Origin of the sequence: Corynebacterium tardum (assembly GCF_046717785.1) — a bacterium.
Taxonomy (GTDB): Bacteria; Actinomycetota; Actinomycetes; order Mycobacteriales; family Mycobacteriaceae; genus Corynebacterium.
Genome location: NZ_CP177104.1, coordinates 1,765,938 through 1,991,239 on the forward strand (window position 1 = coordinate 1,765,938; position 225,302 = coordinate 1,991,239).

Genomic DNA, 225,302 nt, shown 5'->3' on the forward strand with positions numbered 1-225,302 from the left:
ATGGCGAATCCGTGCCGAAGCGTACCTTCATCTTCGGTGCCAAGGCCGCCCCGGGCTACGTCCGCGCCAAGGCCATCATCAAGTTCATTAACACCGTCGGCGAGCTGGTCAACAACGATCCGGCGACCAAGGACATTCTGCACGTGGTCTTTGTGGAAAACTACAACGTCTCCCCTGCCGAGCACATCATCCCGGCAGCGGACGTCTCCGAGCAGATTTCGGTGGCCGGCAAGGAGGCCTCCGGTACCTCCAACATGAAATTCATGATGAACGGCGCTCTCACCTTGGGCACCATGGACGGCGCCAACGTGGAGATCGTGGAGGCCGTGGGCGAAGAGAACGCCTACATCTTCGGCGCCCGCAACGAGGAGATCCCGCAGCTGCGCGCCGAGTACAACCCGGGCGAGCTCTACAACTCCGTGCGCGGCCTATCCCGCGTGCTCGATGCCTTCACCGACGGCACCCTGGGTGCAGAAAACAATGGCATGTTCGGTGACCTGCGCTCCTCCCTGCTCGATGGCTTCGGCGAGGACGCTCAGGACACCTACTACGTCCTGGGTGACTTCGCGGACTACCGCGAGACGCGTGACCGCATGGCCGCCGATTATGACGCGGACGAGCTGGCTTGGGCCAAGAAGGCTTGGCTGAACATCTGCTACTCCGGCCGCTTCTCTTCCGACCGCACCATCGCGGACTACGCCAACGAGGTCTGGAAGCTGGCCCCGACACCTATCTCAGCCAAGTAGTATCTCTGCCTCCCTAGGGGAGCATCGCATGAGGGCGGTTGCCATCAACCGCCCCTTTCTTCAGCTCTTCCCGTGAGCCGGCCTAAGAACGGTACAGTAAAACCAACAAGCGCCGCCGCGGCCTCTCAAGCGAGGCCGCGGCGGCGCTGTTGTTCCGAAGGAAGTGTGACTTACTTCTGCTGGACGGCCAGACCGAGCTGGTGAACCTGAATCATGTTGGTGTTGCCAGAGATTCCCGGAGGAGTACCAGCGATAACGACAATCATGTCGCCTTCCTCGTACTTATCCATGCCCAGCAGCGCCTCATCGATGGCTTCCATCATGTCATCGGTGGACTTGACCTCAGGGCTCAGGAAAGTCTCTGCACCCCAGGTCAGGGCCAGCTGCGAGCGAACGGCCGGGTTCGGGGTGAATGCCAGCAGCGGAAGCTGAGAGTGCAGACGGGCCACGCGCTTAGCAGTGTCGCCAGAGGTGGTGAAGGCGACGATAGCCTTGGCGTTGAGGCGCTCTGCAATATCACGTGCGGAGTAGGAGACCACACCACGCTTGGTGCGCGGCACGTGGGTCAGCGACGGAACGGAGCTGCCCTGCTCGGCGTGCTGCACAATCTTGGACATCGTGCGCACAACGTTCTGCGGGTCAATACCCACGGAGGTCTCGCCAGAGAGCATGACGGCATCTGCGCCGTCGAGCACAGCGTTAGCCACGTCGGAAGCCTCTGCTCGGGTCGGACGCAGGTTGGAAATCATGGAGTCCAGCATCTGGGTTGCCACGATGACCGGCTTAGCGTTCTCGCGAGCGATCTGGATGGCGCGCTTCTGGAACAGTGGAACCTGCTCCAGCGGCACCTCCACGCCGAGGTCGCCACGGGCAATCATGATGGCGTCGAAGGCCAGCACGATGGACTCGAGGGCATCGACAGCCTCCGGCTTCTCCAGCTTGGCAATAACCGGAACGCGGCGACCTTCCTCATCCATAATCTCGTAGACCTTGTCCACGTCGGCCGGGGAACGGACGAAGGATAGGGCGACGATGTCAACGCCGAGATTCAGCGCGAAGCGCAGGTCAGCGATATCCTTCTCCGACAGGGCCGGCACGGAGATGTCCATGCCCGGCAGGGACACGCCCTTGTTGTTGGAGACCGGGCCACCCTCGGTGACCTCACAGATTACGTCGTTGCCTTCGACTTCCTTGCACACGACGGCGACCTTGCCATCATCGATCAGCAAGCGGTCACCCGGCTTGGCATCCTTGGCCAGACCCTTGTAAGTGGTGGACACGCGGTCATGGGTGCCTTCGATGTCATCGACGGTAATGCGGACGATTTCTCCGTCCTTCCACATCTCCTCACCATTGACGAAGCGACCCAGACGGATCTTCGGACCCTGGAGGTCAGCCAGGACGCCCACGGCGTGGCCGGTTTCATCGGTGGCTTCGCGGACCCAGCGGTAGTTCGCTTCGTGGTCTGCGTGGTCGCCGTGAGACATGTTCAGACGTGCAACGTCCATACCTGCCTCAACCAAGCCCAGGATTCCCTCCTTGCTTGCCACAGCGGGACCCAGAGTACAAACGATTTTGGTTCTTCTATCCAACATGGAATGCCTTACTCACATCGGGAGCTTCTAACGGTTCCCAAGCTACCCCTCTTCGCTGGTCTCGGCTACTGAATAAAGCAAGTGGATCGTTTCCAATGGCTCTCGAAGCCCGGCCAAAGCAAACAACCACGCCACCACATTTCGGCCACAAACGGGCGTGACCGGGCATGTCTGGGCTTGTGGGGCAGTGCTGGCCGACGCCTCCCGCGCCCGCTCCAGGCCCTTAAAAAAGTTCTGTGATCCGGGCTACTCTCCCCTTCCCAGGGGCTAGCGCGGGGTCGTTTGGGCGGCGTCGGTATCCTCCGCGTTGCTCGGATCCACCTCGGCTGGAGTTTCCTGCCCCTTCGGAAGTCTGAAGTACACAATGAGGGCCGCTACACAGCAGACCACGGAGACAATCACGTTGACGCGCAGTCCGAAGATGTGGGTGGCTTCATCGGCGCGCATGTTTTCCACAAAGAAGCGGCCCAGCGTATAGCCGGCCACATAGAGGGCGAAGACGCGTCCGTGGCCTAGCTTCCACGCCTTCTGTGCCCACAGGAGGAAGAGGCAGACCGCGACGTTCCACAGCAGCTCGTACAGGAACGTCGGGTGCACCGAGAACAGGACCTCACCAGTAGAACGGCCGCTGATGGGCGCGTAGTCACCGTTGGCGTTGACGCGATTGTAGATGTCCAGCGCCCACGGCACGTCCGTCTGGCGCCCATAGAGCTCCTGATTAAACCAATTGCCCAAGCGCCCGATGGCCTGCGCCAGGATAAGCCCGGGCGCCACGGCGTCCGCGAACGGGCCCAGCGGGATGCGCTTGACCTTAAACATCACCCACACGGCAAAGGCGCCCAGCGCCACGGCACCCCAGATGCCCAAGCCACCGTTGGTGATCTTGAGAGCATCGATGGGATCGCACGTGGAACAGAAGTACTTATCGTTGTCCGTGATGACGTGGTAGAGACGCCCGCCCACGATGCCGGCGGGGATCACCACAATGGCCGCGTCCCACACCACGTCCGCATTGCCGCCGCGGGCGGTGTAGCGCCGCACGGTCATCCACATCGCGACGAGAATGCCGGCGATGATGCACATGGCGTACGCACGAATCGGCATCGGTCCAAGGTGCCACACGCCTTGTGGCGGGGAGGGAATGTTAGCCAGGTTGTAAATCTGCACGAAAAATAGTGTGCCTGAAAAGTACAACTTCGACAACGCACGCGCAGTGCGGCGACCCTAGGGTGTCTTAGGAGGTCTTGCGAGACGGGCAGGCTGGGTGCTGACCGGCGGCCACCAAAGAACGCGCCAGCGCCATCGGGTCCTGCGCCGCCATCACGGACTCCCCCACCATGATGGCATCAGCCCCGTGAGCGGCGTAGGACAGCACGTTGCGCGGGTTGTTAACGCCTCCCACGGCAATCCGCGTGATGGATTCCGGCAGCCCCGGGGAGATAGTGGAAAAGGCCTCCCGATGAATAGCATCAGAGGCCAAAGACCATGCATTGACGGCCACTACGGTTCCCCCCGCCTTAAGCACCCGATCCACCTCGACGCAGTTGCGCACCTCCAGGATCGCGGTCATGCCTAAGGATTCCACCCGGTCCAGTAGCGACTCCAGACGAGCCTGATCCAGCAGCTCCACCTGCAAAGGAATGGCGTCGGCGCCATAGCAGCGGGCCTCGTGGATCTGATAGGGGTCCACGATGATGTCACGGCAGATCATCGGTAGATCCACCGCAGCCCGTGCCACCCGCATGTCCTCGAGCGAGCCGTGGAAACGCCGCCGATCCGTCTGGCAGGCCATGAGGTGGACGCCCGCCTCCTCCAAGTCGTGCGCCATCGTGGCCACCGAGTGCGGGCTGGACAGGTGCGCAATTTCCCCGGCATAGGGAACCGCGCGCTTAATTTCCGTGATGATGGAGCACCCGGGGCGCAACAATGCGGCGGCGGCATCGCGAGGTGCTTCCATGTCCCGGGAGCGCGCCTTGACCTCCTTAAAGGACACGCGGGCTTCGCGCGCGGCGACGTCGGCAAGCACGCCTGCTACAAGATGGTCAACAGCGATCGGGGTGGGCATCAGCACCTCCCTCCGGAAGGGAAACTCACAAGGGCGACATGGATGGCGATTGAGATCACACTTAGGCTAGCGCGCGCACGGCCCGCACCGGAAATCCGGGGGCAGGCGGAGTGCCTACTCACGGCCCGCGGGGCCGTCCGTGCGCGGGGCCGCCGTATCGGTCGGATCGATGTCCGCGTCCAGCGCATCCCACATCACGCGCCCGGAATCCTGCGAATTCTCCAAGTCCTCGCGGAGGCGCTCCTGGCGCACCGCCGGCGTCTCGTACTTTGCCGAACGTGGCTTGTCAGTGCCCGGGTTGCTGGCCACCATCACCGCGCCGAACAGGGCCACGGCAGCCCCCACAAGGGCCACCGCCGGACCGGCCGCCTGCGTATCGGCGCTGAGCACCGAGGCCCAGTCGGAGATGGACGTCGCATCCACCGACGTATCGTTCGTGCCGCCCTGCAGAAGCTCCTGGGCGCGCTCGGCCGCAGGACCGGCGGTAAGCAGCGTAAGCGGGCGCCATGCCACGCCCGCCGCGGCGAGGGCCGTCAAGCCGGACACGATCCGCCGGGCGGTGCGCCGCACAGCCAGCGCTGCAACGCTGCCTGCCAGAATCACCACGGTCAACGCGATGAGCTCGAGCGACCACAGCGAGCCAGACAGCTCCGCCACGCTGGAGCCGGCCTTGTCATCCTCTACCGCTGCCTTCACCCACGTCATGCGGGAGGACAGCCACAGCACAATGGCGCCCACCAGCATCAGAATCGGCCCTATGCGCCTAGCCATTGGCATCATCTCCCAACAAGTCATCGGCATCGAAGCAGGTGCGGTCCCCGGTATGGCAGGCGCCCCCTGACTGCCGCACGGTCAGCAAGATGGTATCGCCATCGCAATCGAGGCGCACGCCGCGCACTTCCTGGGTATGTCCTGAGGTCAGCCCCTTGATCCAGTACTCCTGCCGGGACCGGGAGTAGTAGGTCCCGCGGCGCGTTGCCAGCGTGTACGCCAATGCGTGGTCATCCATCCAGGCCAGCATGAGAACCTCACCGGTCTCGGCCTGGACCACGGCGGGGACCAGTCCGGCCGCATTGCGCTTAAGGCGCGCGGCTATCTCGCGGTCGAGCTCATACGTGCCTACCAGCTCCGCAGCTGTGGCGTTGTCAGTCATGCGCGCACCTCGTAGCCGGCGGCACTAAGTTCCTGCTTGACGGCGGAGATTTCTACCTCACCGAAGTGGAAGATGCTCGCTGCCAGTACGGCATCCGCGCCGGCGGCGATGGCCGGCGGGAAGTCTGCGGCCGCGCCCGCACCACCGGAGGCGATGACGGGGACAGACACCGCCTCGCGCACGGCGGTGATGAGCTCGATGTCGAAGCCTTCCTTCGTGCCGTCGCCGTCCATCGAATTGAGCAGGATTTCACCGACTCCCAATTCTTCCCCGCGGCGCGCCCACTCCACGGCGTCCAAGCCTGCCGCCTGCGTGCCGCCGTGCGTGGTGACCTCAAATCCGCTGGGATAGTCGGCCGCGCGGCGGGCGTCCACGGACAGCACGATGCATTGCGAGCCAAACACGTCCGCCAGCTCACGCAGCAGCTCCGGCCGCGCGATGGCGGAGGAATTCACCGAGACCTTGTCGGCCCCGGCGTGCAGCAATTCCCGCACGTCCTCAACGGAGCGCACGCCCCCGCCCACGGTGAGCGGGATGAAGACCTGGTCGGCCGTGCGCTTGACCACGTCAAGCATGGTTCCCCGTCCGTCCTTGGAGGCGGAGACATCCAAAAAGGTGAGTTCATCAGCGCCCAGCTCGTCGTAGCGGGCGGCCAACTCAACCGGGTCCCCGGCATCGCGCAAGTTATCAAAGTTGATGCCCTTGACCACTCGTCCGTGGTCGACATCGAGGCACGGGATTACGCGCACGGCAAGCGCCATGGTGACTCTCCCCTCTATGGGATCTGTGGGATTGGGAAACAGGAAGCGGCTAATCGCAGACGCGAGAGGCTAGCACCGTTAGCGGCGCCCGCGCGGGTTACGCGCGATGGCGTCCAGGATGGTGTCATGGACCTGCGGGGTGCCCGCGACCAGGCCCTTCGACGCCGCAGTCCACTCGTTACCGTCGGGGTCGCTCACTCGCCCGCCAGCAGACTTGATGATGAGCGCGCCGACGGCGTTGTCCCACGGATGCGGCGAAAAGTTCACCGCTCCGTCGAAAACACCCTGGGCCACAAAGGCGTTATCCAGGCCCACGGAGCCGGTCATGCGCGGGCGCAGGCCGGTCTCCCGCAAGTCGTCGAAAAGCGCGGTGGGCAGATGCGACGAGCAGCCGACGTGGCCGCGCCCCTCATCGAATCCGAGGGCCCCTTCCCCACCTCCGAAGCCGGTGGCGGGTCCACCGCTCGAACGCAGCGGCATGCCTTCAGCGGCCACCACGCGCCGGCCCAGCAGAGGAAAGTCCGCGACCGCCACGACCGGCTTGGACTCGTGCAGCAGCGAGACCAGGATGCCGCAGCAGGGATTGCCGGCGGAGTAGTTAGCGGTGCCGTCAACCGGGTCGACGACCCACACGGTCTCCTCCAGGCTGCCGCCGGATTCCTCGCCGTAGACGGGGATGCCGGTCAGCTGGGTCAGTGTCTGGCGCAGGTGCTGCTCAATCTGCAGGTCGACCTCCGTGGCAAAGTCGCCCTCACCCTTAAATCGGGCGGGCGGGGCGCCTAGGCCGGAGCGGAAGAGGTCATCGACCTGGTCCACGACCGCTTCGGCGAAAGCGACGAGTTCCCGCGGATCCGACAGTCCGCCGTGTCCACCGGCCTGGGAAGCCTGGGAAGCCTGAAAAGCATTGTCTGACATGGCTTAGACCTCCTCGATCGGGTCAATGTAGTCCTCGGCCGGCAGCGGGGTGACCTCGGAGACTGCGGCTAGGGCCTCCTCCATGCTGAAGCGCTTCTCATACAGCGCTGTGCCCACAATGGCGGAGTCGATTCCCTCGTTCTCGTACAGGGCGAGGCTGCGGAGATCCTCCAGAGTGGAGATTCCCCCGGAGGCGGTGATTGCGGCGTCGGTCGCCGCAGCAACCTCACGCAGCAGCTCAATGTTCGGGCCTTTCAGCGTTCCGTCCTTGGACACATCAGTGACCACGAAGCGCGTGCATCCGGCGGAGTCGAGGCGCTCGAGCACCTCCCACAGGTCGCCCCCGTCGGAGACCCACCCATTGCCCTGGGTGCGCCATTCGCCGTCGACCTCGCGCACCGCCAGATCCACTGCGATGCGGTCCCCGTGTTCCGCCAGCACGCGGGCGATCCATTCCGGATTCTCCAGCGCGGCGGTTCCGATGTTCACGCGGCGCGCGCCGGTGGCCAGCGCCCGGGCCAGGGATTCGTCGTCTCGAATCCCGCCGGTCAGCTCCACCTGCAGATCGACGCTTGTGGTGATTTCCGCAAGCAACTCGTGGTTGGAGCCGCGGCCGAAGGCGGCGTCCAGATCCACCGCATGCAGCCACGTCGCGCCCTGGGACTGCCAGGTCAGGGCCGCCTCACGCGGGGAGCCATAGGACTTCTCGGTTCCGGCCTCGCCTTGGTCCAGGCGGACCGCCTGGCCATCGACGACGTCGACCGCGGGCAACACTGTAAAGCTCATGGTGTGTAGTCTACCTTTCGGAAAATCCGGGTCAACGAATGCGACAGAGCTTTCTGCCGCGCTTTTAGAGCGTTGCAATCCAGTTCTTCAACAACTGTGCGCCCACGTCCCCGGACTTTTCCGGGTGGAATTGGGTGGCCCACAGTGCCTCGTTATCCACGGCGGCCACGAAGCGGTCCCCGCCGTAGTCCGCCCACGCCACCTTGGGCGGCTCAGTAATTTCAGTTTCCAGCTCCCAGCGGCGCGCGGCATAGGAGTGGACGAAATAGAACCGGTCCTCGGGATCGATGTCCGCGAACATCCGGCTGTTGTCGGGGATGTCCACCGTGTTCCACCCCATGTGCGGCAAAACGTCCGCGTGCAGCTTTTCGACGCGTCCCGGCCACTCGCCGCAGCCAGCGGTCTCCACGCCGTGCTCGGCGCCCGAATCGAAAAGGACCTGCATGCCCACGCAGATACCTAGGACCGGCCGCCCGCCGGCCAGACGCTGGCCAATAATGCGCGGGCCCTGCACGGCCTTGAGGCCCTCCATGCAGTGCGCGAAGGCGCCCACGCCGGGTACCAGGAGGCCGTCTGCCTCAACGGCCACGGCCGGATCCTGGGTCACGGTGACGTCCCCGCCCACGCGCTCGAGGGCGCGCACGGCGGAGCGCACGTTTCCCGCACCATAATCCAGCAGCGCGATCTTTTTTACTGTCATGTAGCTAGGCCTTTCGCCGTCGAATCCTGCGGAGTCGGGTTTTAATATCGTTGGTCTCGCTCACGCGAGTCTTGCCCAAGGCGCGGTCTGCCAGCGTCATGAGCAGGCCTAGCGCAATGATGGCGGCGCCGGTGGCAAACGCCCCGTCGTAGCCGGTCAGTGCCACGACCGCGCCCAAGACTGTGGAGCCCAGACCCGTGCCGCCGTCGTAGAAGATGTTCCACACAGCAGAGCCCTCGGAGAGCCGCTCGCGCGGAAGCCGGTCAAACATGGACAGCAAGGCCTCGTTCTGGACGATGCCGAAGCCCGCGCCGTAGAGAACAGCGCCCAGCACCAGCCACCACACCGGCCACTGCTGATTCAGCACCGCGGCGATAAGCCCCACGCCGACGACGGTGAAGGTCTGTGCCGGGATCATCAGCGTGCCGGGTTGGCCCACGCGGTCCGCCACCACGCCAGCGATGTAGCGGGCGATCATGCCGGATCCGCCGATGACGGAGAGCATGAGTCCGCCCAAGACCGCGCCGCGCTCCGGGTCGAGCTCGCGCACAGCCGGAGAGATAAAGTTCGAGGCCACGCCGTAGCTCACCGAGAAGCTCGTGAGCGCCAAAGCCGGCACGAGGACAAGCTTCCACATGGGTGCGCGCGGCGTTGTATCCGCGGGGTCCGACGAGCCCAGCGGCGCCGCCTTAATCTTGGGCACCAGCACGCTTGTGGCAAAACCCAGCAAGCCTAGGGCCGCGGCCAGCAGGTATACGGCGTTATACCCCACTGCCCCAGCGATGGCCACGCCGACCGGCAAGAAGGCCATCTGGGCAGCGCCGACGCAGAGGCCGAAAATGCCGGTGGCCTTGCCCAGCAGGCGGCGAGGAGAAATTTCGCCGATGAGGGCGCTTTCTGAGACGGTCAGTGCACCAAAGCCGATGCCGCGCAGCGCGGAGAAGCCTAGGGCGATCGGGGCGGCATCGCCCAGCATATGTCCCAAGGCCGGAACGCCCAGCAGCAACGCAGACATGGCCATGACCGGCCGGTATCCCCACTGGCGCAACAGCATCGGCGTCAGCATCTGCGTGAGCACCGTGGCCAGCATGAACACACCCGTCGTCGCGCCCGCCAGAGTAGCGGTGCCACCGGCGTCTAGAACTGCCAGCGGCACCACGGGCAGCAGCACCGACCACGCGCCGAAGGCGGAGACGACCGCAATCATCGTCTCCTTGAAGCCGGCTACCGCCCACACGCTCTTTGGGTTCGTGGAAGCCGTGCCGCTCATTTCGCCGCCGTCCCTGCAGAGAAGATGTCCAGCAACCAGGCCAGCGCCGCTGCGACCGTCACTGCGGCCAGCACGCCGGCGACCACGGTCATGAGCTTAGAGCCGTTCTGGTAGGCGGACCAGGCGCCGCCCACCAGTAAACCGGCAACAAGGAAAAGTACGAGAACCAAGACATTCATTGTGGTTTAGAGTGCTCCCTTCGTCGACGGAATGCCAATTATGCGCGGATCGCGCTCAGTTGCCTGGCGCAGTACGCGGGCCACAGCCTTGTACTCGGCCTCGGTGATGTGGTGCGGGTCGCGCCCGTAGCGGACATTGACGTGCAGAGTCATGGCCGCGTGGGTGGCAAAAGTTTCAAAGAAGTGCCGGTTGATCACTGTGGCGTAGTGCCCGCCGATGACCTGCCACTGCAGGTTCTCCGGCTCCCCATTCATGACAAAGTATGCGCGCCCGGAGATATCCACGACGGCCTCCACCAGGGTCTCATCCATGGGCAACAGCTGGGAGCCGAAGCGGCGGATGCCCGCCTTATCCCCCAACGCTTCCCGGAAGGCTTGGCCCAGGACAATCGCGGTGTCCTCCACGGTATGGTGAGCGTCAATCTCCACATCGCCCTCCGCGCAGACGGTGAGGTCGAAAGCGCCGTGCGTGCTCAGCGCAGTCAGCATGTGGTCGAAGAACGGCAGACCGGTGGAGATATCAGCCTGGCCGGTTCCGTCCAGGTTGATCTCCACAACGATCCTGGTTTCCGCCGTGGCGCGTTCAACGCGGCCCTTCCGGACGCGGGGCGGATAGTCCTGAGTAGTGGCTCCGTCGACACTCATCGTCGTGCTCTCCTCCTTCGCAGATGTGGGGATGTGCGGCACGCACGCGCGAAGTCGCTGCTTCGCTAGTGCACCATGTCTACTGTATCCGCTAGCGCCTGCGCCGCAGAAAGGAAGGCATCGTTTTCTTCCGGCAGCCCAACCGTGGCGCGCAACAGGCCCGGCACCCCGTTGTCTCGGATCAAAACGTCGCGGTCCAGGAACTGCTGCCACACCACGTGCGGGTCAGCAAAGCGGCCAAAGCACACGAAGTTCGACTCGCTAGGCACCACGTAATACCCCAGCTCACGCAGGCGTTCCACCACGCGGTCCCGCTCGACGGAGAGCTTCGCCACGGTGCGCAGGGTATCCTCCTTGTGCTCGAGCGCCACGATGGCGGCGGCTTGGGTGAGCACCGAGAGGTGATACGGCAGGCGCACCAGCATGACGGCCTCTACGAACGCCGGGTCCGCCACGAAGTAGCCCAGGCGCGCGCCGGCGAAGTCGAAGGCCTTCGACATCGTGCGGGATACCACCAGCTGTGTGGGGTACTTCTCCAGCAGCGTGGTGGCGGACGGGGAGGCGGAAAATTCCATGTAGGCCTCGTCCACGATGACGATGCCCGGCGCGGCTTGAACTATCTTTTCCACCAGCTCCAGCGGGGTAACGTCCCCTGTGGGGTTGTTCGGCGTGGTGATGAAAATGACGTCCGGGCGGTGCTCTGCCACGGCAGCCAGCGCGGCGCCTTCATCGATGCGGAAGTCCGCATCGCGCGGGCAGGAGAGGAATTCGGTCTGCGTTCCGGCGCTGAGAATGGGGTGCATGGAATAGCTCGGCGTAAACCCCAGCGCCGTGCGCCCCGGGCCGCCGAAGGCCTGGAGCAGCTGCTGGAGCACCTCGTTTGAGCCGTTGGCTGCCCACACGTTGTCCGCGGTGACCGGCACTCCGGTCTGGTCCGTCACGTAGCTGGCAAGGGCGGTGCGCAGTGCCACGGCGTCGCGCTCCGGGTAGCGGTTAAGCTCACACGCGTGCTTCTCCACAGCCTTGACGAGGTCCGCCACCAGCGCCTCCGTCGGCGGGTAGGGATTTTCGTTGGTGTTGAGCTGGTTGGTCACGGTGAGCTGGGGCGCGCCGTAGGCGCTGCGCCCGCGCAGCTCCTCCCGCAGCGGCAGTTGATTCAGGTCAGTCACGGACTATGCCTCCTTGGTTGAACGAGCGCCGGTGAAGCGGGCCGCGATGGCCTCGCCGTGCGCGGGCAGCGCCTCAGCCTTGGCGAACGCAATGACGTGGTCCGCCACCTCCCCCAGCGCGGCGCGGTCGTACTCAATGATGTTGACTGGGCGCAGGAACGTGTGGGTGGATAGCCCCGCGCTAAACCGCGCGGTCCCAGAGGTCGGCAGCACGTGGTTCGAGCCGGCTGTGTAGTCCCCGAGCGGGACCGGCGAGTAGTCACCGACGAAGATGGCCCCAGCATGGCGGATGCGCTCGGCCACCGCGCGGGCATCGACGGTGTGCACCTCGAGGTGCTCGGCGGCGTAGGCGTCCGCCACGGCGATGGCGGCATCGATATCGTCGACAAGCACGATGCCCGATTGCTCCCCGCGCAGCGCCTCCGCGGCCCGTTCAGCGTTGGCGGTGGCGGTGTAGCGCTGCTCCACTTCGGCGTCGACCGCCTGCGCCAACTGCGGCGAGGCCGTGATGAGCACCGAGGCCGCCATTGGATCGTGCTCCGCCTGGGAAATCAGGTCCAAGGCCACGAATACGGGGTCCGCGGAGTCGTCCGCAATGACGGCAATCTCCGTCGGCCCGGCCTCGGCGTCCGTGCCCACTGCGCCGCGCACTGCGCGCTTGGCGGCAGCCACGAAGACGTTTCCCGGCCCGGTGATCATGTCTACCGGGTCCAGTGCCTCCTCCCCGGTGGCCGGCGTATCGTCGCCGTAGGCCAGCAGCGCAATGGCCTGCGCCCCACCGACGGCCCACACTTCATCGACGCCTAGGATGTGACAGGTGGCCAAGACCGTCGGGTGCGGCAGTCCCCCGAATTCCTTCTGCGGGGGCGACGCCACCACCATCGCTTCCGCGCCCGCCTCCTGGGCGGGTACGGCGTTCATGATGACCGAGGATGGGTAGACCGCCTTGCCGCCGGGCACGTAGAGGCCTACGCGCTCAATGGGGCGAAAGACCTCGGTCACCGTGGCGCCCGGGGCCAGCGAGGTGGTGTGCGCGGCCGGCTTTTGATCCGCATGCACCGCGCGCACCCGAGCAATGGATTCCTCAATGGCCGTGCGCACCGTGGGATCGAGCTCTGCGGCGGCTTTTTCCATTTCCTTAGAGCTCACGCGCACCGCTGCAGGGCGCACTCCGTCAAAGCGCTGTCCGTAGTCCAGCGCCGCCGCCACCCCGCCGGTGCGCACTTCCTCAACCAGCGGGGTCACGGTCCCCATCACGGAGGCGACGTCGGTGCCGCCGCGCGGCAGCACGCGCCGCAAGCGGGACGTGCTGAGGGTCTGCCCCCGCAGGTCAATGGTCTGTAGCATGCTGTAGGCCCCTTCGGTTCGAGTCTTCCACACTATTTCTTCACACTGTGTATATTATGCGCGATATCCTATAACAATCATTACCATATCCGCGCCAAAAAGCCAGCGAAGCCCACGGTACAGGCTATAGAATGGGCAATTACTGATACATTCACGCACCATCGGACGGTGTAGAGAGGCGGCGAGATGTATAACGACGCCGACGGCCAGCACACCCCGCAGCATCCCGCTCTGCTCCACCGCGTGGAGCAGCTAGCCCTCCGTGAGGACTTCGACTGCCTCCGGGTTACCGATCAGGAACTGGTCCTTCCCCACCCGCCGCTCGGGGAAACGCGCATCCGGATAGACAGCGAAGGTGACTCCATTCTGCGGCTGTGCACCACGCACTACCGCGCCCTGGGTTTCGGGGAAATTCCGGAGCTCAGTGAGTTTGTCAACGACTGGAACCACGATTGCCTCTCGCCCCAGCTCGTGCTCGATTACGACCACCCCACCGCGGTGAAGGTGTGGGGCCATTCCTTCTTCGTGGTGCATAACGAGCCGGATACCGCGCAGCTTGCCGCGGCAACCCTGCCGGCGCTCTACAACGCGGAGGCGTACCTAGAGGAGCTCGCCGCGCACTTCCCTGGGCTGCGCCACCAGCGCCCCGCCCCGTTGCCCGGCAGCCTCGACGAACCGGAAGACACGGCATCCGGCAGCACCGCAAAGGCCGAGGAGGCCGAGGATCCGGTGCGCGAGGTCAGCATTTCCCGCCTCAAGGAGATGCTCCCCTCCCTGGGAATCAGCCGCTTTCAGGCAGAGTCCGAGGACGCCATCTTCGCCTGGATCAACGACGTCCTGTTCGCCTTCGCCCTCGATTCTGGGCCCAGCCTCATCATCAAGGGCCACTGGGACCCCAACCTGGAGGGCAGCGACTTCTCCAAGATCTTTCTCATCTGTAACGACTGGAACCGCGCCAATAGCTCGGCCTCGGCGTACTGCCACTCCAACGTGGACGGGCTCCAAGTCCGCGTGGACTACGTGGTAATGACGGGCGCCGGACTTTCGGACGCCCAACTGGTCTCCGCCCTCGGGCGCGGCCTCAAGCACATCCTCCACGGCATCGACGACATCTCCCACGATGCCGTCGGCTCCTCCCCCGTCGCGTGGCCCTGAGCTCCCTCCCTCCAGCTCAGGCCTGAGCCTAAGCCTTAGGCCACGATACGATAGTCACCGGCCTTCGCCAGTGCCTCATTCATCACGTCCACCGAGGGCTCGACGTCCGCCTTGTGCTTGACCACCAGTTGCGCGTGTTCCGCATCGGTGATTTCAAACGTGGCCTGGCCCAGACCGTGGGAAGCGAAGATGTCATACAGGGACTGCAGTGCCTTGCGCACGTCATCGTCATCCTTGACGCCGCTGACCTGAAAGTAGCTAGAAACAATCGACATGGCGGTTAGTGTACTCGGCTTCCCCTACGGTCTAGCAGCTGCCTATTAGATGCGCCCGTTGAAGGTCTGCAGGGCAGAATCCTCACGGGTTCCTCCGCGGCCGTCGCCGTAGTCGGCGTAGTCATGAATCCACGCGATCTTGGACACCCACTTCACCGCCTTGTAGCCGTGGTTGGACTCCACACGCGCGCGCACCGGCGCGCCGAGGTGCACCTCGAGTGGCTTACCGTTGCGGTTAATCGCCAGGATGGATTGCTCCTCCGAGGCAGTAGCCACGTCGAAGCACGCGTAGAACGGCTCACGCGGGCGGTTATCGTACATCTTCTGGGCCAAGCCATAGGACTCGATCATCACGTAGTTCGCACCTTCGGGGCGCGGGCCGAGGAGCCCAAGGACGTCGACAAGCGCCGGCCCCTCCCACCGCGACGTGGCCGACCAACCCTGCATGCAGGTATGGGTGGCCACGTAAGAACGCTGCGGCAGTGCCTTGAGATCCTCCAGGGTGACCACGCGGGAGGCACCCGTCACCTCATCCGCCACAGTGATTTCGTAGCCCTCGAAGTTCTTGTCATGGAACGCGGTCCACTCCGGGGATTCCTCCGGGGTCGGCGGCAGGCCGTTGGTCCAGTGGAACTGAGAAATGTCCTTGTCCGTGTAGGCGTTTTTGGACTGCTTCACCGGGTGCATCCAGTTGAGGAAGAGCTTGCGTCCAACCTCCGTGATAGCCGTGGTAAGCCGCTGCGCACGCACACGGTCCGCCAGGGACCAGTAGGACAGGCCAATCCAGAAGGCAATGACGACGCCGATGGTGATCACCATCGTGGTAAAGGCCTGGGCGTAGCGCTCCGGGGTGACATCACCAAAGACCATGTGCACCATGTTGTGCTCGCGGTGCACGAAGAACACCAAGAAGACGTGGATGATGATGAACACGCACATGAACACCATGCCGATAAAGTGCAGGGACCGCGCTCCCTGGTGACCGCCCCACAGCTTGACGTACCACGGGAAGCGAACACGCACGGCAGGAGCCATCGCCACACCGGTGAGCATCATGAACGGCGCGAGGAAGAAGATCACGCCGAAGTACGCCAGCTGCTGCAGCGAGTCATAGGGGTCGAAGTGCTCCAGCGCCGGGGTCCGGAAGCTGAGGTAGGTCAGCAGGCTGTCCCACGCCTCCGGGATGATGTCCCAGGACGTCGGCACAATGCGCTGCCACAGGCCCGTGGCGAAGAGCAGCGTGACGTAGACCAAGCCGTTGAGGACCCACAGCATCACGGAAACGCCGTGCCAGTGGCGGCCCAGGCCGATGTTTTCGCGGCCCGGGAGCGTCAGCAGTGGCGAGGCGGACAGCTCATCCATGAGCGAGGTGTACACACCCTCTTCTTTCGGCAGCTCACGCTTGGTGAACTTGAGCCATTCCTTGCCGGGCGCACAATCGTTGCTCCACCACAGGCGCGGCATGGAGCTGAGCATTTCCCAACCGGAGCGCAGCAGCAGGCCCATGAGGATGAAGTTGATGAGGTGGCTGGCGCGCAGCCACAAGGGGTAATCGGGGTTTTCGCCGAGGGCGAGGACGAGGTCCATATCAGGGGTCTCCTCTCGGAACGATACGAGAGATTTAATCCCTATATTTCCTTATTTATTCGCCCCCGTCCAGCTTTTCATTGACGAAAACTCCGGGACGTCCACGAACACTGCGGCCCAGTAGCTGAACATAGCCATAAACGGCGCCACCAGCCACGCAATGCGGGGAGCAAACTTGGGCACAAACTCCACGACGTCCCCCGGGTGCTCCGGCGGGCTGGTGGCGGTGACCCCGCCAAAAACGTAGAACGCCGCAGCCCCTGCCACGCAGGCCACGCCCACCCAGAGGAGTACCCCCACGCCGCGGTAGGCAACACCTCGCAGGTAGGCCACCGCCCCTAGCACCATGCCCAGCACGCCCGTGCACACGGCAAAGGTAATGAAGGAATCGAACTGCACGTTGGCCACGGTGTCCACGGCGTAGCCGCCGTCCACCCGGCGCCCGGTAATGGCTGGGCGCCACAGGCCCCACAGCGCACCGGCGGCCGAAAACAGGAGCAGCGCTAACGCGAGCAACCCCGCGCCAAAGCCGATGGCGCGGGGTATGCGGGGCAATCTCAGATGAGACACAAAGAGAAACCGGAGGTACTAGCCGCAGAAGGTCCAGTTTCCGTTCTCGCGCTTGAAGCGCATGGTGGAGCTGTCAACGCCCTTGTTGGTGTTGACGTTCACGGTAGCGGAAGCGTCATCACCGTTGACCACCACGTCATTGATGGACTCCACGCCGGTCTGATCCCAGTTGAAGTCCTCCATCCCGGCGTCACCCTGGCCGGAAGCGGCAACCATGTCACGCAGCTGGTTGATCGGGATATCCGGAACCTGGTTGTAGTCAATGTTGTTCAGGCCGCTCTCCGGGTTGTTGCGGACCTCGGCGCAGGCGTGATCCGGGAGGTACTTGATGAACTGGCGCATCGTGGTCGTGTCATACAGACCGCGGACGAGGTTGTTGATGCCGTCGACGTCTTCCTGGCTTGCGGCCTCACCCTGGACCGGCTCCGCCTTCGGCATGTCCTTGAACGGGTCACCGCCGTTCTCGAACGGGTTGGTCACGCTCTCCGGGGCTGCGCCCTCAGCCTGGGGCTGCTCGCCCTCCTGCTGCGGCTCCTTGTCCTCGCCGTCCTTGTTCTCCTCGGACTTGTCCTTGTCTTCGTCCTTCTTGTCCTCGGATTTGGACGGGGCGGAAGTCCCTTCGCTAGCCTTCGTAGTCGTCATGGTCTTCACGGCGGAGGAAGCATCAGAAACCGTGTCCTCACCGTCAGAGTTGCAGGCGGTCAGAGCCAGAGGCGCGACCAGCGCAACAGCAACGAGGGACTTCTTGGCAGGTGTCAGAAAAGACAAGGGATAACTCCTAAAATTCATGTCAGAGAGCGCGAAATTACGCCGCCATTTCCCCGCAACGCCTGTGAAACTCTCACCGGTTTCAGTCGTGCGAAGGCAGCGAATACTCTTGGGCACTTCGACCTACTTTAACAAGCACTGGTTGAGGAATGCATAGCGGGGACCTTGAAGATTCCTGTGAACCCCAGCTGCGGTAGGCCGCGTACAGTACAACATTGTGCACCTTTCCCGCGACACTATAGTTTCCACGGCGCTCGACTTGTTGACGGCCTACGGGCTGGCCGATGTGACCATGCGCCGCGTCGCCACCACCCTCGGCGTCGCCCCCGGCGCGTTGTATTGGCACGTGGCCAACAAGCAGGCCCTCATCGCCGCTATGGCCGCGCAGATTCTTTCGCCCGTCGCCGGAGACACCCCCGCTCAGTTGGCCAGTTCCCTCCACACGGAGCTGGCGCGCTGGCGCGATGGGGCCGAGGTGGCCATCGCCGGTTCCGCCTACCCGGAAGCAACCACCCGCGCGGAACTCGAGGACCTGTTTACCGCGGCCCTGCGCCGATCTGTGCCTGATGCCACGCCGGACAGCATCGGCGTGGCCGCCCGTACTCTCATTCATTACGTTTTGGGCGCCGCCTTCATGGAGCAGTCGCGCGCGCAGCTCAGCACTGCAGCGCAGGCAGACGCCGCGCCCTCCACCGCCGCGTCGGAGGTCGACGCTGCCGCGCGGCGCGCTGCGGAACTCGTGGTGGCGGGGTTGCGCACCCTGTAGGCCGATGCGGCTGACTAGATTTGGCTAAGCTAAGCCTCATGACTGAGACCCGCGCGAACGTATCCTATTCTCGCCAGGTGTGGCCTGGTTCCGCCTCCCCACTTGGCTCCACCTTCGATGGTGCCGGCACGAACTTTGCAATTTTTTCCGAGGCGGCCGACAAGGTCGAGCTCTGCCTCATTGACCAAGACGGCACCGAGGAGCGCGTCGAGCTCACCGAGGTCACCGCCCACGTGTGGCACGCCTACCTGCCAAACGTCACCCCGGGCCAGCGCTACGGCTACCGCGTCCACGGCCCGTACGAGCCCGAAAAAGGCCTGCGCTGCGATCCGTCCAAGCTACTCGTGGACCCGTACGCGCGTGCCTTCGACGGCGACTTTGACGGCGATGCTTCCCTGTACTCCTACGATATCTTCGCCGATGAGCCCGGCACCGGGCGCAATGAGGATGACTCGCTGGGCCACACCATGCTCTCTGTGGTCATCAACCCCTTCTTCGAGTGGCACGGCGACAACCGCCCGCACACCCCGGTCAATGAAACCATCATCTACGAAGCCCACGTCAAGGGCATGACGATGACCCACCCCGATGTCCCGGAGGAGCTGCGCGGCACCTACGCCGGCATGGCGCATCCGGCCATCATTAACTACTTCAAGGACCTCGGGGTTACCGCCGTGGAGCTGCTGCCGGTCCACCAGTTCCTCCAAGATGACCGCTTGCGCCAGCTGGGCCTGCGCAACTACTGGGGCTACAACACCTTCGGTTTCTTCGCCCCCAACTCCGACTATGCCTACGCCAAGAAACCGGGTGAGGCGGTGGCGGAGTTCAAGGCCATGGTGCGCGCTTTCCACGAAGCCGGCATTGAGATCATCCTCGACGTGGTCTACAACCACACCGCCGAAGGCAACCACATGGGCCCCACCATCGCCTTCCGTGGCATTGATAATCACGCCTACTACCGCTTGGTGGATGACAACCCCGAGCACTACATGGACTACACCGGCACAGGCAACTCCCTCAACGTTCGCCACCCCCACTCGCTGCAGCTCATCATGGATTCGCTGCGCTACTGGGTGACTGAGATGCGCGTCGATGGCTTCCGCTTCGATCTGGCCTCTACCCTGGCGCGCGAGCTTGACGACGTGGATAAGCTGGCCACCTTCTTCGACTTGGTCCAGCAGGATCCGGTGGTGTCCAAGGTCAAGCTCATCGCGGAACCCTGGGACGTGGGCCACAACGGCTACCAAGTGGGCAACTTCCCACCGATCTGGAGCGAATGGAACGGCAAGTACCGCGACACCGTGCGCGACTTCTGGCGCGGGGAGCCGGCAAAGATGGGCGAGTTCGCCTCCCGCCTGACCGGCTCATCCGATCTCTACGCCAACAATGGCCGCCGCCCCACCGCGTCCATCAACTTCATTACGGCGCATGATGGTTTCACGCTACGGGATTTGGTGTCCTACAACGACAAACACAACGAGGCCAACGGCGAGGACAACCGCGATGGCGAATCCCACAACCGCTCGTGGAACCACGGCGTGGAGGGCCCGACCGACGACGAAGAGATCAAGAAGCTCCGCCGCCGCCAGATCCGCAACTTCCTCACCACCCTGCTGCTGTCCCAGGGCACGCCGATGATCTGCCACGGCGACGAGATGGGCCGCACCCAAAACGGCAACAACAACGTCTACTGCCAGGACAATGAGCTCTCCTGGATCGATTGGTCGTTGCTGGAGGAAGAGAAGAGCGCCGCCATGCACGGCTTCACCAAGCGCCTCATCAACATCCGCCGCAACCACCCGGTTTTCCGCCGTGAGCGCTTCCTGGCCGGCGGCCCGTTCGGCTCCGATGTCAAGGAGCGTGACATCGCGTGGCTGGTTCCCTCGGGCAAACTCATGACCCCGGAGGACTGGGATTTCGAGTTCGGCAAGGCCCTCATGGTCTACCTCAACGGCAATGCCATTACGGAGACCACCGCCCGCGGTGAGCGCATCACCGACGATTCCTTCATCATGATCTTCAACGCCCACCATGAGGACATCGAGTTCACCCTCCCCACGAAGGACCTCGGAGCGAGCTGGCGCCTTATCGTCGATACGGCCGATTCCGGCGGCTACCCGGAGGAAGAGAAACTCATTGACGCCGAAGGTACGATCGTGGTTCAGCCGCGCTCGACGCTGATTCTGCGCCAGACCGAGCCGCCTGTCTTCGAAGACTCGGCTGAAAACTAGCGCCCACGGCTAGTGTCCTGACTAGCCGCCCACCCCTCCCTCTAGAAAGGATTCCGTGTCCTACACTGCCCACGGTGTCGTCGTCGACGTCACCGCCGATTCCCTGCTTCTCCGCCGCTCCCTCCTTGCGGCCTCCTTGGGCGCTGCCGCCCACGAGGATATTCCCCTCGCCGGCGCGCGCGAGGTGGACTACACGGCGCCGACGGCAACTGGCTTTGGTCAGGTAGTGGTGCATGGGGAGCAGGAGGTCACGCTTCGCTTTGCCCCGGGGCAGGATGCAAAGGGCTGTGCCGATGCCATCGCAGCGGCCCTGCGCGGTGAGGCGCCTGCAGCACGCGCCGGTGTCTCTGGGCTCGACTTCACCGCCGTCGACGTGGAGACTGCCAACGACAACTGGGGTTCTGTCTGCCAGATCGGTGCGGTGCGCTTCCGCGACGGCGAGGAGACTCAGGCCCGCACGTGGCTGTGCACTCCCCCGCCGGGCCTAGAGCACTTCGACGAGATCAACGTGAAGATTCACGGCATCACCGCTGACGATGTGGCCGATGCCTCGCCGTTTGCCGATGCCGCCGCGGAGCTTTTCGAGTTCTTGGGAAGCGACGTGCTCGTGGCCCACAACGCGCAATTCGATTCCACCGCGCTGCGCTCCGGTCTGCGCACGGCCGGGGCCCCTGTCCCGGACGTGCGTCTGGCCTGTTCGCTGGCGCTCGCGCGCGATGCCTCCCGGGCCGGGGTTATCGATGTGGCCAACCACAAGCTCCCCACCGTCGCCGCCTACGTTGGCGCAGACGATTTCCAACACCACGACGCCACGGCCGACGCCCGTGCGGCCGGCGAAATTGTCACCGGCCTGGCCCGCCGATTGTCCTATTCCGGTTCCGTAGAAGAGCTCTTTGCCTCCCGCGAGTTCGCCCTCGGCACGCTGAGCGAAGAGTCCGTCATCCCCGTGCTGCGAGCCAACACCGCCCCACTGTCCGCCGCCGACCTCGGTGCCGGAACGGATTTTCGGGACAAGACCCGCATGGCGGGCGCGTCCGCGTCTGGCTCAACCACATCTGCCGGACCGGGCTCCAGCAAGGGCGGCTCCACCGGCGGTACGAAGTCAGGTGGCAACGACCGCCGGGGACCAGCCCCGTGGCAATCAGTCTCCACACCTGACACCATCCCGGATCCCAACCCCGATGCCGATCCGGAAGGCGCGCTGTATGGCCAACACGTCACCTTGACCGGTGATTTCGAGCCCTTTGACAAGGGGCTGCTGTGGTCCAAGATCGCAGAACGCGGCGGCCAGGTGGGCAAGAACGTGACGAAGAAGACCACCATCCTCGTCGTGGGCCAGTGGGCGACTAAGACCTCCAAGGAAAAGCGCGCCGAAGAGCTGCAAGGCAAAGGCCAGGACATTGATATCTGGCCGTCGGAGAAGCTGCTCGCAGAACTCCAGCTCGACGAGGCTCCGCCCTTCTAAACCTAGCGTTCAAGCCGCCAAGGAAACTTTTCCAGGGGGCGGGAACCGCAAGGCCAGCTGCGCAGTCCAATAAGGGTACGAATCTCTTTTAGTTCCACTCTTTTGGAGTCCTGCCATGACCGTTGCCGTATCCGCCCCACTGTCCACCTCACCGCTCCAGACGGAGAACCTCCTCCCTTCGCTGTGCCCCAGCGAGGAGCTGAACGGGGTAAAGCTCTGCGACGATGGGTTTTCTGACTCACCCGCTAGCATCCAGCTATCACGCACATTGTCCATGGCCATGCTCCGTAGCAGCGGCTCCACTGTCACAAGAATTAGCCGCCGCAGCCTCGATGACATGGGACTCACAGTGCGCCGCGCCTGGGATGCCGCGGCGATTAACCTGCAACGCCGGGCGCTTACGGACCAGGGGCTGCGCTTCTTTACTCGCCCCGCCGATCACAGCCTCCAGAACGCACCGGGTTGTCTCGAGGTCCGCGCCCACCGCAGCCTGGCATCGTCGTGGTTAGCGCACCCGCAGACCTTTACGCTGCTGGACAACCACCTACTCCGAATTACACACGGCCAGCAGATTACTTATCTGGTCCCAGATGCACACACGCTCTATGCCTTGGTCGATGTGTCCGTGCAGCAGGCCACGGAACTCGCGTGCCGTGCGAACGAACTGCGCCCACGGCATCGGCCCACACTGAGCCTGCAACCGCTAGTATTGGCTAACGGCTTTCCCGTGGAGGTATAGCCCTCTTCGCTCCTCCTCGGCCGCCGTCACTGCTACTGCCACTGTCACTGGCACTGTCATTTCCGCTGCCGAAAGGAGTCGTGTTCGCGCCCATGGCTGAGTCCCCCATGTCACGCCTGAGCAATCAATACCACTCCTGGGTTCGCACGCACCCGACGGCGGCGCAAGACTTCCGCGACGGAATCGAGGACCTACTCAACGACGCCGGCATTATTTTCGACCGCGTGGCCACCCGCGTGAAGCAGTGGCCTTCGCTCAAGGCCAAGGCAAAGAAGCGCACCGCCAGCGGCGAGCTCATGTACCCCGCCCCCTGGGAGGACATTCATGATGTCCTCGGCGTGCGCATCAACGTCTTCCACTCCACGGTCATCCCGGAAACCATTGCCGTACTGGGTGAAACCTTCACGGTCGTACGCTCGGTGGACAAGGCGGCGGAAACCCGCATTTCGGGCGGATTCGGCTACGGTTCCCACCATCTGGTCCTCACGGTCACGGAAGACAGCGCCGCGGCGTTGGAAGAGCTGGCGCCGTACGTCGGCTGGACCTTCGAGGTACAAATCCGCACCGTCCTCCAGCACGCCTGGGCGGAGTTTGAGCACGATATTCGCTACAAGCAAGGCCCCAATCCGCCCTCCCCGCAGGTGGATCGCCTTTTCACACTGGCCGCGGGTCTCATTGAGCTAGCGGATCAGCAGTTCGATGAGATCGCGGCACTCAAAGCGCCCCGCGCGGAGACCGACGAGGATATTGAGCTCACTGCGGAGACTCTGCCGGGCGTACTGGCCATCATTCTGGGAAACCGCTTCCCACGCTCGCGCTCGGAGCACTACCGCTTCCTTTCTGAGCTGCTAGAAAGCAACGGCATTACCCGCTTGAGCCAGCTCAAACAACTCCTGGATAATGATGACATCGCCCACGTGCACGACGCGATGCGCTACCGCTTCCGTCCCGGCCAGGTCAGGCTTATCGACGACTTGTTGCTCAACAAGTTCGGCCCCCGGCACATCGACGCCACGTCTGAGGCGGGTGACCGCAAAGACCGCAAGCGCCGCTTGAACGCACGCCTCAAGGCGCTACGTCGCTTTTCCGAAGAATAACCCGGCACATTAATGAGATCCTTTACCATTATGAGTTATAGTAGAAGGGCCTTATACATATAGAAGGGTCTCCCCCTTGCTACCCACCTTCAGACGGGATCCATCAATGAAGAAGAGACTAGCTGTTTTATTGACGTCTCCGCTCATACTGTCTTCGGTGGCAATGTTCGGGCCCAGTGCCGCACAAGCTGCCCCTTCTGATTGCCACTATGAGGTAAACGGAAAGAGCGTTATCGGAAGCTGCAGCCAAGGGAGTGGAGACTTCCGCATTCGCCTCGACTGTAATAACTGGCCTGATCAGACTTCCGCGTGGACCCAAGCCGGCCGCCAGGCAGTCGCAACGTGCGGCATCGAGCACCACAGAGGGGTAACGTTCGAAGTTCGCTAACCCCGCCACAGTTCGTACACGTTGCACGCGCATCAAAATTTCACGCTCTAATTGTCATTAACGTTTGAGGTAGCCTGTGCTGTCACTAAATCACGTTTCCGTTTCCTACAAGAAAAAGAAGGTAGTAAGCGATGCCAGTTTTGATGTCACTGACGGTGTCCACGCCCTCCTAGGTCCCAACGGAGCGGGCAAGTCCTCCATTCTCAAAGCCATTGTCGGGTTGGTCCCCACGGCTGGAGGCACGATTGAGCTTGACGGGATTGCTGACCCGCGGCATCGGAAGTTCCACGTGGGCTATCTCCCACAGGACAATCTTCCTACAAGCTCTTTTACGGTAGCTGAGTTCCTCTCCTATATGGCGTGGCTCAACAAGATTTCGCGTGACACCGCCGGCGCCGAGGTCAAGAAAGCCCTCGCGTTGACGCATCTTGAGAACTACTCCACCGAGAAGATCCGTAACCTTTCCGGAGGTACCCGGCGGCGAGTAGGTATTTCCGCTGCCCTGCTAGGTAGCCCGCGTCTCCTCGTACTCGATGAGCCTTCCGTGGGGCTCGACATTATTCAGCGACAAGAACTGTGCACTGCCATTTCTTCGATCGCAGCGACAACTCCGGTACTGCTCACCACGCATATTGTCGACGATGTAGCGAGTGTAGCCACAGATGTGACCATTCTTTCCTACGGATCTGTGACCTTCACCGGTTCACTCTCCGAGCTCACACCGGGTGACAACTCCGCCGAAGCCATCGCGTCCGCCTATACGGCGCACGCGGCTAAATAAGCGGAATAATGGTGGCACAATGACGACAGGAGCATCCCCCAACAAGCTCGTCCCGCACTATGGATGGCTGCTGTGGGCACGTTTCCAGAGCCTACCCATCGCAGTTACCGCAGCAGTGTGCACGGCACTGATTGCCAAGGCAGTATTGACAGTTATCAGCCGCCCTGGGGCTACTATTGAGGATGGACATCTGTTCATCGCCATCGCCGCGAGCACATGCCTCACCATCGCAATGAAGAGCGAATCGTCAATGGAACGCACGCGTGCCCGCTCCCTCATAGCACGGCGGTCCATACTCCTCCTAGTCTTTGCCGCGGTCATAGCAGCCATCAGCGTAATGTGCTTCGGCTTCAACATCGCCCCATATGCCGGGCCGGCCTGTGCGCGCGACTGCGTCTTCCTCCTCGGATGCGCCTGCATAGTTTCACGTATACTGCCAAGCCTGTACCTCTGGACGGTCCCTCTGCTGATGGGTTGCATATTCTTGTTCTTTTCACCGTCCTATCCTCTTCCCACGACGGAAACCCTCTGGCTGCCGCTCAAATCACCTGGACTTTTGTTCACACAAGAGGGCGCCTTCGACGGCAGTTGGTTCATCGCTGCAGGTGCCGCCGCGCTAGGGATGCCGAGTTTTCTCTTGCGCTAATTTCCCGCCACTCCGACACACCTCGCTGTGCGGCACTTCTCACACTATCGATTGGAGCTCAATGCCAACTCGGACCACCCACCTTTTACCTGACTCCGCCACGCCGCCCGCCGCGTACTGGCCAAGAGGTGTTCTCCGCATCCAGGGACTAGTCCTATTGAGCCTCATCACCGGATTGTTCCTGGCAACATTTGCATGGACCTCCGTGGGCGATTGGGGCGGGAGTGTGTACATGCTCCTCGATACGGCAGCCTCCGCCACCCCGTTTATGATGGCGTGGTTGGCAGGCGTTGGTGTCATCATCGGCCAGTGGCGGTGGAGAAGTGGAAGCGCACAATGGGACTACTTTAGCCCACGCGGCAAGGCAGTACCGATAGCGTTAGGCGCTGTGGGCGGAGCGTTTCTATCTCTTGTAGGAATGACCGTCTACCTCGCTGCAACGGTACCGCTGGCACTATATGGCGGCCTACACGATGGCCTGGACAGCGCCACCATCCTGGCCGACGTGCGCGACAGCATTCCTCTTATGCTCGCGCTTACGGCACGCTTCTGCACGGTGTCCTGTACAGCGGCGCTAGTCGGCGGGTGCATCCGCTACAAATTTTTTGCCGCGCTGGCAGCCGTCATGGTCTTCGTTGCGACCATCATCGCTGCCTTCAACATCGATCTCATAGGCGAACACGAGCGCCTGGATTCAGCCAGCATCGCAGACTTGAAGTGCACGGCGACCGCTCCCACGGTATGCGGGCTCCCCACCAACCAGGCTTATTTTGCAGCCGCGCAGGAATCGCTCACCCACTATATGGAGAGCTCACCCTACAGTGATGTACTGCCGGACAAGGTACTCGTCACCGATTCGTCCTTTCGTGACGTCCCAGAACAGCTCCGCAGCGACTTTCCCATCGCTCTGCAGCTCATGCGCCAGCGTTCCCTCATCGCTCCGCACAATCTCGCTGATGAGGAAACCGTGTCCCAGGACATCTCGCTCTCCCTAGCGCATGCCTGCGCTGCTCCCCTATCCGACGCCTCCACCCGCGTTCAGGAAATCCTGAACGGAACCCCGGACACTCAGAGCGAAAGAGACGCCAACGCCGCTGAGTTAAAGGCCCTCCTCTCCTGCATCAATAACCGCTAAATCCCCGCATGACACGGTGCAGGGGCCGGCGATCCCTAACGGAAACCGCCGCGGAACTTATCCATCTGCCGGCGTTCCTTCTTCGTGGGGCGGCCGGTGCCCCGGGCGCGGACGGGGACGGAGGGGAGGAACTCCTTCGGCAGTGGCGGCGGGGCGTGGTCGATATAGCACGTGCGCGCAATAGGGGCACCCACGCGCTTAGATACGGTAGCGAGCACCTCAAGGTCATGTTCGTGGTGGTTGCGCCAGACGCGGACACGGTCGCCGGGGACCACCTGCTGGGCAGGCTTGGTAGCGCTGCCGTTGAGCTTAACGTGCCCGGCGCGCACTGCGGTGGCGGCCTCCGAGCGGGTCTTGAACATGCGCACGGACCATACCCAGGCATCGATGCGTACTGGGCGCCCGTCAGGCTGGTTGACCATGGGGCTTTTTAAAGGTTGTGGTTCTCGTTGACGATCTTCTGGATCTTTACCCAGTTGTAGACGCCGCCGACCACGGCGACGACGAGGCCAATGGCCATCCAGGTCCAGAAACCAGTCAGTGCCCAGCCCAACAGAATGCCACCACCGATGCCGCCCACCACGGCAATGGCGCCGTTACGGGCGTGGGTGCGCACCGCCTGCTTGCGCTGCTCAATTGGATTATTGGGGCGTCGCTGCATAGTCATGCCGTCAATCCTACAAGCAAACCGGAAAGCACTCCGGCAAGGCCTCAGTGCCGAGTGCGGAAGACTCGCTGAGGGCTAGCGCGTGAGTTCTACCCAGGCAGTCCCGGCTTCCTGTGGGGCGACCTTGCCCTGGGTGAGCGCGGCCAGCGTGGCGGTGAGTTCCTCCTCGCCTCCGGGTTCTACTGAGACGGTAAAAGTCACGGCCTGGCCATAAGCGGTCTCCACCATGTCGACGCCGCGGTTGCGCAGCTCCGCTTCGAGCCGGCCGGCCTCCGCGTGGGAGACCTCCACGGTGTAGAGCTCGCGCAAGGCACGCGTGACGGGCTCAACCTGCTCCATCGTCTCGCTCACGGCGCCGCCATAAGCGTGAACGAGCCCGCCCGCGCCCAATTTGATACCGCCGAAGTAGCGCACCACCACCGCGCAGATATCCAGCAGCCCGGAGCCTTTGAGCACATCAAGCATCGGTTTACCGGCGGTGCCGGAGGGCTCGCCATCATCGGAGGAGCGCTCCACCGGATTCGCCGCATCAACGTGATAGATGTACGCCGAACAGTGATGGCGCGCGTCGGGGAAGCGCTCCCGGGCGGCGTCGATAAGCGCGCGTGCTTCTTCCTCATTCGTCGCGCGCCCGATGAGGGTAATGAAGCGGGAGCGCTTGATCTCAATCTCGTGCTCGTAGAGCTCGCCGGCTACTGGGCGCTGATAACTCTCCAGCATTACGCGACCAGGAAGTCGTACTCGGGCGTGCCGGGCTGCAGCTGCTGGCAGTGAATCTTTGATTCCTCCATGCGCGCGAGCAGGCCCGCGATGTCCCCGGCGGTGCCCAGCTCAATGCCCACCAGTGCCGCGCCTGTCTCCCGGTTGTTGCGCTTGAGATATTCGAACAGCGTGATGTCATCGTCCGGGCCCAGAATGTCCTGCAGGAAGTGGCGCAGCTGTCCCGGCTCCTGGGGGAAATTCACCAGGAAGTAGTGCTTTAGGCCGCGGTGCACCAGGGAGCGCTCCATGATTTCGGCGTAGCGCAGCACGTCGTTGTTGCCGCCGGAAATCACGCATACCACGGTCGAGCCCGGCTGCAGGCTAAGCGTGCGCAGGCCGGTGACGCTGAGCGCGCCGGCCGGCTCCGCGATAATCCCCTCGTTTTGATACAGGGCCAGCTGCTCCGTGCACACCGCGCCCTCGGACACCGTGTCCCAGTGAAGGCGGCCCTGGTTGGCCTCAAGGATGTGGTAAGGCAGCGCGCCGATGCGCTTGACGGCGGCGCCATCAACGAAGGGATCGACGGTCTCCAGCGTCACCGGCTCGCCGGCGGTAAACGCAGCGCTTAACGACGCCGCCCCGGCCGGCTCAATCCCCACCACCGCCGTGCGCGGGGCCATGTCCGCCAGGTAGGACGTGATGCCGGAGATGAGCCCGCCGCCGCCGACGGGCACCACGACGGTGTCGAGGGCCTTGCCCAGAGAGGACAGCTGGGAGACGATTTCTGCGGCGACGGTGCCCTGGCCGGTGACGGTATCGCGGGCGTCGAAGGGCTCGATGAAGAACGCGCCGCGCGCTGCGGCGTCGGCGTGTGCGGCCGCGGCGGCCTCGTCAAAATTGGCGCCGGTGACAACGAGTTCCACCCAGTCCCCGCCGTGGATAAGGATGCGGTCGCGCTTCTGTTTGGGCGTGGGCTCCGGGACGAAGATTTTGCCCTGGATTCCCATGGTCCGGCACGCGTAGGCCACGCCCTGGGCGTGGTTTCCTGCCGACGCCGTGACGATTCCCTGCGCGCGCTGCTCGTCACCAAGGTTGGACATGCCGTAGAGGGCGCCTCGGATCTTGTAGGAGCGCACGTCCTGCAGGTCCTCCCGCTTGAGGTAGACCTCGTAGCCGGTCTCCTGGGACAGGCGCGGGCAGTATTGCAGCGGGGTCGGGGCAATCTCCGAGCTAATGCGCGATTGAGCCAGCTGAATGTCAGAGGCGTGGACGGGCTCGAAGGCTTCCAGGGTGCTACTCATGGTGGCTCATTCTAGCCGGTGGGTCAGCCCGCAGCGCACATTACCTAGTGCTCGACCGGTTAACCCGATGTTTACCCAAATCTTCACTGCGCGTTACTTCTTTGCCCACGCTTCGTGTGCTCGTCACCGTAGTGTGGTTCGTGCTGCTCTCCGCCCCTTCGGCGGGGAGCTCTCTCACCGTCCGTTTTCTCACTCCACAGATTCCACCCGGAACGTATCTCACAAGGAGCCTAAAGCATGTCTCGCTCTTTCCCCCGCCGCGCTCTTACCCTGTGCGTGGCTACCGCCACCAGCCTGAGCCTGGCCGCCCCCGCCGCACACGCGGCGATTGTCAGTGACGTCCACGAGCACTCCGCTGCCGACGCGTCCGTGAAGCTCTCCCCCATCGGCACCTACGAGTCCGGTGTGTACGAGGAGTCCGCCGCCGAGATCGTCGCGTTCCACCCGGCCTCCCAGCGCATCCTCACCGTCAACGCCCGCTCCGGCAAGATCGACGTCCTCGATGCCGCCGATCCGACCAAGCCCACCCTCATCGGCTCCATCTCCGCCGGGGAGGACAAGGAGATCAACTCCGTCGCCGTGCGCCCGGATGGCCTGGCCGTGGCTGCCGTCCAGCAGGCAGACAAGACGGAGAACGGCGAGGCGCTGTTCTTTGACGCTGCTGCTGAGGACCTTGAGTCCTCCATCTTGGGCCGCATCACTGTCGGTGCCCTGCCGGATAACGTGCACATCACCGCCGATGGCGGCCACGCACTGCTGGCCAACGAAGGCGAGCCGTCCAACGAGCTCAACGCCGAGGGCACCGACTACGTCACGGACCCGGAGGGTTCCGTTTCCGTGATTGAGCTGCCGAAGGGTGTGGAGGCCCCCGCCGAGTCCGCCGCCCGCACCGCGGATTTCACGGCCTTCGACGGCCAGGAGCTGCCGGCCGGCGTGCGCGTGTTTGGGCCGGAAGGCCACGACGCCAAGCCGTCCGTCGACTTCGAGCCGGAGTACATCTCCTCCCAGGACGGCACGGCCTACGTCACCCTGCAGGAGGCTAACGCCATCGGCATCATCGACATTGCCTCCGCCACCGTGGAGAAGATCGTCCCGGCTTTCGTCGCCGACCACAGCACCACACCGATCGATCCGTCCAACAAGGACGACATGGCCGAGCTGCGCACCGTGCCGGTGAAGGGCCTGTCCATGCCGGATTCCATCGGCGCCTTCACCGCGGGCGGCCAGATCTACTTCGCCACCGCAAACGAGGGCGATGCCCGCGAGTGGGGTGTGAAGGAAAAGGACGGCGGCTCCGGCGTCTACACCGATGAGGTGGAGCTCAAGGACCTCATTGAGGACGGCAAGGTGTGCGAGGGCGCGCTGGGTGATGCCAACCTGGAGGAGCTGGCTGATAAGAAGCAGGCCGGTAACCTCAAGCTGACCAACGCCTCCGGCTGGAACGAGGAGAAGGGCTGCTTCGACGAGCTGTATGCCTATGGTTCCCGCTCCTTCAGTATCTACGACTCTGAGGGCAACGTTGTCTTCGACTCCGGCTCCGAGTTCGAGGAGATCACCGCCGAGCTCAACGAGGCAGGCGTGTTCCACCACAACGCCAGCAACGATTCCGCTGAATTCGATGACCGCTCCGACAACAAGGGTCCGGAGCCGGAGGCGCTGACCATCGGCACCGTGGGCGAGCGCACCTACGCCTTCATCGGCGCGGAGCGCGTCGGCGGAATCTTTGTCTACGACGTCACCGACCCGCAGAACGCGAAGTTCGAGACCTACGTCAATAACCGCGACTTCTCCACCGACGAGTTCGCCGACGCCGGTGACCTCGGCCCGGAGGGCTTCGCATTCGTGGACAAGAAGGACTCCCCCAACGGCGAGTACCTCCTGCTCGTGGGCAACGAGGTCTCCGGCACCACCACCGTCTACACTGTCGAGGCCCTGCTGGCTTCCGACGAGGATGACGACGACAGCAGCAACAACGACGGCAACGACGGCAAGGCCAAGGGCGACGACGCTGCAAAGCTCGCCAGCTCCTACTCCTCCCGTGGCTTCCTGACGGGTTCCCTCATCAGCATCATCGCGGGCGTCGCCGTGGCTGCCGGTGTCATGACCAACCCGGCTATCCGTGACTTCGTCCTCGGTGCCGTGCCTGCGGAGCTGCGTGCACAGCTGGAGAAGTTCCTGTAAGCACACGCCCAGCCGGGCAGGCTGCTACATTGAAATGAGCTTCGACTAGCTCCCTACACCTGTCGTACCTTCAAGGAGAATTTCCGCTATGCGTCTTTCCACGTCCCTCGTTACGGTCTGTGCTACCAGCCTGGCATTGGTCACCCCGGTTGCCAGCGCCGCGGACACCACCCCGACGCCTGCCCCGGCAACCGCTGAGTCTGCCCCGGCGGCCGCCGACGGCGCTGCGGACAGCACGGCAGAGGCCGCCGCGGACAGCGCCGCTGACGCCGCGCAGGATTCTGGCCAGGAAGCTGACCAGGAGGCTGGGAAGACTGACTCGTCCGAGCCGGAGTCTTCCGGTGAGGGTTCTTCCACGAAGGAGTCGTCCTCTTCCTCGAGCAACGGCAGCAACGGCGGAAGCTCGCTCAACGTGGGCCACGTCAACACCTCTGAGCTCTCCCCGGAGTGCAAGGCACAGGTTGATCAGGCCCGCAAGGAACACGAGCAGGCTGTTGCCGATGGCACCGCGGGCTCGTCCTTCATGGGCCCGGAGGAGCTGGCTTTGGGCGTCCTTAACGGCTACGGCTCCTCCGGCATGCCGGCGGTTCCGGACTGCATTGATGCGGAGAAGGAAGCCAAGCTGCAGAAGGAATGGGACGAGATGCCAGAATGGGTTCAGTCCGCCCGCCCGACGGAGACGTCCAGGGAAATCGGCGCATGGATGGCCGGCATCGCCTCCCTGCTCGGTGTCAGCGTCAACGTGATGGCCCTGGCAGTCCAGTTCAACCCACAGTTCCGCAACCAGCTGGCCGCCACCCTGCGCTCGATGGGCTTCTACTGGGATAACTCCAAGAAGCACCAGGAAGAGGCAGCGAAGGCCGGCAAGTAGTCGTACCGCGCCTAGTCCTGGCGCAGCGACGCTGAAGGGCGCTGCGGAATTGTCCGCAGCGCCCTTCAGCTGTTTTTCTGACTAGAACAGGTCCTTCTAGAACAGTTCCGTGGTGGCGATTTCCGCACCCTCGACGAGGGACTGGAGCTTGGCCCACGCGATCTGGTGGTGCAGACGGCCGCCGAGGCCGCAGTCCGTGGAGGCGATAACGTTCTCCGGGCCCACCAGCTCCGCGAACTGGATGATGCGGTCAGCCACCAGGCGCGGGTGCTCCACCGCGTTGGTGGAGTGCGAGACCACGCCCGGGTAGATGACGGTGCCCTCCGGAAGCGTGTGGTCCTGCCACACGCGCCACTCGTGTGCGTGACGCGGGGAAGCCCCCTCGAAGGAGAAGCCGCCAACCTTGGCCTGCAGGATCTCCTCGATGATGTCCGCGAACGGAATGTCGGTGACGTGCGGGCCGTGCCAGGAGCCCCAGCAGATGTGCAGGCGGGTCTGCTCGCGCGGGATGTCCTTGATGGACTCGTTGAGGATCTCGATGCGCTCGTGCAGGAAGGCCTGAAAATCCTTCACCGTCGGCTCCGGGACCACCGAGTCCCACGCCTCCGCCAGGTCCGGAGCGTCGAACTGAACGGTCAGGCCTGCGTCCGTAATAGCCTTGTACTCCTCTTTGAGGGCCTCACCGCAGGCACGGACGAGCTCGGACTCATCGTCGTAGTACTTGTTGGGAAGGCGCGCGGCGGCGCCCGGGGACAGCGCGGCGACGAAGCCTTCTGCGCGGTCCGGGAGGGCGTCGGCAAGCAGCTTCACGTCCGCTGCCACCTGGTCCTGGCCGATGTAGGTCACCGGACCGGTGAACTCCGGGTTGGCCACCTTCTTGCGGCCGGTGAAGATGCCGGAATCCGGGTCGTTGTAGGCCTCGGAGAACAGGGCGCGGTCGCGGCGGTCCTTCATCGAAGACAGGCGAATCTTGCCCGGCTCCGAGCGAATCTTGTCACCGATCTCCCAGCGGTCCTTATCCGTCATGGTCAGCCCGCCCAGGCGGGTAAAGGAGTAGTTCCACCACGCGCCGTAGTCCACGGCGCCGGAGGTGATGTGGCCGTACTCGCCCTCGTTAATGATGTCGAGGCCGAGATCCAGCTGACGCTTGACCACGTCCGCCACGGAGCGCTCCAAAATGTCGTGGAACTTTTCCTCGGAGATGGTGCCGGCGGAGCGCTCGAGGTTGGCTTCCAGCAGCTCCTTCGTGCGCGGCAATGAGCCCACGTGGGTGGTGCGAATCTTGTTGACCATGGGAAATCAGGTTCCTTCCTTCTAGACTATGCTGTCTAGAATAGCGTAAGGGACCAGTCCCACGGGATTCCCCAGCACCTTAAATTCACCCGAGGATGCCCGCCCCCATCGTGGCCTTAAGGTCACCCATGAGGTTGCTCGAGCGCTCCACGCGCAGGTGATCACCCAAGACCATCATGGTGGACTCTTCGCCGTCGACCAGCGTGAGGTACACGTCGGATTCACCCTTGTTGTTGACCAGCACCTGCTTGAGCCGGGCAATGTTGTCCATCGTGCACTGGTCCGTGCGCATGGTAAGCCGCAGCGGCAGGCCCGCACCGTTGCCAGGCCCCAGGTCGGGGACGCGGATATCCGAGCAGAACAGGGACATGCGCTCGTCCCGGATCTTCACCTGGACCTTGGCCAGGATGATGTTGTCCTCCGCGATCTGCGTCGACACCAGCGAATAGACCTGGTTGAACACCAGGATGTCCACCTGGGCGCCGTTGTGGTCCTCCATGCTGACGATGGCCCACGGGGAGCCATCGCGCTTAGAGAAGCGCCTGTCCACGCCGGAGATGATGCCGCCAATGACCAGCTCCTGGCCGTTGCCCACCTCGCCGTTGAGGATCTTCGGGATGGGGGTATCAATCTGCGCGTTGAGGGCTTCCTCAAAGCCGTCGAGCGGGTGGCCGGAGACGTAGAGGCCCAGCATCTCACGCTCCAGGGCCAGCTCGTGCTTGCGATCCCACTGCTCATCCGGGATGTCGATGGCGAACGCGGAGACGGACTCGCCCTCCTCCTCGCCGCCGCCGAAGCCAGCGAAGAGATCGAACTGGCCTTTGTCCGCTGCCTTCTTGGTGGTCTGCACCGAGTCCACCGCGTCCTCGTGGATGAGCATGAGCCCCTTGCGCGGGTGCCCCAGGGAGTCGAAAGCGCCGGCCTTGATGAGGGATTCGGTCACGCGCTTGGAACAGGCGGCCAGCTCGATCTTGTCCAGGTAGTCGGAGAAGGAGGTGTACGCGCCCTTCTCCCGACGGGTCTTCACGATGGAATCGACCACTTCCCCACCCACGTTGCGGATAGCGCCCATGCCGAAGCGAATATCCTCGCCCACAGCCTGAAACGTTTCTTGAGACTCATTGACATCCGGGGACAGCACGCGGATGCCCAGGTGACGACAGTCGGCGAGGTAGATGGCGGACTTATCCTTCTTATCGCCCACGGAAGTTAGCAGCGCGGCCATATACTCCGGGGCGTAGTAGGCCTTGAGGTAGGCCGTCCAGAAGGACACCAAACCGTATCCGGCGGCGTGGGACTTGTTGAACGCGTAGGACGCGAAGGGCTCGATGGTGCCCCACAGTGCGTCCATGGCCTCCTTGGAGTAGCCATTGTCCTTCATGCCGCCCCAGAACTTGTCGTACTGCTGCGCCAGGACTTCCGGCTTCTTCTTACCCATGGCCTTACGGAAGCCATCTGCCTCGCCGGCGGTGTAGTTGGCCACCTTCTGCGAGATACGCATGATCTGCTCCTGGTAGACGATGAGGCCGTAGGTCTCATCAAGGATCTCCTTGAGCGGCTCCTCCAACTCCGGGTGGATCGGAGTGATTTCTTTGCGGCCGTTCTTGCGGTCCGCGTAGTCCCAGTGGGCGTTCACACCCATCGGGCCCGGGCGGTACAGTGCCAGCGACGCCACAATATCCTTAAAGCCCGTCGGCTTCATGCGCTTGAGCAGCTCCTGCATACCGCCGGAGTCCAGCTGGAAAATGCCCAGCGTATCGCCGCGGGAGAGCAGGTCGTAGACCTTGGAGGCATTGGGGTCGTCGGCGTGGAGGTCCTCCAGCTGGATTTCCTCGCCGCGGTTCTTCTTGATGTTTTCCAGGCAGTCACCAATCACGGTGAGGTTACGCAGGCCCAAAAAGTCCATCTTCAGCAGGCCGATGGCCTCGCACGCCGGGTAATCCCAGCCGGTGATGTAGGCGCCGTCGGCGGGGCGCTTCCACATGGGGATGTGGTCCATGAGGCGCACCGAGGCCATAATCACCGCACAGGCGTGCACGCCGGCCTGCCGGACCACGCCCTCCAGGCCGCGGGCGGTCTCATAGATCTTCTTGACGTCCGGATCCGTCTCAATCATCTGACGGACCTCGGCGGCCTCCGAGTAGCGGGCGTGATCCGGGTCGGTGATGCCGGCGAGCGGGATGTCCTTCGCCATGATGGCCGGCGGCAGGGCGCCGTTGATGCGGTCCGCCATCTGGAAGCCGGGCTGGCCAAAGTGTACCTTGGCGGAGTCCTTAATGGCCTGCTTGGTCTTCACGGTGCCGAAGGTAATCACCTGCGCCACCTTGTCCTCGCCCCAGCGGTCCGCGGCGTAGGTGATCATCTCGCCGCGGCGGCGGTCGTCGAAGTCGATATCGATATCCGGGGCGGACGGGCGCTCCGGGTTCAAGAATCGCTCGAAGAGGAGATCGTGCTCAATCGGGTCGATGTTGGTAATGGTCAGCGCGTAGGCCACGAGGGCGCCGGCGGCCGAGCCACGGCCCGGACCGACGCGGATGCCGATGGAGCGGGCATGCTTGATGAGCTCGGCCACGATGAGGAAGTAGGACGGGTAGCCCTTCATCTCAATAACGGAAATTTCGTACTTGGCGCGCTCAACGTACTCCTCCGGCACCTCCCCACCCGGGAAGCGATCCTTGAGGCCCTCCATGACCTCGTGGGTGAGCCACGAGGTGGGCGTGTGGCCCTCCGGCACATCCGCAATCGGCATGCGGTCGTGGGTGTGCTCCTCCCAAATCTCGCCGTAGTCCTGGACGCGTTCTGCAATCCACAGCGTGTTGTCGCAGGCCTCCGGAACCATCTCGTCCCACACCTCGCGCATCTGGGCGGCGGACTTGATGTAGTAGCCGGTACCGCCAAACTTGAAGCGATCCGGGTCCATGAAGGTCTTGCCGGTCTGCACACACAGCATGGCCTCGTGGGAGGGCGCCTGGGATTCCAACACGTAGTGACAGTCATTGGTCACCAGCGGCGGCAGGTCCAGCTTGCGTCCGATCTCCAGCAGGCCGTCGCGGGTGCGCTTCTCAATATCCAGACCGTGGTCCATCAACTCCAGGAAGAAGTTGTCCTTGCCGTAGATGTCCTGCCACATGGCAGCCGCCTCGAGGGCCTCATTAAACTGCCCCAGGCGCAGACGGGTCTGGACGTCTCCCGAGGGGCAGCCGGTGGTGGCGATGATGCCCTCCGCATGCTCCGCGATGAGCTCGGCGTCCATCCGCGGCCACTTACCCAGCTGTCCCTCGTAGGAAGCCAGGGAGGACAGCTTGAACAGGTTGTGCAGGCCGGTCGCATTTTCCGCCAGCATGGTCTGGTGCAGGTACGCGCCGGAGGCGGAGACGTCGTCACGCTTCTGGTCCGGGGTTCCCCACAGCACGCGCTTCTTATTGAAGCGGGATTCCGGCGCCATGTAGGCCTCGATGCCGATGATGGGCTTGACCCCCGCGCTCGTCATCTTTTGGTAGAAGGCGTTGGAGCCGTACATGTTTCCGTGATCCGTCATGCCCACGGCGGGCATGTCCTGGCGCACCACCTCATCGGCCAACATATCCACCTTGGCCATGCCGTCCAGCATGGAAAATTCGGTGTGGTTGTGCAGGTGGACGAAGGATGAGTTTTTGGCCATGCGGTCATCTTAGCGGGGACGTCAAACCCCCTGCGGCAGCCGCGGTTCTGTAAATTATGTAGCCGTGCTGTACACCATCGCTGCTTACCTGATGTGGGGCTTCTTCCCGGGTTTCTTCCCGCTGCTGCGCCCCGCCAGCCCCTTCGAGATTCTGGCCCACCGCATCGTGTGGACCGCCGTGCTCGTCACCGCGGTGCTGCTGGTCACCGGCGGGTGGCGCGAGCTCAAGGCCTTCAGCCTCAGAATGTGGGGATGGATGCTGGCGTGTGGCGTGGCGATCACCGTCAACTGGGGAACCTACGTCATCGCGGTCAACACCGACCACGTGGCCGATGCCGCGCTGGGGTACTTCATTAACCCGCTGGTCTCCGTGGCCCTGGGCATTGTCTTCCTCAAGGAGACCCTGACGAAGGCCCAGGTGGTATCAGTAATCATCGCGTTCGTGGCGGTGCTGTGGCTGACCTTTATGACCGGCCAGGCACCGTACTATTCCCTCGCGTTGGCCTTCAGCTTCGGCATCTACGGCCTGCTCAAAAAACGCCTCAACGTCTCCGCCATGGGCTCGGTGGCCGCGGAGACGCTCGTCATGCTGCCGTTCGCGCTCATCTACCTGGGCTACCTGCACGCCCAGGGCCAATCGACGTTTAGCAGCGAGGGCCCCGTACACATCCTGCTGCTGGTGACCTCCGGTCTGGTGACCGCGCTGCCGCTTCTGTGCTTTGCCCAGGGCGCAAAGCATCTGCGTCTGTCCACCGTGGGCATGTTGCAGTACATGACGCCCATCATGCAGATGCTGTGGGCGCTGTTTATCACCCACGAGCACATGTCCACCGCCCGCTGGATCGGCTTCGGCATCATCTGGGTGGCGGTCATCATCTACCTGGCGGACCTAGTGCGCAGGGGCCGCGCTTCACGACGTCACCCCCGCCACTCCCCACACGCCACCACCAACGAGACTGCCGCCTAACTGCCTTACTGCCTAACGCTTTTTCGCCGGCGCAGCTCCTCGCGGGCTTTACTCGCCCGGGCACGCTTGGCCGATTCTTCCTTGCCATTAAGCGCCCAGCGCGGCATGAGTATGGCCAAGGCGATGCAATAGAGGGCCACCATGGCGCAGATTGCCAGCGTCACTCTGTCGGTGCCGAGAAGCCCCAACGCGATGGTGGCCAGCGCGGTGATGATCGCTCCTGCCCACACCAGGGTGTAGGCAAAGCGGTAGTTGGCGGGCCACGTGGACGTGTCCGGGTACAAACGCACGCTATGTCTCCTGGCGGTTTCAAGTGGTGGATGCATCACTTGAATAGTTCTTGTATCTTCTCTTCGGGTTTATACCAGTTGAGGACCTTTCTGGGGCGCCCGTTGAGAAGGTCTTGAATGTGTTGGACATCCTTGTCGGTCAGGGTACTAAAGTCGCTTCCTTTAGGTAGGAAGTCTCTGACTAGCCCGTTAGTGTTTTCGTTGGTAGGGCGCTGCCAGGGCGAGTGCGGATCACAGAAGTAGACTGCTAGTCCACGTGCGATGCTCAGCTTGTCTACTTGGGCTAATTCAACGCCTTGGTCCCAGGTGAGAGTCTTGGTGATGTTGCGTATTTTGCCGGTGAACATCTCGATTAACTTGTCGACAGTTGTGGCGGAATCATGAACATCCAGTTTGCGGATCATGGTGTAGCGAGTACTGCGTTCCACACAGGTCACGAGTGCAGTGCTTCCTCCTTGTCCGATGATGAGATCGCCTTCCCAATGTCCTGGGACAGCGCGGTCTTCAACGCTGGCAGGGCGCTCGCTGATGCGGTAGTCCTCACCAATCCAGCTTCGATTACCGCGGGCTGGCAGGCGTGATTGTGGCTTTCGTCCGGTCCGCCCAGAACGCAGCGCTTTTTCTACTTTCAGCTCGTGGCGCAAAGCACCTTTAGCTTGGATGTAGAGAGCTTGGTAGATGGTTTCATGGCTAATTGACATATCCCCACCTTTACTGAAGCAGCGGGCAAGATAGTTCGAAATCTGCTCAGGCGACCACTTCGTGTTCAATCCCTCGATGACCAAGGCACGCAGCTGCGGGTTGGTATCGAGTTTGCGGGGTTTAGGCCTGGCTAAACGGTCCACAGCCCGCTTTTGTGCCACGAGGGCATCGTAGCCATGCTCAGTCATCCCACGGGCGATTTCCCTGCTAATCGTCGACTGGTTGCGGCCCAGTTGGGCTGCAATCTCACGGTGAGTAAGCCCCTGTTTAAGCAGGTAGCCTATCGCTATTCGGTCATGGCGGATAAGACGCTTTCCGCGTCCTACCTTCGATTCGGATTCAGTGGGATGATCATTGAGTATCAAACGCCCAGACAGAGCGTGTCAAGTTGTTTGTGTGTGGGGCTAGGTTTACAGGTATTTGTCGAAGCGGTCGGGGTAGGCCACGGCCATTTGGTTTATAGCTTGTTTCCAGCCGGAAACTCGGGCTCCTTCCATGAGTCTGCCGGCTGTCGCTGAGACTCGTTTGCCTTGCTTCGCTCTCTTTGCAGCTCGTTTGTCTTCGATATTGCAGATCATCAGCCATAGTGTCTTGAGCGCTGATTCATCGTTGGTGAACTGCACCCTGTTGCGGGTAGCTTTACGCAGTTCATTGTTGAATGATTCAATCGAGTTCGTCGTATAGATAACCTTTCTGGCCGCTGGTGGGAACTGTAGAAACGGTACGAAACGCTGCCAAGCATCTCGCCAGACCTTGACTGAGCGTGGATACTTTTCTCCCAATTCAGAGGCTTCAAAGTCGTCTAAGGCAGCCTTAGCTGTGGGTTCATCCGCGGCGGTGTAAATCTTTTTCAACGCGGCCGATACGCCGCGGCGATCCCCGTAGGCTACCCACCGGTTAGCGGCACGAATCAGGTGCACGATACAGGTTTGCACCATAGAGTTCGGCCACGTTGCCTCGACTGCTTCAGGCAGGCCTTTAAGCCCGTCACAGCAGACGATAAAGACGTCTTTGACCCCACGGTTAGAAAGATTGGCGCATACCTGCGCCCAAAATGAAGCGCCTTCTTCTTTGGCAATCCACAATCCCAAAATGTGCTTGATGCCGTCGAGATCCACACCGATTGCCATGTACGCGGACTTATTGACCACTCGGCCACCATCGCGGACTTTAATGCGCAACGCATCCAGGAAAATGACCGGGTAGAACTCGTCTAGCTGGCGGTTTTGCCAGACCATGACCTCATCGAGGACAGCATCGGTGACTGCGGAAATCGTCTCATGGGAAATATCAACCCTCATCGCCGTTGCCATATGGTGCTGGATGTCCCTAATTGTCATCCCACCGGCATACAAGCTGACGATCATGTCATCGACATCAGTCAAGCGCCTAGAACCTTTAGGAACCATAGTCGGCAAGAATGTACCAGCCCGATCCCTCGGGACATCAACGGTTACTGGCCCGTAGTTAGAATCCACGGTCTTTGGATACGACCCGTTGCGGTAATTGTCTGTCCCGGCAGCAGCTTTAGCGCTCCTGTCGCCAGACTCGTAGCCCAAATGGGCATCCATTTCAGCATTGAGCCCCCTGGTAATCGAGGCCTGCAACATGCCGCGAACCAGGTCATTGGCATCCGTTGTAGACGTGCCTAGGTCATCAATCAGCTTCGCGATCTCAGGGTTAGCAAGCAGCTTCTTTTCAATCGCATCAATCTTGGCCTTATCAGCCGGATCTCGTCGTGCCACAGTAGTCATTCTGGTCCATCTCCTCATGCAGGTTAGGTACCCACACACAAACCATCAGACACTCTCCCCAGACATGCGATTATGATGCCACGCTTTAACCGTGGCATCACTGCGATCAACTACCTGACCGGCCTGTTTATAGCTTTTGCCAGCATCAACAAGCTGTAAAGCTTTAGCGATGCGATCCCGCTGGTGTTGTGCGGTTCCACCACGGTTGCCTTGGACGAGCTCAAACCCGTCCTGGGCAAGGTAGCTATAGGCCAACCGCTGAGGGAACCCGACCTCTTTAACTGCGCTGAGCACAGACCGGCCGCTTTCAACCAAAGCAACAACGTGTTGATACTGCTCGTCAACCAAACTCCGCTGGCGCCGAGCACGGCTAAGGCCCTCAGCCTGACGCCACGCCCTCGCCTGAGCTTTCGAAACCCCCAACTCCTTCAGGATCAATGGCATCGGACGCGCATCATGCAGATACGCCTCCACAAACTGCTCACGTAGCTTCTTGTCACCTGACATCTACACAACCTCCCAGCTGTATAGATGCATTCACCACCTGAGCCCGCCCCTTCTTTTCTCCAGTACTTGCTACTGAGCTGCCGGCTCGGCCTGTCTGCCTTGTCGGCTTAGTCGCGCGCTACGTTCCCGCGCGGGCGCACGCCGAAAGAGCCCCACGCGGCATCGGCCGGCGCTACCTCTACGCTGTCCACTCTGGGGTCTGCGGCGATGGCGCGCAACTCCGCGCCGGCGGAGTACACCACGGCGGAATCGACGTTGCTCGGTGGCGTGCCGCCCGCCTGACTCGCCGCGGCGGCCACGCGGTCCAGCGCGGTCTGGATGACGTCGCTGCGGTCCGAGGCCGCGGTGGGCTCCGGCACGGCGACGGGGGCCACCAGCCCGATGACGATGGCGTCCATGCGCCGCGCTGAATTCAGGACTTCTGCGGTCTCTGCTGGTGACAGCGATTCCTGAAAGTTGACCAGGGCGTAGGCCGGCTGATCCGCCCGCGCCAAGATTCTTCGGCGCGGTCACGGTATTCGGCGGCGGTCTCGGAGCCGTCCGGGCCTAATTGGTCGCCCTGCAGCGCCGTGCTGGGCTGCGTGCCGAACATACCAAAGGCCAGAACCACCGCCAGCGCCATGACTGCCAGCAGCGCAAGGGCAGCGCCTCGGCGGCGCCGGTAGATGCGCTGGCTGGCGGCTCGTCTGTTGCTCATCCGCGCAGAACCTCAAGGGCGTGCTCGAGGTCTTCCGGGTAGGGCGCGGTGCACTCGAACCACTTGCCGGTGCCTGGGTGGGTAAAGCCCAGGGTTACCGCGTGCAGCCACTGGCGGATAAGGCCTACGCGCTGGGCCAGATTCGGATCGCAGCCATACATCGGGTCCCCCACGCAAGGATGCCCGGTAGCAGACATGTGCACGCGAATCTGGTGGGTGCGTCCAGTCTCCAGGTGAACCTCGAGGAGGCTGGCCTCGCGGAAAGCCTCGAGCACCTTGTAGTGCGTTACCGCCGGCTTGCCGTCCTCCACCACGGCGAACTTCCAGCCGGCGGAGGGATGGCGCCCAATCGGGGCGTCGATGGTGCCGACGATCGGATCCGGCAGGCCTTGGACCACCGCGTGGTAGGTCTTGTCCACGGTGCGCTCGCGGAAGGCAGTCTTCAGCTGGGAGTAGGCGCGCTCGCTGGCGGCGACCACCATAACTCCGGAGGTGCCCACATCGAGGCGGTGGACAATGCCCTTGCGTTCGGTAGGTCCGGCGTCGGCAAGCGCATAGCCCGCCGCCCTAAGCCCACCAATCACGGTGGGTCCCTCCCAGCCCAGGGTCGGGTGCGCGGCCACGCCCACGGGCTTGAACACGCAGATAACGTCCTCGTCCGCGTAGAGGACGTCCATTCCCTCCACCAGCTCTTCCTTGGGGATGAGCGGCTCCTCCGGGGCGGGCATCATGACGTCGATCCAGCCGCCGGCAGTAAGACGCTCAGACTTGCCCACGGCAACGCCATCAATTTCGACATCGCCCGCCGCGCACAGCTCCGCCACCTTGGCCCGGGAGATGCCCAGAAGCTTGGCCAGGGCCGCATCGGCGCGCATGCCTTCTAGCCCTTCCGGCACGGGCAACCTACGACTTTCACGCATCAGAGCCTTCAGCCTCCTTCCGCTCTGTCATAAACATCGCGATGATAAAGACCACCACGCCGCACGTAATCGACGCGTCCGCGATATTGAACACGGCGAAGCTGCCCACGGAGATGTAGTCCACCACGTGGCCAAACCAGAAGCCGGGCTCGCGCACCAGGCGGTCGATGAGATTGCCCAGCGCCCCGCCCGCAATCATGGCCAGGCCGACGGCCTGCCACCGGTCCCGAATCCGCGGAGCAGCAATGGCGACGCCGACGACGAAGGCCAGCTGGATGGTGGTAAACAGCCAGGTGGATCCCTCCCCGCCCATGGAGAAGGCCGCGCCGGGGTTGAACAGGAGATAGAAGCGGAACCAGTTGCCCAACACGGGCATTGCCTCACCCTCGGTGAGGATCGACAGCATCAGCTGCTTGACGACCTGGTCCACTGCGGCGACGGTGAGCACCACCGCAGCCATCATTCCGATATGTCTCCTTGCTTTCACCCGTTCTATTCTAAACAGCCCCATCCGGTATTTTGGAATGCGTGTTTCGTGTGAGAGTCCTATCCGTCCTGTCCGCCGCCGCCCTCGGAGTAAGTGGCGCGCTCGCCGGCTGTTCCTACTCCCAACCGGCCAAGCCGGTGGAAGAACCCGTGGGCCTACCGCTCGACGCCCCGCGCGTTACCGTCCTCGACCCCGGAGACGGAGAACACCGCGTGCTGGCCTTCCACGACATCGACTCTGAGCAAGAGCTCACCTACTCCGTGGCCACCGGTTTTGACCAGCAGCTGGCCAAGGACGGCAGCGAAAAAAGCGCGGAGTCCGCGGTCGAGGCGCAGGACAAGGTCACGCTCCCCCTGGAAGCCTCCGTGGAGGCGGCCACCCAGGACGTGGAGGGCCAGCTGCCGGCCAGCCGCAATGCCTTCGCCACGGTGGGCACGCCGGAGGCAGAGGGCGCGGATGTGTCCTCCGCTGAGGGATTCCAGTTTGGCTGGCGCGGCACCGATACCGGCCAGATGAACTCGCTGCGCCTGGCTGCCCCGCAGGCGGCCACGGATGAGGCGCGTAGCAGTGTCGAGCGCGCCATCACCAGCCTCACCGCCTTGCCGGTGGTCTTTCCTGAAGAAGAGATCGGCCCCGGCGCGCAGTGGAGCGTGGAATCCCGCGTGACGGGCGAATCCACGCTGCTGCAGACCACCACCTACACCTTGGACTCGCTGGACGGCGACATTGCCACCCTCAACGTCTCGGTGGAGCAGCGCCCTTCCTTAGGCGCGCTGTCTTTCGACGCCGCGGATGCCCCAGAGGAACTGCGAGGCAAGGAACTCAAGGTGGTCGACACCACGACGAAGTCCGAGGGCTCCGTTACCGTGGACCTGAGCAAGCCCCTGCCCACGGCGGGCGAGGTGTCCGTGACCACCGTCATCTCCTACGGCGCGGAGGGCTCAGACCTGCGCGTGGTGCAGGCCAGCGCCACCGATATGGAGTTCGCCTCCCGCGAGTAGCGGGAGGCTAAAGGAAGCCGTTGTAGGAAGCTACTGGGCGGGGGCTTCTTCCTGGCCGGCCGCGGGGGCGTCGGCAGGCGCCTCAGCACCGGCGCCGGCCTCTCCCTCAGCGCCTGCGTCCGCGCCGGCACCCGCGCCGTTGGTGGAGGCATCCGCACACATCTCCGGGACCTCCTCCGGCGGCACAATGTTGGTCACCAGCACGCAGGCCCAGGACTGGGACAGCTTCCAGGAGCCGTCCTCGTTGATGAACTCCACCTGGTCAGCGGTCTGCTGCTGGCCGTCCGGGGTGTTGATGTTGACCGTGGCCAGCGCGGAATCCGGCATCAGGCCGGGAACGACCGGGTCGACGACCTCAAAGGTGGCTCCGGACTCGGCCTGGGACTGCGCCATGACGTCGAACAGCTCCGGCGCCGTCTCGCTGCCCTGGACCAGCTTGACCTTCTCTTCCTGCGGGACATTCGGGTCGGCGGCCTTGGTCAGGATCTCGTTGAGCTGCTCCACGGTGGGCATCTCGGTGGTAACAACCTGGGACGCGGAGGTCTCGCCGGCGGTCTGGTCAGCGCTGATATCAGTGGAGCTGCCCTCGTCAGAGGACGAGCAGGCGGCGAGGGTGGTGGCGGCGCCCAGAGCCAGGATGGCGGCGCTCAGCTTGATGGATTTCACAGATACTCCTCGTGTAGGGGGTCGTGGTTATTTTCTTCACTCTAGCGCTCACCCGCCCCACCCTGTGGTTCCCGCGCAGCGTTGCGCCTGAAGTATCCTGGTGCAATGACTTTCGCGCTCATCGCCACCGGCGGCACCATCGCCTGCACCACTGCCCGCGATGGTTCCCTGATCCCCACCGTCAACGGCCACCAGCTGGCTGAATCCCTGGGCCCCGACATTGAGGTGGTGGAATTCCGCGCGCTGGACTCCAGCTCCATTACTTTGGCTGACCTCGACGAACTGCTGGCCTGCGTGCGCGACCAGCTGGCCCGCCCGGACATCGAGGGCGTGCTCATCACGCACGGCACGGATTCCATGGAGGAGACCGCCCTGGCCTTGTCTCTCTTTGACCTGGGCGCCGGCCCCATCGTGCTCACCGGAGCCCAGCGCGCCTTTGACCACCCATCTGGTGACGGCCCGCGCAACCTGCACGATGCTTATGACCTTGTGCGCTCCGGAAAGCCGGGTGTGTGGGTGCAGTTCGGCGGGAAGACCATCCCGGGCCGCGCGGCGCGCAAGTGGCACACCTCGCACCTTGCGGGCTTTGAAGAGCTGCCGGTGGGTGATTCCACAGTGCCTCCCCTGCCCCTAGCTCAGCTGGCGGAGCACCCCGTGGAGATCATCGCCGCCTATCCGGGCGCGGGCGCCGCGCTTGTCGACGCCTCCTTGGCCCACTCCTCCGGCCTCGTCATCGAAGCGTTGGGCTCGGGCAATATGGGCGAAGAGATGGGCACTGGCGTTGCTCGTGCCCTGCAGGCAGGCGTGCCCGTGGTGATCAGTACCCGCACTCCCTACGGAGCCACCAAGCTGGCCTATGGCGGTGCGGGTGGCGGCGCCACCTTGGGGGAGCTAGGCGCCGTGGCCTCCGGCGGGTTCCGTGCCGGCCAGGCCCGCATCATGCTCGCCGCGGCGCTGGCTACCGGAACCCCGGTAGGTTCTCTGTTTAACGCGGCGTCGCGTTCCGCGTCCTATACCGCGGGCTAGTCCCCCTCGCCGTCGTCGTCCTCTGTCGGTATCTCCTCCCACGCCAGCGAGTCCAGCGGATCGGCCGGGCGCAGCTGCTCGTCGTCAGCCGCGAAGGAGCGGGCGATACCCGGGCCCGTCGCGCGCGTTTCAAATCGCACGCTCACCACGCCGTGGCCGGTGCCTTGAATCCAGCCATGTCCATAGTCGGGATGGTAAACGTCCTGGGTGGCGTGCCAGCGCGGCACAGAGTCCGCAGAGTCCACCCCGCCGGCCGCTCCCTCCGCCGCGGTTGCCTGCCCGCTCGCGCCGGGCAGGTTATCGCTGACCCCGGTCTCATAGTCCGTATCCGGGGCGGGGCGCACCACCTCGCGGTCGAGTTCTGGGAAGAGGATGTCCTGGCGGGCGGCCTCCAGGCCCGAGTAGCTCACGCCCACGAGACGGATGGGCCCCAGCTCGTCCGGGTAGCGCGCGAGACTCTGCGCCTTCGCGGTGAGGATCTCCAGGTCGTCGGTGGCGTACGGCAGGGTGGCCGAGCGCGACTCGATGTGGAAGTCTGCCATCCGCAGCTTCACCGTCACCGTCCGCGCGCCGCGGCCGTCCTTGAGCAGGCGGCGGTGCGCCCCCTCCGCCGCGCGGTGAAGCGCCGCGTCTACCTCCGCCACCGTGTGCAGATCCTTCGGATAGGTGTGCTCGGTGGAGATCTGCTTGGAAATCGCGCGCGGGGCCACCTCGCGGTCATCGATTCCCTGGGCCAGGCGCCACAGCTGCAGGCCCATCACCCCGCCGAGGGAAATCTCCACCTCCTTCTGGCTCATGGCAGCCAGCTGCCCGATCGTCTCCACGCCGATGGCCGCTAGCTTCTGTTGCGTGACCGGGCCCGCGCCCCAGAGCTTGCCCACCGGCAGCGGGTGAATGAGCTCATCGAAGCGCTCCTGCGGCACCACGAAGGTACCGTCCGGCTTGGCCTCCCCGGAACCAATCTTCGCCGCCTGCTTGCCCGCGCCCGCCCCGATGGAGCTGGGAAGCCCGGTCTCTTCCCGGATGAGGCGGCGCAGGTTCTCGGACCACTCGCGGACGTCGTCAGGCGTGGCACCGACGAGTGCGGCAGGTTCCATGAAGGCCTCATCGATGGAGAGCTGCTCGATTACCCCGGCGTGCTCAGCAATGATGTCGAAGACCCGGCGCGAGGCCGCGGAATACACCGCCCGGCGCGGATTAACCACCACCGCCTTGAACCCGACGAGCTGCTGCGCGCGGAACATGGGCATGGCGGAATGGGCGCCGTACTTCCGAGCCTCGTAGGAGGCGCCGGCCACGACACCACGCCCGCCAGTGCCGCCCACCAGCACCGGACGCCCCTTAAGCGTCGGCCGAGTCAACTGCTCCACGGAGGCGAAGAACGCGTCCATATCGATGTGAAGGACCCAGCGTTGCATGCGCTCCAGTCTAAAACACCTCTCCGCTTACTCCACACGCCACCATTTGTTCACCTTTCCTTCGCCGCCGCGCCATGTAATTGCTCCAATTTATTTACTTTTTCGGTTTAACTTGTTTCCTCGTGAATTCTCCAGCCTCGCCTCAACACCCCTCCTCCCAGGCCCACGTGGTTCTGGAAGGAGTCAAGCGCGAGTTCGCGGACAACACCGGCCTGCACGCCACTGACCTCGTCATCAACCCCGGCGAGTTCATCTCCATCCTCGGCCCCTCCGGCTGCGGAAAGTCCACGCTCCTGCGCTGCATCGCGGGCCTCGAAACCCCGGACTCCGGCACCATCACCTTTGCCGGCAAGGAAGTCTTCGGCCCCCACACCAACGTTCCCGTCAACAAGCGCCACCTGTCCATGGTCTTCCAGGATCTCGCGCTGTGGCCGCACATGACGGTGGAAAAGAACATCGAGTTCCCGCTAACCACCGCCGGCAACAAGCTCTCTGCCGCAGAGCGCGCCGAGCGCGTGCGCACGTGCATGGACATGGTGGGCATTAGCGCCAAGGCCCAGGCCCGCCCCAACCAGCTCTCCGGCGGCCAGCAGCAGCGCGTCGCCATCGCCCGAGCCCTGGTGTCCAACCCGCAGCTGCTGCTGATGGATGAGCCCCTCTCCGCCCTCGATGCCGCCCTGCGCGTGCAGATCCGCGCCGAGCTGACCGCCCTGGCCCATGACCTCGGCCTGACCGTCATCTACGTCACCCACGACCAGTCCGAGGCCCTGTCCATGTCGGACCGCGTCGTGGTGATGAAAGACGGGCATATCGAGCAGTTCGCCGACCCGGTCACGTTGTACGACTCCCCCGCCACGGACTTCGTCGGCGGCTTCGTGGGCACCATGAACCGCCGCGCCGGGCTTCCCGATGTCCGCCCGGAAAACCTCACCGTCCTCAGCGCGGAGGAAGACATCGGCTCTTTCCCGCACCACGTGGACGGCATCGTGCGCACCGCCCAATACATCGGCGGGCGCTACGAGCTGCACTGCGACGTCGACGGCTCGGACACCCCCTGGGTGGCCTATAGCCGCACCCGCGTTCAGCGCGGGGAAGCTGTCCGTCTGGCCTACTAGACCTCTATTCATTACCTGCTACGCAAAGGACTCTGTCATGTTCTCCAAGAAATTCTCTGCCCTTCTGGCTGTATCCGCTGCCTCCGCCGTGGCCCTCGTGGGCTGCGGCTCCGTCGAGTCTGCTGACTCCACCGATTCCTCCGCCGACAACGCTTCCGGCTCTGAGACCTCGAACGCCCAGGAGTGGGAGGCCCCGGAGGGGCTCAGCGGCGAGCTGGACTACTACTCCGCGAACCCGCAGGGGCTTACCGACGCCCTCGTGGAGGCCTTCGAGGCCAAGACCGACGTGAAGGTCAACGTCTTCGCGGACACCACCGGCAAGATCACCGCCAAGCTCAAGGCCGAGGAGGCCAACCCGCAGGCGGACGTGGTCTACCTGGCGTCCTGGGCCGCTGCCTCGAAGCAGGACAAGGCCGGTGCGCTGGAGGAGTACACCCCGGAGGGCGCGGACAAGATCACCCCGTCGTGGGCCTCCCAGAGCGGTACCTTCACCGGCCGCGACGGCTCCGCCCTGGCGCTGGTGACTAACACCTCCGTGATCGACTCCGTCCCGCAGGACTGGGAGGACTTGGCCGACGAGAAGTACAAGGATCAGGTCATCATGCCGGATCCGCGCGAATCCGGCACCGCCGCCGACCTCATCGCCGCCATGGTGGAGCAGTGGGGCGAGGACAAGACCTGGGAGCTCTTTGACAAGCTCTTCGACAACGGCATGCTGGTGCAGGGCGCTAACGGCCCGGCCCTGGACCAGGTGACCTCCGGCTCCCGCGGCGTCGTGCTCGGTGGCGTTGACTACTCCGCCTACTCCGCCAAGGCCAAGGGCGAGCCGCTCGAGGTCGTCATCCCTTCCTCCGGCACCACCGTCACCCCGCGCCCGGTCATGATCCTCAAGACCACGGACAACAAGGACGCCGCCGAGGCCTTCGTGGACTTCATGTTCTCCGACGAGGCCCAGGAGATTTCCGCCTCCAAGAACATGATCCCGGCCAACACCGAGATCACCCCGAAGAACGGCCCGAAGCTGGATGAGATTCAGACCCTCAACGAGGACCTCGACGGCATTGCGTCCTCGTCCAAGGACGTCAAGGAAAAGTTCGCCGAGCGCTACCTGAAGTAGTCCGCTTCTCTTTCCCAGTTCATCTCTTCCAGTCCTCACGTTTCGGAGCAGCACGCCATGAGCACCACCACCCGCACCCCGCAGCGCCGGCTCGGCATCTACGCAGTACTGATTGTCCTGCTGGTCCTCGTCGCCGCGCCGCTGGTGTCGGTGCTCATCAGCGCAGTGCTGGGCTACCGGGACGAGCCCTCCTCGCTCCACAAGATTGTGGAGCCGGGCATGGGGCAGGTGCTGCTCAATACCATCGTTCTCTCCCTCCTTGTGGTGGTCTTTTCTACCTTGTTCGCTGCTCCCCTCGCCTTCCTGCGGGCGTGGACGCGGTATTCCTCAGCGAACTGGATAGAAATTGCCATCATGATCCCGTTCATGACCCCGCCCTTCGCCGCCGCGATGGCGTGGATGGACTTCACCCGCCGCGGCGGAGTCTCCGAAATGCTCTTCGGTCATGCGGTGGGCAAGCTCGCGCACGACGCCATCTACTCCGTACCGGGCATGGCGTTCATCATGGCGTGCGAGCTCTTCCCCTTCCTCTACCTCATTCTGCGCAACTGCCTTGCCTCCATCCCCGCCTCCTCCCTGGAGATGGCCCAAGTCGCCGGCGCGAGCCGCTGGCAGCAGGCCACCCGCATCATCATGCCGGCGGTCGTGGGCCCCTACTCCCTCGGCGCACTCATCGTCTTCATCAAGGCGGCCGGCGAGTTCGGCACGCCGGTGACGTTGGGTAATGCCATCGGCTTCAAGGTGCTGGTGTCCTCCATCTACCAGGACGTCACCATTGACCCGCTGAGCTTTTCCGACGCCGCCGCTTCCTCCTCCGTCCTTTTCGCTCTGGGCGTGGCGGCGTGGGCCTTCCAGCAGTGGGTATCTCGCCGCGACCTCACCGGCGGCGGACGAGTCTCCCGCCAGGTGGCGCTGCGTCTGGGAGGCGCCGGCACGGCGCTTGGCGGGGTGATCATTTTTCTCATCGTCGCCTGTTCCGTGCTCATCCCCTATATCTCCATCACGCTGGCAGCGATGACCATCCTGCGCTCCGCACCGCCGACCCCGCAGAACCTCACCTTCGACTACTTCGCCATCGTTCTGCAGATGCCCACCGCACAAGAGGCGCTGCTGCGCTCCATCGCCCTCGGCGCTATCGGCGCCACCACTGCCGTCATTCTGGGTGTTGCCATTACGCTGCTCACTCAGCGCACGAAGATGGTCAGCGCACGCGCGGCGGACTTTTTGGCTGTGGCCCCGGATACGGTTCCGGGCATCGTCCTGGCCATCGGCTTTATTCTCCTGTGGAACGCGCCGTGGCTGCCGTGGTCGCCGTACGGCACGATGGGCATCCTGGTGATGGCGTTTACCGTGCTGTTCTTGCCCATGGCAGTGCAAAACATCAAGACGTCCGCCGGCGCGGTCTCCCCCAGCGTGTATGAGGCCGCCGCAGTCTCGGGCGCGTCCGCCGGCCACACGCTGCGGTCCATCACTCTGCCGCTGCTGGCGCCGGGCATCTTTGCCGGCTGGCTGCTGGCGTTCTTCGTGGGCTTCCGCGAGCTGGTCATGTCCTCCCTCATCCGCCCCAGCCAGCTCAATCTCCTGGCACCGTGGATTATGAACCAGTTCGACCAAGGCCACCGCGCCGAAGCCATGGCCATGACCCTCATCGGCGTGGGCACCTCCACGCTGGTCCTCGTCATCCTCACCTGGTGGCAGAACCGGAGGGCCCGTGCCTAGCATCCTGGTTTTCGCCGATCTCCACCTCGGCCGCCCCGGCGCGCCCGGGCTCGAGTGGGCACTAGACATGCTCTCCCAGGCCTCCCACCGCGCCAGCGCCTGCGTGTGTCTGGGGGATATCATCGACCGCGCCGCGGACCCGGACCGGTTCCTCCCGCAGGTTCATGCCGTCATGGAGCGCGCGTGCGAGCTCTTCGCAGAGGTGCACTTCATTTCCGGCAATCACGACGTCCACCACAAGCTGCAGCTGCCGGAGGCTGTGCGCGTCCACTCCACGGAGGTTCATTCCTTCGAGTGCGCGGGCGCCACGGTACTGACTGCGGCCGTAGCCACGGACCCAGATCCGCGGGAGCTCGCCTTCCCGCCCCGCACCGCGGACGGGACACTCATTGGATTACTGCATTCATCGGTCACCGGGGAGTATTCCAAGGGCACGTGCCTGCCACTTACTCCCCAGACGTTGTCCGCCACTGGTGCCGACGCCTGGGTGCTTGGCCACGTCCACACCCCGGAGGTCCTCAGCCAGGATCCCTTCATCGGCTGGGTGGGCATGGGTAAAGCAGTGCTTGTCGACGTCCCCTCGGCCACCATCACCCGCCTCTAGCGCCCCTCCGCGCCCGAATGGAGAAGTGGGTCTCAGTCCCTTTCTGTGTGATCACTCTCTCACCATTCGCCCTGTCCACTGGACGCTGCCCACCGCATGCATGCATCATGTATACATGCAGAAAGACAGAGTACCCGCTGCGGAACGGGCCTACGACTACCTCAAGCGGCGCATCATTGAGGACGCGGTCGACGAATCGGAGATGCTCTCCGAGGCCGCCCTCGCCGCCGAGCTCGGCATGAGCCGCACCCCAGTGCGCGAGGCGTTTCTCCGCCTCGAGGTCGAGGGGTTTCTCAAGCTGTATCCGAAGCGCGGCGCGCTCGTGGTACCGATTAGCCCCCGCGATATCCGCGAGGTGTACGAGGCACGCATGCTTGTCGACGAAAACTCTGCTCGCCATATCTGCACCTTAAGCGCCGAGGAGCGCGGGCACATTGCCGACGTCCTCGACGCCACCATCAAGGAACAACACGCCGCGCTGGATGCCGACGACCTGCGGGCCTACACCCTGCTCGACGCCAAGTTCCACCAAACCATCATGGACAACGGCGGCAACCGCCTGCTGGCCAACCTGGGCCACACCTTGCGCGAGCGCCAGCAGCGATTCACCGCCACGGCTATCGGGCGCAGCGTCGAGCGCGCCCGCGCCTTCGTTGCCCAACACTCCTTGCTTGCCGACGCCCTGCGTACCGGCGACCTGGAGACATACCTCAGTGAACTCGACTCCCATCTCAACTCTTCAAGGAAGCAACTGTGACCGTTTCTGCGCATTCGAATCCGTCGATCGACGCGCCCGCCCCCGAACCTGACTTATCCCCCGAGACCCACCAGCCGCACCAGGCAACCGCCACCGAGAAGGTCTTTAGCCCGCACGCGTGGTTCTCTGTGGCCGGCTCCATGGTCGCCGTGGCCTGGGGCGGCAACGAGTTCACCCCGCTCTTGGTGATGTACCGCGAGACCTCCCACTTCTCCCAGGTCACGGTCAACGGCCTTCTCGCGGCCTACGTCATCGGCATCATTCCGGCCTTGCTCATTGGCGGCCCGCTCTCGGACCTTATCGGCCGCCGCCCGATGCTGCTGCCCGCCGCTCCCCTCTCGCTGGCCGGTTCTTTCCTCCTGTCCATCGCCCCGGAGGAGCCGCTCATCATCGCGCTGGGTCGCGTGCTGTGTGGCATGGCGCTGGGACTTGTCATGGCCGTGGGCTCGACGTGGATTACGGAGCTCATCACGCGCGCCGGCGGCGATCCCGCCTCGGGCGCTCGCAAGGCGTCGCTGTGCTTGACCGCCGGATTCCTCGTTGGCGCCGGTATCGCCTCCGTGCTAGCACAGTGGGGTCCGTGGCCAACCCACACCGCCTACATCCTCCACATGCTGCTGACAATAGTCACCGCAATCTGGTTGCTCCACACCCCGGAGACCCGCGAGCCCAGCCACGGCACGGTAAAGACCACCATCCTGGATCTCACCGTGCGCGAGATGCTCGAAATGCTGCACATCCCGGCCGCCGCCCACAAGCGCTTCGTCCGCGTCGTCATCCCGGTGGCTCCGTGGGTCTTCGGCTGCGCCGGCGCCGCCTATGCGCTCCTGCCCCAGCTGCTGTCGAAGTCTGCGGGCGATAACCCCATTGCCTTCTCCGGCCTCATGACCGTAATCACCCTGGGCTGTGGTGTGGGCGTGCAGATGCTCGGCCGCTTGGTGGATACCCACAAATCCGCCCGAGCATCCGCTATCGCCATGGGCGTTATCACCGTCGGTGCCATCCTGTCTGCCTTCGCAGCACACAGCCTCTCTCTGCCCTTGGGCATTGCTGCAGCAGCCACCATGGGCGCCGGCTACGGTCTCGCTCTTGTCGCTGGCCTCTCTGAGGTCCAGCGCATCGCGGGTGAGCGCGAGCTAGCAGGCTTGACCGCCGTGTACTACTCCATCTCCTACACCGGCTTCTTCATCCCCATGGCCTTCAGTGCCTTGGCGCCCTACATCGGGTTCACCAACCTCTTCATCATCGGCAGCGTCCTGGCCCTGCTGTGCCTGGTCAACGTCATCCTGGCGTGGCGCGCACACCTGCCGGGCGCCCGCCGCTAACTTTCCCCAACAACGCGAAAAGCTCCACTCTCCCTCCCGGGAAGTGGAGCTTTTCGCGTTGTCTGAGCCTCTATGCCTTGGCCACGGTGGCGGTGACACCCTTGAGCACGTCATGCACCGTCTGGCCCGCATCCGCCGCCAACGCCTCCGTGGTGACGGTGAAATCGGTGGCGAGCACCTCCGCTGCGATGTGCTCGCGGTGGCGGTTGGCCCACTCTTCCTTCTCCGCAGGCACCGACAGGGACACGGTGATGCGGTCAGTGACCACAAAGTCCTCGGCCTTGCGGGCATCCTGCAGACCGCGGATGACATCAGCTGCCCAGCCCTCAGCCTCGAGCTCCTCAGTCACCTCGGTGTCCAGAGAAACCAGACCATCGAGGCCCTCCACGCGAGCCGTCGACTTGGCATTCGCCGCCTGCAGACGCTCCGTGTACTCCTCCGGGGAGAGGCGGATGTCGCCGTCGACCACAACCTCCTCGCCCTCGCGCACGTAGTTGCCGGCCTTGAGGTTCTTGATGGCGCGCTGTACGTCCTTGCCCAGGCGCGGACCGGCCACCTTGGCGTTGCACACCACCTCGAAGGTGCCGACCGCGTCGACGTCGTCAGTAAGCTCCACGTCCTTGACGTTGACCTCGTCGCGGATGATGTCCTTGAAGTCCGCCAGGCGCGCCGAATCCTGCATCGCCACCGTCAGCTTCGGCAGCGGCAGGCGGTTGCGCAGCTTGTTCGACTTGCGTACCGAGGACGCAGCGGAGGCCACCGCGCGGGTGGCATCCATGGCCGCCACGAGGGCATCGTCCGCCGGGTAGTCCTCCGCCTTCGGGTACGCAGCCAGGTGCACCGAACGCTCACCGGTCAGGCCACGGTAGATAACCTCCGCCACGTGCGGCAGGAGCGGCGCCACCACGCGGGAAACCGTCTCCAGGACCGTGTACAGGGTATTGAAGGCCTCCGGGTAGGCCTCCTCGCCCTCCCAGAAGCGGTCGCGGGAACGGCGCACGTACCAGTTGGTCAGCGCGTCGGCGAAGAGTCGAACCTCCTCCGTCGCCGAGGCGATGTCCGTGTTCGCCAGCGCATCGTTGGTGTTCTTCACCAGGTCGTGCGTCTTCGCCAGGATGTAGCGGTCCAGCACGTTGGTGGAGCTCACGTCGAACTTCGCGTCCTGGGAGGCGTAGAGCTGCAGGAAGGTGTACGAGTTCCAGATCGGCAGGATGGCCTGGCGCACGCCCTCGCGGATGCCCTGCTCGGTGACAATCAGGTTGCCGCCGCGCAAGATCGGCGAAGACATGAGGAACCACCGCATCGCATCCGAGCCATCGCGGTCAAACACCTCATTCACGTTCGGGTAATTGCCCTTGGACTTCGACATCTTCAGGCCATCGTTGCCCAGCACGATGCCGTGCGCCACCACCTTCTTGAACGCCGGCCGGTCGAAGAGAGCGGTGGACAACACGTGCAGCAGGTAGAACCAGCCACGCGTCTGGCCGGAGTACTCCACGATGAAATCAGACGGCGAGTGGGTCTCGAACCACTCCTTGTTCTCAAACGGGTAGTGCTTCTGCGCAAACGGCATCGAGCCCGACTCGAACCAGCAGTCCAGCACGTCCGGCACGCGGCGCATCGTCGACTTCCCCGTCGGATCATCCGGGTTCGGGCGAGTCAGCTCATCGATGTACGGGCGGTGCAGACTGGTCGGGCGCAAGCCGAAGTCACGCTCCAGCTCGTCCAGAGAGCCGTAGACGTCCACGCGCGGGTACTCCGGATTATCGGAGATCCACGCCGGGATCGGCGCACCCCAGTAGCGGGTGCGGGAGATGTTCCAGTCACGGGCGCCCTCCAGCCACTTGCCGAACTGACCATCGCGGATGTGCTCCGGCAGCCACTCAATCTCGTTGTGGTTGAGCTCGACCATGCGGTCGCGGAACTCCGTCACCTTGACGAACCACGCCGGCAGCGCCATGTAGATAAGCGGCTCGCCGGAGCGCCAGGAGTGCGGGTAGGAGTGCTCGATGGTCACGTGGCGCACCACGCGGCCGGCGGCCTTAAGATCCTTGATGATGGCCTTGTTGGCGTCAAAGACCAGCTGGCCCTCGTACGGCGGCACCTGGGAGGTGAACTTGCCGTCCTCATCCACCGGGATGACCAGGCCCACGCCGTACTTCTGGCAGGTGAGCATATCGTCCTCACCAAAGGCCGGAGCCTGGTGGACCACGCCGGTACCGTCTTCGGTGGTAACGTAATCAGCAAGCAGCAGCTGGTAGGCGTTCTTGACGTCCGGGAAGAAATCGAAGATGGGCTGGTACTTAAAGCCCTCGAGCTCAGAGCCCTGGAAGGTCTTGAGTACCTCTGCCTCTCCCAGCTCCTTGGCTAGGGTGCCCACCAGGGCCTCGGCCATGATGAAGGTGCGGCCGGCGAAGTCACCGTCGGTGGCCTTGAATAGGACGTAGGTGACCTTTGGGTGGACCGCCAAAGCCAGGTTGGACGGCAGGGTCCAGGGGGTGGTGGTCCAGGCGAGGAAGGAGGCGTCGGCAAGCTCGGCGTTGTCAGCCAACGTCTTCTCCGCCGCGCTTCCCTCACGTGCTCCCGCTACGGGGAACGTCACCGTCAGGGTCGGGTCCTGGCGCATCTTGTAGGAGTCATCCAGACGCGTCTCCTGATTCGACAGCGAGGTGTGCTCAGCCCAGGAATACGGCAGAACCCTAAAGCCCTGGTAGATAAGCCCCTTGTCGTAGAGCTCCTTGAACGCCCACATGACGGACTCCATGTAGTCCAAGTCCATGGTCTTGTAGCCGTTCTCAAAGTCCACCCAGCGCGCCTGGCGGTTGACGTACTCTTCCCACTCGTCGGTGTACTCGAGGACAGACTTGGCGCAGTACTCGTTGAACTTCTCCAGGCCCATCTCCTCGATCTGGCCCTTGTCCGTGATGCCGAGCTGCTTTTCTGCCTCCAGCTCTGCGGGCAGACCGTGGGTGTCCCAGCCGAAGACGCGCGGGACGTGATTGCCGGCCATCGTGCGGTAGCGCGGGACGATGTCCTTAACGTAGCCGGTCAGCAGGTGGCCGTAGTGCGGGAGGCCGTTGGCGAAGGGAGGGCCGTCGTAAAAGACGTACTCAGGGCAGCCCTTGGTCTGCTCCAGGCTGGCCTTAAACGTGTCGTCGGCCTTCCAGTACTTCTGGACTTCCTGCTCCATATCGGGGAAGCGGGTCGAGCCACTGGTCATGTCTACTTTGGGATAGACCTTGCCCACGTTCTCGCCGCCGGCGGTGGATTCACTCATCATTCTTTCCTTCACTCGTTCGCTTCTGCGGGGACGCGCCCTCAGGCACGCGGTACCACCCCGCTTGAGCGCCACGGCGCTCCGCTTCGTTGTGTGAAGGAGATGACGGTCCCTACCCGCCCGGTTCTACTAATGAGGCGCGTGCGCCCCACGTTCTTCCGGAATGCTCCCCGGTGATTGCCGGCTCACTGCATATGCTTGGAAGTATACCGAGCAGGTCAAGTTTTCACAGGCCCGGGTTCCCGAAAACTCGAAATAGAAACCCCGGTAAACCCGTGAGGCACGCGTGAAAAGGTTATTCACAGGAACATTCTTTCTAGTGCAGTCGGCACGATGATGATTCTAGGCTCAGGAACCATGCCAGCACTTCAGAACTTCCTCACTGCGCTCGGCGCCGGCATCGATGTCGTCGCCGGGTGCGAAGGGATGTCTGAGGCTGACCTCATCGCCGCCGGTGCGCCGGATAAAACGGCCGCACAACTCGTGCGCCTCCACAGCAGCTTCTTCGGTTCCACGGCCATGACGCGCATGCAACGCGACGCCGTCAAGGCCGCCCGCCAGCGCCGCCATTCACTGCCCACGCTCGAAGTCATCGACCACTACGCACGCAAAGCTAAGACATTGGCTCTGGGCTGGCAGATGCGCCTGGAGCTGTGCCGCACCAGTGCCGACACCCTGGCGATGGAGGCCTTAGCTAAGAAGAAGCTCAAGGAGCACAGGACCGCACCTAAGCCGCAGGAAGGCGTGAAGATTTTCCGCCGCCGCAACGCGCCGTGGACGATGGCGATCACTGCGCCGTCCCACGTCATCGCCGCGCTTAACGACGCCGTGGATGACAAACGCCCCATCGAGTCCATCCAACAGGCCTTCTTCAAAGGTGCTCCTGCGCGCCGCGGTCTGCAGACCAATATTCTCGTCCCGCTGGATGCACTCACTCGGATCCTTGACGGCGACGGCGAGGAGGTGACCCTGCGCATGACCAACGGGGCCACGATGACTGGCGCAGACTACGTCAACAAGGTCATCTCCGGGGAAATCGACCTCGATGACACGCTGGCTACGCTGTTCCACCCCGTGCAAGGGCCGGTCAACCTGTACCGCGAGGAGCGGATGGCCAGCCTCAAGCAACGCATAATGGCTATGGCAGAATCTCCCGTCTGCGCCTGGGATGACTGCAATCGCCCGGCGGATGAATGCCAGGTACACCACATCATCGCGTGGAAGCACGGCGGATTTACCAACCCGGAAAATTTGGTCATGCTCTGCCCGTATCACAATGGCATCAATCAGGATGACCCCAACGCCCCACCGGGGCGCGGTCGAATGGCCCGGGTTGCTGGAACCGTCCGGCGCGTATTCGGCCCTGCCCCACCGCCGACTAACCGGCAAGCGCTCAGCAGAGCTACCGGGCCACCCCCGCAGCGCGGCGACCCACCCACCGCCGGCGAGCCTTAGGCCCGAAGCCCTTATCCTCAGAAAAATCCTGAGGCTAGGGGCTACTCGTCGTGCTTGCGGCGCATCTTGACCACAGTGTCCGCGACAAACAGCACGATGCCCACCCCGGCCGCCACAAAGAGCAGGTAGAGCGACCAGTCGGCCGCCGTGAGGATATAGTTCACGAGCGCTACGAAGGCCACAAAGGCCAGAATTAGTGCACCTATGAGCAACGTCGCTCCCCTTCCGCTCAAGCCGAAACCTGTGTCTGCCGCCCGGATGGCAGCCAGCTACTACGAGAGCCTACACGTACCGGCCTCAACCTCTGTTACTGTCCGCCCAGCCTGGGCATTAGGGCAAACGAAAACGGCGCCCCGCTTTCGGGGGCGCCGTGTGCTTTCTACTTAGTTGTTGACCTTTCCAGCCTCACCGTTCGGAGCCGCGGTGCCGCGGGTCTCCAGCTCCTCAAGCTGGGACTCAAGCAGCGTCTTGAGGCGAGTGCGGTACTCGCGCTCAAAGGTGCGCAGCTCGGAGATACGGGCCTCGAGAGCAGTCTGCTGCTGCTTCACCGTGTTCATAACCTCGGTGTGCTTCTTCTCAGCGTCCGCCTGCAGCGCGGCTGCCTTTTCCTGTGCCTGGCGAATCTGCGCCTCAGCACGGGAGGTGGCGTCGTTCTCAGTCTGCTTTGCCTTGTTCTCGGCGTCAGCCACCAGCTTCTTGGAGCGGTTGTCTGCATCCTGCAGCTGAGCGTCGTAGCGCTTCTGTGCATCGGCCAACTGGGCCTTGGAGTGAGAATCTGCCTCGGCCAGCTGCTTTTCTGCGGCAGTACGTGCCTCAGACAGCATGGACTCGGACTCTGCCTTTGCCTCGTTGGTCAGGCGGTCCGCCATCTCCTGGGCCAGGCCCAGGACGCGGGCGGCCTGCATGTGGGTCTCCGGGGTAGCCAGGCCGTCGGAGGCCTTGGCGGCGCCGGCGCCGGCCACACCTGCAGCGGCAGTGGAGGCGGAAGAAGAAGCAGCGCTCTTCTTTGCGGAATCGAGCTCCTTCTTGGTGTTCTCGAGTTCCTTCTTGGATGCCTCCAGCTCGCGCTTGGCGGCCGCGGCCTCTTCGCGGGCGGCCTTCAGCTCCGCACTGTTATCCGTCTGGTGGCCGGCCGGTGCCGCCTGCGCAGCCTGAGCTTGGGCGGTCTTGGCCTGCTCCTGAGCCTTCTTGGCCTCTTCCTTAGCGCGGGCGATTTCCTGCTTGGAGTCAGCCAGCTTAGCCTCGTACTCAGCGCGCAGCTTGGTTTCGACCTCCTTGCGCACGGCGTTCTCATCCACCGTGGTTGCAGCGGCACCACCGGCTGCCCCGGCACCGGCGGCAGCGCCGCCCTTGGTCTGGGACTTCAGGTCCTCAACCTGTGCCTGGAGGTCGTCGTTCTCGTCCTGCAACTGAGCAAGAGCATCCTCCACAAGGTCGAGGAACTGATCTACCTCGTCCTCGTTGTAGCCACGCTTGCCAATTGGCGGCTTGCTGAAAGCGACGTTGTGTACATCAGCTGGTGACAGTGGCATTGACTTCTCTTCCCCTTACGAATCGGTCAAACCTCTAGTGGGTCCAGAGGCCGGGTACATATGCGGTTAATAATACGGATTCTTGTAACTCATTGTATCCAGAACAACACATTATCTAACGTGCGCTAGAGTCTCAACGTTAACAGGAGGGTTGAATACACCCGTTGGTTACGCGGCCAGCCCGCCGGCGCCGAAAAATGCCACCTGAATTACCTGCGAAAGAATGGACAGCGCCAAGAACAAAACAATGATGGATACGTCCAGCGCAATGCCGCCAAGCCGCAGCGGCGGGATAACCTTGCGCAGGGCCTTAACGGGCGGGTCGGTGAGCATAAAGAGCACCTCAGCAACCATCATGAACCAGCGCGGCGGGTTGAACTGGCGCGAAAATGACTCAATCATCTCGATGACGATACGCGCCAAGAGAATCCACGAGTAGAGATTCACGGCGACAAGAAGAATCGAACCTAAAGCATTCACAAATTCCGACCCTATAGGAATCACCCCCGCGGGTGTGACTCCCCACCCCGGCAGTTCGCCACGGGCATACAAAACCGCCAACGCCGCCCCACGTTCCCCTCTCCCAAAGCCAACACGGGGAGGAAAATCTGAGGCGGCATTCTGGGTGTGCTTTAGCGCAGGTGCGCGGCGCGCTCCAGCTCCACAGTGGAGATATCCGCACCCTTCGGCACGATGGCGAAGACCTTGCGGCTGGTATCCATGCTCTTGGTCAGGTTCTTCATGCGGCCTTCCAGCGCGAAGCAGAGACCTGCAGCGAAGTCGACGAAGCGCTTAGCGGAGCCGCGGTCGGCGTCAGTGAGCTCGAAGACCACTGCGTCACCGTCGCGGAAGGGGCCGCCTACCTTGGCTGCATCGTTGAAGGAAACGAGGGACAGCGCCACGATAGTGGGCACGAACTCCTCTTCCTCCTGCTTCTCGTACGGCGCGGCGTATGCCGGAGCGTTGTAGGAGCGCTCGTCGGCATAGTAGGCGTCGTCGGCGTCCATATCCATCGGGCCCAGCCCGAAGAACTCCTTAGTTCTATCAATCAGTGACATTCTGGGTCTCCCTCTGACCTAGTGTGTGCTGTACGTTTGCAGCCTTGAAATGCGCATTTGCGTTGCCATTTAACCTAGCGGCCGCGGCCCCATGATTCCGGTTCCGACACGCACGATATCAGTACCCGCCGCAATTGCTGCAGCCATATCGGCGCTCATTCCGGCGGACAGTTCGAGGCCACGCCCCAGGCGCTGGGCGACGTCCCCCGCCAGCCCCCGCACCTGCTCGAACACCGCCTGCGGGTCGCTGCCCAGCGGTGGCACGACCATCATGCCGCGAAGCTCCAACTGGCCGAGGGATTCAACCTCTGCAACTAGCTCGTCGACGTCGTCTAGCGGGCAGCCGCCGCGGGCCGTATCGTCGTCGACGGAAACCTGGATGTACACGGGCAGCGAATCCTCGCGTTGACCCCGTTCCTTCGCCAGCGCCACACCCCTATCTAGCGCGCGGGCCAGCTTGATGGAGTCGAGCGAGTGGACGCTGCGCGCCCAGCGGGCGACGTGGTTGGCCTTTTTGGTTTGTATCTGGCCAATCATGTGGAATCGCACCTGCGGCAACTCTTCGGCTTTGGCGCGCGCTTCTTGTTCGCGGTTTTCTGCCACGTCGTGCACTCCGAGCTCGGCCAGCAGCGCAATATCGCTAGCTGGGTGGAACTTTGTTACGGGGAGCAGGCGTGGGGCAGGGCCAGGCGGCTTCGGCAGCGCGCTGAATCTCTGCGCGGGTGCGCTCGAGTCCTGCCCGCAGCTCTTCGCGGCGAGCCTCCTGTGAGTCTGTCATTTAATCCTCCAACCAAATCACGCCGGCCTGGCGCCCGGTGACGCCCTCGCGGCGATAGGAAAAGAAGTCGGTGTCTTCAATGGTGCAGCGCGGGTCCGACTCGATGGCCGTCACTCCCATCCCCATGAGCTGGCGCACGAGGCCGGTGCGCACGTCCACGCCCCAGGTTCCCTTCGCCGTGCGCGTGAGGGAACCGGGCAGGTGCTTCTCGACGTCCCGCGCCATCTCCTCCGGCACCTCATAATTGCGCCCCGCGGCGGCCGGGCCCATGAGCACCTGAATGCTGCCGGGCCTCGCCCCCAGGTCAACCATGGTGTTTACCGTGTTGCGCACGATACCGTTGCGCGCGCCGAGGCGACCGGCGTGGGCGGCGCCGATGACGCCCGCTGAGACGTCGACAAGCAGCACCGGCGTGCAGTCCGCCACGAGGACACCCAGGCCTAGGCGCTTTTCGGTGGTGACCAGGGCGTCGGTCGCCTCGACCGGTTCGGGATTGCCGCGGCGCTCAGCGCCGACGACCGTCACGGTGTTGGTGTGCAGCTGCTCCATCCACACGATGTCTTCCAGCCCGGTGGCGCGGAGCAGCCGATCGCGGTTTGCTGCGACTGCGGCGGGGTCGTCGCCGACGTGCCCGCCCAGGTTGAACGAGTCATACGGGGACGACGACGCCCCGCCCGCACGGCTGGTAAACACCATGCGGACGGGGCGTTGGGGTGCGGAATTTTCCTCGTTTACTGGCATGCACTCCACACTAGCGCGGGCGCTCTAGCGCATGAAGGAAGGCACGTCGAGATCGTCGTCGCCGTCGTCGTCGAAGTCGCGGCCGCGCGGCTCGCTCGGGCGGGACAGGCGGTAGTCATCGCGGGCATCGCGGGGGTCACGGACTTCGCGAGTCTCGCGGGCGTCACGGGCGTCGTCGTGGCGGAAGCGATCAGAGCTGGTGAACAGGCCGCTCGACGGGGCCGGCTCCACCGGCTGCTCGCGCTCGTAGGAGTGGCGCGGTGCGTACTCCTCGCGCGGGGCCGGCTGCGCCTCGGCGCGGGAGTAGTCCTCGCGGGGAGCCTCGGCACGCTGCTCGGGAGCTGCCTCGGCGCGGTTGTCGAAGAGCGAGCCCGGGCGGGCCGCCGGGGTGGCGGTGTTGGTCTGCTGCGCGCCGTGGGCCGGCTGGCTGGTCATGTTGGCCTGGGCGTCGAAGCCGGTGGCGATGATGGTCACGCGGACCTCGTCGCCGAGGTTGTCGTCGATGATGGTGCCGAAGATGATGTTGGCGTCCTCATCGGCGCGCTCCTCCACCATGGAGGCAGCGGCGTTGACCTCGTGGAGGCCCAGGTCGGAGCCGCCGGCGATGGAGAGCAGCACGCCCTTGGCACCTTCCATCGTGGACTCCAGCAGCGGGGAGTTGATGGCCTGCTCGGCAGCGTTGAGTGCGCGGTTGTCCCCACGGGCGAAGCCGATGCCCATGAGGGCGGAACCGGCGTCAGCCATCACGGAGCGAACGTCAGCAAAGTCGACGTTGATCATGCCCGGGATGGTGATGAGGTTGGTAATACCCTGCACACCGTTGTGGAGCACCTCGTCGGCGGCACGGAAGGCCTCGACGATGGACAGCTCCTCGCCGCCCAGCTGCATGAGGCGGTCGTTGGGGATCACGATGAGGGTATCGCAGACCTCACGCAGCTCCTCGATACCGGCCATTGCCTGGCGGGTGCGGCGCGCGCCCTCGAACTTGAAGGGGCGGGTCACCACACCGACGGTGAGCGCGCCCATCTTCTTGGCGATGGATGCGACGACAGGTGCTGCACCGGTACCGGTGCCGCCGCCCTCGCCGGCGGTAACGAAGACCATATCGGAGCCTTGGAGGGCATCCTCAATTTCGGTCTTGTGATCCTCGGCGGAGGTCTTGCCCACCTCCGGGTTGGCGCCGGCGCCGAGACCACGGGTGGCCTCGCGGCCGATGTCGAGCTTGGTGTCGGCGTCGGAGAAAATCAGCGCCTGGGAATCGGTATTAATCGCGACGAACTGGACTCCCTTGAGCCCTTCTTCGATCATGCGGTTAACGGCGTTGACACCACCGCCGCCGACACCGACGACCTTGATGTCCGCGAGGTTGTTGCTAGTTGAGATCATACGGGGGTCTCTGGCCTTTCGATTAAGGTTCAACGTAAACGAGGAGGCGCCCCTGCGCGTGAGAGGCGGTTAGTTCCATCTTTAACGACAACGGGGTAATTTCGGCGCACATTTTTCCGCGTGTCGGTACCCTCAACCTCTACTTTAGGGTTGCTGACATGGGGTTTTCTTAACAGCAGTCCCACCCGCCCCACTCGCCGCGGGCGTGTGCGCACACGAAACCCCCGCGGCGATGACCGCGGGGGCTGTGCCTCGAGATTTCGCTAAAAAATTCTCTCTGTGTCTCGTAGGGCTAGCGTCGAGTCACCAATGCGGGGTTAGAGATGTTCCACTCCGTGCCCTCGAGCTTGAGCACGTCCTCGAAGGCGATGGCCTTGTTCGCGTTATCCTCCGCCGCGCCCCAATAGATGGTCTTATCGTCCTTGGTTTTAAACGTCAGGTCGTAGGTCCCGCGGACCTCCAGAGTCTTGACCTTTTCGCGCAGCTCGGCAGGAAGCGCGGACACCGCGTCCACGGCCGCCTGCATTTCCGGCGACCCGGAGTCGGTATGGCCGGTGAGCTCAATGGCCTCAGCCGGCGGGGTGTCCGTGGCAAACTCCTTACCCTGGTCATCCACCAGCACGGTCTGGTCACCGTCGTGGACGAAGGCCACCGCCTCGTGCTCGACGACCTCGATGCGCACCGTCGACGGATAGGACCGCGACACCGTGGCGGATTCCACCCACGGAAGCTGGGCTACTCCCCCGGCCGCCGTATGCGCGTCGAGGCGCACCAAGTTCGAACCCTTGGCCACGCCACTCGCCTGCTCGACGTCCTCCGGGGTGACGTGGGCGTTGCCTTCCACCTCGAAAGAACTCACCTTCAGGATCGGAACCGCCCACACCACGACCGCCGCCACGATGGCAACGAGGAGCACCGCACCGCCGGCGAGCACGCCAGTCCGCTTAGACATCCTTGCCCTTCTGGTCTGCGCTCTTCTCCAGCGCATGGAGAATTTCGCTGGCAACATAGGTAATCGTACCCGCGCCAATCGTGAGCACCACGTCCCCCGGCTGGGCCAGCGACACCGCGTCGCCGGCAGCCTCGGAGAAGTCCGGTTCAAAGATTACCGGCATGTCTTCCGGCATCTTATCGGTAATGATGCGGGAGGTGATTCCCTCCACCGGCTGTTCGCGGGCACCGTAGATGTCGAGGACCACGGCGGCGTCGGCAAGCGCGAGCGCCTGCGCAAACTCCGCGTCAAACTTCATCGTCCGGGAGTACAGGTGCGGCTGGAAGCAGGCGATGACACGCGCTCCCTTACCCTCTGCGTCGACCTTCTCACGCGCAGCCGTGAGCACCGCGGAGACCTCGGTGGGGTGATGGGCGTAGTCGTCAAAGACGCGCACCCCACCCGCCTCGCCGCGAAACTCGAAGCGACGACGCACACCAGTGAAATCGGTCAGTCCCGCCGCCAGCGCGTCCGGTTCGCCACCGGCCAACGCACCAGCAAGCAACGCCGCAAGCGAGTTGAGCACCATGTGGTGGCCCGGGATGTGCAGGTCATAGCTCAGTTCCTGCGGACCCTGCTCCGGCAGCGTGAGGCGCACGCGAACGTGCGCGCCGGTGGCGGACACGTTCTCCTCAAGAACTTCCGCCGCGCACGGCACGTCGGTGCCCACGGCGGCGTCGCTTCCGCCATAGCCCAGCACCTGGATGCCTCGCTGCGCAGCGCGCTGCGCGGTGGCCACGGCGTGCTCATCCTCCAGGCACACCACCAGGTAGCCGCCCTCGACGATGCGGTCCGCGAAGTCATCGAATACCTGGTAGTAGCGCTCCGGGGTCTGGAAGTAGTCCAGGTGATCCGGCTCAGTATTGGTAATAACGGCCACGGTCGGGCTATAGCGCAGCAGCGACGCATCGGATTCGTCAGCCTCCGCCACGAAGGCCTCCCCCGTTCCGGAGTGCGCATTGGTGCCGGCCCGGTTGAGCTGACCGCCAATGGCAAAGGAGGGGTCCAGGCCAGCCTGCTGCAGGGCGTTGACTGCCATGGAGGTCGTCGACGTCTTGCCGTGGGTGCCCGCCAGCAGAATCTGACGATGGCCGTCCATGAGCTCCGCCAGCAAGTCGGAGCGGCGGATAACCGGAATCCCCGCCGCGCGGGCAGCGGCCAGCTCGGGGTTATCCTGCGGAATAGCCGCAAACGACGTCACCACGACCGTAGGCTTCTCCCCGCCCAGCTCGAGGTTCTCCGCCTTATGGCCAATCTCGATGGTGGCGCCCATGGTGCGCAGCACCTCCACGGCCGTGGACTTCTTCACGTCGGAGCCAGTCACCACCGCGTCCCGAATCAAGAGGATGCGCGCCAGGCCCGACATGCCGGAGCCGCCGATGCCCACCATGTGGACACGCGAGAGGTCAACGCTGCCGACGGTGTAAGGAGTTTCAGTCATGCTGTGAATCTTTCAAGTCTGTGTATTAGGTGGCGCCGCTACCCCGGCAGGGGATGCGGCGCGCAGGGAGAACTAGCTGCGGGCTGCGGCCACGATGCGCTCAGCGATGCGCCCTGCCACGTCGCCCGCGGAGCTGGCCTGGGTGGCAGCGCGCATCGACGCCAAAGTGTCAGGGTTATCCAGAATCGCGCGCACTTCTTTGATGAGCCGCTCGGGGGTTAGTTCCGCATCGGGAACCTGGACGGCCGCCCCACTGTCGACGAGGGCCCGGGAGTTGAGCGCCTGCTCGCCGTTGCCGTGCGGCAGCGGCACGTAGATCGCGGGCAGACCGGCGGCGGAGACCTCCGCCACCGTCATCGCGCCGGAGCGGCACACCATGAGGTCGGCGACAGCGAGCGCACCTGCCATGTCGTCGATGTAGGGCACGGCTGTGTAGTTCCCGCACGGCACGGGAGCCTGATTCTTCTTGCCATACGCATGCAGCACCTGGAAGTCCTGGCTGAGGTCCTCGATGGCGCCAGCCACCGCGGTATTAATACTCACCGCGCCTTGGGAGCCGCCGGTAACCACGACGGTGGGCAGATCCGCACGCAGCTTCCACGCGTCACGAGCGGCAGCGGCCTTCAAGCCGTCTGGGTCCTCCCCCACCCCGGAGCGCACGGGGATGCCGAGGACCTCGCCCGGCATGCCGGAGCCTTCCTGCGCGTTGAAGCCGGTTCCGCCGAGGCGCACGCCTAGCTTATTAGCCATGCCCGCCAAGGCGTTGGTCTCCAGCACAAAGAAGGGGATGCCCAGGGACTTGGCCGCCAGGTAGGCGGGCGCGGCAACGTAGCCGCCCGTGCCAAAGACGGCGTCTGCCTTGACGTCCTTGAGCACCGCACGCGTCCGGCGCACGCAGTCCACCACGCGCCACGGCAGCTTGGCCAAGTCCAGATTGAGCTTGCGCGGAACGGGAACCGGGGGAATCATTCGCAGGTCCACACCACGGGCCGGAATGATGTCCTTTTCCAGCCCCCGCGGGGTGCCTAAAGCGGTGATGCGGGCGCCGTGCTTCGCACGCAGCTCCTCCCCCACGGCAAGTGCGGGTTCAATATGTCCGGCGGTGCCGCCACCTGCGATGACGACGGAAATTGGCGTGGCATTCATGCCCTACAGGCTACCAGCGCCGCAGGCGATTAACGGCGCTCGCCGCGCCGACGGTCCCTGCCCGTACGGCCGCTATCCGCGCGCCCAGTCACCGCCCGGCCGAAGCGCTCCTCGCGGCTGCGCTCCCGGTCGCGATACGCGCGCTGGTCGCCCTGGACACGCTGGGTGCGCTGCTTTGATGCCCCGCCGCCGCGGGAGGTGCGGCGGTCAGACGGGGCACGGTGCGCGCCACCGCGGCGCTCGTTGGGTGGAGTGGGCTCCGGCACGAAGAAGAGGCGGTCGAACATCGGGCGGCCGTAGTTCTGCATGGCGGAGACCTGCAGCGGCTCGTGGCGCGCCACGTTGCACAGCAGGCCCATCGAACCGATGGTGATAATCGCGGCCGTACCGCCCGCGGAAATCATGGGCAGCTGAATACCCGTCACGGGCAGCATGCCGATGACGTAGCCGATATTGATAAAGGCCTGCACCACCACGCCGACTGCCAGGGTGGCCGCCAGGAGCGACTGGAACTGGTTCTGCGCCCGCTTGGCCGCCCGCAGTCCGAAGTAGCCGAGGATGGCGAACAGGATGATCACCAGCGCGCCGCCCCACAGGCCGAGTTCCTCACCGATGATGGCGAAGACGAAGTCATTCTTCGCCTCCGGCAGGTAGAACCACTTGGCGCGGGATTGTCCTAGGCCAACCCCCCAGAATCCGCCGTCGGCAAGCGAGAGAAAGCCCTGGTAGGCCTGGAAGCCGGTACCTTGAGTGTCGGCGATGTTGCCGCGCAAAGCATCGAAATAGGTGTGGAAGCGGTGGGAGCGGAAACCACCGGCCAAGAACACGGTGGTCATGCCAATCACTCCGGCCACGCCGACGACAACGGGCACGCGCCAGTCCACGCCAGCAAAGACCAGGGTGAAGACCACGATGAGGGCCAAGGACACAGCCATGCCCAAGTCCCCCTGCGCCATGATGAGCAGGAACATGATGGCGGAGATGATGGAGTACATCATGAACGGCTCCGTGAGCTTGAGCGAGCGGTGCGTCTTATCCGCCAGCGCCGAGGCGCCGTACATGCCCACGGCCACGCGCGCGAACTCGGAGGGCTGGAAGGCCACGCCGCCCGGCAGCATGATCCACGACTGCGAGCCCACCTCCGCACGGCCGGTACCCACCCCGGGCACCAGCACCAAAATCAGCAGCAGAACGGAAAGCCCCAGGAACCACGGTACGCAGGCCCGCAGCGTGCGCGGGGAAATCCGCAGCGCGATCCAGAAGATAAACAAACCGGCGGCGACCAGCAGACACTGGCGCAGAGCAGCCGACCACGGGCTCGCGCTCTCTGAGAGCGACGTGGCCATCGACGACGAAAACGCCATGACCACGCCGATGCCGATGAGAGAAAAGATAGCCACCCGCAGCATGAAGTAGTCCAGCCCGGGGTAGGCGCTCATGCGGTCACGGATGTCGCGCAGGTGGTGGCCCAGCGTACGGCTCGGCTTCTGGGAGGTGGGGGCGGTCACGGCGTAGAGCTCCTGACTAGGCGAGGCGGCGGGCAGCGGCGGCGAAAAGATCGCCGCGCTGGCTCATTCCGGTGTACATGTCCAACGATGCCGCAGCCGGCGCCAAAAGTACGGTATCGCCGGCGTCGGCGTGTTGCCCCGCGGCAGCCACGGCCTCCTCCATCGCGCCGGCGGGGTCGTGGCTGTCGACGAGGGTGACGGGGACGTGCGGTGCGGCGTCGCCAAGCGCGCGGGCGAGCACGTGCTTGTCGACGCCCACCAGCACCGCCGCCTTCAACCGCGCCGCGTGGGTGCGCAGGAGGTCTGTGACGTCGGCGCCCTTGAGCTGTCCGCCGGCGACCCACACGACGGAATCCAGCCCGCGCATCGCCACCTCGGCGGCATGCGGATTGGTGGCCTTGGAGTTATCGATGTAGGTCACGCCGCCCTGCTCAAGGACAATCTCGCCGCGGTGCCCCGCGACGACATAGGATTCCAGGCCGGCGGTGATGGACTCCGGCTGCGCGCCGGCGAGGGCTGCCATAGCGGCGGCCGCGGCGGCGTCGAGCACGCCCGCCATGCCGGCGGGCCGGATGGTGGTGACGTCCTCGATGACGGTGGCTCGCATCCCGGCAACGTCGTTGACCAGCAGTCCGCCCTCGCTCACGCCGACCTGGCCGGTGGCGGGCTCGGTGTGGGTGAACGCGGTCGCGGAAATCTTGGTGGAGCCGGCCCAGTGCTCGCGGACGTACTCGTCATCGATGCCGATGACGGCGTGGGTGCCGTGCAGGATCTTCGCCTTATCAGCGGCGTAGGCGGCGAAGGAGCCGTGCCAGTCCAGGTGGTCGTCCGCCAGGTTGAGCAGCGCTCCTACTTCTGGGTGCAGCTGGGAAGACCAGTGCAGCTGGAAGGAGGACAGCTCCGCGACCAGGATATCCACGCGCGGGTCGGCGGCAAGCGCGTCGAAGGGCGAGACGCCGATGTTCCCCACGGCCTGGGAGCGCAGGCCGGAGCGGGGCTCGTCGGCGGCCATGATCGCGGCCAGCATGCCCGTGGTGGTGGTCTTGCCGTTGGTGCCGGTGACCGCGAGCCAGCGGCGCGGGGCGCCGAAGACTTCCGCGCGGTCGAGGCGGTAGGCCAGCTCAACATCGCCGATGACCTCGCGTCCCGCAGCGGCTGCACGGACCAGAAGCGGCGAGTCCGGGCGCCAGCCCGGAGAGGTGACGACGAGGGAGTAGTCCCCCGGCTCGACGGTGGCCGCGTCCACGGTCTCCACGCCGAGCTCGGCGGCGATGCGGGCGCGGGATTCCGGGTTGCCGTCGGCCACCGTGGTATCCACGCCGAGGCCTTGCAGCACTGCTGCGCAGCCGCGGCCCGAGACGCCGGCACCGGCGATGAGGACTCGTCCGTTAAGAAAGTCAGGAAGCATTATGCGCTCAGCCCAATGCCAGTTGCGGTGAGCCAGTCACCGTAGAAAATAGCCACGCCTGCCATGGCGGCCATGGCAGCCAGCAGCCAGAAGCGCACCACCACGGCGGTCTCGGCCCAGCCACCGTTTTCGAAGTGGTGGTGGATGGGGGCCATGCGGAAGAAGCGCTTGCCCGTGGTGCGGAACACCACGATCTGGATGACCACGGAGACGGTCTCGATGACGAAGATGGAGCCGATGACGATCATGAGCAGCTCGGTGCGGCTGGCCACGGACAGGCCAGCGACGAGGCCACCGAGTGCCAGGGAGCCGGTATCACCCATAAAGATCTTCGCTGGTGCGGCGTTCCACCACAGGAAGCCAAGGCAGCCGCCCAGGCCTGCCGCCGCGAGAACCGCGAGATCGAGCGGGTCGCGGACCTGGTAGCAGCCGGCCGTAACGTCGACGGCACAGGAGTTGCGGAACTGCCAGAAGGTCATGAGCGAGTAGGAGCCCATCACGATAGCGGTCACGCCGGCGGCGAGGCCATCCAAGCCGTCGGTGAGGTTAACGGCATTCGACCACGCGGCAATCAGGATGTACATGAAGATGAGGAACACGATGGTTCCGATGACGGTGCCGCCGACCGCCAGGTCGAAGGTGTTGAGGTCACGGATGAAGGACAGCTTGGTCGAGCCCGGGGTGAGGCCGGACTCGTCCGGGAAGCGCAGCACTAGGAACCCGAAGAGCAAAGCCAGGACCAGCTGGCTAATCAGCTTTGCCTTCTTGTTCAGGCCCAGGTTGCGCTGTTTGAAGAGCTTGATGAAGTCATCGGCAAAGCCCACGGCACCCAGGCCCAGCGTCAGGCCTAGGACGAGAAGGCCGGAGACCGTAAAGCCGCCGTGCCCCATGGCCAGCCCGTAGAAGCCCACCACCAGGTAGGCGATGAGGATACCGGCCAGGATGGCGAGACCACCCATGGTCGGGGTGCCCCGCTTGCGCAGGTGGGACTTGGGTCCGTCCTCGCGGATTTCCTGGCCGCGGCCGGCATCGGAGAAGTACCGAATGAGGACCGGGGTGGTAAAGATGGCTACGAGGAAGCTGACCACACCAGAGATGATGATCTGAGTCACGAGCTTGACAATCCTTTCTAGCGGCTAGCTGTGGTTCAGCTGTTCCGCGACCAACCAGAGACGCTGTGCGTTCGAGGCCTTGACCAAGACCACATCCTTGACGCTGCGGCTGGCCCAATCGTCGACCCCGACCGGGGCCGTTCGCAGGATGGCGTCGACCACCTTCGCGGCCACATCAACATCCGCGCACACCTTTGTAGTTATACCTTGCTGCGCGGCCGCCTCGGTCATTGCCCAGCAATTCGGGTTCTCTCCCACGGCCACGAGGTAATCCACGTGGTACTTGGCCAGAACCTCGCCCAGGCGGCGGTGCGCGGAATCGGCATCCGCGCCCAACTCCCCCATCTCACCGAGAACCGCGATGGAACGCGCGTCGGGGCGCGCTGCCGCGGTGTAGGCCAGCGCGGCGATGGCCGCGCGCATGGAGTCAGGGTTGGCGTTATAGGAGTCATCGATGACGGTGACGCCATCCCGGCGGGTGCGCACATCCATGCGGTGCTCCGAGGCAATGCGGTGCCCGGATAGGGCGCTGGCCACGGTCTCTGCGGACAGTCCCAGCTCGATGGCCGTGGCCGCGGCTGCGAGGGCGTTGGAGACCTGGTGCGCGCCGAAGACCTGCAGCTTCACCGGAAGCGGTGCAGCGTTGGGGGTGTGCAGGGTGAAGGAGGGACGGGCGACGTCGTCAAGCTCCACGTCCGTGGCGTAGTACTGCGCGGCCGGTGCCCCACCCCGCCGGTTCTCCGCGGAGTAGTACACCACCTTCGCCGAGGTGCGCGGTGCCATCGCCGCGACGAAGGGATCGTCGGCGTTGAGCACCGCCACACCGCCGTCGGCGGCGCTCGGCAGTGCCTCCACCAGCTCGCCCTTGGCCAGCGCGATGTTTTCGCGGGAGCCGAACTCGCCGAGGTGGGCGGTGCCCACGTTGAGCACCACGCCGATGCGCGGGGCGGTAATGTGAGTGAGGTGGCGGATATGCCCGATGCCACGTGCAGACATCTCCGCCACGAGGTACTCAGTGTGCTCGTCGCAGCGCAGCGCGGTGTACGGCAGGCCGATCTCGTTGTTGAAGGAGCCTGGCGGGGCCACGGTCTCCCCCACCGCGCGGAAGATGGTGGCGATGAGGTCCTTGGTCGACGTCTTGCCGGCGGAGCCGGTCACGCCGACGATGTTGAGGGCGTGCTCGGCCGACAGGCGCTGGGTGACAGCGCGGGCCAGCGCGGAGAGAGCCTGCACCACGGCAGCGGCGGAGCCGTCTTCATCATTGGCGTAGATGTCCGCATTAGCTCCGTCGCCTTCGACGCGGCCGTGCGGCTCGACGACGATAGCGGGGACCCCCACCGGGCGGGCTGCCAGCACGGCAACCGCACCCTTTTCGATGGCGGTCTGGGCAAAGTCGTGGCCGTCCACGCGGGCGCCGGGCAGCGCGACGAAGAGCCCGCCGGGGGTGACCTTGCGGGAATCGAACTCGACGAAGCCCGTCACGCGTGCGTCGGGGTCCTCGACACTATCGAGCCGGCCGCCGGTGATGTCGGCGATGTCTGCGAGCGTTAACGCGATCATGCCTGCTCCTTAGATTCTGTAGCTGTCCCACGTGCCGGGACGGTGTCGCTGTCACCGTACCCCGCCGCGGTGGGTTGCGCCTGCTTGCCGGCGCGGTTGCCCAGCACGGAGTCCAACGCTCGCGCCATCTCTTCGCGGTCGTCGAAATGGTGGACGGTGTCTCCGATGAGCTGGCCCACCTCGTGGCCCTTGCCCACGACGATGACGGCGTCGCCCGGCTGGGCCCACGCCACGACCTCATCGATGGCGGCCGCGCGGGAGCCAACCTCACGGATATCGCCGTCCGGGTTGGCCTCGCGCGCGCCCTGCATGACCGCAGCGCGAATGGTGGCGGGGTCCTCGGTGCGGGGGTTGTCGTCGGTGACGACGGTAAGGTCCGCGCGCTCGGCGGCCGCAGCGCCCATAAGCGGGCGCTTGGAGGAATCGCGGTCGCCGCCGGCGCCGACGACGATGCCGATCCGGCCAGCGGTTCCCTCTAGTTGTCCGCGCAGCGTATCGAGAACGGCCGCGATGGCGGCTGGTTTGTGCGCGTAGTCGACGACCGCGACAAACTGCTGGCCGCGGTCAATGCGCTCCATTCGGCCGGGCACTGCCACCTTCTCCACACCCTGGAGGAACTCCCGCGGCGCCAGTCCGATGGCCGCGGCCATTCCCGTGGCCAAGGCGGCGTTGGCGATGTTGAATTCGCCCGGCATGGGAAGGCGGAACTCGTAGCTGCCGGCGGTCTCGCCGGTGGCCACGGTGAGCTCCACCTGCTGGGCGCCGGTCGCCTCAGTGCTGAGCTGGCGGGCAGAAACGTCGACCGCCTCGTCGCCGGTGCCGCCCGCCGGGCGGGTGGTGGCCACACGGGTCACCGGGTGCTCTGCGGCGCGACGTGCCATACGCTCGCCCCACTCGTCGTCCACGCAGATAACGGCCTGGTCGGCGGCCTGGGGGCCGTCGAAAAGCAGTGCCTTGGCCTCGAAGTAGTCCTCCATCGTGGGGTGAAAGTCCAGGTGGTCCTGGCTGAGGTTACTAAAGCCGCCCACGGCGAAGCGGGTGCCCCGCACGCGGCCGAGGGACAAAGCGTGGGAGGAGACCTCCATGACCACATGGGTCACGCCCTCGGCCACCATTCGTGCAAAGAGTTCCTGGAGAGTCGGCGCCTCCGGCGTGGTCAGGGACGTCGGAACCGGCTCGCGGTTGATGCGGGTACCCGTCGTGCCAATGAGACCCACCGAGTAGCCGGCGTGCAGCAGGCCAGCCTCGAGGAGGTAGCTCGTGGTGGTCTTGCCCGACGTACCCGTGACTCCCAGGACGGTGAGCTCACGGGTGGGGTGCCCGTAGATTTCAGCCGAGACGGGGCCGAGTATCTCACGGATGTCCTCCACCACGAGCACGGGGCGCGCCTCCTGCTCTGCGGAGAGAAGCTCCCAGCCGGCCTCGTCCGTGAGGATGGCCGCCGCCTTGGTATCCGCCGCGTAGCGTGCTCCATGCACGCGGGTTCCCGGCAGCGCCGCGAACAGGCCGCCCTCCGGGACCGTGGCGGAGTTGAGGCCGCACGAGTCGACGGTGACCGAGTCATCTCCGATCACGCGGCCACCGGCAAGTGCTGCTAGACGCTCAAGACTGATGCTGCTTGTCACTGTGTTTCCTCTCAGTTGTGTAGTCGTCTCTATTCTGCGCGCAACGTCAAGTGCGGTGCCGGCGCGGAGGTGGGAATGTTGTCGCGGTTGAGCAGCCACGAGGCGATGTCCGTAAACACCGGCGCCGCGGACTGTCCGCCCGAACCGTCATCGTTGACGCCGGACTCTGGCTCATCGAGCATGACCGCGACGACGAAGCGGGGGTCGTCGGCAGGCGCAATGCCCGCGAACGTGATCCAGTACTTCGAGTTGGAATACGCTCCGGTTTCCTCATCCACCTTCTGGGCGGTGCCGGTCTTGCCGGACAGCTGGTAGCCCTCCAACTGAGCGTTTCCGGCAGTACCGTTCTGCACACCTTGCGGATCAGACTGGAAGACCGAGCGGAACATATCCACCACCGTACGCGCGGTTTCCGGGCTAACTACGCGGGTAGTCTCCGGCGGATCCAACTCTTCCTGGGTACCGTCCGGCGCCGTCACGGAGTCGATGATGCGCGGCTCGATGCGCTCGCCGTCGTTAGCCAGCGTTTGGTAGATCGAAGCCAGCTGCAGAGCCGTCCACGACTGCCCCTGACCAATCGGCAGGTTGGCGAACGTGCCGCCGGACCACTGCGACTTGTCCGGGACCAAGCCGGCGGACTCGTTCGGTAGCTCGATACCCGTCGTCTGCCCCAGCCCGAACTTCTTCAGGTAGTCGTCGTACTTGTCCTGGCCCAGGCGGTCCGCCAGCATGAGCGTTCCCACGTTGGAGGACTTACCAAACACACCTGTGGTGGTGTACGGCTCCACGCCGTGCTGCCAGGCGTCAGACACGTTGACGCCCGCCATGTCGATGGAGCCGGGTACCTGGAGAACCTCGTCCGGGGTGGTCAGCCCCTCCTGGATCACGGCCGCGGCCGTAATAATCTTGGCCACCGAACCCGGCTCGAAGGGATGGGAGATGCTGCGGTTGTCAAAGGTCTTGTCCTTATCCAACTGCTTCTCAATATCCTTGTTGGGGTCAATCGTTCCAGTATTAGCCATGGCCAGCACCTGGCCCGTGGCGGCGTCCAGCACCACTGCCTCAGCGTTCTTCGCCTTGGAGTTAGCCTTGGCCTTTTCCAGCTTCTGCTGCACGTAGGTCTGCAGGTCCAGGTCAAGGGTCAAGGTGACGTTCTTGCCGTCGGTCGTCGGAACCTGGTCACGCAGCGTGCCAGGAATGACCTGACCGCTGGCGGAGACGTCCTCGGTGGAGCTGCCGTCAATGCCGGTCAACGTGCTGTCTCCCGACGCCTCGAAGCCGAACTGGCCCTGGCCGTCCATCGAGACCTTGCCGATGACGTTTTCGGCGATTGCCCCGTTCGGGTACTGGCGGATCTGCTGCTCATCCGCGGCCAGGCCGTGGTACTTCTCAGAGATCTCCACGGCCACGTCCGGGTCGACGTTGCGGACAAGAACCTCGTACTGGGTATCCGCGCGCAGCTTATCCATGATCTGCTTCGGGTCGACATCGCCCGCATCAACGCCAGCGCTCTTGAGCATCTCCGGGATACCGTTGGCCATGTCGTTGAGGCGGTTGGTGACCTTGTCATCGAGGAACTTCTGCTGGTCCTCAGAGGACTTGCCGTCAAAGTCAGCCTCGCCGGTGGCTTGCTGCTCCTCCTGCTCACGCAGCTCGTCGCGCAGGCGCGTGGGCGACACGGTCAAGGACCGGGCACGCATGGTGTAGGCAAGACGCTGCCCGTCGCGGTCCACAATCTCTCCGCGGCCCGCGGTATCGATGTACACGCGGGTGCGCTGCTCCGCTGCCTTGGCGGCAAGATCCGGGCCCCAGACAAGCTGGACCAACGCCAACCGTCCGGTCCATACCAACATGACCACCATCAAAATGGCAGCCACGACGTGCACGCGGTGCCGCATAGTCTGCTGCTGGCTGACCGCAGGCTTTCCCGTACGCGGGTTCCGGTCCCGGGTAGCTGGGACAACCCGCTCTGCGGCAGGGCGCTGCCGGGAGCGGTGCTCCGTGCCATAAGGCTGCGCAGCCCGGTTTGACCGAGTGGCGCGGGCGGCCGACGAGCGCCGCGGGCGCCTACCACTGGAATGTGGTGAAGTCACACGTCACCTTTCTCTCTGCAGCGAACTGGCCGGGGAGCCCACCGCACCGACGGCGGGCAGATTCATTCCGAATTGTGCCTTATGATCGCCGCGGGCCCGCGCAGGCACGCGCGGGCACCAGGGAATCTCAATGAATCTCAATGGTCCGCAACGAAACTAGCCACGAGCTGCGTAAGGCGCCTGCGCCGGGATGTCCGGCAGCTCGACGTTCTGCTCGCCGGACGGGGCCCCGTCCGGAGTGTTAGCGGTCGGCGCCTCCTGCCCGTTGTTCTCCTGGTTCTGCTGGCCCTCCGTCAGGTGCGGGCGGGCGTTGAGATTATCGGACATATTGGAAGTCTGCTTCGGGTCACTGGAGGCTTGGCCCGGGCGGACCGGCTCGCCGTTGACGTCGATGACGGATTCCTTCTCCGGAGTAGCCTCGCGCTTCTGCTCCACCTTGCCTTCTTCATCGACGCTCACCACGCCCGGCTGGACCGGGATTCCCATGTTGGCATCGTGCGCGCGGCGAGCAACATCCGAGGAAGAGCGGACGTTTTCCAGATCGCGGTTAAGGGTTTCCAGCTGGTTCGTCAGCGTGGACTCCTGGGCGGTGAGCTGCTGAATCTTGAAGGTCTGGGAGGTAGACATACCGGACAACCAGAGTGCGACAACGACTCCTGCAACGAGGATGCCGAGTGCAATGAAGGATAGCCGGCCGAAAAGTCCGGAGGCCTTCTGCGGCTGTACCACGCGGCGCCCGCGCAGGCTGACCACCTGCTTGGATCCGAGGCGGCTGCCGCCCAAGCCTTCCCGCACGCGGCGCGTCGGGACCGTCCCACGATGCGGAGTGCGGCTCGGCAGCGGAGTAGTGCGGCGGCCACGCTCAAGCAGCGCGGTGCCGCGCCCGGCGGCGTCGGATCCGGTGGTGAAGTCGCGGCTAGCGCCCATGGTGTGGGTCCTCTCGTGGTCGCGGGTCGGGGTGGCTTGTGGAAAACGGTCTCGAAGTGTCATGGAGTGCCTCCCGGTCCGTGAAAGGACGGAGTTCCTTCCACTCGCTCCAGCGCGCGCACGCGGACGGAAGCAGCCCGGGGATTCTCCGCAATTTCGGCGTCACTCGCCTTCTCAGCACCGCGCGTGACAATGGAGAAGTGTGCCGCCGTACCGGGCAAGTCCATGGGCAAGCCTGCTGGCGTTGTCGAGGTACTCAGCTGCTTGAAGGCCTGCTTCACAATGCGGTCCTCAAGCGACTGGTAGCTCATGAAGACGGCCCGCCCGCCTACGGCGAGGGAGTCCGTGATTACCGGAATGACCTGCTCAATGGCTTCCAGTTCCCGGTTGACCTCGACGCGAAGCGCCTGGAAGGTACGCTTGGCGGGGTGCCCGCCAGTGCGGCGAGTGGCCGCAGGGATGGTGGCATAAAGCAGCTCGACGAGGCGCCCCGAATTACTAAACGGCTCCTTCTCACGCTCTTTGAGCACAGCAGAAGCAATCTTGCCGGCAAAACGCTCATCACCGTAGGACTTGAGCACTCGGGCCAGATCGCCGTGGCTATACGTGTTGAGCACGTCGGCGGCGGTTATCCCCTGACTCGGGTCCATCCGCATGTCCAGCGGTGCATCGGTCTTGTAGGCAAACCCGCGCTCGACCTGATCCAGCTGCATGGAGGACACGCCCAGATCGAAGAGCGCACCGGCCACGCCGGCGTCTCGCGCCGCTGCGAAAATCTCCTGCTCGCCGTGGGCAATGGCCGCGCCGACCTCATCGAAGCGGGTGTTGACCCCCACGAAACGGTCTGCGAAACCTGCAAGCCTCTCAGTCGCGGCAGCCAAGGAGGCCGAATCTCGGTCCACCCCAATGACGCGCACCTGCGGAAAGTGGGAAAGGAAGTACTCACTGTGTCCGCCGGCGCCAAGGGTGCCGTCCACGATGACAGCGTTCTCCCCCGCCGCCTCCACACTGGGTGCAAGGAGCTCAGCCATGCGCGCACGCATCACGGGGACGTGACCGTGGTTATCGTTCACGCCGTAGTTGATCGTCTCATCGTGGGTCATGGTCTCGCACCCCCTCTCCTCGTGGCGCCTGGGTCCGCTCGTCGCTTTCTCATTCCCGATAAAAGTCGAGTGCGTATAGGGCCCTGTCCGAGGAAGGCTTCTGATGTCGGGGAAGTACACCAGATCATCTTCCTCGGGCAGAGTCCGTACACGCACTCTTGTCGCGCCGACCGTTAGAGCAGGCCGGCTAGTACGTCATCGGCGTCAGCCGCCGAATAAGCGTCTTCAGTTTGCGCCTGGTACTCAGCCCACGCGGCTGCGTCCCAGATTTCAAGGAAGTCAACTGAACCCACGACCACGCATTCCTTAGTCAGGTTTGCGTACTCACGGTGCCCTGCTGACAGTGTGATTCGCCCGTGCCCGTCAGGGCGCTGCTCGTCCGCACTTGCTGCCAAGTTACGAATGAACGCACGCGCGTCCGGGTTGGTGCGTGACACCGCCGCTGCCTTCCGAGCTCGTGCCGCGAACTCCTCCCGCGGATACACCGCGAGGGAATGATCCTGGCCTTTTGTGACCATCAGGCCACCAGCCAGGTCTTCACGAAACTTCGCCGGAAGCGTAAGCCGCCCTTTGTCATCGAGCTTGGGAGTGTAGGTACCGAGAAACATCCCGGGTCCACCTTCCTGTCACTCGAAAAACTCCGGTTTCCTCTTACGGCAGAAGAACACTTCTCCACCGATGCGCCCCACTCTACCCCACTTTCCCCCACCATCCACACCTTGCCAGTAAATTACATCCGCGTGTCTCCCCATAACCGCAGATAAACAGCACTGTTTCCGGTGGGGAGATTTCCCCGGAGTCCCCTTGACATACCCCACAAAATGCACCACCAACACCATCAGCCGCATCTCTAACTCTGCTACCGTGCCCCACTTAACGCAGCATCACACACTGGCTCCTGCACTTTTACCCCCGTCTTCCGGCCTTCCCCCTTCCACCACTCCCCACTCTCCCCCACAGAGGCGCGCCCTCCGGCAATTGGTGGGGCAAAGTGGGGGAAATGGGAAGATGCCCCACAACCCCCTTTAAGCAGCAATCGAGTCCCGCTTGCCAGAAAAATGGCCCGAAAACGCCAAAGCCCGCACCTCCCAATCCGGGAGATGCGGACTACTTCGGCTCTACTTAACGCTCAGCCAATGCACTTAGCGCCCCTCAAAGCGGCGGCGGAAGTTATCTTCCAGGCGATTGCCCACGTTGCTACCACTCTTCTTCGGCTGCCCCTCGCGCCCGCGCGATGGAACTGAGACCGAAGCCGGCGAGGCAGTCGAACCACCACGCAGCATCCACACGCCAGCACCAAACATGACCAAGAATCCAAGGATGGACAGACCAATAAACCACAGAGACTGCTGCGCCAGCGCGATTCCGCCCACCATCATGCACAGACCAACAACCACCAGCGCTACGCCGCGCAGCGTGATTGCCCCAGTGCCGCCGCCAAAGGAAGAATCCTCGGACACAGACGCACCAAAGTTAGGATCGTTGGCCAGCAACGACTCTTCAATTTCACGCAGCGCTCGCTGTTCGTGCTCAGAAAGGGACACAGTGTCCTCCATGTAGGGTGTGGGGGCTAATCGGGTACTACCTCTGTAACGTCAAGAATAGCTAGATAGTTCCCGCGAATACAGTTTGCGCATTCTCCGCACGACGATACATAGATCTTCTCCCACACCCTCCAGGGTGGTCTACCGCGAGAGCAGGCATCCCACTAGGCGGCTAGGCCACCAAAGCCAAGCTCCGACTCGGTCGCATCCACGTAGCGGGCAGCCAGCGCCAGGTACCCGAGCACGACTTCGTCGGCAGGCACCGGGTCCATTCCAGAGGCAACACGGGAGCGCACTCGCGAGTATTCACCGAACTCCGCAGCCCACTGAGCATCCGCTGCTCCAATAAGCGCCACCTGCTCCCACGCAGACGAGGGCAACCGCTTGCGGCGCCCCACCGTAGAACCTGCCACCCGTGCGCCCGCTGCACGCAGCGCGGCCCGGTACGCCATTTCCAGTGCGTCCTCCATCTGCCCCCGCGCCGCACTTGCACGGGCCGCCGACAGCAGATCGAGAGCCTGCTCGACAAAGCAATCACGGCGCACAATCTGCAGCGCCTCCCGTCCGCGACCGCGTGCCGCCGTTGCCGAAATTACCTGTGCCATGACCATCCTCCTTTGTTGCTGTACTACAACTCACCCTAGAATCGCACCCGAACACTCACTCCCCACATTAGTTCACATGTTCGAGTTCACCAATAGATGTTCGAGACTATTCACATTTCTAACGAACATGCACTCGACGGATTGAAAGCGTGACTGGCTTTCGCCGCTGTGCCAGATCTGCTGTTATTGAGATTGTGAGTTACACACTGCGCCGCCTAACGCCCCAAGAGTTCGCCATCGCCGTCCCCCAGCTGGTGGACATCTACATCACGGCCATGGACTACTCCCCCACGGTGCGCGAGAGCTCCATCGCCCGTTGGAAGACGGATCTCATCCGCCCCGGCTTCGGCTGCATTGTAGCCACCTCTGAGACCGGAATCGCTGGTTTTGCCTACGGCTTCCTGGGGTCTCCTGACACGTGGTGGGACCGCGAGCTGCGCCGGGCCTTGACCCGGCTGGGCGGCGCCTCCGCCGAACAGGAAGACGTCCTCCACAACTACTTCGAGCTCGCTGAAATACATGTGCTGCCCTCCGCACAAGGCCGCGGGTTGGGCCGTGCGTTGCTGGAGGCCTTAGCCTGGAACCTCCCGGCGCGCTTTATCCTGCTCTCCACGCCGGAGCACCCGCAGGAGTCCAATTCCGCCTTTAGGCTGTACCGCAAGATGGGATTCACGGATTTCTTGCGCCAGCTGTACTATCCGGCTGATTCTCGCGCCTTCGCCATTCTCCAAGCCCCAATCCCCTTGCAGCCACTTGAGTCACCGCAGCCACCGCACCCAGCGGAGCGCACACGCCCCGAGTAGCCCAGCGCCTAATCACCCACCCAGGGCAGGTATCGTGACAGGTGTGAGTGAACCGAAGATTCCATCCTTGGCCGAAATCCCCGCTGCTGTCCGCACGGAGCTTGACCGCTTCCTCGAAGGGCAGCGCGAAGCGCTGGCGAACATTGGCCAGCCGGTAACCAACGCCGTGTCCTACCTGGAATCCTTCGTCCTCGACGGAGGAAAGCGCATCCGCCCGCTCTACGCGTGGGCGGGCTTTATTGGCGCGCGCGGCCTGGAGGGGCCCGAGTCGCCGGAGGCGATGCTGCGCGCCGCCTCCGCGCTGGAGTTCATCCAGGGCTGCGCCCTCATCCACGATGACATCGTGGATGCCTCCGATACCCGGCGCGGCAACCCCACCGTCCACCGCGGGGTGGCTGCGCGCCACCGCGAGCTCAACCTCGGGGGCGACCCCGACTTCTTCGGGCAGTCCATCGCCATCCTCGTCGGCGACATGGCCTTGGTCTGGGCAGAGGACATGTTCCAAGACTCCGGTCTGAGTCCGGAGGCACTGGCCCGCGCGCGGGCACCGTGGCGCGGTATGCGCCGAGAGGTCATCGGTGGCCAGATCCTCGATATTTGCCTGGAGGCAGAGGGGTCTGAGGACGCTGCCTTGGCGGATTCGGTGAACCGGTTTAAGACAGCCGCCTACACCATCGAGCGCCCGCTGCACTTGGGGGCGGCCATCGCCGGGGCACCGGAGAAGCTCATCGCCGCCTTCCGCGGCTACGGCCGGGACATCGGCGTTGCCTTCCAGCTGCGCGATGACCTGCTTGGTGTCTTCGGCGATCCCACTGTCACCGGCAAGCCGGCGGGAGACGACCTGCGGGAGGGCAAGCGTACCGTGCTGTTGTCGCTGGCCCTGCAGCGTGCCGATGCTTCCGATCCGGCCGCCGCGGCTGACTTGCGCCGGCTGATCGGCAACACCGACGACCCCGCGGATATTGAGCGGATGGCGCAGATTATTGCGGACTCGGGCGCACCGGACGTCGTCGAGCAGCGCATCACGGACCTTACCCACTCGGGCCTGGCCCACCTGGGGGATGCCCACGTGCCGGCAGAGGTCACCGCTACCCTGGAGGAGCTCGCCCGCAAATCCACTGCCCGCCGGATGTAGCATGGTGCGCACACAGTCGTCGCTAAGCGTGCGCGTTCCCGGCGCCCTTCCCTTGGGCGTCGCGTCCGCGGCCATCCTCGCACTCGCGTCCTTTTCGGGCGGCGCCACCCGCAACCGCGGCGGCGTGCTCGAGGCCCTCAACGTTGGTTTCTTGGCCTACGGGCACGGCCGCAACATTGGCATGATGCTCTACTGGGTAGGCCTCTTCGGACTTGTCGCCGCGTGGGTGCTGGCCGGCCGGCAGGTCATCGCTCCGCAGCTGAAGAACCCGCAGCCCAATGGCGGCCTGGACCGTATCCGCCGCATGCTGGCCGCGTGGATTGCCCCGCTGCTGGTTGCTGCTCCCCTGGCCTCGCGCGACGTCTACTCCTACCTCATGCAGGGGGCGATGGTGCGCGATGGTTTCGATCCGTACGTCCAGGGTGCGGCGGTTAATCCCGGCCCGTTCCTCCTCGAGGTCTCCCACGACTGGCGCAATACCACCACGCCGTATGGCCCGCTGCACCTGTGGATGGGCAATGGGGTGACGCACCTCGTGGGTGAGCACGTGGCTGCCGGCATCATCGTCTACAAGGTCATTTCTGTGGTGGGGTTCGCGGCCATCGCCTGGGCTATCCCGCGCCTGGCCCGCGCTATCGGCGGCGACCCAGCGCTGGCGCTGTGGCTCGGCGTGGCGAACCCGGTGATGCTCCTGCACCTTATCGGCGGCATGCACAACGAGTCCGTGATGGTCGGCTTGGTATCCCTCGGCCTGCTTGCCGCAGTACACCACAAGTTCCATGCCAGCCTGTTGCTGGTGGGGGTAGCGGTCTCGCTGAAGGCCACGGCTATTTTCGCCGCGCCCTTCATTGTCTGGCTGATGCTGCACCACTGGGCGCCGAAGGGCAGCGGCGCGCTCAAGCGCGTTGGAGTGTTCCTGGCCTCCGGCATCATCGCGGTCGCAGAGGTTGCGGTGGCTGTGGCGGCGATCACGTGGGCGTCGGGAAGCTCGTGGGGCTGGCTGTCTCAGATCAGCGGCAACGCCAAGGTCATCAATCCGCTGGCGGGGCCGACGCTGCTTGCCGACGTTTTAGTGCCCGTCATCAAGTTCTTCTCCCCCGACACCACGTACAACACCGTGCTCTCCCTGCTGCGCTCGGTGTCGATGGTGCTCATGCTCGCCGGCTTGGTGCTGGCCTGGTGGTGGGGCCGCACGGGCGTGCGCCGCGCCATCGCCGCCACCGCTGCGGCCTACCAGGTGGCCTTCGTTTTCAACTCGGTGACGCTGCCGTGGTACTACGCCTCGGTGCTCACGCTCATGGGCACCTTCCGCCCGCCGCTGCACCTCATCAAGCTCACCACCGGCGTGGCGCTCTTTATCGGCGTCGCCTTTTCCGGCGATGGAAACCACCAGCTCTACAACTGGTGGTGGGACATCGCGATGGTGGTGGCCGCGTGGTCGGCTACGCAGTGGATCTTCGACGGGGTCGACGCCACTGCTCACACCCCAGCCCACGCCACCGCCGACGCCACTTCCGGAGAGGCTAAAAAGCCGAGGCCTGCGCGCGTCGAATAACCTCGCGCGCCAAGTGCCCATGCAGGGCGTCGATGGGGCGCCCCGGCAGCGAGTCATCTTCGGTAAACAGGTGCGCGAGGATCTCGTTGTCGCTCCAGCCATTATCGGACAGCACGGTGATGACGCCGGAGACGTACTTGGAAATCGCGCCCTTATCGTTGAAGAAGGCCGCCGGCACCAGGCGGTTGCCGTCCGGGTCGCGCCAGGCAATGAACTTGCGCGCATTAAGCAGGTCAAAGACGCGAGTGATGACAAGGTCGAGCTTTTCTGCCACCTCATTAAGCGTCAGCAGCTCCTCATCAGCAAGAAGCTGCGCCAGTTCTGGGTGGGAATTGTTCTCAGAGTTCGCGGAATTAGTCACAGACACAACTGTAGCGGGATAACACTTCGGCGCGCGGATCGACCATACTGGAATCCATGACAAGGCTGAACGTGGGTGACATTCTGGAGGGCCGCTACCGCATCGATCAGCCGATCGCCCGTGGCGGCATGTCCACGGTCTACCGCTGCGTCGACATGCGGCTCGGACGCGCGGTAGCCGCCAAGGTCATGGATGAGCGCTACCACGACGACCCGGTCTTCGTGCACCGCTTCGAGCGCGAGGCGCGTGCGATGGCACAGCTGAGCCACCCCAACCTGGTCGGCGTGCACGACTTCTCCGCCGACGGTTTTCCCATCTACCTCATCATGGAGCTCATTACCGGCGGCACTCTGCGCGAGCTGCTGGCAGAGCGCGGGCCCATGCCCCCGCATGCCGCAGCCGGGGTCATGCATGCGGTACTGAGTGGGCTCACCGAGGTCCACCGCGCCGGCCTGGTTCACCGCGATATTAAGCCGGATAACGTGCTCATCACCGATACCCACCGGGTCAAGGTGGGCGATTTCGGCTTGGTGCGCTCTGCCAGCGCGGAGCACGATAGCTCCGGGCAGATTGTCGGTACGGTCAGCTACCTCTCCCCCGAGCAGGTCACCGGCGCCGACATCACCCCGGCCTCTGACGTGTATTCGGCCGGCATCGTCCTCTTCGAGCTGCTCACGGGCACCGTTCCCTTCCACGGGCATACCCCCCTGGAGCACGCGACGGCGCGTGTACACGCGGACGTGTCGGCGCCCTCCTCCCGCATCGAGGGCGTGCCCATGCTTTTCGACGCCCTCGTAGCCACCGCCACCGCGCGGCAGCCCGCCGAGCGCTTCGCCGACGCCGGAGAATTCCTCGACGCCCTGGATGACGTGGCGCGGGAGCTGGCACTGCCCGCCTTTACCGTTCCCTTACCCCGTAATTCGGCCGCGGCGCGCACGGCTGCGGTGCCGACGGACTTTGCCGGCACAGGCAATACGCGTGTCTTCGAGGCCACCTCGGCGATCCAGACGCCGCAGCAGGAACCACCCCGCACCGCTACCCGCGTCGAGCCCCCGGTCGCCCCTCCGCAGCCCACACAGCCCGCGCCTGCCCCGCCGGCCCCCGTGGCCCCAATGGAGGAACCACACCCGCCCGCCGGCTCAGAGGAGGAACCGGAGGAGCGGCCTGTGAGCAACCGCAGCGCGGTGTCCCTCATCGGTTACCTGCTTGTGGTGGGCGTGACCACCCTTGCCGTCGCCGTGGCGGCGTGGTGGTTTGGCTCCGGAGAATACGGCACGTGGCCGATTCTCTGGAGGCCGTATTAGCGCTGGATTAGCCGCTAGTTGCGCAGCATCTCCGCGATGAGGAAGGACAGCTCCAGCGACTGCTGGGTGTTCAGGCGCGGGTCCACGGCGGACTCGTAGCGGCCCGGCAGATCCACATCGGTGATGTCCTCCGCACCACCGAGGCACTCGGTGACGTCCTCACCGGTGAATTCGAGGTGCACGCCGCCCGGGTGGGTGCCCAGCTCGCGGTGGACCTCAAAGAAGCCCTGGACCTCGTCCACGATCTTGTCGAAGTGACGGGTCTTGTAGCCGTTGGAGGCAGTAAAGGTGTTGCCGTGCATCGGATCGGACTGCCACACCACCTTGTGCCCGGAATCTTCCACCGCCTTCACAATCGGCGGCAGGACGGAGCGCACCTTGTCGTGGCCCATGCGCGCGATCATGGTGAGGCGCCCCGGCTCGCGGTTGGGGTCGAGCTTCTCTGCATACTCCACAGCCTGCTCCGGGGTAACTCCCGGGCCCAGCTTGATGCCCACCGGGTTACCGATGAGCGCGGCGAAGGCCACGTGGAAGTCGTCGATGCCACGGGTGCGCTCGCCAATCCACAGCTGGTGCGCGGACAGATCGTAGAGCTTGGTCTCGCCGTTAGAGTCGAGGCCCAAGCGCAGCATGGAGCGCTCGTAGTCACGCAGCAATGCTTCGTGGGAGCAGTAGATTTCCGCCGAGCGCAGCGTCTCGTCGGAGACGCCGCAAGCGTTCATGAAGGCCAGGCCGTTTTCAATCTCATCCGCCAGCGCCTGGTAGCGCGCGCCCGCCGGGGAGTTCGCCACGAATTCGCGGTTCCACTCGTGCAGGCGGTACAGGTCCGCGGTGCCTGAATGGGTCAGCGCGCGCACCAGGTTCATCGCCGCCGAGGAGTTGGCGTAGGCGCGGACCATGCGGGCGGGGTCGTGGCGGCGAGACTCTTCCGTGGCCTCGACGCCGTTGACGATGTCTCCGCGGTAGTTGTACAAACCATTGCCGTCCAGATCAGACGAGCGCGGCTTGGCGTACTGGCCAGCAATACGCCCCAGCTTCACCACCGGGGTGGACGCACCGTAGGTCAGCACCACGGCCATCTGCAAAAGCGTCTTAATGTTGCCGCGAATGTGCGGCTCCGTGTTGGACTCAAAGGTCTCTGCGCAGTCGCCGCCTTGGAGGAGGAAGGCTTTGCCCAAGGCAACGTCGGCAAGCTTGCGCTTCAATGCCTCAATCTCTGGGGCTACGACGATGGGCGGGACGGATTCCAGAATCTTGCGGACGTTGTCCGCCTGCAGCTGATCCCAGCTGGGCTGCTGCTTAGCTTCGCGCGCGATGGCGTCCTGGAACTTCTCATTGATTCCCTCCGGCAACGGCGGGAGATCAGGGAGCACGTCTTTGGGGATATCTACTGTCCAACTCACACAGAGTATTTAACCACTTTACGCGGATTAAACGTGAGTTAATTTCCGCAATTCATCACGCGGTTACCGCGGCTCAGCGGCAGTAGTTCCTCGCACACGCGGAACTTAGCCAGGTTGTGGCGCGCGTCCACCAGCGCATCGTGGTTTCCGCTGGGGACCGGCGGCAGTTTGGGCCGCGGCGAACTCCCAATACTGCTTGAGCTCCCGGGTATACCGCGGCAGGCCCCGCGGCAAGCCCGCCATATCACCCCAGAGCTGTGCAAAGACCACGTGATCATAAGCGCCTACCCAGGCCCACAGCTCAATGGGCGTGGAGTGCCGGCCCAAGAATTCCAAGACCTCTTCCCGGATGGTTTCCCGCGACTTCCACACCGGGTCTCCAGGACTGGGAAGCTTGTCCAAGACGTTCTCGCGCACCCAAGCATTAGCCGCGGAAGGATTAAAGTCCGTGGAAACCGCATAGTATTCGCTACCATCCTCGCCCACGATGCCGATCGACACCAGGGTGATGGTCGATCCGTCCTCGATGAACTCGGTGTCGTAGAAGTAGCGCACGAAAACCAAGCCTAGTCCCCTAATTCTCTCCCGCACCCACTGGGTCCTATACTCAGGCCCGTGCACAAGTCTCTGCGTTCTCCTCTCGTACCGCTCGTGCTGGCGGGTATCGCGTCACTGTACTGGCTCATCAATGTAAGTACGCTGTTCGGCACCGGCAGCATCGACTCCTTCTATCACATTGACCTCGACGTCTACCGGGAGGGCGGCCGCGCACTGGTGCGCGGCGAGAATCTCTACGCCCAGGGCTATGAGCTCTCCGCCGGATTTTCGTTGCCTTTTACCTACCCGCCCTTCGCCGCCGCGTTGTTTGCCAGCCTGTCCTGGCTGCCACTGCCGGCCCTGTCGGTCCTGGTTACTGTTGCCTCCGTGGCCGCGCTGTGGATAAGCCTCTACGCGGTCATCTCGCGCGGTACCGATACTCCCCAGCCAATCCTGTGGGCGTCATGGGCGCTACTGGCCTGCCTGGCCACGGAGAGCGTGACACAAACCCTGTACTTTGGCCAAGTCAATCTCCTTCTCACCGCGGCGGTGGTGGTGGATTGCCTGCTAGTGCGGCGACGCTCCCCGTGGCGCGGCGTGCTCACAGGAATTGCGATGGCTATCAAGCTCACCCCCGCGGTATTCCTCGCGGTATTTTTCGTGCGCCGCGACTGGCGGGCGCTAGTCACCGCGGTGGCTACCTTTATTTCCTGCGGTCTGCTCGGATTCCTCGTCGCGCCGGAGAGCTCCGCGACGTACTGGACCTCCACTCTGCGGGATTCCACCCGCATCGGCAGGTTGGAGTACGCCGGCAACCAGTCGCTGCACGGAGTTCTGAGCAGGATCGCACCGGAGCATGCCGACGTGTTGTGGCTGGTTGGCTGCGTCCTCATTGTGGTCGCGCTGTGGTGGATCATGGAGCACACGGCCTCCGACGCCGTGCTGGTCCTCCTCGCTTCCTCCGCGGCCTTACTGTGTTCCCCGGTGTCGTGGTCGCACCACTTCACGTACTTAAGCCTCGCCGCGGCCTACCTGGTGGTGCAGCGCCGGTGGTGCCTCGCAGCCTTGGCTTGGGTGGCGCTGCTTGCCCGCGGGCATTGGCTCGTGCCGCACAATAACCAGCTTGAGCTGACGTGGGCGTGGTGGCAGCACCTACCGGGCAACGACTACTTCATCGTCACCGCAGTATTGGTGACTGCCAGCGCCGTGGCACGTATCGCGAGTAGCACGCGGTCCGGCGGCGCACGCCGCGCGCCACTAAGCGCGGCGGCCTGAGCGCCTAGTCCAGTGCCTGGGAGCCGAGCTCGGCTCCCGCTGGGTAGCCATGTCCCGCCTGCAAGGAGGCCTTGACGTCCGAGGCATACACGTCCACGTAGGGCTGGCCGGTAAGCTGCGCTAGCTCCTTCATCACGTAGTCCGTGAACTCCCGGGCGGTGTCATGTTCCTCCGGATCGAACCCGCGCTCAGCCGCCCACGCTAACGGGTCAATCGGCTCGCCCACGCGTACACCCACGCGTGCGGGACGTGGGATCCACGTGCCGATGGGGTTAGCCTTGCGCGAATTGATCATTGCCACGGGGATGACCTTCTCCCCTGTGGTCAGCGCGATGCGGGCCATGCCCGTGCGGCCCTTGTAAATGCGGCCGTCCGGGGAACGCGTGCCTTCTGGATAGATGCCGAACAAGTCACCGCGGTTCATGATGCGCTCAGCACTGGTGAGCATGGCGTCGCTCGCGTTCTTGTCCACGCGATCAATGGGCACCTGGCCCACGGAGCTAAAGAACCACTTCTGCAGCCCTCCGACGAAACCTGGGGTAGTGAAGTATTCGCTCTTGGCCAGGAAAGTGATCTGCCGCGGACACAGCAACGGGAAGTAGAAAGAGTCCATGACCGCCTGGTGCGAAGAAGCCAAGATGGCCGGGCCCGATTCCGGGATGCGCTCCATCCCCTCAGACCAAGGGCGGTTCCACACCCGCAGCGCGGGGCCAAAAAAGATGTGCTTAAAAGCCCAATACCACTTGTTTCGCATCGCTCCACTTCCTATCTGGTTATGCCAGCGCTGCGGGCAGGATCCGCGGCGGGACTTATCGTCGTGAGTACTACTTCCCCTGACGGGCAAGATCGGCTACGCCAATCATACCTGCCGCCGAGCCCAGCTCTGCCGTCGCAACGCGCGCGAGCGGGCGGTGCCCCGCGCCGACGATCTCCTGCGCCATACGCTTGCGGGCGGTATCGAGAAAAAGGTCCGCGTCCTGGGACACACCCCCGCCCAGAACGATAAGCTCCGGATCGAGCACGTCAGCCACCATGGAAAGCCCGCGCCCCAGCCACTGACCAAAGTCCTCCATCACGGCGACGGCCAACGGGTCCCCCTTCCGAGCGGCGGCAGTGATCTGTTCACCGCTGGGGTTGGCAGGAAGCGACGTCTCATACTTCGGACGCAGGTCCGCGCACGTATCCGGCAACGCGGTCCCGGACGCGTAGCGCTCCAGGCAGCCGCGCTTGCCGCACGAGCACTGGCGCCCGCCGGGATCGACGACGAGATGGCCGAACTCCGGCGCGGTGCCGAACGCGCCGCGGTAGATGGTGCCGCCAGTCAGCAAGGTCGCGCCAATGCCGGTGCCGACGGCGAAAAAGACCCATTCCTTAGCGCCGCGTCCGGCGCCGTAGCTCCATTCACCCCACGCGGCCGAGTTAGCGTCGTGTTCCAGGCGCACGGGCATGCCCAGACGCCGGCGCAGGATCTCGCGCACCGGCGCGTCCCGCCAAGGCAAGTGCGGGGCGAAGCGAACGACCTCGCACTCAGGGTCAAGAAACCCTGCCAGTGCGAGGCCCACGCCGGACACCTCGTGAGATGCCGAAAGCTCCTCCACGCAGCGCACGATATCGTCCTCCAGCTGTTCCGCCGTCGTGGCAGTGGGCACGCTGGTGGAATCAATAATCTCCCCGGACGCATCGATCACCGCGGCACGCAGGTTGGTTCCGCCGATGTCGAAGCCAATGGTCAGGCCGCTCTGATTGCTCTGGCTGCTCTGGCCACCGTCGGCGGAAGGAGTCTCATTAAGCATGACTAGTAGGATATACCCCTAACTCACCCGCGGTCACATTCTAAGACCGCGCGCAAGCGCTGCCCCATGATTTCCCAGGTCCACTTCTCCTCCACGTGGCGGCGCCCGGCCGCACCTAGGCGGTGGGCCCGGGAGACGTCGCCAAGCAGCGCATCAAGGGCGTCCTCCAACTCCGCCAGTGACGAGCCCCGCACCACAATGCCGGTTTCCGGGGTAACCGTCTCCGGCGCACCGCCCGAATCACCGGCGATAACCGGCAGGCCCGCTGCTTGGGCCTCCAGGTAGACAATGCCGAGGCCCTCGACGTCGAGGCCTCCCCCACGCGTGCGCGCCGGCATGGCGAAGATGTCCGCTGCCTGCAGCGCTAGGCGCAGCTCCGCCGTATCGCGCGCCTCCCGAATCACTGCGTCGGGACAGTACAGTTCTGCCAGGGCCCGCAGCGTGGGTTCGTACCCACCGCGGCCGATGATGAGCAGTTGCGCATCCGGATGGCGCTGCCTTACCTGGGGCATCGCTCGCAGCAGTTGGTCCTGGCCCTTGCGCGGCACCAGGCGGGAGATGCACACGATGACCGGGCCCGCCCCCAGACCGTAATGTGCACGCGCCTGGACTCTCAGCGCCGGGGTGGCCGGCACAAAGTCCTCCAGGCTCACCCCGGACGGAAGGTGCACCCACTGCGGGTGCGTGCCAACTGCTCGTACGAGCCGCCTGCGCGTGTACTCCGAAATGTAGGTGACCACGTCTGCAGTGTTGCCGATCCACCGCAGCGCCTGGCGCGCTCCGGGAAGCATGGACCAGCCCACCTCGTGGCCGTGCGTCGTGGCCACAATGCGCCGCGCCCCCGCCGCGCGTGCCGCCTGCGCCATGAGAGCAAGCGGGGCGGCCGCGCCGAACCACACGGTGTCGATGTCATGCTCGCGGATGATGCGCTGCATCTCGCGCGCCGTGGCTGGAGTCGGCAGCATAACCTTCCGTGGCCAGCGAATAACCTGGTAGGCAAGGCTGTGGTCATACTCTGCCACAGCATCCGCGTCCTGGGTTGAGGCGAAGACCACCACGTTGTGCGGGTCCAGCGTGGACAGAAAGTCCCGCAGGTAGGACTGAATCCCACCGATAGTCGGCGGGAAATCGTTGGTGACCAGCAGGGTGCGTGCCATGCGGCTAGTACCGGACCGCGCCTTGGACCGGCATCGAGTTCAACGGCACCACGGCCACCGGAACGCCGTAGGTGGACGCGTGGACCACCTGACCATCACCGATGTACATGCCCACGTGGGTCACGCCCGGGTAGTAGCCAATGATGTCACCCGGCTGCAGCTGATCCAGCGGCACCGGCGTACCGCCGGCGAGCTGTGCCTGGGAGGTCCGGGGAATCTGCTTGCCCATCTGCTGGTAGCTCCACAACATCAGGCCGGAGCAGTCAAACGTGTCGGGGCCCGCAGCACCCCAGCCGTACGGCGCGCCCAAGCGGGTCATCGCGGCCTGCACGGCGGCGGAACCGGAACCATCGGCCAAGGCGGCTAAGTCAACGTCAGCGGCGCCGCCAAAGTGATCCACCCAGGCCGCGCGGGCCTCCGGGCTTAAGGCGTCCACCTTTGCCTCGAGGTCCTTCTGCTCATTCTCCAGATCGGACTTCTCCTGCAGGAGGGCATCGCGCTGCGCAGCAAGCTCGTCGCGTTTGCGGCGCGCCTCCTCCGTGGCGTTCTCGGCGTCCTCATGCGCCTTCTTCGCGTCTGCCGACGCCGCGACCATGGCGTCCTCCTCGCGCTTAGCTGCCTTGGACAGCGCACCGAGGTAGCCCATGCGCTCAACCGCACTGGCAACATCGTCGGCGTCAAGGGCAGCGGCGATGGGCGAATTCGAATCGCGGCGGTAGCGCGACTGCGCCAGCGCATCAATCCGCTTCTGCTGCTCGACGACCGCACCGGCGGCCTCATCGGACGCGCGGCGGGCCTCCTCAGCCTTGGCTTCGAGCTCCCCGATGGACTTCTCCGTCTCCGCCAGCTCGTCCTCGAGGCCCTTGACCTCCTCGCCCTTCGCAGAGACACGCTGGGCGACGTCCGCCATCTCCTCAATCAGCGCGCCAAGGTCCTGCGGGTCCTGCGTGTCCTGTGCGGCCACGTCACCCGCGCCGTTGTCCTCCGCCTCTGGACTGCCGACCTCGTCGACGTCCTGCGCGATCGCAGTCGGAATAACAACCGGCACCGAAGCAGCGGAGACGGCTAGAGCCGCGATGGCAGTGGCGAGATGACGACGCACTGGAGGCACCCCCGAAGGAACTAAGAACAGGATAATAACAAGCTGAATTATATACCCAGCGCAGCGCCGGATAAAACTACACACACATACAATAGCCTAACCCCTTCCGCCACCGAGATCACCGTGGCAATCAAGGTGGCGGAAGGGGTTAAAGCCAGATTATGCGCAGCCCTTAGAAGCGGACTGCGGAGTGGATCGGCATGTAGTTCAGGGAACGCTCCTGAACCGGTACGCCGGAGTTCAGCGCATCAATGATGGTGCCGTTGCCGGTGTAGATGCCGACGTGGGATGCACCGGAGTAGTACACGATGATGTCACCCGGCTGCAGGGCGTCCAGGGACACCGGGGTGCCGGCAGCTGCCTGTGCCTGGGAGGTACGCGGGATGTCCACGCCAGCCTGGCGGTAAGCCCAGGAGGTCAGGCCGGAGCAGTCGAAGGCGCTCGGGCCGTTGGCTCCGTAGACGTACGGTGCACCGATAACGGAGCGGGCAGCCTCCAGGGCCTTCTGGCCGGCAGTGGTCGGTGCCGGGGCCGGAGCCTCCTGCTGTGCCGGGGCCTCGACGGCAGCGGCGTAGCCATTGCCCTGGTTGCTTGCCATGGACGGCACGTACTTCTGGATATCCGGAACGCGGTCCAGGTTCGGAACGTTCTCCAGGCCGTTGACCTCAAAGCGAATGTCGGTGTTCGGCACGACGACCTCGGCAGCGTTTGCGGCGGCCGGGACGGTCACGGCGGCGGTTGCTGCAACAGCAGCGGTGGTTGCAATACGGCGGGTATTCATGGTGCCCTGACGACGGTGCTTAGCCACGATTAAAAACTCCAAATCTTCCTGCGCGCCTACCTCCCCGCGTTTACCGTTCTGGAAACTTCTGCGGGGCGGCTCTGACCCAAGGGGCGGGCCTAGCGTTCGACGATGACCCGTTCCTGTAGGGCCATCTCCACTCGGCCCCCGGATTTAGGAGGGGCCAGATGCGGCGCTTAAATCTTCAGTTCGTATTGAGCACCGGTGTTCGTTCACCGTGTCTGTAACTCAATGTCTCGAATAGGTTACGAAACCATCACAAGCCATGTCGAGTCGAAACACCAAAACCGGCACCGTTACCGTCCTGTTACCAAACCTCCACGCTTCCGAGACAGAACTAAATCCCGCGACTACAAATCACCCGACCGAAACCCAAATTCTTGCCACACGCTGCAAGGACGAACCACGCTGCCGGCTGCAAATTCTTAGACCAAAGCCGAATTACACGAGTGTTAATAGTGCAAAAAATTTGCACTGTAACCTTCATCACACAGGGCTAAAACAAGCCATGTGGCGGCGTCCCAGGGGGATTTTTCGCCCCATCTTTACCCCGCTCTTCGACGCGTTTGCCTGCACTTTTAGTGTCAGGCAGGTCACGGTTAGGGCGGAATGAGAAGCAATAGGAGCTACTCAACGTTATGAAAATCCACCCCGCAAATCAACGTAAACTGCAGGTGAACAGTTTGAGTCGGCCCCCTCATGACCGCACGCGTATCCCAGCGCCCAGCGAGGGCAGAAGAGGCAGTTGAGTCAGCTACTCCCACCCTGGTGACTTCCTCACGTCTGCCCCATGGCGCTCGCCTTCCGTAGGCGTTACATGCGCTCGGCCTTTCCCTATATATAGGCACTCCTAAAACAGGCACGCGGCCGAGGTGCCCCACTTCCTAGCCAATCCGTGTTGTGGGGCTGCTGGAGGCGCGTTAGGCCCTGAGTGTGCTGCAGCCCTCTGGAACACCCCAATTCGCCCTACCGCCAGCTACACCGCGACGAACGTGCCGCGGCAACACAGGTAGCGCAAAAGCCCGCCGCCCCGTTAAGGGGCAGCGGGCCTTGTGAGCGTGTTTCAGAAGGAACTGGCGCTAGATGCGGCCATTCTCTTCATCGTCGCGGATATTCGCGGCGTTGAGGTTGCGGTACATGTCCGCCTCCTCGCGGTGGTTCTCCTCATGAATCTCGTGGACACGAGACATGAGTGCCGGATCGTCCGGAGCGAAGATGCCCTGGGTCTCGGAGTCGGCGAAGCCGAGCTGGTTGAGCTGCTTCGGAACCTGTGCACCCGCGTACTCCAGCGGGACCGGGTGGCCGTGCTCGTCCACCGGGCCGAGCGGCTGGTGAACCTCGATGAAGGCACCGTTCGGCAGCTGCTTGATAACGCCGGTCTCGATGCCGTGCTCCAGCACCTCGCGGTCGGAGCGCTGCAGACCAACGCAGATGCGGTAGGTCAGGAAGTAGGCAATCGGGGGCAGAACGATTAGACCGATGCGGCCAACCCAGGTCATGGCGTTCAGCGAGATCTGGAAGAAGTGAGCCACGTGGTCGTTACCACCGGACAGGGTGACCAGCAGGAAGAAGGTGATGGCCATCGCGCCGATCGCGGAACGTACCGGCACGTCGCGCGGACGCTGCAGCAGGTTGTGGTGAGCGTCGTCGCCCGTCAGCTTCTTCTCAATGAACGGGTAAGCGAACAGCAGGATGACCATAAGGCCACAGAGCAGTGCTACCCAGAACGCGGACGGGATGGTGTAGTTGCCCAAGTAGAGCTCCCATGCCGGCATGACACGGGCGACACCATCAGTCCACAGCATGTAGATATCCGGCTGGGAACCAGCGGAGACCTGCGACGGGTTGTACGGTCCAAGCGTCCAGATGGCGTTGATGGTCAGCAGACCGGAGATGAGCGCCAGCACGCCAGCGACCATCATGCCCATGCCGATTGCCTTGGTGGCGAAGACCGGCATGATGCGAACGCCAACGACGTTGTTCTCTGCGCGGCCCGGTCCCGGGAACTGGGTGTGCTTCTGGAACCAAACCATGATGAGGTGGGCCGCGATGAGGCCCAGGATGATGCCCGGGATAACCAGCACGTGCAGGATGTAGAAACGATCCAGCATCAGGTCGGACGGGAAGTCGCCGCCGAAGATGGCCCAGTGCAGCCAGGTGCCGACGATCGGCAGGCCGAGGATGATGGCGGACATAATGCGCAGACCAACGCCGGAGAGCAGGTCATCCGGGAGGGAGTAACCGAGGAAGCCCTCGATCATGCCCAGCAGGATGAGCGCGCAACCGATGATCCAGTTTGCTTCACGCGGGCGGCGGAACGCGCCGGTGAAGAAGATGCGCAGCATGTGAGCCACCATGGACATCATGAACATCAGGGCTGCCCAGTGGTGCATCTGGCGAACGAACAGTCCGCCGCGAACCTCAAAGGACAGATCCAGTGCGGTGGCGTAGGCGCGAGACATCTCGACGCCGTTCAGCGGGGTGTAGGCGCCGTCGTAAATGACCTTCGTGATAGACGGGTCGAAGAACAGCGCGAGGTAGATACCGGTCAACAGCAGGATGATGAAGCTGTACAGCGCCATCTCACCAAGCATGAAGGACCAGTGGGTGGGAAAGACTTTGTTTAGCTGGGTACGCAGGACGCCGGCAGCGGAGTACCGCTCGTCCATGTTGTTGCCCATCTTGGCAAGTTTGTTACTCATTATGACTTACGCTCCCAGAATGCAGGTCCGACGGGCTCGATGAAGTTGCCCTTGGCAACGAGGTAGCCCTCGTCGTCCACCTCGATCGGCAGCTGCGGCAGAGCACGGGCGGCCGGGCCGAAGACCGGCTTGCCGTAGTGCAGCGCGTCGAACTGCGACTGGTGGCATGGGCAGAGAATGCGGTTGGTCTGCGCCTCGTACAGAGAAGTCGGGCAGCCAATGTGCGTACAAATCTTGGAGTAGGCGTAGTAGTTGCCGTAGTGGAAGTCCTCCTGGCCCTGACGCTCGATAGCCTTCTTGGCATCGTCGTTGCGCAGGCGGATGAGCATCACAGCGTTGCGGTTTCCATGAATGGAGTGCATGTGATTCTCGTAGACATCCTTCTCCTCGGACCACTGGGCGCCATCGTTGACGTCTTCCTCAGCGAGCGGGAAGACAGTCTCCATGCCGCCGGCGGCCAGGTCCTCCGGGCGCACACGCACCAGGCGGGCAAGGCCACGGGTGGTGTAGTGCGAGCCAGACTCGCCCTCGTGCTTTTCAGCGATGGTGCCGGTGTCACGTGCGAGGTAGAGCTTGACGCCCTTCTCGTGCATGGTCCAGCCGGAGGTCCACAGGGTGCCGTCGCCGGCGTAGTCGAGGTCGTGGCGCTTCTTCCACGGGTTGTTGATTGCGCCGCCGAGCGGAGCAATCACGGTCAGACCGAAGAGAACGCCAGCGCCGCCGAGCAGACCCATGATGGTCTTGCGGCGACCCAGAGTGGAGGTGTTCCAGGAGTCATTCAGCAGAGCGGTGAGGGTACGGCGATCAACTTCCTCAGAAGGACCGTCGTGGCGACGCTGCACGGAAATCTCTTCCGGCAGAATCTTCTTCACGTACTGAACGATGGCAAAGCCAAGACCCAGAATGCACAGCCCGGCGGTCAGGCCGAGAAGCGGGGTGTAGAGGGTGTGCAGCCACAGGCCGTCCTCCCCCAGCATCTTGTACTGCCACGGCCAGAACAGGTACACGCCCAAGAAGGCGATACCCATCAGGACCGAAATGAGCAGCCACACGGTGATGTTGCCGGCGGCGCGCTTTTCAGCGGGGTCGCCCTCAACCGGGAAGCGCTCCTTGCGGAACGCAACGGTCACGTCATCAAGCTCGGTACCGAGAGCGGCGAGCTCGTCGTTGCTCATAGCATCGAGCTCTTTGCGAGAGTAATTCTTTTTTACGTTGCTCATGAGCGAGATCCAATCCACATTGCGGCAACGCACAGAAGGCTGATGCCAATGATCCACATTGCGAGACCCTCAGCCACCGGGCCGAGACCGCCCAGGTCCCAGCCGGCCGGAGACGGGGTTTCCTTCGCGGACTTGAGGTAGGCGATGATGTCCTTCTTCTCGTCCGCGGTCAGCTGACGGTCGGAGAACTTCGGCATGTTCTGCGGGCCGGTCAGCATGGCCTGGTAGATCTCCTGCTCGCTAGCAGGTCCAAGCTCCGGAGCAAACTTACCGGAGGACAGCGCGCCGCCCTGGCCGGTGAAATTGTGGCAGGACGCGCAGTTCATGCGGAAGAGCTCGGAGCCCTTCGCCACGTCCTCGGCCTGAATCTGGCCGTTGTAGTTCGCGCCGCGCAGGGACTCCTGCGCAACAGTTCCGTCCTCGTTGTAGACGATGTCAGCGCCGCCACCGTTGGCAGCCACGTAGGCTGCCAGAGCCAGCGTCTGCTGCTCGGTGTAGCGCGGGGTCTTGCGCTCAGCCTGAGCGTCGTTGGACATCATCGGCATACGGCCGGAGTGCACCTGGAAGTACACGGAACCGGCACCAATACCGACGAGGGACGGACCGCGGTCCTGGATTCCCTGGAGGTTCGCGCCGTGGCAGGTGATACAAGCGACTTCGTAGATGTCCTTACCCTCTTGAACGAGGGCCTGGTCATCCCTGGCAGCGGTAGCCACCTGAGCGTCCGGGGTCAAGGCGGAAGCCAAGACACCAGCACCGGTGAGACCGATGCTCAGTGCGAAGACGCCAGCAAGCGTGCGCTTCGCCTTGCGGCGACGGCGGGTCTTCTTAGCCGCGGCAGTGGTCTCCTCCACTGCGGCGGGCTGCTGGATGTTATCCATCATTTTCCTTTAGATAACTCGTACACGGAAATGAATGGCTGTAGGCCGGAAGCTCCGGCGCCTACGGCCTACTGAACTAGGTAGATGACTACGAACACGCCAATCCAGACAACGTCAACGAAGTGCCAGTAGTAGGACACTGCCATTGCCGCGGTTGCCTGTGCCGGCGTGAACTTGGAACGGCTGATACGCGCCAAGATGATTCCGAAGGAAATCAGACCCGCAGTCACGTGCGCCGCGTGGAAACCGGTCAGAATGTAGAAGACCGAACCAAACACGGAGGACTGAACCGTCACACCTTCCATGATCAACTCTGACCACTCGAAGGCCATGATGCCCAAGAAGACAACACCCAACGCGAGGGTCACCGAGTACCAGAGTCGGAGCTTGTATACGTCACCCCTTTCTGCTGCAAACACGCCGAACTGAGAGGTCACGGAGGAAAGGACCAGGACAGTCGTAATGATGAAGCCCATCGGCACGTTGATGTGCGCGGTGTGCTCTGCCCAGTCGCCCTCCTGGCCGTTCGCACGCGAGGTGAACCACATCGCGAACAGTCCAGCAAAGAACATCAATTCCTGAGACAGGAACACGATGGTGCCGACGCTGACCATGTTGGGTCGGTTCAGCGCGGCAACACGTGATGCTGCCATACCTTGGTTAGAAACTACGCTCGTCACGCATAACAGTATGGCCGGTCAAAGCCCATAAGTCATCTCAATTCCCCCCGCTTTTTGAGCCTGCACCATATCCTTTCCCAACCTACTCACAGGTAGACGGCGAGATCAGCACGACAAAATGTTGCGGGAACTTTTACGCGCGCTTTCCGACGCCCCATCGATGCAGGTAGCGCACCTCTCCAACCAACTCGTACGCGGAGACCTTCCTGCCCCACCGCCGTCGGCCACAAAACGCAAGCTTTTAGTGCAGTTCCATCAATGAGATAAATCACAAGGCGCAGCGCCCCGAACCCGCTGGATTGCAACTTTCGGTTGACCCCCGCGGAAAACCGTCGATAACGTGCTGAGATTGGTGGCAGGGGACGTCGTTAAGCATCGCCCACCATCCCAGCGACTCCCCCACCCCAGAAAACTTTCGATTGCGCGGGAACTTTTTCGCCCACATTGCGACGCCTTAAAACCGACAAACCTCCGCTCCCCAACACAGTGGGAAACGGAGGCGGAAGAAGTCGTGTGCGGCTCACGCGCCGCAGAGCGGAAGGCTTAGTGCCTTAGTGCTTTTCCTTCGGCAGGCCATACTGCAGGGACAGGCCGGTCACGGAAGTGACGAGCAGCACTGCACCCAGGGCGATGAGCCAGTAGTACAGGAAGATGACGCCCAAACCAAGAACGGCGATGGAGCCGGTCATGGCCAGCGGCCAGATGGAGCTCGGGGAGAAGAAGCCGAGGATACCAGCGCCGTCCTCAGTTTCCGCCTCTTCCCAATCCTCCGGGACAACGTCCACGCGGTTATCGGTGAACTGCAGGTAGCCGCCAAGCATGATGCAGAGCACCACGGAGAGGATCATGCCCACGATGCCAACCCACTCGGGGCCGTACAGGTAGCCGTCATCCTTTACGAAGTTCACGCCGAGGACGTAAACGATGAGCGACACGAAGAGGTAGGTCGCAATGGAGTAGAAGACCTTAGATGTTGCACGCATTGTGAATCAGTTCCTTTTCTTATGCCGCGTCGGCGGTGTCAACGAAGTTGTCGGCATCGCGGGTATCGCGCTGGGAGTTGAACGGAGACGTGGTGACTGCGTACGGCTCCTGACCGATGTGCTCGAGAGCCTCGGCGTTGGTGGCCTCCGGGTTGTTCTCACGGAACTTGAGGTACTGGTTGAAGTCCGCACGGTCCACAACGCGAATCTCGAAGTTCATCATGGAGTGGTAGGTACCGCACATCTCGGCACAGCGGCCGACGAATGCGCCCTTCTCCTCAATCTTCTCAATCTGGAAGCGACGCTCCTGAGCGTTGTTCTCCGGGTGAGCGTAGACGTCGCGCTTGAACAGGAACTCCGGAACCCAGAAGGCGTGGGAGACGTCACCGGACGCGAGGCGGAACTCAATCGGAGTGTCAGCCGGGAGAACCAGAACCGGAATCTCCTCGGTGGTACCCACGGTCTCAATCTTGTTGAAGTTCAGGTAGGAGATGTCACCGGTGGACTTGCCGTGAATCGGGTTAGCGTTCGGAACGCCCTCCGGGTCGTGAGCGCTCTTCTCAGCCAGCTCCTGGCGCTCAGTGTCGGCACCCTCGTAGTTCTCGCCGTCAACCTTGTTCTCGGCGTAACCGAACTTCCAGTTCCACTGGTAAGCGGTGACGTCCACGGTCACCTCAGGGTTCTTATCCAGGGCGGTGACCTTCTGCTGTGCCTGCACGGTGAAGAAGAAGAGCACCATAATGATGATGACCGGGATGATGGTCAGGGCCATCTCCAGCGGCACGTTGTACTGCAGCTGCTTCGGGAATTCACCCTTGCCGTCCTTCTTGGCCTTCTTCGCGCTCCAGCGGAAGATGGCGGTCAGGAACAGGCCCCACATGGTGAAGCCGACGATCCAGGCAGCAACCCAGACCCAGATCCAGAAGTTGTACATCGAGTGCGCCTCAGGGGTAATACCCTTCGGCCAACCGAAGCCGAGGAGGTTCTCCACGGCGGTCGGAGCTGCGACGTCACAACCAGCCAGTGCGAAGCCGCCCAGAGCGATAACGCCCGCTAGGCCTGCCTTACGGGCGAGGTTGCGTTGTTTACGCTGTCCCACGTGTGTTCTGCCTTTCTGTGCACACAAACTTCTCGAATACTCACAGAGCATTCCTATCCAATCAGGATAGTGGATCAACCTCGAATCTCAGACCTTTTCAGCAGCCTGGATAGAGGCTGAAAGCGCCCTATAAATACTGAACGGATGGCATGTTACCGGCCCACCTGCGCAAGATCACGCCGGCTCCCCCACTTGCCCCCATTTGCCTATGATCCAATTCACAAGGCCAAGACCATCTCATCAACCGAAAGTTCGCACCCTAACGGGGAACGCGGCGCGGGGTTCGCCGAATGTCGGGGCGGAACCGTAAAGTGTGTGCCAGACGAACCTGCATATATAAGGAGTAACAAGTTTATGTGCGGACTTTGCGCGTTTTTGAGCGCTGAGCACAACGCCGCCCAGCATCTGGCGGCCCTGGAGCAGTCTTTGACCTGCATGCGCCACCGCGGCCCCGATGCAGCGGGCACCTGGCACGATGAGGACGCCGCATTCGGCTTCAACCGCCTCTCCATCATTGATCTCGAGCACTCCAATCAGCCCCTGCGCTGGGGCCCGGAGGACAACCCGGAGCGCTACGCCCTGACCTTCAATGGCGAGATCTACAACTACGTGGAATTGCGCGAGGAGCTGTCCGCCGCCGGCTATTCCTTCGGCACCGAGGGCGACGGCGAGCCCATCGTGGTGGGCTACCACCACTGGGGCAAGGACGTGGTCGAGCACCTGCGCGGCATGTTCGGTTTTGTCATCTGGGATACCGAGACCAAGACGATGTTCGCCGCGCGCGACCAGTTCGGCATCAAGCCGCTGTACTACGCCACCACCGATAAGGGCACGGTTTTCGCCTCGGAGATGAAGTGCATCCTCAGCATGGCGGAGTCCCTGGGTCTAGACTTGAGCCTTGATAAGCGCGCCATCGAGCACTACACCGACCTGCAGTACGTGCCGGAGCCGGAATCCCTGCACGCCAACATTCGCCGCGTGGAGTCTGGCTCCAGTGTCACCCTCACCCCAGGCGGTACGGTGCACAACTCCCGCTACTTCAAGCCCCGCTTCCCCGTTAAACCGGTGAAGCAGGGAGAAGAGCAGCAGCTCTTCGACAAGATCGCACGGGCGCTGGAGGATAGCGTCGAGAAGCACATGCGCGCCGATGTGACCGTCGGTTCCTTCCTCTCCGGCGGTATTGACTCCACCGCCATCGCCGCCCTGGCCAAGCGCCACAACCCAGATTTGCTCACGTTTACCACCGGCTTCGAGCGCGAGGGCTACTCCGAGGTGGACGTGGCTGCTGAATCCGCAGCAGCAATCGGAGTGGATCACATCGTCAAGATCGTCTCCCCCGAGGAATACGCCGACGCGGTACCGAAGATCATGTGGTACCTGGACAATCCCGTGGCAGACCCCTCCCTGGTGCCGCTGTACTTCGTGGCCCAGGAGGCCCGCAAGCACGTCAAGGTGGTGCTCTCTGGTGAGGGCGCCGACGAGCTCTTCGGCGGCTACACCATCTACAAGGAGCCGCTGTCCCTGGCCCCGTTTGAAAAGATCCCCTCCCCTCTTCGCCAGGGGCTGGGCAAGCTGTCGCAGGTGCTTCCCGAAGGAATGAAGGGCAAGTCCCTGCTCAACCGTGGCTCCATGACCATGGAGGAGCGCTACTACGGCAACGCTCGCTCCTTCAACTTTGAGCAGCTGCAGCGAGTCCTGCCCTGGGCCAAGCGCGAGTGGGACCACCGCGAGGTCACCGCGCCGATTTATGCGCAGTCCCAGGACTTTGATCCGGTGGCCCGCATGCAGCACCTGGACCTGTTCACGTGGATGCGCGGAGACATCCTGGTCAAGGCCGACAAGATGAACATGGCCAACTCGCTGGAGCTGCGCGTGCCGTTCCTGGACAAGGAAGTCTTCAAGGTGGCGGAGACCATTCCGCACGACCTCAAGATTTCCCATGGCACCACCAAGTACGCCCTGCGCAAGGCCATGGAGCAGATTGTTCCGCCGCACGTGCTGCATCGCAAGAAGCTGGGCTTCCCGGTTCCGATGCGCCACTGGCTGGCCGGGGATGAGCTCTACGGCTGGGCCCAGGACCAGATCACTGAGTCTCAGACTGAGGACATCTTCAATAAGAAGGAGGTCCTCGAGATGCTCAAGGAGCACCGCGATGGCGTCTCCGATCACTCCCGCCGCCTGTGGACCGTGCTGTCCTTTATGATCTGGCACGGCATCTTTGTGGAAAACCGCATCGACCCGCAGATTGAGCAGCGCGACTATCCGGTGAAGCTTTAAGCGCTCCTTACCGGAATGAGAAAAGCCCTCGCCATTACGGCGAGGGCTTTAATTGTGATTCCTGTTTAGTTGAAGGAATCACCGCAGGCGCAGGAGCCGCCGGCATTCGGGTTATCGATGGTGAAGCCCTGTGCCTCAATAGTGTCAGCGAAGTCAATCTTGGCGCCGGTGAGGTACGGGATGGACATCTTGTCCACGACCAGGTTCACGCCGCCGATGGTGTCAACCTTGTCGCCATCGAGGGTGCGGTCGTCGAAATACAGCTGGTAACGCAGGCCGGCGCAACCGCCCGGCTGGACGGCGATACGCAGGGACAGATCGTCTCGGCCTTCCTGCTCAAGCAGGGACTTTGCCTTGGCGGCAGCGGCCTCGGTCAGGATAACTCCGGTTGCAGACGCGGGAGCGGTCATAGTTTCTCCTCTAATATGTACGGAATTTTCTGGTCACTACCCTACCCCCTTGCACACAAGGAATAAAGGATGCCCAGCTCACTATTGTCGTGTCACCTACGTGCAACCGCCTGCTCCGCCGCTGTATTCCCAGGGCTATTACCGGTGCTATTCCCGGCGACACTGCCGGGTCCATTCGCCGGGCCTGTTTCCAGCACTTTCCGGCGCCACTAGCGTGGCCCCATTCCCAGTTTGTCGGGGCAACCTTGTACGCTAAACAGCGTGAAACTTCCGTGGCAAAAAGACGACAAGAACGCCTCCGCTGCTGAGCACACGCCGGCACCGGAGCAGAAAACCGCCGCCGAGAAACCGCACCGCAAGGGCTACACCCCGCCCAAGGGCCGCCCTACCCCGAAGCGCGATGCGCAGGAGATTGCTCGCGGCGTCAAGCGCGATCCGCACGGTATGTCCGACGCGCAGCGCTACCAGCACCGCAAGGAGCTTAAGGCCTCCATGTCCAAGGAGGAGTGGAAGGCCTACAAGCGCAAGGAGCGCGAAGAAAACCGCGCGCGCAACAACGAGGCCCAGGAGCGCATGGCGGCGGGCGACGAGCGCTACCTCCTCGCCCGCGATAAGGGCGATGTGCGCCGCTACGTGCGCAACTGGGTAGATTCACGCCGCTTCCTCAACGAGTGGGTCATGCTCTTTGCCGTTGTGCTGTTTGTGCTCATGTTCGTCAGCGCCAGCAACCCGAACCTGTCCAACATCGTCTCCATCGTGGCCATGATCTGCATTGTGGTCTTTGCCGTCGAGGGCTTCTGGCTTTCCCGCAAGTGCAACAACGCGGTACGCCTGAAGTTCCCGGGCACCACGGAGGCTGGTTTCGGGCTGGGCTTCTACGCCTACTCCCGCGCTACTCAGCCGCGCAAGTGGCGCACCCCGCGCCCGCAGGTGGAGCGCGGCGCCACCGTCTAGAAAAATCACCCACCTACACCAGGGAGCTGACCATGCCTGAATTCACCGCTGTTCCCCAGCTGCATCCTGTTGAGCCCACGAACGAGGAGTTCGGACGCCTCGGGGACATTGCTGCATGGTTGGCTGCTGCCCAGGACGCCGAGCACGCCGCCCCCGTAGCACGGGCGCGCGCCATCGTCTTTGCGGGCGCGCACGGGATTGCGCAGCCCTCGACTGACGGCGCCGCTATTGGTCCCTATGACGAGGAGGACGTGGCGCGGTGGAAGGACAACCTCACGACTGCGGCGCACCGCGCGGAGGTCGGCCTCGACATCATTGACTGCTCCCCGTCCGCGGCGATTGATTCCTCCCCGGCCATGTCCCCGGAGGATCTAGAACACCATGTCACGCTGGGCATGCAGGCCGCGGACCGCGAAGTGGATTCCGGCGCGGACCTGCTCATTACTTCCGATGTAGGCATTGGCAGCGAGACCGTCGCCGCGGCCGTCCTCGGCCGCATCACCCACACGGAGCCGGTGGCGATCCTGGGCACGCGCACCGGCGGCGGCGTCACAGATGACATGTGGAAGGCCCGCGTGGCCGTTGTGCGCGATGCCATGTTCCGCGCCCGCAACCTAGAGGGCTGGGAGGTCGTGCAAACCATCGGCTCCCCGAGTCTGGCGGCACTTATCGGCTTTATTGCCCAGGCCACCGCGCGCCGCACGCCCGTGCTGATCGACGGCCCCCTTGCCGCCACCGCCGCCGTCCTTGCCGAACGCAGCGCCCCCGGCGTGAAAGGCTGGCTGCGGGCCGGCAGCTCCTCCCCCGAGCCGGCGTACGCCCTCGCGCTCAAGGAGCTGGGGCTGACCCCGCTTCTCGAATTGGATCTCCGCGCCGGACACCCCCTCGGCGCGCTCGCGGCCCTGCCGCTGGTGCGGCTTGCCGCCGAGCTTGCCTAGCTGCCCAGCAGTAGCTCTTACTGAGCCGGCACCAGAGTGTGCAGCCAGCCGTGGGTATCCTCCACGGCGCCGTGCTGAATGCCCGTGAGGCGCTCGCGCAGCGCCATGGTCGTCGCACCGGCCTCGTTGTTGTTGACGTGGAAGCCCACGTCAGTGCCCATAACGTGGCCCACCGGGGTGATCACAGCGGCGGTACCGCAGGCGAAGGCCTCCGTCATCGCGCCGGAGGCAACGTCCTGCTCCCACTCCTTATAGCAAATGCGGCGCTCTTCCACCTTCAGCCCCATATCCTCTGCCACCTGCAGCAGGGACTTGCGGGTAATGCCCGGCAGCAGGGAGCCCGACAGCGCCGGGGTGACCAGGGTCTGGTCACCCTCCTCGCCGTAGATGAAGGCCAGGTTCATGCCACCCATTTCCTCGATATAGGTGCGATCGATGGCATCCAGCCACACCACCTGGTCGCAGCCCTTCTCCGCTGCCTGCGCCTGCGCCAGCAGGGAGGCTGCGTAGTTGCCGGCGAACTTCGCGGCACCGGTGCCGCCCGGTGCGGCGCGGACATAGTCCGTAGACAGCCAGACGGACACCGGCTTGATGCCGCCGGAGAAGTACGAGCCCGCCGGAGAGGCAATGACCACATAGCGGTAGGAGTGCGCCGGGTGCACGCCGAGGGAGACATCCGTGGCAATCATGAAGGGACGGAAGTACAGGGCTGCCTCGCCACCGGCCTCGGGGACCCAGTCCTGGTCAACCGCGGCAAGCTGGCGCAGGGACTCCACGAATTCCTCTTCCGGCAGCTCCGGCATGGCCATACGCTGCGCAGAGTTCTGCAGGCGCTGCGCATTCTGATCCGGACGGAAGGAAGCAATGCTGCCATCGGGCTGGCGGTAGGCCTTGATGCCCTCGAAGATGGCCTGGCCGTAGTGGAAGACGGTGGAGGCCGGTTCCATGCTAAACGGAGCGTAGGGGCGCACCTGCGCGTCGTGCCAGCCCTTCTCCTCCGTCCAGTCAATCGTCACCATGTGGTCGGTGAAGTACTTGCCAAAGCCCGGGTCTGCCAGGATCTCCTGCAGGCGCTCCGGGGAGGTGGGGGTATCAGTTCGCGTCACGGTGTAATTCAACATGCCTCACAGCGTACCCCCTACCCGCCTATAGAGATGCAGAAATATGCGCGGTTCGACCCCTTGCAGTACAACCACTCGCGGCGGCTGCCACTGCCCCGGGTACTGTGTGAGGAGTATCCCATTGTCACTTTCTCAAGGAGGACATCGTGGCTTCTTCCACGTTCGAACTGCCCGCACGCGGCGCTTTCCCCACCGTTGAGCTGGCCAAGAAGGCCCCCAAGCAGGCAGACGCCCTGCTGATCGCCACCTTCACGGGCGAAGACGGTCTGGAGGTGCCGGGCACCTCCCTGCTCGGTTCTTCCGCGCTGCGCTCGACGTATGAGGCCCTCGCCGCCGTGGGCGCTACGGGCAAGGCCGGGGAAATCGTGAAGGTCCCCGCTCCGCAGAAGGCGGGTGCCGCGCAGGTTATCGCGCTGGGCTTGGGAGATGTCGAGGCACTCGATGACGAGGCTCTGCGCCGCGCCGCCGGCACCGCCGCCCGCGCTACCGCGGGAGTGGGAACCATCGTCACCACCGTGGCTGACTTCGGCGTGTCCGCTGCCGTCGAAGGCCTCATCCTCGGCGGCTACTCCTACCGCGGCATTCGCTCCTCGGAGCTTTCCGAAGACCAGCAGCCGGCCCACTTCGTCGTGGTTGCTGACAAATCTGCGGGCGAGGAGCTCGAGGCCGCCCGCATCGTGGCCGAGTCCGTCCTTCTCTCCCGCGACTTGGTCAATACCCCGGCCAACAAGCTCTACCCGGAGACCTACGCCGCCTTCCTGTCCGCACAGGCTAAGGACGCCGGGCTCGACGTCGAGGTGCTCGATGAAAAGCAGCTGGAGAAGCAGGGCTTCGGCGGCATCCTCGCCGTGGGCAAAGGCTCGGCCCGCCCGCCGCGCCTGGTACGCCTGAGCTGGAAGCCGAAGAAGGCGAAGAAGCACGTTGCCCTCGTGGGCAAGGGCATCACCTTCGATACCGGCGGCATTTCGCTGAAGCCGGGCAACGGCATGTGGGACATGATTTCTGACATGGGCGGCTCCGCCTCCATGGCAGCCACCATCATCGCCGCGGCCAAGCTCAAGCTGCCGGTCCAGATCACCGCTACCCTGCCGCTGGCGGAGAACATGCCGGGCGGCGGCGCCACCCGCCCGGGTGACGTCATTACGCACTACGGCGGGATCACCTCCGAGGTCCTCAACACCGATGCGGAGGGACGCCTTGTGCTGTCCGACGCCATCGCGCGCGCCAGCGAGGACAAGCCGGACTACCTCATCGAGACCGCGACGCTGACCGGCGCACAGATCGTCGCGCTGGGCGCTCGCACCGCGGGCGTGATGGGCTCCGAGCTCTTCCGCGATCGCCTCGCCGAAATCGGCCGCGAGGTGGGAGAGAATGCCTGGGCCATGCCACTGCTGGAGGAGCACGACGAGGAGCTCAAGTCCCAGGCGGCAGACATCCGCAACATCCACGTCAAGCGCGAAGGCGGCATGGAATTTGCCGGCACCTACCTCAGCCAGTTCGTGGGCGAGGGCATCGAGTGGGCGCATATCGATATCGCCGGCCCGTCCTGGAACGGCTCCGCCCCGCGCGGCTACACCCCGAAGCGCGCCACCGGGGTTCCGGTGCGCACCGTGGTGGCCGTGCTGCGCGAGATTGCTGAGTCCTAATCACGCCTGAGCGGCATCGATACGGCCCCATGTCTGGGCAGCGTCACGCTGCTCAGACCTCCTCGCCGGCGATGACGTAGTCTTCCTTGTCCGCCAGCGGGAGGACGGTGCCGTCGGACATGGCCCGGTCGGTGACCAGCCCGTTATCGTCGACCAGCGCAACTTCGTTGCCTTCCTCCTTGAGGCGGCGCAGCCCCTCCTTGAGCATGCGCCGACCCACCTGGTGCAGGCCCGAGACCTGAGAGAAGTCCAGCGCCAGACGCTTCTCGGAGAACTGGCGCTCCTCTAGCTCGTGGAGGATGGCTTCGGTCGCGGTGAAGTTGATGTGACCCTGCAGGCGGATAATCGCAGTCTCGTCGTCCTCATCCACGCTGCGCACCGGGTGCACACCAAAGCGGTTGTCCGTGGACATCAGATGCAGCCCCATGTCGGAGGACAGCTCCTGGAAGATGGCGGTGCCGCGCACGCTGTTTCCCTGCTCGTCCAAGCGCGGCGACAGCGTGGCCACGCCCAGCTGACCGGGCAGGGTACCGATGAGACCACCGGCCACGCCGGACTTGGCGGGAATGCCCACCTCCGCCATCCAGCGCCCAGCACCGTCGTACATACCGCAGGAGCTCATCACCGCGAGCGTGAGGCGGCAGACGTCAGCGTCCAGGATCTTCTCCCCCGTCACCGGCTGACGCCCGCCGTTGGCCAAGGTAGCGGACATGACGGCGAGGTCGCGCACGTCGATAGACAGCGCGCACTGGGAGACGTAAGACAGCACTGCGTCATGCGCATCGTCTTGAATAATGCCGTAGGAGCGCAGCATGTGGGCGATGGACAGGTTGCGTTCGGCGTTCTCAAGTTCGGAGTCACACAGGCGCTTGTCCACGTCTACCTCGCGCCCCGCCAACTTCGACACATAGCAACGGATGCGCTCCACGCGGTCCTCCACCGAGGAGTCCACGCCGTTGATAAGCTGGTTAACCACGATGGCGCCGGCGTTAATCATGGGGTTGACTGGCCGGTGATCGTTGGCCAAGGAGAGCTCATTAAACGCCTGCCCGGAAGGCTCGAGGCCGACGACCTCGCAGACCTCATTAAGGCCCAACTCCTGCAGAGCTAGGGCATACACAAAAGGCTTGGAAATGGACTGGATGGTAAAGCGGTTCTCCGCATCGCCGGCGCTGTAGAGGTGGCCCGTGACCGAGCACAGCGCGACGCCCAATTGATCTGGGTCGGCTTGGGCAAGCTGCGGGATGTAGTCAGCCACCTCGCCGCCGTCCTCCTCGCGTACGGAGTTGAGGATTTTCTGTAGGTAAAAAGGAATCGGTGTTTTCATTGACCCCCAGCGTATAGAATTGTCACGCATGAAGCCCGCACTCATCATCGTTGACGTCCAACACGATTTCTGTCCCGGTGGCGCGCTCGCTACGGAGCGGGGCAACGAGGTAGCTGATCGCATCGGCGCCCTCCAGCCCAGCTACGACATTGTCGTCGCCACGCAGGACTGGCACATCGACCCAGGAAGCCACTTCTCTGAGAATCCAGACTTTGTCGATTCGTGGCCTGTGCGCTGCGTGGCTGATTCTTATGGCGCCGCCATGCATGAATCCATCGGGCCGGCGGAGGCCTACTTCCGCAAAGGTGAGTACACCGCGGCGTATTCCGGGTTCAAGGGAGCCGCTGACGGCGCCGCGCTCGCGGATTGGTTGCGCGCACGTGGCATCACGGACGTGGACATCGTCGGTATTGCCACGGATCACTGCGTGCGCGCCACTGCTACCGACGCCCTCACGGAAGGCTTTACTGTCCGCGTTCTGGCGGACTACTGCGCGCCTGTCGACGACTCCCGGGGCGAAGCCGCGCTTGAAGAACTCGCCGAAGCGGGTGCCACCATCGTGCGGGATTAACCCCCGATGAAGACTAGTTAACCCTGGTTCCGCTGCTGGCGCTGTTCGAAGCGCTCGCGGCGTTCGCGCTGCTCTTCGCGCTTGCGCAAGATGCGCTCACGCTCAATACGCTCGCGCATACGTTGGGGATAGCCGGTTTCCTCGACATCGTAGACATCGCACCGAAGCAGCTTGGCCACCGCGTCAATGCCCTTCGGCCCGCCGATGCGACGCCGGATGAAGGCGCCGTTCTCATCGACGACGACTACGGACATCTCATTAACCACAGTCTCCGGTTCAACAAACGCCTCGACATACGCTCGCCCCTGGGCCCAGGACTGAAGTTCCTGAGCATCCTCCGCGCGAATGGTCTCCCCCGGTGCGCGGGGCGGGCGCAGTTGAGATCGGGAGCTGTTGCGACGGAAGAGGTTGAACATGACTCTCCAGCCTACCCCGTGAAGAGGGTGCCCCAATTCACCCCACCTGTGCGCACTGTGAGCGGTCACGCTGTAGAATCAAGCATTAGCGTTTCACTACTTTCAACTTTCGAGGAGTCTTATAACTTATGGCACACTCCGTTGTGATGCCCGAACTGGGCGAATCCGTAACTGAGGGCACGATTACCCAGTGGCTTAAGTCCGTCGGTGACACTGTTGAGGCTGACGAACCTTTGCTCGAGGTCTCCACCGACAAGGTCGACACCGAAGTTCCGTCCCCAGTGTCCGGCACCATCCTCGAAATCAAGGCTGAAGAGGATGACACCATCGATGTCGGCGAGGTCATCGCCATTATTGGTGATGAAGGCGAGTCCGCTCCGGCCGCTGATGAGTCCGGCTCTGAAGACTCCTCCGAGAAGGCTGCTGAGACCCCCGACAAGCAGCCTGAAGACGCTGAGGCTGAATCTGAGGAACCCGCATCTGGTGACGCTACCGATGTCGAGATGCCGGAACTGGGCGAATCCGTCACTGAGGGCACCATTACCCAGTGGCTGAAGTCCGTCGGCGACACCGTCGAGGTTGACGAGCCGCTGCTCGAGGTCTCCACCGACAAGGTCGACACCGAAATCCCGTCCCCGGTCGCCGGTACCCTCGTCGAGATCCTCGCCGAGGAGGACGACACCGTCGACGTCGGCGCCGTCATCGCCCGCGTCGGCGACGGCTCCGCCGCCGCAGAGAAGCCGGCCGACAAGGCCGAGCCGAAGGCAGAAGAAAAGGAAGAGAAGAAGGACGAGCCGAAGGCTGAGCAGAAGTCCGAGGACAAGCCTGCCGCCTCCGGCGACGCGACTGATGTCGAAATGCCGGAGCTGGGTGAATCTGTCACTGAGGGCACCATTACCCAGTGGCTGAAGTCCGTCGGCGACACCGTCGAGGTCGACGAGCCTCTGCTCGAGGTCTCCACTGACAAAGTCGACACCGAAATCCCGTCCCCGGTCGCCGGCACCCTCGTTGAAATCCTCGCCGATGAAGACGACACCGTAGACGTCGGCGCCGTCATCGCCCGCGTCGGCGACGGCTCCGCCGCCCCGGCCAAGGAAGAAAAGGCCGAGAAGAAGGAAGAGCCAAAGGCAGAGGAAAAGGCCGAGCCCAAGGCTGAGAAGAAGGACGAGAAGCCGGCCGCGTCCGCTGAGCCGAAGGCTTCCGAGACCTCCACCAAGGTCAACAACGGCGACAACGTCCCGTACGTCACTCCGCTGGTGCGCAAGCTGGCTGAGAAGCACGGCGTAGACCTGTCCACCGTCTCCGGCACCGGTGTCGGCGGCCGCATCCGCAAGCAGGACGTCTTGGCTGCAGCCGGCGAGGGCAAGGCACCGGAGGCGTCGGCAAGCACCGGCTCCACCGATGCCCGCGCTCGCTGGTCCACCAAGTCCGTGGATCCGGAGAAGCAGGAGCTCATCGGTACCACCCAGAAGGTCAACCGCATCCGCGAGATTACGGCCTCCAAGATGGTCGAGGCCCTGCAGATCTCCGCTCAGCTCACTCACGTCCAAGAAGTCGACATGACCGCCATCTGGGATATGCGCAAGCAGTCCAAGCAGGCGTTCATTGACAAGTACGAGGCCAACCTCTCCTTCCTGCCGTTCATTGTGAAGGCCACCGTGGAGGCTCTGGTGTCCCACCCGAACGTCAACGCCTCCTACAACCCGGAAACCAAGGAGATGACCTACCACGCTGACGTTAACGTGGCCATCGCCGTTGACACCCCGAAGGGTCTGCTGACCCCGGTCATTCACAAGGCACAGGAGCTCACCCTCCCGGAGATCGCACAGAAGATCGCCGAGCTGGCTGACAAGGCCCGCAACAACAAGCTCAAGCCGAACGACCTCACCGGTGCCACCTTCACGGTGACCAACATCGGCTCCGAGGGCGCCCTGCTGGATACCCCGATTCTGGTTCCGCCGCAGGCCGGCATCCTCGGCACCGCTGCCATCACCAAGCGTGCCGTTGTGGTGACGGAAGATGGCCAGGACGCCATCGCCATCCGCCAGATGTGCTACCTGCCGTTCACCTACGATCACCAGGTGGTCGACGGCGCTGATGCAGGCCGCTTCATCACCACCATTAAGGACCGCCTCGAGACCGCGGACTTCGCTGCGGACCTCGACCTCTAGTCCTTAAGAAGACCTCGCTCCCCCGCCACCGTGGCCGGGGGAGCTTCGTCGTTTTCCGCCGCCCTCGCTAGCTCCTTGTCTGCCTCTAAGTGTGGAGAGAAAGACCGGGGGTAACCGGCAATAATGCCATGACTCACGCCTTATACTTGAGGGCGGTTTAGGCCAAATTGACTAACGCCATGAAGGAGATCAAACACATGGATTTCATCTCTCGCCACTTGGGCCCGGATGAGGCCGAGCGCGCGACGATGCTCAAGGCAGTGGGGTATGACAGCGTCGATGCGCTGGTTGATGCTGCCCTTCCCACCACCATCCGCGCCGCCGAGGCACTCAACCTGCCCGAGGCTCTGAGCGAGGACGCAGCACAGGCCCGGCTGCGCGAGTACGCTTCCCAGAACGTTGTGCTGAAGTCCTTCTACGGCCAGGGTTACTCCGACACCCTCACCCCGGCGGTCATCCGCCGCGGCCTGCTGGAGGACGCCGGCTGGTACACCGCCTACACGCCCTACCAGCCGGAGATTTCCCAGGGCCGCCTCGAAGCACTGCTGAACTTCCAGACGATGATCGAGTCCCTGACCGGTCTGCCCATCGCCAACGCCTCGCTTCTCGACGAAGCCTCGGCCACCGCCGAGGCCGTGGGACTCATGGCCCGCGCGGTGAAGAAGGGCCGCCGCGTGCTGCTGGATTCCCGCCTGCACCCGCAGGTGTTGGCCGTGGCTGCTGAGCGCGCCCGTGCCATCGAGCTCGAGGTGGAGATTGCCGATGTCCGCGAGGGCATCGTGGGCGAGGATCTCGTCGGTGCCATCCTGGCGTACACGGGTACCGAAGGCGACATCGTGGATCCACGCGCGGCCATCGAAGAGCTGCACACCCGCGGCGCCCTAGCTGCCGTCGTGGCGGACCCGCTGTCCCTGCTGCTGCTTGAAGCCCCGGGTGAGATGGGCGCGGACGTGGTCCTGGGTTCCTCCCAGCGCTTCGGTGTACCGCTCTTCTTCGGCGGCCCGCACGCAGCATTCATGGCCGTCACGGAGAAGCTCAAGCGCCAGATGCCCGGCCGCATCGTGGGCGTGTCCAAGGATGCCGCCGGCCGCCCGGCCTACCGCCTGGCTCTCCAGACCCGCGAGCAGCACATTCGCCGCGAGCGTGCGACCTCCAACATTTGTACCGCGCAGGCGCTGCTGGCCAATGTGGCTTCCATGTACGCGGTCTACCACGGACCAGTTGGCCTGAAGGAAATCGCGCAGCGCGTCCACGGCCATGCCGCCGCCTTTGCTGCGGCCGTCAGCAGCACCGGCAAGGAGCTCGTCTCGCGCGACTTCTTTGATACCGTCACCGTTTCCGGCGTCGATGCCACCGCCATCAAATCCCAGCTGCAGGAGCAGGGCTACCTGGTCCGCGCGATTGGCTCGGATAAGGTTGCGGTCTCCTTCGGCGAGTCCGCGAACAGCGAGGACGTTGTAAAGCTTGCCGCTGCCTTCGGCGCCAAGGCTTCCGCGGACTCGGTGTCCGCAGAGAACGCCGGCTCCTCCTTCGAGATTCCGGCTGGCGTCCAGCGTGCTGAGGCCCCGCTGCAGCACGAGATCTTCAACTCCATCCACTCCGAGACCCAGATGCTGCGCTACCTGCGCACCCTGGCAGACAAGGACCTGGCTTTGGACCGCACGATGATCCCGTTGGGCTCCTGCACCATGAAGCTCAACCCCACCTCTGCTATGGAACCCATCTCCTGGCCCGAGTTCGCCGGTATCCACCCGTTTGCCCCAGAGGAGACCACCGCGGGCTGGCGTGCGCTCATTGAGGAGCTCGAATCCTGGCTGTCTGAGCTCACCGGCTACGCCCAGGTGTCCATCCAGCCCAATGCGGGCTCCCAGGGCGAGCTGGCTGGCCTGTTGGCCATCCGCCGCTTCCACGTGGCCAACGGCGATCACGGCCGCGATGTCATCCTCATTCCGGCCTCGGCGCACGGCACGAACGCGGCCTCGGCAACCTTGGCCAACCTGCGCGTCGTGGTGGTCAAGACTGCGGACGATGGCTCCATCGACGTCGCCGACCTGGACGCCAAGATTGAACAGCACGGCGAGCACATCGCCGGCATCATGATCACCTACCCCTCTACTCACGGCGTCTTCGATCCTGAGGTGCGCGAGGTCTGCGACAAGGTCCATGCGGCCGGCGGTCAGGTCTACATCGACGGCGCGAACATGAACGCGCTGGCCGGGTGGGCCCGCCCGGGCGCCTTCGGTGGTGATGTCTCCCACCTCAACCTGCATAAGACCTTCACCATCCCGCACGGCGGCGGTGGTCCGGGTGTGGGCCCGGTGGGTGTGGCCGAGCATTTGGTGCCCTTCCTGCCTACCGATGCCAACGATCCGGAGGTCGATCCCTCCCAACCCACGCCGGATGGCGCCGGCGTGCCGTCCACGGCTACGCGCTACGGTTCCGCAGGTGTGCTGCCGATTTCCTGGTCCTACCTGGCCATGATTGGCGCGCAGGGCCTGAAGGAGGCCACGAGCCACGCCATCCTCGGCGCGAACTACCTGGCACGCAGCCTGAAGGATTCCTTCCCGGTGCTCTACACCGGCAACGCTGGCCTGGTGGCGCACGAGTGCATCTTTGACCTCCGCGAGCTGACCGACGCCTCCGGGGTCACCGCTGCCGACGTGGCCAAGCGCCTCGTGGACTACGGATTCCACGCGCCTACCCTGTCCTTCCCGGTCGCTGGCACCCTCATGGTGGAGCCCACCGAGTCCGAGGATCTGGGTGAGCTGGACCGCTTTATCGAGGCCATGCGCTCCATCCGCGCCGAGATCCAGGAGATCATCGACGGCTCCGTGGCTTATGAGGACTCCGTCATGCACAACGCCCCGTTTACCGCGGAGGCCGTGGCTGCCGACGACTGGGAGTTCACCTTCACCCGCCAGCAGGCCGCCTACCCGGTAGCTTCCTTGCGCGGCGGCAAGTACTTCCCGCCGGTGCGCCGCATCGACGAGGCTTACGGCGACCGCAACCTCGTCTGCTCCTGCCCGCCGCCGGAGGCCTTCGACTACACCGACAACCAGGAGGATTAATCCAATGACCGAGTCCCTGCACTCCCCGCTGCACGCAGAGCACGAGAAGCTCGGCGCCACCTTCACCGCCTTCGGGCCGTGGGAGATGCCGCTGAAGTACGACAACGAGCTGGATGAGCACCGCGCGGTACGCACCACCGCCGGCCTCTTCGACCTGTCCCACATGGGCGAAATCTGGGTCAACGGCCCGGACGCAGCCGAGTTCCTGTCCTACTGCCTTATCTCCAACCTTTCCTCCCTCAAGGTGGGCAAGGCGAAGTACTCCATGATCTGCGCCGAAGACGGCGGCATCATGGATGACCTCATCTCCTACCGTCTGGAGGAGACGAAGTTCCTCGTCGTCCCCAACGCCGGCAACGCCGACACGGTCTGGGAAGCCCTCAACGAGCGCGCCGAGGGCTTCGACGTGGACCTGAAGAACGAGTCCCGCGACGTGGCCATGATCGCCGTTCAGGGCCCGAAGGCACTGGAAATCCTCGTCCCGCTGGTGGAGGACACCAAGCAGCAGGCCGTCATGGACCTGCCTTACTACGCCGCGATGACCGGCAAGGTGGCCCGCAAGTACGCGTTCATCTGCCGCACCGGCTACACCGGCGAGGACGGCTTCGAGCTCATCGTCTACAACTCCGATGCCCCGGAGCTGTGGGAGGAGCTGCTCAAGGCCGGCGAGGAATACGGCATTAAGCCCTGCGGCTTGGCTGCGCGCGACTCCCTGCGCTTGGAGGCCGGCATGCCGCTCTACGGCAACGAGCTCACCCGGGACATCACCCCGGTGGAGGCCGGTATGGCCCGTGCCTTTGCCAAGAAGGAACAGGACTTTGTTGGTTCTGACGTGCTGCGTCAGCGCGCGGAGGAGGGCCCCCAGGCCCAGATCACCGGCCTGGTGTCCTCCCAGCGCCGCGCGGCCCGCGCGGGCGCGGAGGTCTTCGTGGGCGAAAACAAGGTGGGCACGGTGACCTCGGGCCAGCCTTCCCCCACCCTGGGCCACCCAGTGGCACTCGCGCTTATCGATACCGCCGCGGGCCTAGAGGCTGGCGACGCCGTGGAGATCGATATCCGCGGCAAGCGCTACCCCTTCGAGGTCTCCCAGCTCCCCTTCTACAAGCGCGAGAAGTAAACTCCTCAACTGAACGCATCTACCGAAAGGACCCTTCCAATGGCTACCCTGCCTTCTGATTTCTCTTACTCCGAGGACCACGAGTGGATCAACGCCGCCGCTGATTCCGTCGTTGGATCCACCGTCCGCGTGGGCATCACCTCCGTGGCCACCGACCGCCTGGGTGAGGTTGTCTTTGCCGAGCTGCCGGCCGTGGGCGACACCGTTGAGCACGGTGAGACCTGCGGCGAGGTGGAGTCCACCAAGTCTGTCTCCGACCTGTACTCCCCGGTTACCGGCACCGTCACCGCTGTCAACGAGGGCGTTCACGATGACTACGCCGTCATCAACAACGACCCGTTCGGAGAAGGCTGGCTCTTCGAGGTCGAGGTCACCGAGGCCGGCGAGCTCATGAGCGCTGAGGAGTACGCCTCCGCTAACGGAGTCGCTTAAGAAATTCTGGTGACGCGGGGACTAGCATGGGGAGCCATGACTGCTCCCCGCGAACCATTCTTTCCCGCTGATCGCTCCATCCGTGCCTCCGCCGAGCCACTGGAGATCCGCCACCTGGGCCGCAAGGGCTACCAGGAAACCTGGGATCTGCAGGCCGAGCTCGCGGCGGCCCGGGCAGCGGGCACGCAGGGTGATGTCATCCTCGTGGTGGAGCACCCCAATGTCTACACCGCCGGCAAGCGCACGCAGCCGGAGGACATGCCCGATAACGGCCTGCCGGTCATTGACGTCGACCGCGGCGGGCGCATCACGTGGCACGGCGAAGGCCAGCTCGTGGTCTACCCCATTCTCAAGCTGGCGGAGCCTGTCGACGTCGTGGATTACGTCCGCCGCTTGGAGGAAGCCATCATCCAGGCCGTCCGCGAGCTGGGTGTGACGACGGCTGGGCGCATCGACGGCCGCTCCGGCGTGTGGGTTCCGTCCACCACCCGCGCCGCCGACCCGGCTGCCCCCACCCGCGACCGCAAGCTGGGTGCCTTGGGCATCCGCATCACCCGCGGCGTGACCATGCATGGTCTGGCGCTCAACTGCACCAACACGTTGGAGTACTACGAGCACATCGTCGCCTGCGGTATCGACGACGCCGACGTGTCCACCCTGTCACTTGAGCTGGGCCGCGAGGTCACCATGGAGGAGGCGGAAGCCCCGCTTCTGAGCGCCCTGGAGAAGGCACTCTCCGGCGAGCTCACCGTGGCTGACCACACCTTCGCCTCAGCCCCCGATCCCATCAAGGTGGCCAACGAAAAGGCACGTCAGGCGCGCCGCGCCCGGGATGAGGCCCACCCGGGGGAATAAAGCGTGCAACGCCTTTGATTGTATTAGGAAGAGCACACACCGACGCGTAAAGTGAGTTTTTGTGACTGTAAAGCCTGAAGGACGCAAGATGCTCCGCATTGAGAAGAAAAATGCGGAGTCGCCCATCGAACAGAAGCCACGCTGGATTCGCAACCAGGTCCGCACCGGACCGGGCTACGAAGACATGAAGTCCCGCGTTGCCGGAGCTTCCCTGCACACGGTGTGCCAGGAGGCCGGCTGTCCCAACATCCACGAATGCTGGGAATCCCGCGAGGCCACCTTCCTCATCGGCGGTGACAAGTGCACCCGCCGCTGCGATTTCTGTGACATCGCCACCGGCAAGCCGGAAGAGCTGGACCGCGACGAGCCGCGCCGCGTAGCCGAGAACATCCAGGAGATGGACCTCAACTACACCACCATCACCGGCGTGACACGCGACGATCTGCCGGACGAGGGCGCCTGGCTCTACGCCGAGGTTGTCCGCAAGATCCACGAGCTCAACCCGCACACCGGCGTGGAGAACCTCACCCCGGACTTCTCCGGCAAGCCGGACCTGCTCCAGGAGGTCTTCGAGGCCCGCCCGGAGGTCTTCGCCCACAACCTGGAGACCGTACCGCGCATTTTCAAGCGCATCCGCCCGGCCTTCCGCTACGAGCGCTCCCTCGACGTCATCCGCCAGGCCCACGAGTTTGGCCTCATCACCAAGTCCAACCTCATCCTGGGCATGGGCGAGACCGCCGAGGAAATCGAGGAGGCCCTGCGTGACCTGCGCGAGGTGGGCTGCGACATCATCACGATTACGCAGTACCTGCGCCCCGGCCCGCGCTTCCACCCGATTGAGCGCTGGGTGCGCCCGGAGGAGTTCGTGGAGCACTCCAAGCTGGCCAAGGTGCTCGGCTTCGGCGGCGTCATGTCCGGCCCGCTAGTCCGCTCCTCCTACCGCGCCGGCCGCCTGTACGTGCAGGCCATGGAGGCCCGCGGCCTCGAGCTACCGGAGAACCTCAAGCATCTGGCCGAGACTTCCCAGGGCGCTACCGCCCAGGAGGCGTCTACCCTCATTGAGAAGTACGGTCCGTCCGAGGAAACCCCGGTGACCACCCGCATGGTCAAGACCCCGGCTGGCGCACCGAGCCCGAACTCTGCGGCGGCCACCATCCGCTAGTTCGATTCTCTTTTTCACCCTCTGACCTTTAAAGTAGGAGCCATGGCTAACGACGACAAGGCATCGCTCAAGGCAGCGAAGAAGCAGGAGCGCGCCGCAAAGCGCGCGCAGCGCAAGCAGACCTGGTCACAGATGTGGCAGGCGTTCAACATGCAGCGCAAGCAGGATAAGCTGCTCATCCCCATCATGCTGGCTGCCTTCCTGGGCATGGGACTGCTCTTCTTCCTCATCGGCAGCCTCTTTAACGGCCAGTGGTTCATGCTCATTCTGGGCTTGGGAATCGGTGCCATGCTGGCGATGTTCCTGTTCACCCGCCGCCTGGAGCGCGACATGTACAAGAAGGTGGAGGATCAGCCGGGCGCTGCCGGTTGGGCGCTGGAGCAGCAGCTGCGTAACACCGTCGGTGTGGTGTGGAAGGTCAAGACGGGCGTGGCTGCGACCCGCCAGCAGGACTTGGTCCACCGCGTCATCGGCAACTCCGGTGTCGTCTTCGTGGTTGAGGGCGACCGCAAGCGCGTGGCCCCGACCCTTAACCGTCTGAAGAAGCGCGTGGACCGCATGGCCGGCGGCGTGCCGGTGTACGAAGTCTTCGTCGGCAGCGGCGAGGATGAAGTCCCCGTGTCGAAGCTGCGCAACCACATCATGAAGCTGCCGCGTAACTTCAACAAGAACGAAACCTACGACAACATCCGCCGCATTGAGGCCATGGATGACATGCCGGGCACCACCCCGGGCATGCCGAAGGGCCCGATGCCGCGCCAGGCGCAGAACATGTCTGGCATGAACCGCCGCATGCGTCGTATGCAGGCCCGCAAGGGCGGCAAGTAAGCCAGCCGCCACACGCTGCCTACACAAGTTGGTCCCTTCCCACTACCGGGGAAGGGACCTTCTTCGTTGTGTGCTCTGCTATCCGCCGCCCCGCTCGCTCGGCGGAGATAATCCCTAGGCCAGAATGACGGCGGTGCCCGTCGCGCGGTCGTGCAAACCGCGGCCATCGGCATCCACCATGGCGGCGGGGAAGAGCACTCCGGTAAGCAGCGTGCGGACGGCGGCGCGCCAGAAGCCGACACGGGCGCCGGGTTTATCGAGCCGTGCCACACCCATCCCCAGCACCAGCATCCCGGGGGTACGCGCGAACAGCCAGCCGCAGACAATGCCCATCACGGCCCACAGGGCGTAACCCAGGAATGCTGGCCCGCCCAGGGCATCGGTGTAGTGCGCAATGACGTTGGCCACCAGCCCCCAGAGAATCCAGTCAATGAAGACCCCGCCCGTGCGGCGCATCACCGAGGCCATCGCGCCCGGGCCTTTCTCGGGCAAGCCGAGCTTCTCCCCCGGCCACTTGCCCGGTTGGTAACCGTCGTTTTCGCCCGGAATAGAGGGCCCATCGAGCCACGTGCGCTTATCTGCCATGCCCACCAATCTAGCCCGCAGGTGGGGCAGGCAGGAAATTCCTCACTTGGTCCCCCACGTGCCCCAGCTGTGCCCCTTCTACCTGTAAACTGATCGGGAGTACTACAGGTCAACCAACAGGAGACTACCGTGTCCTTCGAGACAATCCAGGACGTCGTCGAGTTCATCAAGGAAGAGGACGTCAAGTTCGTTGACATCCGCTTCACGGACGTTCCCGGCACCGAACACCACTTTTCCATTCCGGCTGATGAGTTCACCGAAGAAGCAGGCGAGCAGGGCCTCGCTTTCGATGGCTCCTCCATCCGTGGTTTCACCACCATCGATGAGTCCGATATGACCCTCCTGCCGGACCCAGCAACCGCGTTTGTGGATCCGTTCCGCACGGCCAAGACGCTGAACATCAAGTTCTTCGTCCACGACCCGTTCACGCTGGAGCCCTTCAGCCGTGACCCGCGCAATATCGCCCGCAAGGCTGAGGAGTACCTCTCCTCCACCGGCATTGCTGATACCTGTAACTTCGGTGCCGAGGCGGAGTTCTACATCTTTGACTCCGTGCGCTACGGCACCGAGATCAACAATGGTTTCTACGAGGTGGACACCGATGAGGGGTGGTGGAACCGCGGTTCCGAGACCAACTTCGATGGCACCCCGAACACTGGTTTCAAGACCCGCGTGAAGGGCGGCTACTTCCCCACCGCGCCCGTCGACAAGCACGGCGAAGTCCGCGATGCCATGGTGGAGCAGCTGCAGAAGGCTGGCTTTACCATCGAGCGTTTCCACCACGAGGTGGGCAGCGGTCAGAACGAGATCAACTACCGCTTCAACTCCCTGCTGCACGCGGCGGATGACATCCAGACGTTCAAGTACATCATCAAGAACACGGCCGCCGAGTACGGCAAGACCGTCACCTTCATGCCGAAGCCGCTCGCGGGTGACAACGGCTCCGGTATGCACGCCCACATGTCCCTGTGGCAGGACGGCAAGCCGCTGTTCCACGATGAGGCCGGCTACGCGGGCTTGTCCGATATGGCCCGCTACTACATCGGCGGCATCCTGGCCCACGCACCGGCTGTCCTGGCGTTCACGAACCCGACGCTGAACTCCTACCACCGCCTGGTGCCGGGCTTCGAGGCCCCAATCAACCTGGTCTACTCGCAGCGCAACCGCTCCGCGGCCATCCGTATCCCGATTACTGGTTCCAACCCGAAGGCAAAGCGCATCGAGTTCCGCGCGCCGGACCCGTCGGGCAACCCGTACTTCGGCTTCGCTGCCATGATGATGGCCGGCATCGACGGCATTAAGAACCGCATCGAGCCGCACGCCCCGGTGGATAAGGACCTGTACGAGCTGCCGCCGGCAGAGGCCGCCTCCATCCCGCAGGCACCGACCTCCCTGGAGGCGTCCCTGGCCGCGCTGGAGGAGGACAACGACTTCCTCACCGAAGGCGATGTCTTCTCCGAGGACCTCATCGACACTTACATCGATTACAAGCGCGAGAACGAAATCGCCCCGGTCCGCCTGCGCCCGACGCCGCAGGAATTCGAAATGTACTACGACTGCTAGTTTTTGGGGGTTGTCCCTGGCCTGCGTGTTTGTGTTTGCGCTGGTCAGGGACTTTTTATGTTTTGCATAGTTTGCATGTTTTCGGGGGTTTGCGGGATTCTTGCGGGATTTCTGCGGGATTTTGAGTCCTCGACGGTGTTGGTGTTCGAACCTCCTAATTGTGTTCTTCCCCACTGGCACTCTCCATAACTTGCCATGTCGTATTTTACGACATATACTTAGGTTAGACGGCAAGGAGAACAACTCCTGGAAGAGGCCGCACAAACCGGAAAGAGAGTCCGAAAGATGTTCCTCATCGCAACCATTACCGACAAGACCCAGGCCCCGCGTATCCGCCGCCAGCTCAAAGCTCAGGGGTTCGGATACAACCACACCCGTGGAGAGTGGGTGAAGAACTGCATGACCCTGCGCGGCGCCCGCATCGACCTCCCGAAGGCCCGCACCATCGACGGAGCAGACATCCAGCTACGCAGCGGCGAGGAGATGCACGCCATCATCAACGCCACGATTGCAGGTGCCTAACCATGCAGACCATCATCACCACCCTAGGCACCTTCACCGGCCCCCACATGTACGCCATCCTCAAAGAACATTTCCCCGAGGACGTCACATTCCGCCGCACCAACACACCGGGCCAGTGGGGCACCATCGACCGCGTCGTTGGACGCCAGCACTTCAACCTCGGCACCATCACCGAAGTAAGGACACAAGCAGCATGACCCCCAATGAATTCCGCATCCTCCGCACCAGCATGGGACTCACCTCCCAGGATGTAGCCGACGCCTGTAACGTCAGCATCCGCACCGCACAAAGGTGGGAATCCACGCATCAGCCCCCGCTTGATGCCGGCGTGTGGCTCCAGGACCAGTGGGTACGTTTCGCAGACTGTATCGACCAAGCCCTACAGATTGCCGAGAAGGCTGAGGAAGAAGGCCGGCCAATAGCCCTAACTGATGTGGTCACAGGTGAGGGTCTTAGCAGGCATGAGCACACCGCGCTTATGGGGCACATTTGCATGGCCTACACATTGGCTGACTTCGACTTTGAGGTAGCCCCCTAAAACGCAGAAAGAGGCCCCCACCCCGCGAGGGGTGAGGGTCAAACTTCATAAACTTCAAAGGTCTTCAAAAGTCGTTTTCTAGCTCGTCCGGGATGGGCAGCTCGTCGACGCTCTCCGGGTGGCGTAGACGCCACTGGCGGATGTGGTTGACGGCGACAAAGTAGCGGCTTTTCCACACTTCCAGCTTGTCGCGTAGCTCCGCGATTTCTACCCGCATTTCACTAATGGACTTGTCGCGGGCTTCCAGTTGCTCGTTCGTCCATTCACGGATGCTTTTGGTGAAGGATTCCCACTCCGGTCCGCGTGCTTCAAGCTCCGCTTTCTTTTTCTGGCTTTGCGCGGTCAGGTGGCTACCGGCGACGGTGCCGATGACACCGATGACGGCGACGATGATAGTCGCCAGCGGGCCGTCTACTGGCATACCCATCATCTCCCATCTGTAATTCGTAGCTCCCTGGTCTGTCCCCTGCCGTAGGCGTAGAGGGTCATGGCGGCAATGCCCACATAGCCCAGGGAGGAGACCCATGCGCGGCTGAGGTCATCGAAGAGCGTGGCAAAGATGAAGCTCAATGCCCACATGGAGTGCAGGCCCACGACGGCGCCGACAGCGGCGGGCACGAGCCTGTGCCGCTTAACCGCGCACAGGCACAGCGCACCCATGAGAAGCCACACCACAGCCCACGAGGGCGGGTTAAGCACGCTCTCCATGAAGTGCGTCGGCTTGCGCTCCGGGTTCACCAGCAGTGGAGTGTAGGACATGCCGCGGGCGATGGAGATACTGCCGAGAATCAGCAGGCCCGCGGCATCTGACACCAGCCACCGGGAGAGACGACGTTTACATTCTTCCCATCTCACGACTACTCCCCCGCCGTGGTGGGCCCGGTGTAGACCGGCAGGGTGGCGGGCGCGGCGGCGTCTTCCGCCGCCTGGGCCTGCTCCGCAAGGCGCGGCGCCATAGACGGGGTGACGCCGTCAATCGTGAGGCGGTTCACCAGCGCCGTGAGGATGAAGCCGATACCGCCGGCGACGGCGATGAGCCATGACGGAGCGTCAGCCAGATACACCGGCAGGATACCCGCCAGCCACGCGGCGGCCTGCAACACCAGCATGATAGAACCCTTGTAGCGCAGCCACCACGGCTGAGCCACCAGCTCAGCGGCGACAGCGTCGGCCACCTGCTCCCCCACCGTCGTGAGCACGGGGGTCTTGTAGTGGCGTGCCATTATTTGCCCTCCAGCTTCTTCTCGATGCGGGCCACGTCCTGGCGCAGCGCGGCCACCGCGTCCACCAGCGTGAGATTCTGCCCCTTGTCATTAACGCCCAATTGGGGCCAGCCCTTGCCCTTAGGGCCGCGTAGCTGCGTCCAGACGTCCTGTAGGGCATCAATCTGGGGGCCCAAAAACCCACTGATAAACGTCGTGATTTGCTTGTAGAGCGTGTTCATTTCTTCCTCCGATAGTTCCTCTTCTGGTGCTAGCTGCCCGGTGAATAGGGCGTGTAGCTGCTCCTTGCTGCCCCGGTAGGCGTTGATGTCCACGCTGTACCCCGCAACCTGAGCATTACTGCCGTATTGCCACAGGGAAGGCTTCTGATTGCCCAGCGGGTGGCTCCACTGGTGGTGCTGGTCGCCGGGGTAAATATCACGCGGCTTGCCGTGCGGATTCTGCCCGTAGGCCGCGACCCAGAACGCCCCGAACTCGTGTGAGTCCGGCTCACTCGGAGCTATGCGCCCCTCCCAATACGGGACGTAGGAGTACACGCCGATGACACGCACCCCGTGCTTCTCGAACTCGCGCTTGCAGGTACGGATGTGGTCAACGTGCAAACCGGCGTTGGTCTCGACGTCAATCCACATCGGGCGCTTCTTGTCGCCCATGACCTCCAGGGATGCCTGAACCTGCTGCGCCACGCTGGTGCCCTCGCTCGGGTTCCGCAGGTAGTGGTAAGCAGCCGTGAGCATCCCGGCGCTCTCCGCGTCCTCAAGATGTGAGCGGTAGCAGCGGTCACGGTGCGTGCCGTCGGTGGTGCGGATAATCGCAAACTCCACGCCCTCGCGCTTCGCCTGCGCAAGACTCATGCCGTCCTGGTGCTCAGACACATCAACGCCGAAGATAGTGCCGCCCTGCTTCCGCACAGGGCGGGCCACAGCATTGCCGGGTTGTGCCGCGCCCGCCAGGTACGGGGCGGGGTCTTGGTGGGCACCGCCTAGACGCCCCGGTGCTCCCCATACTTCTAGGTGCAGGTGAGGGCCGGTGGACTGCCCCTCATTACCTACAACGCCAATCTGTTGACCTGCACGTACACGGTCACCAGCCTTAACCAGAATGCCGTCATGCTTTACGTGGCCATAGATGAAATCCTTGCCGACGCTGTCTTGGCAGTCGAGCCATATCCACGAGCCGAACCCCGCCACGTTGTAGCGCTCCCGGCCCTCCACCACGACACCATCAGCAGCCGCGTAGATAGGTGTGCCGATAGGCGCGGCGAAGTCAAGCCCGGCATGGAACGTGCCCCACCGTGGACCGTAGCCCGATGACACCGTATAGGTGCCCTGCTTCATTGGATGTGTGACCATTGTGTCCTCCTTTGGGTATGAAAAAGCCCCTCTTGTGAGGGGCTAGATTGCGTGGGCGCGGATTCCTGTAATTGTTGGGCCATTGACTACGGCCTCAATTGTCAGATTTGTCGTCGAGTTGGGCACGCCGAAAGGAAGGCGTACCGCACCACCGTCTGTGACCTGCTCAGTGCGGGTGACGTTCAGCCGAGTGGAATCGTTAGTGTCGCGCACAGTAAGAGTGACTGTTCCTACACCGCTAACATCAGCTACAACTTCACGAGCGCTGCCACGCATGTACTCATGGGCTGTAACGCTTACCGCCGTAGCCAGCTTCGTTGTGGCACTACCAGACCAAGCGGACAATTCTGGAGTAATCGTGTGCCGCCACGTTGAAGACGGATCCGCCGCACTCATGCCAGCCAGGGTGAGAACCTCCAGTTTCCCAGCATCACGCAGCCCTACGATATGGTCGAGGATTGCGGTGAAAGTTCCAGAGCTAATCCCTTTCCCCAGCTGAGAAGGATGCATAGCAATAACTAGCCCCACACCAAGCGATGCAGCTTGGTCAATCGCCGCAATAGTGGCGTCGGGTGAAGTTGCAGAATCAATCCACAGGCACCCAAACGTGTTCGACCCTAGCGGGGTAAATGTAGTACCCGAACGGTCATGGGCCCCGTAGGTCGCTTCAATCAACGCGCCAGCGTAGGTAGATGCATGCAGCTCCGGCTGACTGAACACCTCGCCTAGACCATCATATTTGGTGCCCTCAAGGCCGGGCTGAATCCAGCCTTGAACATCTGCCGAGGGCACCTGCTTCTCCAGCTCAGCGCGAGACTCCACAATCTCCTTATAGATAGTTTTTTGGTCTGGAGCGTCGGTATGCGACCACCCGTGCGACCAAACCTCCACACCGCGGGTGAAGTGATTAGCTACCGTTGCCCAAGTAGCGCCTGTGGAATCGTCTTTACTGTAGGTGGGATTAGGGCTCATCTCATTGATGAAATGTGCCATGCTTGCGGGCAGACCTCGCGCTTCGAGCATCGGCAAAATCGTATCCTCAAAAGCACGCAGATTATGGTCAAAGCGGAACGCGACCACGCCTTTCCCCCCGGTGCCGATACGGCCCCCACGGGACTGAATTAGCTGCTCTCTGCGCGCACGGGCAGTTAAAGGGACCGCACCACCGGATGTAGCGCCCCCCGACCCCAGCTCTGACCACGGCAAATAAGAAGATGTAGCCGCATTCAGCCCCTGAGTCCACACCCGACCATCCAGGCCCTGATATACGCGGATAGTCGCGGTCGTTGACCCAGTAGTGGAGAAAGCGGTGAGAATACCCTGCGGAGCATCTTCAGGAAGGCCCGGGATAGAAGCAGCGAGCTCAGCGGTAGGCACCCGCCACTGCCCAACCTTCCCCAATTTAGAAAAGTTGCTGCCGGCTGTAGCGGCCTGGGCGTTGAGCTGCACCGCGTTATCGGCGAGCTTTGCATCAACGTCTGCAACGGGGTTTTTCCATGCAGACCATCCGTAGGACTGATTGGTGCGCACCCACCGCTCGCCAGTTGTCAGCGGTTCCCATACTTGCACAGCGTATGGAGTGCCAGCCCCTGCCAGCCACACCACGGTCAAAGCGCCAGCAGATTCGACCGGCAACTTTAGCGACTTCGCCGTAGCCGTCGACGTTACCGCCCAAATTCCTTGGTCTGCATCATGAGCGAAGGTGTCCAGGTTTGTTGATTTATCCAGGGTTCCACGTCGCCACCGCGGGTCACCGGAAATACGAGATAGCGCAGCAGCGATCTCTTCCCTACCCAAAGCCAGCATCTGCCCGATAACTGCCCCGCCTGGAGTCGCGTTGAGAACCGCCTCAACCAGAGAGGTCATCCCCTCAGCAGCGACAAATGAAATTGAGTCAGACCACCCAGGGCCTTCCAGATATAGCCACCCTAGCCCTGGGTTCACTGTAATTGAGATTCTGCCAGTCTCATCGAACGAGACTTTTCGCGGCTGTGTAGTCACCAGACCACCGGGCTCAACCCTAATAGCGGGAGCCTTTACCGTGACTGTTGCCACATCCTCAATAGGTTTAGTTGTTATGTCCGACAGGACGCCCGTGAGAGTCAATGCCATTATTTTGCTCCTTAAGCAGCAGATATATATGTAGATGTGAACCGGAAGTTTTTCTCAGATAGCCCCGACAGAGTGAATCTCCCGTCTACTCCGATGTAGATCTGCCCACCTTGGGCGTTGACCGGAACGCATGAAACAGTCACTATTGGCTTAGCCCAATCGGGGAGCTGCCACGCTAGGAGCTCTTGGGCCGATATGGAGCCCGCCGAATTGACTATGACTATTGGCCCTGCTCGATGCGCTGACAGTCTTCCGTTAGTAACTTCTTTTCTGGTGTCTGCATTGGTGAGCGTATCGATTTTGCCTTCAAGATTTTTCACGCGGGAAGCGAGCTCAGTCGTGCCTTTGTTGGCGGAGTCTGCTTGAGCCGAAATCTCTGCGAAGACTTTGCCGGCTTCCTGGCCGGTGTGCTCCACGTCGGTGATGAGTTGTTGGGCTTCGGTACTGCCGTCGATGCGGTAGTTGGTTTCAACCTTGTCGCCGCGGTTTGGCCTAATACCCATTCTCTATCTCCTCCATCGCCTTCAAGCGCTCTAGTCGCATGGCTTCGGCGGCAAGCTGGGAAAGCTCTAGGGCGCTCAGGTCAGCGAGTGTTTTAGGCGCGGGGGTTTCTGATTCAGCCCTAGCGCGCTTCTGCCCTATGGGTATCCACGCCACTTGCTCACCTGGTGTGCCCGCGCTGCCTAGTGGGTCGAGTTTCACCGCCGGGCCAAGCGCTAGGGTCACGTCGTACAGGCCCGGTTTCGCAAATGTGCCAGTCAGGGTGCCATTGTGACGGTTGAGCTCAACCCCAGGCGGAAGGTGCCCCTCCACGATGCGCACACCACGCCGGTCAGCGCCAGCAACAACCATGTCCATGATGTCCCCAACATTGGCACGCTGGCGGTCACTATCAGTGTCGAAATCAACAGCCCACCCAAGCCTGATAGTCTCCGGCTCCCCTATCTCAAGGCGTGCGCCGAGCTCGTCGAAGACGTGACGTGCTGCTCTAGTTTCGTAGCCTTCTGGCACGATGCCGAGGAACAGGCCCGCGTACGGGTGCTCCGACTCCGGCACCTCCGTGGGCACAATGTAGCGGTAATCCAATTTATCCTCCCTTAGTTACAGCCAGCCGCCCGATGACAGCGCGAATGTTTTCCTTGTTGGCCTGGTACAGCTCGCCCGGCGATGCCAACGAGGCGTAGTCACCGATACGCAGCTGCCAGCCAACTTCCTGCCCCGGCTTCGAGGTCCACGTCAGGCCAGACACGTACGCGGCCCAGACAACTCCCCACGCGGTAACACCAATGGTGTCGCCCAGGTCGAAATCACGCCCCGGCAAATACGGGTCGGGGTTATCGATGGAGAACTCAGCGCTGATGCCGCCTTCTGTCTCTTGCTTCGTCTGCCATGCCTTCTGAAGCGAATCGACCGTGTTGGCCTCACCCGGCTTGGACACGGCGGTGAAGCGTGACCGGCCGTAGTGAAACTGCCGGTTCCGGTCCACGTACTCGTTGAGGACAAACAACCTGTCGGCGGACATCTCCGCCGCCAGCTCGCCGCCGCCCTTAATCGCCTCAGCAGCAGGCCCACCAATCACAGGCACAGCTGACACAGCCGCTGCAAACGCAGTCTTAATGCCAATCTTTGCCGCCTTATTCACCAAATCAGGCGACTTACCACCAACAAGGAATCTGTGGTCTGTGGATTTTCGTACCTGCACGCTTGGCGCATCCATCAGCGTGTACACCACCCACGGCTTACGCCCGTCCGTATTACGGACGTCAACGTCCGCAAACTCGGTCGTCGAGGTGATGAAGTCATCACTGCTAATCGTTCGCTTCAACTGGCGGAATGCCTGCCCGACGATGCCAGCCGCACCCGTCACCGTAGCCCTAGGGGCAAAGTCAATAATCGTCGTAGGCAACGACAACATCGTGTATTCGGGGAAGGGCTGCTCATCGCCAGGTAGCCACAGCCATGCGAAAGGCTGCACGCCAGCCGCCGCCCACGTCGCTTTCAACAGGTCCCAGGCGTTATCCCACCTGGCGGACACCACACACCACTCGGAGCGATTGCCCGACATGACCGGTGAACAAATCACCGGATGCATATTCGGCAAACATACTTTCCACCGGTCTGGGTCTGTGTAGTCATCAGTCATGGACCACGCGCCAAGCTTCCCATCGAAAAGCTGTGCAAGCATTGACGGCTGGTGGTAGCCAATCAGGTTACGGCCAATGAGCTTACGGCTGACCTTTTCGGCGCTGCCTTTCTGCCGGTCCTCCCACTGAGCCTGCACAACCTTCGACCGGTTCGACGGGTCCGCCCACAGTGGAAGATGTTTCAAGTGCTCCATCGAGTCCACACCCGCGAGTTCCACCTCGGCGGGGTTGCCCTCAGGGTCGCCACCGCGGGGACTGATTTCTAGGATGCGGTAGCAGCGGCGATTAAGCCCGGGGCGCTCCACCACCACGTGTACCGCGCCATGAATGAGCGCATCCAAACGACCACCCTTATCGAGGTTGCGGAGGTCATCGCGCAGTAGGTAGTCCACCACGGGGTTGACCACACCAGGTGACACCTCACCCGGCAAGGTCATGGACATGTTGCCCACGTCCGCAAAAATGCCACCCCACTCGGCTTCTAGCCAGTCCTCAATATCGAGAACTGGTTCCCAGTTCTTGTCATACAGCCCGACGTACTGGCCGTGCTCGCGCATCACCGCCTCACGGTGAGCTTTATGCTGCTGCCAATTGACCATGTGTCACCTCCACGGGCTCAGGTAGCGCGGGGTCACCTCAAGAGTCAGGCCCGCACCCAGTTGGAAATCATTCTTCGTATGCGGCTGCAGGGTCTCCCCCACGAGCACGCCGCGCAGCGACGACCACGTTCCGGTATCGACGTCGCCATCCTCGTCGGTGACCTGGCCTTGCATGCCGCGTTCCAAATCAATCCACCTTGTGCCCGGGCCTTGCGCCAAACTGACGCGCAGACCACTCGGCAAGGTGAGGTTAGTAGCTTGACCGTCCCATTTCAGACGAAGTTTCGGCGGCAAATCACCCGGAACCGTCACAGTGACGTTACCCGTGTATGCCCTAATACCACCCGTCCAGCACCCATCAAGGCACTGATACTGAACACTATCTTCAATAAGGGTCACGCCGGACGGGTCGAAAGGAACCTCAGCGAAACTCACCAAACGCACACGCGCCTCACGGTTACCGCCATCACGCGCAACGACCTTCAACAGGCCATCCTCGAAATAGGACCACGCATTACGCCAATCACGCAGCGTCTCCATCACAGACTCATCAGGACCAGGGCGCACAACCACATCCAGAGAGCCGGTAAACGCCGGAACCTTCATCCCGGCCACGCGGGAACCGTAGCGGGTGACGGACTCCGCAGAAGCGAAATCCACCCCGCCAACACCATCACCGAAACCGCCCTCCTTCAGCACTACGCGCTGCTCATCAGCCTCCGCGTCAAGCATGGTGTGAAGGATGAACTGCTCGCCGGGGCGATGCGGCGCAGTATAGGTGATTTTGTAGCCAGGCGGGTCCGGCAAATCAACACCCGAAAAACCGGAACCAAACCTCACAGGATTCACCATTTACATCGCACCTCCCCTAGTAGTCGCAGCAACAGCCACACCAGTACGACGACGCAGCTTGCTAATCTCCTCGGTATTAATCGTGACTTCGTCTTCAACCTTGTCCACGCGCTTACGCAGCACCTCCTGGCCCTCAAGATTGACCACCAGGGTCAAACCATCATCAGACTTAAGACCGCCGCGCTTAATGTCACGCCACTGGTCACCATTAAAAACCGGCTCCGGCTCATTGGACAGGTTCACCGCGATTCCGCCGGGCTTCAACCAGCCACCCTGGTCATACACCGCCCCGGCACGGCGGGCATCAAGGACAGCCCCTACGAGGTCATCATCCTCGTGAATGCCTATCTGAGCCATACGACCGTCATAGTCACCGGTCGTCATCAGATGCTTGTACGAGGCCACCGGCGAAGCGTCCTTAGCTGCGATACCAGTCTTAGCCTTACCACGCTCCTCAACCAGGTTGAACACTCTACGGGCGGCGTCCTCGCTACGCAGCAGCAAGGATGTATCCACAATGCCGGCGTCGGCACCATCCCAAGCGTGGAAAAACTCTTGGAACGCACCCTTGAGCTGAACTTCCGGCTTCGCAGGCACGCTGTTACCGCCTCCGCTGCCGCCGAAGACGCCGGTCTTATTGACCAGGTCCTCGGCAAGGTTCATCTGCTGCGCATAGCGGCCAGGGAACGCGGACACCTGAACCTTCTGCGCCGCGGCGCCAGGCTCCATGTCCTGCCACTTGAAGGTGTGCAGCTGTCGGAAGAACATCGCAGCACTCTCGTACGGGTCCATGCGCTGCCAGACTTCTCCCCAAGCGCCATTATCACGCTGCTGGAACAGGCCCACGGAATCGTAGTCAGAGCCGATAGCGTCGTGACGATACTTGAGCGACTCGGGCACAGCACGGTTAGCCCACATCTTCATCGGATTACCCGACTCCACAAGCGCCGTAGCCACACCAATCTTCGCGCCCTTAGCACCAACACCAAGACGCTTCGCAGCCTCCGCAATCTCACTCACAAAGAAGGACTGGCCCCACTCCGCAGTCTTAGCCTTTTTGGCCTCATCCGGAGTCACAACAGCCGGCGCCACCGACCTATCCACATCGACCTTCGGCTCCTCCTTCTTCCCAGAAGTCGGAACCTGAACCTGCTTCTCAGTGACGATGGAGTCACCCGACGGCAACCAATCACCAGGCTTACCCAAAAGCACCTTGGCAAGAACACCACCACTAAGACCCGCCATATCCAGCAGGCCCTCGGTGAAGTGCTCCACAACAGACTTATCGCCCAGCTCATTCGCAGCCGTCGCGATAGCTGCCTCCTCAGGAGACAGCTTCACCGTCTGCGAAGCAGTACCCGATGATGTGGACTCACCCGTGACCAGCGACGTGTCAATCTCACCGGTCTCCGCCATCGGAAGAATCTCATTCATCTTCGGCGGCACCGGCGGCTTATCCTTCAGCGGAATCCAGAACCGGTCAGTAAACGACCCATCCCGAGCGCCAGCCGCAGCACCGCCAATCTGGCCGTTACCACGCCCGCCACCCATCTCCACATTGGTGGCCTTACCGGACGCGTCGTAGATCGTGCCAGCAGTGTGACCACCATACGGGCCACCGTTGAAGAAACCAACCTCGAACGCAGACTTGCCAGGCGACGTGCCAGGCGAGAAGCCCATCTGTGAAAGCACAGAGCCCTCGTTGCCCGTGGCGAACTTACGGCCCACGATGCTCATGCCGACGATGAACGCAGCCAGACCGGAGATCATTCCACTGCAGTCACCCCAGTTGCCAAGCAAGCCACCACCCCAGGTGTACGGGTAGCCTTCGAGCGAAGCCGGCGCCTGCTTACCCTTCACATTCTGGCCGCTAACAAACGCCAGCAGTTCCTTAGAAGAAACCAAACCGCCGTTAGCGAAATAGTGGGCCCTCATTGGCGCTACCGCCGAATACGGGGCCGGGGTGATACGTTCCCCGTCCTTGTCCAGGACAGTCAGGCCGAAGATGTCCGCGGTCTTGGCAAGAATCTCAGTGGAGCGCTTCCGCTTCGACTTAGCTAGCGGGATGTAGGACTCGCCGCCGGTTTCCGGCTCCGCCCACACACGCCACTCACCGCCGCGAGCAATCTGCGCCCGGTGGTCCTCCCTGGTGCCGCCGTTGGCGTAGCGCTCCAGCTTGTCGATACCACCGTCAATGTAGGCGCGAGTGATACCACCGTCGACGAGGACGAGGCCACCACTAGCGAAGCCCATCATGCCGCGAATCTTGTCCGGCATAATCGACCCGATAGCATTACCAACCTGCCCAAACATAGACTTGATGCCGTTGATGAGACCGCTGATGATGTTCTTGCCGGCGTTGACCAGCCACGTGCCGGCGGAGGCGAAGACGCCCTGAATCTTGCTCGGAATCTGCCCGAACAGGCTCATCATCTCGCCAATCTTGCCGCGCACAGCGGACACCATGTTGCCGACAGAGTCAGCAAACGCGGACACAACACCCTTCGCATTGTCGAAAATCGACTTGAAGAGATTCATCGCCGCATTGATCGCGCCGCGCACCACATTGGAAATGGCGTCGCCCATCGACGAGAAGCGATTCCCAATGTTCGAGAAGTTCCCGGTGAGAACGTCTGCCAGCAGGCCAGCCGCGTTGCGGAAGAAATCCCACGTCGGCTTAATAATCCCACTCCAGATATCAGAAATGAGAGTGCCCAGAGTGCGGAACGCCCCACCAATCACCGCGGTGAAAATCGGCACAACAACCGACGCCACGCCCTGCACCACCGACATAAACACCGACAAGGTGGGCTGAATCATCGACGACCACACCGTTGAGATAATCGAGCCGACGAGCTCAATCGCCGACCAAATCCCCTTAAACGCGCCAACCACGACAGTGCCCAGCACCTGGAACGCATCCCCCATGAAAGACACAATCGGGGCAATCCACGTCTCGTAAAACTGTCCGAAGCCAGCGGCGAACTCGCCCCACTTTTCAGACATGAAGCCCCACGCCTCAATCGCGAAGTCCTTCAACGCGATCAGCTTCTCGCGGAAGGACTCCATGAAGGTAAACAGTGGGGAGTCCGGGTTCATGCCCAAAGCTTCGGCGTAGTCAGTAGAGTCGCCAGTCTTCCAGAACTCCAAAGCTCCGGAAACAATCTCCTTAACGCGGTCAACCGCCCCGGTGACTTTCTCCACCGTGGCATCCCACGCGCCGGAAATCGTGTCACCAATCTGGGAGAACACCGGGCCGAAAGTAGACTGCGCCCAATCCAGGCCAGCCTTGAACTTCTCGACAACCCAATCCCAGCCGGCGCCGAGAGCCTCCGTGAAGGACTCCCACAACTTGCGGCCCGTCTCCGTCTTCGTGAAGAAAGCCCACAGGGCCGCACCGACCGCAACAATCGCCGCCGTAATCCACGTAATCGGGGACTTCCACATCGCGGTATTCAGGAGATTCTGCGCGACAGTGGTCTCCATAATCGCGGTCTTCATCGACTTCATAATGCCGACAAAGCCACCAGCATCCTTAAAGCTCTGCACCGCGTTATAAGCAGCAATACCGGCAGTCAACGACCCCAGAGCACCCACAACCCCCAGAACCGGTCCCTTATGCTCACCAATCAGTTTAAGCGCATCAGCAACACCAGACACCGCGCCCTGAGCAATCTCCAAAGCCGGAACCAAAGAGTCAAAAACCGCCGTCGCAATAGGCTCCAGCGCCAACATGGCCTGATTCTTAAACTGGTCCCACCGCTCGGAGAAATCAGCGGTCTCCTCCGCCAGTCCCCCAATCGTGTCCGAGGTGGCCCCCGTCGCATCCATGAAATCATCCACAGACAACGTGCCGGTCTTCACCGCATCTACAAACTGGGCGGCGCCACGAGTGCCGAAAATACCGGACGCCATATCAATAGCAGCAGCATCATCACCCGCATTGATGAGTTCCTCAATCGACCCGATGGTCTCCTTGAGCGCTTCCGGTGCGTCACGCCCCTCAGACGCAAACTCCGCCAACGCACGCTGCATCGACTGCAACGTCTTATCCGCATCCAGACCAGCCTTATCCATCTGGCCCACAAGCGCAGCAGAATCAGACATCGAGAAACCGAACCCGCGCAACACGGGACCGGCCTTCACCGCCGACTGCGACAGCTCGGTAATCGTCAACCCGGTAGCCTGCGACACCTGGAACAGCTCATCGAGCGCGCCCGGCATGTCCTTGGCCTCGATACCGAAGCCGCTCATGGCCTTGGACACCTCGTTGATGTCCGCATCCACGCCGAGGTTCTGCAGCTGCATGAACTGCGCCGTCATCTCCTCAAGCGGCGCACCAGTCAACCCCAGGCGCGTATTCAGATCCGCCAGGGTCGTACCGATAGCCCCCATATCGGAGCCGACACCAATGGACTCGCCAGCGACCTTGCGCATCGAATCCTGCAGCTCCTCAAAAGCAGCACCACTAGCACCAGTGCCCGCACGAATCGTGTCATACGCATCATCAAACTGGGAACCAATGTCATACGCAGCCTTACCAGCCGCACCCACAGCACCAACAACAACGGCACCGGCGGCGGCAATCTTGCCCAGAGAAACCTCAAACCCCTGGCCCTTACCGTCAGCATCAGCCGCGGCGTCCCCAAACTCCCGGGTCGCGCCAGTAGCCTCGTCAGTAGCGGACTCCAGCTCCTTCTGCGCCGTGGCGAGAGAATCGGAGGCACGCTTCGATTCCGCCATGGCCTTCTCGACGCCGCGCTCTGCCTTCTCAACATTCTGCGCAGCAGTCTCCACGCGGGCGCGCTTATTCAGCACATCAGCCTCAGCCCGAGCCAACTGCTCAGACGAAGCCTTACCGGACTTCTTCATCTCGGAAAGCTTCGACTCCGCGGCCTCCAACTGCTTCGACGCAGCCTGTGACTTCAACACCTCGGCGTTGCGCTTCGCTTCGGCGTCCGCCAGCTCCTCCGAGGACTTCTTCACGCGGTAGTTGGCTTTCTCGACCCGCTTCGCAGCGTCATCAGTGCCCTTAGTGATGCCCTTCTCGATGGAGTCGCCAGCCTTCTTCGCAGCCTTCGACGCCGGGGCCAAGAGCTTATCTTGAAGCTCCTTGTTGATGCCGGCGAGTGATACTGTCACCGGCAAAACGCCATAACCGGCTGCACCTGCCATGGGCGAACACCTCCATCAAAAAAGGCCGCACAGGCAATCACCTGGCGGCGTTAAACTTTCGGGCCTTCTCACGCGCCCGCTGCATCGCAAGCTCACGCTCCTTAGCGCGGCGCTCACGCTTCAACTGCTCCCAACGCGGATGCTTCTGCCCGTTGAGACTCGACCAAATATCCATCAGCACCGACGACACTTCACTCACCGGCGGTCGGTCCGAAATCACAGAATGAAACAACGACTCCGGCGGCAAATGCTCCGCCAAAATCAGCATGCGCCGCAGCGTCATACGCGACGCTCCCCCATCCTCACGGTAGAAATCCCGGTAATCCAGGTGGTAGAAGCGTTGAAAATCAACCTCTACCAAGTCCTCATGCTGGGCAATGAGGTATAGCAGCTCTATTTTCCCTGGCGGCGCTCACCCCACGCCGAAAACACGTCACGGAACTCATCAACCGACAGACCCAGCTCCATGAGCCTAAACACCTGGTCCTCACCAATGAGCTGCTCCAACACGCTAGGAATGTACTTCTGGGCGTAGCGCTCATGGAACACGAACATCATTCCGGCCGGGGCTGCTTCACGAGTCCAACGGTCTTCAATCTCGATGTCTTCACCGTTGACCTCGATGTTGAACGTGGGGTACTCCACCACCTCATCCGCTTCGTTGGTAGTGGTTTCTTCGAGCGCTTCGGCCTGGGCGCCAGAGGCGTCCTTCGGGTCGATAGTGTCGTCGGTCTTCTTCTTGCGAGTAGTCATGGCAGACCCTTTCACATTGAATTGTTGAATCAGGAAAATTGGGCAGACCATTGTTGGTGAGGGGTAGGGGCGGTCTGCCAAAAATCTCCCCTACCCCATCGGCCTATGCCGAAGCGCCGGCGCCAGCCTCAGTTTCCGCGCCGCGAGACGGAGCCTCCTCAGCAGCGTCACCAGAATCATTCTTCTTCTCGGAGAAGCGAATGACATCCGGCAGCTCATCCGGGGTATCGTCACCCTTCAAGCGCAGGTAGTCATATAGGGCGCCGAACTGGTCCTTACGAATCTCAGCCTTGAACTGGGTGACGGATGCACCATCATCGTTACGCTCATTACCAGAATCTGCGTACACCAGAGCACGGCGACGAGACACGTCAATGTAGATGTCGCCGAAGCTGTTGGTGGTCTTGAACGCGATGAACACCTCGGCAGGATTCTCCGGTGCCATCAGCACGCCCGGCTTACCCTCCTTGAACTCAGAGCCAGGCCACAGCAGCGGGAAAGTCACGTCGTTCATCTCGAGCGCATCAAACCCGCGAACGTCCTTCTTGAACTTGTTATTCAGCAACTGCAGCACGCCGCCAAACGAGTTGATTTCAGTGCGGTCAACCTCCGGCTCCTGAGTAATAGCGGAACCATCATTCAGCAGACCAACGAAAGACCACACCTTCGGGTCAAACGACCCATCAAGGCCAATCTTCGGGTCAGCCTCAGTAGAGGTATAAACCTCCGCGTCCTTCCAGACGTCAATAAACCGGGCACGATCCGTTTCCAGGGACTGAGTACCCTGGTCAGTGTTAGGGGAAGTCATTTAGGAAAGTCCTTTCTTAGTAGAAGCGGCCACAACCGTGACCGCAGCAACCCAGCCCTTAACGTCCTCATCCTTCACAACGAGGAATGGGCCGGGAGAAATACGAAAACCCCCAACACTGTGGGGGTTTAAAAGCCAAGCATCAATTTCGGCGGCAACCCGCCGAACCTCTGGCTCATACTTGCCGTACACATTGACACGAACATTCTCAGTCGACGTAGCACGGCCCGAGCGTGGAGAACCATCACTCGATACCGTGACTACCGGGCCGTCATCAACCGACCATCCCTGCGGGATAGCCGCCGCGACCCTAATCGGCTTCGCCATAACGCCGCGCAGAGCGCGGCGAATGACCTCCGGGGCATTACGCTGAATGAAGAAATCCATACCGCGTCACCCCTGTCTGTAGCGGTGCACGTCCAGCCCCTGCGACGCAGCGGCACGCGTCAACGTGCCACGCTTAGCCTGCATAGCCAAGCCCTTCGCATGAGCCAGTGTTACCAGCGCGACAGGGCGCCCGTGGCGGTCCGTCTTCATCGTCACCGTCACCGGAACATCACCCTCAACGGCGCCAGCGACCGCCTGTGCCTTCGACGCCAACTGAGGAGCAAGAGAAGCAAGATTCTTCTTGTACCACTCATCCGGAATATCCAAACGAGGTTTACCAACCTTCGCCACTAGCCCTCACCCCTCACACAGTCGAAAACCATTGACGGGCGATGCCGCCTATACACAGGGCGACGATGCTTAGACCAGTCCCACGCAGTAATCCGCACCTGGTACCGCTTACCCCGAACAGTGACCTCATCACCATCAGTGACAGCGGTGCCGGCTGGCGCCCACACACGCAGAATGTCCTTCGTGCCCTGCTTGTCCTCATCCGACATCTCTGCCAGAGACAAGGGCTGCACCGACTTCACCATGACCTCACGGTCAGGCCCGCCGGCCACGGGGTACCCGTCATCGTCCACGCCGCCCGCGGCACCATGAACAGTTATCGTCTCGGCCACGAGTACACCTCCGGCCAACAACGCGGCGGCGGGAAACTCCCACGAGCACCACCAGGCATACACAAACCAAGTTGGGCGCGCTGCGCATCGGTCAGACGCACACCACCAAAGCTCACCGAATCAACATCGGCATAAGTGATACTGTCCGACTCCTGCCCCGTCGTCGACGACACCGAACGCACTCCAGCATTAGGCCCAACAAGAATCGCAGCAGACACCATCTCGCGAATCACACGCCGAGCCACCGACCCCAACCACGGCACCGTTTCCAGTTCCTGGTCAAAGTCACGACCACAACGCATGAACTCAACCTCAATAAGGTCAATGGCATCCTCGATGAACACCGCTAAGCGCTTCATCTCCTCACCAGTCAACGACTGAGGAAGACGCTCGGCCACATACTCGGCGCTAATCTCAAGCATGCTGCACCTCCCTCACTATCGGGTCGCGGCGATGAGGTCCTTCTTCGACAGGCCCTTAGTGACAATGCCGAGTGATTCGGCGTACTTACGCCAATCATCAATCGACGCAGCACGAGCCGGGCGCTCCACCTCACCAGCCGGCGCCTTAGGCTCCGGCTGCGTCTCTGACGTGGGCTTTGGCTTCGGCTCAGGCTTCTTCGCCGCTGGCTTCGCAGACGAATCAACCAAAGCAGCACAAGCCTTAAGCCACCGTGCGGTCTCCTCGTCCACCTCAACGACAGAGCCCGGAGGGTGAATAACATCCTCCGGGCTCCAATACTTCGCCAACGTGACCTTAACCATTAGGCGATACCGGTCAGCTTGACGACAGCCTTCGGGTTATCCACCGCGATAGCACGCTTGCGCACAAGGTCAGAGCGCCACGACATGGTCGGGCCGCCCAGCTCAGACTGGCCGCCCTCGGAGTACATCGGCGTCGCGGTCAGGGGCATGGTGTCGGACTTAAAGCCAACGCCCTGCGCCTCGAAGACGTACGCGGTACCCGGAACGATAAGGCGCGAGGTTGCGACACGCAGCGTGCCGAACAGCTCAGTGCTACGCAGGCCACCAAAGATGGAATCACCGTTCTGGTTCAGGAAAACCGGGTTATCCAGCGCGGCGTTACCGATGTAGTACTTCTGCATCTGCTCGTTGCGCACCAGCTTCGTGTAAGACGCCGGGTGCAGGAGGATGGTGTTCGGCTCGTAGTCGAACTGACGGTTGATATCCTCACCGTCGTGCGCGGACTGCACCAGCTCAATCGCATCAAATACGTCCTTGTCAGGGGCTCCACCAGTCCACGGGGCGGACGCCTGCAGCTCAGGCACCTTAGCCGTCTCAAACACACCAAGCACCGCGTTAATACCGTGACGGATAACCGTCTTCTCAAGCGCCTCGATGTGTCGATTGAGCTTGTCGACCTTGTTCTCGTTCTTCATCTCATACGAGACGCGGATAGCCTCACCGGTCTTAATGCCGTACGCGGCGCGCAGAGCACCAAGCTCCGGGGCGGACACCGGAATCTCACCACACTCCGCGATCTCCTCCGCATCATCAGCAAGGTACAGGCCAGCGGCCTCACGGAAAGCCACAACACCCTTGTTGTCTTCCGCCAGGCGGAAGAACAGATCCTCGAGGAACTGGCCCTGCAGACCATCAATGATGCGCTGGGGGATAAACGTCGGGTCCTCAAGCATCTCGGAAACGGTCAGCTTCGGCCCATCGTAGGCGCTAGTAATGAGCTCACTCATTCTTAATTCTCCTTCTCAAAAAATTGTTGGGCTAGCCCGCTGCTGCCGGGGCAACAACCGGAGTGACAAGGGTGGTCTTGACGGTCTTGCCAGCACCCGGGCGGGCAGCAACACCAACAAGCAGGGAACCGGACGCGGACACCTTGCCGTCAGCGGCGGCGTACACCGGGTCGCCCTGCTTAATCGCGGTGGCGTCACCATCGACCTCGAGCGGGACGGTGGCGGGGCCAATGTGGACGGCAACGATGCCCGGCGCGTCCAGCGCAAGGGTGTTGACCGGCTGCTCTTCCTTCGGGGCGAACGCGTTCTCGGTTACGGCGCCAAACACGGGGCCAGCGGCGGCGGCGTGCTTCACGCCGTTCTCCCCGACCTGGACGAGTCGGAACTTGGTGACGTCTTCCTCGGCCTTGTAGCTAATCGGGCCGGAGCGGAAAGTGGGGTTCGGCATTACTTCTTCTCCTTAGTGAAAGTTCTTGCGGGAAAGAAAGCCGACCTTGTCGGCCTTCGCGGACAGGTTCTTTGACGGCTCCGTCTCCGCGTCCTTGCCGTAGCCAATCTCCGCACGCGGGATGGTGCCAGCAGGGTTAGAGCCGTAGATGTCGCGGGCGGCTTCGGGGTCGCGCTTCATCGCAGCAATCGCCTTCGTGCGGCGGGCTGCGGAGATGCGGCCTTCCTTAATCCAGCCGTCGACCTCGGCAACGAGGTCGGCTTCCTTCTGCTGCTCCATGGCCTTCCAGCCGTGCTGGGCTGCTGCCTTGAGTTCGGCGTAGGTTTCAGCGTCGAGGGTGACGGTGTCATCCGCTGGCGCCGGCGCGGCTGGGGCCGGTGCAGTCTCAGCCGGGGTGTCATCCTCGGTGTTGGCCGCGGCCTTCACCGTGACGGGTACGGTCAGCTCCACCGGGGTGTCACCACCGTTAGCGGTGACGGTGAACTCCACCTCAGTGTCTGGCTCCACGTTGGACGGGGCGGTCACCTTAAGAACACCAGTGTCCTCGACGACCTCACCAGTCCAACCGTCCGGGGTACCGGTCAGCTCAAACGCGACACCATCGGGCACCTCACCAACCGGAGCAACCTCCACCGCGCCGGTCGGCACGACAGTCGCATCCTCCGGGTAGGCAAGGTCAACAGTGGCAGTCGCCGTAACCTCCTCATTAAAAAAGCCGGAGAGTGCGTTCTGCACATCCTCCGGCGTCTTGCCCAGCTCCTGGGCAAGCTGATTCAAGATACTCATCTTGTCTCCAATCTGCCCATCACTGGGCGTAGTAGAAATGTCCCCCGATACCGACCGGGTGACAGGCGGCGGCGGAGCCGCAGCCCGGTTAGCGAACTTGAAACGCCGTTTCGCCAACGACGCCGTCGGCGCCGGCGCGGACGACTTCTCCGCCACAATCCCATCCGCCAACCCGGCGGCCACGGCCTCCTCGGCGGTGTACCAGGTCTCCGCACTCATCGCGTCCAACCAGTCCTGAATCTCACCACCGGCCTTACCGGCGTAGATAGCGGCCAGCTTATTGTCCTGGCGCTCAAGGTCAGTAAGGGTCTTGCGAACCTCATCCGCATTACCCTCAGCCAAAGTCCACGCACGATGGATCATCAACTCCGACGACGGCCGCATCAGCACACGGTCAGCACCGCCCACCGCGATGAACGACGCGGCAGACGCAGCCAGTGACTCCACAATCACAGTGACCTCACCATCGTGGTTCTTCAAGGCCTGCATGATGTCGATTCCTTCGTACACATCACCACCACCAGATGAAATGCGTACCGTCACGTCGCCGGAGATTTCGGAGAGTTGAGCCATCACCGACTTCGCAGTAATCGCATTCTCAGGCTCCCAAAAATCCGGCCCAATCGGCCCATACAAAAGAATCTCGCTCATGCCGGGCCTCCTTCCTCATCACTCGTAGGGGTATCAGCGTCACTCGATAACGTGACCCCTATCTGCTCTTCCAATCGCTGCCGCTGTTTCTTCGACTCCAACGCGTCCGTGAGTTTCTGCTTCGGCGGCAGGGTGTACCGACGGCGCAGGTCCTCCTCCAGGTCCTTGTCACCAAGAATCAGGCCCGCGTTCTTCAACCCCGCGAGGTCTGCGGCGCTGATTTCCTTCTTCGACGCAATCGGGTCAAACGAAATACGAGGCACCAGACCGGTGTGCTCGGGGAAAGCAACCCTCACCAAATCCTCCACGACGTGCTGCGTGGCAACATCCGCGAGCCACTCGGCAGTGGTCTGCAAGGACTGGATAAACAGGTCAGACTGCGTCTCCGCCAGGGCGTACGAGCCGCCCTTACCCTCAAGGTTCAGGAAGTGCGCCAACACCGACTTAGCAATCATGCTGTCGTGGTAGTTAATCGCCTCACGCGGGCTAACAAGCTGCCCCGACGTGCCCAACAACTGCAGCTTCGCACCAAAAGGAATCGACGCCCCAGAATGCTCACCAGCACGGAAGCCCTCAACAATGGCCTGCCCATCCTCAAGGTCTTTATCCGGGTCCATCGCCGCATCCGAACCCGTATACACCGGCACACCCATACCGTTACGGTCCAGGGTGTTCAGCTCCAGGCGCAGCAACGAATCACGTAGCTTCCAGTGCTTGTATGCCGGGCGTAGTACCGACTTTCCGAGCCACTGCGAGCCTTCATCGTCGAAGACGTAAGCCACAAGCCGGTCCACTGGGATGACACGCGCCTCATCCGCCCGGGAACGAGATGCCAGCGGCGTCTGACGAATCGACGCCAGGCCACCATCATCATCAACATTGATCTGGTCAATCGTCCCCGGCCACCTAGGCGCGAGCTTCACCAGTCGCTCACGCCCATCCAGACCAGGCTCGTACACCTGCTCAAAGAACATGTGCCCAAACTGCAACGCCTTCAGGGCCTGCTCAAGGTGTTTCTCCCACGACACTCTGCCGGTGCGCGGCGCGAACGGCTTATTCGGGTCCTCACCCTTCGCCCTAAGCCGCAGGTCCTCGCACACGGCGGCGACAATCTCATCCGGCGCGCCATTCGGCTCCACAAACCACGTAGCGCGACGAATAGGCAACGTCACCGCACGCAGCACTGACGTGACTTGAGCGTCCTCGCGCCCCATCTTCGCGAACACCTTCGCCGAGTGTGGGAACCGCAGTCCCCAATTGTCCTCCGCGAGCGCAAAGTTACGGGTGGCCCTTGCATGGCCTACCTCGCGCACGTTCAAACCAGCCACACGGGCCACCTCCTTAGAAACTCATCTCAGACACACGACGCTGCTTCTTCACAGCACGCGCCGAGCTCACGTAATGACGTGTTCGCTTCACCTCAACCTCAACATTGCCGATGCCGAACTCTTGCAGCCCCCAAACAGCAAGCGACGCGGCCACAAGCACAGTCACATCACCTGAGTAACGATCAAGGCTGCGATACCGACCATTCTTAGAACGCTCCTGCGCCACACCCAACGCATCCAACCAACGCGGCGAACCATCATGCGCAATCCGCTTCTCCGCCCACATGCGCAGAAACAACTCATACGCCTTCGACACCTGCGAACCGCTCAACGTCTCCGGGGCGACGCCAATACCCCGCATCGGCTCGACCAGTGTTGAGCACTGGCCAGACGGGTCCAACACAACCGCCGACGGGTCATTAAGCTTCACAGTGCTAGCGACCTTCTCAACCACCAGGCCACGGTCAAACTCCTCATACGGCGCCAGAGACAAATAAACCTTGTCACTCCACTGAGCGGCAGACACCACACCAACAGACTCACCATCCGGGGTCACATCCACCGCCAAACACGACTCCCCCAACGACGACGGCATCAACGCCGACGCAGCAGACCACGCCTCGAAATCGACCACCGGAACAAAGTCATCAACCACGTCACCGTCACGCGGCACCCACTCACCCTGGCCCAACGTCTCCACCAGGAACGGCTCAAGAAGTGCTTCCGACGACCGCGCCGAAGCAGCCTCAGAACGCACCTCATCCAACTGCACACCAGGGCGCGGCTCATTCACCAACGACGGATTCGCCTTCACCCACGTCGACTCCTCAAACGGATCGTCCCCCTCCTCACGGCACCACTCCTTAAACAGCATGCCGTCCACACCATCCAAAGCAGCCCACCGCTTCGCAGAGAAAATCGCCCCGTGGAAATGCTCACGAATATTCACCGGCGACGAGATGAACACCTTCTGCGCGTTAGGGCGCGCCTTCGTCGTGTTATTCATCGCCGCATAAACCTCATTGGGGAGGTCAAAACACTCATCGAAAATCAGCCAGTCAAACGACAAACCTCGACCGGTCTTTTTAGTGCGCGTGCGATAATAAATCTTCGCCTTGTTCGGAAACTTGATAGCGTCCTTGCCATTACCAAGTACCGGTTTCGGGTACTCCCCCGGGTGCTCATCCTCCCACCACTCCATGAGCGCAGGATTCGCCTCAATCACATCCCACAGGCGGTCACGCGCATCCATAGCTGTATCCAGAAAGTGCGCCGAATGCATGATGCGCTCCGCACCACACAGGTAAATAGCCACCAACTCTAGGGCAACAAGGACCTCGCCCTTGCCGTTCTGGCGAGCAAGTGACACCACAACCTCACGCGAGGACCACATACCCTCATCAGTCTGCAGCAACGCATCGCGCAGCAGGTCTTCCTGCCACGGGTACAAGCTCAGGCCAGCCCAACGGACAAACTCACAAGCGCGCTCCGCAAACTCAGCATCACCAACAGGTACATGCTGCCGTGTAGGCGTCTGACACCCAATCAACCACGCAGGTTTAGCCACCAGACACCTCCACTACCTACTTCACCAGCTTGAAACCCCCGAACTTATCCACCTTCGAGGCTGAATCAGCCCCCGACGAGCCAGAACGCTGCCCAAATAGGTCAGGGCGCTCCTTCACCCACCCCCTAATCTCCGCCGAAGCCATACGCTCCACCTTCACAGCCGGATGCTCAATCGGCTCCCCCGACTCCTTCGCAGCAACAGGCCCCTCAGCAGCGATAATCTCGCGGGCCTCACGCACACGACCAATCAACTGAGCCACAATCGCGACCGCACGAGCATCGAACTCGTTTAAATCACCGTCGCCACCTAACGCCTTCTCAAGGTCTTCAAGACTCATTTATTACCTCCATCGCTAAAAGGCCGTCAGAGAGCCACACAGGCCCGAAAAATCCGGCGTTACGTGGGGAGAGAGACGGGCTGACTCGAGGGCAGACGGGGCGGAGTCAGGCGACCAACCCGCCTAAGATTATTGGTGGCGGGTTTCATTAAGTTGGTCATGCCCAGATGAAGCCGTGGCCTGCTGGTTTGCCGCCTGCGGGCCTCCCCTTCTTTGGTTTGTCCCATGCGCCGCCGCTGCGGTTGCAGGTGCGGTGTAGCAGCCGTGTGGCTTTCGTGCGCTGTTTGTCCTGGGCGTATTTCAACGCGCTGCCTGGCCCGTGGTCGGCTTCGAGTGCCGCGCCATCGAAGTTCTTGGCTGCGGCCTTAAACATTGGTTTGCCGCATTCTGGGCATGGCGAGCCATCTTTGAGCTGCGCGAGGAGTCGGCGGCGCTGTTGCTGATGCTGGTGTCCGTAGCCGCGCTCATGAGTGCTCTTCTTCGCTGCTGGTTTGTTGTCGTACCACTTGGCGGCTGCAAACAGTGAGCCTTTGGGTCGCTCGGCTTTGCAGCGTTTCATCACCACGTCTTTGCCTGGGTCGATTTCGTGGATGGTCGCACCCAGGGCGCGGTAGTTGTCCAGCTGCTTAGGCGTGGGCTTGGTGTGGATAAGCCACACAGTGGCGTCCTGCTTGATTGCGGCGTCTATAGCTGCTTGCCGCGCTGCTTTGGCCACGGTAAGGATGTGCGCGGCGTGCTCATGATTGTCCTGGTCTTCGCCCGCGAGTGTGTTGGCGAGGTGGTCAAGGTCGATGCGAATATCACCAGGTTTGGCATGTTCGGCCACGTAGGTGGTCTTGCCTGCTGCTGGTGGTCCGGTGACAACGATGAGGGTCACAGTCACCTCCCTTGTTCTTGTGCCTTACTCCGGTCGTGAGCCGGCGGCCTGCGCCCCTCGTGTTGCATTCGAAAACCCCAGCTCGGTCAAAAGTGTTGAGGGGTGGCGGTAAGGCGTGAATGTTGGGGCGCGGGGTGTAACAAACCTGTATCTAGCGGTCGTAGTTGTAGATGCAGTGCGCCCCAAAACGACGAGAACCCCCAACTTGCGTTGAGGGTTAAAGTTCGTTGAGCGTGTATGTAGATTTCGCTCAATGCGAAGCATAGCACATGTGTGGATAATTCACACTAGCTCACGGAATATCCATACTGATCCGCTAAAAATATTAGATTGTCCTGAGTGTGTCGGTTCATGCCTTGGCGCTTCGGGATGCCAATTCCATAAGGCCACGGGAACTCTCCCATACAAATCCAATAGTCTTGGTTGTATTCCCGCAGTTCTTCTCTGCGTTTGTCGATGAAGTCCATCAGCTCGTCGGTGGCGTAGAACCACTCGTTTCTATAGTTCGACTTTTCGAATTGCTTATGCCTGTCTGCTTCCAGCCTGTAGCCGCCTGGTTCGGTAAGTAGAACTTCGTCCCATGGGATTGAGATTAGTCGTTTATGTAGGTTGTAGGTGGTTCCTATCTTGATGCGGTCTCCGAACCTGATGTAGTAAACCAAGGCAGTGCTGATGGAGTCAGTTGCTTTTCGGAGAAGTTTCTGCGCCGTGTTGTTACGCTCATACTCTTCCTGGTTGCGTTTCAGGGTTAGGGCAAACTCTTCACGTGTTTCTCTTCGCCCGCACTGTAGGCAAAGAAACATGTCTTTCGCCCGGTCCCGGACAATCCATATGAGGCAGTCGGGACAGATGTAGTACTTCCGACGAAGGGTGGCGTACCGCGAGGGTTGATGGTGGTATGTCTTAGGAATAGAGTTAGCCATTGTCAGCTCCTTGTTAGCTGGCCATGAACCGGGATGATGGCCGTCATCGCCGGTTCCTTACGTCTAACCATTCTACTCTTGTTTGTGCAGGTAGTCCACTATTTCGCTTAGTTTGTAGCAGGCTTTGCCGTGGTTGTCATAGTGGATGGTGACGTGTCCAGCGTTGCCCCAATATGTGACCTGCTTTCGGTCTATCCTTTTGCCGGTTGCTGCCGCTGCTGCTTTGGCGGCGTGGGATGCGGTGAGTAGTTGTTCTGATGATTCAGCTTGCCGGATGAGGACGCGGGGAACTTGTGGTGGGTTGACCCACTTGTTGATTGTGTGGGCTTGGTCTTGGAGTTCTTGTGCGAGGTCGTTGGCCCAGTCCAATTCGGATAGAGGCTGCGCATGCCAAGCGATAAGACCGCAGAGTCTTGACGCGGTGAAGTCCGACTCGGCGATGTGGATACCGATTCCGTCTTTGCCGAAGGCATTAAGACAGAGTTCCCGCAGGTTCTGCTCCATCTCTACATAGCGGTTGACCCATAGCCAGTTCCCCGGTGACTTCGGCCCCAGCCCTTTGATGCTGTTGCGGGTCTTGACCTCCGGCGGGTTGGGGGTTGTGTGTTTGAGGGCTTGCAGTTCTTGGTAGTGGGTGCGGAGTTCTCTCGCTAGGTCGCGGAGTTGGAACTCGTCAACGCTCATTGATTCTCCTGGTGTTTGGCTGCTGCGAGTAGGAATTTCGCTAGTGGTTTCCATTCGTGTGATGCGAGGATAAACACATCGTTGCCTGCTCTGAGCTTGATGCGGTTTTGGCTGATGACTGTGGCGGTGAGTGCGCAGAGCGCACCGCTGCGGTCTTCGATGGTGGTTATCCGGGCCATTCGGTTGGCGTAGTGCATGGCTTCGTCCCACCGGTGAAATAGGTCGTAGTTGTTGCCGCCAACGTCTTCGACGCTCCACATGACGCCGATTTTGCGTACTTCCCACCTGCTCATGCTTCCTCCCCTTCTTCTATGGTTTCCCACTCTCCTACCCAGCGGCGGTGTGTGGGTTCTCCGTCGAGGTGGTACACGTCGGTCATGCCTTTGTAGTCGCCGAGGTATTCGGCGTGCTCCCATTCCCCCGCTGGCGGCGTGCCGTCTGGTGCCCAGGCGCGGGGTAAGTCGGGGCGTAGAGTGATCTGCTCCGGCTGTACTAGCTCGTGCCCGATAGCGGCGCTGAATACCTCGTATTCGTCTTCATAGTCCGCGTCGTAGTCGTTGCCGGCTTTGATGATTACGGTGGTGATGACTTCTTCGGGCGCGTCATCTGGGTCTGCTGTTCCGACTGCTGGCCGGTAGTCGCACCACATCCCTACGCATTCGGCGCGTTCTTCTTCGCTCATGTCTGCCAGTGTTCTCATGCTTTCTCCTTGAGTTGGTCATAGATGGGTGTTGGTTCTGGGGTGTGGTGGTTGTCGCCGTCGAGTTGGATGTGGTCGGCGTAGATGGTGAGGTGAACGAGGTGGATGTCAGGGCCAAGTGTTTCGATGGTTGGGGCTTCGTCACTGTGTAGGAGTGGAATGCCGTCGAGGGTTATGCCGCGTGGGCTGATGCGGAGTTTGTGGGCTCTCATGCTTGTTCCTTTGCTGTTTGTTCTGCCGCGTGGAGTGCGAGCCGGAGCTTCTTCACTTCGTCGATGGTGAGGGGTTCGAGGGGTTCGTGGTTGTCCCAGACGGTGATGGTGTTGTCGCCGGGGAAGAGCCCGACGCTGAAGAACGGGGTGGCGTCCCAGATGCTGGGGGCGTTGGGGTCATCCCAGCTTTCCTCGTGCTCTGCTCGCCACTTGGGGTCTCGCATGTCATACGTGGGGGCCGGGAGGTCTGGGGCGAGGAGTCCCGCGTCGGCGAGGGCGTTGGCGAGGCGCTCTGCTTCGCCTGCCGTTGTGAGGATTTCCCCGCGCTCCCACGTTTGGTTGACCTCGTCGTAAATGACCTGCACGGCCTTGTCGATGTTGCTCATGCTTCCTCCTGGTAGTTGACTGCTGCGAGTAGGGCGAGGGCGTAGGCGTGGGCGTGTTCGATTTCATGTCCCGCTTGGGCTTCGTAGGTAGTGATCATTTCCCCGGGCGTTAGCTCAATGTCGCAGCCGGGCGCGCCCCAACAGATTCGCTTTTCGCCGTGTTCTTCTACGATGCACGACGGTTCCGGAAGGTCTGGCGCGATTAGTCCCGCCTGGCCGAGGGCTTCTACCGCATCATTCGGGTGGATGCGGAGGTCGCCGGGCCGTCGAGCGGCTTCCAGCGCCTTGAGGGCACGGTCATAGTTACTCATCGTGTGTGTCCTTCATTTCGCAGGCGGCGAGGATTGCATAAGCGTTTTCCCGCGCCTTGGTGGTGTCTGCGAAGCGGAGTTCACAGTGGTCGGGGTTGAGTGCTGCTGGTTCCCGGTCGTCGTCGGTTTCGTCGTGGATGACGTGGATGATGCCGTCTTCTAGGCTGACGTAGCCGTCCACCATGTGCCATTCGCGCTCCCCTGTGTCGAGGAAGATGCGCGGCTCTGGCGGGTCTGGGGTGATTAGCCCGTAGTCGGCTAGGGATTCGGCTATGCGGCGGGGGCTGTACCCTTTCTGCACGCACAGCATGATGACCTGCGCGGCCAGGTCTAGGTTAGTCATCGGGGTCTCCTAGGTTGTCGTGTCCGATGATGCTGCGGAGTCTCATGGCGGCGAATAAGGCGAATAGACATTCCATGTCTGAATGATTCGGGTTGTCGTGGATGCTGTTTAGGTCTTCAACCATGTGGGTGAGTTCCCGCCTCATCCGTAGGACTTCGTCCGCGAGTTCCGGGGCGAGGGCGGCGAGGTAGGGATTATGGAGGTGCATGAGTCCCAGGTATTCGCCGTCTACGCCGTGCAGCTGGAGCGCAGTGTCGGGGCGGTAGTCCTCGTCCTCGTATGCGTCCCATACGTGCCACGGCCCGGGCGCGGCCTCATCCAGTAGGCGTTTCAGGTTGGTGGTGCTCAGGTCAGTCATCCTGCACCTCTGTGAGTGTGTAGCGGCGACCCGTCGGGGTGAGAGTGCTGGGGTACGCAGCATCGTATTTAGATTCGCGACGGCTAAGGAAACAGAAGTTGATAAAGCCGTCTTCGTTTGGCCCCAGCATGACCACTTTCCCTAATATCGACTGTTCTGCTTCCGCAAGGAAGTGCTTGTCGTCGTCCCATTCGACCTCGGCCATGGTGGGGCGCGGGAGCGGAGGGAGGGCGGCGAGGATGTATGCGTGGTACTTCCACGCCTGCCGTGTCTCCACCTCAGTCACCGCGAGTTCTTCCGCTAAGCCGCTGAGTTCCAGCAGAGCTTCGTGTGCGTCGATGATTTCTTGGCGGGTTGGTGTGCTCATTTGGTGGTGTCCTTTGCTTGGTCTGCTAGGCGGCGGGTTTCTGTTTCGACTTCCTCCCACGTCCAGGTATGGGGGATGCGGCCGAGGATGTTCAGAGATTCGCCTGTTAGGCAGGCGTGCTCAGCACCGGGGTGGTGTCTATCCCCAAAATGGTTGGTGTCGAAGCCGATTACGCGGCCCTCCTGGTAGGTGATTCCGCCGTGAACTTCGATGTCCGGGTGCACCTCAAGCGTGTCGGGGAAATCAAGCCAGGGATGCCCTTCGGGTAGCTCGACATACCCGTTGATGCTGAACGGCCCCATCTGCGTCATACAGTTGATGCCCCGGTGTGTGAAGCGGCGGGCCGTGTCGTTGGCGATGCAAGCAAAAGGGTTGGTCATTTCTGTGTCCTTTCGAGGTGTGTTTACTTGCGGCTGAGGTGGTTTACACAGGCCTCGGCGAGGGCGACGGCTTCCTCAGGGCCGAGTGGATACACTTTGATTTCTGCGATTTCCTCACCCGTCCGCCTTCGCACCACCTGGAGGGCCGAGACGTCCTGGTATTCGAGATAGGCGTTCACTCTGATGAGGAAGTCCCCTACCGTGTAGCCCAGACCTTTGAGGCAGTGATACTCGGTGACATTCGGGTCAGTCTCAAGAGGCTCCACACCCGCCGCCTTGGCGAGTGCCGCGTTAAGCCGAGTGATCATTTCGAGGAATCTTTGCTTGTCCTTGTCCTCGGTACCGGCGATTTTTTCAATGCGCGAGCGCAGCTCCTTGTAGCTACCGGCCTCATCGAGGATGCCCTGGAGTTCGTGCTTCGTGATGGTCATTTCTGTTCCTTTTGGAGGTGGTCGAGGTAGGTTTCCCAGTCGGGGTTGGTGCGGCGGTAGTGGGCGGCCTGGTCCGGGGTTTCTTCGCGTCGCATGTGGAGGTCGAGGCCCGCGTCGCTGGTGAGGACGCAGCGGGTGTGCTCGCTCAACTCTTCCCAGTGGTCGATGACGAAGCGTGTGGTGCGGCGTACGACGTAGTCGCTGCGGCCTTGGGCGTTCCGCATGGCGCCGACAATCATGTGCTGCTCGTCCGGTGTGAGGGTGATGGGTTTCCCGGGGTTCGGGGTGTGCAGGATGGCGTCATCCTTGCGCATATCGCGGCGCAATTCGTTGTAGTCATCAGCGGTCATTGTCCTGGTCCTTTGAGTAGTCGTGTGAGTGTGGCGAGGTCGGTGAGTACGTATTGGTGGGCGGGGTTGGTGGTTCCTTTGCGTTTGGCGATGACGATGCCGGCGTAGGCGTTGTCATTGGCGGCTTCTTGGTTGGCTTCTTTGAGCCATTGGGCGGGGTGTAGTTGTCCGCCGTAGTCTTTGCATTCGATGACGATGCGTGCTCCGTGGCTGTCGCGGACGTTGGCGATGTCGCCTTTGTCTGCCGCTCCGGTTTTGACGCGGTGGTCTATGCGGTCGTCGAGGTTGGCGGCGAGGTAGTCGGCGATTTGTCGTTCAAAGCGTGCTCCGGCTTGTTTGGCGCTGTTTCTGTTTCTGCTCAAAATGGTGCCTGCTTTCGCGTCTGACGGGTTTGGGGTGTGGTTTGGGGTGATTGCCCTTGGGCGTCGTGTTGGTCGCCCTGTGGGGCTGCTGGGCCGCGATTTGGGACTGTTTCGGTGTTGTGGTCGCAGCGCCATGCCTCCCCACCCTCGTAGCGCATCCCGTTGTCATCGCACAGGTTGCACTCGTCGATAGCTTGGCGACGTTCATGCGCGGCAGCTTCAGATTCCGCTTCGACACGTTCGTCGTATGCGCGTCGAGCTTCGGCGCATTGACCACAGGCGGGTACCGCTCCGGGCGCTAGGCCTTGATGGTCGGGGCAGCGGCGTGGGTCGGGTTGGCTGGCGGCGTGAGCCGCCGCTAACTCGTCGAGACTTGAAGGGGTGGGGGCCGTTTCGGCGCTGTTTTCTGGTGCGTTAGCGACCCTGTTTTCGCGTCCCCCTCCCCCCTTCTTATTTCTTATTTCTGCTTTAGGTTTGCTTCCGTTCTGCTTGAGTGTCTGCTTAGCACTTGCTTTAGCACCTGCTTTAGCACGTGCTTGGCTTCTGCTTGCGGTGCGTGTTTTCGCAGCTCCACGGGCCAATCCGCCCTTACGCCCAGCCTCCTGTTTCTGCTTTCTACGCGCCTCAATCTGAGCTTTTGAGGTCTGATGCTCCAAAAAATCGTGAATAATCCACTCATTTTCGGTCTCCACAAGTGACGGTTTTTCGGCATCATTGGAAGCAAGCTCCAAGCACACGTCAAGCGGCCACTTAGCAGCTGCTAGCCGTTTGCTTAGTACCCCATCCGTCTGCATCCGACACGAGTACAAAATCATCTCCAGCAGTGCCCAGCGGGCCTCCACAGACACCACTTGAAGCTTCGGAGAATCAGCAAAATCATGAGTGATTACCGCGTACACACGAGGGTCGTGCGGCATCGTCTTCTCCTCCTTTCTCTAGTGATTGGAATAGGCGGATGAGGGCGTCAAGGAATGCGGGTTGGGCGCAGTACACGTAGTCACCTTCTTGGGTGGCGTAGACGATGCGGTCCGGCACCAGGTCGGGGTCATGAGTGTCGGGGTTGAGGACGACGCGGCAAACCTTGTGGTGTGGGAGGTCTGCCGCTGTCATCTCCACGTAGGGCATCAATACTCACCTCGTCTGATGAGGGTTATGACGTGTGCGGCGGCTTTGGCTAGGTCTGCTGCCCCGAGGTCTTGTAATTCTGCGGGGGTTGGATCATCGTTGCTGTAGTGCTTGAGGTGGTCGATGTCGTCGGCGTAGGCGAGGAGAAGGCCCTCAAACTTTTTCAGCTTCTCTTGGTAGTAGGCGGCATCCATGCCGGCCACCTAGAAGGGAGGATCGCCTTGGCCTACTGGTGCGGGTTGACCCCACGCGCCAGACTGGGCGGTTTGGCCTTGCTGTGCGGCGTTGTTCCACTGCTGTTGCGCCTGGGACTGTCCGCCGCCTTGTCCGCGTGGCTGGTTGTAGAAGCTGCCGGCAAGAAGCTCAACCTTGCTGCGCTTCTCCCCCTCCCTGGTCTCCCACGAGCGGGTAATCAGCTTGCCGGTGACAGCTACTTGGTCGCCCTTCTTCAGCTCGGCGGCGAGGTGCGCCCACTGCACCGGATTCTGGTTCTTGGTCTCGTCCCAGATGGTGACGTCGAGGTACAGGACGCGGGACTTCACCCATTCCTGCTTTTCCTGGTCGAACTTGTTATCCGACGATGCGAGGGTGAAGCTGGTGACGGCCTTACCGCTCTTGGTGAATCGCAGCTCCGCGTCACGGGGCAGACCACCGGTGATGGTGATGGTGTCAATCATCTACTTTTCCCCTTCCAGCTCAGCCCAGCGGGCGTTGACCATCTGCATCACTTTGCTTGGTACTTCCCCTGATTCCTTCAATTTGCCCGCGAAGACGGTTACATCATCCGGCGTAGTAGCCTCGGCGAGCGTTTGCTGTACCAACTCAATGAGTTGTGCATCATCATCTTCATCAACCACCTCCGGCTCCTTCTTGGTCAACGCTGGTACCGGTGCCGTCTCAGCCTTCGCACGCACATCCTCACGAGTAGCGGTCATTCGCACGGGTGACTGCTCCCAATCCTCCTTAATGGGCATACCGCCGGTTAGGTGCGGAATCATACGGTCAGTTAGCTCACCAATGCACTTCCAATACAGCATCTTCGACGGGCGCGTCTCATACTGAGCCTTATTGCCCTTAACAAGGCCCTCCTTGGTGGCGCGCTCGATGGTGTATCGAACTTCCATCTCCTGGCCCTTCGGGCTAGTCATGCGCACCGTGACGGCAGTAGGAGTGTCCTCGATGGTTTCTGCGATGTAGCCGTGCTGTAGGGCAATGGCGAGCGCTGCCTTGCCGTAGAGCGATGGGGTGCCGTGGACGACGTAGATGGATTTGCCGATGGACTCTGGTGGGATTCCTAGAGTGGCGCCCTTGAGGATTGCTGCTGCCATGTCGTTCGGCTTGCCCTTGAATGGGCCTGCAAAGTCAGTCTTGGCGAGCTGTTCCGCAATCTGCGATGCGGCTACCCATGATTGAGCCTGAGCCTGTAGCTGCTCAAGCACGTTGGTGTTGACTGGGGTCATTGCAGCGGGCTGAATGTCTTGCTGATTGGTGGTGGTTTCGATGGGGTATGGGGTGGGGGTGGGTTCGAGGGTGTACGGGTTGGTCATTGTTATTGCTCCTTGATGGTGAGTCGGGTTGACCCTGCGCGGGTCTTGGTGCGGAATTCGTTGTAGAGGTGGGGGTGGGCGGCTTTGAATACGCGGGTGTCGAACACTTTGCTGGGCTGCGTGGTGCTGACAGTGAGGTGGTAGCCGCCGTAGTCGCCGGTGTGGGAGTCGCCGGTCAGCTTGAGGATTTCGGCCTTGAGATTCGCGATGCGCTTCTTGCGGTCGTCTACCTCGGCGGTGAGCATGGCGTACTGCGCGACGAGGTCGGTGACGTCATCCACCTGGTCGAGGCTGGTGATTTCGCCCATCCAGTCGGGTGTTGTGCCGTCGAGCCAGGCAAACCACTCCCCCGCGGTGTTCATCAGCTCTGCCGCAAATTTCGGGTCATAGGTGATGGTTTGGTGGTCGAGGGCGACCGGAACAAAGTCGTCGTGCACTTCCACGAGTAGGGCGCATGCTTCTGCCCCGGTGTAGTGCATGTTTGCCTGAATCTGACACCAGTACTGGTCAGGGCACCACTCATGCCAGCGACCACCTGTAAACGGCTTCGTGCTGGTCTTAATCTCCCCAATGACCTCCAAGTCATCGGAGTAGAGGTCTGGGGTGCACGAGAGGCGGTCATCGTCCGGCAGGAAGATGACCTGTGGTTCCTCGTTGTAGACCAGGCGGGAGTCCACCTCATCAATCAGCACCTGGGCTAGCAAGGGTTCGCGGCCATTACCCCACCTTGTCCAATCGTTTTTCTTAAACTTGCTGCCGTGTTCTTTTTCGTCGCGCAACGCATGCCACGACGCGGCACTCCGGTGGGCGTGCAGTCGGGCTAGCTCCGTGGAAGTCAGCCGACCATGCCGGAACCGTGCCCAGTCCTCGTTATCGGTGGGGTCGTAGCGTCTCACTTTGCCCTCTTTTCGTCGTAGCGGGACAGGGTCATATCGGTCAGTGTGCAGGCAATATCGGGGTCGTGGCCACGGTCGAGGAATGCCTGCATCACATCGTCGGCTTCTTCAATCAGTGGTTCCATGTACTGGAAGTGTGGGGTGATGCTCGTCAAGTGCGGCGGCATCTTATTGGGAGTGTTCATCATGCTCCTATGTTCTTGTTGAGGATCTTTCGGGCTTTGCGGGCGTGCAGTGGGCAGAAGCGGAATCCAGCTCCTAGGCCCAGGTCGTCGGTGCCGAGTTGGTTGCATTCAGCGTGGAGGCACCCGTGTGTCTTTTTGAACTCGCTGCGGGCCTGTAAGGCTTCAACCCGCGTGCTGAACGCGGTCGGGTCAGGGATGCTTACCCACCAACTGCCGTCGTTGAATCGTGGCGGTGTGAGTTCCATGTCGTGAGGTACTTTTCTATGGTCTTCGGGGTGACGTTGTAGACCGTGGCGAGGCGCTGTATGGCGAGTTTGCGGCCAAGGATTGTCTTAAGGTGCTGATACTCTTCAGCAACAATCTGGATCTTCGTGGGCTTTTGACTCTTGGCGCGGTGCTGCCCCATGTCGTGGACGAAGTGGATTGCTTCTTCCCAGTTGGCGGCGGGCACCATCAAGCGCCCATCCACCACCTGCCAAATGCCACTGTCTGGTTCTTTGCGGATGCGGGTTTTCACATCCACACCGGCGGAATGCTGATGAGTGCGTGGAAGGCGAAGCCGGCGATTCCGCCCATGAGGCCGGTGGCCCAGCACAGTCGGGTGCGCTTCGCGGCAATGTCCTGCCAGTAGGCGATACGGCGAGCATCTGGTGTGGTGCGGGGCGGACGCTTAGTATCCATGTTTTTCTGCTTCTTTCTGTGCGATGAGGGCGAGGTGGTGGGCTTGTGCTGCGGCGTCTTTGACGCGCCGGCGGGTTGTGGTGGGGAGGCGGGCGAGTTGGTAGAGGGCGCGGTAGCGGCCCTCAATCTCGTAGAATTCTTTCGCTGCCTGGTCGAGCGGGATTTCAAACTTCGACACGATTAGCCCCTCCGCATCATGTAGAAGCGCGGAGTATAGGCGCGGTGCCGACGGTGGAAAAAGTGTTTGAGTAGTCGTTTCATGCTGCGTCTCCTAAAAGTTGGTCAACGATGGTTCGGGGGAACACGATTCGGTTCCCGACCTGTATTGGGTGGAGTTCCTGAAGTTTCCCGGCGCGTGTGTGGCGCAGCAGTGTGCTCAAAGCGACGCCGAGCATTCCTGCTACTTCTTGCGCTGTGTAAGTCCTGGTAGACTGCATTGTGTTGTCCTTTCCTGGCAGCAGGCCCCCGCGACTGCTGCAAACTACGCGGGGGCCTTTGTGTATGAGAGGAATGTGCGTGGTTTGTGGTGTGCGCACCCCACCAAGAAACATTTGCGTGTGCTGGTTAAATAGAACTCATGGCAAACCCAGCAGAACTACTTCACAAACAACTTTTAGGGTGGGCTGATGGCCACACCGAGACAGCTAAGGAAGCTAGAAAATTTGACAAGCAGAACGGTGAAAATAACTCCCAATTCAAAAGTCGAACTGCTCAGATTTGGTCAGACCATCGGTTGGCAGTAACCCGACTAAACCAAGTCGTTGAATCAATTGAAGTCGCCAAACGTGAGGGCGTTCCTGTCACGGTTTACGAACAGTTCATACCTCAGTGGACTGCAGCGATTTTTGCCTATCCTCACGGGTGGAGAGAAAGAAGCGAACCGGGAATTCTGAAGGTCCCATTAGACCAATTGGAAGGTGTGGCAGCTCTACTCGACTTTGTAATTCCAAAGTTTGAAGAAGGCTCTTCGGAGAAGTTCTCTAATTTCCTGGAAGTCCTTCTGTACCGGGTCTCGACCCTTGACGAAACGCATCGGTTTTTGCGTGAGCACTCGATTCGAGTCATTCGGCATCTTCGGGGTTGCCTCGAAGATCTCGACCTTTACGGTGAGTTCAGAATTATCGATGCCCTCCATGAATTGAAATACATTTTGGAAGCACTCGAAGAAGCAGCGGATACCCAAGAAGACAAAAGGTTCTATCAAAGGGCGCGGGAAGGCGCTTGGGGGTTCTTCAAGAAATCTACTGGTTCAGTAGTGCTTGCTGGCACTATCTTGGCTTCATCTTCACTTGAACAAGCAGGGGAAGATCTCTATGAATTGGTGAAAGAAGAATTGCCGGCCATTTCTTCAAGCAATGAAGAGGCCACAAACGCCAAAGATAGTTACGATGAAACATCGGGGTCGGATTCTGAGGGGTAAGCATTTCTCTCTATTTCCTGAAGTGCTTTGTCTATGGCTTTGCCGCTGGGCGTGCCGGAGAGAATATCGGCCTTAATGGCCGAAAGTACCCAGTTGACGCAGGCTGCTTCCATGAGGCTGAGGTCTTCGGGAACGTACTTGTTTGCCATGATTTCTCCTTTCGTGTGAAGAGTATGAGGGTGGGTGCAGGCGTGGGCTAGTGGCGGGGCCACCCGTCGCCTTCACTTACGGAGCCAGTAACACTCCACACCCACCCCAGTGCGCTCCCCGGCCTCGCACCGGGGCGGCTACTAGCAGCGCTACTCGCAAATAAGCCGTGCAAGCTCGGCTAAGCTACATCCTCGTTCTTCGTCTGCATTAGATACGGAACGTTGAGCTGGTCAAGCGCATCAATCATCACGAGGCACCCCTTCACAGCGTTATCGCTTGCGGCAGTAGCGCGGTCGAGGCGGCGCTTCTCCGTAGCAATCCACGCACGGAAATCATCCGCAGTTGCATAGCCCAACTTCACACGAAGACGGGTCTTCGTCTCCTTGCCGTCATCGTCTACGTCGATACGCTCAAACGAGATAGGAAGGTGCGCATCGTCGAACCAATCCAGTGGGAACTGGCCGGTCTTGCCCGCATCACGCAGTAGCGAGTTAGTGGACTTGGTGGCATCACTCTCCAAGGTTCGGGCGCGGCTCAGAACGAGGTCTTTTACTAGGAGTTCACGTTCTTCAGCGCTTAGTTCTCCGAACACTGAGTTCACAGCCCTGGTCAACCACTTCATCTGTTCGGGGTTGCCCGGTTCGTAGCGCTCATGCCGAAACGCGGTCATGCGCTTGTTGAGTAGTTGGTCAAGGGAATCTAGGGACGGGTCTTTGGCCATGTCATTGCCTCCATGATGTTGATGAATCGTTGTTTGTCTGATGGTTCGAGCATGTTGAGCACGCCCTGTTTGTCGTGGTGCTGGCCGGTGGCGATGGTGTACGCGGTATCAAAGCCAGAGATAAAGGACTTCACGAACGCGGCAGACCGCTTAAGAACTTCAATCCGTTCGCGTTCTGCTGCTTCTTCCTTGCGGCGGCGGGCTTCTTCGGCTTGTCGTATTTCTTCGCGTTCTTCTTGGATTGCGGAGAAAGCGGCGCGCATGTTGGCGAACGCACCCTCCGGTTTCGAGTCCAGCCACTCACGGGCGGCAGCATCATTCTCAAAGAACTCACGGGCACGCTGCTCACGTTGTTCAGCCTGGCGCTCAGCCTCAACCTTGCGGGCCTCCGCCTGCTCGCGTTCTTCCTTTTGACTACGGGCTTGCTCATACTTCGCATTTAGTGAAGGAACACCGTCACGCACCTCAATGAGATGCGCCGGGCCAAGCTCGTCAAGGACGAGACCGGCCTGGGCGATCGCTTCTGTCCAGCTCCCCTTAGCTCGGGATTCCGAGCTAACTCCGCTCAGCGCACCCCGTTTCCATTGACCGTTGATGCGCCGTTCATGCCCAAGGATGAGCGCGGTGGAAGCAGCAGCTATCTGTACGGTCATGGATTCGCGGCGACCGGTGGTGTTGGCTCCGATGACGAACTCCTTGTAGTCATCATCGTCACCGTCGCGGGTCTCAAAGATTGGCTCAACGCCTGCCTTCTTGCACGCTGCGAGGCGGTTGCGCCCATCGAGGACTTCGCCCTTTGGGGTGAGCACAATCGGGTGAATAAGACCAACAGCGGCAATGGACGCCGCCAGTCCTTCTAGCTCTTCTTCACTCGCCATGGGGAATGCATCTGCGTATTCGTGGTTCCCCACCACTTGTATGTCTGTCATCTAAGCTCCATTCATGCGGCGTTGTGTGGCCGCTGTGGCATGTCAGGGACTTGCGCCCTGTGAGTGGCTGCTTCATGCCAAGTGTTTTTCGTGCCCCTGTTACGTGGTGTTGCCACACCCTTGGCCCGCTACGGCGGTCGGGTGGTTTCTGCCTGTCGGCGGTGCAGGTCAATCGCAATCTAAGACACATGCTCGCTGCACCAAGTAGTCCCACATGGACACGGCCCGGCTACTGTTCTCTGCCGGGATAGGCTCTCTATTCAGTTCTGACTCAACGTGGCCCGGCTGGTTCCTGCCCTATCCCCAGAGACAGGAAGGTCAGCGGCCTGGTGCCCGCGGGGAGGCTTGCACTCCCCCGCCTGCTAAGTCGGGCTATTGGATTAGGTAGGTGTGTTTTTCAAGGTGGTCTTCGATTTGGTCACGCCGGTAAAGGACGTGGCGGCGGCTGGGACGGATGCGGTCCCAGTTGTTGTTGCGGGCCCAGCGGCGCAGCGTGTCCGGGCTGCACCGCAGCAGCTCGCACGCCTCCTCCGTGCTGAGGTACTTAGAAGTGCTTGTCATAAGAGGTCCTCTTTTATGCGTGGTGGGTGCCGCAGTAGGAGCGGCCCCGGTCCAGCGGTGGGGTCTTAGTGATGCGCAGGTAAATGTTGAGGAAGTGCTCGCGGCCTTCTTGTGGTCGGTGCATGGGTGTAGACTCCTTTTTGAGAGATTGATTTTTCTTCTTGGCTCGGTGTTCCAGCACCGGGCCTTTTCGTATGTGCTTCACTTAATTCAGGGCGGTCTGCCCTAGAAAGTGAGGTGATGATGATGGATAAGGAACTAGAACGAGCCCAATTGCAGCTGGTGAAATCGATGTTCGACCAGGCAGCTATCTCTGTCAGTAGGGCCCGTTTCAACCTGGATCAGGCCGAGGCATCCAAGAAGGCAGCTGCCGAGAAGTACGACAAGGCTGAGGAGCTCTACCAGCAAGCCAAGACGTCACACAGCTCTGCCGAAGATGCCCTCAACGCCGCCGTTACTGCGTTTGAGCAGAGGTACGGAGAAAAGCCGTTCTAACCAGTCTCGTCGTCGTCAATTTTCTGCAGTTCTTCGTTTATTTTCTTTGCGTATTCGATAGCTGTTTTGGAGAAGGCGATTGACTTTTCAGCCAGTTCCTCCGGCGTTGCAGCGCCGGAGGTTTCCTTTTCGTTGCGAGTCATGCTGGTTCACCTCCCCTAAAAAGCTCGTCGGCGGATTGGATAACCCCGGCCTGCTTAAGCACCGCGATAGCTTCGGACACGCCCACCTGCTGTTTAGCCTCGACGCGTTCCTGCCCATCTGCCGGCCATTCCACCGGAGCGGACCGCTGCACAATCGCGATGTATCCCATCGAATTGAGCAGGTCCACCCGCGCCTTCGCAGATGACCGCGACTTATAGAACTTGTCGGTATTCGGCTCGAAATACTTGTTAGTTCCGAATCGCTCGATGTAGTCAGCGTCAGCAGTCCAGCCGACCGGGCAGGTCCACACCCCGCCTTCTCCGCGCTCATCGAAGGCTTCATATCGTTCAAACTCTGGATATTCGACGATGTGTGCGCGGTAAAGAGTGTTTTCTCGCATTACTTTCCTTCTTTCGGGTTGAGAATTTCGCCATATTCCTGCGATGCCTGGTAAATCCACTTCCAGGCAATGTCTTGTCCGGCTGGCGATAATTGCGGGGTGCAGTAGGAGTGACCGTTGTCGGCGACTCCTTTTTCGTTGCGCCCCCATCCGGCTTTGACTGCGCTGCGGGTCATCTGCCCAGCGTCGGTTCGGGCGCCGCCGATCAACATGGACTTGCGGGTAAGCAGTTGTCGGACAGAGCTTTGCTTAATGTCGAGCCCTTTTAAGTCGCCCCATTGCTGCACTTCGCGGTAGAAGTCTTGGCGGCGTTTCCATTCCTTCACGCCGCTGTGCGCATCAGCTTTCGCAACTTTCGGCGCTTGTCGCTCGATGGTGGCGGTAGCTTTCTGCGCAATAGCCATCTGCTCAGCGGCGTTACGTGCCTCGATTTCTGCACGTTCCGCGTTATCCGCAGCGGCACGTAGCGCTTCCGCATACGTCTGCGGGATAGCCAACGCGGAAGACTTCACGCGACGCTCGCACTCGATGAAATACTGGCGAGCCTGCTTACCCTTCTCCGTGCGCTGAATCATGCTGATTTCTTTAGCCATGTCCAGGCTTATGATGTGGTTTAAAGATGGACGGCCACCGGTACTTTTTCCGGTTTCTCGGATAAAGTCCTGACCTGCAGTAAAGCCGTATTCCTCCATGCGGGAAAACCACTGTGTGTATCGCTCCGACACTTCGAGGAATGCGTGGAGGTCTCGGCCCATTACGGCCTGAATGCCATCTTGGTCTTGAATGGGAATTAGTTCACTCATGGTGTAGTCTCCTAAGTAGGTTGTTTTGGCCCCGCCTTGTGCGGGGTTTTCTTATGCGGTTAGTGGTTCCAGGTCGTCGGCTACGAGGATTCGGTCTGGCCTAGCGCCGAGGGCTGCGAGTGCTTGGAGCACGTCTGGTTTGGGGGTTCGTGTGCTTAGTGCGCGCCCCCAGGTTGAGCGGGATACTTTGGTGCGCTGTGCTAGTTCCACGGTTGAGCCGATTCGGTTTAGTTTCTTGACGCGTTCCACTTCATCCAGACTGATTAAGAACTGAGCCATTTCCTTTCCTCCTTTCGCTTGGATGACTCAATAATGAACCACTTGCGCCATAATGTCAATGGTGTGATTCACTTCGGGGGTACCCATTTCTCATTTGTAAAGCTAGGCCCGGGTTGCGTGCGTCAATCCTGACGCACTACGATGTGGGTATGATTGATTACCGAGACTGGTACAAGTCCGTAACTGGACAACGCGTAACAGCAGAAGAAATCGGCAAGCTCATCGGAGCATCACGCCCGACCGTGACCCGCCGCCTCACCCAAGACGGACTCACCGCCGACGAAATAATCAAGGTCAGCCGAGGACTACGCGTAAACCCCATCGACGCGCTAGTAGACCTCGGACACATCACCGAAGCAGAAGCCATGAGCCACCTCGACAACAACGGCAAGCTCTTGGACACCGCCGAGGATGGGGAACTCGCTATTGAACTCGCACGTCGCCTCAACCCCGCGACACGTGCCGACGAAATCAACGAACTCGAACAGCGTCGCCGCCGCATGTCCGCCCCTGCTGATATACCTCTAGGTGCCGTCGCCTACAGCGGCCCGGATGAAGATGCAGAAAGGGATGATGCCTATGACGATTAGCGCGGTAGAGCTGCACCTCCTAGCGGAAAGCATGGGCGTGCAGCTACAGCGTCACACGGGCGGGTGCCCCGGCTGGTACGACCACCGCCGGCGGATAATCAGCACAAGGCGCGGCATGAGCATCCAGCAATACCGCAGCGTCCTAGCCCACGAACTCGGCCACGCACACTACGGGGACACCCCAACCGGCAACGGCCATTACGACCAACGTCAAGAACGTCGCGCCGACGAATACGCCGCCCGACTCCTCATCAACCCCCACGACTTCGAAGCCGCCGCAACATGGCACCACGGCCACCTCCCCGCCATCGCCGACGAACTAGAAGTCACCAAACACCTGCTACGCGTCTGGAAAGCCCACTACCAAACCAAAGCAGCCTGACCCCAAAAGGACAATTCCATCATGAACTCTAACCCTTTTTCTGAGTACGGCGCCCAGCCCACCCCTCCGCCCCATAAAGCGCCCACGTGGAAGAAAGTGCTTGCCTGGACCGCAGCAGCCCTCGGAGGGTTTGTCATCTTCGGAAACTTGTTTTCAGGCAGTTTCCGAGGAATCCTCGCGGGAATATGCGTCGGTCTAGTCTTCCTTTTTCCTGGGGCGTGGTACCTCATGCACGAACGACGTGAAGCCCACGGCGCCACTCCGTTAAAGCGCCACTGGTGGTGGATAATCGCAGCCTGCGTCGGACTCCTCATCCTTGGAACCGCCGTCTCGCCCGAAACAACAACTGAGCCAAAGGAATCAACAACCACCCCGGAATCCACCACGTCTTCAATGACGTCTACAAGCTCGGAGTCCGCACCTACCTCGACGACTAGAACGACTGAACCGACATCATCTGCACCTTCGCCTTCCATGGCGCAGGACCCAACGACCGAACAACCCGCACCAGCCCCCGCTCCACAAGAGCAACCGGAACCAGAGCAAAACACTCAAGTTCAGCAATTCGCTCCGGTTCCTGAACTTCAGGAAGAAGCGCCAGCACCTGCTCCGGAACAGCCAGCCCCGGCCTACTCTGGAGGCGGCACTTCCGGGTCGTGCGCCGACATCGGACACAAGGTATACCGCGGCGACGGTATCTACCTCCCCAAGCATGACAAGGACGGCGACGGCGTGGGCTGCGAATCCTACCCTGGCTAAACCCCGCGCTTACGTCTGATGGTGGACTAAACAGCCCATAAGGAACAGCCCCGTGGAGCTGTGCTCAACACGGGGCGTCCCGGCCCAACCGGGGGGGGTTGTGGGCCAACAGCAGTATAAATTAATACCGCCCTTGGCGCTTGTCATGTGGAAGTGCAGCACCAAGGGCGGGGAACACAAGACCCTAACGGGCTTGGAATTGTCGCCCGGGGCGTTTTTCAGCCCTGGCTAACAAGGAGTGATTCTAATGGCTATTCAGAAGCGTATCAATAAGGCGGGTAAAGAGGTTTTTATCGCTCGGTGGCGTGACCCGTCCGGTAAGGAACGCTCGAAGAGTTTTCCTCGCGCACGGCAGGCGAAAGCGCATTTGCAGGATATGGAGCGTGCCGTTAGGCGTGGTGAGTACATCGAGGATACTGGTGTGACTGTCAAGGAGCTGGTACAGGAGCGGATGCAGCAGGCGGTAAATAAGTCCACGAGGAATGGGCGTGGCATGCTGCTGGCCAACCTGGGAGATTTGGGAGACATGCCAGTGCTGTCAGTGAAGCCGTCACACGTACGGGAGTGGATGAGCGTGCTGGAGGAAGGCAGACCATGGGCTGATGATAGGCCGCTGGCCGCCTCAACTATCAATATGCTGGCCGCGATTCTTCACGGGGTGTTTTCACAGGCTGTGCTGGATGATGTGGTGGGTAGGCATCCGATGCGTGGGGTGAAGATTCCACGTAAGGAGGTTGGTGCTGAGCGTGCGGACATTCCCACGGTGGAGGATGTGCAGGCTCTGATTCGTGCGGCGCGGGGTACGGGTGTGGGGCGTGCCCCGAATTTGACGTTGGCGGCGATGGTGCAGGTGGCGGCTGAGACGGGTTTGCGTGCCGGGGAGCTGTGTGGCCTGCGGGTGCGGAATGTGAATTTTCTGCGCGGTGAGGTGCATGTGGTGGAGCAGATTAATCAGCGCACGGGGGAGTTTGCCCCGTTGAAGACGGAATCGTCGCGGCGTGTGGTGCCGATTGGGCCCGGGACGGTGGCGGTGATTGAGGAGCAGCTGCGTAGGGCGCCGCGTGGCCCGGAGGAGACGGTGTTCTGTACGAAGGTGGGGAGGCCGTTGTCGTCGTCGAGTGTGTCATCCCAGTTTCGTAAGCTGGCGCGTGCTGCTGGCGTGGATACGACGTTTCATGGGTTGCGGCATTTTTATGCGTCGTCGTTGATTGAGTCGGGGGCGTCGGTGGTGATGGTGCAGCGGGCGTTGGGGCATGCGTCGGCGTCGATGACCCTGGATGTGTATTCGCACCTGTTTCCTGGTGCTGGTGAGGGGCTGCGCGGGATTGTGCCTCAAGTGCGGGATTTGTGCGGGATTTCGGGTGGTAGTGAGGGCGCTGGGGGTGGTGTTCGTGCTGGTAATGGAGGTTAACGTGGGGTTGGGGGTGTACTACGACTGCTAAACCCAGCAGCTAGGCCCTGACCTGCAGGATTTTACTCCTGCGGGTCAGGGATTTTTCGTGCCGGTTGCGGTTTTATTCGGCACAGGCACGTTTTAACGGGTATATTCACTTCTGCTCTCTCCGCTCTTTCTTTGGCGCGTTTGTCTCCCCGCGTGCGAAAGGGCTCTCAACCTACTCTGTCGCCCTCGAATATCTGGGGCTGAAAGCTCTCTCCAACCATGAACAACAATCCCTTCGAACAATCCTCCTTTGAACAATCCCATCCCTTCGGTTCCCCCGATGGTCAGGTGCCCACCAACCCTTTCTCCGCGCAGGGCGCCGACGGGACTCAGGCAGCCTCTCCTGTCACCCCACCCAAGAAGTCGACGCCGAATTGGCCCGTTATCGCAGCCGTTCTTGTCGCCGTCCTGACCGTTGTAGTCTGCGGCGTGCTCTTTGCCAAGGACCGCAAGAACGACGCTGCGCAGGCCGAAAAAGACGTACTTGCGGAGATCGCAGTGGAAGAGTGCGAGCCCAATGCGCTGCGCGAAGTGTCGAAATACTTCGGGGTGAACTTAGAAAGCGATGACCTGGATTTTACGACGACCTCAATCAATTCGGTCGAGCGTTCTGGGGATCGCGGCGTTACTATCGACGCCTCCGGTAGCTATTCTGGCGTATTTGCCAGCTCGAATGAGGAAGTCACCTACCGCTGCACTCTCGCGTTTAGCCCTCAGGGCAGTGGAAAGGACCTGACAGTCACCAATGTGGAACAGACCTCCTTCATGATGGACCGCCCGGACTTTGAATCCCTGACCTATATCGACGAGGCCATCGAGGAGCAACAGGCAGAGGCCGAGGCGGAAGCTGAGCGCGAGCGTGAAGAGGAAGAGCGACGCCGCGAGCAGGAGGCTGAGCAGGAACGTCGCGAGCGCCAAGCGGAGCAGGAGCGTCAGGCCGAGCGGGAGCAGCGTCAGCAACAGCAGCGCCAGCAGCAGCAACAACAGCGCCAGCAGCAGCAACAACAGCAGCAGGCTCCAGCGCCTGCTGCTCCGCAATCGAACGGCATGGAGTGGGCCACCATCGGCCCCTACGGCGGCTTCATGGGCTGCTCCCAGGCGCAAGGCATGTGGCCGTCGAACTCCACGGAGTGCTACCAGGGCGGCGACGGCAACTACTACTTCAACGGCCTGCGCCAGGCGCGACGCTAACAGCGTTTAAGACGCTCACCACTCCTCGCCCGACTCGTACTCGAGGCCCCCACAATGTGGGGGCCTCGGTCACGTTTTCGCCCCACCACCGTGCCCGGCACACGGGATTGTGGGGCCCCTTACTGAGTGAGCCAATTCAGGGAAAATTCACCGCACTATCGGGCACAACGATGCGGCATGGTTTCCGCTGAGCGACTACGCTGTCTGCGTGACTACTCAATTCCGCCAATTGCCGCCGCCAGGCCCCGCATGGGGAGGCAGCCTCATGGGCACCTCCATCGTCTCCCGGCTGCTGGTCGAAGAAGGCCTCAATTACCCCGCCGCGTTCTTCGCCGCGCTGTCCTGTGTCGTGTTTGCGATCCTTACGGTAGGTTACGCGGTCTACCGCAAGCCCAGCTTTGAGCGGACCACCATGGCGGAATGGTCCATGTACTTCATCGGCATCCTGGCCCTGGGTGCAGCGCTCTCCGGGCTGACGGACAACGGCCTGTTCCGCCTCATCGGCTTCTGGATTGGCGGGCCCGTCACCGTTATCACGTGGGCCATCCAGCTCACGCGTTTCGACGGCAAGCCGCGGTTCACGTGGGGCTTGCCGCTGGTGGGGCCGATGATTTCCTCCTCGGTCGCCGGCTTCCTGGCCCGCGACTACGGTGAGTTCTACCACCTTCTGGGCACCTTGTTCTTCTTCATGTCCATCCTCACCGCGGTGCCGGTCTTCGCCCGCGTGTACTGGGCAGCGTGGCACGGCAAGGTGGATCTCAGCGGCGCTAATTCCGCCACCGCATGGGTTCCCTTGGGCGTAGTGGGCCAGTCCACCACCGCTATGCAGATCCTCTACCCCGGTAAGGTCTCCGTCCTCTACGGCGACGTGGCGCTCATCATCGCCATCCCCCTGGCAATCTATGCCATGACCCGCTTCTACCCCAACGTGGCGCGCTGGACGGCCTACACCCCGGCGTGGTGGGCCTGCACCTTCCCGCCGGGCACGGTGAGCATGGGCGGCCACCAGATGGCGCTCGTCAATGGCTCCGAGTGGCTCGACGCCATCGCCCTGAGCATCCCCGTGCTGCTGATTGTGCACTGGTCCCTGTGCTCTGGCCGCTTCATCAGCTGGGTCATCGAGGGCAAAAAGGGTTCAGCGACCAACCTGACCACAGGCTAGCCGCTAAAGCTGTTGAGATTTTTTGAGATTCTGAAAAGGATTACTTCTCCGCGGTTGCCGCACCTTTGACAAACTGAATGGCCTGGCCCTGGCTGCCCAGGGCGAAGGTGGAGTCATCCACGGGGAAGACGGCCGGCTTGCCCGCCAAGATCTGCTTGACTTGCTGGGCGTCCTGCATCACGGACGGCTCGCACGCCATCTTGGTCTCCACCATGTTGTCCACCACTACCGCGCCGTTCTGGTCCACCTGGTAGGTGCCGTTGCCATTGTTGCAGCCATCGCTGTAGGTCAGGGTGCCGTTCTTCTCAAAGGTCACGAACACGGAGTCGTTGTTCTTGGCGGTGAAGGTGCCGTCGAGTGCCTGCTGAGCCTGGTCAGCCGGGAGTGCTTCCTGCAGGCCCTTGATGTCCTCGTACTTCTCCATCACTGCATTGTCCTTGTTGTCCTTGCCCAGCACCATGGAGCTGAGCTTTTCAATCTGGCCCGCATCGAGCTTATCCAGGCCGCCCAGGGAGGACATCTCCTGCGCGCCGGCCGCGCCGGTGCCCAGGGCGCTGCAGGTGAGGGCGGCGAAGGCGGTAGCGACGGACAACTTCTTTGCGGTGTTCTTGACCATGTGTGTCATCATGGGACCACACTAAGCAGCGCCCCATGCCCGCCTCAACCGGATTCATGAGTCTTTACTGATATTGTGAGCTCTTCCCCAGCAACACACAGGCCCCTGTTATGCAGCCACTGACCTTTATTTCCCTCGACGCAGCAGTTCTCAGCGCGGTGCGCGACCTGCTGTCCGACCTTCCGCGCGAAGGCATCTACCTGCGCCGCGGCACGCTCGTGCTGGAGACCTCCTACCTGGGCCCGGGCGCGCGGGACTTCTACGGCACGGCGTGGAGCTATGCGCTTTCCGACGTATCTCTGCTCCACGCCCTGTCGTCTCGCGGGCGGCTGTTGATGACGCTGGGTGAGCGGGTCCTGGTAGGCGTCAACAAGCACCGGCCCTGGATTACCCAGGCAGACGTGGAGGATTCCATCGCCGGCGGCGAGGTGCACCTGGTTGAGGGGCCTGACGAGCTGGCCTACTGGTTGCGCTTGGTGTAGCCCATGCGCGGGCGGAAGCCCTGCGGGTGCTTCATCTGGGCCACGGCGTCAGCGATAATCATGCGGTGCCGGGCGCTTACCGACGTCGGCATCTGCCCCACCGAGAACCACCGCGCATCCAGGTTCTCTTCGTCGGAGATAATGGGGTCCGCCCCGTCCGCCACGGATACCCGCAGGGCAGTGTCCATAAACGTGCACTGGTCACCGTTCGGGTACACCACCGGGCCCACCTGCCCCACGCCCAGCAGTGCTTCGACGCGGCCATCTAACCCAATTTCTTCTTTGACCTCGCGCAGAGCGGTGGTGGTGATCTCCTCGCCCGGCTCGCAAATGCCGGAGATAGGCCCCCACGTTTCGTTGTCCGCGCGCTGGGCCAGCAGCACCGACGGCAGCTCCCACACCGCAGCACCAGTGGGGACAGCGCGCACGATGACCGCGGTCACCCCGGGCAGGAAGAGCTGGTCGTGCCCAGTTTTCTCGCGCAGGGACAGGATATAGTCAGGAGTCGGCATAAGCCCAATCCTACGTGCCTACAGGCCAGCGAGGATCTCCGGCAGGACAGCCTCGATGTCGGCGGCGACAGTAAAGGACATGTCCTGCGCCGGCTCCGCGGCGCAGTCGGCCTCGGAGCCTTTAGCCTCACACGTGGTACCGGACAGCACGCCTACGATGCGGCCTGCCTCCGGGGTGCCCGGCGCGCCGTAGACGGGGGCTCCCGAATCACCCTGCTGGGAGCACACCTGCGCCCGCGCGGCGACGGTATCGACGCTGCGGTCTTCAATGGTGAGCTTGCTGCGACCTTCTGCGTGCGTCAGCGGCCCGCACGTCTCCGCGGTGACGCGGCCCAGCTTGCACACCGAATCAGGCGGACTCCCTACCCCGGTGGCTATCTGGGTTCCCATCTCACGCGGGGTATAGAACTCCGCCGGGCGCGTGATCTCCACTAGGGCGAAGTCCAGTCCGTGCGTGTCTGGAGCGCTGAGATCGGAGTACACAACCGTGCCCACCGGTTCCGCGGGATAGGTGAATTCTCCCTCCGCGTTGCCCGCCCAGACGGTGTCCCCGGGCTCACCGCAATGGGCGGCGGTGACGGCGATAGTCCGGCCGCTGTCCAGCACGAAGCTCCACGCGGCCGTGCACAGGGAATAGTCGAAGTACTCCCCCGGGACCGGCTCCAGGGAGGAGATGTCCAGCGCGGCACCGGGCGGCACGGGCGAGTCCCCCGGGCCATATATCGGCGGCGGCGCGGGCGGGTGCGGCGAGGTCGTGCTTTCTGCTTGGGCCCGGTCCCCCTGCGGGTTGTCCTCCCCGGCCGTGCACGCTGCCGTGAGCGCAGGGGCCAACAGCACAACCCCGAGAAGGGATCTGCTAGTCATCCTTCTTCGCGGAATCGTCACCCTGGTGCTTTTCGGCGGCGTTCTCTTTGGCCATCTCCGCCTGAATCTTCATATCGCGAATGAACTTCTCCGGGTCGAACTCGGTGAAGTACTCCGGTCCCGAAAACTGCTCCTGCCCCATGGCTTAAACCTCCGTGTTGTTCATCGACGCCGACATGTAGTCCTTGACCGCCGCGGCATCATTGGGCAAGTCCTTGACGTGGCGCGGTGCGTCCATAATGCCAGCGAAGCGCTCGGGCACCTCCGGCTCGAAGCCCACTGCTTCGACGATGGTCTCCGCAAACTTCACCGGCAGTGCGGTCTCCAGGCACACAATCGGAGTATCCACCCCGTGCTTTTCCTTCGCCGCGCGGGCCGCCTTGATGCCATCGGCGGTGTGCGGATCCACCAGGGCGCCGTACTTCTCGTGGACGTCCTGGATGGTGGCCAGGCGGTCCGCGTGCGTGGAGCTGGCGGAGAGGAATCCATAGTCCTCCACCGCGCGGGCCAGTGTCTCCTGGTCCACGCTGAAACCACCCTCCTTGACCTTGGTGCCGAACAGGTCCGCGGTCCGCGCGGCGTCGCGTCCCAGCAGATCAAAGACGAAGCGCTCGAAGTTGGAGGCGCGGGAGATATCCATCGACGGCGAGGACGTCTTGTATGTCTGCGCCGAGGGGCGCGGGCGGTAGTTGCCGGTGCGGAAGAACTCATCCAGCACGTCGTTTTCATTGGTGGCCACGATGAGGCGGTCAATGGGCAGGCCCATCTGGCGGGCGATGTGGCCGGCGCAGATATCACCAAAGTTGCCGGTGGGCACGCTGAAGGAGACCTTCTCCGTATTGTCCGTGGTGACCTTGAGGTAGCAGTTGATGTAGTAGACCACCTGCGCCATCAGGCGGGCCCAGTTGATGGAGTTCACAGCACCAATGCGGTGTTCGGCCTTGAAGCTGGCATCGGACGACACGGCCTTGACCACGTCCTGGCAGTCATCAAAGACGCCGTCGAGAGCGATGTTGAAGATATTGGGATCCTCCAGGCCAAACATCTGGGCCTGCTGGAACGGGGTCATGCGCCCGGCCGGGGTGAGCATGAAGACGCGGATGCCCCGGCGCCCGCGCATGGCGTACTCGGCCGAAGAACCGGTATCCCCCGACGTCGCACCCAGAATATTGAGCGTGTCACCGCGGCGGGCCAGCTCGTATTCAAAGAGCTCTCCCAGCATCTGCATGGCCATGTCCTTGAAGGCCGCCGTCGGCCCCTCCGACAAGTGGCCCACGTAGAGCCCCTCACCCAGCTCGCTGACAGGGACGATCTCTTCGTTGGCGAACTTGGGGTAGGCGTAGGCGCGCTGCGCTATGCCTTCCAGGTCCTCTACCGAAATGTCATCCACGAAGAGCTTGAGTACCTCCGCGGCCAATGCCGGGTAGCCGCCCTCTGCCAGAGTGTCACGCCACGCGGTCAGGGTGGCGTCCTCGATGCGGGGGTAGTTCTCCGGCAGGTACAAACCACCATCGGGGGCGAGCCCTCCTAAAAGGATGTCCGTAAAGGCGGCCGGCGTGCGCTGGGTATCGCGGGTTGAAATGTACTTCACCCCCTGCATCATAGTTGTTGCCGCGTAAAGTATCAGCCATGTCTCAACCCCATCCTCGCGAAGTAATCACCACCAAAGCCCTCTCCGTGTGGGTGGCGGCCATGCTGGTCTACATCGTGGCGATGGCGGGGCGCACCTCCTTCGGCGTGGCCGGATTGGAAGCCATCGAGCGCTTCGAGGTGGATGCCTCCCGCATCGCGGTGTTCACGTCTGTGCAGCTAGGCGTCTATGCCATAGCGCAGATCCCTACCGGCGTGCTCATTGATAAGTTCGGCCCCCGCACGCTCCTCGTCATCGGCTCCATCATCATGGGCATAGGCCAAGTCATCCTCGGCTTTACCTCCAGCTACTGGGTGGCCATCGCCGCGCGCATATTAATCGGCGCGGGCGACGCCACGGCCTTCCTGTCCGTCATGCGCATCCTGCCCTACTGGTTCCCGCTGCACCGCACCCCGATGTTTACCCAAGTAACCTCGTCGCTGGGCCAGCTGGGCCAATTCATCTCCGCCATCCCCTTCTCGCTCCTTCTGGGGTGGGCCGGGTGGCCCACCGCCTTCGTGTCCCTGGGCGCGGTGGGAATTCTCATCGCGATTGCCGCAGCGGTAGCGGTGGCGGATTCGCCGGAGGCCCTCGGCATCGTGGAAGAAGAGTCAGATTCCGGGGAGTCCGGGGATTCCTCTGCGCCGTCACCAAGCTTGGGCGCACTGATGGGCCGGGTGCTGCGCTCCCCCGTGGCCTGGCAGGCCTTCTTCATTCACTGGGTGGGCTTGGGTGCTACGAATGTCTTCGTCATGCTCTGGGGCATGCCGATGATGACCGCAGGCCTGGACTTTTCCAAGCCCAAGGCCGGCTGGGTGCTGACCTGGTTCAGCATCTGCATGGTCCTCGTCGGCCCGCTGCACGGCCGAATTTCCTCCCGCGCCAGCGGCTACCGGCCGTGGCTGACACTCGGCTTCGTGGCCTTCAACATCACAGTGTGGTTCTGGTTCTTTGTCTTTGGCGGCAGCTACCTGTCACTTTTTATCCTCATTGGCCTGGTAGCCCTATGCACCCCGGTGGCCAACTACGGCTTCGACATCGTGCGTGAAAACCTGGAGCGCACCGTCGTGGCTACCGCCACTGGGCTGGCCAATATGGGCGGCTTCATCGCCGCCATGACCGGCGCGCAGCTCTTTGGCGTGGTGCTGGACCACGCGGGACAAGGACCGGACTACGCCATGCAGGATTTCCGCCATGCCGCCTGGGCGGTGCTTGGTGTGTGGGTTGTGGGCATTGTCGGCGTGCTCGTCACCCACGTGCTGCGCGGCAGGACTGGGCGGCCGGGCCGGCGCGTGACCGTTGTCGAGCAGGTCTAGTGCCACGCCATCGCGCTCATCGCGGTCTCCATCGGCACCCCGTTGACGATCTCAAACACTCCTAGCCCGCCGCCGATGGGCACCATAATGGCGACACTCACTGCGAACGCGGCCCGCAGATACTCCACGAGTTTTCGACGTTTCTCCACCTCAACGCACCAACCTTTATCGTTTCGTTATCGTATGCGTGTGAGAGTAAGACCCGTACCTGCCAAGCGCATAGCTGGTGTCTGGCGGATGTCTGCCAGTTGCGGATGAAGTAACTCTGCGGTCTATTCGGCGGGCGTTGATTCCCCAACAATGGGCCCCACGCGGGGCGACATGATTCCCGCATCGAAGGCAGCCAACGCGCCCTGCGCCTCCTCCTCTGTAAGTACGCCGCTCTTCACCGCAGATTCGAGCTCTTCTAGGAGATCCGCGCGCGATTGAAACTCATCCGAGGACATGGACAGAATTTCCCGCGGGACGGATTCAGAGGGGATTCCCAGGGACTCAGCCAAGGCCACAATGCGGTCCTGTTCCGCCGGATCACCGAAGTGGTCTACCGACTGATCCTGCGGCACCCCGCCGTTGATGGCCTCCTGGACGGTCAGCGCACCCGCGGACGGCTGGTGGCGGTGCGTGGCCCACCAGCCGGCAAGGGTCACCCCGGTCACCGCGACTGCCACCGCAATCCACACCGCGATTATGTTCTTGGACTTCACATCCACCACTCTAATGCGCTTTTAATAAACTGAGAATTTAATCGGCAGAGTCGAAGGTGCCGAAGGAATGTCCGCGCGGGGGTTCGCGGCGCTCCGACAGGGCATCAATGATGGTCCGAATCGTGCTCTCCGCCACGGGACGGTCCAGACCGGAGCGGGGGCGGGGCTTGGGTTCAGCAGGGCTCACACGGGGCTTGGCCACGTCTACTCGGAGCACCGTGCCCTCCACGCTCACCGTCGCTGCTGGGTCGCCGTTGGCCGCGCGGGCGGCAGCGAGGAAAGCCCCAAGGTCCGCGAGAGTGGCATCGTTCAAGTCGAGGGAAAGGTTCAGGCTCATTGTCGTCTCCTTATGGCAGTGCGAGCAGTCTGCCTTCGAGGGTAGTAACCGCCCAGTGGATTGAACAGGTCTTAGCTGCAGAATCAGGGCCTGTTCCAGGGATAAGTCAGGGAAGTCCCTGATGTCTTCTTCTAGTCATGCTCAAAGGACTCCGACTCGCCCCAGAACACTTCATCCACTACCTTCCGCGCGTGGCGAGTGACCTTGAGGTAGTGCTCGAGGAAGTCCTGGTTATTATCCGGATCCCACCCCGAGGCGCCCGCCACCTGCGCCAATTGCGGGCCCGGCGCGGGCAGCTGATCGACGCGTTTGCCGCGCACGAGCACTAGGGCGTTGCGCGCGTCGGTGGCCAAGAGCCACGCCTCCCGCAGGTCGCGCACCTGCTGCACGGGCAGCACCTCGTGTTCCTCCAAGACGTCGAGCACACGCAGCGTTGACGGGTCGTGCAGCTCCGGCACCTCGTGGGCATGCATCATCTGCAGCAGCTGGACGGTCCACTCGATGTCCGTCAAACCACCCCGGCCGAGCTTGGTGTGCGTATTCCGGTCGGCTCCACGGGGCAGGCGCTCGTTATCCACGCGGGCCTTCATGCGCCGGATATCTCGGATGGTCTTCTCGCTCGCCCCGTTGTCCGGGTAGCGGAATCCATCGATCATGTCCATGAACTTTTGGCCTACGTGTTCATCGCCGGCCACGAATGCGGCGCGGAGCAGTGCCTGCATCTCCCACGATTCACCCCAGCGCTCGTAGTAGCGCTTGTAGGATTCGATGGACCGCACCACGGCACCGGAGCGTCCCTCCGGGCGCAGCCCCAGGTCCACGTCCAGCGGCGGGTCTCCTGAGGGCTTTGCTAGCCGACGCCGCAGCTTGTCGACGATTCCGATAGCCCAAGACATTGCCTCAGATTCGTCGACGCCCTCGGCAGGCTCTGCCACCACCATGACGTCGGCGTCGGAACCGAACCCGAGCTCCATGCCTCCGAGTCGCCCCATGCCAATTACGGCGATGCGTGCGAGGGGCTCCGCACCGTCTGCGTCGTTGCGCCATGCCCGAATTTCAGCGCGCAGTGCTGCCTCGAGCACGGCGTTCCAAATGGTTGACAGCTCGTAGCAGACCTGTTGAACAGGAAGAAGTCCCAGCAGATCTGCCGACGCGATGCGCGCTAGCTCCACGCGACGCAGCGAGCGCGCCACTGCTACGGCCTTGTCCGGTTTTGCATGCCTCGAGGTGGATTTCACCAACGCCGAGGAGACCTGCTCCGGTTTTGTCTCCAAGAGCTTCGGTCCGGCGGCCCCGTCCGATAGCTGCTTGACCACGTCGGGAGCGCTGATGATGAGCTCCGAGGTAAAGGGCGAGGTTCCAAGAATCTTCATGAGTCTCTGCCCCACCACTCCTTCATCACGCAGCATGCGCAGGAACCAGCTGCGATTGTAGGAAGCCTCAGACAGTTTACGGTAGTTGAGTAGTCCCATGTCTGGGTCTGCCGTCGACGACAGCCATTCCATCAGTGTGGGCAGCAGGATTGCCTGGATGCGGGCTTTGCGAGAGCTACCGGAGGCAAGTGAGGTGAGGTGCTCAAACGCTCGATCTGGATGGCGGTAGCCCAGTGCTGCCAGCTGCAGAACCGCAGCTTCGCGGGAGAGCTTGAGCTCATCTGCAGACATCGAGGCCACGGAGTTCAACAGCGGGCGGTAGAACAGGCGCGAGTGCAGCTCCGAAATGCGCAAACGAATCTTACGCAGGTGTTCCTTTAACCGGTCCGCGGCTGACTGCTGTCCTTGAGAATGGAAGCCTGAGTTGATGGCCAGCCACTTCATGGCGTCCGCATCGTCTGCTGCTGGCATCGTGTGCGTGCGGCGAAAGCGCTCGAGCTGAAGACGATGCTCGAGCAGCCGCAGAAATTCGTACGCCTCAATAAGCTGCGTGCCGTCTTCTCGGCCGACATATCCGGCGCGGACCAGTGCGGCCAGGGCATCAACGGTAGCCAGCGGCCTCAGCGTCTCATCGGAGCGACCGTGGACCAATTGGAGAAGCTGCACCGCGAACTCGACGTCGCGCAGTCCGCCCTCACCCAGCTTGAGCTCTCTGTGGCGCATGTCTTTCGGCACATTGTCCAGCACACGGCGGCGCATGGCCTGCACGTCCTCCACGAAGGACTCGCGCTGCGAGGCAGTCCAGACCATCGGACCAATCGCGTCCAGATAGTCTTTCCCGAGTGGCAGGTAGCCGGTTTGCGGACGGGCCTTTAGCTGCGCTTGAAACTCCCACGTCTCGGCCCACCGCTTGTAGTAGGCCACGTGGGAGTCCAGTGTGCGCACGAGTGCGCCCGACTTTCCTTCCGGCCGAAGGTTTGCATCGACCTCGAAGAAGCAGGCCGAACCTATGCGGTTAAATTCGGAGGCGAGCCGCGTGACCTTGGGCGTAGCCTCAGAACCCACGAAAATCACGTCGACGTCCGAAATGTAGTTGAGTTCTCCCGCACCGCACTTGCCCATCGCCATGACGGAAAGTTGGGCATCAAGCGGTTCATCGCCGTACACCACGCGGACCGCGCCCGCGAGAGCAGCCGTCAGCGCAGCGTCCGCCAGCGCCGTGGTCAGGCTCGTGACTTCGCGAAATCCTACGCGCGACTGCGGGCGGGATTGGCCTTTACGCGAATGGAAGGTGCCAGCCAGGTCATGTGCAGCGATGCGCATCATCAGTGTGCGGTAGACGTTCTTGAGCTGCGCTTTGTGGTCCCCTTCTGCTGCCCGGTACGTGCCGGGCGTCGTGAGGTCTGCAGAGGCGGTATCTGGCCGCTCTGGGTCCTCTGCGAAGGTCGCCGGCTCAGCGCCCACGGTGCTCAGGAGCGTATAGAGCATCTCCGTCGGCGTGGGCAGTGCACGCTGGAGCTCGGTCCAGGTTTCCGGGTTCGCGGCGAGGTGGTCACCGAATGCAGACGAACCACCCAACAATGCGATGAGACGGACTCTAAAGGTTTCGTCCTCTCGCATCGCGAGCCCAATTTCCGGCGCCCCCTCCAGGACTCGGATGAGAGTGTTGAGGGCCATATCCGGATCACCTGTAGCCGCGAGTGTCCACAACAGGTCCAAAGACTCCGGGTTATCCCACCCCAGACGGGCTAGGTCCTCTGCTGCAGTGGGGCGTGTGAGGCCGAGTGTGGCCGGTGACGGTACCGATACCGGGCGCATGCTTCTCCTAGAAGTTCAGGTTGTGGCGTAGCTCGAAGGTGGTGATCTGCTGCTGGTATTCGTGCCACTCGTCCCACTTGGAACGCAGGAAGTACTCAAAGACGTGCTCACCAAGAACCTCAGCCATGAATTCCGAACGCTCAAATTCTCTCAGTGCTTGGTCCAAACTCGTGGGAAGGTCCTTATAGCCCATCGCGCGACGCTCGCGTCGGGTCAGCTGATGGACATCGTCTTCCGCCGGGTCCGCAAGCTCATAGCCTTCCCGGATGCCTCGAAGCCCCGCGGCAAGAAGTACGGCATAGCCAAGGTAAGGATTCATGGCAGAGTCGAGCGAACGAATCTCTACGCGACGCGACATTTCCTTAGACAGGCGGTAGGTAGGAACGCGGACCAACGCGGAGCGGTTCGACACTCCCCAGGTCACCGACCCCGGAGCCTCGCTGCCGAACATTAGACGCTTGTAGGAGTTGGTCCACTGGTTCGTAATCGCAGTCATCTCCACCGCGTGCTCAAGAATGCCTGCAATGAACTGCTTCGCGGTCTCGGACAACGAGAACTCGTCGTCGGGGTCATGGAAGGCATTCGAATCACCTTCAAAGAGGCTCAAGTGTGTGTGCATGCCAGAACCGGGCCGCTGCTCAAAGGGCTTCGGCATGAAGGTGGCATGGACTCCCTGCTGGGACGCAACCTCTTTAATGACATACCGGAAGGTCATGATGTGGTCCGCCATCGTCAACACATCCGCATGCCGCAGGTCGATTTCCTGCTGGCCCGGCGCGGTTTCGTGATGGCTGAACTCTGTCGCAATACCCATCGATTCGAGGGCGAACATGGACCTGCGTCGGAAGCTCGGTGCATTGTCATGCGTGGCTTGGTCGAAGTAACCACCGTTATCGGTTGCGACAAGGTTGTTGAAGTCCCGAGTGTTTTCAAGAAGATAGAACTCCACCTCAGGAGAAGCCATACACGTAAAGCCGTCATTAGCTGCTTCCGTTACCTGGCGGCGCAGGATGTGGCGGGGATCGACCATCGAAGGTTGACCATCAGGCTGCGCGATGTCACAGAACATTCGAGCTGACATGAGCTCCGGCTCGTCCTTGTCGAAGGGCATGATCTGGAAAGTAGAAGGGTCCGGCATGGCGATGGTATCCGCCTCCGAAATACGGGAGAACCCTTCGACAGATGAGCCATCGAAACCCACGCCTTCTTCAAAAGCGGATTCCAGCTCCGAGGGACTCATGACGACGGACTTCAGGGCCCCCAAGATGTCAGTAAACCAGAGGCGAATAAAGCGGACATCGCGTTCTTCGACCGTACGGAGGACGAATTCGTGCTGACTGTTCATGCCCTAAACCCTACCGGCGAGTGACCATGCCAAGCGTTGAGTTGCCGCTAATTGCCCCCGCTTCGCCAATCATTTTCCCAGCTGGCAAAAGTATCTCGGGGGCAAACATTTTCGAACTAGATTCGAGCGCGACTGCAGGCATGATTCAATGGCAGCACAAACGAACAGTTGTACTAACCAAACAGAAGGAATCATGAACTCTTATCACGAAGCCCTCAGCCAACGAAGCATCGAAGTCGTCATTCGCACGGCGCAACGTGGATGGTCTCCACGGGACTTACTCCATGTGCTGGGAACTTATTGCCACCCCATCATCTACCGGGCTGCCGGCCAGGTGCCGGCGCACGTTACGTCTACCGTCTTGCGCAAAGACTGGCTCACGCTCGAGCCACCTACTTCGATGGCGATGACTACTGAGCAACTGGTTGAGTTCCTCCAAACCATCAACCGCCTGCCCCGATTAAGTGATGTTGAGGCACTAGTTGCTGAGAAGCCGGCGGCAGCTTCCCGAAAAGGCAAGGCTGAACGCATCCGGGAAAAGATCAGCGGCCTGTTGAAGAAAGCAGAGTCAACCCCTTACGAGGAAGAAGCCAACGCCCTCATTGCCAAAGCCCAAAGCCTGCAGAACAGATACCGCCTGGAGGACTCTGCCGGCATCTCCCCCACTGCATTGGTAAGCCGTCGGATTCACATCAGTGCCCCGTACATCAATCACAAGTCCACGCTCCTCAGCGTCATCGCGGACCGGAACGGTTGCTCTGCTCTGCAGATTCACCCAAAGGGAATTGTCGGCGTCTTCGGCACAGAAGAAGACGTACAACACGTAGTCGATCTCTTTGGGTCGCTACAGCGACAGTGCGATTGGCATATGCGTCACGGTGACCACGCATCCACTGCCCGCCTGTCCGGAAACCTCGCGTCATTCCGCCGAAGTTTCATCCTTGCCTACGCTGCAAGGATTGGAGAGATCCTCGATTCCACCAACAACAGTGCGCCACCAGCTAGCGAGTCGATGGCTCCCGATAGTTCCTCCGCGGACGAACATTCGCTGATGCTTATGGAGAAGAATTTGTCTGTACTGGACCAACGACGACGTGACGCCGAGGCTGTGAGGGATCTCTTCTTTCCTAATGCCCGCACAATGTCGCTGTCGATGGGCAGCCGCGTGGGTATGTCAGCAGGCACAACAGCCGCGGATAAGTCCCACTTGGGAGGTGATTCAGCTGGGGTGAATGGCCGCCGCCAGCTTACGGGCTAGTCGCCCACCAGCTACCCCCACTGGCTCCAGTAGCCGGGTAAGCTACGTAGAGAAATGAGGGCTATATAGCCCTCCTCCATCTCCCCCGACGAAGGTGTGTGTATGTCTCCGAAGACTTTTCTAGAAGTCGAAGCAAAATTCGCCGTGGCCGATTCCACCCCGGCCCCTGACCTGACTCGCCTTGAGGAAGTCACCCGCGTTGCGGAAACCCGCCACCACTCCATGTCTGCGATTTACTACGACACCGAGGATCTTCGCCTTACCCACGCAAAGATCACTCTGCGTCGACGCACCGGTGGAAACGATGACGGTTGGCACATCAAGGTGCCAGGTGCTGCCGGCCGCACCGAGATTCGCGCCGAACTCGGCGAACCCGTGGACGGCCGCTACGAGGTACCCGAGGAGCTGGTCCGCGAGGTACGCTCCGTTATCCGCAACCACGCACTAGAGCCAATTGCCCAGGTGGACAACAACCGCACTGAGCTACTCCTGGTGGACTCCACAGACCAACCGGTTGCTGAGTTCTGTGATGACCACGTCACTGCGTTCTCCTTCCTTCCGGGTGGCTCCCAAAGCGCTTGGCGTGAGTGGGAAGTTGAGCTCGCTGGCTCGCTTCCGGGCACGGAGGAGGGCAGCGCATTCTTGCGCAAGGCCACTTCGTTCCTCATCAGCTCCGGTGCGCGTGTTTCTTCTTCCCCATCGAAGCTGAAGTCGGCTTTGGGTGACTCGATTAATAACGTGGCACTCCCTCCGGCCCTCGCTGAGTCAGACGTGGACCCAGATTCCGCGGCCGCAGCCGTCGTTGAAGCCCTCAAGGCGAACCGCGACAAGCTCGTGGACTATGACCCGCGCGTGCGCCGCGACGAGTGGGACTCCGTTCACCAGATGCGCGTTGCTACCCGTGAGCTTCGCAGCCATCTGCAGACCTTCCATGGCATCGTGGTTGGACCGGAAATCGAGCGCATAGAATCGGATCTCAAGGAGCTCGCCAGCATGCTCGGCGTGGCTCGTGACGCCGAGGTCGTAGAAGAGCGTTGGCAGCACCTCCTCGCCTCGGAGGACTCCGACGTTCTGGATGAGGTAACCCGTGAGCACCTCGCGCACGATATGGGCCGCGACTACCGCCGCGCCCACCGCCGTGTCATTGCCGCACTGGATTCCGACCAGTACCTCGATCTGCTCGATGCATTGGACTCTTTCCTCGCCCACCCGCCGGTGGCTGAAGAAGCTGAGTCCGATGCGCCTGAATCAGAAGACTCTAATGCCCAGGAATCGGCCGCTGAGGGCAACCCCGAATCGACCAGCACCGACAACGAGGCACCAGCGCCGGAGAAGAAGTCTCGCGCGAAGCACGCCAAGAAGGAAGACGGCGAGCCGCACGACCTCGACACTGTCATGGCGCTGCACCTGCAGCAGGCCTACGAGAAGCTGGTCAAGCGTCACAAGAAGGCAGTGTCGAACTGGGATAACTCTGAACTAACTCTTCATGAGCGCGAGGACTACTTCCACGACATGCGCAAGGCGGCGAAGAAGCTGCGCTACGCCGCTGAGGCCGCTGGGGCTGCTACGAACCTCAAGACAAAGAACCTGTACAAGGCTTGCAAGCAGATGCAGTCCGTCTTGGGTGACTTCCAGGACTCCGTGACTTCCCGCGATAAGCTGCTCGAGCTCGCAGAGACGGCACGCCGCCGCGGCGAGGACACCTTTGGCTACGGCCTGCTGTACCAGCGCGAGCGCACCATCGGCTTGGAAGCACTGGACGCTTATGCCGAAAGCTTCAAGGCCATCAAGTCTGCGTTCAAGCCGCTGCGCAAGAAGCTGCGCTAGCCACCAACTGCTCGTAACCAGACCACCTGGCTGAGCAATAGCACTGGCCCCACCGCACGAGGTCGCCCCGCACTCTGTGTGCGCGGGTGCACCTGGCGGTGGGGCCAGTAGATTTTGAGAGGAGGCTTTAGTAGTTGTCCTCAGCTTCATCCTCGGCATCGGCCTGAGCATTGCGTGCCTTCGCAATCTCAATGGCGTGCTCGGCCTCCTCGCGGGAATTGTAGGGGCCCATGCGGTTCTCCCACCCGGAAGTCTTGCCCTGGGAAACTTCCCCGGTAGAAGGGTCATAGAACCACTGGTTCTCAACGTCGGCCATTGTCATCTCCAATCTCTGTGTGTCAGTAGAGCCGAGTCGTGCCCCAAGGGGCGCGACACCGGACTGCGCGAGTCGCACTGTGCGCGCCCCGCGTGCTGCAGTGCCACCCCACACTACAGACGCTCTCCCCGGCGCGCCCGCTAGAATGGACGGGTCACTCTCTCGGGCACACCTGCAGAGAATCCCTCGCCACCAGCAAAGGAGTACATTCCCTATGCCCTTGTGGACCGCCCCCACCACCCCGGCCGCCGATCGCGCCCGCGCCGAGCACACCACAACCACTGGTGCAGCACCGGCGCACGTCGCCAGCGCTCCTGCCACATGGTCGCTCATCGGCGAACACATCGACCACTTCGGCGGCGTTACCATCATGGGTCTCAACGACATGCGGGCTGCCGTCGCCGTCGGCCCCCGCACCGACGGAACCGTGCGCGTGCACTGCCAGCATGCTGACGGCACCACCAGCGAAGAATCGATCACCATGGACCAGGTGTCCGCGCTGGCGGCCGAGCAGCAGCCCACCGTCGATGAGGAAGGCCAGCCCATCGAGCCGCCCGCCCCGCAGGGCGGGCTGGCCGCGCGTCTCGGCGGGATTATCCACACCATGATTAATCGCCAGCTGCTCACCCGCGACACCGCGGGCGCCGACATCACGGTAGTCACGGACATCCCGGCCACGGCTGGCCTAGGCGCGGCGGCCGCTATCGACGTCGCCACCGCCCTGGCACTGCTGGGGGACGCCGACGATCCGCACGACGCGCCCCTGCGCGCCCGGTTGGCGGAGGTCTGTGCCCAGGCGGTGGGCACTTTCGCCCACTACCCGGCGTTGCGCGCCCGCCACTCGGCGGCGCTGCGCGGTACGGGGGATGCGATCACCATCATCGACTATGCCGATGGCTCCGTCACCCAGGCACCGCACGTGGTCAACCAGGAGGTGGCCGCCTTCGTGCTGGCCGTGCCGGGTGAGTTCGATTCGGCGGAGGCGGTTGCTGATATCCGCGCCCGCGAGCGCTTCGTGGATAAGGCCTGCGTAGCCTTCGGCGCGGAGTCGTTGCGCCTGCTGCCTGACGCCCCGCAGCGCGTCCTGGAGTGGCTGGCTGCTGTCCACAAGGTGCATGGCCCCGAAAACCAGCCCACCATTGCGCAGGCCACGGCGTGGCTTAATTTCTATGCCGAGGAAACTGAGCGCGCCCAGGCGGTGGCACGTGCGCTGCGCTCGCGCCGCGGGGCGGAGCTTTTCCCGCTGCTCACGCAGTCCCAGTCGGCGCTAGCCACCGTCTACGGTTTTGACTCGGCGGAGAAGCTCGCGGAATTGGCCACCGCCCGCGGGGCGCTGGCGGCGCGTTCTGCCCATGCGGGAACGTCGACGGCAGTGGTCGCGTACGTGCCTCAAGCCAAGGCACACAACTTCGCGGCTGATCTGGCTGCGGACGGCCTTCTGGTGGTGCCCATTGCCGCGGGCACCCCGGCTATCACGGAGGGCTAGTCGGCCGGCCAGGCAAAGAGCACGTCGCGCTTGGCCACCTCGGCCTTAATCAGGGAGACGGTGGTTTCCTGGCCCGTTGCTGGCTGCCCCACGGCCTCCCCGATGACGGGCGGCTCGAGGACGAAGAGGCGGGCCTTCTCGCGCTTCGGCCCGCCGTCGACCACGACCGCGTCGAAGTTCGTGCCCACCCAGGGCGCGAGCACGGTGGCCTCGGTGAGGTTGAGGCAGGCTTTATCCACCTGGGAGGCCAGCTGCGAGGTCGAGCGCATCGTGGACACGACCTCCCCGGCGCGCTCACGTACCCATTCCGGAACCTCGTAGCCGCCGCTGAGTGCCAGGCATACCTCGGTGGCGAACCGGTCGACGAGGCGGCGCAGGGGCGCTGTGACGTGCGCGTAGAAGCCGCCGATGCCGGCGTGTACCTCCGCCGGTGCGTCGTCCAGCCACACGTAGTCCGCGCCGCGCAAGAGGCGCTGTGCTTCGCGCATAATCGCCATTCCGCGGGGCGAGTCCGCATCGACGGAATGGAGGAACTCGGAGATGGACTGTCCGTCAAGGGAGAAGCCCAGCGCCTGCGCCTCGGAGCGGAACTCCGCCTCGGCCTCCGGGGTGGCGGCAGCCAGGGTGCGCAGGAATCCGACGCCGTGGCGCTCCATGAGCTGGCCGGCGCACATGCCGGTCAGCAGGGAAATTTCTGAGTTGAAGTCCATGACCTCGTAGCGCGGTTCGATGATGAGCTCGTAGTGTCCCGCGCCGTCGTCGGTGGTGTCGGAAACCCGCTGTGAGGGCACGCGCAGGTTGATCGCCTCGCGGCGCAGCGAGGAGGCCTGGCGCAGCTTGCCCACCTGCGGCAAAAGCGCGATGGAGGAATGGAGGCTGCTGTTTTCCAGATCCCGGTGGACCTGGTCGTAGTCCAGGCGCGCGCGGTTGCGCACCAGGGCGCGCTCCACCGAGAAGTCTTCGACCTCCCCTGCCGAATCGAGGTCGAAGGTCCAGAGGACGGCGGGCCGGTCGACGTCGGCAAGCAGCGAAGCCCTGTCCTCGGACAGCTCCGCCGGGTGGAGGCGCGCGGGTTCGTCCGGCAGGTAGATGGTCTGCCCGCGCTTTAAGGATTCCTCCTCCAGTACGGAGCCGGGCTCGATGAACGCGGCGACGTCCGCGATGGCGTAGTGCACCCGGTAGCCGGCCCCGCGCGCCTCAATGAACACCGCCTGGTCCAGGTCCTTGGAGCCGGCCGGATCGATGGTGACGAAGGGGATGTCGCGGGCGTCGCGGCGCGACTGCGCATAGCGGTCGTGGGCGGCTGCGGCGTGGGCGATCACGTCCGCGGGAAAGTCGGTGGGAACGGAGAATTCCTCCGCAATGGCGCGGAAATCTAAAGGGGCGGCATACAGCTTCATGCCGCCCCATTGTTCCAAAAATTATGCCGGTGGGAGCGAATGAGCCAACCTATAAGCCGGATTCTGTACCGCGCACTAAGGCGCGGCGGTAAACATCCATCCAGGCCAACCGTTGCCAGTTGGCTCAAGCGGCTACCTTCAGGCTTCAGCGAGCAACCTACTACGCCTGATCGGGCCCGCAAGCGTGGCGGGCCGTGATGCCTTGCTCCCAGTGGGGTTTACCCAGCCACCGCCATCGCTGACGGTGCTGGTGCGCTCTTACCGCACCCTTTCACCCTTACCGCTTCCCCACGCCGCGCCGAAGCGAAGCGGAGGGCGCGGCGGTCTACTCTCTGTTGCACTTTCCCGCGGGTCACCCCGGGTTGCTGTTAGCAACCACCGTGCTCTGTGGAGTCCGGACTTTCCTCGGCCCGCGCCTAGCCCCGTACTGGGGGCCGGTTCGCAAGGACGCGTTTACCCGGTCGGCTCATTCGCTCCCGCTAGTTTATCCCAGTGCGCTCAAATGCCCCACATCGTTGAATCGGTGCAGGGTGCTACCCCCGTCGAAGAACTCGACCTCGCTGAGGGAGGCCAAGCCCAAGAACAGGTGGAGCGGGGTCTGCGGCCCGGCGTCGAGGGCCTGGCGCACGAAGGACTTGATGGGGTTGACGTGGGAGACCACGAGTACAGTCTTGCCGGCGAAGCGCTCCTCCAGCTCGCGGCGAGCGGCGCTGACACGGCGGTGGACTGCGCGCAAAGACTCCCCGCCCGGGCAGGCCACGGAGGTGTCCTTGAGCCAGCGGGCGTGGAGCTCCGGGTCGGCGGCCTCGGCCTCGGCGAAGGTCTTGCCTTCCCAGCGTCCGAAGTCGACCTCGATGAGCTTATCCACGGTCTCCACCTGCAGGTCGCGGCCCTTCACCACCGCGGCGGCGGTCTGCTGGCAGCGGCGCAGCGGGGAGCACACGACGGCGTCGATGTGGGTCTCCGCCAGCGCCTGGGCGGCGGCGAGCGCCTGCTTCTGGCCCAGCTCCGATAGCTCCGGGTTGGCGCGGCCGGAGTACTGCTTGGCGGCGGACATGGCGGTCTGGCCGTGGCGCAGCAGGATGAACCGGGCTACCGGCCCGGTCTCGCGGCGCCAGTCGGAGGCATTCCAGGTTCCCTCGGCGGGCTCGGCGGAGGAGCGCGGTGACGCAGTGCTTTCCGACGTCTCCCCGGCCACCGCCGCACCGGCGGCGTCGGCATTGTCTGCGCCGAGGATGCCGACGGGCTCGCCCTTGGCCGCGGCGTCCATCGCCACGTTGGACAGCGCATCGGCCACCTTGTTCTTGGCACGCGGGACCCACTGCAAGCTGAAGCTGCTGATCTGGTTCAGCAGGCCGCGGGCCTCAATCGCGAGCTTTTGCATGTCCGGGTGCTTAATCTTCCAGCGCCCGTTCATCTGCTCCACCACGAGCTTGGAGTCCATGTAGAACTCCACCTCGTCAGCACCCATAGCCACGGCGGCCTCCAAGCCGCGCAGGAGGCCGTGGTATTCGGCCACGTTATTGGTGGATTTTCGGCCTACGACGTAAGCGATTTCCTTGAGCAACTGGGAGCGGTCGGCGTTGTAGACCGCGGTGCCGGAGCCGGCGATGCCGGGGTTGCCGCGGGAGCCACCGTCGGCGAAGATGACGAGCTTCATGAGGCCGGGCGCACCAGGTAGGATCCGCAATCGCCGCACTGCGGGAGGACGTCGGCAGGCGCGTTGCGCACCGCGTTCTGCTCTGCCGGGGGCAGCACGATGAAGCAGCCGCCGCAGGCCCGGCCGGTAAACGCCGCGGCACCCACGCCGTTTTCCTCGCGCACGGTCTCGTATTCCTCGACCACATCGGCCGGCAGCTGCTCGCGCAGCTCGGTAATACGCAGCTGCGGGTCCGGACGGTTGGCGGCGGCCTCCTGGGCGGCCTCGGCCGCACGCTTGAGAACCTCCAGCTTGCGCTCGGACTCGGAGAGCTTGGCGCCGTGGACGTCCAGGTTGGAGCGCAGGGCATGGATCTCGTTGTGGGCTTCCTGCAGCTCGCTCATGAGATCCGCGATACGAGACTTCGCCGCGTACAGGTCGTGCTCGAGGTCCTTGCGCTGCTCGGGGTCGGTGGCCGCACCGAGCTGGGCCCTGTCGTCGCGCTCGCGCTGGCGCAGCTTGCGCTCGTCGGCCTGGATGCGCAGGATCTCCATCTCCATGTCGTCGACGGCCAGTTGGGCGGAGCCGGAAGCGTCGACAAGCCGGGCGTGCTCGGCCTGTGCCTTGTCGTACTCCTCCTGCTCCGGAAGGACAGCGGGGCCGCCGAGCGCCTGGGTGCGCTCCAGGGTGGCCAGCTCGAGCAGTACGGGCTGCAGATGCGGTGGCAGTTTCATTTAGTTCTCCTTATGCGCAGAAATCGTCCATGGGTCGGTGCGGACATCGATGATCTCGGTGTTCACGCGCAATGCGCCCTCCACACTATCGCGCGCCTGGGCCGTCCAGGGAAATTCGCTGGCCCAGTGGGCGGTATCGATGACGGCCGGGCCTTCCGGGTCCATCAGGTGTGCCGCGCGCAGGTGCTCATCCACCGGGTGGTGGCGCAGGTCCGAGGTCACGTACACGTCCACGCCCAGGGCTACTGCCTGCTCCAGGAAGGAATCCCCGGAGCCGCTGGAGACCGCCACCTTCTTGACCATGCGCTCCGGGTCGCCCGCCGCGCGCACGCCCCACACGGTCTCCGGCAGGGCGTCGGCCACGCGTTGGGTAAATTCCCGCAGCGTGATGGCCTCCGGCAGCTCTCCCACGCGCCCCAGCCCCAGCGCGGTCTCCAGGTCCTCGTAGGGCTCCACCGGCACAATCGGTCGCCCCGGCTTAATCCCGACCAGCTCCGCCAACTTGTCGTTGACACCGGGCCGGGCCTTGTCGGCATTGGTGTGGGCGGCCAGCAGCGCCACCCCGCCCCGAAGAAGCGTGTGGATGACCTTGCCCTTCGGGGTATCCGCCGCAACGGTTGTCACGCCGCGCATGAGCAGCGGGTGGTGCACTACCAGCATCTGCGCGCCCAGCTCCACGGCCCGGTCCGCTACCTCCTGGGTGCAGTCAAGGGCGAAGGCCACGGTGCTCACCTCGGCGGCCGGGTCGCCGCAGACCAGGCCTACGGAGTCCCAGGATTCGGCGAGCTCCGGCGGGTAAGCCTCATGGAGGACGCGGCGAACCTCGCCGACGGTGGTGTGCTCTGCCATCTGAAAAGCTCCTTTGTAACCTTGGGTTTCACGTCATTCGTGTCGCTGCTATATCCTAGCTTTCGTTCGCCAGCGCACCCTATATCTTAAGGAGACTCCCGCATGACGCCTCCGGAGAACGACAACCAACTCCACATTGTCTTCGTCTGCACGGGAAACATCTGCCGCTCACCCATGGCGGAGATCATTACGCGCGATGCCATGGAGACCGACATGCTCGATCTCGTCGCCCGCGTTTCCTCCTGCGGCCTGGGTGGCTGGCACGTGGGCCAGGGCGCGGATGAGCGCGCGGTGGCGGAGCTGCGCCGCGGCGGTCACGACGGCGCCAGCCACCGCGCCGCCCAGTTGGGCGCGGAGCACATGGACGCCGACCTCTTCGTGGCTATGGACACCGGCCACCGCGAGGCGCTGATAGAGCGCGGCATCCCGGCAGAAAAGGTGCGCCTCATGCGCAGCTTCGACCCGAACTCCCCGGAGGACGCCAGCGTCGAGGACCCCTACTACGGCACCGAGGAGGACTTCACCCGCACCCGCAAGGAGATCGACGCGGCGGTGCCGGGCCTGCTCGCGTGGATTCGCCAGCAGCGCGACTAAGCTGAACCACATGCTCAAGACGTTCCTCAAGCCCGGGTGGGTGCTCCTGCTCCTCTTCGTCGTCGCCTTCTCCTACTTCGCCTTCACAGTGTTGGCGCCGTGGCAGCTGGGCAAGGACGACAAGATTGTGGAACGCAACCACCTCATCGAGGAAGCCTACGAGTCCGACCCGCAGCCGGTGCAGGACGTCTTCTCCACCGACGGCTCCCTGAACAAGGAGTGGACCCGCGCGGAGGTCACCGGACGCTACCTCCCCGACCAGGAGGTTCTGCTGCGCCTGCGCCCGGTGGATTCCGCCCCGGCCTTCCAGTCCCTCGTCCCCTTCCAGACGGATTCCGGCATGACCCTTTTGGTCAACCGCGGCTGGATGCCCACGGATGAGGGCAACACCGTCCCCCACATCGATAAGGCTCCCTCCGGCGAGGTCACCATCGTGGGCATGGCGCGCTACGACGAGCCGCAGCACGCCACCGCACCTACGAACCAGCAGGGCTACGAACAGGTCTACTCCATCAACACGGAGCAGATTGGCCAGCTCACCGGCACCTCCTTGGCCCACGACTACCTGCAGCTCTCCCCCGACCAGCCAGGCGAGCTCCACGCCCTGCCGGTGCCCAAGCTGGACCGCGGCAATCACCTCTCCTACGGCTACCAGTGGATTGCGTTTGGCATCATGGCGCCGCTGGGCCTGGGCTACTTCGTGTGGTCCGAGATCAAGGAGCGCCGCCGTGCCCGCGAGGAGGAGGCCGCGCTGGCCAGCGCCGCCGCGGCTGTCGACGGTGCCCCCGCCGAACCGGCCCACCCCGCTGGCGACGCCACCACCTCTGCGCCCGAGTCCGCGGTTTCTGCGGAGACCACCGACCACACCGACGAGTCGGCGCCGACTTCGGCCACCCCAGCCTCCCAGTCCCGCCGCACCCGCTCGCGCTACGGCTCCTCCAAGCCGGACTTCTACGAGAGGATCCGCGAGCGCGGCCACGAGCGCTTCTAGCCTCGGCCCCAAAGGGAACGATCATGAACGCGATTGCGTGGACGCGAGAAGCGACCGAAACCGAGATTGCCGAAGCCATCCGGCTATTCCACCGCCGCAAACGTCCAAAGAGTCGCTAGACATCACACCAATTGGCCTAAGCAGGATCGACACTCCCCACTAGAGCAAAAGCATCTTTCGCCCAAGCGCAAAGGCTTCCTTCTCATTCACGCCCGTCGCTACTAAATATGGGTCAATGCGGATACCGATGCCTCTTCCTGTGCTCGAACCAGGCCCAAATCAAAGAAGCCAAGAACAACAGTGGCGTAACCCACGCCAGACGATGCCACCAATGTGCTCCAAAGTATGATTCATCAGCACTTAGTCCTGCTAGATAATTGATTACAAGCGTTGCGATGAACAGCACTACAACGACAGTAACGCTCCACCAGTAGGCTGCGCTTTTCTGTTTACGCATCAATGCCATCCTCCTCAATACACGCTTGCTGTTTTAGCGCGGGTTTGTGTGGTTAGTCGTCTCCCCCCACCCAGATTACATCGTTCGGCTATTTTGTTCTAGGAAGTCCAACATCAGGACACCAATCCTCCAAGTTCCAACTAGGCTCAACTCGGGCGACGTGAGATAGCTGGTGACACGCAAACGAATTGGGGCGAGGGTGCCCTTCTGAGGTATACCCCAACCGAACACTCATTCCGGAATCATACCAAGTGTTCGCAAGGGTTAAACCAGACCAAACGAACACAAACGACACCACCCCTAGACCCTGACGAACACTCCTCGGGCATTGCCGGCCAAATCATCGGCTAGGCCCGCGTCAGCACTACCGACCAAAACCCCGAACGCCAACACACCCAACTCAAAGCAGCCGGAGCAGTTCGCATCTACACCCACCACCAAAGCGGTCTTCGCCCTAGAGCACCCGCGGGCGCCCTCCGAGCACGACGAAACCCCCTCTCCGGCTTAACGGAAAGGGGTTTCATTTGGTGCGGCCTGAGGGGATCGAACCCCCGACCTACTGGGTGTAAACCAGTTGCTCTTCCAGCTGAGCTAAAGCCGCAGTGCGCTTAACGCGCTCGCACAAGATTAGCCTACGTGCGCCCGCGGCGACAAATCCGCTAGAAAAGCGGGCGATTTTAGGCCTTCTTGGTGTAGCCGCGAGCCACCAGGCAGGAACCCTGCCATTCGCCGAGGCGCTCCGCCTTGGTTTGCACCAGGCCCGCCAGCTGTGCGGATTCGGAGATTTCGCCCGGCTCCAGGTTGCCCGGCTTGCCAGCTCCCGGGGTCATCAGCCAGATGCGGCCGGAATCGCCGAGGGGACGGGAGGCATCGACCAAGCCGTCCACCAAGTCGCCGTCCTCGGCGCGCCACCACAGCAGCACAACGTCACACAGCTCGTCGGTCTCCTCGTCGAGGAAATCCTCCCCCAGCACGTCTTCAATGGCCTCGGAAATCGTGGAATCACAGTCCTCGTCCCAGCCGAGCTCGAGGGCGATCTGCCCCTCCTCAATGCCGAGCTTGGCGGCAGATCCGGTCACGTGTGAAGTTCCTTCCGATGGAGTCGTGGTTGTCATAGCGAGTATTTTAACGCCCGCCGTGCACTTTTTCGCGCCAAACCTCCCCCGAGACCACCCACAAGTGGACATTTTTCACTCGCAAAACACCTATGGGGGAGTGAGGTTTCTCCCCATTTAGTAGGCGCGTATTCTAGATAACGATCTTTGTACCACTATCCAGGAGGATTCAATGGCCGATTTGGACGCCGTCAAGGGTGACTCCAATTTTCCCATCGTTCGTGACGGTGTAGCTGCATACCTGCACGACTCCGACCCGGAAGAAACCCGCGAGTGGATGGACTCACTCGACGGTTTGCTTGATTCCTCCGACCCGGAGCGCGCCCGCTACCTCATGCTGCGCCTGTTGGAGCGCGCGACCGCGAAGCGTGTACCTCTTCCTTCCCTGACGTCCTCGGACTTCGTGAACACTATTCCTACCTCCCTCGAACCGGAGTTCCCCGGCGATGAGGAGCTGGAGAAGCGCTACCGCCGCTGGATCCGCTGGAACGCGGCCATCATGGTGCACCGCGCACAGCGCCCGGGCATTGGCGTGGGCGGCCACATCTCCACCTACGCGGGCGCTGCCCCGCTCTACGAGGTGGGCCTGAACCACTTCTTCAAGGGCAAGGACGATCCGTCCGGCGGCGACCAGGTCTTCTTCCAGGGCCACGCCTCCCCCGGCGTCTACGCCCGCGCCTTCATGGAAGGCCGCCTCACCGAGGAGGACATGGACAGCTTCCGTCAGGAGCACTCCCGCGGTGAGGGCAAGGGACTGCCCTCCTACCCGCACCCGCGCCTGATGCCGGACTTCTGGGAGTTCCCCACCGTGTCCATGGGCCTGGGCCCGATTAACGCCATCTACCAGGCACGCTTCAACAAGTACCTGGAGACCCGCGGCATCAAGGACACCTCCAAGCAGCACGTGTGGGCGTTCCTGGGTGACGGCGAGATGGATGAGCCGGAGTCCCGCGGTCTGCTGCAGATGGCGTCCCTGTACGAGCTGGATAACCTCACCTTCGTGGTGAACTGCAACCTGCAGCGCCTAGACGGCCCGGTGCGCGGTAACACCCAGATCATTCAGGAGCTGGAGTCCTTCTTCCGCGGCGCGGGTTGGTCCGTCATCAAGGTCATTTGGGGTCGCGGCTGGGACAAGCTTATCGACGCCGACAAGGAAGGCGCCCTTGTCAACATCATGAACACCACTTCCGATGGTGATTACCAGACCTTCCGCGCCAACGACGGCGCCTACGTGCGTGAACACTTCTTCGGCCGCGACGAGCGCACGCTCAAGCTGGCGGAGGACCTCAGCGACGACGAGATTTGGGCCCTGCGCCGCGGCGGCCACGACTACCGCAAGATCTACGCCGCCTACGACAAGGCGCTGAGCTACGCCGGCACCGGCCGCCCGACGGTCATCCTGGCCCACACCATTAAGGGCTACGGCCTGGGCCACAATTTCGAGGGCCGCAACGCTACCCACCAGATGAAGAAGCTGACGCTGGAGGACCTCAAGCTCTTCCGCGATAAGCAGGGCATTCCGATTACGGACGAGCAGCTGGAGGCAGATCCGTACCTGCCGCCGTACTACCACCCGGGCCCGGAGACCCCGGAAATCAAGTACATGCTGGAGCGTCGCAAGGAGCTCGGCGGCTTCCTGCCGGAGCGTCGCGAGAACTTCGACACGCTTACCGTTCCGGATCTGTCGAAGCTGCGCTCGGTGCGCAAGGGCTCTGGCAAGCAGGACGTGGCCACCACCATGGCGCTGGTGCGTACCTTCAAGGAGCTCATGCGCGATAAGGAGCTGGGCAAGCGTGTTGTGCCGATCATCCCGGATGAGGCCCGCACCTTCGGTATGGACTCCTGGTTCCCCACCCTGAAGATCTGGAACCCGCGCGGCCAGAACTACGTCCCGGTGGACCACGACCTGATGCTGTCCTACCGCGAGGCTACCGACGGCCAGATCCTCCACGAGGGCATCTCCGAGGCCGGCGCTGCCGCCTCCTTCACCGCGGCGGCGACCTCCTACGCCACGCAGGGTGAGGCCATGATCCCGCTGTACATCTTCTACTCCATGTTCGGCTTCCAGCGCACGGGCGATGCCTTCTGGGCCGCCGGCGATCAGCTGGGCCGTGGCTTCATCATTGGTGCGACCGCCGGCCGTACCACCCTGACGGGTGAGGGCCTGCAGCACATGGATGGCCACTCCCCGATTTTGGCGTCGACCAACCCGGCGGTGGAGGTCTACGACCCGGCCTTCGGCTACGAGATCGCGCACCTGGTTCCGCGCGGTATCGAGCGCATGTATGGCGAGGACAACGAGCCGATCATGTACTACATCACCGTGTACAACGAGCCGGTCAAGCAGCCGGCCGAGCCGGAGAACCTGGACGTCGAGGGCCTGCACAAGGGCATCTACCACTACAACACCGCCGAGTCCGGCTCCCTGCCGGCCAACATCCTGGCCTCCGGCGTGGGCGTCTACGAAGCACTGCGTGCCCAGGAGATCCTGGCGGAGCAGTTCGACGTGAAGGCCTCCGTCTTCTCTGTCACCTCTTGGGTGAACCTGGCTCGCGACGGCGCCGCCCGCAACAAGGAGGCGCTGCGCAAGGGTGCGGAGCCGACCGAGGCTTTCGCCACGAAGCAGCTCAAGGGCTTTGAGGGCCCGTTCGTCGGCGTGTCCGACTTTGCCACGGACCTGCAGGAGCAGATTCGCCCTTACGTCCCGGGTGACTACATCACGCTGGGCGCGGATGGCTTCGGCTTCTCCGATACCCGCGAGGGCGCTCGCCGCTTCTTCAACACCGACGCCGAGTCCATCGTCGTCGCCGTCCTCGAGGGCCTGGCCCGCGAGGGCAAGGTGGAGCGCTCCGTCGTGGAGAAGGCTGCCCGCGACCTGAAGCTGGATGACCCGACGGCTACCTCCTCTACGTCTGACGTCGAGGAGCAGTAGTTAAGCACCGCTTAGGGCCCTCACTGATGGATACATCCCCAGATCCCTCCCCAGGGATCGAGGAGGCCCTCCGTTAGTGAGGGCCCTGTGCCTTGTCCACGACTGCCTTCAACACGCGGCCCAGGGCCTTGGAGACCTCGTCGGGTTCTTCCAGGATGACCATGTGCCCAGCGCCGTCAATGACGGTGCGGGCGGCCGCGGGCCAGTGGCGGGCGATGACCTCGGACTGGCGCTTGGGCGTGACGATGTCCGCGGAGCCCACAACGATTTCTCCCGGGATGTCCCGCAGCCGCGCCGCAGCGCCGAATTCAGAGTGCTCCACCAGGTCATCGAAGAAGCCCGCGTAGCTCGACATGGGGGTGTCGAGCAGCATGGAGACGTGGAACTGGAGCTTGTCCATCTGCGGGAATCCCTGCAGCAGTGCCGCGAAGGCCGGGGCCACCACGGCGGCAACCTCAAAGCGCGCGCTATTGGCCTTTTCTGGCAGGCGCAGGCAGGCGCGGTACAGCGCCTTCATCAGGTGGGATTCGAGGACCCGCGCAAAGCCGGCCGCGGCGAAGCGCTGGATGGAAGTGGACACCAGCACCATGCCGGCCACCCGCTCCGCCACCGACCGCGGGGCGCGGCGCAGGAGGTTGAGCGCTATCATGCCGCCCATCGAGTGGCCCAGAACCACCAACGGGCCGTCGGCGGCGCGCTCAGCAATAACAGCGAGGACGTCATCGGCCGCGCCAGCCACGGTGCACTTGGCGGGGGTGACGTGGGTGGATTGGCCGTGCCCGCGGACGTCGACAAGCAAGCACCGCACCTGCGGGAAGTGAGCGCGCACGTCGTTGACTTGGGCGTAGAAGCTCTCCGCGGACAGGCAGTAACCGTGGATGAATACGGCGGTGGCCGCGGCATCCTTCGGGCCGGCCTCGTACCAGGCCACCTGCACCCCGTCGTGCTCGATGACGCCGGAATCACTCAGCTCGGTCAGCCCCGGCTCCGTGGTGAGATCATGCAGCTGAGAGTGGACCATATGCTCAACGCGGCGCTGGGCCGGGCGGACCCGGCGTGACCAGCTGCGCGCGATGGCGGAAGAGCGTGCTCGAATAACCATGACGATTCAATACTAGACTGAAGGACATGGCTAATGACCTCTCCGCACAACTCCACGCCAAATTCGGCGCCACTGCCCCGACCAGTGAGGAGCCCGCTGCCGATTCTTACGGCGAGCTGACCCGGCTCATCACCAAGGTCACGGGCGTTGACGAGGGCCTCGAGCGCGAAGCCCGCCTGGAGGATCTCGGGGTGGAATCGCTCGAGCGCATCGAGCTAGCCGTTCGCATCGAGGAATCCTTCGGGGTACGCCTTGATGAGGAAACCATGCTCACTCTTTCCACCGTGGGCGAACTTGCTGACTATCTGGAGGAACACTCGTGATTTCGTATCTGTCTGACATGGACGGCGTCCTCATCAAGGAAGGGGAGATGATTCCCGGCGCGGACAAGTTCATTCAGGCGCTCAAGGACAACAACATCGAGTACATGGTGCTCACCAACAACTCCATGTCCACTCCGCGGGATCTAGCCGCACGGCTGCAGAACACCGGCCTGGACATCCCGGCGGAGCGCATCTGGACCTCTGCCACCGCCACCGCCGCGTTTCTGTCCACCCAGGCGGGCCTGTCCACCGCCTACGTGGTGGGCGAATCGGGCCTCACCACCGCGTTGCATGAAGCGGGCTGGATTCTCAACGATACTGACGCTGACTTCGTGGTGCTGGGTGAGACCCGCACCTACTCCTTTGAGGCGATTACCACCGCGATTAACCTCATCCGCTCCGGCGCGCGATTCATCGCCACCAACCCGGACGTCACCGGCCCGGCACCGCAGGGCGTCCTTCCGGCCACGGGCGCGGTCGCAGCCCTCATCACCGCCGCTACGAACCGCGAGCCGTACTACGTGGGCAAGCCGAACCCGGTCATGATGCGCAGCGCGCTGAATAACATTGGCGCGCACTCGGAGAACACCGTCATGATCGGTGACCGCATGGATACCGACGTCAAGTCGGGCCTGGAGGCCGGCATGCGCACCATTCTCGTACGCTCCGGTATCAGCGATAACCACGAGATCCAGCGCTACCCGTTCCGCCCCAGCCGCATCATCGACTCCGTGGCGGAGCTTCCGGAGCGCATCCTCGATCCCTTCGAGCAGGACTAGCAGCGGCTCCGCACGCGCGCTATTTCTAGGCGCGCGTAACCGCGGCGTGGAAGCCGTACTCCCCTGCCACCAGGCCCACCGCACTATCGAGCGCCTCCAGCTCACTGGGCGTGCCGGTGATGACCTGGTGGCAGCCAATTCCCGCGGGCGTGGTGCGCCCGCTGACGGGATCCCAACCGCCATCGCGGTGCCAACGGGTACACCACTGCGCGGTCAGCGGGTCATCGCCCGGAACGATGAACTCACTTTCCGTGCGAATGCAGCGCGCCATGGCACGCTCGATGGCCGGGCGCAGAGTGCGGGGCATGCCCGAAATCTGCAGCACGGCAGTGCGGACCTCACCGCTAGCACGGTTCGGCCATTCTTCCGCAGCGCTGAGCACCGGCGGGTGCGCCGACTGCGGGTGAACGCGAAGATTCACTCCTTGACTCCTTTGACGTCAATGACGGCACGCCGGAAGGACCCGGCGCAAGACGAGCTTCGTCTTCCCCTACGAACTTGCCTTGTCATTTAGTCATCTCACGCCACATTGAGTGACAGTGAGCGTCAATGTGCCCACAATTTTCCCCCGCCACTTCCACCCCAACAACCCTCAACCTGCACTTAAGCCCCCGCTGCCTCAACCTGACGTTGAGACTTTCTCCGCCAATCGGCGCCACATGATTCACATCAGCAACACCAGCACTCAGCTACCCCAACAGTTGCACGAATTTATACTCCTCCGTCACCCCCGCTAGCAGCCGACGGGGAGGACAGCCCACCTAGCGACGCTGAAGGTCCTCCCACACCGCCGAGTTCGTCTCCGCCCACAGCGGCTTGCACCAGTCCCCGAAGTCCCTATCGGTCAGGGCCACCATGGCCCACTCGCCGGCCACCCACAGGTAGGTGCCGCTCATGCCGAAGTGGCCGACGGCATCCGCCGGCAGCGCCCCCATCCACTGCTCCTTGTCCCCGTGAATCTCAAACCCCAGTCCCCACGTGCAGTCCTTGAAGCTGCCGTAGCCGGGCACGATGCCGCGCAGGCCTGGGAATTGCACGGTGCGCATTTCCGCGACCGTCTGTGCGGCCAGAAGCCGCGGGGACTGCACCTCCGCGGCGAATGCGGCGAGGTCCTCCACTGTGGAGACCAGCCCGTGTCCCGCGGAGCCCTCCAGCGTGGTGGCGCGCATCCCCAGCGGCTGGCACACACCCTCCGCCAGGTAGTCCGGGAACGCAATCTCGGTGGCGCGCTCAACTTCCTCGGCGGCCCACTCGTAGCCCGCCGAGGAATAGATGCGGCGCTGCCCCACCGACTTCTGTGACTCCCGCGTATCAAAGCCCACTCCGGAGGTGTGCGCCAAGAGGTGGCGCAGGGTGGAGCCTTCTGGACCGGCGGGTTGCTCCAGCTCCACAGCGCCTTCCTCCACTGCCAGCATCACCGCATAGGCGGCCACGAGCTTGGTCACGGACGCGACCGGGAAGCGGTGGGAGGCATCCCCCACCTGCTCCACTACCTCGCCGCGGTGCACTAGGGCACCGGCAACGGTATCGACGGGCCAGGACTCAAGGGAGGAAAGTGCGCTCATGTGCCCTAGCTTAACGGACTTTAGCGCGGATCGATCTCGCAGCCCACACCGTCGCCTTCACGGTCAAACTTGGACCGAAATCCCGGCTCCCCGTAGCGAATCGGACGATTGATGGCGTTCCACACATCAGTGCAATTCTGGTAGGCCGCCGCCGGGCGCGGTGCGGGAGCCGGGGCCGGCGCAGGCGCGGGAGCAGGAGCCGGCGCAGGTGCTGGAGCCGGGGCCGGCGCAGGGGCAGGGGCAGGTGCGGGTGCAGGAGCAGGCGCCGCCGGGGAAGGAATGATGCCCGGCAGCGGGTTCGGAATCAGGCCCTGCTGCACAGCCCAGAACGCGCCACCGGCAGCGGCGGCGAGCACCGCGGCGGTAATGCCCACACCCAGAGCGATCTTCTCACCCTGGGAAGAGCCCTCCTGCTCGGCATCGGCAGGACCGGCCGCATCGGTGTCAGAGGGCGACTCCGCGCCAGGGGCCACCGCGCCGACGGCAGCGGCCGGCTCGGCAACCTGCGCGGAGGCTGGGATAGTCATGGATAGCGGCAGGGAAACAGCAATGAGAGCGCTGGCAATCTTCTTCATAATTCTAAGTTATAGACCTCTCAGCGCCGGAAAGGAATCACGCGGGACCCCGGGGGTGGCCGCCACGTAAAGCACGTAACGCCCAGGAAAACTTCACTTAACCGGCGAAAGAATTCTCGCGCTAAAAGTTGCGAGCCTCCCGCAAGCGAGAAACCTTTAGAGCTATGCGCCGCTCTTTCACTCGCCGCCGCCTCCTCCACGCCACGGGCCTGGCTACCGCCACGGCCGCCTCTCTTGCTAGCTCCGCCGCACACGCCGCGGATCCCACCACCTCCTCGGCCCTGGGAATGGTGGAGCCGCCGGAGGGCACCCCGCCCTTCCTCCACGGCGTTGCCTCGGGAGATCCGATCCCGGATTCGGTGGTGCTGTGGACCCGTGTGAGCCCCACCCCGGAGGCGCGCCCCGGCTCCGGGACCGGCCCCGAGGTCACGGTGGGATGGGAAGTGGCCACCGATGAGGCCATGACGCAGGTGGTCCAGCGCGGCAGCGTGCAGGCCACTGCGGAAAGCGACCACACCGTCCACGTGGACCCGCACGGCTTGTGCCCAGACACGGTGTATTTCTACCGCTTCACCCTGGATGGCGCGGTCTCCCCCGTCGGCCGCACCAAGACCGCCCCGGCGCCGGATGCGTCACCGGATGCCCTGACGTTCGGTGTTGCCTCGTGCGCCAACTGGGAGTCGGGCTTTTTCACCGCCTACAGTGACATCGCCCGGCGCGGGCGTAGCGGGCAGCTGGATTACATGGTCTTCCTCGGGGACTACCTCTACGAGTACGCCGCCGAGACCCACGCAGGCTTCGGCCCGGTGCGCCTGCACCACCCGGCGCACGAGATCGTGACGTTGGCGGATTACCGCACCCGCTACGGCCGCTACCGCACCGACCCGGAGCTCCAGGCGGCGCATGCCGCGCTGCCGTGGGTGGCGGTGTGGGATGACCACGAGATTGCCAACAACAACTGGTCCGGCGGCGCCGGAAACCACGACCCAGCCACGGAGGGCCCGTGGGGCCAGCGCCAGGCCGCGGCCATGCGCGCCTACTTCGAATGGATGCCGGTGCGCGCCACGTCCCCCTCGGAGGCCGGGCACCTCTATCGTTCGCTGACCTTCGGGGACTTGGTGGAGCTGACCATGATGGATCTGCGCACCTACCGCGACCAGCAGGTGTCCTGGAACCCCGTAGCTTTTGGCCAGGAGGGCCGCACCATGCTGGGCTCGGAGCAGTATGACTGGCTGCTGGGCAAGATTGAGACCTCCCAGGCCGCGTGGAACGTGCTGGGCAATTCCGTCATGTTTTCACCGCTCAACCTGGTCACCCTCCAGGACAATGCCACCACCCGGCAGGTTTCCTCGGCGCTGACGGACAACATCACCGGCATCCCCGTCAATGGGGATCAGTGGGACGGTTATTCGGCAGAGCGCCGGGCGCTTATCGACGTCCTTCAGGCCTCCCCCGCCAACGCTCTCTTCCTCACCGGTGATATCCACACCGAGTGGGCGCACACCATTTCTAAGGGTGGCGACATCGTGGGCGCGGAGTTGGTCTGTGCTTCGGTGACCGCGCCCAATATCAACGAGGCCCTGCACCTTCGGCAGGGAAACTCGGTGACCCGGCTGGCCCGGCAGATCCTCTTGGCCGGCAACCCACATTGCCGCCACGTGGATCTGGATAACCACGGCTATAGCTACGTCACCATCACCCGCGAGGAGGCCCGGATGCACTGGCTCCGGGTGGACGATATCTTGACGCCGGGCTCCCCGGTCCGGGAGGCCGTGGCGCTCACCTTCCGCCCGGGCACTGGCTTCGTGAACTAGCGCCCAGGGCCTAGCCAGGGCCTAGCGCAGGGCCTAGCGCAGGGCTACTGATGGGACTAGTGGGCGGCCGTCGCCGCGGTGGTCTCTGCCCCCGGCGCCGGGGTGTGCGTCGCGCCCGCGGTGGGCGCTGCCGGCGCGGTGGTGCGCTCCGGCTCCGTGAAATTCTCCTGGCCGTTGCTAACCGTGGTCGCCGTGGCCGGCTCGGTCAGCGCGGTGGTGCCGGTGGGCTGCTCGGGCGCCATCGTATCCGTCGGGGCGGTGGCCTCGGTGGTATCGCTCTCCTCCGTCAGTGCTGTCGGCTCCGCCGGCGCAGTAGAGGCCCCGGGCTCTGTGGTGGCTTCTGTGCCCGGGGGCTGCGGCGCGGCTGACTCCGGGGCGTTGCCGCTGCTCCAGCGCGCCGGCGAGAGCCAGCCAGCGCTCGTCCCATCCGGGTTCGCGGAGGCCAACAGCAGCAGGCCCACCGCGGCCACGCCAGCAAACAGCGCGGTGGTGGACGCCCGCACGCGCCCGCCCAGGGTCCAGAAGTACTCCCACTTGGACTTCGGGGTATCCGCGCGCCAGATCCCGCGGCGCGGCTCGTCCTCCTCCTCGTCCTCAGCGGGGTCCTTAAAGGCAGGCTTGCCCGGGCCATTGTCGGTGTTCTCGGTGGCCGTAGCCGTGGCGGCAGCCTGCTCCGGGGAGTCCGCGGACTCATCATCCGCAGCGCTCGCGAATACCTCCGTGGGCGCGGCGCTCACGGAATCAGAAGGGGCATCGTCGGCGGTGGGGGCCGGGGAGACGTCGTCAAGCACGGCGTCCGCCGTCGGCAGCTTGTAGTGGTCCCAGAACGCCGCCAGCAGCGCCGAGCGGATGGCGCGCTCCACCGCCCACTGGCGCGCGGGGTTGACCTGCACCAGCACACGGTACTTCACCTGCCAGGGCTGGCCCGCCGCCGTCGGCGCCACCAGGCCAGTGGCCGGCAGGACGTCGAGCTCGCCCGCCACGTCTGAGCGGATGTCCGCACCGCGGATGGCGCGGTGGGAAATCTTCTCCACCTGGGAGGTGATCGCCGGCAGGGACTCGCCCTCGTGCACCGGGATGGCAATGTCCACCACGGCGCGGGACCACTCCTGGGAATAGTTCGTCACCACGCCCGCCGAGCCGTTGGGCACCATGACCACCTCACCGGTGGGCGTGCGCACCTTCGTCGTGCGCAGCGTCAGGGACACCACCGTGCCCTCCACGCCCGTCACGCCGTCGAAGCTGACGTAATCGCCCACGCCGAACTGCTTCTCCGACAAGATGAAGAAGCCCGCCAGGAAGTCACCGATGATCTTCTGCGCGCCGAAACCGACGGCGGCAGAAACCACCGTGGCCGGGATGGCCGCCCCCAGTGCCGGCACGCCCAGGTTGGACAGCGCGGCGAGCACCAGGAGGAAATACGCCACTGCCTGGGCCACGTAAACCAGCGCGCCGGCCAGCGCCAGGCGGGCCTTGGTGGTCTCTTGGTTCTCATCCAACCGGGATTCAATGATGCGCACGGCCAGCCGGCCAATACGCGGAATGAGAATCGCCGTGAGCAGCATCCCTGCTAGCGGCAGGGCGTGGTCCACAATGGCCTGCCACGCGGCGAAGAGGTAATACTTCAACATTGGCGCCAGCGTAGTCTCCCCCGCTGAAAACGGACTGGGAGACTACTTGCGCTGCAGGTTGTGATAGTCCGGGATTGGCTTCCAGCTAAAGGATGCCGGCTCGATGTCGGTGCCGTAGCCGCCCACCGCGTTCGGCGTCCACAGCGGGATGGCCGGCATGGCCTCCACCAGCAGGTCCTGGGCCTGGGAGTAGTACTCGCGCTCCTCGTCCTTCGTGCGGGCCTCGCCCGCCTTTTGCAGCAGCTCGTCGTACTCGGAGCTGCTGAACCCGGACTCGTTGGCCGCGGAGTGGGAGGCAAAGAGCGGGCTTAAGAAGGTGATCTCATCCGGGAACTCGGCCTGCCAGGAGGTGCGGAAGGCACCGGTGATGTGGCGGGCGGTGACCTCGTGGCGCAGCTCCTTAAACGTGTCGAAGGGCTGCGGCTCCGCGGAGATCCCCAGGGTGGCAGAGATCTGGTCCGTCACCGCGCGCACCCACGGCCCGTGGCTGCCATCGTTGTTGTAGGCCACGCTGAACGTGCCCTCAAACGGATCGAGCTTTTCTGCCTCGGCCCACAGCTCCCGCGCGCGGTCCGGGTGGTACTCAAAGAAGGACGTGTCCTGCGGCCGCGACGGCTCCGTGTTGCCAATGGGGGCCGAGAAGCCGCGGGCGGGTGTCGCGGTGCCGTGGAACAAGTCGCGCGTAATCTTCTCGCGGTCAATAGCCATGGAGAGTGCCCGGCGGCGCAGCAGCCCGGCCTCCCCGCGGAAGTTGGAGTCATTGGCGGGAATGGTGATTTCCAGAATCGAGGAGGTGGGCTGGTTCACCGCCCGCTCCCCCAGATCATCCTGGAAGGTGGTACGGCGCTCGTCCGGGATGAGGGTGAGCACATCCAGGTCATCATCAAGCAGGTCCTGGTAGGCCTTATCGACGTCGCGGTAGACCTTGAACTCGATGCCCTCGTTGCGCGGGGTGCGCGGCCCGTCATACTTCGGGTTGGGCACCACAATGAGGGATTTATCGTGCTCCCAGGAGGCCAGCTGGTACGGGCCGTTGCCAATCGGGTCCTCCCCGCGCTCGCTGAGCTTGTCCTGGTCTTCGGAGCGCATGGGGAAAAACACCGAGTACCCCAGGCGCTCGATGAACCCGGCGGTAGGCCGGGAGAGCTTAATGCGGAAGGTCTTCTCCCCCGTCACCTTCAGCCCGCGCATGGTGTCTTGGCCCTCGTTGTAGCCCTGGATGGGCTCAAAGTTATGGGCGGCCAGCAGGGACTGGCGCACCGCGGTGTTCCACGTGGCCACGAAATCCTGGGCGTCCACGGCGGAGCCGTCCGCGAACACCGCATCATCCCTAATCACCACGTCATAGGTGGTGTCATCAACCTGGGTGACGGATTCCGCCATGTCATTGTGCGGGTTGCCGTCCTTGTCCAGGTACATCAGCCCCGAATAGAGCAGGTTAATAACGGTCTGCCCCGGCACGTCGGCGGAATCCGCCGGGATAAGCGCGGTCTGCGGGTCAGAGGTATCCGTAATGATGAGGTCCAGCCCCGACACGTCCACCGCGTCGGGCTCCGTGGTGCAGGCACTGCTTGCCGACGCCACCGCGGCCGCCGTCAGCACCGCCACCACGCGCGCACGTGTCTTCATCACCTTCATCACCTGCCTTTAGCATTTAATCATCCCTTTTTTCGTACTTTCGCACAAGCTTCTCCACCAATTCATCGGTGAGCCTCTCGTCCGACAAAATCAGGTCTAGCATCTCCCTCGGCGAGGAGCCCGTCGGGTCTTGTTGATCATAGGAATCACCGGTCAAGTCCACGCCGAAGTCCGACTGGTTGTCCGCCTGCGACTCGGCTTGTGCCTGCGCCATCTCCGCGACTTCTTCGTTGAAGGAATCGAGGAACTCGGACGCGTCGACAGCCGCGTCCGCGCGCCGCTTGCCCGCCCGGACCTCGCGCTCGATACGGCGCTGCAGGGCCTTCTCCATCTGACTGTGCCGCCAGGAGCGCAGCTTCGTCGGCTCCAGGCGGCGGCCCACCGCACGCCCCTTGTTCTCCGCCTTGCGCGCCAAGACCATGACGTGCGCGGCGGTGTCATTGACCGGCGCCCACTCCTGGCGTGCTGGTACGCGCCAGCCCACCCAGATGCCCAGCAGGGTCAGCACGAAGGAGACAACCGGGCCCAGGATGACTCCCCAGGCCAAGTACCCGGAGGAGTTCGCCCCCAGCACCACCAGCGCGCACGCCACCGCCGGGATCACCGTCGGGGTGTTGTCACCAAAGACGGCCGGCTCGCGGCCCATCGCAATGTCACGGATCATGGAGCCGCCCGTGGCGGTGAACACGCCCATCATGATGCAGGGAATGAACGGCAAGCCGTACGCGATGGCCTTGAGCGCGCCTGTTGACGCCCACAGTGCCGAGACAATCGCATCCCCATGCGACTGCACATAATCCCAGGTCTTGCCCTTGAAGTACACGAAACGCGCAAGGATGGCGCCGGCGAACGCCAGGTACAAGTACTCCGGCTGGCTCATCGCCGCCACCGTGCCGCGGTTAATGAGCACGTCACGGATCATGCCGCCGCCCAGTGAGGAGAACATCGCGATGAAGAAGAATCCCACAATGTCATAGCCGCGCTGGCGGGCCATGGTGCCGCCAATCATGCCCATGAGGAGGACACCGATGATATCGGACCAGTAATACAGAGACTCGATCAACGGGTCCATCTCAACACTCATGTGGGCTATAGTATCCGCCCTGGATAGCATCGCAGTGGTGGGGCCACCGGGGCTCGAACCCGGGACCAACGGATTATGAGTCCGTAGCTCTAACCGACTGAGCTATAGCCCCGCGTATTCCCTATTCGAGCACCCGTACCGACAACCAGCCAGATATCGGGCGCCGCGGGGAATCCGCTCCCCGCAACATTAATCGGCGGGGTGAGGAAACAGCAATTCCCACCAGGCTAGGGACTAGCGAGATTTCCGGACCGCCGCACTGGCCGAACTACTTTTTTGGGTTCCACATTTTAAGCCCACAGCAGGTAATCGGCACATAACGAAGATTGCGAGGCCTTAGGCCTCGCTGCCTAAGAGCGGGCCAATGAATTCTCCAACGGAAGGCGGAAGTTCTGACCAGTACCCTGCATACCTGAGTGATTCGTTACGCGCAGAATTAAACACCGTTCGAATCCCACGGGCAATGCTGAGGTCGTCGGATTGCCCAAATAATTCGTGACGCACACGCGCATCAGTAGAAATATTGATAAGGATAGGGTCCACGCGACGTTGATTTCCCGATGCCGATGCAGGGTATCCCCCGGCCATCCCCTTTCCTTCAACCTCGACCAAGAGACAATACAAGAAGTCAAATTGTGCCAGCGAGTTTAACAGCTCATCGTCAGGACTAATGGCTTCAATTGCTGGTAGGCCGTCTTCATCGATATCTGGGCGCAATGTGCCTTGAGTCGCAAGAATCTTCCGAGCAAGCGTAATCATCATCCCACCAGTTTGCGGAGGAAATAAGTTTGCTCTCGAGGCCGCAACCTGCGCATGCCGAATCCACGAGGCCCAGACATATGTGCCAAATTCATCCCGATAGTTCTGCAAGACTAGTTCACGGATAAAGGTCCACTGTTGGGTACGCAGGGCAAAAGCTCCGACTATGTAGGCGTAAGTGGCGTACTGAAGCTTCATCTCGGGAGATGTTTCCCCTTGTGAATAGCTCCTCACTAAATACCCAACGCACAACCTTGCCACATCTTGCTTTTGAAACCACAGCGCTTGAACTGCAAGAACGCTAACTCTTTCTATTGCCAGCTCCTCTTTTTCTTGAGACAGATTCGAAGACGCTAGCGATTGCAAAAACTGCTCTATCCTGACGGACACACCTGAAAGCAACTGATTCTCAACTGTGTTGACGAATGCTTCAAGTGGCATCTCTAATGAAAGAGGAAGGGAGATTACTCGCCCAGTTGCGTCCTGTTCTGTAAGACTCTTGGCTAGCTGGACAACAAGCGCATCAAGATTCTGTCGTGTTTCCACACGAATTCGTTCAGCATAGGAAGCAAGCAGTTCTTCCCAATGCTTGAATCTAACTGCAACGTTTTGAGGCCCTTCCCTTACGACCAAATCCCCTTCCCGAAAAACGCTCTTAGTCCTATTCCTAGCGTCCTGGTATTGACCATCTTTACTGAATGGAACCGGCAACCCTGATTGGTGAGCATGAACAAGAATAACTACGATCTCATACTCGTCTATTTCATGAAACTGTGATGAAATGTGAATCTCTGGCTCAATGTACTGCCGCACCATAGAGCCGAGCGATGCACCGTCAAAAAGACCTCGGTTTTCGATGCTCCCTTTTTCGAGCACAAGGTTTGCATCATCATCAAGCCCGAGAATGATGTAGCCACCAGAAGGGCGATTCCCCATGCTTACAATGTCTTTGACTAAGTTGAGTTTGTCTCTTGAGTTTCTAAGATCAAGGTTTGATTTGAACTCAAGATTCGTGCCTTCGGGATAATTTCTTAGCTGCTGAAATTTTTCAAGATCGGTGCGTCCGTCGATAATCACCATAGGTCTGAGCCTATCGCGCAGATCGTATTTAGTTGGATTGGGTTCCTTTCAAATGCTTCTACTGATTCGACCAAACCGACTTATTCCAGCTTTCTAGGGTTCCTAACCGCTGCATGTGAGAGATGTCTCATATTTTCTAAAGCGCCCCCACTGGATCGACCCCCAACAACCCCCGCACGCACCCGCCCGACCTTGTAGCGTGGCCTGCATGAGGCTCCTCTCCTTCAGTGTGTCGAACTTCCGCAGCATCCGCGCCACCCAAACACTTTCTCTGTACCACCACTGGCGGCACTCCACTCCGCCGGAGGACGGCTGGGATTTGGTGAGCCAGCCGGTGACGGTGCTGGTGGGCCCGACAGCCTCCGGCAAGAGCAGCGTTTTGGACGCCCTAGACTTCGCGCTGCGGGCCATTGCCTCCTCTGCTACCTCGTGGCTTGAGGGTGCGGCACCCAACCAGCTGCCGCACAACCCTTTCCGCCTGGACCCGCGCACGCAGGCGCTGCCCAGCACGTTTGAGCTGGAGTTCGACGTCGCCGGGGTGCGCTACCTCTACGGCTTCCAGTGGAGTTTTACCGGCGTCCACGCGGAGTGGCTGAGCAGAGTGCCGTCCAGTAGGTGGTCGCCGTGCTTTGTGCGATCCCGTGGGGAGGAAACGCAGTGGACGCGGACGTTTATGTCCCGGGGAGACGTCGACAAACTCGGCCCAGTCACCCACACCGAGCTGATCCTGTCCGTGGGCTTGCGCAAGGACCACCCTGTGCTCGCCCCGCTCGCGCGCGCCTTGGTGGACAACGTGGCCTACCTCCCCCACTCCCGCGCTTCCCGCGGCAGCGCCGAGCGACTCACCCAGCTCATGCGGGAGGGCACGCTGCGCCTAGAGGAGGCCGGGCCGCTGCTGCGCGCCGCCGACCCCAACATCCACTACGTCCGCTTGGACCAGGAGTGCATCCCGGAGCACTCCTTCCGGCAGCTGCGCCCGGTCATTGCCGCGCTGAGTAGTACCGATGGCCCTGCCCCGCTTGACGACGCCTCCCTGACCTACTCCGACGCCGAACTCACCTCGCTGCTGTACGCCGTGATGGTGGAGCACCGCGGCGAGGCTGCACACTACTGCCTGGGCATCCTCGATGAATCCGGCGGCACGCGCGACTGGCTGGCCACCACTCCGGTGCTACTCAGCGTCCTGCGGCGCGGCGGCATCCTCGTTGCCGACGAGCTCGACGCCACGCTGCGCCCCGCCCTGCTGGACTTTATGATTCACGCCTTCAACGACCCCACCATCAACGTCCACGGCGCCCAGCTGGTGTTTACCTCCCACACCTACAGCGTCCTGGAGCGCGCCAGCGAGCTGGGCCTGGACCCCAACGGCTTCTGGTCCGTAGACAAGACCGCCGCCGGCGAATCCTGCCTTACCCACGGCACCGACGAGCACCTGGCTAGCTTCTCCTCCGCGCGCAGCCCACTCAGCCAGCGCTCCACCACCGCCTCCCGCGCAGCGTTGGACGCCCTGCGCGCGCTCGTGACTGCCGGCTCTTAAGAATTTCGGATTTGCAGCGTACAATCATTGGTGCAAATTCCCTTGCACGAAAGGATTCATCATGACCGCTGTCTACACCACCGAAGCACTCTCCACCGGCGCCGGCCGCGATGGCCGCACCGCCGTCCAAGACTCGGACCTGGACTTCACCATGGCCGCCCCGAAGGAGCTGGGCGGCAGCGGTGAGGGCGCCAACCCGGAGCAGCTCTTCGCCGCCGGCTACGCCGCCTGCTTCCACTCCGCCCTCACTATGGTGGCCAAGGACAAGGGCGCGGACGTCACCGACTCCGCCGTCGGCGCGCGCGTGACCCTCAACAACGGCTCCGAGGGCTTCTTCATCAGCGTGGAGCTTGAGGTCACCATCCCCGGCGCGGACAAGGAAACTGCGCAGGCGCTTGCCGACGCCGCCCACGAGGCCTGCCCCTACTCCAAGGCCACGCGCGGCAACATTGACGTGAACGTGACCGTGGCGGAGGACTAGGTCCCTGCCGCAGCGGTGTGCTCGGACGGGCGCGGAAGCTTTCTCACGTAACGGGCGCATCGCGCTCGTTCCGCCCCGAGAAAGCCGCCAGCGCTATTTATCCTTTGCCCTTCTCTTGGCTTCTCTGCGCTCGCGCCGTCGAGCGCGCTTTTTCTTGCGGATGTCAACGACCCAATGCGGAACAAAAGGCCACGGAAGCGGAACTCCGACCGCTCCTGTGAATCCAACGGCTCCGATGACGAGAGCTGCCGTGAGCACTACCTTCAGCACCATGTGCACAAACTCGGGAGGATTAGCACTCGCGACCAACCCCGCGGCACCAGCAGCGCCCATAATGAGCGAGCAGTAAGGATAGATAAAGAGGACGCCGTCACTCGTCGCACCTATAGAGTCGCCAGCGTCGTACCACGACTCCGATCTGGGCTCCCTCCGCACGTCCCGGATGTAGTAGGTCCAGTAGAGCACCATGACAAGCACTGCCCCGGCACATACGAGCAGCCCGGTAATATCCTCGTCCATAGAATGGCCTCCTGCGGGTGCTTGATGCGGTATGTAATACGACGCTACCAACGCCCGCTGTGTAAGGCATGAGGTGAAAGCGAAATCTAGATGAAAGCACGCACCTGGCCCTAGGACACATTCATGTAATCAGGCTTTTGTGGTCCTTGCAGTCCGGCGAGCTTGAGGCTGCTTTCCCTTGGCGTGTCCGGCTTCCGCATCATCCACGCCACGTAGACTTCCTTACTTTCAGTCTGCTCACCATCGCGTCCATTGCCACCGCTAAGCTTGCCGACGCCTCTCCCGGTCCGTCAGCTCCATTGCAGGTAAATAGTCTCTGAATGGCAAGAGGTCCGTGAACAGCTTGCTGGATTCGGTACTCTTGTGCTGGCCGCGCCGTAAACTTCCGCCGCGTTGTCATTCAGCAGTTTGACCGAATCACCCGCGATACCGCTGACAAGCAATGAATCTCCGCAAACGTGCATGTCTTTCTCAGCGCAAAGATCGCTGCCCTTGTCACATACTTCGGAAAGAAGAGCACAACCATCGCCAGGCAGGGATTCACTTGAGAGAAAGCTAGACCTTTCACATACTTGACCAACTTCTATTAAATTGAGGCTGTGCACATTTGAAATCTTTGTGTCCGGCTCGGGGAAAGGCTAGCAGTGAGCAACGAAACGAGTATCGACGCCAACTTCCTTTGTGAGAAACGTCCCTTCTCAAACTCACAGATAGATAAGTTGGGGGAGTTCTATGCAGGAAAGCGCAGTACACCGCCGGATTGCCAAGAGGAAATTATTACCTGGTACGAATGGTTAAAAGACGCGGCGTCGAAGCTGGTTTCGCTTGCAGTTCGCTCCATAAAGGTCGACGGACGAGGACCTTTCGAGGTCGTGCAATCTGCCCGAGTCAAGACTAGGTCATCGATTGCAGACAAAATTAACAGAGGATCCCGGTTATCGGCGATGCAAGACTTCGCCGGTGTTCGATTCGATCTGGGCGCGACTCACTCCATACTTCTTGAGATTGCCCAGGTTATTGAAGTTTTAGTCAAGCAAGCCAATGCGGAGGTAACCATCAAGAATTACCTCTCGAATCCTCAGCGGGGATACCGCGCGGTACATGTTTGGGTTACGAGTAAAACTACCGGTCGCGTGGAAATCCAATTGCGCACCCAGCTACAAGCTGAATGGGCAAATACATTTGAAAAACTGGCAGATTTTACCGGCCGACGAATCCGATACGAAGATGACTACCGTCCTGCACATCCCGTCTTACAATCTGTATGGGAAGACTTACTCGAAATCTCTGAAAATTTCTACAACATCGAGTCCGATCTGGAAGACGGATACGAAACAGTGCAGAGTAGCTTGCAGTCCATAGTCGCGACATCACGAGCCATCCCCGTAGACCCGCATATGCACAGAATCCGAGCTGAGTTCTATACGAATATGGCGAACTATGAGTTAAAATTAGCCGACACAGCCGAGAACAACACTGGCACCCTCAAAGCGCTGAGAAAACTACAGGACTCCCTTACTGACCTTCCTATCGAAAGCGAGCAGATTAATGACTGATTTCATAATCACGTACAGACGCAGCTCGGGCGAGTCCGTCATAGAGCAATTCTCGGACTCGGCTCAAGCTTTAAAGGAACGCCTCCGCCGCGAAGCAGCGATTGACGATCCTAACGTTGAGATTGCCCATATCTCAGCGCCTTCCCTGGAGTCCTTGAGGAAGTCGCATTCACGGTACTTCATGGGCAGCGTAGAGATACAAGGCGACCAGGTGGACGCGGCCTAAGCTGCGCCCACGGCCCTAACTATTTCAACCTGCGCCCTGGAGCTGCAAGCGTGCTACCGAACTTCAAATCTTTGGACCAAATTTTGATTTGTCCCTGATTTTCCCATCTACTCAAACGGAACAAACCCAGGGCTCTTCAATCGGCACCCAAAAGGCCAATTCTAACCGCACCGACACGCCGAGCCAGCCAAACATTTGGGCCTTAACCCGCAAAACTAATTGACCCTCACCTGCCAGTAGCCTCGGTGAGGGTCGAGCAGCTGTACGTGATGTAGGGCTGCTCCTAGCTCAAACTATTCCTCATGTAGCCCGATTCAGTCAAGAGATTCAGCGCTGATCCGCCTCAGCGCCGCTTTAGATACTCAACACGAACTGGATTTTCATCAGGTCCAATGGCCAATCAGGAGTCTTACGGACGGCGTGCGGCGTTCCGGCAGCCAGATCGTGCGATTATTCTAGGCAATACAACGTTGGACGGACAAGACCTTTAGCCGCATGCCGTCCTATAAACCAGTTCCGACGTACAAGGAACACGCACCATGACTGAACAGGAACGCCTCCAAGCGCTTGAAACCCGCGTTAGCGAATTGGAGTCCCAGGTAGCCCAGCTACTGCGGGCCCTCGGTCATGCTCCTTCACACCCGAGGCCTTCAGACTCACCGCCGCCGACTACCGTTCATTCTGAAAAGCGCTCACCGGAGCAGAAGATTGCGCTCTTCATGGATTACTTCTCGGGGAGGAAAGACGTCTACGCAGTGGCCAAAAATACTGCGGAGAAGAAGGCCTGGTACCCGGCCAGCAACGGCTACTATGACCGAAGAAACCCTGACCTGAAGCCATTGACGCCGAAGGTGATCGAAGGACATTTGCGCCGAGATAACCACTTCCACGTCGGGCTTTATCCATTGTGTACAGATGATAGTTGCCGGCTTTTGGTCTGCGATTTTGATGATGACGACTTCAAACAAGCCGCTCGTTCCTACGCCGAAGAATGCAAGAACCACGGCCTCGATGCGCTCCTAGAAGTATCACGTTCTGGGAACGGTGCGCACGTCTGGCTCTTCTTCGAAGAGCCCATTCCCGCCAGCCTCGCTCGTTCTGTAGGCATCGGGCTTCTTGCCAAGGCCAGCCCGGATTCCTACTTCTCCAGTTTCGACCGATTCTTTCCATCCCAAGACACACTGCCGGCGAAAAGCCGTGGCTTCGGCAACCTGATTGCCCTCCCATTAGCGGGCCACCATCGATCCGAAGGCACAACAGTCTTCGTCGACAATGATTTTCATCCATTGCCAGACCAATTCGAGGCTTTGGCAAGTACGAAGAAGTCAACGCTTTCCGAGCTCAAGAGAATCTACGCTGCGCTTCAGCCCGATCCCGAGACCTCCCTTCCTCAGGCACCCACTCGCGCAGAACTAAAGAAGCTCAAAGCCTCGGGAAAAGTCCACGTCACGCACGATTCACACGTCCACGTCGATTTATCAGGCGTCGACGCCACCACTCGTACAGCCCTGCGGCACCTAGGTGCTATTGCCAACCCACAGTTTTATATAAAACAGGCCCAGCGTTTCTCCACTTTCGGCACTCCACGGATCATCGTACGTTTTGATGAGAAGGACCAAGTCCTCACGCTCGACCGCGGCACGCTCGATGACGTCATTATAATCTTGAAAACTGCAGGATATACGGTCACACGTCGCAGCCGCACACCTAAGCCCCGACGCATTGATGCGTCATTCTCCGGTGAGCTACGTCCCTACCAGCACGCAGCTGTCAAACAGATGCTCAAACACAAGTCTGGAATGCTCATTGCTCCTCCCGGCACTGGAAAGACCGTCATGGCGTGTGCAATTATCGCTCAGCGCTCAGTGCCCACGGCAGTGATAGTTCCATCGAGGGAGCTGGCTACCCAATGGCGCCAAGCCCTCGAGCAGTTTCTCCCGGAAGTACAGGTAGGCCAATACTCAGGTGCCAAGAAGAAGCTCAGCGGCGTGGTAGACATTGTTACAGCTCAGTCCATCAGCCGTAGCGATTCCAAGACTGACTTTCTCTCCAGCTACGGCCACATCATCGTTGATGAATGCCACCGAGTCGGTGCCGCCGGATTAACCAACGTTCTAGCTCACCTCAACGTTCGTTTTATGCTCGGTATGACCGCGACACCGTACCGATCCGACGGCCTCGATAAGCTGCTTCCCCTGATCTGCGGCCCTGTCCGCCATACCGTCGAGCTCAAACGCCCCGGACGCCGCGACTACGTAGTCCACAACACCGAGTTCACTTACGATTCCCCTTACCTGTTCTGGCCCGACCTCGACACCGCTCTGGCGGCGGATAAGAACCGGAATCAGCTCATCGCTGACACCATCAGGCAGGCCGCCCAGAATGGAAAGAATGTGCTCGTCCTAGTGAAGCGACGCGAACACCTCGCCGCCCTCAACGCATTGCTTTCCGACGCCCCTTTTCCCGTCCTTCAGCTGCACGGCGGACAAAAGGCAAGCGAGAGGCAAGCCGTTCGTGAGAAACTTGCCGCAACACCGCATTTTGTCCTTTTAGCCATGTCCCAAGTAGCCGGCGAAGGCTTTGATCTTCCTGCACTTGATACTCTTGTCCTGGCAGCGCCTGTAAGCTTCCGTGGCGTTGTCATTCAGCAGGTTGGCCGAATCACTCGCGATGCTGATGACGAGGAGAACATCTCTGCCACCGTGCACGACTTTCTCGATGCCAACGTCCCAGTCCTCACCGCAGCCTTCAGAAAGAGAAGCTCGACCATAGCCAAGCAGGGGTTCACTCGTGTCGGCAGGTTTTAGTCAACTTATCTGCCTAGCATTCTCAAATTCGAGACACTTTCCGGATCCGTCCTTCAGCTCCGAATGTAGAGTGAAGCGTATCGAACAAGGAAAGGCTATAACCGTTGTTACGAGAAATTGACCTAAGCGAATTGCACTGCTTTGCAAATGACCAGAAATTGGACGGCCTCACGCCTAATAGTTTCGTTTTTGCCCCCAACGGATCAGGAAAAACATCGATCACGCGCCTACTTACCTCGCCCAAAAGCGCTTTAAAATGGGACCACTCTGCGCCTATATCTCTAAGAGTGTTCAACTCGGACTTTCAACGCAAAGCGTTTGCAGGTTCAGAACTCGAAGGCGTTTTTCTACTCGGCTCCGACAGCATCAAGCTCGAGGAACAACTCATCGAAGCTAGAGAAGAAAGAAAACGACAAAATGACAATCTCAATCAAAAGCGGGATGCCCTAGTTCAAAAGCAGTCCGAGTTAGGCGCGCGAAAAGGCCAACTGGGCGAGACACTTAAGGATATCAAAAAATCTATCCCCAAGAACATCGCCGAAAAATGGACAGGAAGTAAACGTGTTGACAGTCTCATAGGTAATTCTTTAAAAAAATTTAATGGAAACTCCATCGCCCCAGATTGGAATTCACTAGAAAGCCAGGCAGCACTTCTTTTTGACGAGACTGCGAAAGAGTTCAAGATCCCAGGTCGCCCTAGCCTTGAACTTCACCTTTTTGAAAGTCTGCCAGCCCTTTTAGCGAAGCCCCTGATCCCAGCTAAAGAGTTGCCACTGTCGCGGCTGATATCAGAATTTAAACTGTTCGACTGGGTCGCAGAAGGCCAGGAACACCTGGCAGAAATGCATAAGCACGAGGAAGACCGCTGCCCTTTCTGCCAACAGGAGCTACCTGCAGGGTTCGACAAAGCACTAGCTTCACTATTCGATCGTGAGTACGAGCAGGGAAAAGATGCAATTGAATCCTCCAGAACGAAGCTTGAACAGTTCAGCAACGCCATCACAAATTTCCTAGATGAGAATGACGACCAATTCAGAAAGGTCGACGCAGGCGGGATATACCTTCAGCGACGCGCCGAGTTTGAGCGCCACATGGAGGAGGCTCGAGCCAAGGTGAGGCAAAAGATTCAAGAGCCAAGTCGAGCAATAGTTATAACAGATCTAGAAGCGACAATTCTGCATTTTTCAGAGATGCTGGACGAATTGTATAAAGAGATGAGTCAGCGAAACGAGGTGCTAAAAAGAAAAGAACAGGAGCGCAGGTTGTGGCTCGATCAAGTCTGGAACGCATTTGCAAACGGTTCAGCTTTCGGTACTTTGAATGACTATAAGACATCTACTGACCGACTAGAAAAAGCGATCGCCGGATTGGAAAAGCAAGTTATCCAGGCTCGCGAGTTTGTAAAAGATGCAGAAAAAAATCTCAGGGACCTCGAAGCGGAAACGGTTTCCAGCGAGTCAACCATCGCAAAAATCAACAAGATGTTAGAAAAGTGCCAATTCCACAGCTTCCGCCTTGCTAAATCGAAGCACAAGAAAGACGGTTACACTGTCATTCGGAACGATGGCACCGCAATTGATCCCCTAACTTTGAGCGAAGGGGAGAGAACTTTTATAACTTTTCTCTACTATTACCAGTCCCTCTCTTCAGTCCGCGGGAAAGATGAAACCGAAGAACTGATCGCTATCATCGATGACCCAATTTCAAGCTTGGACTATTCGATCATGTTTGTGGTATCGAGTCTTATTCGCGCATTGTTGCAGGAAATCAGAGATAAAACCCATCCGAGAGTGAAGCAAGCCATTATTCTCACCCATAATCCTCGGTTCCACAACGAAGTTGCATTTAGACTCAGCCAAGGCCGAAAAGATGACGTGAGTTTCTTTAGGATTAAGAAACTCGCTCCTTCGCCAAATAAAATTCAATGTTTCGGTACTAGCAATCCAGTTCGAACCTCCTACCAGGAACTTTGGAAAGCGGTAACAGATCTGGGAGACGGTAAAAGCATTGAGACTCCCGGGTGGCTACCAAATACTCTCCGCCGAATCCTGGAAAGCTACTTCATAACTTTGGGCGGTGCCCCAGACCTCTATTCTTTAGGCGACGACTTATCCAGTGAAGAGCAATCCATACACAATGCTCTTATTGCTTGGACTCACCACGGCTCGCACGAGGTCATCGAGTCTGACGACTTTGCCATCACTTCAGAGCCATGCGAGGTCTGGTTAAAAGCATTTCAACGAATATTCACCGATTCTGGCAATAAGGCTCATTACGAGATGATGATCAAATCTGTTTCTTCTAACACCCCTTAGCCTTCATTGCAGGAAAGCGAAGGTCTTCTAGACAAAATCGCGCATCGTTTGTCTGCTGCTAGGTGCATGACGTGAAACGGGTCCATGACTTTATTCGCCTGTGGTAGTTGTTCTTCGACTGCGGTGGCATAGCCAGTGAACCCGTCCATTGTTACTTACCTGCATCTGCTCCTGGAAGCAGGGGCCACGTCCCTTAAGCCACCCTCTGAGCACCTCTGCGGAGCGTCCTGCTCCCATGTCTAACAAGCGAGCAGGCTCACGCCCGTCCCCTAATGGAGTGAGTTCAACGAGTATTGTCTCTAGGTTTGATGACTGACCTGATTTACGGGCCATCAGACACTTTCTTTGCGTATGCAGATGACACAGCCAACGAGCAACTGCAAGTTAGAAACTTGGCGATTCGCAGACTCCAGCTCCTTGGACGGCAACTGGCAGTCTATATCTGGAGGGGCCAAATGGAACTCGCGCAAATCGGAAAGTTCTCTGCAGTCTCCTACTCGCTGACTACTTCACCATCAATTACGGGAGGATTGGCGGGTCTACTTTCAAACTTGTCAGCAAACTCTGGCAACAATTCATCAATATCATCAAACTCACCATTTAGTTGACGTTCGAACACGTCAATAAGGCGTTTGCCCATCGGCTTGAACGAGGCCCACGCAATTCCACCGGAGACAGCTCCACCAAGAACTGGAACGCCCTTAGTGATCGTTTTCTCGACGGTCTTTTTGGTGATCTTCGCGCCAAGCATCGTGCCGGTTTTCTTGAGTAAGGGGTACCAAACAGTTTTGGTCAAAGCTTTTCCAGCAACCTTCCTGCCTACCCGGGCCCCTACTTTTTGGGAGGTATTGGCAATCAGCGCAGCAGCACCAGCCGCGCCGAACATTCCACCCAGATAAGCCATTACACGGTTCTTTGCCTCATCTGAAAGGCCAGACGTCCCGTTAGACTCGAACAGCTCATCTTCCCCATACAGATACGCGATCTGTTGCGCCATACGCATTGCAAAACCAAAATATTGCACAACGTCCGCAACGCCAGCTGGAATCATTACGAGGACATTGGCAGGGATACCGGATGCGAAAGATACCGCAACTGTCTTGGTTGTATTGGACGCTACAACCTTTTGGGCATGCTTTCGAAGTGTCGCCTGTGAGAAAACCGCCTGCGGACCATGCTCAAGAATCTCTTCCAAGTAGGGTGAGCCCTCAAAATGCTTGTTTAAGAATTCGGCGCGATCCACCTTCACAAATGGAATTTTCGATGCCAAATTGATCGTATTAAGGGCATTTTCATATAAAGCTTGCTCGTCAGTAGCGGACAATTGCAGCTTCTTTGCCATGGCAAAAACTCCCAATATAAAGGAAAACTAACTACAGCCAATCTTAACTCAAGACCCCATCTCGCCTATGAGCTTCCTTGCTCGCGCACAGTATAGTTCTCCTTGCAAACACTTGATTCGATGTTTGAACAGGCATTCGCTGCTAACTTTATAAAGTGTCCTGCGTATTCGGACTACCCCGGCAACACCGATATCGCGGTCCCCATCCCCATGGGCGGTGAAGGTTCCTGGGGCATCGTCGAGAATGATGGCCGGTTCGAGGACTGTGGTCCAAACGATTTGGGAAAAGGTGAGAGTATCAACGGCTTGGGCGAGGCGATGCGGTTCGCTTTTACGGACACCGTTGACTGTGCACCAGCCGCGCTCTGGGTTGATGGCGACGTCAAGGCTGGTGGCCACTGAGCCAGCGAGGACGGTGGTGCCGTTGCTGTCGAGCGAACAGCTGCTGTGTTCCACGCCGATGCGCGCACCGGAGGAGTCGCAGACTATTTCAACGCTCACGGTGGCGAAAGGGACGCAAGTTTCGCTGTTTTCAACGGTGTTGCGACCGGCTATTTGGTAGCAGTGTCGTGACTATCCGGTAGCGCTTTAGTGAGTATCTGGTAGCAGCTCAGGGCGCTCGGGATGATACTTCCGGTAGTCGCACCATCCGGGTGCGGCGTGTACTGGAAGGAGTCCGCTGATGACGGATTACCGTGCGGTGATGACGCTGCTTTTAGGGAAGCGTTCTTACCGCCAGATTGAAGACCAGCTCGGGTGCTCGCACCGCGCGATTTCCCGAGCGAACCAAGCGCTGCGAAGCCTTGGCCTGACCACTGCCCAGCAGGTCGCGGCGTTGACGAATGACGAGCTGGATGAGATATTCGTTGATAAACGCACCAGCGGGCAAGGCGAATTCGTCCCGATTGACTTTGACGCGGTCGTTAAAGCACGCACAGGGCGTGCGAAGCAGACACTGCAAGTATTGTGGACTCGCTACACTACCACCCCCGCCCAGCCGGGCCAGCGGCACTACAGCTACGACCGGTTCCGCCAGCTGGTTGCCTCCCATGTCGATGCGGCCGGGCTGACCGCCCGGATCACTCACGCACCAGGGCATACGATGCAGGTGGATTGGGCAGGGACCAGAATGCGCCTGTACGCCCCTTCCGGCACACCGGGTGAGAAAGTCAGCATTTTCGTCGCCTCGCTGCCGTATTCAGGGATGCTGTTTGCCTGTGCGTGTGTTGACCAGCGGCAGCAGTCCTGGCTTGATGCCCACCGCCAAGCGTTTGACTACTTCGGCGGGGTCTGCCAGGTTGTTGTACCCGATAACGCATCGACGGCGTCGAACGCGATCACAAATGGGTCAACACCCGCGAAGAGCGCAGGCTAAAGATGTGTTCTGATGCTCTTATAGGTGCACGAATCAAGACCATCTTCGATGACGAGCACGGACTCTATGGTGCTAAACGCATCACTGCAACCCTCAATGACGATATGGACTTTCCTCCGATCAATCACAAGAAGGTCGCAAGCATCATGAAATCCATGGGGCTGAAAGGCCGGTTTGATGCCTGGCCTGGTTTTCTGGCGTGTTTCCATACATGTTCATCGACTCCAAGGACGCGAACCCCGTCTAGATGGTGGGGGTCGCCGTAGACAAGCTGGCGGCAAGCATCCAGTGCGACGTGGTTGACCAGGTCCCAGCCCACACCGAGTGCTTTGGCGGTAGCTGACACACTCATCCGATCAATGGCAAGGCGCTGCAAGATCCAGCGGGTGACCCGGTGGGTGAGCTTGGCACCGTCATCAGCACAGGTTAAAGATTCTTGGAAGATCTTTCTCTTACATGATGCGGCTGTGCACCGGAACCTTAGGACTTTTACGTGCAGCCTGGTGGGGAATCCAACAACAGGAAGATCAACGAGTCGACGGGTGATGTGGTCGCGCAGCTTTCCTGGCTGTCCGCAGTCCGGGCACACGCCGCTAACGGCTACTGGCGTAGCCTCAATGAGGGTCAGTGATCCGGCGTCAGCGGCACCGGTGATAGCAAGTCCGATTTCCGCAGTACGGCAGATGGTGTCGGCGACGAGGTTTCCAGTAGGCTTCACAGTGCGGGTCCCTGGTGGGTTTAGATGGTTGGGTAAGAACTTTCATCTTCACACCAGGGACCCTACATGTTGTGGTGACCCGCTGAACCCGTCGTTTTCTGCCTCACCCGCTACGCACCCCGAAACCGAAAGAGCCCGTTATCTGCTCCGCAAGTAGTTCCTGCCGGTACACTTGGGCAATCTCTGGCTGTTTCTTTTCAATAATCTCGATTAGCCGCTGAGCCAAGCCGAAAAGCCTTGCCCCCTCTGCTTCAGCCGCTATTTCTCGTTCGTACTTCCGTACCGCAGCAAAACCGCACCATTCACGCCAGAGTTCAAACATCGGACGGTAGTGCTCACAATAGAATTCCCATTCCCATCGCGCAGAATTAATTCCGTGATGCTCTTGGAGCTTAAATTTCCACTCTTTCTCTTCTTTTGCCACGACCTCAAGCACTTCATCAGGAGAGACTTCCGCGAATCTTTGCACAATGCGGACTCCGCCAAGGGGAGATATTTGCAGCCCTTCTTTGCAGGGAGCGGATAGCACTCCCTCCAAAAGCACGTCCAATGGGGAATCTACTAGCTTTTCAAGAGCCTTCGCATCGGTGATCACAAAATCATCGCCGCTTCCCAGCTCTATGGCTTCTCCCAGGCGGCAACTCTCAATCATGAAGCTTGCAGCACTGTCTTCCTCTTCCCCACTTCGTTGCGCGTGAAGTCTCACCTGATGATTCACTAGTTCATCAATCTCAGCGGCCTTAGCCCACGGTCCCTTAATTCGCGGCCGTGGGACCTTACGGATGGATCCGTCCTCAAGCTCTAGGGAGTACCGAAACGAGGCTTTCCCCGAAGGCTGAATGTCCACAACCCGAGCTTTTAAAGATTGGCCGACGATGGAATCGCTTTCTCTAAACGCAATTACGTCTCCAACCTCGACCTTGTCCATTAGCCCATTCCTCGCTTCTCGACGCCGACTGAACACTGTCCTCTCAAAGTCTAGTGCTAATTCATGCCGTCAGCGCCGTGCTTGCCGACGTCCCTCTTTCCCACCAATCCGGCCATGCAACCCCAGGACTCCGCAAGCTTCTAGGTCTACAGTTTCCGCTATTCGCAAACCCACTTCTCTCATCCTCGCCGTCTAAAACAACAACGGCTAAAGAATTAGCTTCGGCAAAGAGCCCCGACAGTGCTTCAAGCACCACCGAGGAGGACGAAGGCCCCTCCCCAACTCACCTGTCAGATTGGCGGCGTTTTAGCTGTTCTGAGTTGCCGCAAGCCTGGTGACAACAGCGTGCCCGCCAGCTTCACCTCAGGTGCCCGCGACTGGCCACAGCGTCTGAACACGACCGACTAGCTATTCCAGAATCAACGAGGCCGTCTTCTCCGGCGGCACTTCCTTAAGCTGTCGGCTCTTGACAGCCCACGACGCAAGCCCCAGCAATATCCAAACCACCAGCGCGATGAGCGGCGCCGTTCCCAACATGCCAGGCGAGCCTGGGACAAACAGGAGCGCCAAGAACCCAATGGAGAGGATGCACCCAGCCAGCGCGAAGTATTCGTAAAACTTGCTCGGCGCAATCGGCTTGGGCATCCCAGGAACCTGTCCGGTGCGCGCAATCTTCCATGCACAGAAGCACGTGTAGAAATACGCCACCGTGATGCCAGCACTGGACATATCGACAACCCACGTCAAGGCCGCGCGCCCAAACCACGGGGTCACCAGGCGCACTTCGCACACTAAGAGAATTGCATTGCGCGGTGCGCGCTCCTTGCTGTTTAGCTCACCTAACCGACTAGAGACCAGGTTGGCGCGACCAAGGGTAAATAACACACGGCTTGCTGCAGTAAAGGACCCATTAAGTCTAGTAAGGACTCCAGCGCTGACAGCAACGACCATGAGTACCAGACCTGCCGGCCCCATTACCTCGCTAATGGCTGCAGCCGGCGGCCAGGCCTCCTCTTCATAGGCAACGTGGTGGGTTCCCACAGCGATCGAGGTCGCGAGCATCATCGCCAAGTAGATCAAGGTCGCCGCAATAACTCCCCACATCAGAAGGCCCAATGCCTTCTTTGGCGAGAAACTGAACTCCCCTGCCAGCTGCGGGATAGAATCAAACCCCACGTAGGCCCATGGGGCAAAGGCGATGATGGTCGCAACCGCCGCCACCGGTGGGACGTCGATTGGGAAAGCGGGGGCAAGCTCGGGACGCTCAGCGATGTAATAAATCACCATCGACGCCACGATGACCACCACTGCCACAATCATGAGCGCAACGGCAAAGAACTGGAACTGGCCTGAAAGTGCTGCGCCCTTGGTGTTCAACCACGCAAACAAAATAATGAACATCGAGCAGATTGCTACTTCGGGCAAGTAGATGGTCCAACCGGCGTCATCGTACAGCGCGCTCCGCGTAACCAACTCGGGAAACGTGACACGGAAGACGAGCGTGACCGCCGACGCATTCAACGCGACGACGCACGAGTACCCCAGCCAGTTTCCGCAACGATCACCATCGTGAAGACCGGTTAGGAATGCATTGTTTTCCGAAGAGTCTGATTTTCTAGCTCCTTGTTTCCCACCAGATGATTCACTTTTGAGCGCTGGGACCTTGCAGAGGTTCCCAGAGCGCATTTCTGGGAGGCCTAGAGATTCTCGATTGAAGATCTGATGACCCGATAGATTCAATCCAAACTTCTGCCACTCCTACGAAAGGTGGGAGGCTAATGCCAGACAGGAAGGCCCCCAAAATCCTTTGCACGAAAAGAGAATTGAAATAGTAGAATTTTTACTTTTTACCCCAATATTACAACGCTTGACGACGTTCCGCCG

General features: G+C 62.1%; 226 protein-coding genes, 2 tRNA genes, 1 other RNA gene and 3 pseudogenes (1 of these 232 only partly in view). 69 read left to right on the top strand and 163 right to left on the bottom strand.

The window, feature by feature from the left end; translation table 11 throughout:
* Positions 1 to 746, top strand: the 3' portion of a protein-coding gene (locus ACLI1P_RS08480) for a glycogen/starch/alpha-glucan phosphorylase (RefSeq protein WP_411708556.1). 1,645 nt of this gene lie to the left of the window's left edge; only the last 746 of its 2,391 coding nucleotides appear in the window; its start codon lies off the left edge, out of view; the stop codon is at positions 744 to 746.
* Between the two features lie 170 nt (positions 747 to 916).
* Here ACLI1P_RS08480 and pyk read toward each other — a convergent pair whose 3' ends face one another.
* From pyk to hisD, 14 genes are all read right to left on the bottom strand, one after another.
* Positions 917 to 2,338: a pyruvate kinase gene (pyk, locus tag ACLI1P_RS08485; RefSeq protein ID WP_296131482.1), complete on the bottom strand. Its 1,422-nt coding sequence runs from the start codon at positions 2,336 to 2,338 to the stop codon at positions 917 to 919.
* 270 nt (positions 2,339 to 2,608) lie between these two features.
* Positions 2,609 to 3,508: a prolipoprotein diacylglyceryl transferase gene (lgt, locus tag ACLI1P_RS08490; RefSeq protein WP_296131340.1), complete on the bottom strand. Its 900-nt coding sequence runs from the start codon at positions 3,506 to 3,508 to the stop codon at positions 2,609 to 2,611.
* Between the two features lie 67 nt (positions 3,509 to 3,575).
* On the bottom strand, positions 3,576 to 4,406 hold the full coding sequence (locus ACLI1P_RS08495; RefSeq protein WP_411708557.1) for an indole-3-glycerol phosphate synthase TrpC: 831 nt from the start codon (positions 4,404 to 4,406) through the stop codon (positions 3,576 to 3,578).
* A gap of 114 nt (positions 4,407 to 4,520) precedes the next feature.
* Positions 4,521 to 5,177, bottom strand: a complete 657-nt coding sequence (locus tag ACLI1P_RS08500) for a TIGR02234 family membrane protein (protein WP_408930689.1) — start codon at positions 5,175 to 5,177, stop codon at positions 4,521 to 4,523.
* Positions 5,170 to 5,559 (bottom strand): phosphoribosyl-AMP cyclohydrolase, encoded by a 390-nt coding sequence (hisI, locus tag ACLI1P_RS08505; protein ID WP_306506730.1) that lies wholly within the window; start codon positions 5,557 to 5,559, stop codon positions 5,170 to 5,172. The genes ACLI1P_RS08500 and hisI overlap by 8 nt, the downstream gene beginning before the upstream one ends.
* Positions 5,556 to 6,320, bottom strand: a complete 765-nt coding sequence (hisF, locus tag ACLI1P_RS08510) for an imidazole glycerol phosphate synthase subunit HisF (RefSeq protein ID WP_411708558.1) — start codon at positions 6,318 to 6,320, stop codon at positions 5,556 to 5,558. The genes hisI and hisF overlap by 4 nt, the downstream gene beginning before the upstream one ends.
* Before the next feature lie 78 nt (positions 6,321 to 6,398).
* Complete coding sequence (locus ACLI1P_RS08515) at positions 6,399 to 7,178, bottom strand: inositol monophosphatase family protein (RefSeq protein WP_306506846.1); 780 nt, start codon at positions 7,176 to 7,178, stop codon at positions 6,399 to 6,401.
* Between the two features lie 60 nt (positions 7,179 to 7,238).
* A complete protein-coding gene (priA, locus tag ACLI1P_RS08520) occupies positions 7,239 to 8,021 on the bottom strand; it encodes a bifunctional 1-(5-phosphoribosyl)-5-((5-phosphoribosylamino)methylideneamino)imidazole-4-carboxamide isomerase/phosphoribosylanthranilate isomerase PriA (RefSeq protein ID WP_408931208.1) in 783 nt (260 codons plus the stop codon).
* Positions 8,022 to 8,085: 64 nt separating this feature from the next.
* The gene (hisH, locus tag ACLI1P_RS08525) at positions 8,086 to 8,721 is read right to left on the bottom strand and encodes an imidazole glycerol phosphate synthase subunit HisH (protein ID WP_296131324.1); all 636 of its coding nucleotides are present in this window, start codon (positions 8,719 to 8,721) and stop codon (positions 8,086 to 8,088) included.
* A gap of 4 nt (positions 8,722 to 8,725) precedes the next feature.
* Entirely contained in the window at positions 8,726 to 9,991 is a 1,266-nt protein-coding gene (locus tag ACLI1P_RS08530; protein ID WP_296131321.1) for an MFS transporter, read from the bottom strand.
* Positions 9,988 to 10,170, bottom strand: a complete 183-nt coding sequence (locus tag ACLI1P_RS08535) for a hypothetical protein (protein ID WP_296131317.1) — start codon at positions 10,168 to 10,170, stop codon at positions 9,988 to 9,990. The genes ACLI1P_RS08530 and ACLI1P_RS08535 overlap by 4 nt, the downstream gene beginning before the upstream one ends.
* 6 nt (positions 10,171 to 10,176) lie before the next feature.
* Positions 10,177 to 10,815: an imidazoleglycerol-phosphate dehydratase HisB gene (hisB, locus tag ACLI1P_RS08540; RefSeq protein WP_411708559.1), complete on the bottom strand. Its 639-nt coding sequence runs from the start codon at positions 10,813 to 10,815 to the stop codon at positions 10,177 to 10,179.
* A 65-nt stretch (positions 10,816 to 10,880) separates the two neighbouring features.
* The gene (locus ACLI1P_RS08545; protein ID WP_411708560.1) at positions 10,881 to 11,984 is read right to left on the bottom strand and encodes a histidinol-phosphate transaminase; all 1,104 of its coding nucleotides are present in this window, start codon (positions 11,982 to 11,984) and stop codon (positions 10,881 to 10,883) included.
* A gap of 3 nt (positions 11,985 to 11,987) precedes the next feature.
* Positions 11,988 to 13,331, bottom strand: coding sequence for a histidinol dehydrogenase (gene hisD / locus ACLI1P_RS08550; RefSeq protein ID WP_411708561.1), 1,344 nt, complete (start codon positions 13,329 to 13,331; stop codon positions 11,988 to 11,990).
* A 186-nt stretch (positions 13,332 to 13,517) separates the two neighbouring features.
* Between hisD and ACLI1P_RS08555 the strand changes: the two genes are divergently transcribed.
* Positions 13,518 to 14,486 carry a YbjN domain-containing protein gene (locus tag ACLI1P_RS08555; protein ID WP_411708562.1) on the top strand — a complete coding sequence of 323 codons (969 nt, stop codon included), beginning with the start codon at positions 13,518 to 13,520 and terminating at the stop codon, positions 14,484 to 14,486.
* A 35-nt stretch (positions 14,487 to 14,521) separates the two neighbouring features.
* On the opposite strand, the gene ACLI1P_RS08560 is transcribed toward ACLI1P_RS08555, so the two are convergent.
* The 4 genes from ACLI1P_RS08560 to ACLI1P_RS08575 are packed head-to-tail and all read right to left on the bottom strand — an operon-like array spanning position 14,522 to position 17,686.
* A complete protein-coding gene (locus tag ACLI1P_RS08560) occupies positions 14,522 to 14,761 on the bottom strand; it encodes a hypothetical protein (protein WP_408931204.1) in 240 nt (79 codons plus the stop codon).
* Between the two features lie 45 nt (positions 14,762 to 14,806).
* Positions 14,807 to 16,348 (bottom strand): molybdopterin-dependent oxidoreductase, encoded by a 1,542-nt coding sequence (locus ACLI1P_RS08565; protein ID WP_408931203.1) that lies wholly within the window; start codon positions 16,346 to 16,348, stop codon positions 14,807 to 14,809.
* A gap of 51 nt (positions 16,349 to 16,399) precedes the next feature.
* Positions 16,400 to 16,903, bottom strand: a complete 504-nt coding sequence (locus ACLI1P_RS08570) for a hypothetical protein (protein WP_411708563.1) — start codon at positions 16,901 to 16,903, stop codon at positions 16,400 to 16,402.
* A gap of 33 nt (positions 16,904 to 16,936) precedes the next feature.
* A complete protein-coding gene (locus ACLI1P_RS08575; RefSeq protein WP_408931201.1) occupies positions 16,937 to 17,686 on the bottom strand; it encodes a hypothetical protein in 750 nt (249 codons plus the stop codon).
* A gap of 217 nt (positions 17,687 to 17,903) precedes the next feature.
* On the opposite strand from ACLI1P_RS08575, the gene ACLI1P_RS08580 reads away from it, so the two are divergent.
* The 8 genes from ACLI1P_RS08580 to ACLI1P_RS08615 all read left to right on the top strand — a co-directional run bounded on the left by ACLI1P_RS08580 (position 17,904) and on the right by ACLI1P_RS08615 (position 26,934).
* Entirely contained in the window at positions 17,904 to 18,452 is a 549-nt protein-coding gene (locus tag ACLI1P_RS08580) for a TetR family transcriptional regulator (RefSeq protein ID WP_411708564.1), read from the top strand.
* 38 nt (positions 18,453 to 18,490) lie between these two features.
* On the top strand, positions 18,491 to 20,683 hold the full coding sequence (gene glgX, locus ACLI1P_RS08585) for a glycogen debranching protein GlgX (RefSeq protein WP_411708565.1): 2,193 nt from the start codon (positions 18,491 to 18,493) through the stop codon (positions 20,681 to 20,683).
* A 55-nt stretch (positions 20,684 to 20,738) separates the two neighbouring features.
* Positions 20,739 to 22,148 carry an exonuclease domain-containing protein gene (locus tag ACLI1P_RS08590; RefSeq protein ID WP_411708566.1) on the top strand — a complete coding sequence of 470 codons (1,410 nt, stop codon included), beginning with the start codon at positions 20,739 to 20,741 and terminating at the stop codon, positions 22,146 to 22,148.
* A gap of 280 nt (positions 22,149 to 22,428) precedes the next feature.
* Positions 22,429 to 22,887: a hypothetical protein gene (locus tag ACLI1P_RS08595; protein WP_411708567.1), complete on the top strand. Its 459-nt coding sequence runs from the start codon at positions 22,429 to 22,431 to the stop codon at positions 22,885 to 22,887.
* 92 nt (positions 22,888 to 22,979) lie between these two features.
* A complete protein-coding gene (locus tag ACLI1P_RS08600) occupies positions 22,980 to 23,984 on the top strand; it encodes a GTP pyrophosphokinase family protein (protein WP_411708568.1) in 1,005 nt (334 codons plus the stop codon).
* Between the two features lie 464 nt (positions 23,985 to 24,448).
* Positions 24,449 to 25,153, top strand: a complete 705-nt coding sequence (locus ACLI1P_RS08605; RefSeq protein WP_411708569.1) for an ATP-binding cassette domain-containing protein — start codon at positions 24,449 to 24,451, stop codon at positions 25,151 to 25,153.
* A 19-nt stretch (positions 25,154 to 25,172) separates the two neighbouring features.
* Positions 25,173 to 25,799, top strand: a complete 627-nt coding sequence (locus tag ACLI1P_RS08610) for a hypothetical protein (protein ID WP_411708570.1) — start codon at positions 25,173 to 25,175, stop codon at positions 25,797 to 25,799.
* A 157-nt stretch (positions 25,800 to 25,956) separates the two neighbouring features.
* Positions 25,957 to 26,934: a hypothetical protein gene (locus ACLI1P_RS08615; RefSeq protein WP_411708571.1), complete on the top strand. Its 978-nt coding sequence runs from the start codon at positions 25,957 to 25,959 to the stop codon at positions 26,932 to 26,934.
* Positions 26,935 to 26,969: 35 nt separating this feature from the next.
* Here ACLI1P_RS08615 and ACLI1P_RS08620 read toward each other — a convergent pair whose 3' ends face one another.
* The 4 genes from ACLI1P_RS08620 to ilvA form a co-directional block, all read right to left on the bottom strand.
* Positions 26,970 to 27,356, bottom strand: a complete 387-nt coding sequence (locus ACLI1P_RS08620; RefSeq protein WP_411708572.1) for an RNA-binding S4 domain-containing protein — start codon at positions 27,354 to 27,356, stop codon at positions 26,970 to 26,972.
* 8 nt (positions 27,357 to 27,364) lie between these two features.
* Positions 27,365 to 27,601 (bottom strand): hypothetical protein, encoded by a 237-nt coding sequence (locus tag ACLI1P_RS08625; protein WP_296131276.1) that lies wholly within the window; start codon positions 27,599 to 27,601, stop codon positions 27,365 to 27,367.
* Positions 27,602 to 27,676: 75 nt separating this feature from the next.
* Positions 27,677 to 28,321 (bottom strand): YigZ family protein, encoded by a 645-nt coding sequence (locus ACLI1P_RS08630; RefSeq protein ID WP_411708573.1) that lies wholly within the window; start codon positions 28,319 to 28,321, stop codon positions 27,677 to 27,679.
* Positions 28,321 to 29,604 (bottom strand): threonine ammonia-lyase IlvA, encoded by a 1,284-nt coding sequence (ilvA, locus tag ACLI1P_RS08635; protein WP_408930701.1) that lies wholly within the window; start codon positions 29,602 to 29,604, stop codon positions 28,321 to 28,323. Before ilvA ends, ACLI1P_RS08630 begins: the two co-directional genes overlap by 1 nt.
* Before the next feature lie 237 nt (positions 29,605 to 29,841).
* Between ilvA and ACLI1P_RS08640 the strand changes: the two genes are divergently transcribed.
* Together ACLI1P_RS08640 and ACLI1P_RS08645 are read left to right on the top strand one after the other, a co-directional pair.
* Positions 29,842 to 31,785 (top strand): choice-of-anchor I family protein, encoded by a 1,944-nt coding sequence (locus tag ACLI1P_RS08640; RefSeq protein WP_411708574.1) that lies wholly within the window; start codon positions 29,842 to 29,844, stop codon positions 31,783 to 31,785.
* 88 nt (positions 31,786 to 31,873) lie between these two features.
* Positions 31,874 to 32,656, top strand: a complete 783-nt coding sequence (locus tag ACLI1P_RS08645; protein ID WP_411708575.1) for a hypothetical protein — start codon at positions 31,874 to 31,876, stop codon at positions 32,654 to 32,656.
* A gap of 96 nt (positions 32,657 to 32,752) precedes the next feature.
* On the opposite strand, the gene ACLI1P_RS08650 is transcribed toward ACLI1P_RS08645, so the two are convergent.
* Positions 32,753 to 33,949: a cobalamin-independent methionine synthase II family protein gene (locus ACLI1P_RS08650; protein ID WP_411708576.1), complete on the bottom strand. Its 1,197-nt coding sequence runs from the start codon at positions 33,947 to 33,949 to the stop codon at positions 32,753 to 32,755.
* Between the two features lie 85 nt (positions 33,950 to 34,034).
* Positions 34,035 to 37,610, bottom strand: coding sequence for a DNA polymerase III subunit alpha (dnaE, locus tag ACLI1P_RS08655; protein WP_411708577.1), 3,576 nt, complete (start codon positions 37,608 to 37,610; stop codon positions 34,035 to 34,037).
* 64 nt (positions 37,611 to 37,674) lie between these two features.
* Between dnaE and rarD the strand changes: the two genes are divergently transcribed.
* Entirely contained in the window at positions 37,675 to 38,577 is a 903-nt protein-coding gene (rarD, locus tag ACLI1P_RS08660) for an EamA family transporter RarD (protein WP_411708578.1), read from the top strand.
* Positions 38,578 to 38,582: 5 nt separating this feature from the next.
* Here the strand turns inward: rarD and ACLI1P_RS08665 are convergent, their stop codons facing one another.
* From ACLI1P_RS08665 to lspA, 7 genes are all read right to left on the bottom strand, one after another.
* The gene (locus ACLI1P_RS08665; RefSeq protein ID WP_411708579.1) at positions 38,583 to 38,867 is read right to left on the bottom strand and encodes a permease; all 285 of its coding nucleotides are present in this window, start codon (positions 38,865 to 38,867) and stop codon (positions 38,583 to 38,585) included.
* A gap of 35 nt (positions 38,868 to 38,902) precedes the next feature.
* Complete coding sequence (locus tag ACLI1P_RS08670; RefSeq protein WP_411708580.1) at positions 38,903 to 39,934, bottom strand: IS30 family transposase; 1,032 nt, start codon at positions 39,932 to 39,934, stop codon at positions 38,903 to 38,905.
* A 45-nt stretch (positions 39,935 to 39,979) separates the two neighbouring features.
* Positions 39,980 to 41,323, bottom strand: coding sequence for an IS256 family transposase (locus ACLI1P_RS08675; RefSeq protein WP_411708581.1), 1,344 nt, complete (start codon positions 41,321 to 41,323; stop codon positions 39,980 to 39,982).
* A 45-nt stretch (positions 41,324 to 41,368) separates the two neighbouring features.
* A complete protein-coding gene (locus tag ACLI1P_RS08680) occupies positions 41,369 to 41,830 on the bottom strand; it encodes a hypothetical protein (protein WP_411708582.1) in 462 nt (153 codons plus the stop codon).
* Between the two features lie 107 nt (positions 41,831 to 41,937).
* On the bottom strand, positions 41,938 to 42,324 hold the full coding sequence (locus ACLI1P_RS08685; protein WP_411708583.1) for a hypothetical protein: 387 nt from the start codon (positions 42,322 to 42,324) through the stop codon (positions 41,938 to 41,940).
* Positions 42,325 to 42,523: 199 nt separating this feature from the next.
* Positions 42,524 to 43,447: an RluA family pseudouridine synthase gene (locus ACLI1P_RS08690; protein WP_411708584.1), complete on the bottom strand. Its 924-nt coding sequence runs from the start codon at positions 43,445 to 43,447 to the stop codon at positions 42,524 to 42,526.
* Positions 43,440 to 43,907 carry a signal peptidase II gene (gene lspA / locus ACLI1P_RS08695; protein WP_411709711.1) on the bottom strand — a complete coding sequence of 156 codons (468 nt, stop codon included), beginning with the start codon at positions 43,905 to 43,907 and terminating at the stop codon, positions 43,440 to 43,442. Before lspA ends, ACLI1P_RS08690 begins: the two co-directional genes overlap by 8 nt.
* Before the next feature lie 68 nt (positions 43,908 to 43,975).
* On the opposite strand from lspA, the gene ACLI1P_RS08700 reads away from it, so the two are divergent.
* Positions 43,976 to 44,935: a DUF6263 family protein gene (locus ACLI1P_RS08700; protein ID WP_411708585.1), complete on the top strand. Its 960-nt coding sequence runs from the start codon at positions 43,976 to 43,978 to the stop codon at positions 44,933 to 44,935.
* 30 nt (positions 44,936 to 44,965) lie between these two features.
* On the opposite strand, the gene ACLI1P_RS08705 is transcribed toward ACLI1P_RS08700, so the two are convergent.
* Complete coding sequence (locus tag ACLI1P_RS08705) at positions 44,966 to 45,601, bottom strand: hypothetical protein (protein WP_411708586.1); 636 nt, start codon at positions 45,599 to 45,601, stop codon at positions 44,966 to 44,968.
* Between the two features lie 105 nt (positions 45,602 to 45,706).
* Here ACLI1P_RS08705 and ACLI1P_RS08710 point away from each other — a divergent pair, with 105 nt between their 5' ends.
* Positions 45,707 to 46,627: an asparaginase gene (locus ACLI1P_RS08710; protein ID WP_296134210.1), complete on the top strand. Its 921-nt coding sequence runs from the start codon at positions 45,707 to 45,709 to the stop codon at positions 46,625 to 46,627.
* Here ACLI1P_RS08710 and ACLI1P_RS08715 read toward each other — a convergent pair.
* Positions 46,624 to 48,045, bottom strand: a complete 1,422-nt coding sequence (locus ACLI1P_RS08715; RefSeq protein ID WP_296134208.1) for a DNA polymerase IV — start codon at positions 48,043 to 48,045, stop codon at positions 46,624 to 46,626. The two genes, ACLI1P_RS08710 and ACLI1P_RS08715, sit on opposite strands and share 4 nt — an antisense overlap.
* A gap of 122 nt (positions 48,046 to 48,167) precedes the next feature.
* Here ACLI1P_RS08715 and ACLI1P_RS08720 point away from each other — a divergent pair, with 122 nt between their 5' ends.
* The 6 genes from ACLI1P_RS08720 to ACLI1P_RS08745 all read left to right on the top strand — a co-directional run bounded on the left by ACLI1P_RS08720 (position 48,168) and on the right by ACLI1P_RS08745 (position 54,682).
* Entirely contained in the window at positions 48,168 to 49,160 is a 993-nt protein-coding gene (locus tag ACLI1P_RS08720) for an ABC transporter ATP-binding protein (RefSeq protein ID WP_296134207.1), read from the top strand.
* 37 nt (positions 49,161 to 49,197) lie between these two features.
* Complete coding sequence (locus ACLI1P_RS08725) at positions 49,198 to 50,277, top strand: ABC transporter substrate-binding protein (protein WP_296134206.1); 1,080 nt, start codon at positions 49,198 to 49,200, stop codon at positions 50,275 to 50,277.
* A 57-nt stretch (positions 50,278 to 50,334) separates the two neighbouring features.
* Entirely contained in the window at positions 50,335 to 51,996 is a 1,662-nt protein-coding gene (locus ACLI1P_RS08730; RefSeq protein WP_296134204.1) for an ABC transporter permease, read from the top strand.
* Positions 51,989 to 52,600, top strand: coding sequence for a metallophosphoesterase family protein (locus ACLI1P_RS08735; protein WP_411708587.1), 612 nt, complete (start codon positions 51,989 to 51,991; stop codon positions 52,598 to 52,600). Before ACLI1P_RS08730 ends, ACLI1P_RS08735 begins: the two co-directional genes overlap by 8 nt.
* A gap of 115 nt (positions 52,601 to 52,715) precedes the next feature.
* Positions 52,716 to 53,357 (top strand): GntR family transcriptional regulator, encoded by a 642-nt coding sequence (locus tag ACLI1P_RS08740; protein ID WP_411708588.1) that lies wholly within the window; start codon positions 52,716 to 52,718, stop codon positions 53,355 to 53,357.
* A 140-nt stretch (positions 53,358 to 53,497) separates the two neighbouring features.
* Positions 53,498 to 54,682 carry an MFS transporter gene (locus ACLI1P_RS08745; protein WP_411709712.1) on the top strand — a complete coding sequence of 395 codons (1,185 nt, stop codon included), beginning with the start codon at positions 53,498 to 53,500 and terminating at the stop codon, positions 54,680 to 54,682.
* A gap of 70 nt (positions 54,683 to 54,752) precedes the next feature.
* Here the strand turns inward: ACLI1P_RS08745 and ileS are convergent, their stop codons facing one another.
* Entirely contained in the window at positions 54,753 to 57,959 is a 3,207-nt protein-coding gene (gene ileS, locus ACLI1P_RS08750; RefSeq protein WP_411708589.1) for an isoleucine--tRNA ligase, read from the bottom strand.
* Positions 57,960 to 58,316: 357 nt separating this feature from the next.
* On the opposite strand from ileS, the gene ACLI1P_RS08755 reads away from it, so the two are divergent.
* Positions 58,317 to 59,414, top strand: coding sequence for an HNH endonuclease signature motif containing protein (locus ACLI1P_RS08755; protein WP_411708590.1), 1,098 nt, complete (start codon positions 58,317 to 58,319; stop codon positions 59,412 to 59,414).
* Between the two features lie 41 nt (positions 59,415 to 59,455).
* Here ACLI1P_RS08755 and ACLI1P_RS08760 read toward each other — a convergent pair whose 3' ends face one another.
* From ACLI1P_RS08760 to ACLI1P_RS08860, 21 genes and pseudogenes are all read right to left on the bottom strand, one after another.
* Positions 59,456 to 59,596 (bottom strand): hypothetical protein, encoded by a 141-nt coding sequence (locus tag ACLI1P_RS08760; RefSeq protein ID WP_411708591.1) that lies wholly within the window; start codon positions 59,594 to 59,596, stop codon positions 59,456 to 59,458.
* A gap of 201 nt (positions 59,597 to 59,797) precedes the next feature.
* The gene (locus tag ACLI1P_RS08765) at positions 59,798 to 60,946 is read right to left on the bottom strand and encodes a DivIVA domain-containing protein (RefSeq protein ID WP_408931176.1); all 1,149 of its coding nucleotides are present in this window, start codon (positions 60,944 to 60,946) and stop codon (positions 59,798 to 59,800) included.
* Between the two features lie 168 nt (positions 60,947 to 61,114).
* On the bottom strand, positions 61,115 to 61,426 hold the full coding sequence (locus ACLI1P_RS08770; protein ID WP_296131008.1) for a YggT family protein: 312 nt from the start codon (positions 61,424 to 61,426) through the stop codon (positions 61,115 to 61,117).
* A 152-nt stretch (positions 61,427 to 61,578) separates the two neighbouring features.
* The gene (locus ACLI1P_RS08775) at positions 61,579 to 62,004 is read right to left on the bottom strand and encodes a cell division protein SepF (protein WP_296131010.1); all 426 of its coding nucleotides are present in this window, start codon (positions 62,002 to 62,004) and stop codon (positions 61,579 to 61,581) included.
* A gap of 69 nt (positions 62,005 to 62,073) precedes the next feature.
* Positions 62,074 to 62,782 (bottom strand): annotated as a pseudogene (locus ACLI1P_RS08780) (YggS family pyridoxal phosphate-dependent enzyme).
* Positions 62,783 to 63,523 (bottom strand): peptidoglycan editing factor PgeF, encoded by a 741-nt coding sequence (pgeF, locus tag ACLI1P_RS08785; RefSeq protein ID WP_411708592.1) that lies wholly within the window; start codon positions 63,521 to 63,523, stop codon positions 62,783 to 62,785.
* A 24-nt stretch (positions 63,524 to 63,547) separates the two neighbouring features.
* Positions 63,548 to 64,909, bottom strand: coding sequence for a cell division protein FtsZ (gene ftsZ / locus ACLI1P_RS08790; protein WP_411708593.1), 1,362 nt, complete (start codon positions 64,907 to 64,909; stop codon positions 63,548 to 63,550).
* Between the two features lie 292 nt (positions 64,910 to 65,201).
* Complete coding sequence (locus ACLI1P_RS08795; RefSeq protein ID WP_411708594.1) at positions 65,202 to 65,861, bottom strand: cell division protein FtsQ/DivIB; 660 nt, start codon at positions 65,859 to 65,861, stop codon at positions 65,202 to 65,204.
* A complete protein-coding gene (murC, locus tag ACLI1P_RS08800) occupies positions 65,854 to 67,341 on the bottom strand; it encodes a UDP-N-acetylmuramate--L-alanine ligase (RefSeq protein ID WP_411708595.1) in 1,488 nt (495 codons plus the stop codon). The genes ACLI1P_RS08795 and murC overlap by 8 nt, the downstream gene beginning before the upstream one ends.
* A 72-nt stretch (positions 67,342 to 67,413) precedes the next feature.
* Entirely contained in the window at positions 67,414 to 68,487 is a 1,074-nt protein-coding gene (gene murG / locus ACLI1P_RS08805; RefSeq protein ID WP_411708596.1) for an undecaprenyldiphospho-muramoylpentapeptide beta-N-acetylglucosaminyltransferase, read from the bottom strand.
* A gap of 29 nt (positions 68,488 to 68,516) precedes the next feature.
* Positions 68,517 to 69,995, bottom strand: coding sequence for an FtsW/RodA/SpoVE family cell cycle protein (locus ACLI1P_RS08810; protein WP_411708597.1), 1,479 nt, complete (start codon positions 69,993 to 69,995; stop codon positions 68,517 to 68,519).
* 16 nt (positions 69,996 to 70,011) lie between these two features.
* Positions 70,012 to 71,403: a UDP-N-acetylmuramoyl-L-alanine--D-glutamate ligase gene (gene murD, locus ACLI1P_RS08815; protein WP_411708598.1), complete on the bottom strand. Its 1,392-nt coding sequence runs from the start codon at positions 71,401 to 71,403 to the stop codon at positions 70,012 to 70,014.
* Positions 71,403 to 72,515: a phospho-N-acetylmuramoyl-pentapeptide-transferase gene (gene mraY, locus ACLI1P_RS08820; RefSeq protein WP_306506696.1), complete on the bottom strand. Its 1,113-nt coding sequence runs from the start codon at positions 72,513 to 72,515 to the stop codon at positions 71,403 to 71,405. The genes murD and mraY overlap by 1 nt, the downstream gene beginning before the upstream one ends.
* A 24-nt stretch (positions 72,516 to 72,539) precedes the next feature.
* Positions 72,540 to 74,075: a UDP-N-acetylmuramoyl-tripeptide--D-alanyl-D-alanine ligase gene (locus ACLI1P_RS08825; protein ID WP_296131037.1), complete on the bottom strand. Its 1,536-nt coding sequence runs from the start codon at positions 74,073 to 74,075 to the stop codon at positions 72,540 to 72,542.
* A complete protein-coding gene (locus tag ACLI1P_RS08830) occupies positions 74,072 to 75,700 on the bottom strand; it encodes a UDP-N-acetylmuramoyl-L-alanyl-D-glutamate--2,6-diaminopimelate ligase (protein WP_306506695.1) in 1,629 nt (542 codons plus the stop codon). The genes ACLI1P_RS08825 and ACLI1P_RS08830 overlap by 4 nt, the downstream gene beginning before the upstream one ends.
* 29 nt (positions 75,701 to 75,729) lie before the next feature.
* Positions 75,730 to 77,598: a peptidoglycan D,D-transpeptidase FtsI family protein gene (locus tag ACLI1P_RS08835; RefSeq protein WP_296131261.1), complete on the bottom strand. Its 1,869-nt coding sequence runs from the start codon at positions 77,596 to 77,598 to the stop codon at positions 75,730 to 75,732.
* 351 nt (positions 77,599 to 77,949) lie between these two features.
* A complete protein-coding gene (locus ACLI1P_RS08840; RefSeq protein WP_411708599.1) occupies positions 77,950 to 78,720 on the bottom strand; it encodes a hypothetical protein in 771 nt (256 codons plus the stop codon).
* 59 nt (positions 78,721 to 78,779) lie between these two features.
* On the bottom strand, positions 78,780 to 79,823 hold the full coding sequence (gene rsmH / locus ACLI1P_RS08845) for a 16S rRNA (cytosine(1402)-N(4))-methyltransferase RsmH (RefSeq protein WP_411708600.1): 1,044 nt from the start codon (positions 79,821 to 79,823) through the stop codon (positions 78,780 to 78,782).
* Between the two features lie 173 nt (positions 79,824 to 79,996).
* Entirely contained in the window at positions 79,997 to 80,431 is a 435-nt protein-coding gene (gene mraZ / locus ACLI1P_RS08850) for a division/cell wall cluster transcriptional repressor MraZ (protein ID WP_296131049.1), read from the bottom strand.
* 534 nt (positions 80,432 to 80,965) lie between these two features.
* Positions 80,966 to 81,367 (bottom strand): DUF3040 domain-containing protein, encoded by a 402-nt coding sequence (locus ACLI1P_RS08855; RefSeq protein WP_296131051.1) that lies wholly within the window; start codon positions 81,365 to 81,367, stop codon positions 80,966 to 80,968.
* Positions 81,368 to 81,531: 164 nt separating this feature from the next.
* Positions 81,532 to 81,972, bottom strand: a complete 441-nt coding sequence (locus ACLI1P_RS08860; protein WP_408930721.1) for an SAV_6107 family HEPN domain-containing protein — start codon at positions 81,970 to 81,972, stop codon at positions 81,532 to 81,534.
* 194 nt (positions 81,973 to 82,166) lie between these two features.
* Between ACLI1P_RS08860 and ACLI1P_RS08865 the strand changes: the two genes are divergently transcribed.
* From ACLI1P_RS08865 to ACLI1P_RS08875, 3 genes are read left to right on the top strand one after another with little or no spacing between them, the layout of a single operon-like run.
* Positions 82,167 to 82,775, top strand: a complete 609-nt coding sequence (locus tag ACLI1P_RS08865; protein ID WP_411708601.1) for an N-acetyltransferase family protein — start codon at positions 82,167 to 82,169, stop codon at positions 82,773 to 82,775.
* Positions 82,776 to 82,818: 43 nt separating this feature from the next.
* Positions 82,819 to 83,910, top strand: coding sequence for a polyprenyl synthetase family protein (locus ACLI1P_RS08870; protein ID WP_411708602.1), 1,092 nt, complete (start codon positions 82,819 to 82,821; stop codon positions 83,908 to 83,910).
* A 1-nt stretch (position 83,911) separates the two neighbouring features.
* Positions 83,912 to 85,465 carry an alpha-(1->6)-mannopyranosyltransferase A gene (locus tag ACLI1P_RS08875; protein WP_411708603.1) on the top strand — a complete coding sequence of 518 codons (1,554 nt, stop codon included), beginning with the start codon at positions 83,912 to 83,914 and terminating at the stop codon, positions 85,463 to 85,465.
* Here ACLI1P_RS08875 and ACLI1P_RS08880 read toward each other — a convergent pair.
* The gene (locus ACLI1P_RS08880; protein ID WP_296131067.1) at positions 85,434 to 85,832 is read right to left on the bottom strand and encodes an Rv2175c family DNA-binding protein; all 399 of its coding nucleotides are present in this window, start codon (positions 85,830 to 85,832) and stop codon (positions 85,434 to 85,436) included. The two genes, ACLI1P_RS08875 and ACLI1P_RS08880, sit on opposite strands and share 32 nt — an antisense overlap.
* Positions 85,833 to 85,882: 50 nt before the next feature.
* On the opposite strand from ACLI1P_RS08880, the gene ACLI1P_RS08885 reads away from it, so the two are divergent.
* Positions 85,883 to 87,130: a protein kinase domain-containing protein gene (locus tag ACLI1P_RS08885; protein ID WP_411708604.1), complete on the top strand. Its 1,248-nt coding sequence runs from the start codon at positions 85,883 to 85,885 to the stop codon at positions 87,128 to 87,130.
* Between the two features lie 14 nt (positions 87,131 to 87,144).
* On the opposite strand, the gene ACLI1P_RS08890 is transcribed toward ACLI1P_RS08885, so the two are convergent.
* Positions 87,145 to 88,533 (bottom strand): class II 3-deoxy-7-phosphoheptulonate synthase, encoded by a 1,389-nt coding sequence (locus ACLI1P_RS08890; protein ID WP_411708605.1) that lies wholly within the window; start codon positions 88,531 to 88,533, stop codon positions 87,145 to 87,147.
* A gap of 38 nt (positions 88,534 to 88,571) precedes the next feature.
* Positions 88,572 to 89,088, bottom strand: a pseudogene (locus tag ACLI1P_RS08895) (polyadenylate-specific 3'-exoribonuclease AS).
* A gap of 60 nt (positions 89,089 to 89,148) precedes the next feature.
* Here ACLI1P_RS08895 and ACLI1P_RS08900 point away from each other — a divergent pair.
* Positions 89,149 to 90,345, top strand: coding sequence for a glycosyltransferase family 87 protein (locus tag ACLI1P_RS08900; protein WP_411708606.1), 1,197 nt, complete (start codon positions 89,149 to 89,151; stop codon positions 90,343 to 90,345).
* 4 nt (positions 90,346 to 90,349) lie between these two features.
* Here the strand turns inward: ACLI1P_RS08900 and ACLI1P_RS08905 are convergent, their stop codons facing one another.
* The 11 genes from ACLI1P_RS08905 to ACLI1P_RS08955 all read right to left on the bottom strand — a co-directional run bounded on the left by ACLI1P_RS08905 (position 90,350) and on the right by ACLI1P_RS08955 (position 102,764).
* Positions 90,350 to 91,099 (bottom strand): lysophospholipid acyltransferase family protein, encoded by a 750-nt coding sequence (locus tag ACLI1P_RS08905; RefSeq protein ID WP_411708607.1) that lies wholly within the window; start codon positions 91,097 to 91,099, stop codon positions 90,350 to 90,352.
* Positions 91,100 to 91,169: 70 nt separating this feature from the next.
* Positions 91,170 to 92,138 carry an ROK family protein gene (locus ACLI1P_RS08910; RefSeq protein WP_411708608.1) on the bottom strand — a complete coding sequence of 323 codons (969 nt, stop codon included), beginning with the start codon at positions 92,136 to 92,138 and terminating at the stop codon, positions 91,170 to 91,172.
* A 23-nt stretch (positions 92,139 to 92,161) separates the two neighbouring features.
* Entirely contained in the window at positions 92,162 to 93,295 is a 1,134-nt protein-coding gene (locus ACLI1P_RS08915) for a glycosyltransferase family 4 protein (RefSeq protein ID WP_411708609.1), read from the bottom strand.
* A 4-nt stretch (positions 93,296 to 93,299) separates the two neighbouring features.
* Positions 93,300 to 94,397, bottom strand: a complete 1,098-nt coding sequence (locus ACLI1P_RS08920; protein WP_296131091.1) for a C40 family peptidase — start codon at positions 94,395 to 94,397, stop codon at positions 93,300 to 93,302.
* Between the two features lie 172 nt (positions 94,398 to 94,569).
* The gene (locus ACLI1P_RS08925) at positions 94,570 to 95,205 is read right to left on the bottom strand and encodes a C40 family peptidase (RefSeq protein ID WP_296131093.1); all 636 of its coding nucleotides are present in this window, start codon (positions 95,203 to 95,205) and stop codon (positions 94,570 to 94,572) included.
* 1,073 nt (positions 95,206 to 96,278) lie between these two features.
* Positions 96,279 to 97,901 (bottom strand): cytochrome b, encoded by a 1,623-nt coding sequence (locus tag ACLI1P_RS08930; protein WP_296131095.1) that lies wholly within the window; start codon positions 97,899 to 97,901, stop codon positions 96,279 to 96,281.
* The gene (locus ACLI1P_RS08935; RefSeq protein ID WP_296131098.1) at positions 97,901 to 99,121 is read right to left on the bottom strand and encodes a ubiquinol-cytochrome c reductase iron-sulfur subunit; all 1,221 of its coding nucleotides are present in this window, start codon (positions 99,119 to 99,121) and stop codon (positions 97,901 to 97,903) included. The genes ACLI1P_RS08930 and ACLI1P_RS08935 overlap by 1 nt, the downstream gene beginning before the upstream one ends.
* The gene (locus ACLI1P_RS08940; protein WP_296131100.1) at positions 99,118 to 100,005 is read right to left on the bottom strand and encodes a c-type cytochrome; all 888 of its coding nucleotides are present in this window, start codon (positions 100,003 to 100,005) and stop codon (positions 99,118 to 99,120) included. The genes ACLI1P_RS08935 and ACLI1P_RS08940 overlap by 4 nt, the downstream gene beginning before the upstream one ends.
* Positions 100,006 to 100,070: 65 nt before the next feature.
* Entirely contained in the window at positions 100,071 to 100,655 is a 585-nt protein-coding gene (locus ACLI1P_RS08945; protein ID WP_296131103.1) for a heme-copper oxidase subunit III, read from the bottom strand.
* Positions 100,656 to 101,233: 578 nt separating this feature from the next.
* Entirely contained in the window at positions 101,234 to 101,665 is a 432-nt protein-coding gene (locus ACLI1P_RS08950) for a cytochrome c oxidase subunit 4 (RefSeq protein WP_306507298.1), read from the bottom strand.
* Positions 101,666 to 101,684: 19 nt separating this feature from the next.
* On the bottom strand, positions 101,685 to 102,764 hold the full coding sequence (locus tag ACLI1P_RS08955) for a cytochrome c oxidase subunit II (RefSeq protein ID WP_306507297.1): 1,080 nt from the start codon (positions 102,762 to 102,764) through the stop codon (positions 101,685 to 101,687).
* Between the two features lie 354 nt (positions 102,765 to 103,118).
* On the opposite strand from ACLI1P_RS08955, the gene asnB reads away from it, so the two are divergent.
* Complete coding sequence (gene asnB, locus ACLI1P_RS08960; RefSeq protein ID WP_411708610.1) at positions 103,119 to 105,041, top strand: asparagine synthase (glutamine-hydrolyzing); 1,923 nt, start codon at positions 103,119 to 103,121, stop codon at positions 105,039 to 105,041.
* A gap of 65 nt (positions 105,042 to 105,106) precedes the next feature.
* Here asnB and ACLI1P_RS08965 read toward each other — a convergent pair whose 3' ends face one another.
* Positions 105,107 to 105,451, bottom strand: a complete 345-nt coding sequence (locus ACLI1P_RS08965; RefSeq protein ID WP_296131117.1) for a HesB/IscA family protein — start codon at positions 105,449 to 105,451, stop codon at positions 105,107 to 105,109.
* 261 nt (positions 105,452 to 105,712) lie between these two features.
* On the opposite strand from ACLI1P_RS08965, the gene ACLI1P_RS08970 reads away from it, so the two are divergent.
* A complete protein-coding gene (locus ACLI1P_RS08970; RefSeq protein ID WP_411708611.1) occupies positions 105,713 to 106,405 on the top strand; it encodes a DUF3043 domain-containing protein in 693 nt (230 codons plus the stop codon).
* Positions 106,406 to 106,437: 32 nt separating this feature from the next.
* Positions 106,438 to 107,343 (top strand): nicotinate-nucleotide--dimethylbenzimidazole phosphoribosyltransferase, encoded by a 906-nt coding sequence (locus ACLI1P_RS08975; protein ID WP_411708612.1) that lies wholly within the window; start codon positions 106,438 to 106,440, stop codon positions 107,341 to 107,343.
* Between the two features lie 17 nt (positions 107,344 to 107,360).
* Here ACLI1P_RS08975 and ACLI1P_RS08980 read toward each other — a convergent pair whose 3' ends face one another.
* Positions 107,361 to 108,464, bottom strand: a complete 1,104-nt coding sequence (locus ACLI1P_RS08980) for a branched-chain amino acid aminotransferase (RefSeq protein ID WP_411708613.1) — start codon at positions 108,462 to 108,464, stop codon at positions 107,361 to 107,363.
* Positions 108,465 to 108,610: 146 nt separating this feature from the next.
* On the opposite strand from ACLI1P_RS08980, the gene ACLI1P_RS08985 reads away from it, so the two are divergent.
* Positions 108,611 to 110,110, top strand: a complete 1,500-nt coding sequence (locus tag ACLI1P_RS08985; protein ID WP_411708614.1) for a leucyl aminopeptidase — start codon at positions 108,611 to 108,613, stop codon at positions 110,108 to 110,110.
* A 52-nt stretch (positions 110,111 to 110,162) separates the two neighbouring features.
* On the opposite strand, the gene ACLI1P_RS08990 is transcribed toward ACLI1P_RS08985, so the two are convergent.
* Complete coding sequence (locus ACLI1P_RS08990; RefSeq protein WP_411708615.1) at positions 110,163 to 111,437, bottom strand: glutaminase; 1,275 nt, start codon at positions 111,435 to 111,437, stop codon at positions 110,163 to 110,165.
* A gap of 28 nt (positions 111,438 to 111,465) precedes the next feature.
* On the opposite strand from ACLI1P_RS08990, the gene ACLI1P_RS08995 reads away from it, so the two are divergent.
* A complete protein-coding gene (locus ACLI1P_RS08995; protein WP_411708616.1) occupies positions 111,466 to 112,008 on the top strand; it encodes an isochorismatase family protein in 543 nt (180 codons plus the stop codon).
* A gap of 17 nt (positions 112,009 to 112,025) precedes the next feature.
* Here the strand turns inward: ACLI1P_RS08995 and ACLI1P_RS09000 are convergent, their stop codons facing one another.
* A complete protein-coding gene (locus tag ACLI1P_RS09000) occupies positions 112,026 to 112,424 on the bottom strand; it encodes an oxidoreductase (protein ID WP_296131143.1) in 399 nt (132 codons plus the stop codon).
* Positions 112,425 to 112,552: 128 nt separating this feature from the next.
* On the opposite strand from ACLI1P_RS09000, the gene sucB reads away from it, so the two are divergent.
* From sucB to ACLI1P_RS09035, 7 genes are all read left to right on the top strand, one after another.
* Entirely contained in the window at positions 112,553 to 114,595 is a 2,043-nt protein-coding gene (sucB, locus tag ACLI1P_RS09005; protein WP_411708617.1) for a 2-oxoglutarate dehydrogenase, E2 component, dihydrolipoamide succinyltransferase, read from the top strand.
* Positions 114,596 to 114,792: 197 nt separating this feature from the next.
* On the top strand, positions 114,793 to 117,663 hold the full coding sequence (gcvP, locus tag ACLI1P_RS09010) for an aminomethyl-transferring glycine dehydrogenase (RefSeq protein WP_411708618.1): 2,871 nt from the start codon (positions 114,793 to 114,795) through the stop codon (positions 117,661 to 117,663).
* 4 nt (positions 117,664 to 117,667) lie between these two features.
* Positions 117,668 to 118,780: a glycine cleavage system aminomethyltransferase GcvT gene (gene gcvT, locus ACLI1P_RS09015; RefSeq protein ID WP_411708619.1), complete on the top strand. Its 1,113-nt coding sequence runs from the start codon at positions 117,668 to 117,670 to the stop codon at positions 118,778 to 118,780.
* 39 nt (positions 118,781 to 118,819) lie between these two features.
* Positions 118,820 to 119,212 (top strand): glycine cleavage system protein GcvH, encoded by a 393-nt coding sequence (gcvH, locus tag ACLI1P_RS09020; RefSeq protein ID WP_411708620.1) that lies wholly within the window; start codon positions 118,820 to 118,822, stop codon positions 119,210 to 119,212.
* Between the two features lie 36 nt (positions 119,213 to 119,248).
* Positions 119,249 to 120,067, top strand: coding sequence for a lipoyl(octanoyl) transferase LipB (lipB, locus tag ACLI1P_RS09025; protein ID WP_408930741.1), 819 nt, complete (start codon positions 119,249 to 119,251; stop codon positions 120,065 to 120,067).
* Positions 120,068 to 120,155: 88 nt separating this feature from the next.
* On the top strand, positions 120,156 to 121,229 hold the full coding sequence (gene lipA, locus ACLI1P_RS09030; protein WP_408930990.1) for a lipoyl synthase: 1,074 nt from the start codon (positions 120,156 to 120,158) through the stop codon (positions 121,227 to 121,229).
* Between the two features lie 42 nt (positions 121,230 to 121,271).
* A complete protein-coding gene (locus ACLI1P_RS09035; protein WP_408930742.1) occupies positions 121,272 to 122,057 on the top strand; it encodes a DUF4191 domain-containing protein in 786 nt (261 codons plus the stop codon).
* 114 nt (positions 122,058 to 122,171) lie between these two features.
* Here ACLI1P_RS09035 and ACLI1P_RS09040 read toward each other — a convergent pair whose 3' ends face one another.
* Positions 122,172 to 122,642, bottom strand: a complete 471-nt coding sequence (locus ACLI1P_RS09040) for an RDD family protein (protein ID WP_408930743.1) — start codon at positions 122,640 to 122,642, stop codon at positions 122,172 to 122,174.
* A gap of 129 nt (positions 122,643 to 122,771) precedes the next feature.
* Here ACLI1P_RS09040 and glnA point away from each other — a divergent pair, with 129 nt between their 5' ends.
* The 4 genes from glnA to ACLI1P_RS09060 all read left to right on the top strand — a co-directional run bounded on the left by glnA (position 122,772) and on the right by ACLI1P_RS09060 (position 125,265).
* Complete coding sequence (glnA, locus tag ACLI1P_RS09045; protein ID WP_296131167.1) at positions 122,772 to 124,205, top strand: type I glutamate--ammonia ligase; 1,434 nt, start codon at positions 122,772 to 122,774, stop codon at positions 124,203 to 124,205.
* A gap of 285 nt (positions 124,206 to 124,490) precedes the next feature.
* Positions 124,491 to 124,727, top strand: a complete 237-nt coding sequence (locus ACLI1P_RS09050) for a hypothetical protein (RefSeq protein ID WP_411708621.1) — start codon at positions 124,491 to 124,493, stop codon at positions 124,725 to 124,727.
* A 2-nt stretch (positions 124,728 to 124,729) separates the two neighbouring features.
* Positions 124,730 to 124,924: a hypothetical protein gene (locus ACLI1P_RS09055; RefSeq protein WP_411708622.1), complete on the top strand. Its 195-nt coding sequence runs from the start codon at positions 124,730 to 124,732 to the stop codon at positions 124,922 to 124,924.
* Positions 124,921 to 125,265, top strand: coding sequence for a helix-turn-helix domain-containing protein (locus tag ACLI1P_RS09060; RefSeq protein WP_411708623.1), 345 nt, complete (start codon positions 124,921 to 124,923; stop codon positions 125,263 to 125,265). Before ACLI1P_RS09055 ends, ACLI1P_RS09060 begins: the two co-directional genes overlap by 4 nt.
* Positions 125,266 to 125,329: 64 nt before the next feature.
* Here the strand turns inward: ACLI1P_RS09060 and ACLI1P_RS09065 are convergent, their stop codons facing one another.
* The 49 genes from ACLI1P_RS09065 to ACLI1P_RS09305 all read right to left on the bottom strand — a co-directional run bounded on the left by ACLI1P_RS09065 (position 125,330) and on the right by ACLI1P_RS09305 (position 159,793).
* Positions 125,330 to 125,686 carry a hypothetical protein gene (locus ACLI1P_RS09065; protein WP_408931148.1) on the bottom strand — a complete coding sequence of 119 codons (357 nt, stop codon included), beginning with the start codon at positions 125,684 to 125,686 and terminating at the stop codon, positions 125,330 to 125,332.
* Between the two features lie 5 nt (positions 125,687 to 125,691).
* The gene (locus ACLI1P_RS09070; RefSeq protein WP_408931147.1) at positions 125,692 to 126,120 is read right to left on the bottom strand and encodes a hypothetical protein; all 429 of its coding nucleotides are present in this window, start codon (positions 126,118 to 126,120) and stop codon (positions 125,692 to 125,694) included.
* A 2-nt stretch (positions 126,121 to 126,122) separates the two neighbouring features.
* Entirely contained in the window at positions 126,123 to 126,488 is a 366-nt protein-coding gene (locus tag ACLI1P_RS09075; RefSeq protein WP_411708624.1) for a hypothetical protein, read from the bottom strand.
* Entirely contained in the window at positions 126,488 to 127,840 is a 1,353-nt protein-coding gene (locus ACLI1P_RS09080) for a peptidoglycan DD-metalloendopeptidase family protein (protein WP_411708625.1), read from the bottom strand. The genes ACLI1P_RS09075 and ACLI1P_RS09080 overlap by 1 nt, the downstream gene beginning before the upstream one ends.
* A 42-nt stretch (positions 127,841 to 127,882) precedes the next feature.
* Complete coding sequence (locus ACLI1P_RS09085) at positions 127,883 to 129,706, bottom strand: polysaccharide deacetylase family protein (protein WP_411708626.1); 1,824 nt, start codon at positions 129,704 to 129,706, stop codon at positions 127,883 to 127,885.
* Between the two features lie 257 nt (positions 129,707 to 129,963).
* Entirely contained in the window at positions 129,964 to 130,455 is a 492-nt protein-coding gene (locus ACLI1P_RS09090) for a hypothetical protein (protein ID WP_411708627.1), read from the bottom strand.
* A complete protein-coding gene (locus ACLI1P_RS09095) occupies positions 130,445 to 131,038 on the bottom strand; it encodes a hypothetical protein (RefSeq protein WP_411708628.1) in 594 nt (197 codons plus the stop codon). The genes ACLI1P_RS09090 and ACLI1P_RS09095 overlap by 11 nt, the downstream gene beginning before the upstream one ends.
* Before the next feature lies 1 nt (position 131,039).
* Complete coding sequence (locus ACLI1P_RS09100; RefSeq protein ID WP_411708629.1) at positions 131,040 to 132,695, bottom strand: hypothetical protein; 1,656 nt, start codon at positions 132,693 to 132,695, stop codon at positions 131,040 to 131,042.
* Between the two features lie 3 nt (positions 132,696 to 132,698).
* Complete coding sequence (locus tag ACLI1P_RS09105) at positions 132,699 to 133,427, bottom strand: hypothetical protein (protein WP_411708630.1); 729 nt, start codon at positions 133,425 to 133,427, stop codon at positions 132,699 to 132,701.
* Positions 133,428 to 133,547: 120 nt separating this feature from the next.
* Positions 133,548 to 138,722 (bottom strand): phage tail tape measure protein, encoded by a 5,175-nt coding sequence (locus tag ACLI1P_RS09110; RefSeq protein ID WP_411708631.1) that lies wholly within the window; start codon positions 138,720 to 138,722, stop codon positions 133,548 to 133,550.
* A gap of 37 nt (positions 138,723 to 138,759) precedes the next feature.
* Positions 138,760 to 139,083 carry a hypothetical protein gene (locus ACLI1P_RS09115; RefSeq protein WP_411708632.1) on the bottom strand — a complete coding sequence of 108 codons (324 nt, stop codon included), beginning with the start codon at positions 139,081 to 139,083 and terminating at the stop codon, positions 138,760 to 138,762.
* A gap of 32 nt (positions 139,084 to 139,115) precedes the next feature.
* On the bottom strand, positions 139,116 to 139,475 hold the full coding sequence (locus ACLI1P_RS09120) for a hypothetical protein (RefSeq protein ID WP_411708633.1): 360 nt from the start codon (positions 139,473 to 139,475) through the stop codon (positions 139,116 to 139,118).
* A gap of 103 nt (positions 139,476 to 139,578) precedes the next feature.
* On the bottom strand, positions 139,579 to 140,283 hold the full coding sequence (locus ACLI1P_RS09125; protein WP_411708634.1) for a hypothetical protein: 705 nt from the start codon (positions 140,281 to 140,283) through the stop codon (positions 139,579 to 139,581).
* Positions 140,284 to 140,670, bottom strand: coding sequence for a hypothetical protein (locus ACLI1P_RS09130; RefSeq protein ID WP_411708635.1), 387 nt, complete (start codon positions 140,668 to 140,670; stop codon positions 140,284 to 140,286).
* Positions 140,671 to 140,676: 6 nt separating this feature from the next.
* Positions 140,677 to 140,937, bottom strand: a complete 261-nt coding sequence (locus ACLI1P_RS09135) for a hypothetical protein (protein ID WP_411708636.1) — start codon at positions 140,935 to 140,937, stop codon at positions 140,677 to 140,679.
* A 23-nt stretch (positions 140,938 to 140,960) separates the two neighbouring features.
* Positions 140,961 to 141,293 carry a hypothetical protein gene (locus ACLI1P_RS09140; RefSeq protein ID WP_411708637.1) on the bottom strand — a complete coding sequence of 111 codons (333 nt, stop codon included), beginning with the start codon at positions 141,291 to 141,293 and terminating at the stop codon, positions 140,961 to 140,963.
* Positions 141,278 to 141,715 carry a Gp19/Gp15/Gp42 family protein gene (locus ACLI1P_RS09145; protein ID WP_411708638.1) on the bottom strand — a complete coding sequence of 146 codons (438 nt, stop codon included), beginning with the start codon at positions 141,713 to 141,715 and terminating at the stop codon, positions 141,278 to 141,280. The genes ACLI1P_RS09140 and ACLI1P_RS09145 overlap by 16 nt, the downstream gene beginning before the upstream one ends.
* Positions 141,716 to 141,730: 15 nt before the next feature.
* Positions 141,731 to 142,057, bottom strand: coding sequence for a hypothetical protein (locus ACLI1P_RS09150; protein WP_411708639.1), 327 nt, complete (start codon positions 142,055 to 142,057; stop codon positions 141,731 to 141,733).
* Positions 142,057 to 143,004, bottom strand: coding sequence for a hypothetical protein (locus ACLI1P_RS09155; RefSeq protein ID WP_411708640.1), 948 nt, complete (start codon positions 143,002 to 143,004; stop codon positions 142,057 to 142,059). The genes ACLI1P_RS09150 and ACLI1P_RS09155 overlap by 1 nt, the downstream gene beginning before the upstream one ends.
* Positions 143,005 to 143,035: 31 nt before the next feature.
* Positions 143,036 to 143,452, bottom strand: coding sequence for a hypothetical protein (locus ACLI1P_RS09160; protein ID WP_411708641.1), 417 nt, complete (start codon positions 143,450 to 143,452; stop codon positions 143,036 to 143,038).
* Between the two features lie 12 nt (positions 143,453 to 143,464).
* Positions 143,465 to 144,889 carry a head maturation protease, ClpP-related gene (locus tag ACLI1P_RS09165; protein ID WP_411708642.1) on the bottom strand — a complete coding sequence of 475 codons (1,425 nt, stop codon included), beginning with the start codon at positions 144,887 to 144,889 and terminating at the stop codon, positions 143,465 to 143,467.
* Positions 144,886 to 146,217, bottom strand: coding sequence for a hypothetical protein (locus ACLI1P_RS09170; RefSeq protein WP_411708643.1), 1,332 nt, complete (start codon positions 146,215 to 146,217; stop codon positions 144,886 to 144,888). Before ACLI1P_RS09170 ends, ACLI1P_RS09165 begins: the two co-directional genes overlap by 4 nt.
* Positions 146,218 to 146,230: 13 nt before the next feature.
* Positions 146,231 to 147,784: a hypothetical protein gene (locus tag ACLI1P_RS09175; protein WP_411708644.1), complete on the bottom strand. Its 1,554-nt coding sequence runs from the start codon at positions 147,782 to 147,784 to the stop codon at positions 146,231 to 146,233.
* 16 nt (positions 147,785 to 147,800) lie between these two features.
* A complete protein-coding gene (locus ACLI1P_RS09180) occupies positions 147,801 to 148,124 on the bottom strand; it encodes a P27 family phage terminase small subunit (RefSeq protein ID WP_411708645.1) in 324 nt (107 codons plus the stop codon).
* 157 nt (positions 148,125 to 148,281) lie between these two features.
* The gene (locus tag ACLI1P_RS09185) at positions 148,282 to 149,001 is read right to left on the bottom strand and encodes an AAA family ATPase (protein ID WP_411708646.1); all 720 of its coding nucleotides are present in this window, start codon (positions 148,999 to 149,001) and stop codon (positions 148,282 to 148,284) included.
* Between the two features lie 287 nt (positions 149,002 to 149,288).
* Positions 149,289 to 149,924: a hypothetical protein gene (locus ACLI1P_RS09190; protein WP_411708647.1), complete on the bottom strand. Its 636-nt coding sequence runs from the start codon at positions 149,922 to 149,924 to the stop codon at positions 149,289 to 149,291.
* Between the two features lie 72 nt (positions 149,925 to 149,996).
* Entirely contained in the window at positions 149,997 to 150,608 is a 612-nt protein-coding gene (locus tag ACLI1P_RS09195; RefSeq protein ID WP_411708648.1) for a hypothetical protein, read from the bottom strand.
* Positions 150,605 to 150,901: a hypothetical protein gene (locus tag ACLI1P_RS09200; protein ID WP_411708649.1), complete on the bottom strand. Its 297-nt coding sequence runs from the start codon at positions 150,899 to 150,901 to the stop codon at positions 150,605 to 150,607. Before ACLI1P_RS09200 ends, ACLI1P_RS09195 begins: the two co-directional genes overlap by 4 nt.
* Positions 150,898 to 151,290, bottom strand: a complete 393-nt coding sequence (locus tag ACLI1P_RS09205; protein ID WP_411708650.1) for a hypothetical protein — start codon at positions 151,288 to 151,290, stop codon at positions 150,898 to 150,900. The genes ACLI1P_RS09200 and ACLI1P_RS09205 overlap by 4 nt, the downstream gene beginning before the upstream one ends.
* Positions 151,291 to 151,304: 14 nt before the next feature.
* The gene (locus tag ACLI1P_RS09210) at positions 151,305 to 151,520 is read right to left on the bottom strand and encodes a hypothetical protein (RefSeq protein WP_411708651.1); all 216 of its coding nucleotides are present in this window, start codon (positions 151,518 to 151,520) and stop codon (positions 151,305 to 151,307) included.
* On the bottom strand, positions 151,517 to 151,906 hold the full coding sequence (locus tag ACLI1P_RS09215) for a hypothetical protein (RefSeq protein WP_408931118.1): 390 nt from the start codon (positions 151,904 to 151,906) through the stop codon (positions 151,517 to 151,519). The genes ACLI1P_RS09210 and ACLI1P_RS09215 overlap by 4 nt, the downstream gene beginning before the upstream one ends.
* A complete protein-coding gene (locus ACLI1P_RS09220) occupies positions 151,903 to 152,217 on the bottom strand; it encodes a hypothetical protein (protein WP_411708652.1) in 315 nt (104 codons plus the stop codon). Before ACLI1P_RS09220 ends, ACLI1P_RS09215 begins: the two co-directional genes overlap by 4 nt.
* Positions 152,210 to 152,560, bottom strand: coding sequence for a hypothetical protein (locus tag ACLI1P_RS09225; RefSeq protein ID WP_411708653.1), 351 nt, complete (start codon positions 152,558 to 152,560; stop codon positions 152,210 to 152,212). The genes ACLI1P_RS09220 and ACLI1P_RS09225 overlap by 8 nt, the downstream gene beginning before the upstream one ends.
* Complete coding sequence (locus ACLI1P_RS09230) at positions 152,553 to 152,918, bottom strand: hypothetical protein (RefSeq protein WP_411708654.1); 366 nt, start codon at positions 152,916 to 152,918, stop codon at positions 152,553 to 152,555. Before ACLI1P_RS09230 ends, ACLI1P_RS09225 begins: the two co-directional genes overlap by 8 nt.
* On the bottom strand, positions 152,911 to 153,285 hold the full coding sequence (locus ACLI1P_RS09235) for a hypothetical protein (protein WP_411708655.1): 375 nt from the start codon (positions 153,283 to 153,285) through the stop codon (positions 152,911 to 152,913). Before ACLI1P_RS09235 ends, ACLI1P_RS09230 begins: the two co-directional genes overlap by 8 nt.
* Positions 153,282 to 153,665, bottom strand: a complete 384-nt coding sequence (locus ACLI1P_RS09240; RefSeq protein WP_411708656.1) for a hypothetical protein — start codon at positions 153,663 to 153,665, stop codon at positions 153,282 to 153,284. The genes ACLI1P_RS09235 and ACLI1P_RS09240 overlap by 4 nt, the downstream gene beginning before the upstream one ends.
* A gap of 23 nt (positions 153,666 to 153,688) precedes the next feature.
* A complete protein-coding gene (locus ACLI1P_RS09245) occupies positions 153,689 to 154,096 on the bottom strand; it encodes a hypothetical protein (RefSeq protein WP_411708657.1) in 408 nt (135 codons plus the stop codon).
* The gene (locus tag ACLI1P_RS09250; protein ID WP_411708658.1) at positions 154,093 to 154,446 is read right to left on the bottom strand and encodes a hypothetical protein; all 354 of its coding nucleotides are present in this window, start codon (positions 154,444 to 154,446) and stop codon (positions 154,093 to 154,095) included. Before ACLI1P_RS09250 ends, ACLI1P_RS09245 begins: the two co-directional genes overlap by 4 nt.
* Complete coding sequence (locus tag ACLI1P_RS09255; RefSeq protein WP_411708659.1) at positions 154,443 to 154,808, bottom strand: restriction endonuclease; 366 nt, start codon at positions 154,806 to 154,808, stop codon at positions 154,443 to 154,445. Before ACLI1P_RS09255 ends, ACLI1P_RS09250 begins: the two co-directional genes overlap by 4 nt.
* A complete protein-coding gene (locus ACLI1P_RS09260; RefSeq protein WP_411708660.1) occupies positions 154,805 to 155,725 on the bottom strand; it encodes a hypothetical protein in 921 nt (306 codons plus the stop codon). The genes ACLI1P_RS09255 and ACLI1P_RS09260 overlap by 4 nt, the downstream gene beginning before the upstream one ends.
* A gap of 207 nt (positions 155,726 to 155,932) precedes the next feature.
* Complete coding sequence (locus ACLI1P_RS09265; RefSeq protein WP_411708661.1) at positions 155,933 to 156,127, bottom strand: hypothetical protein; 195 nt, start codon at positions 156,125 to 156,127, stop codon at positions 155,933 to 155,935.
* Between the two features lie 9 nt (positions 156,128 to 156,136).
* Positions 156,137 to 156,610, bottom strand: coding sequence for a single-stranded DNA-binding protein (gene ssb, locus ACLI1P_RS09270; protein WP_411708662.1), 474 nt, complete (start codon positions 156,608 to 156,610; stop codon positions 156,137 to 156,139).
* A complete protein-coding gene (locus ACLI1P_RS09275) occupies positions 156,611 to 157,480 on the bottom strand; it encodes a hypothetical protein (RefSeq protein ID WP_408931104.1) in 870 nt (289 codons plus the stop codon).
* A gap of 2 nt (positions 157,481 to 157,482) precedes the next feature.
* A complete protein-coding gene (locus tag ACLI1P_RS09280) occupies positions 157,483 to 158,376 on the bottom strand; it encodes a YqaJ viral recombinase family protein (RefSeq protein WP_411708663.1) in 894 nt (297 codons plus the stop codon).
* Positions 158,373 to 158,561, bottom strand: coding sequence for a hypothetical protein (locus ACLI1P_RS09285; protein WP_411708664.1), 189 nt, complete (start codon positions 158,559 to 158,561; stop codon positions 158,373 to 158,375). The genes ACLI1P_RS09280 and ACLI1P_RS09285 overlap by 4 nt, the downstream gene beginning before the upstream one ends.
* A gap of 199 nt (positions 158,562 to 158,760) precedes the next feature.
* The gene (locus ACLI1P_RS09290) at positions 158,761 to 159,084 is read right to left on the bottom strand and encodes a hypothetical protein (protein ID WP_411708665.1); all 324 of its coding nucleotides are present in this window, start codon (positions 159,082 to 159,084) and stop codon (positions 158,761 to 158,763) included.
* On the bottom strand, positions 159,075 to 159,242 hold the full coding sequence (locus ACLI1P_RS09295) for a hypothetical protein (RefSeq protein WP_408931100.1): 168 nt from the start codon (positions 159,240 to 159,242) through the stop codon (positions 159,075 to 159,077). Before ACLI1P_RS09295 ends, ACLI1P_RS09290 begins: the two co-directional genes overlap by 10 nt.
* On the bottom strand, positions 159,232 to 159,420 hold the full coding sequence (locus ACLI1P_RS09300; RefSeq protein WP_408931099.1) for a hypothetical protein: 189 nt from the start codon (positions 159,418 to 159,420) through the stop codon (positions 159,232 to 159,234). The genes ACLI1P_RS09295 and ACLI1P_RS09300 overlap by 11 nt, the downstream gene beginning before the upstream one ends.
* 79 nt (positions 159,421 to 159,499) lie before the next feature.
* Positions 159,500 to 159,793, bottom strand: coding sequence for a helix-turn-helix domain-containing protein (locus ACLI1P_RS09305; protein ID WP_411708666.1), 294 nt, complete (start codon positions 159,791 to 159,793; stop codon positions 159,500 to 159,502).
* Positions 159,794 to 159,819: 26 nt separating this feature from the next.
* On the opposite strand from ACLI1P_RS09305, the gene ACLI1P_RS09310 reads away from it, so the two are divergent.
* On the top strand, positions 159,820 to 160,662 hold the full coding sequence (locus ACLI1P_RS09310; RefSeq protein ID WP_411708667.1) for a hypothetical protein: 843 nt from the start codon (positions 159,820 to 159,822) through the stop codon (positions 160,660 to 160,662).
* Here the strand turns inward: ACLI1P_RS09310 and ACLI1P_RS09315 are convergent.
* The 4 genes from ACLI1P_RS09315 to ACLI1P_RS09330 all read right to left on the bottom strand — a co-directional run bounded on the left by ACLI1P_RS09315 (position 160,626) and on the right by ACLI1P_RS09330 (position 163,023).
* Positions 160,626 to 160,811 (bottom strand): hypothetical protein, encoded by a 186-nt coding sequence (locus ACLI1P_RS09315; protein ID WP_411708668.1) that lies wholly within the window; start codon positions 160,809 to 160,811, stop codon positions 160,626 to 160,628. The two genes, ACLI1P_RS09310 and ACLI1P_RS09315, sit on opposite strands and share 37 nt — an antisense overlap.
* 179 nt (positions 160,812 to 160,990) lie before the next feature.
* Positions 160,991 to 161,533, bottom strand: coding sequence for a hypothetical protein (locus ACLI1P_RS09320; RefSeq protein WP_411708669.1), 543 nt, complete (start codon positions 161,531 to 161,533; stop codon positions 160,991 to 160,993).
* A complete protein-coding gene (locus ACLI1P_RS09325; RefSeq protein ID WP_411708670.1) occupies positions 161,512 to 162,462 on the bottom strand; it encodes a ParB N-terminal domain-containing protein in 951 nt (316 codons plus the stop codon). The genes ACLI1P_RS09320 and ACLI1P_RS09325 overlap by 22 nt, the downstream gene beginning before the upstream one ends.
* A 372-nt stretch (positions 162,463 to 162,834) precedes the next feature.
* On the bottom strand, positions 162,835 to 163,023 hold the full coding sequence (locus ACLI1P_RS09330; protein WP_408930796.1) for a helix-turn-helix domain-containing protein: 189 nt from the start codon (positions 163,021 to 163,023) through the stop codon (positions 162,835 to 162,837).
* Positions 163,024 to 163,269: 246 nt separating this feature from the next.
* On the opposite strand from ACLI1P_RS09330, the gene ACLI1P_RS09335 reads away from it, so the two are divergent.
* Positions 163,270 to 163,518 (top strand): hypothetical protein, encoded by a 249-nt coding sequence (locus ACLI1P_RS09335; RefSeq protein WP_408931098.1) that lies wholly within the window; start codon positions 163,270 to 163,272, stop codon positions 163,516 to 163,518.
* Here ACLI1P_RS09335 and ACLI1P_RS09340 read toward each other — a convergent pair.
* From ACLI1P_RS09340 to ACLI1P_RS09350, 3 genes are read right to left on the bottom strand one after another with little or no spacing between them, the layout of a single operon-like run.
* Positions 163,515 to 163,661, bottom strand: coding sequence for a hypothetical protein (locus ACLI1P_RS09340; RefSeq protein ID WP_408930798.1), 147 nt, complete (start codon positions 163,659 to 163,661; stop codon positions 163,515 to 163,517). The two genes, ACLI1P_RS09335 and ACLI1P_RS09340, sit on opposite strands and share 4 nt — an antisense overlap.
* A complete protein-coding gene (locus ACLI1P_RS09345; protein WP_408930799.1) occupies positions 163,658 to 164,062 on the bottom strand; it encodes a hypothetical protein in 405 nt (134 codons plus the stop codon). Before ACLI1P_RS09345 ends, ACLI1P_RS09340 begins: the two co-directional genes overlap by 4 nt.
* Positions 164,062 to 164,865, bottom strand: a complete 804-nt coding sequence (locus ACLI1P_RS09350; RefSeq protein WP_408931097.1) for an antA/AntB antirepressor family protein — start codon at positions 164,863 to 164,865, stop codon at positions 164,062 to 164,064. Before ACLI1P_RS09350 ends, ACLI1P_RS09345 begins: the two co-directional genes overlap by 1 nt.
* A 428-nt stretch (positions 164,866 to 165,293) precedes the next feature.
* On the opposite strand from ACLI1P_RS09350, the gene ACLI1P_RS09355 reads away from it, so the two are divergent.
* From ACLI1P_RS09355 to ACLI1P_RS09375, 5 genes are all read left to right on the top strand, one after another.
* Positions 165,294 to 165,734, top strand: a complete 441-nt coding sequence (locus tag ACLI1P_RS09355) for a hypothetical protein (protein WP_408930801.1) — start codon at positions 165,294 to 165,296, stop codon at positions 165,732 to 165,734.
* 31 nt (positions 165,735 to 165,765) lie between these two features.
* Positions 165,766 to 166,116: an ImmA/IrrE family metallo-endopeptidase gene (locus tag ACLI1P_RS09360; protein ID WP_408930993.1), complete on the top strand. Its 351-nt coding sequence runs from the start codon at positions 165,766 to 165,768 to the stop codon at positions 166,114 to 166,116.
* A 1,006-nt stretch (positions 166,117 to 167,122) separates the two neighbouring features.
* Positions 167,123 to 168,286, top strand: a complete 1,164-nt coding sequence (locus ACLI1P_RS09365; protein ID WP_411708671.1) for a tyrosine-type recombinase/integrase — start codon at positions 167,123 to 167,125, stop codon at positions 168,284 to 168,286.
* Positions 168,287 to 168,535: 249 nt separating this feature from the next.
* Positions 168,536 to 169,507, top strand: a complete 972-nt coding sequence (locus tag ACLI1P_RS09370; protein ID WP_411708672.1) for a hypothetical protein — start codon at positions 168,536 to 168,538, stop codon at positions 169,505 to 169,507.
* Positions 169,508 to 169,715: 208 nt separating this feature from the next.
* Positions 169,716 to 170,669: a TDT family transporter gene (locus ACLI1P_RS09375; RefSeq protein WP_411708673.1), complete on the top strand. Its 954-nt coding sequence runs from the start codon at positions 169,716 to 169,718 to the stop codon at positions 170,667 to 170,669.
* Between the two features lie 40 nt (positions 170,670 to 170,709).
* Here the strand turns inward: ACLI1P_RS09375 and ACLI1P_RS09380 are convergent, their stop codons facing one another.
* Positions 170,710 to 171,297: an META domain-containing protein gene (locus tag ACLI1P_RS09380; RefSeq protein WP_411708674.1), complete on the bottom strand. Its 588-nt coding sequence runs from the start codon at positions 171,295 to 171,297 to the stop codon at positions 170,710 to 170,712.
* Between the two features lie 98 nt (positions 171,298 to 171,395).
* On the opposite strand from ACLI1P_RS09380, the gene ACLI1P_RS09385 reads away from it, so the two are divergent.
* Positions 171,396 to 171,767 carry a hypothetical protein gene (locus ACLI1P_RS09385; protein ID WP_411708675.1) on the top strand — a complete coding sequence of 124 codons (372 nt, stop codon included), beginning with the start codon at positions 171,396 to 171,398 and terminating at the stop codon, positions 171,765 to 171,767.
* On the opposite strand, the gene ACLI1P_RS09390 is transcribed toward ACLI1P_RS09385, so the two are convergent.
* From ACLI1P_RS09390 to thrC, 4 genes are read right to left on the bottom strand one after another with little or no spacing between them, the layout of a single operon-like run.
* Positions 171,746 to 172,279, bottom strand: coding sequence for an NUDIX hydrolase (locus tag ACLI1P_RS09390; RefSeq protein WP_411708676.1), 534 nt, complete (start codon positions 172,277 to 172,279; stop codon positions 171,746 to 171,748). The genes ACLI1P_RS09385 and ACLI1P_RS09390 overlap by 22 nt on opposite strands.
* 18 nt (positions 172,280 to 172,297) lie before the next feature.
* The gene (locus tag ACLI1P_RS09395; protein WP_411708677.1) at positions 172,298 to 173,143 is read right to left on the bottom strand and encodes a S1 family peptidase; all 846 of its coding nucleotides are present in this window, start codon (positions 173,141 to 173,143) and stop codon (positions 172,298 to 172,300) included.
* Positions 173,136 to 173,285, bottom strand: coding sequence for a hypothetical protein (locus tag ACLI1P_RS09400; protein WP_411708678.1), 150 nt, complete (start codon positions 173,283 to 173,285; stop codon positions 173,136 to 173,138). The genes ACLI1P_RS09395 and ACLI1P_RS09400 overlap by 8 nt, the downstream gene beginning before the upstream one ends.
* 3 nt (positions 173,286 to 173,288) lie before the next feature.
* Entirely contained in the window at positions 173,289 to 174,734 is a 1,446-nt protein-coding gene (gene thrC, locus ACLI1P_RS09405) for a threonine synthase (protein ID WP_411708679.1), read from the bottom strand.
* Positions 174,735 to 174,772: 38 nt separating this feature from the next.
* Between thrC and ACLI1P_RS09410 the strand changes: the two genes are divergently transcribed.
* Positions 174,773 to 176,089: an MFS transporter gene (locus tag ACLI1P_RS09410; RefSeq protein ID WP_411708680.1), complete on the top strand. Its 1,317-nt coding sequence runs from the start codon at positions 174,773 to 174,775 to the stop codon at positions 176,087 to 176,089.
* Here the strand turns inward: ACLI1P_RS09410 and ACLI1P_RS09415 are convergent.
* The 5 genes from ACLI1P_RS09415 to ACLI1P_RS09435 form a co-directional block, all read right to left on the bottom strand.
* Positions 176,086 to 176,238, bottom strand: a complete 153-nt coding sequence (locus tag ACLI1P_RS09415) for a hypothetical protein (RefSeq protein ID WP_411708681.1) — start codon at positions 176,236 to 176,238, stop codon at positions 176,086 to 176,088. The genes ACLI1P_RS09410 and ACLI1P_RS09415 overlap by 4 nt on opposite strands.
* Before the next feature lie 123 nt (positions 176,239 to 176,361).
* Complete coding sequence (locus tag ACLI1P_RS09420) at positions 176,362 to 176,793, bottom strand: hypothetical protein (protein ID WP_411708682.1); 432 nt, start codon at positions 176,791 to 176,793, stop codon at positions 176,362 to 176,364.
* 37 nt (positions 176,794 to 176,830) lie between these two features.
* Positions 176,831 to 177,130 (bottom strand): hypothetical protein, encoded by a 300-nt coding sequence (locus ACLI1P_RS09425; protein WP_411708683.1) that lies wholly within the window; start codon positions 177,128 to 177,130, stop codon positions 176,831 to 176,833.
* 131 nt (positions 177,131 to 177,261) lie between these two features.
* Entirely contained in the window at positions 177,262 to 180,321 is a 3,060-nt protein-coding gene (locus ACLI1P_RS09430) for a bifunctional [glutamine synthetase] adenylyltransferase/[glutamine synthetase]-adenylyl-L-tyrosine phosphorylase (protein ID WP_411708684.1), read from the bottom strand.
* A 7-nt stretch (positions 180,322 to 180,328) separates the two neighbouring features.
* Positions 180,329 to 181,666: a glutamine synthetase family protein gene (locus ACLI1P_RS09435; RefSeq protein WP_296131231.1), complete on the bottom strand. Its 1,338-nt coding sequence runs from the start codon at positions 181,664 to 181,666 to the stop codon at positions 180,329 to 180,331.
* A gap of 193 nt (positions 181,667 to 181,859) precedes the next feature.
* On the opposite strand from ACLI1P_RS09435, the gene ACLI1P_RS09440 reads away from it, so the two are divergent.
* A complete protein-coding gene (locus ACLI1P_RS09440) occupies positions 181,860 to 182,924 on the top strand; it encodes a DUF2786 domain-containing protein (RefSeq protein ID WP_411708685.1) in 1,065 nt (354 codons plus the stop codon).
* 102 nt (positions 182,925 to 183,026) lie between these two features.
* Positions 183,027 to 184,751 carry a CHAD domain-containing protein gene (locus ACLI1P_RS09445; RefSeq protein WP_411708686.1) on the top strand — a complete coding sequence of 575 codons (1,725 nt, stop codon included), beginning with the start codon at positions 183,027 to 183,029 and terminating at the stop codon, positions 184,749 to 184,751.
* Positions 184,752 to 184,878: 127 nt separating this feature from the next.
* Here the strand turns inward: ACLI1P_RS09445 and ACLI1P_RS09450 are convergent, their stop codons facing one another.
* Positions 184,879 to 185,067, bottom strand: a complete 189-nt coding sequence (locus tag ACLI1P_RS09450) for a hypothetical protein (protein ID WP_411708687.1) — start codon at positions 185,065 to 185,067, stop codon at positions 184,879 to 184,881.
* Positions 185,068 to 185,281: 214 nt separating this feature from the next.
* Between ACLI1P_RS09450 and ACLI1P_RS09455 the strand changes: the two genes are divergently transcribed.
* The gene (locus ACLI1P_RS09455) at positions 185,282 to 186,553 is read left to right on the top strand and encodes a galactokinase family protein (RefSeq protein WP_411708688.1); all 1,272 of its coding nucleotides are present in this window, start codon (positions 185,282 to 185,284) and stop codon (positions 186,551 to 186,553) included.
* Here the strand turns inward: ACLI1P_RS09455 and ACLI1P_RS09460 are convergent.
* The 5 genes from ACLI1P_RS09460 to ACLI1P_RS09480 all read right to left on the bottom strand — a co-directional run bounded on the left by ACLI1P_RS09460 (position 186,550) and on the right by ACLI1P_RS09480 (position 191,175).
* Positions 186,550 to 187,953 (bottom strand): RNB domain-containing ribonuclease, encoded by a 1,404-nt coding sequence (locus tag ACLI1P_RS09460; RefSeq protein ID WP_411708689.1) that lies wholly within the window; start codon positions 187,951 to 187,953, stop codon positions 186,550 to 186,552. The genes ACLI1P_RS09455 and ACLI1P_RS09460 overlap by 4 nt on opposite strands.
* Positions 187,954 to 187,989: 36 nt before the next feature.
* An RNA gene (rnpB, locus tag ACLI1P_RS09465) (RNase P RNA component class A) lies at positions 187,990 to 188,422 on the bottom strand.
* Positions 188,423 to 188,437: 15 nt separating this feature from the next.
* Positions 188,438 to 189,613, bottom strand: a complete 1,176-nt coding sequence (locus tag ACLI1P_RS09470; protein WP_411708690.1) for a bifunctional RNase H/acid phosphatase — start codon at positions 189,611 to 189,613, stop codon at positions 188,438 to 188,440.
* Positions 189,610 to 190,326 (bottom strand): zinc ribbon domain-containing protein, encoded by a 717-nt coding sequence (locus ACLI1P_RS09475; RefSeq protein WP_296131249.1) that lies wholly within the window; start codon positions 190,324 to 190,326, stop codon positions 189,610 to 189,612. The genes ACLI1P_RS09470 and ACLI1P_RS09475 overlap by 4 nt, the downstream gene beginning before the upstream one ends.
* Complete coding sequence (locus tag ACLI1P_RS09480; protein WP_411708691.1) at positions 190,327 to 191,175, bottom strand: Nif3-like dinuclear metal center hexameric protein; 849 nt, start codon at positions 191,173 to 191,175, stop codon at positions 190,327 to 190,329.
* Between the two features lie 102 nt (positions 191,176 to 191,277).
* On the opposite strand from ACLI1P_RS09480, the gene ACLI1P_RS09485 reads away from it, so the two are divergent.
* Positions 191,278 to 191,769, top strand: coding sequence for a low molecular weight protein-tyrosine-phosphatase (locus ACLI1P_RS09485; RefSeq protein WP_411708692.1), 492 nt, complete (start codon positions 191,278 to 191,280; stop codon positions 191,767 to 191,769).
* A gap of 10 nt (positions 191,770 to 191,779) precedes the next feature.
* Positions 191,780 to 192,760, top strand: coding sequence for an SURF1 family protein (locus tag ACLI1P_RS09490; RefSeq protein WP_411708693.1), 981 nt, complete (start codon positions 191,780 to 191,782; stop codon positions 192,758 to 192,760).
* Between the two features lie 982 nt (positions 192,761 to 193,742).
* Here the strand turns inward: ACLI1P_RS09490 and ACLI1P_RS09495 are convergent.
* A tRNA-Val gene (locus ACLI1P_RS09495) sits at positions 193,743 to 193,818 on the bottom strand.
* A 76-nt stretch (positions 193,819 to 193,894) separates the two neighbouring features.
* Positions 193,895 to 194,296 carry a DUF3052 domain-containing protein gene (locus ACLI1P_RS09500; RefSeq protein WP_411708694.1) on the bottom strand — a complete coding sequence of 134 codons (402 nt, stop codon included), beginning with the start codon at positions 194,294 to 194,296 and terminating at the stop codon, positions 193,895 to 193,897.
* Between the two features lie 208 nt (positions 194,297 to 194,504).
* On the opposite strand from ACLI1P_RS09500, the gene aceE reads away from it, so the two are divergent.
* The gene (gene aceE / locus ACLI1P_RS09505; RefSeq protein ID WP_411708695.1) at positions 194,505 to 197,264 is read left to right on the top strand and encodes a pyruvate dehydrogenase (acetyl-transferring), homodimeric type; all 2,760 of its coding nucleotides are present in this window, start codon (positions 194,505 to 194,507) and stop codon (positions 197,262 to 197,264) included.
* 73 nt (positions 197,265 to 197,337) lie between these two features.
* On the opposite strand, the gene ACLI1P_RS09510 is transcribed toward aceE, so the two are convergent.
* On the bottom strand, positions 197,338 to 198,366 hold the full coding sequence (locus tag ACLI1P_RS09510) for an alpha/beta fold hydrolase (RefSeq protein ID WP_411708696.1): 1,029 nt from the start codon (positions 198,364 to 198,366) through the stop codon (positions 197,338 to 197,340).
* 26 nt (positions 198,367 to 198,392) lie between these two features.
* Here ACLI1P_RS09510 and ACLI1P_RS09515 point away from each other — a divergent pair, with 26 nt between their 5' ends.
* Positions 198,393 to 198,689, top strand: coding sequence for an acyl carrier protein (locus ACLI1P_RS09515; protein ID WP_411708697.1), 297 nt, complete (start codon positions 198,393 to 198,395; stop codon positions 198,687 to 198,689).
* A complete protein-coding gene (locus ACLI1P_RS09520; protein WP_411708698.1) occupies positions 198,686 to 199,468 on the top strand; it encodes an HAD-IIA family hydrolase in 783 nt (260 codons plus the stop codon). The genes ACLI1P_RS09515 and ACLI1P_RS09520 overlap by 4 nt, the downstream gene beginning before the upstream one ends.
* Before the next feature lie 25 nt (positions 199,469 to 199,493).
* Here the strand turns inward: ACLI1P_RS09520 and ACLI1P_RS09525 are convergent, their stop codons facing one another.
* The 3 genes from ACLI1P_RS09525 to ACLI1P_RS09535 form a co-directional block, all read right to left on the bottom strand.
* Entirely contained in the window at positions 199,494 to 199,889 is a 396-nt protein-coding gene (locus ACLI1P_RS09525) for a hypothetical protein (protein ID WP_411708699.1), read from the bottom strand.
* Between the two features lie 340 nt (positions 199,890 to 200,229).
* Positions 200,230 to 201,033 (bottom strand): serine hydrolase domain-containing protein, encoded by an 804-nt coding sequence (locus tag ACLI1P_RS09530; protein ID WP_411708700.1) that lies wholly within the window; start codon positions 201,031 to 201,033, stop codon positions 200,230 to 200,232.
* 20 nt (positions 201,034 to 201,053) lie between these two features.
* A complete protein-coding gene (locus ACLI1P_RS09535) occupies positions 201,054 to 201,608 on the bottom strand; it encodes an excalibur calcium-binding domain-containing protein (RefSeq protein WP_411708701.1) in 555 nt (184 codons plus the stop codon).
* Between the two features lie 164 nt (positions 201,609 to 201,772).
* Here ACLI1P_RS09535 and ACLI1P_RS09540 point away from each other — a divergent pair, with 164 nt between their 5' ends.
* Positions 201,773 to 203,422, top strand: coding sequence for an alkaline phosphatase D family protein (locus ACLI1P_RS09540; RefSeq protein ID WP_411708702.1), 1,650 nt, complete (start codon positions 201,773 to 201,775; stop codon positions 203,420 to 203,422).
* 56 nt (positions 203,423 to 203,478) lie between these two features.
* Here the strand turns inward: ACLI1P_RS09540 and ACLI1P_RS09545 are convergent, their stop codons facing one another.
* From ACLI1P_RS09545 to ACLI1P_RS09565, 5 genes are all read right to left on the bottom strand, one after another.
* Positions 203,479 to 205,053, bottom strand: coding sequence for a mechanosensitive ion channel domain-containing protein (locus ACLI1P_RS09545; protein ID WP_411708703.1), 1,575 nt, complete (start codon positions 205,051 to 205,053; stop codon positions 203,479 to 203,481).
* A 42-nt stretch (positions 205,054 to 205,095) separates the two neighbouring features.
* Positions 205,096 to 206,682 carry an ABC transporter substrate-binding protein gene (locus tag ACLI1P_RS09550; RefSeq protein WP_411709713.1) on the bottom strand — a complete coding sequence of 529 codons (1,587 nt, stop codon included), beginning with the start codon at positions 206,680 to 206,682 and terminating at the stop codon, positions 205,096 to 205,098.
* Between the two features lie 25 nt (positions 206,683 to 206,707).
* Positions 206,708 to 207,775 carry a trimeric intracellular cation channel family protein gene (locus ACLI1P_RS09555; protein ID WP_411708704.1) on the bottom strand — a complete coding sequence of 356 codons (1,068 nt, stop codon included), beginning with the start codon at positions 207,773 to 207,775 and terminating at the stop codon, positions 206,708 to 206,710.
* A 35-nt stretch (positions 207,776 to 207,810) separates the two neighbouring features.
* Positions 207,811 to 207,887 (bottom strand) — tRNA-Ile (locus tag ACLI1P_RS09560).
* Between the two features lie 224 nt (positions 207,888 to 208,111).
* Positions 208,112 to 209,614: a helix-turn-helix domain-containing protein gene (locus ACLI1P_RS09565; RefSeq protein WP_411708705.1), complete on the bottom strand. Its 1,503-nt coding sequence runs from the start codon at positions 209,612 to 209,614 to the stop codon at positions 208,112 to 208,114.
* Positions 209,615 to 209,822: 208 nt separating this feature from the next.
* Between ACLI1P_RS09565 and ACLI1P_RS09570 the strand changes: the two genes are divergently transcribed.
* On the top strand, positions 209,823 to 211,151 hold the full coding sequence (locus ACLI1P_RS09570) for an AAA family ATPase (RefSeq protein ID WP_411708706.1): 1,329 nt from the start codon (positions 209,823 to 209,825) through the stop codon (positions 211,149 to 211,151).
* A 61-nt stretch (positions 211,152 to 211,212) separates the two neighbouring features.
* Positions 211,213 to 211,632, top strand: coding sequence for an organic hydroperoxide resistance protein (locus tag ACLI1P_RS09575; protein WP_411708707.1), 420 nt, complete (start codon positions 211,213 to 211,215; stop codon positions 211,630 to 211,632).
* A 93-nt stretch (positions 211,633 to 211,725) separates the two neighbouring features.
* Here the strand turns inward: ACLI1P_RS09575 and ACLI1P_RS09580 are convergent, their stop codons facing one another.
* Positions 211,726 to 212,151, bottom strand: coding sequence for a hypothetical protein (locus tag ACLI1P_RS09580; protein WP_296133055.1), 426 nt, complete (start codon positions 212,149 to 212,151; stop codon positions 211,726 to 211,728).
* Between the two features lie 644 nt (positions 212,152 to 212,795).
* Here ACLI1P_RS09580 and ACLI1P_RS09585 point away from each other — a divergent pair.
* The 3 genes from ACLI1P_RS09585 to ACLI1P_RS09595 all read left to right on the top strand — a co-directional run bounded on the left by ACLI1P_RS09585 (position 212,796) and on the right by ACLI1P_RS09595 (position 219,055).
* Positions 212,796 to 213,707, top strand: a complete 912-nt coding sequence (locus ACLI1P_RS09585; protein ID WP_411708708.1) for a hypothetical protein — start codon at positions 212,796 to 212,798, stop codon at positions 213,705 to 213,707.
* Between the two features lie 765 nt (positions 213,708 to 214,472).
* Positions 214,473 to 216,740 carry a TOTE conflict system archaeo-eukaryotic primase domain-containing protein gene (locus ACLI1P_RS09590; RefSeq protein WP_411708709.1) on the top strand — a complete coding sequence of 756 codons (2,268 nt, stop codon included), beginning with the start codon at positions 214,473 to 214,475 and terminating at the stop codon, positions 216,738 to 216,740.
* A 131-nt stretch (positions 216,741 to 216,871) separates the two neighbouring features.
* The gene (locus tag ACLI1P_RS09595) at positions 216,872 to 219,055 is read left to right on the top strand and encodes an AAA family ATPase (protein ID WP_411709714.1); all 2,184 of its coding nucleotides are present in this window, start codon (positions 216,872 to 216,874) and stop codon (positions 219,053 to 219,055) included.
* Here ACLI1P_RS09595 and ACLI1P_RS09600 read toward each other — a convergent pair.
* Complete coding sequence (locus tag ACLI1P_RS09600; protein ID WP_411708710.1) at positions 219,052 to 219,204, bottom strand: transposase; 153 nt, start codon at positions 219,202 to 219,204, stop codon at positions 219,052 to 219,054. The genes ACLI1P_RS09595 and ACLI1P_RS09600 overlap by 4 nt on opposite strands.
* A gap of 344 nt (positions 219,205 to 219,548) precedes the next feature.
* Positions 219,549 to 220,397 (bottom strand): hypothetical protein, encoded by an 849-nt coding sequence (locus tag ACLI1P_RS09605; RefSeq protein ID WP_411708711.1) that lies wholly within the window; start codon positions 220,395 to 220,397, stop codon positions 219,549 to 219,551.
* A 120-nt stretch (positions 220,398 to 220,517) separates the two neighbouring features.
* On the opposite strand from ACLI1P_RS09605, the gene ACLI1P_RS09610 reads away from it, so the two are divergent.
* The 3 genes from ACLI1P_RS09610 (at position 220,518) to ACLI1P_RS09620 (ending at position 222,038) form a co-directional block, all read left to right on the top strand.
* Complete coding sequence (locus ACLI1P_RS09610; protein WP_411708712.1) at positions 220,518 to 220,799, top strand: hypothetical protein; 282 nt, start codon at positions 220,518 to 220,520, stop codon at positions 220,797 to 220,799.
* Between the two features lie 280 nt (positions 220,800 to 221,079).
* On the top strand, positions 221,080 to 221,772 hold the full coding sequence (locus ACLI1P_RS09615) for a hypothetical protein (protein ID WP_411708713.1): 693 nt from the start codon (positions 221,080 to 221,082) through the stop codon (positions 221,770 to 221,772).
* Between the two features lie 2 nt (positions 221,773 to 221,774).
* Positions 221,775 to 222,038, top strand: a complete 264-nt coding sequence (locus tag ACLI1P_RS09620) for a transposase (protein WP_411708714.1) — start codon at positions 221,775 to 221,777, stop codon at positions 222,036 to 222,038.
* On the opposite strand, the pseudogene ACLI1P_RS09625 reads toward ACLI1P_RS09620, so the two are convergent.
* The 3 genes and pseudogenes from ACLI1P_RS09625 to ACLI1P_RS09635 all read right to left on the bottom strand — a co-directional run.
* Positions 221,966 to 222,490 (bottom strand): annotated as a pseudogene (locus ACLI1P_RS09625) (transposase family protein); the annotation flags it as partial. The gene ACLI1P_RS09620 and the pseudogene ACLI1P_RS09625 sit on opposite strands and share 73 nt — an antisense overlap.
* A 103-nt stretch (positions 222,491 to 222,593) precedes the next feature.
* Positions 222,594 to 223,418, bottom strand: coding sequence for a hypothetical protein (locus ACLI1P_RS09630; RefSeq protein ID WP_411708715.1), 825 nt, complete (start codon positions 223,416 to 223,418; stop codon positions 222,594 to 222,596).
* Between the two features lie 408 nt (positions 223,419 to 223,826).
* On the bottom strand, positions 223,827 to 225,104 hold the full coding sequence (locus ACLI1P_RS09635) for an APC family permease (protein WP_411708716.1): 1,278 nt from the start codon (positions 225,102 to 225,104) through the stop codon (positions 223,827 to 223,829).
* Positions 225,105 to 225,302 lie beyond the last annotated feature (198 nt).

Bases quoted from the DNA above. Each gene is read 5' to 3' on its own strand.
- ACLI1P_RS08860 (WP_408930721.1), bottom strand. From the start codon at position 81,972: ATGGCACAGGTAATTTCGGCAACGGCGGCACGCGGTCGCGGACGGGAG.
- ACLI1P_RS09340 (WP_408930798.1), bottom strand. From the start codon at position 163,661: ATGACTCGCAACGAAAAGGAAACCTCCGGCGCTGCAACGCCGGAGGAA.
- ACLI1P_RS09355 (WP_408930801.1), top strand. From the start codon at position 165,294: ATGATTGATTACCGAGACTGGTACAAGTCCGTAACTGGACAACGCGTA.
- asnB (WP_411708610.1), top strand. From the start codon at position 103,119: ATGTGCGGACTTTGCGCGTTTTTGAGCGCTGAGCACAACGCCGCCCAG.
- rsmH (WP_411708600.1), bottom strand. From the start codon at position 79,823: ATGACCCACGATGAGACGATCAACTACGGCGTGAACGATAACCACGGT.
- ACLI1P_RS09285 (WP_411708664.1), bottom strand. From the start codon at position 158,561: ATGAACACTCCCAATAAGATGCCGCCGCACTTGACGAGCATCACCCCA.
- mraZ (WP_296131049.1), bottom strand. From the start codon at position 80,431: ATGTTTCTCGGTACCTACACTCCCAAGCTCGATGACAAAGGGCGGCTT.
- ACLI1P_RS08640 (WP_411708574.1), top strand. From the start codon at position 29,842: ATGTCTCGCTCTTTCCCCCGCCGCGCTCTTACCCTGTGCGTGGCTACC.
- ACLI1P_RS09445 (WP_411708686.1), top strand. From the start codon at position 183,027: ATGTCTCCGAAGACTTTTCTAGAAGTCGAAGCAAAATTCGCCGTGGCC.
- murG (WP_411708596.1), bottom strand. From the start codon at position 68,487: ATGAATGCCACGCCAATTTCCGTCGTCATCGCAGGTGGCGGCACCGCC.
- ACLI1P_RS08680 (WP_411708582.1), bottom strand. From the start codon at position 41,830: ATGTCAGGTGACAAGAAGCTACGTGAGCAGTTTGTGGAGGCGTATCTG.
- ACLI1P_RS09455 (WP_411708688.1), top strand. From the start codon at position 185,282: ATGCCCTTGTGGACCGCCCCCACCACCCCGGCCGCCGATCGCGCCCGC.
- ACLI1P_RS09395 (WP_411708677.1), bottom strand. From the start codon at position 173,143: ATGACTAGCAGATCCCTTCTCGGGGTTGTGCTGTTGGCCCCTGCGCTC.
- ACLI1P_RS09040 (WP_408930743.1), bottom strand. From the start codon at position 122,642: ATGGCAGATAAGCGCACGTGGCTCGATGGGCCCTCTATTCCGGGCGAA.
- ACLI1P_RS09380 (WP_411708674.1), bottom strand. From the start codon at position 171,297: ATGATGACACACATGGTCAAGAACACCGCAAAGAAGTTGTCCGTCGCT.
- ACLI1P_RS08610 (WP_411708570.1), top strand. From the start codon at position 25,173: ATGACGACAGGAGCATCCCCCAACAAGCTCGTCCCGCACTATGGATGG.
- ACLI1P_RS08620 (WP_411708572.1), bottom strand. From the start codon at position 27,356: ATGGTCAACCAGCCTGACGGGCGCCCAGTACGCATCGATGCCTGGGTA.
- ACLI1P_RS09545 (WP_411708703.1), bottom strand. From the start codon at position 205,053: ATGTTGAAGTATTACCTCTTCGCCGCGTGGCAGGCCATTGTGGACCAC.
- ilvA (WP_408930701.1), bottom strand. From the start codon at position 29,604: ATGAGTAGCACCCTGGAAGCCTTCGAGCCCGTCCACGCCTCTGACATT.
- ACLI1P_RS08495 (WP_411708557.1), bottom strand. From the start codon at position 4,406: ATGCCCACCCCGATCGCTGTTGACCATCTTGTAGCAGGCGTGCTTGCC.
- hisB (WP_411708559.1), bottom strand. From the start codon at position 10,815: ATGAGTGTCGACGGAGCCACTACTCAGGACTATCCGCCCCGCGTCCGG.
- ACLI1P_RS09075 (WP_411708624.1), bottom strand. From the start codon at position 126,488: ATGGCACGCCACTACAAGACCCCCGTGCTCACGACGGTGGGGGAGCAG.
- ACLI1P_RS09540 (WP_411708702.1), top strand. From the start codon at position 201,773: ATGCGCCGCTCTTTCACTCGCCGCCGCCTCCTCCACGCCACGGGCCTG.
- ACLI1P_RS09610 (WP_411708712.1), top strand. From the start codon at position 220,518: ATGTTTGAACAGGCATTCGCTGCTAACTTTATAAAGTGTCCTGCGTAT.
- ACLI1P_RS08630 (WP_411708573.1), bottom strand. From the start codon at position 28,321: ATGCTGGAGAGTTATCAGCGCCCAGTAGCCGGCGAGCTCTACGAGCAC.
- ACLI1P_RS09200 (WP_411708649.1), bottom strand. From the start codon at position 150,901: ATGAGCAGGTGGGAAGTACGCAAAATCGGCGTCATGTGGAGCGTCGAA.
- ACLI1P_RS08775 (WP_296131010.1), bottom strand. From the start codon at position 62,004: ATGTCACTGATTGATAGAACTAAGGAGTTCTTCGGGCTGGGCCCGATG.
- pgeF (WP_411708592.1), bottom strand. From the start codon at position 63,523: ATGCCAGTAAACGAGGAAAATTCCGCACCCCAACGCCCCGTCCGCATG.
- ACLI1P_RS09165 (WP_411708642.1), bottom strand. From the start codon at position 144,889: ATGAGCGAGATTCTTTTGTATGGGCCGATTGGGCCGGATTTTTGGGAG.
- ACLI1P_RS08995 (WP_411708616.1), top strand. From the start codon at position 111,466: ATGAAGCCCGCACTCATCATCGTTGACGTCCAACACGATTTCTGTCCC.
- ACLI1P_RS09055 (WP_411708622.1), top strand. From the start codon at position 124,730: ATGCAGACCATCATCACCACCCTAGGCACCTTCACCGGCCCCCACATG.
- ACLI1P_RS09220 (WP_411708652.1), bottom strand. From the start codon at position 152,217: ATGAGTAACTATGACCGTGCCCTCAAGGCGCTGGAAGCCGCTCGACGG.
- ACLI1P_RS09320 (WP_411708669.1), bottom strand. From the start codon at position 161,533: ATGGCCAAAGACCCGTCCCTAGATTCCCTTGACCAACTACTCAACAAG.
- ACLI1P_RS09590 (WP_411708709.1), top strand. From the start codon at position 214,473: ATGACTGAACAGGAACGCCTCCAAGCGCTTGAAACCCGCGTTAGCGAA.
- ACLI1P_RS08745 (WP_411709712.1), top strand. From the start codon at position 53,498: ATGGTCGCCGTGGCCTGGGGCGGCAACGAGTTCACCCCGCTCTTGGTG.
- ACLI1P_RS09450 (WP_411708687.1), bottom strand. From the start codon at position 185,067: ATGGCCGACGTTGAGAACCAGTGGTTCTATGACCCTTCTACCGGGGAA.
- ACLI1P_RS09425 (WP_411708683.1), bottom strand. From the start codon at position 177,130: ATGAGCCTGAACCTTTCCCTCGACTTGAACGATGCCACTCTCGCGGAC.
- ACLI1P_RS09510 (WP_411708696.1), bottom strand. From the start codon at position 198,366: ATGGTTATTCGAGCACGCTCTTCCGCCATCGCGCGCAGCTGGTCACGC.
- gcvH (WP_411708620.1), top strand. From the start codon at position 118,820: ATGGCTACCCTGCCTTCTGATTTCTCTTACTCCGAGGACCACGAGTGG.
- ACLI1P_RS09335 (WP_408931098.1), top strand. From the start codon at position 163,270: ATGGATAAGGAACTAGAACGAGCCCAATTGCAGCTGGTGAAATCGATG.
- ACLI1P_RS09485 (WP_411708692.1), top strand. From the start codon at position 191,278: ATGACGCCTCCGGAGAACGACAACCAACTCCACATTGTCTTCGTCTGC.
- ACLI1P_RS09635 (WP_411708716.1), bottom strand. From the start codon at position 225,104: ATGCGCTCTGGGAACCTCTGCAAGGTCCCAGCGCTCAAAAGTGAATCA.
- ACLI1P_RS08885 (WP_411708604.1), top strand. From the start codon at position 85,883: ATGACAAGGCTGAACGTGGGTGACATTCTGGAGGGCCGCTACCGCATC.
- ACLI1P_RS09090 (WP_411708627.1), bottom strand. From the start codon at position 130,455: ATGGGTATTAGGCCAAACCGCGGCGACAAGGTTGAAACCAACTACCGC.
- ACLI1P_RS08965 (WP_296131117.1), bottom strand. From the start codon at position 105,451: ATGACCGCTCCCGCGTCTGCAACCGGAGTTATCCTGACCGAGGCCGCT.
- ACLI1P_RS08710 (WP_296134210.1), top strand. From the start codon at position 45,707: ATGACTTTCGCGCTCATCGCCACCGGCGGCACCATCGCCTGCACCACT.
- ACLI1P_RS09390 (WP_411708676.1), bottom strand. From the start codon at position 172,279: ATGCCGACTCCTGACTATATCCTGTCCCTGCGCGAGAAAACTGGGCAC.
- ACLI1P_RS09555 (WP_411708704.1), bottom strand. From the start codon at position 207,775: ATGAGTGTTGAGATGGACCCGTTGATCGAGTCTCTGTATTACTGGTCC.
- lspA (WP_411709711.1), bottom strand. From the start codon at position 43,907: ATGGCTGCGGTGGTGCTCACCGTCGCCGCAGTGGACCAGGTCGTCAAG.
- ACLI1P_RS09580 (WP_296133055.1), bottom strand. From the start codon at position 212,151: ATGGACGAGGATATTACCGGGCTGCTCGTATGTGCCGGGGCAGTGCTT.
- ACLI1P_RS09065 (WP_408931148.1), bottom strand. From the start codon at position 125,686: ATGCCAGTAGACGGCCCGCTGGCGACTATCATCGTCGCCGTCATCGGT.
- ftsZ (WP_411708593.1), bottom strand. From the start codon at position 64,909: ATGATCTCAACTAGCAACAACCTCGCGGACATCAAGGTCGTCGGTGTC.
- ACLI1P_RS09225 (WP_411708653.1), bottom strand. From the start codon at position 152,560: ATGACTAACCTAGACCTGGCCGCGCAGGTCATCATGCTGTGCGTGCAG.
- ACLI1P_RS09345 (WP_408930799.1), bottom strand. From the start codon at position 164,062: ATGCGAGAAAACACTCTTTACCGCGCACACATCGTCGAATATCCAGAG.
- ACLI1P_RS08730 (WP_296134204.1), top strand. From the start codon at position 50,335: ATGAGCACCACCACCCGCACCCCGCAGCGCCGGCTCGGCATCTACGCA.
- ACLI1P_RS08565 (WP_408931203.1), bottom strand. From the start codon at position 16,348: ATGGACCTCGTCCTCGCCCTCGGCGAAAACCCCGATTACCCCTTGTGG.
- ACLI1P_RS09125 (WP_411708634.1), bottom strand. From the start codon at position 140,283: ATGACTTCCCCTAACACTGACCAGGGTACTCAGTCCCTGGAAACGGAT.
- ACLI1P_RS09105 (WP_411708630.1), bottom strand. From the start codon at position 133,427: ATGCTTGACGCGGAGGCTGATGAGCAGCGCGTAGTGCTGAAGGAGGGC.
- ACLI1P_RS09240 (WP_411708656.1), bottom strand. From the start codon at position 153,665: ATGACCAACCCTTTTGCTTGCATCGCCAACGACACGGCCCGCCGCTTC.
- ACLI1P_RS09410 (WP_411708680.1), top strand. From the start codon at position 174,773: ATGTCTCAACCCCATCCTCGCGAAGTAATCACCACCAAAGCCCTCTCC.
- ACLI1P_RS08755 (WP_411708590.1), top strand. From the start codon at position 58,317: ATGCCAGCACTTCAGAACTTCCTCACTGCGCTCGGCGCCGGCATCGAT.
- ACLI1P_RS09150 (WP_411708639.1), bottom strand. From the start codon at position 142,057: ATGGTTAAGGTCACGTTGGCGAAGTATTGGAGCCCGGAGGATGTTATT.
- ACLI1P_RS08835 (WP_296131261.1), bottom strand. From the start codon at position 77,598: ATGCGGCACCGCGTGCACGTCGTGGCTGCCATTTTGATGGTGGTCATG.
- ACLI1P_RS08990 (WP_411708615.1), bottom strand. From the start codon at position 111,437: ATGAAAACACCGATTCCTTTTTACCTACAGAAAATCCTCAACTCCGTA.
- ACLI1P_RS09305 (WP_411708666.1), bottom strand. From the start codon at position 159,793: ATGTTTCTTGGTGGGGTGCGCACACCACAAACCACGCACATTCCTCTC.
- gcvP (WP_411708618.1), top strand. From the start codon at position 114,793: ATGGATTTCATCTCTCGCCACTTGGGCCCGGATGAGGCCGAGCGCGCG.
- ACLI1P_RS09630 (WP_411708715.1), bottom strand. From the start codon at position 223,418: ATGGACAAGGTCGAGGTTGGAGACGTAATTGCGTTTAGAGAAAGCGAT.
- ACLI1P_RS09480 (WP_411708691.1), bottom strand. From the start codon at position 191,175: ATGGCAGAGCACACCACCGTCGGCGAGGTTCGCCGCGTCCTCCATGAG.
- ACLI1P_RS08910 (WP_411708608.1), bottom strand. From the start codon at position 92,138: ATGCTTAATGAGACTCCTTCCGCCGACGGTGGCCAGAGCAGCCAGAGC.
- ACLI1P_RS08535 (WP_296131317.1), bottom strand. From the start codon at position 10,170: ATGAATGTCTTGGTTCTCGTACTTTTCCTTGTTGCCGGTTTACTGGTG.
- ACLI1P_RS09250 (WP_411708658.1), bottom strand. From the start codon at position 154,446: ATGACCGCTGATGACTACAACGAATTGCGCCGCGATATGCGCAAGGAT.
- ACLI1P_RS08840 (WP_411708599.1), bottom strand. From the start codon at position 78,720: ATGGGCGCTAGCCGCGACTTCACCACCGGATCCGACGCCGCCGGGCGC.
- ACLI1P_RS08765 (WP_408931176.1), bottom strand. From the start codon at position 60,946: ATGCCACTGTCACCAGCTGATGTACACAACGTCGCTTTCAGCAAGCCG.
- ACLI1P_RS09210 (WP_411708651.1), bottom strand. From the start codon at position 151,520: ATGAGAGCCCACAAACTCCGCATCAGCCCACGCGGCATAACCCTCGAC.
- ACLI1P_RS08795 (WP_411708594.1), bottom strand. From the start codon at position 65,861: ATGTCTAAGCGGACTGGCGTGCTCGCCGGCGGTGCGGTGCTCCTCGTT.
- ACLI1P_RS09000 (WP_296131143.1), bottom strand. From the start codon at position 112,424: ATGTTCAACCTCTTCCGTCGCAACAGCTCCCGATCTCAACTGCGCCCG.
- ACLI1P_RS09100 (WP_411708629.1), bottom strand. From the start codon at position 132,695: ATGGTCAATTGGCAGCAGCATAAAGCTCACCGTGAGGCGGTGATGCGC.
- ACLI1P_RS08725 (WP_296134206.1), top strand. From the start codon at position 49,198: ATGTTCTCCAAGAAATTCTCTGCCCTTCTGGCTGTATCCGCTGCCTCC.
- ACLI1P_RS09350 (WP_408931097.1), bottom strand. From the start codon at position 164,865: ATGAGTGAACTAATTCCCATTCAAGACCAAGATGGCATTCAGGCCGTA.
- ACLI1P_RS09535 (WP_411708701.1), bottom strand. From the start codon at position 201,608: ATGAAGAAGATTGCCAGCGCTCTCATTGCTGTTTCCCTGCCGCTATCC.
- ACLI1P_RS08625 (WP_296131276.1), bottom strand. From the start codon at position 27,601: ATGACTATGCAGCGACGCCCCAATAATCCAATTGAGCAGCGCAAGCAG.
- ACLI1P_RS08715 (WP_296134208.1), bottom strand. From the start codon at position 48,045: ATGCAACGCTGGGTCCTTCACATCGATATGGACGCGTTCTTCGCCTCC.
- ACLI1P_RS08595 (WP_411708567.1), top strand. From the start codon at position 22,429: ATGCTCCGTAGCAGCGGCTCCACTGTCACAAGAATTAGCCGCCGCAGC.
- aceE (WP_411708695.1), top strand. From the start codon at position 194,505: ATGGCCGATTTGGACGCCGTCAAGGGTGACTCCAATTTTCCCATCGTT.
- ACLI1P_RS09605 (WP_411708711.1), bottom strand. From the start codon at position 220,397: ATGGCAAAGAAGCTGCAATTGTCCGCTACTGACGAGCAAGCTTTATAT.
- ACLI1P_RS08980 (WP_411708613.1), bottom strand. From the start codon at position 108,464: ATGTTGAATTACACCGTGACGCGAACTGATACCCCCACCTCCCCGGAG.
- hisD (WP_411708561.1), bottom strand. From the start codon at position 13,331: ATGCTACAGACCATTGACCTGCGGGGGCAGACCCTCAGCACGTCCCGC.
- ACLI1P_RS09120 (WP_411708633.1), bottom strand. From the start codon at position 139,475: ATGACTACTCGCAAGAAGAAGACCGACGACACTATCGACCCGAAGGAC.
- ACLI1P_RS09190 (WP_411708647.1), bottom strand. From the start codon at position 149,924: ATGGCTAACTCTATTCCTAAGACATACCACCATCAACCCTCGCGGTAC.
- priA (WP_408931208.1), bottom strand. From the start codon at position 8,021: ATGAGCTTTACAGTGTTGCCCGCGGTCGACGTCGTCGATGGCCAGGCG.
- ACLI1P_RS08500 (WP_408930689.1), bottom strand. From the start codon at position 5,177: ATGGCTAGGCGCATAGGGCCGATTCTGATGCTGGTGGGCGCCATTGTG.
- ACLI1P_RS09230 (WP_411708654.1), bottom strand. From the start codon at position 152,918: ATGACTGACCTGAGCACCACCAACCTGAAACGCCTACTGGATGAGGCC.
- ACLI1P_RS09370 (WP_411708672.1), top strand. From the start codon at position 168,536: ATGAACAACAATCCCTTCGAACAATCCTCCTTTGAACAATCCCATCCC.
- ACLI1P_RS09085 (WP_411708626.1), bottom strand. From the start codon at position 129,706: ATGACCTCTCTGGTTGAGGCGGTTCTCAACGCGACTCCAGGCGGGGCA.
- ACLI1P_RS09490 (WP_411708693.1), top strand. From the start codon at position 191,780: ATGCTCAAGACGTTCCTCAAGCCCGGGTGGGTGCTCCTGCTCCTCTTC.
- glgX (WP_411708565.1), top strand. From the start codon at position 18,491: ATGACTGAGACCCGCGCGAACGTATCCTATTCTCGCCAGGTGTGGCCT.
- ACLI1P_RS09155 (WP_411708640.1), bottom strand. From the start codon at position 143,004: ATGAGTGAGCTCATTACTAGCGCCTACGATGGGCCGAAGCTGACCGTT.
- ACLI1P_RS09260 (WP_411708660.1), bottom strand. From the start codon at position 155,725: ATGCCGCACGACCCTCGTGTGTACGCGGTAATCACTCATGATTTTGCT.
- ACLI1P_RS08675 (WP_411708581.1), bottom strand. From the start codon at position 41,323: ATGACTACTGTGGCACGACGAGATCCGGCTGATAAGGCCAAGATTGAT.
- ACLI1P_RS09295 (WP_408931100.1), bottom strand. From the start codon at position 159,242: ATGGATACTAAGCGTCCGCCCCGCACCACACCAGATGCTCGCCGTATC.
- ACLI1P_RS08940 (WP_296131100.1), bottom strand. From the start codon at position 100,005: ATGATGGATAACATCCAGCAGCCCGCCGCAGTGGAGGAGACCACTGCC.
- ssb (WP_411708662.1), bottom strand. From the start codon at position 156,610: ATGATTGACACCATCACCATCACCGGTGGTCTGCCCCGTGACGCGGAG.
- ACLI1P_RS09235 (WP_411708655.1), bottom strand. From the start codon at position 153,285: ATGAGCACACCAACCCGCCAAGAAATCATCGACGCACACGAAGCTCTG.
- ACLI1P_RS09110 (WP_411708631.1), bottom strand. From the start codon at position 138,722: ATGGCAGGTGCAGCCGGTTATGGCGTTTTGCCGGTGACAGTATCACTC.
- ACLI1P_RS09475 (WP_296131249.1), bottom strand. From the start codon at position 190,326: ATGAAACTGCCACCGCATCTGCAGCCCGTACTGCTCGAGCTGGCCACC.
- hisF (WP_411708558.1), bottom strand. From the start codon at position 6,320: ATGGCGCTTGCCGTGCGCGTAATCCCGTGCCTCGATGTCGACCACGGA.
- ACLI1P_RS09310 (WP_411708667.1), top strand. From the start codon at position 159,820: ATGGCAAACCCAGCAGAACTACTTCACAAACAACTTTTAGGGTGGGCT.
- ACLI1P_RS09265 (WP_411708661.1), bottom strand. From the start codon at position 156,127: ATGGATGCCGCCTACTACCAAGAGAAGCTGAAAAAGTTTGAGGGCCTT.
- ACLI1P_RS09575 (WP_411708707.1), top strand. From the start codon at position 211,213: ATGACCGCTGTCTACACCACCGAAGCACTCTCCACCGGCGCCGGCCGC.
- ACLI1P_RS09130 (WP_411708635.1), bottom strand. From the start codon at position 140,670: ATGGATTTCTTCATTCAGCGTAATGCCCCGGAGGTCATTCGCCGCGCT.
- ACLI1P_RS08645 (WP_411708575.1), top strand. From the start codon at position 31,874: ATGCGTCTTTCCACGTCCCTCGTTACGGTCTGTGCTACCAGCCTGGCA.
- ACLI1P_RS09440 (WP_411708685.1), top strand. From the start codon at position 181,860: ATGAACTCTTATCACGAAGCCCTCAGCCAACGAAGCATCGAAGTCGTC.
- ACLI1P_RS09245 (WP_411708657.1), bottom strand. From the start codon at position 154,096: ATGACCATCACGAAGCACGAACTCCAGGGCATCCTCGATGAGGCCGGT.
- ACLI1P_RS09215 (WP_408931118.1), bottom strand. From the start codon at position 151,906: ATGAGCAACATCGACAAGGCCGTGCAGGTCATTTACGACGAGGTCAAC.
- ACLI1P_RS09050 (WP_411708621.1), top strand. From the start codon at position 124,491: ATGTTCCTCATCGCAACCATTACCGACAAGACCCAGGCCCCGCGTATC.
- ACLI1P_RS08915 (WP_411708609.1), bottom strand. From the start codon at position 93,295: ATGGCACGCACCCTGCTGGTCACCAACGATTTCCCGCCGACTATCGGT.
- ACLI1P_RS09570 (WP_411708706.1), top strand. From the start codon at position 209,823: ATGAGGCTCCTCTCCTTCAGTGTGTCGAACTTCCGCAGCATCCGCGCC.
- ACLI1P_RS09330 (WP_408930796.1), bottom strand. From the start codon at position 163,023: ATGACAAGCACTTCTAAGTACCTCAGCACGGAGGAGGCGTGCGAGCTG.
- ACLI1P_RS08600 (WP_411708568.1), top strand. From the start codon at position 22,980: ATGGCTGAGTCCCCCATGTCACGCCTGAGCAATCAATACCACTCCTGG.
- ACLI1P_RS08950 (WP_306507298.1), bottom strand. From the start codon at position 101,665: ATGCGTGCAACATCTAAGGTCTTCTACTCCATTGCGACCTACCTCTTC.
- ACLI1P_RS09205 (WP_411708650.1), bottom strand. From the start codon at position 151,290: ATGAGCGAAGAAGAACGCGCCGAATGCGTAGGGATGTGGTGCGACTAC.
- ACLI1P_RS08975 (WP_411708612.1), top strand. From the start codon at position 106,438: ATGCCTGAATTCACCGCTGTTCCCCAGCTGCATCCTGTTGAGCCCACG.
- ACLI1P_RS08945 (WP_296131103.1), bottom strand. From the start codon at position 100,655: ATGGCAGCATCACGTGTTGCCGCGCTGAACCGACCCAACATGGTCAGC.
- ACLI1P_RS08690 (WP_411708584.1), bottom strand. From the start codon at position 43,447: ATGCGTGAAAGTCGTAGGTTGCCCGTGCCGGAAGGGCTAGAAGGCATG.
- sucB (WP_411708617.1), top strand. From the start codon at position 112,553: ATGGCACACTCCGTTGTGATGCCCGAACTGGGCGAATCCGTAACTGAG.
- ACLI1P_RS08530 (WP_296131321.1), bottom strand. From the start codon at position 9,991: ATGAGCGGCACGGCTTCCACGAACCCAAAGAGCGTGTGGGCGGTAGCC.
- ACLI1P_RS09620 (WP_411708714.1), top strand. From the start codon at position 221,775: ATGTGTTCTGATGCTCTTATAGGTGCACGAATCAAGACCATCTTCGAT.
- ACLI1P_RS09275 (WP_408931104.1), bottom strand. From the start codon at position 157,480: ATGACCAACCCGTACACCCTCGAACCCACCCCCACCCCATACCCCATC.
- ACLI1P_RS09400 (WP_411708678.1), bottom strand. From the start codon at position 173,285: ATGGGGCAGGAGCAGTTTTCGGGACCGGAGTACTTCACCGAGTTCGAC.
- ACLI1P_RS09565 (WP_411708705.1), bottom strand. From the start codon at position 209,614: ATGGTGATTATCGACGGACGCACCGATCTTGAAAAATTTCAGCAGCTA.
- lipB (WP_408930741.1), top strand. From the start codon at position 119,249: ATGACTGCTCCCCGCGAACCATTCTTTCCCGCTGATCGCTCCATCCGT.
- ACLI1P_RS09195 (WP_411708648.1), bottom strand. From the start codon at position 150,608: ATGAGCGTTGACGAGTTCCAACTCCGCGACCTAGCGAGAGAACTCCGC.
- ACLI1P_RS08740 (WP_411708588.1), top strand. From the start codon at position 52,716: ATGCAGAAAGACAGAGTACCCGCTGCGGAACGGGCCTACGACTACCTC.
- ACLI1P_RS08930 (WP_296131095.1), bottom strand. From the start codon at position 97,901: ATGAGTAACAAACTTGCCAAGATGGGCAACAACATGGACGAGCGGTAC.
- ACLI1P_RS09615 (WP_411708713.1), top strand. From the start codon at position 221,080: ATGACGGATTACCGTGCGGTGATGACGCTGCTTTTAGGGAAGCGTTCT.
- ACLI1P_RS09460 (WP_411708689.1), bottom strand. From the start codon at position 187,953: ATGAAGCTGTATGCCGCCCCTTTAGATTTCCGCGCCATTGCGGAGGAA.
- ACLI1P_RS09180 (WP_411708645.1), bottom strand. From the start codon at position 148,124: ATGAGTCTTGAAGACCTTGAGAAGGCGTTAGGTGGCGACGGTGATTTA.
- ACLI1P_RS08875 (WP_411708603.1), top strand. From the start codon at position 83,912: ATGGTGCGCACACAGTCGTCGCTAAGCGTGCGCGTTCCCGGCGCCCTT.
- gcvT (WP_411708619.1), top strand. From the start codon at position 117,668: ATGACCGAGTCCCTGCACTCCCCGCTGCACGCAGAGCACGAGAAGCTC.
- ACLI1P_RS09145 (WP_411708638.1), bottom strand. From the start codon at position 141,715: ATGCTTGAGATTAGCGCCGAGTATGTGGCCGAGCGTCTTCCTCAGTCG.
- ACLI1P_RS09365 (WP_411708671.1), top strand. From the start codon at position 167,123: ATGGCTATTCAGAAGCGTATCAATAAGGCGGGTAAAGAGGTTTTTATC.
- ACLI1P_RS08935 (WP_296131098.1), bottom strand. From the start codon at position 99,121: ATGAGCAACGTAAAAAAGAATTACTCTCGCAAAGAGCTCGATGCTATG.
- ACLI1P_RS08825 (WP_296131037.1), bottom strand. From the start codon at position 74,075: ATGATCGCGTTAACGCTCGCAGACATCGCCGACATCACCGGCGGCCGG.
- ACLI1P_RS09360 (WP_408930993.1), top strand. From the start codon at position 165,766: ATGGGCGTGCAGCTACAGCGTCACACGGGCGGGTGCCCCGGCTGGTAC.
- ACLI1P_RS09325 (WP_411708670.1), bottom strand. From the start codon at position 162,462: ATGACAGACATACAAGTGGTGGGGAACCACGAATACGCAGATGCATTC.
- ACLI1P_RS09600 (WP_411708710.1), bottom strand. From the start codon at position 219,204: ATGGACGGGTTCACTGGCTATGCCACCGCAGTCGAAGAACAACTACCA.
- ACLI1P_RS09435 (WP_296131231.1), bottom strand. From the start codon at position 181,666: ATGAACAGTCAGCACGAATTCGTCCTCCGTACGGTCGAAGAACGCGAT.
- ACLI1P_RS09515 (WP_411708697.1), top strand. From the start codon at position 198,393: ATGGCTAATGACCTCTCCGCACAACTCCACGCCAAATTCGGCGCCACT.
- murC (WP_411708595.1), bottom strand. From the start codon at position 67,341: ATGACTGAAACTCCTTACACCGTCGGCAGCGTTGACCTCTCGCGTGTC.
- ACLI1P_RS09060 (WP_411708623.1), top strand. From the start codon at position 124,921: ATGACCCCCAATGAATTCCGCATCCTCCGCACCAGCATGGGACTCACC.
- lipA (WP_408930990.1), top strand. From the start codon at position 120,156: ATGCTCCGCATTGAGAAGAAAAATGCGGAGTCGCCCATCGAACAGAAG.
- ACLI1P_RS08905 (WP_411708607.1), bottom strand. From the start codon at position 91,099: ATGCGAAACAAGTGGTATTGGGCTTTTAAGCACATCTTTTTTGGCCCC.
- hisI (WP_306506730.1), bottom strand. From the start codon at position 5,559: ATGACTGACAACGCCACAGCTGCGGAGCTGGTAGGCACGTATGAGCTC.
- murD (WP_411708598.1), bottom strand. From the start codon at position 71,403: ATGCTTCCTGACTTTCTTAACGGACGAGTCCTCATCGCCGGTGCCGGC.
- ACLI1P_RS09035 (WP_408930742.1), top strand. From the start codon at position 121,272: ATGGCTAACGACGACAAGGCATCGCTCAAGGCAGCGAAGAAGCAGGAG.
- ACLI1P_RS09080 (WP_411708625.1), bottom strand. From the start codon at position 127,840: ATGGTCACACATCCAATGAAGCAGGGCACCTATACGGTGTCATCGGGC.
- hisH (WP_296131324.1), bottom strand. From the start codon at position 8,721: ATGACAGTAAAAAAGATCGCGCTGCTGGATTATGGTGCGGGAAACGTG.
- dnaE (WP_411708577.1), bottom strand. From the start codon at position 37,610: ATGGCCAAAAACTCATCCTTCGTCCACCTGCACAACCACACCGAATTT.
- ACLI1P_RS09430 (WP_411708684.1), bottom strand. From the start codon at position 180,321: ATGCGCCCGGTATCGGTACCGTCACCGGCCACACTCGGCCTCACACGC.
- ACLI1P_RS08555 (WP_411708562.1), top strand. From the start codon at position 13,518: ATGTATAACGACGCCGACGGCCAGCACACCCCGCAGCATCCCGCTCTG.
- ACLI1P_RS09550 (WP_411709713.1), bottom strand. From the start codon at position 206,682: ATGAAGACACGTGCGCGCGTGGTGGCGGTGCTGACGGCGGCCGCGGTG.
- ACLI1P_RS09385 (WP_411708675.1), top strand. From the start codon at position 171,396: ATGCAGCCACTGACCTTTATTTCCCTCGACGCAGCAGTTCTCAGCGCG.
- ACLI1P_RS09530 (WP_411708700.1), bottom strand. From the start codon at position 201,033: ATGAGCGCACTTTCCTCCCTTGAGTCCTGGCCCGTCGATACCGTTGCC.
- ACLI1P_RS09315 (WP_411708668.1), bottom strand. From the start codon at position 160,811: ATGGCAAACAAGTACGTTCCCGAAGACCTCAGCCTCATGGAAGCAGCC.
- ACLI1P_RS08650 (WP_411708576.1), bottom strand. From the start codon at position 33,949: ATGGTCAACAAGATTCGCACCACCCACGTGGGCTCATTGCCGCGCACG.
- ACLI1P_RS09160 (WP_411708641.1), bottom strand. From the start codon at position 143,452: ATGCCGAACCCCACTTTCCGCTCCGGCCCGATTAGCTACAAGGCCGAG.
- ileS (WP_411708589.1), bottom strand. From the start codon at position 57,959: ATGAGTGAATCCACCGCCGGCGGCGAGAACGTGGGCAAGGTCTATCCC.
- ACLI1P_RS09470 (WP_411708690.1), bottom strand. From the start codon at position 189,613: ATGAAGCTCGTCATCTTCGCCGACGGTGGCTCCCGCGGCAACCCCGGC.
- ACLI1P_RS08560 (WP_408931204.1), bottom strand. From the start codon at position 14,761: ATGTCGATTGTTTCTAGCTACTTTCAGGTCAGCGGCGTCAAGGATGAC.